The organism is Aliiroseovarius sediminis, from assembly GCF_022678485.1.
Classification (GTDB): Bacteria; Pseudomonadota; Alphaproteobacteria; order Rhodobacterales; family Rhodobacteraceae; genus Aliiroseovarius; species Aliiroseovarius sediminis.
This window is the reverse complement of sequence record NZ_JALBYP010000038.1, coordinates 1-230,686: the sequence shown is the minus strand read 5'-3', so window position 1 is coordinate 230,686 and position 230,686 is coordinate 1. Positions and strand designations below refer to the sequence as shown.

Sequence of the window (230,686 nt, the reverse complement as noted above, 5' to 3'; positions counted from 1 at the left end):
GACCGCGCGATGGCGGATGCCAACCGCGCCTTGTCGCGCGCCGAAGCAGACCGCAACATCGCGGATGGCAAACTGGAAAACCTTGGCATGGCGCTGAAACGCCATGAAGAAGAAACCATGGGCGCGCGCCAGCGGTTGATCGAAGCCGAACGCGGCATGGCCGATCTGGGCGATCTGGACGCGGCGCGGGCGCAGGTCGAGGACGTCAAGATGGCGGTCGAAGCCGCGCGCATGACGATGATGACCAAACGCTCGGCCCATGACGAACTGCGCCGCGAAGGCGAGGCGCGGACGCGCCGCAGTCAGGAAATCATCAAGGAGATCTCGGGCTGGAAGCATCGGCTTGAAACCGCAGGCAAGCGAATTGCCGAATTGGAAGAACGCAAGGCCGACAGCGAAGCCGAACTGGCCGATGCCAACGCCGCCCCTGACGAACTTGCCGCCAAGCGGGATGAACTGGCAGGCGCGATCAACGAGGCAGAGACCCGTCGCAAGGCGGCAGCGGACAAGCTGGCCGAAGGTGAAACCGCCGAGCGTCAGGCAACCACTACTGAGCGTGACGCCGAACGCGCCGCCGGTGAAGCCCGCGAGACCCGCGCCCGTGCCGAAGCCCGCACGGATGCCGCCCGCGAAACCGTCACCTATGCCGCCGAACGCATCGCCGAGGACATGGAAACCACGCCCGACGCGCTGCTGGAAAGCCTTGACGCCGACCCCGACAAGATGCCGACCGCCGAGCAGATTGAACATGACGTCAACCGCCTGAAACGCCAGCGGGATGCCTTGGGGGCCGTCAACCTGCGCGCAGAAGAGGACGCGAAAGAGGTTCAGGAAGAACACGACACGCTGCTGAAAGAAAAGACCGATCTGGAAGAGGCGATCAAAAAACTGCGCAGCGGTATTGCCAGCCTGAACAAGGAAGGGCGCGAACGTCTTTTGACAGCGTTTGAAGAGGTGAATGGCAGCTTCGGCAACCTGTTCAAACACCTGTTTGGTGGCGGCGAGGCAAAGCTGGTTCTGGTCGAAAGCGACGACCCGCTTGATGCTGGGCTTGAGATCATGTGCCAGCCGCCAGGCAAGAAGCTATCGACGCTCAGCCTGCTGTCAGGGGGCGAACAGACGCTGACCGCGCTGGCGCTGATCTTCGCGGTGTTCTTGGCCAACCCCGCCCCCATTTGTGTGCTGGACGAGGTTGACGCGCCCCTGGATGATGCCAACGTTGCGCGGTTCTGCGATTTGCTGGACGAAATGACCCGCCGCACGGACACAAGGTTCCTGATCATCACCCACCACGCCGTGACCATGGCGCGGATGGACCGCCTGTTCGGGGTGACAATGGCAGAAATGGGAGTCAGCCAATTGGTCAGCGTTGACCTGAAGAAGGCCGAGGCGCTGGTCGCCTGATCCGCCCTGCCCCATCATCGGGGCAAGGCGTCACGGTTTGCGATTACAACGCTTGAAGCAGTTGCGCAGTCGGCCATGCATCAGCAGGCAAGCCAAGCCGGGCCTGTTCTTTCTGGACAGCAGCGCGGGTTTTTGCGCCTAAAATACCATCGACATTGCCAACATCATGACCATGTGCCTTCAGCTTTTCCTGAAGTGTTTTCATCTGCTGGCCGGAAAATGCAGGATCGGGGTTGCCGGCCTGATAGACAGGTGCGCCTTCAAGCCGGGTCGCGAAATAGGCGGCGGTCATCACGTAAACGAAGCTCTTGTTCCACTCGAAATAGACATCAAAATTGGGATAGGCGATGAAGGCAGGCCCCTTGCGCCCCTGCGGCAACAGGATCGAGGCTTTCAACTGCGATGGGCCAAGCGATCCCTGCCGCGGTTTCACACCCAGTTTCGCCCATTGGGAAACGCTCGTCTTATGGTTCAGCCCGGTCGTGGACCAATCCAGATTTTGCGGAACGACCACTTCTTGCAACCAGGGCTCGCCCGCGCGCCAGCCCAGCCGGCGCAGCATATTGGCACCTGACAACAGCGCATCGGCGGGTGATGTGCGCAGATCGACCGTGCCGCTCCCGTCGCCATCAACACCGGCGTCGATAATGTCGCCGGGCAGCATCTGAACCATCCCGATCTCGCCGGCCCACGCGCCCTTCGAGGTCGCGGGGTTGAAGCTGCCCTGCTCGAAAAGCTGAAGTGCGGCGAAAACCTGCGGCTGGAACAGATGCGGGCGGCGGCAATCATGCGACAGGGTCATCAACGAATTCAGCGTGTTGAAATCGCCCTGAACGGCACCGAAATCGGTCTCGAACGCCCAGAAAGCGGTCAGAACGCCACGGCTGACGCCGTATTTCTGCTCCATCACCCGATAGATGCTGTCGTATTTCTTCATCATCGACTTGCCGCGCGACATGCGGTCATTGCTGATCAAACGGCGCGAAAAGTCGATGAACGGACGTTGAAAGATGCCCTGTGATCGGTCGGCCTTCAGCGTGGCCTTGTCGTGCCGGACGGTCGAAAAGAACTTGTCCACCGTAGCCTTGTCATACCCGCGGCGCATTGCCTCTTGCTTCATCGCGGCGGTGAAGTTCTGAAAACTGCCCCCGCATTTCACAAGCCCCGCGAAGGACGGCGCGGCGCTGAGACAGATCGCCAATGCGGCGCTGGTCAGGATCTTGTGCATGGTGAACCCCTGTGATCGGTAAACTACAGGGCAAGTTACCTGAATAATGCTAAGTGACAACCGCCAGCAGGACGACCAGGCCCAACATCACCCACCAAGCGGACCAAAGCGCATCCACCGCCTGGTCGATTTCCTTGGGTTCAATCTCGCGCGCGCCCTCGCCATTGACCCACGGATAGTCGCGCATTTCACCGTCGTATGACCGGGGGCCGGACAGGGCGACGCCAAGGATTGCGGCCATCGCCGCCTCGGGCCAGCCCGCGTTGAGCGACCGGTGCAGGGGCGCGTCGCGGCGGATAGCAGGCCATGCCGACAGCGATCTGCGGGTTGCCATGAACAACAGCGCGGTCAGACGCGCGGGCACCCAGTTCAACACATCATCCAGTCGCGCGGCGAACTTGCCGAATGCCTCGTACTGCGGGGTGCGGTGGCCGATCATGCTGTCAGCCGTGTTGACCAGTTTATAGACCAGTATCCCCGGCAGCCCTGCGATCAGGAACCAGAACGCGGGTGCCACCACGCCGTCCGAGAAATTCTCGGCGGCACTTTCAATTGCGCTGCGGGAAATGGCCGATGTGTCCATGTCCGCCGTGTCACGCCCGACGATCATGGCGACCGAGCGGCGCCCATCCGCCACCGATTGCCGCAGCGCATCGGCGACCGCCTGCACATGCTGCGCCAGCGATTTCTGTGCCAGAAGGATGGCGACCACGATCACCTCCAGCAGGCCGCCCGGCGATATATCCTCGATCGCCCAGCCTATCATCGCTGCAATCACGCAGAACGCCATGATGCCCAGCGCGCCGTTCGCAATGCGTTTGTCGCCTTTGTTGAAAGTCTCGTCCAGCCAGTCAATCGTACGACCCATCACGACCGCGGGATGCGGCACGCGCTTCCACAGCTTATCGGGTTCGCCCAGCATCGCGTCCAGAAGCAGCGCCAGGGCTAGGATGGCGGGGGTGCTCATAGCGCGGCCTCCAACTGGGTCCAGCCGGTTTCGGGTGGCAGACCCAAGCGTAACCACCGTTGCGAATATGGGAAGATGCGCGACCAGACGTGCCCCTTGGCCAGTCGTTCCTGCCACACCGCGGCGTCATCCACCTTATAAAGCCGAAACAGCGACGTGCCACCGACCAGTGCCGCCCCTTTGTTCGTCATCAGTCTGTCCAGCCTCGCGGCGTCATCGGCCAGTCGCGCGCTTGTGTGATCCGCCCAGCGATGGTCGGACAAAGCCCGCGCACCGATTTCCAGCGCGGGGCCCGAGGTCTGCCACGGCCCTAACGCCTCGCCCATCCGGGCGACAAGCGCGGGGTCTCCGATCACGAAGCCAAGTCGCAGCCCCGCCAGCCCCCAGAACTTGCCAAAGCTTTTCAGGATCAAGACGCCGGGGCGAGATGCGGCTTGCATGTGGCTGGCCTTTGGCACCACATCGCAGAAGCTTTCGTCGATCACGGTCAGCGGCTGGTCAAGCTCCGGCGCGTGCCACAGGTGGCCGTCGGGGTTGTTGGGGTGGACGATAACGCGGGCATCGCCCGTGCCGCTGTCAGCCACCTGCCACCCCTGCGCGCGAAAGGCGGCGGCGTGTTCGTTATAGGTCGGGCCAGGGATCACCGCGCGGCCTGGCCCGTGCAGCGCTGGAATGCGCGCGATCAGCGATGACGCACCGGGGGCCGCCAGCACCACCGCCCCCTTGGGCACGGACCAGAAGGTGCGCGCGGCGGCTTCCAACCGATCAAAGGCGCGGGTGTCGGGCAGCGCGGTCCAAGCATTGGATGCGATGGGGTCGACGGGGTAAGGCTGCGGGTTAATGCCGGTGGACAGATCCAGCCAGTCACCACGCACCCCACCGAACCGCGCCATTGCGGCGTCCAGCCCCCCGCCGTGATCGCGCTGCTTTGCACCTGTGGTCATCACACGCCCTTTTTCGCCTGATCAGGGTTCAACCGGATATCGGTGCAAAAGACAATGACATTTGCGGCGCTGCCATGGGCTTGCAAACCCCTTGCGCCGCGCTAGGGTCCGGGCATGACCGAAATTGCCCCCCAAAACACCCGCCCCGACGCCGTTGTCTTTGACATCGGAAATGTGCTGATCCGCTGGCAACCCGAGGATCTGTATGACCAGTGGATCGGCCCCGCACGGCGGCGCGAGATGTTCGACACTGTCGATCTTCACGGCATGAACGACCGTGTCGACCGGGGCGAGGGGTTTCGCCAGATCATCTATGACACCGCCAATGCCTATCCACAGTTCCGCGACGCCATTCGCCTTTGGCATGATCGCTGGCTGGACATGGCCGACCCGGCGATTGATCTGTCGGTCAGGACGCTGCGCGCGCTCAGATCGCGAGGTGTGCCGGTGTTCGCCCTGTCGAATTTCGGGCGCGAGACCTTCGCGCTCGCCCTTGATAAGTTCGATTTTCTGTCGGAATTCGACCGCCGCTATATCTCGGGCCATATGGGGGTGATCAAACCCAACCCCCGGATTTACGAGATGGTCGAGGCCGATTGCGGCGTCGCCCCCCACGGCCTGCTGTTCGTCGACGACCGCGCCGACAACATCCACGCCGCCGCCGCGCGCGGCTGGCAGACCCACCATTTCAGCGGGCCGAATGGGTGGGCGGATCATCTGACCGCGCTTGGATTGATCGACAAGGCGGACCTGTAGGCCCAGAAACAACAAACCCCCGAAGCAAAGCCGCGGGGGTCGTCATGACAAGCGGTTGACAACCCGCCTGCCGAAACACTTGGGCGTGATTTACATCATGCCTTCGCGTTGTGCTTTCTTCCGAGCCAGCTTGCGCTGACGCCGAATCGCTTCAGCCTTCTCGCGCGCTTTCTTCTCGGAGGGCTTCTCGAAATGTTGCCGAAGCTTCATCTCGCGGAAGACACCTTCACGCTGAAGTTTCTTCTTCAGCGCACGAAGCGCCTGGTCTACGTTGTTATCGCGAACCGAAACCTGCATGTGGTTGTCACCACCTTTCTAAGTTAGAGTATGCATAAATTGCAGGAAGCGCTGACTTAACACTCATGATCGCGTTTGTCCAGTTCACGCTTAGACGGGAAGGCACATCTTATGACCGAAAAAGAAAGACTGCTTGAAGCCGCCATTGCCCACGTTCCCTTCGATGGGTGGAGCGATGCAACCCTGATCGCCGCCGCGCGCGATTGCGACCTGACCGAGGCCGAGGCCCGCGCCATGTTTCCCCGTGGCGCGCTGGATCTCGCGCTGGCCTATCACCGCAAAGGGGACGCCGATATGGTGGCCCGCCTTAACGCTGCAGAGTTGGATGGTATGCGGTTTCGTGACCGGATCGCAGCAGGCGTTCGGTATCGGCTTGAGGTTGCGGACAAGGAGCTTGTGCGCAAGGGCATGGCATTCTTCGCGCTGCCCCAAAACGCAGGCGATGGGGCTGCCGCGTTGTGGGCCACCTGCGGCCTGATTTGGGAGACATTGGGCGACAGTTCGACCGACCTGAACTGGTATACCAAACGCGCGACGCTATCGGCGGTCTATTCGTCCGTCGTGCTGTTCTGGCTGGGTGATGAAAGCGAAGGCAACGAAGCCACTTGGGCCTTCCTTGACCGTCGCATCGACGATGTGATGCAAATAGAGAAAATCAAAGGCCAAGCTCGCGACAGCGCGCTTTACAAGGCGTTCATGTCAGGGCCGGGTAAAATACTGGACACAATCAAAGCACCCGGCGCGCCCAACCCGAATTATCCGGGGCGCTGGGAGCCTGAGGACACGGGGACAAAGAATGACTGACACCATGCGCGCCATCGAAATCACCGAACCCGGCGGCCCCGAGGTTCTGCAACTTTCTGAACAGCCGATCCCAACCCCCGGCCCCGGCGAGATCCTGATCCGTGTGGCCTTCGCCGGGGTGAACCGCCCCGACGCATTGCAACGCGCGGGGTCATACGCGCCGCCACCCACCGCCAGCCCCCTGCCCGGGCTTGAAGCGTCGGGCGAGGTTGTCGCGCTGGGCGATGGGGTCAGCCAGTGGGCTGTGGGCGACAAGGTCTGCGCCCTTCTGCCCGGTGGCGGATATGCCGAATATGTCACCACCCCAGCCGCCCACGCCCTGCGTGTGCCCAATGGTATGGGCATGAAAGAGGCCGCCTGCCTGCCCGAAACCTTCTTCACCGTCTGGTCAAACGTTTTCATGCGTGGCGGGCTGCAAGCGGGCGAGCGGTTCCTTGTGCATGGCGGAAGCTCCGGCATCGGCACAACCGCTATTCAGCTTGCCAACGCAGTCGGTGCGCGGGTCTTCACCACGGCTGGAACGGACGAGAAATGCGCCGTCTGTCGTGATTTGGGGGCCGAGCGCGCCATTAACTACAAGACCGAAGATTTCGTCGAGGTGATGAAGCTTGAGGGCGGGCCGAACCTGATCCTCGACATGGTGGGCGGCGATTATATCGCGCGTAACATCAAATGTTTAGCGATCGACGGCCGCATGGTCCACATCGCCTTCCTGTCCGGCCCCAAGGCCGAGATCAACTTCGCGCTGATCATGGCCAAACGCCTGACAATCACCGGATCAACCCTGCGCCCGCAATCCGACCTCGCCAAAGCGCGGATTGCTGATGATCTGGCCGAAAAGGTCTGGCCCCTGCTGGATGCAGGCCGTGTGGCGCCTGTGATGGATCATACGTTTCTACTGGAGGACACCGCGAAAGCGCACACTAGGATGGAGACCAGCCAGCACATCGGGAAGATTGTGTTGGAGGTTTAGGTTTACAGATTGTCCCTAGGCTGCGGTTCATATGTGCCCATTCGCAAATGTCAGCTGAGCGGGACAAACCCGACATTGCCGTTCGCACGGTCAGCGGCCGCTTATCAAATACTGCACCAGCAGTGAAAAACACCATCGGCGGACTGCAGAGGACCTCTGAGGGAGCGAACCAGAAAGATTGTCCGCGAAAGCTGACGTTCAGATGATCTAGTCTCCGGGCCTTCCTCTTACCTGCCGTAAGTCCGCAATTAGTCCAGACTTACAATTGTTGCGGTCTGGTCAGATCGATAATGCGCTGCTTTTGGCTTCCAGAAAGTGGCCGTTCATACCACGCCTCGCGGCGATCTAGAGGCTGCAATACGGCCTAGAGGACCAGTCTAGAGCGAACACACCATTCTTCGCTTGACGAGCGCACACCTCCTACCTAACGTTTGTTAGAAATATCCTTGGACTAAGTATGCAACCAAAAGCTCCTCAAACAGACAAAAGCCGGGACCGAATTCTCAGCGCGTCCGCTATATTGTTTCGCGAACATGGATATGCAGGTGTTTCGATGCGAAAGATTGCCGAAAGCTGCGAGATGAAGGCGGGGAGTCTTTATTATCATTTCGCCTCCAAAGATCAGATTTTGACCGAAGTGTTGAACATTGGAATTCAGAAGGTTCATGCCGCTGTGGCCAGGTCCCTGTCTGATGCGCCCGCTGGGGCCACGGCGATCGACAAGCTTAAGAGAGCGATTTCCGGGCATCTGCATACGCTTCTGGAATACAGTTCTTTCACTTCGGCCAATGTGCGCATTTTTCGACAAGTTCCTGACGAAATTCAAAACAGCAATCTCGAGGTGCGGCGCGCTTATGAGGCGTTGTGGGATGGTTTTTTGCAAGAGCTGCAAGATGCAGGCGAATTGCGCAACGATGTGGATCCGCGCAGCCTGCGCCTGATGCTGATCGGCGCGCTGAATGCCACGCTGGAATGGTTCGACCCCGCACTTGGAAACATCAGTGACCTTGCTGATCGTTATGCGGACATGCTGGCCAATGGCGCTTTGAAGAAGGGTGATTAATGACACATTTTCAAACCGGAATTCACCCACAAAGTGAAGAGTTCGTCGCCAATAAGGCCGCCGCAGATGCGCTAACAGCCAAGCTTCAAACCCGTATGGCACAGGCCATTGGCGGCGGTGCCGCGCGGTTGCGCGAACGCCATCGCGCACGCGGAAAGCTCTTGGTGCGCGACCGGATTGATCGGGTGATCGATCCGGGAACAGCGTTTCTTGAGCTCTCGCCGCTGGCGGCTTGGGGGCAATATGGCGGCGACGTAAACGCCGCAGGGATCGTGACGGGCATCGGCATGGTTTATGGTCAGCCAGTAACGATTATTGCAAATGATGCCACAGTAAAGGGCGGCAGTTTCTTTCACGAAACCGTCAAGAAACACGCCCGCGCGCAGGAAATAGCCGAGGCAAACCGGCTACCCTGTCTTTATTTGGTTGATTGCGGAGGCGCTTATTTGCCCGAACAAGATCGCGTGTTTCCCGACCGCGATCATTTTGGCAATGCATTTTATCGCCAGTGTCAGATGTCGGCACAGGGCCTGCCACAAATCTCGGTTGTGTTTGGCGGGTGCACGGCGGGCGGCGCGTATATTCCGGCGCTGTCGGATCAGGTGATCATGGTGCGCGGTAATGCGCGCATTCACCTTGGCGGGCCGTCGATTGTTAAGGTCGCAATCAACGAAGATATCGACGGCGAAACACTGGGTGGCGCAGAGATGCACACCTCGATTTCCGGTGTCTCGGATCACCTTGTGGAGAACGAAGACGAAGGGCTGGCACTGGCGCGACGGCTGCTGAGGGATGTGAACGTGCCGCGCAAGGAGGTCGCCGTCGACGCAGTGACCGCGCCTTGTCACCCTGCCAGCGATATTGGCGGGATCATCAGCGCCGATGCCAAGACGCCTTATGATGTGCGCGAGATATTGTTACGGCTGGTCGACAACAGTGATTTTCAACAGTTCAAACCCGATTGGGGCGAAACGCTTGTCTGCGCCACAGCGCGCATTCACGGGATGAAAGTTGGCATTCTTGGCAATAACGGCGCGCTGCTATCGGAAAGTGCTCTTAAGGCCGCTCATTTCATTTCGCTCTGCAATCAACGCGGCATCCCCCTGTTGTTTCTGCAAAACATCACCGGCTTTATGGTCGGCTCGGAGGCAGAGCGCGGCGGGATCGCAAAGAACAGCGCCAAGATGGTTTATGCCATGGCCACAGCCCGCGTGCCGCGTTTAACGGTGATCGTCGGCGGCTCTTACGGGGCGGGCAACTACGGCATGTGCGGGCGCGGCTTCCGGCCTGATTTCCTGTTTGCGTGGCCCATGGCGAAGCTGGCAACAATGTCAGCGGATATTGCCACCAACGTGTTGCTGGAACTGCGCCAGAACAATCTGCGCCTGCCCGAAGCGACACAGGCTGATCTTGACCAAATTCAAGCAGACACCTGCGCGCAATATGGCGAACAGAGCGATCCATATTATGCAACCTCGCGGCTTTGGGATGACGGGATCATCACGCCCGAGCAAACCCGCGATGTGTTGGGGCTGTGCCTTTCGCTTTTTTTGAGCCGGCCCGACCCCCGCGGGTTCACGCCTGTTTTCCGGATGTGAGGAGCTGCAAATGAAATATGAAACACTTATCCTAGATGCGGACGCGCGCGGCGTTGCCACGGTGACTTTGAACCGCCCCGAAAGCCACAATGCGCTGAACCGTGCAATGATTGCCGAGCTGCATGATGTTGCCGTGAAACTGGCGCAGGATGACAGCATACACATCGTCGTTCTCACCGGCGCTGGCAAAAGCTTTTGCGCAGGTGGCGACGTTGGCTGGTTTCGCGACACGCTGGCGATGGACCGTGAAGGCCGCATCGCCGAAAGCCGCGCGCTTGCGGAAATGCTACACGCGCTTGATAGCCTGCCCAAGCCCTTAATCGGGCGCATCAATGGTGCGGCCTATGGCGGCGGCGCAGGGATGATTTCAGTCTGCGATGTTGCGGTTGCCGATCACGGCGCACGTTTTGGCCTGACAGAAGTGCGTTTGGGGCTGATCCCTGCAAATATCTCGCCTTATGTTGTGACGCGGATCGGTGCTGCCAAGGCGCGCGCCACGATGTTGTCAGGTGCCCTATTCGGGGCCGAGCGCGCCTGTCAGATTGGCTTGATTGATGAGGCCACCGAGACGCTGGACGTTGCTGTCGATGCGCAGGTCGCAGCCCATTTGGAAGCCTCGCTGAGTGCCGTTGCCGCAACGAAAAAGCTGATCGCATTTGTGGACACCCACGACATCGAAGCGGCCAAAGATTACACGTCAGAGGCGCTTGCCGACGCGTGGGAAACGGACGACGGGCGCGAGGGCATCGCCAGCTTTCTTGCCAAACGCTTGCCGCGCTGGAGGTCAGGCGTATGAGGATCAAGACACTTCTGATCGCCAATCGCGGCGAGATTGCCTGTCGTATCATCCGCACAGCCCGCCATATGGGGATCAAAACGGTCGCAGTGTATTCCGACGCTGATCGCGACGCGCCGCATGTCCGTGCGGCCGACACTGCCTTTCACATTGGCCCGTCCGAGGCGGCACTTAGCTATCTTGACGCCGCGCGCATCATCGAGGTGGCGCAAAAGGCGGGCGCTGATGCGGTGCATCCAGGCTATGGGTTTCTGTCTGAAAACGCTGATTTTGCCGCCGATTGCGCTGCAGTAGGCCTAAGATTTGTCGGACCGTCGGCAGATGTGATCCGCCTGATGGGCTCCAAGATCCAAGCCAAAACACAGGCAATCGCCGCCGGTGTGCCTGTCGTTCCCGGCTATAATGGCGCGGATCAATCAAATGAAACGCTGTGCGCGCAAGCTGCAGAAATCGGTTTTCCCCTGCTCATCAAAGCCAGTGCAGGCGGCGGCGGGCGCGGTATGCGCGTGGTTGAAGACGCCAGTGCCCTGTCCGCCGCTCTCGGCTCCGCACGGGCCGAGGCACAGGCAGGGTTTGGTGATCCTGCACTGTTGCTGGAACGCTATGTCGAAACTGCCCGACATATTGAAGTGCAGGTTCTGGGTGATGCCAACGGCAATGTCGTACATCTGTACGAGCGGGATTGCTCGCTGCAACGCAACCACCAGAAGGTGATCGAGGAAGCCCCTGCACCCAACCTGCCAAATCCGCTGCGTGACGCGATCCTGATCAGCGCTGTGAAGCTTGCCAGCGCGGTTGGCTATCAGAACGCTGGCACAGTTGAGTATCTTCTGGATGAGACACGGGGCGAATTCTATTTCCTTGAGATAAACACGCGCCTGCAAGTGGAGCACCCTGTTACCGAAGCCGTGACAGGCATCGATCTTGTGGAATGGCAGTTGCGTGTGACCGCGGGTGAGCCGCTGGGGTTTGCGCAAGCGGACATTACCTGTAACGGGTGGGCCATAGAGGCCCGCATCGCGGCCGAAGACCCTGCTGAGGAGTATCGCCCGGAAACGGGTGCGATCACGTCCTTTGTGAATCCAGCCGATTGCCGCACAGACAGCGGCGTTGTTGCAGGGTCAATCGTGTCACATCATTACGATTCCATGCTGGCCAAAGTGATCGCCCATGCCAGTGACCGCGCGGGCGCGATAGCACGTCTTTCTGCTGGGCTAACCAGACTGCAGATCGGCGGCGTGACAACCAACATCGCATTTCTCAACGATCTACTGCGCTCTGAGCCTTTTGCCGATGGCACTCACAGCACCGGCACGATCACGGCGCTGTATCCGAGCGGCTGGCAACCTCTTGCTGCCACGGCCGAGTTGCGCGCGACTGCCGTTCTGGCGCGTTACGTTGATGATTGTCCCACAGGCACGACTCCGTGGCACAACCTTGGGGCTTGGCGCTCGGTTTCTGTTGGTGGCAGACGCGGCATGGCAGTCTATTTTCTGGACGATCAGGCCACCACGATTGCTGAGACGAACGGTGGCATGAGCGTAGAAATCGACGGCGCAGAGCGTTTTGACTTCAGCCATATCAGCAGGTCAGCAGAACGTTTGACGTTTGAACTGCACGGCCAGCGCCATGATGTGGGGATTGCGTGCGACGGCACGCAATTTTATCTCTCGGGCGCGCACAACCGAGTCAGCGTCGCTGTTCTGAATGCCGAAGAAGCCCTACTGGCTCAATCGCGCGGAACGGGCAACAGTGATGGGGAGATCATTGCGCCAATGCCCGGCCTTGTGAGTGAAGTGCTGCAAGCCAAAGGCGCGCAGGTAAGCGCCGGAGATCCTGTGATCGTGATCGAAGCCATGAAGCTGTTGCAAACGCTTACCGCGCCCTGTGATGGAATGCTTGATGCTGTTCACTACAGCGCCGGAGACACCGTCGAAAAACACGCCCTTCTCGCATCAATCACCCCAATGGAGGCCCTAAAATGACCCAACATCTGTTTTTGACCGATGAACACGAAATGCTACGTGACCAAATCCGTCGCTTTGTTGCCGAGCGGGTTCATCCCGTTGCCGACCAGTGGGAAAAAGACGGCTTTGTGCCGCGTGAAATCCTGCGCGAGATGGGCGAGCTGGGCCTGTTCGGCATTCGCTATCCTGAGGAATATGGTGGCAGCGCGATGGACACCCGCGCCACAGCTGTTCTTGCCGAAGAACTGGGCCGCTCGACCTATTCAGGCTTTGCGATCACGGCATTGGTGCATACCGACATGGCCTCGGTGCACTTGTTCAACGCTGGCACGGACGCACAGCGCGCAGCCTTTATGCCTGATATCATCGCGGGGCGCAAAATTGTTGCCGTGGCGGTCACCGAGCCTGACGCGGGCTCGGATGTGAAAGGCATCCGCACCAATGCCCGCCGTGATGGCGATGATTTCGTGCTGAATGGGTCAAAAATGTTCATCACCAACGGTGTCCATGCCGATCTTTACTGCGTTGCGGTGAAAACTGACACACAAGGGCCAGCCAGCCAATCTGTCACCATCTTTCTGGTAGAGAAAGGCACGCCAGGTTTTACCGTCAGCCGCACGCTCGACAAAACCGGTTGGCGTTCATCAGACACAGCCGAGCTGTCCCTTCAGGATTGCCGCATACCAGCAGCAAATATTCTGGGAGAGGAAGGGCGCGGCTTTTATGCAATCATGAAGAACTTTCAGAACGAACGTGTCGTGATCGCTGCGATGGCCATGGGCGAGGCCCAAGCTGCGCTTGATCTGACGCTTGAGTATGTCAAAACGCGTCAGGCCTTTGGTGCACCGCTTTGGTCGAAACAAGCGATCCGCCAACGACTTGCTATGCTCTCGGCCCGCGTGGCAGCTGCGCGCCAGTTTGTCTATGCCACAGCCGCGCGTGATGCGAACGGTGAAGACGTTGTCAAAGAGGTCTCGATGCTCAAGGCGCTCTGTGGTGAATTGGTTAACGAGGTCATGTATGACTGTGTGCAATTCCATGGCGGCACCGGTTACACGCGCGAAAGCACCATCGAACGCATGGCCCGCGATGCACGTGTGCAATCCATCGGTGGCGGCGCGACCGAGGTCATGCTTGAAGAGGTCGCAAAACGGATCTGAAGTCGGTGGCGAAAAACGAGCCGCAGAAGCGATTGCTTTTGAACGTCTACAAGCACTTTATGAGCAAAGGACAGCAATGTCCGCAGTGAGTCCGCTCATCAGATCAAAATGCTGCGCTGTAATCAAATGTCTGGTATCGGGAAACCGCACCCTAGAGATTGATTACACTCCCAACAGCGGGTTTGGGCCGGTAATCCGCGAGCGATCTTCTGGTTCTCTAAAAACAGGCTTTAGCTGCAGCATCGAAAATCGGTAAAGTGGGCTCAAAGCTGACTTTATCGCTTGCCCACCCAACGGCGACATGTCTGGCCCTCACGCGGCGACACGCAAGATAACTACCGCACCGGCTCCAGCAACGCCTTCTGCGCGCGGCAATCTGTGCGCACGTCCCGGGCGCAAACACGCGGCTCAAGGTCACGCGTCAGGCACAGACGCGCTTCCTGAATGCGGTTGGCTTTACAGGTGATGGTCAGCATGTCGGGGTGCCAGTCGGGATTGGCTTGCAAGAAGGCCTCTTCGACCACGGACGCTGGCAGGCGGACGGGGTTGGTCAGTTTGCGCAACACCTCGGGGCGGTTCACCATGTCGTAGGCGCGCCGGACGAGGTCGTAATACTCCGCCGCTTCAAGCCCCGCGCAAACGCCATGTTTCTTCCATTGATACCACGCAGCACCGCCCGCACCGAAAATGTCCGCCTGCGCGTTTGTCAAACCACGGGACGGTGGGCGCGCAGATGTGTGGCAATAGCTGGGCCAGCCTTGTTCGTATTGCGGCCAAAGACCGTGGACGACCCAGCCAAGGTCTCGGTCCGCGTCGCATTGTTCGGCCCCGCGTGCATCGCCTTCAACGGTGCACCAGTTTGGCGACCAGCTTAACGCCAGAACGTAATAGTCGAAATCGCCCGCCGGCTCGCCATCCGCCCACAACGCAACCGCCGAAACCAGCCAGAGAAAGCTGCCAAATAGAACCTGTTGCATTTTGCCTTCCCTCTTTCCGTCTTCCCCCTTATATAGGCCCCAAGTTCCCCGACAACGGAAACCGGCCTGATAAAGTCCACGCGACACAGGCAGCCCAGCCAGGGCGCGGGAAAGTTGTATCCGGGGTCAGTTTTTAAGGAGAGTTCAGATGAGCAAACTGATCATGGCAAAAGCCACCGCCGTCTGGCTGGTGGACAACACGACAATCAGCTTCAAGCAGATCGCCGATTTCTGCGGCCTGCACGAGCTGGAAGTTCAGGGCATTGCCGATGGTGATGTGGCGACCGGCGTCAAAGGGTTCGATCCCGTGGCCAACAACCAGTTGGACGCAGGCGAGATTGAGAAGGCCGAAAAAGACCCGCTGCACAAGCTGAAGCAGAAATTTTATGCGGCTGCCACGGGCGAAGAAAAGCGCCGTGGCCCGCGCTATACTCCGCTGTCGAAGCGTCAGGACCGTCCGAACTCGATCCTGTGGCTGGTCAAGTTCCACCCCGAACTGGCCGACAGTCAGATCGCGAAACTGGTCGGCACAACCAAGCCCACGATCCAGTCGATTCGCGAGCGCACGCACTGGAACATCCAGAACATGGAACCGATTGATCCGGTGGCCTTGGGGCTGTGCAAGCAAAGCGAGCTGGACCTTGCCGTGCAGAAGGCCGCCGCCAAGAAAGCCAAGGAAGGTGGCGTGATGTCGGATGACGAACGCCGCAAACTGGTGTCGACCGAGCAGAGCCTTGGAATGGACCCCGAGCCAAAAATGCCCAGCGCGATTGAGGGGCTTGAGACATTCACCCTTTCCGGCCCGCCGGACGACGAAAAAGAAGATGAACTGCCCGATGCAGACAGCTTCTTCAACCTGCCGGACAGTGATGATGACGAGTCCGACGAGGATGAAGACAAAAAAGACTGACTTCACGCGGATCAAGCGAAACCCCGGCCCAACGCCGGGGTTTTTCATTGGTCAGCAATTTCTGATCCGCTGTTAAGACCCTGTTCACCCTGTTGCGCAATGCTGTCCAAGTCAGAACATGCAACTCGGAGAACCGGGGATGAAGATCGAAAATATCCTTGCTCAGGAACGGCGAGCCAGAATGGCCGCTGAACGGATGTTGGCTCAGAAACAGGCCGAGTTGACCAACGCAAATCGTATGTTGTCAAAACACGCGCTGACCCTGTCCGACGAGATTCTTGAGACCCGCGTCGCGGTCGAAGAAATCAAGGGCGAAAACTCGCAAGTGCGCGCCGATCTTGAGAAGGCGAACGAAGAGGTCGTCATCGCCAAACGACGCCTGTGGGATTCGCTGGAAACCATTGAGGACGGGTTCGCAGTCTTCGACCAGACTGACAAATTGATCGCCGCCAACAGCGCCTATCTGGAACCTTTTGACGGGCTGACTTGCGTGACGCCGGGCATCCCCTATCACGAGATTTTGCATATCGCGACGGATGAAGGCATTGTCGATATCGGCGACATGCGCCCGCTGAAATGGCGCGACATGATGCTGGACCGGTGGCGCGCAGCCTCGCGTGATCCGATTGTGCTGCGGCTGTGGGATGGCACCCATATCAAGATGGTCGACCGACGTTCACGCGACGGCGACATGGTAAGCCTTGGGTTGAATATCACCGAAACGATCACCTATCAGGCCGAACTTCGCGACGCCCGCCACCGCGCCGAAGCGGCCAACCGCGCGAAGTCAACATTTTTTGCCAATATGAGCCACGAAATTCGCACACCCATGAACGGCGTCGTTTCGATGGCCGAGATAATGGCCGAAGGCGATCTGGATGATGAACAGCGGCTTTACGTCAGCACCATCCGCAAATCAGGCGAAGCCTTGCTGACCATCATCAACGACGTGCTGGATTACTCGAAAATCGAAGCCGCGAAACTGACCTTGCATCCCGAACCCTTCGATCTGGAGCGGATGATCCTGGATGTAATGACCCTGCTGCAACCCACAGTGCAGGAAAAAGGCATTCAGTTGCTACTGGATTTCGACCTGTTCATGCCGGCCAGTTTCATCGGCGATGTGGTGCGGATACGTCAGATATTAACCAACCTGATCGGTAACGCGGTCAAGTTCACATCTACCGGGCATGTCTTGGTGCGGGCAATCGGATTGCCTCTGGACGACGATAAGGAACAGAAGGTGCATATCACGGTCGAAGATAGCGGCATTGGTATACCAGACGACTTGCAGAGCCACATTTTCGGGGAATTCAACCAGATTGACACCGAACGCAACCGCAAGTTCGAAGGAACCGGGCTTGGTCTTGCCATCACCTCACAACTGGTTGAACTGATGGGCGGCGAGATCTGGGTCGACAGCCAGGAAGGCATCGGATCATGTTTTGGGTTTCACATCACCCTGCCTTTCGAAAGCATAGTCGAACCGCCTATGTTGCCGCGCGACTCGGGCACAGTTGTGTTGGCGATGGAAGACAGGCTGAACCGCGCCATATTGGAAAAACGCTTCGAAGCAACCGGCTTGCGCACTGAATTATTCGATCCTCACCGCTCGCAAATCGGAATGGTGCAGGAAGCACAATTGATACTGGTCGATGAACAATGCGCCAAATCGCATGGACAAGACCGCCTCAGCCTTATCCAGATCTTGCGCGCGCAAAACGCGACCGCACCGATCTATTTTCTGACCTCTCCGCATCTGACCAGCGCGAAACCAAGCAGGGACGCCGCCTTCGCGACACGCGTGCTGCGGCTTCCACTGACTCGCCACTCGGTCTTTGATATCATCAGTCAAATCGGCAAGCCTGCCGAGAAAAAATCCGTCTTAACCAAGGCCATCAGCAATGCGCGCCGGTCTAATGTAGACATTACACGGATGGGGTTACGCAAAATGCGTATCCTTGCCGCCGAGGACAACCAAACCAACCAGCTGGTCTTTACCAAACTGTTGAAAGAGCTGGATATAGACCTTCATTTTGTTAGCAATGGCGTGGAAGCCGTCGAGGCTTTTCTGAACTTCCGGCCCGATATTGTCTTCATGGATATTTCAATGCCAGAAGTTGACGGCAAGGAGGCTACGCGACGCATCCGCCTGCTTGAACAGGCCGAAGGCGTGCCGCGCACTCGTATCGTCGCGTTGACGGCACACGCGCTGACGGGCGATGATCGGGAAATTCTAACGCACGGCCTTGACCAACACTTGACCAAACCACTGAAAAAGCCGGAAATCCTGCACGAAATCCTTGAAAACTGCCCCGCCGACGCACGCTGCCCAATTGCGGGCGGCTGCGACTAACCTTCGTCGCGCAGGAAAACCGGGCTGTCCTCGTCCCCCATATCGGGTTGAAACCGATATCCACCAAGGTCAAAGTCTTGCAACCCATCCAGATCCCGGACCCGGTTTTGCACGATATACCGCGCCATTGCCCCGCGTGCCTTCTTGGCAAAGAAGCTGATGACCTTGGGTTGACCGGCTTTCATATCCAAAAACTGCGGAGTTATGATCCGAAGGTCCAGCGCGTCTTGATCGACCGCTGAAAAATATTCGACCGATGCACAGTTGACAAGAATGTTGCTGGACGTTGCCTTGGCCCGTCGCGTCAGCTCGTTCGCGATCTGGTCGCCCCAAAATTCATAAAGGTTCTTGCCGCGCTGGTTCTTCATGCGTGTACCCATTTCCAAGCGGTGCGGCGCAATCTTGTCCATCGGACGCAACAGGCCATACAGCCCGGACAGGATCCCAAGATGATCTTGGGCATAGCGCATTTCGTCTTCATCAAGGCTGGCGGCATCCAGCCCGGCATAGGTATCACCAGCAAACATCTCGATCGCGGGCTTCTCGCCTTCTCCGCTGCCAAAATCGGCAAACCGTGCCGCGTTCAACGTGCCCAGCGCAGGCGAGATACGCATAAGCTTCTCAAGATCATCACCGGACAATTCCCGCGCCGTTTCGGCCAGGATTTCCGCCTGATCGCGAAAGACGGGCTGCGTCCCCTCGTCAATTTTCGCAGGTGTTTCGTCCAGCCGCTTCGCCGGAGAGACAACAACCAACATATCAAGCCTCCTGTGTCAGTGCGTCGATGAAAGCGGTGCCAAACCGGTCCGCCTTTTGTTCATTCATACCCGGAATACGGCCCAAATCACCGACCGTCATGGGTTTGCGTTCAGCAATCTGGCGCAGAGTGGATGCCGTCACGCTCAGATATTTGCCGGTGCCGTCCTCGCCCCGCGCCAGATCGGTGGCAATCAGGTGCAATTGATCAAACACACCACCCGCATCGCGGCCTGCCAGTTTACGCCGTTGCGGGTGCAGATCGGGCGCCTTGGCCCCCGCGATCACCGCCAGAAAATCGCGCCCATAGCTTTCCAGTTTCTTGGCGCCAACGCCGCCAATTCCGGCCATCTGGTCCAGATCAGAGGGGCGCTTTTCGGCCATCTCGATCAACGTGCGGTCGTTAAAAACGACATAGGCCGGAACGCGGGCGGCTTCGGCTAGCGCGCGACGTTTGGCCTTCAGGGCTGACAACAACGGCGCGTCTTCGTCCGCTACCATCATCTTGGCGGCTGGCCGCCGCATGGTGCTTTTAAGGGTGTCACGCCGCAGCTCAACTTGTGCCTCGCCCCGCAAAACCGGGTGGGCCTTTTCGGTGATGCGCAGCGCACCATGGCGTTCGGGATCAGGGCGCACCAGATCCAACCCCAACATTTGCCGGAAAATCGCCTGCCACATACGTTTGTCGTGATCCTTGCCAACCCCGAAAGTCGGCAATTGGTCATGGCCCCGGTCTCGGATACGGTCGGTCATCGTGCCGCGCAGAATGTCGATCAGGTGGCCCGCGCCGAAATATTCGCCCGTGCGCAGGATCGCCGACAGCGCCTTCATAACATCCACGGTGCCGTCAAACAGATCGGGCGGAGTCGCGCACAGATCGCAGTTTCCACAGGGTGTGGCATCTTCCCCGAAATAGGCCAGAAGCTGTTTGCGGCGGCAGCCATGCGCCTCGGCCAGACCCAGAAGGGCGTTCAGGCGACCATGATCGGCCGCGCGCCGTTCGGGTGGGGCCAAACCTTCGTCGATTTGCGACCGCCTCAGCCGGATATCATCAGCCCCAAACAGCGTCAGCGTATCAGCGGGCGCCCCGTCGCGACCGGCGCGGCCGATTTCCTGATAATAGGACTCGATGGACTTGGGCAGGTCAGAATGGGCGACCCAACGAATGTCGGGCTTGTCGACGCCCATGCCGAAGGCGACTGTTGCGACGACGATCAGGCCGTCTTCTTGTTGAAAACGGCGCTCGACCTCGCGCCGGTCGTCGGCGTCCATGCCGCCATGGTAATAGACCGCCGGATGACCTGCATCGCGCAGTGCCTTGGCCAGCGTTTCGGTGCGGGCGCGGGTGGCGGAATAGACGATACCAGATTGCCCCTTGCGAGCCGCTGCAAAGTTCAGGATCTGATTGCGCGGGCTGTCTTTGGCGGCGAAGGCCAGATGGATGTTCGGGCGATCGAAGCCGTGAAGAAAGGTGCGTGGCGTCGCGTCGTCAAACAGCTTTTGGATAATTTCGACGCGAGTTTCTTCGTCGGCGGTGGCGGTAAAGGCGGCGAGGGGCACGTTCAGTGCGCGCCGCAACTCGCCGATCCGCAGATAGTCGGGGCGGAAATCATGGCCCCATTGGCTGACGCAATGCGCCTCGTCCACCGCGATCAGGGTTACACCGGCATTGCGCAGCAGATTGAGCGTCCCGCCCGATGCCAGCCGCTCGGGCGCCATGTAAAGCAGCTTCAGATCGCCGCGTGACAGCGCATCAAATACCGCATCCGTTTCATCCTGCGTGTTGCCCGAGGTCAGGGCGCCAGCGTTCACCCCCGCCGCCTGAAGCGCACGCACCTGATCGCGCATTAGCGCAATCAAGGGTGAAATCACCACGGTCACGCCGTCACGGATCAGCGCAGGAAGTTGAAAACAAAGGGATTTACCACCGCCGGTTGGCATGATCGCCAAGGTGTTTTCGCCACGCGAAACGGCCTCGACGATTTCGGCCTGTCCGGGGCGAAATTCATCGAAGCCGAAAACGGATTTCAAAAGGTCCAGATCGCGGGGCATGTGTGCTGCTCGGTGTTTTGAGGGCACAATCCCATGCGCAACCGCAAGGGACAAGGGGCTTAGTAGAATGCCGACGCGTTGTTGATCAGAATGATCCGGATTGCGTAAAGCGCGATCAGCGCGACCAACGGCGCAAAGTCCAGGCCACTCGTCTGGGGCAGGAAGGCACGAATGCGGGAATACACGGGCTCCAGCAGCCGATTCAGGCCATACCAGACCTGCGCCACAATATGTTGCCGCAGGTTGAGCACCTGAAAATTAATCAGCCAGGACATCACGATATGCGCGATCAGGATGAACCAGGCGATATCCACGATCAGCATCAGGATTTGAAACAGGGACTGCATGAAAGCTCCTTCGGGGTTGCCACATCCATCTAGGGAAGGTTGCCCGGCAGGGCAAGAGTGACGCGCGGTTCCGGTTGACGTTTGCGCGGGGCTTGGGCAGGTCAGCCACAACCTGAAGGAGGCACCATGTATCCCTTTCTGCGTATGACGAAAGAGCTGATCGTAAACGCACGGGCCAAGCCCCTGCCGATCACTGGCACGCATGTCAGCCATCACATGTGCTGGCCATGGGACATCGACCTGTGGCGCGAGTTGAACAACGGACGCACGCTTACGCTGTATGATCTGGGACGCATTCCGCTGGCGGGGCGCACAGGGCTGACCCGGATGTTGATCAAGAACCGCTGGGGTTTGACGATGGCCGGGGCCAGCGTGCGGTATCGCAAACGCATTCGCACCTTTGTCCGGTTTGAAATGCACAGCCGTGTCGTTGGATGGGACGACAGGTTCATCTATGTCGAACAAAGCATGTGGCTGGGCGGCGAGTGCGCGAACCAGATCGTTTATCGCTCGGCGGTGACGGATCGTAGTGGGATCGTTCCAACTGCCAGGGTGGTCGATGCACTGCGTTATGAAGGCCCGCAGCCCGAGTTGCCGAAATGGGTTCAGGCGTGGATCGACGCGGATGCTGTGCGCCCGTGGCCCCCGCAGGCGTAACACCCCTTGCCCGCAAGTAGGTTTCCCTGTTTGATCGTTTCAAACAGGGAGCAGGCATGGCCGAAATATCACCGCGCAGGCGGATTTGGGGCTGGTATTGGTTCGACTGGGCCAGCCAGCCCTATCACACATTGTTGCTGACTTTCATTTTCGGCCCGTTCTTTGCTGCCGTCGCGACCGAATTCTTCATGGCTGAAGGCATGACCGAGCTTGCCGCCGATGCAAAGGCGCAAAGCATTTGGTCATGGGGGTTGGCGGCAGCTGGCCTGATCATCGGGTTTGGCGCACCGATCATGGGTGCGCTGGCCGATACAGCCGGGCGGGTGCGTCCTTGGGTTGCAGTGTTTGGCCTTCTTTACGTGGTCGGCGCGGGATCACTGTGGTGGACGCAGCCGGACGGGTCGAACATGTGGGCGATGATCGTCATGTTTGCCATCGGCTTCATCGGCGCGGAATTCGCCCTTGTGTTCACCAATTCACAACTGCCCAGCCTTGCCGGTCAAGCCGAGGTGGGCGAGGTGTCGGGGTCCGGGTTTGCCTTCGGCTATATTGGCGGGCTGGTCGCTTTGGCGATCATGCTGACGCTGTTCGTCGAACAACCCAACGGGAAGACCCTGATCGGCCTTGCGCCCGGTCTGGGGCTGCTGGATGCCGAGGCACGCGAGGGCACGCGCTTCGTCGGCCCGTTTGTTGCGCTGTGGTTCATGATTTTCATGGTCCCCTATGCCCTGTGGGTCAAGGATGTGCCCAAGCCCGGCGGGCGGCACAGCCTGTCCGGCGCCTTTGCCATCCTTGGGCGCACCATTCGCGGGTTGCGGCACAAAAGAAGCCTGGCGGCGTATCTTGGCAGCTCGATGTTTTATCGCGACGCGCTCAACGGTCTTTACGGGTTCGGCGGAGTCTATGCGAGCCTGGTCCTGAACTGGCCCATCGTACTGGTGGGCGTCTTTGGCGTGATCTCGGGGCTGGCCGCGGCGGTGTTCAGTTGGCTGGGCGGGCGCGTTGACCGCCGGCTTGGCCCGAAACCGGTGATTATCGGGGCCGTGTTGACCCTGATGGCGGTCTGCTTTCTGGTCATCAATATGACGCGCGAGGCGATTTTCGGCATTCCGCTGCCAGACGGGTCGAACCTGCCGGATATCCTGTTCTTCGGGTGCGGGATGTTGATCGGCGGCATGGGCGGCACCTTGCAATCGGCCAGCCGGTCGATGATGGTGCGCCATGTCGACCCGCTGGCGCCCACTGAAAGTTTCGGCCTTTACGGCCTGTCGGGTCGGGCCACATCTTTCATGGCCCCTGCGCTGATTGCGTGGTTTACGACGATGACGGGCAGCGCGCGGCTCGGCGTTTCTCCGCTGATCATATTGTTTGCGGTGGGGCTTTTGCTTTTGGTCTGGGTTAAACCAGAAGGTGAGCAGTAACGGAGAGCAGGTGATGAAAACAGGACTCGTTAGAAAAGCGATTGCGCTGGGCGCTTTGGCCATCACGCTGGCCAACCCTATCAATGCGGCGGCAGAACCAGCCGCCAAGCAGTTATTTGGTGCGATCAAAGGCGGGTCAGCGCATAAAGCCGCATCGTTCGGGTCCTACGCCAAGGGCTGTCTGGCCGGAGGCGTTCAATTGCCGCAAACCGGACCGACATGGCAAGCGATGCGGCTGTCGCGAAACCGGAACTGGGGCCACCCGGAACTGGTTGATTTCGTGCAGGATCTGTCGCGCAAGGCCGCCCGGCAACGGGGGTGGGGCGGGCTTTATGTCGGCGACCTTAGCCAACCCCGCGGCGGCCCCATGCTGACCGGGCACAGGTCGCACCAGATCGGACTGGACGCCGATATCTGGATGCTGCCCGCCAACAAACTGAACCTGTCGGTGAATGCGCGCGAGAATATCTCGTCCATCTCGATGCAGCGGGCGAAGGGGGCGTTCGTAAACAACAACTGGACCCGTGCGCACCACGAAATATTAAAAGCTGCCGCAAAGGATCGACGCGTGGCGCGTATTTTTGTATTTCCGGGCGCTAAAGTTCAGATGTGCAAGGACGAAAAAGGCAGCCGCAAATGGCTGCGCAAGATCCGGCCTTGGTGGGGACATCACTACCATTTCCATGTGCGCCTGCACTGTCCGAAAGGGGTGCGGGGCTGCGTGGATCAGGCCCCGCCGCCGCGTGGCGATGGGTGTCAGGACGCCGTGGATTGGGTCAATAACATCCTGAACCCGAAACCAGCGCCGCCCAAACCTTCGAAACCAAGCAAGCCACGTGGACCTTTGACACTGGGGGATTTGCCCAAGCAATGCCGTACCGTCTTGTCCTCGCGCTAGGAGCGTTGGCGGCGCTTGTCGCGTTTTTCACCCTCGATCTGGGCGCGCAAACCGTGCCCGAAGCAAAGCTCGTGTCGTCCTATCGTTGGCACGGGGGCGATGACCCCGCGTTCGGCGGATTTTCGGGGATTGAGGTCACCGAGGATGGCACCACCTTTGTCGCCCTGACCGACCGCGGCCACGTGACGCGCGGCAAATTTATTCGCGAAAATGGCGTGATCAAAAAGATCGTGCATAGCAAGCTGAACAAACTGACATCCCCCCGCGGCAAACCGCTGCGCGGAATCTGGACCGACAGCGAAGGGCTTGCAATCGCAGATAACGGCGACGTCTATGTCAGCTTCGAGGTGCAACACCGCATCACCAAATATGTGCGCGGGAATGCCAAGGGGCAGAATATGCCAAAGAATCCGGCAACCGATCGGATGGCCGGCAACAGCGCGCAAGAGGCGTTGGCGATCAACCGTGACGGCACGCTTTTCATGATCCCTGAAGGGTCGAACAAACAGACCGCACCGCATGTCGTCTATCGCTTGGCACCGGGGGCCCGGACATGGGACACGCGCTTTACTATCGCGCGACATGCGCCCTATCTGCCCGTCGGGGCCGATATCGGACCCGATGGCCGCCTTTATCTGCTGGAACGTCACCTTGGCAGCATCCTTGGTTTCACCAACCGCGTACGGCGCTTTGACATCACGCCCGACGGGCTGACCAATGAAACCATCCTTCTGCAAAGCAAGGTCGGCACCCATGATAATCTTGAAGGGCTGGCCGTCTGGCGGGACACGGATGGTTTGATCCGTCTTACCATGATCTCGGACGACAATTTCATGTTCTTTCAAGTGACCGAGATCGTCGAGTACGTGGTGCCGGAAGGCGCGGGGCTTACGGCGGACCACTTGATTAACGCACGCTGAGCGTTTAGATCACAGCCGTCCCGGCCCGGTTGGGACCAAGTCTCCGCTACCTTGCTAAAACGGATCAACAGATGAAACGTATTCTTCCCGGCATAATCGCCATGGCCGCCATCGTCGTGGCCTCAAACATTCTTGTGCAGCATTTGTTCGGCCAATGGCTAACATGGGGCGCATTCACCTATCCGCTTGCCTTTCTCGTTACTGACGTGATGAACCGCGTCTATGGTGCCACCGCCGCGCGAAAGGTCGTATTGGCGGGTTTCATCACCGGGGTGATTTGCAGCTTCATCGGCACGCAGATCGCGGGCGAATTTGGCCCACTTGTCACCTTGCGCGTGGCAATGGCGTCGGGCCTTGCCTTCCTGACCGCGCAACTTTTGGACGTGGCGATCTTTGACCGTCTGCGGCATGGCAAATGGTGGCGCGCACCAGTCGCCAGCACCATCGTCGGAAGCTCGGTTGATACCGCGATCTTCTTCACCGTGGCCTTCTCTGCCAGCCTTGCTTTCCTTGAGCCATCGAACGATATCACTTGGGCAGGCGAGGTTCTGCCGCTTTTGGGCACTGGTCCCAACGCACCGCTTTGGGTGTCGCTGGCGGTGGCCGATTGGCTTGTAAAACTGGCACTTGCGCTGCTCGCACTGGTTCCATTTCGCCTCATTGTCACGAAACTTTCACCAAATCCTGCGTGAAAAGTTTTGACAAACACAAAATATGTGGCAACCTCCTATTTATAGAAACAGCGAGAAAGGAGGTGTCCATGTCAAGAGATACAACGGAGAGAGGTGCCGGGACAATCTAGGTCGCGACTTTCCGGGGCAGCCCCCGGTGGGGAATGCGGACCATTTTGACCCTGCCTTTCCGGCGGTCTAACCGGTCCCACCTCCTTAATTCTCGAAAGGGTCGTCCCAAAGCGGGCGGCCCTTTTCGTTTGGGATTTAAGCGCCGCGATCTATTCGCTAAGGTGCCCACATGATCCGCGTGACCGACGATATCATCCTGCAAGATTGGGAGCTAAGTGAAAGCTTCACCCGCAGTTCCGGCCCCGGCGGCCAGAATGTGAACAAGGTATCCACGGCGGTCGAGTTGCGGTTCGAGGCCGCACGCTCGCCCCATCTGACGCAACAGGTAAAGGCGCGGCTTAAACGGATAGCGGGCCGGAAATGGACACAAGACGGCGCCATCGTGATCCGCGCCGAGGACACACGCAGTCAGGCGCGCAACCGCGAGATTGCACAGAACCGTCTGGTTGAAATGATCCGCCACGCGCTGGTGGCCCCGAAAAGGCGCATTGCAACCAAGCCGACTCTGGGGTCAAAGAAACGTAGGCTGGACGCCAAGACCCGGCGTGGCCAAATCAAAGCCCTGCGCGGGCGCATCGACGAAGACTAACCTGACCGGAGCCTTGATCATGTCCGACACCGCCACCCTTTTGACGCGCCGCGCGCAGTTGCTTGGGCCCAACATGACGACATTCTACGATGACCCCGTCCATATCGTGCGCGGCGAAGGGACGTGGCTGTGGGATGCCGACGGAAACCGGTTTCTGGACTGTTACAACAACGTGCCCCATGTGGGCCACGCGCACCCAAAGGTCGTGCAGGCGATCACCGATCAGGCTGCGACGCTGAACACCCACACGCGCTATCTGCACGAAGGCATCCTGGATTACGGCGAGCGGCTGACCGCCACGATGGGCAACGATCTGGACACCATGATCATGGTCTGCACCGGATCCGAGGCCAACGACATCGCCCTGCGCATGGGCCGCGCCGTGACCGGCAAGACAGGGATCATCTGCACCGACAACACCTATCACGGCAACACCGACCTGGTGTCGCATCTGTCGGCCAAGAAGACCCCTATCGGCGGGGCGGTGGATTGGGTCAGGAAAGTACCCTCGCCTGATGCAATTGAGCCGCTTGGCGGCAGTCATGAGGCGCAGGCGCAGGCCTTCGCGGACGAAATCCAGACGGCCATCAACGCGCTTGAGGCTGACGGCCACGGGTTCGGCACGCTGATCCTATGCCCCTTCTTCGCCAACGAAGGCTTCCCCGACCTGCCCAAGGGCTTCCTTGACCCAACCGTTGACGTGGTTCGCCGCGCCGGCGGCATCATCATCGCGGACGAGGTGCAGCCGGGCTTTGGCCGCACGGGCCGGAATTTCTGGGGCCACGAACGAATCGGGCTGGTGCCTGACATCGTGACCATGGGCAAGCCGATGGGCAACGGGCACCCTGTCGCCGCCGTCGTCACCCGGCCCGAGATCATGGCAGAATTCCGCAACCGGTTCGGTTATTTCAACACGTTCGGCGGCAACCCGGTATCTGCCGCCGCCGCGATGGCGGTTTTGGATGTGCTGGAGGAAGAGCAGCTTGTCGAAAACGCCCGCGATACGGGCGACTATGCGCTTGGCTTGCTGGGGCAGTTGGATCATCCGATGATCGCCGATGTGCGCGGGGCTGGGCTGTTTCTGGGCGTCGAATTCGCGCGCGACGGCAATACCGAAGCCGCCGCCGATTTCTGCGCCGCGCTTGTGGATGCTATGCGGCAAAGGGGGGTTTTGCTGCACTCGGTCGGGCGACACTACCACGGCATCAAGATCCGCCCGCCCATGTGTTTTGACCGCGCGCAAGCAGAATTTCTGGTTGAAACGCTGGATGACGCACTAAAGGCGCTGCCGGTATGAGCGCGTTGAAAAAGGCGCTGGCGGCATGGGGCGCGCAGGATATCCGCATGATCAAAGACCGCGAAAATGTGGTGCACGAAGTGCGCGTGGGTGGCAGCCCCGCCGCGTTGCGCTTGCATCGTCCGGGGTATCAATCCGCCGGCGCTATCCGGTCGGAACTGGATTGGATGGCCGCGTTGGCCCGTGCGGGAATGCGCGTGCCCGCCCCGATCCCCACACGGTCCGGCGATACGGTTGCCGATCTGGGCGCGGGTCAGATTGCAACAGTGGTGAGTTGGGTCGACGGCGCGCCCATCGGCGAAGGCGGCGTGCCGCTGGCGGGGTCTAAAGCCGAACAAGTTGCGCTCTATCACAAGGTCGGCACCGAGCTTGCCATGCTGCACAACCTGACCGACGCTATGACCCTGCCCGATGGGTTTACCCGCCACCGCTGGGACATTCCCGGCCTGCTTGGCGACAATCCATTCTGGGGCAGGTTCTGGGAAAGTCCTGCGCTGTCCGAGAGCGAGCGAGCGCTGGTTCTTCGCGCCCGCGCGGTGGCGCATGATATGGCGACCGCCTTTGCCGGCGGTGGTGCCGATTTCGGCCTGATCCACGCCGATGCCCTGCGCGAAAACATCTTCGTCCATAACGGCGATCTGACCCTGATCGACTTCGACGATGCAGGCTTCGGGTTCCGCATCTATGACCTTGCCGTGATGATGACCCAGAACGAGGACGAGCCCGCCGCCGACGCCATCCGCGACGCCGCCATCGCAGGCTATCGCGCCCACCGCGCGTTCCCAAAGCAGGCAGAAGACCTGCTGCCCATGTTCATCATGATGCGCCGCTTTGCGTCGATGGGCTGGGCGGTGCCGCGCAATCCGCCGGGCAGCCCGGTCGCGCGGGAATATGCTGACAAGGCCGTCAGGGCTGCGCGGGCATTTCTGGGCGGATAGCCCGGCCCACCGAAGGGTCACACAACAACGTCGATCCTTTTTTGGTCGCCCACGCCAAAGACACGCTTGTAACGCGCGACCTCGTCTTCTGGCCCCATCGCCTTGTTGGGGTTGTCCGACAGTTTCACCGTTGGGCGGCCGTTCGCCTCGACCGCTTTGCAAACCAGTGAAAACGGTGCCAACGCGTCACCGGGCACAAAACCGCGGAAATCGTTGGTCAAGAGCGTGCCCCAACCAAAGCTGGTGCGCACGCGGCCCGCAAACTGCTGATGCAGCTCGATGATCTTATCGGTGTCCAAACCGTCCGAGAAGATGACCATCTTCTGGGTCGGGTCTTCGCCGCGTTCCTTCCACCACTTGATCGCCATTTCCGCACCCGTCGCGGGGTCGCCGCTGTCCACGCGGATGCCGGTCCATCCGGCCAGCCAATCGGGCGCGTTGTCCAAGAACCCTTGCGAGCCATAGGTGTCGGGCAGGATGATGCGCAGATTGCCTTCGTGTTCTTCGTGCCAATCCGCCAAGACGTCATAAGGTGCGCGGACAAGTTCCGTGTCATCATCCGCCAGCGCGGCATAGACCATGGGCAATTCATGCGCGTTGGTTCCGATCGCCTCGATATCGCGCTTCATCGCGATGGAACAGTTCGAGGTGCCGACAAACCGATCACCCAGACCCTCCATCATCGCCTGCACACACCAATCTTGCCACATATAGCTGTGGCGGCGCCGGGTTCCAAAATCGGCCAGTCGCAGGTCGTCCAATTCCCGCAGGCGTTCGATCTTTTCCCAAATCCGGGTCATCGCGCGGGCATACAGAACCTGAAGTTCAAACTTTCCCATGTCGCGCAGGACGGCGCGGCCGCGCAATTCCATCAACACGGCAAGGGCGGGAATTTCCCACATCATGACCTGGGGCCACGAACCTTCGAAGGTCAGTTCGTATTGGTCACCAACACGTTCCAGATGATAGGGCGGCAGGCGCATCCCTTCGAACCATTCCATGAAATCTGACCGGAACATCTGGCGTTTGCCATAGAACGTGTTGCCGCGCAGCCAAGTGCTTTCCCCGCGCGTCAGGCTGAGCGAGCGGATATGATCCAACTGCTCGCGCAGTTCGCCTTCGTCAACCAGATCGGCCAGAGGCACAGATTTGGTGCGGTTGATCAAGCTGAACGTTACCTGCGTGTCGGGTTTATTGCGAAACACCGATTGGCACATCAGCAGTTTATAGAAATCCGTATCGATCAGCGACCGCACAATCGGATCGATTTTCCAATGATGGTTATAAACGCGGGTTGCAATATCCACCATCTAGGCCACCACATGCACGCCGGCATCGCGCATCGCCCTGCGCGCGGCGTCAAGTGATCCATCCAGATCAATTCCGCGGCAGGCTTCCTCTAGCACCGTGATATCGAAGCCCAGCCGCCGGCCATCGACCGCCGAATAGGCCACGCAGAAGTCAGTTGCCAGTCCGACAAGGGTCAGCTTCTCGACACCACGCGTGCGCAAATAGCCCTCTAGGCCCGTTGGCGTGGTCTGGTCGTTCTCGAAAAACGCGGAATAGCTGTCGATTTCTGGCCGGAAACCCTTGCGGATAATTAGGTCGGCGCGGTCACGGTGCAGGTTGTCGTGAAACTTTGCGCCGATGCTACCCTGAATGCAGTGATCGGGCCACAGAACTTGCGTGCCATAGGGCATTTCGGTCGTCTGGTAAGGTTCCTTCCCGTCATGCGAAGAGGCGAAAGAGCTGTGCGCCGCCGGATGCCAATCCTGCGTAAATACCTTGACGTGAAAATCAGGCAGCATTTCGTTGATCAATGGCACGATCTTGTCACCACCTTCGACGGCCAATGCGCCGCCGGGGCAAAAGTCGTTTTGGACGTCGATTACAATCAGGGCTTCGTTTGCATCACGCATGGGCGTTCCTCCGTTCATTGCAATGGGTAAGGTTCGCACCGGGGCGGGTCAAGCGCATGGCGGACTTGATCCTTTGAAAATAGGGGCGTATGCCGCCGCTATGTATACAATCGCCGCGCTTTACCATTTCACCCGCTTCAACAACCCCGCCGAATTGCAGGGACCATTGCTTGACGTCGCCCAGCGTGAGGGGATCACCGGATCACTTCTGCTGGCGCACGAAGGCATCAACGGCACGATCGCCGGATCACGCGCGGGCATCGACACGATCTTGACCCATATCCGCGCCCTGCCCGGATGCGCGGACCTGTCGTGGAAGGAATCCACCGCCCAGGACCAGCCTTTCGGCAAGATGAAGGTGCGCCTGAAGAAAGAGATCGTAACCATGGGGGTGCCGGACGTGGATCCGCGCGCCTCGGTCGGGCATTACGTGATGGCTGAGGATTGGAATGATCTGATCAGTCAGGACGACGTGGTGGTGATCGACACCCGCAACGATTACGAGGTCGCAATTGGTACGTTCGAAGGGGCAGTGGACCCCAAGACCAAGACCTTCCGCGAATTTCCCGCATGGTGGGACGAGAACAAGGGCAGGTTTCACAACAAGCGGGTCGCGATGTTCTGCACAGGCGGTATCCGCTGCGAGAAATCCACCAATTTCCTGATCAGTCAGGGCGTCGAGGACGTGTATCACTTGAAGGGCGGCATATTGCAGTATCTGGGAGACGTGCCCGCCGATGACAGCAAATGGGATGGCGCATGCTTTGTCTTTGACAACCGCGTGTCGGTCGAACACGGCCTGGCCGAAGGCCCGCACGAACTGTGCCACGCCTGCCGACGCCCCATCCTGCCCGCCGACAAGGGGCGCCCGGAATACGAAAACGGTGTCAGCTGCCACCAGTGTATCGACGAATTTGACGAATCCCGTCGTGAACGCTTCAGGGAACGTCAGAAGCAGATTGCCTTGGCCAGATCACGCGGCGAACGGCATCTGGGACGCGAAGCGTAAGCCCTACGCTCCGGCGTCCATAATCGACGCGGTTCAGAGTCGATTCAGATCAAACGCAGAAGCCGAGAATTGCCGGATCAGGCTGAACAGCAGGGTCGCCGACGCAACCGAACTTTCCGTAACCAGCACGGTATCCTGATGGTGGATAGCGAATTTGCCGGCGCTGAACAGTCCGTCAGCGGTGGTGAGGTCAATCACAAAAATACTACGTGCATTGTCGGGGCCCGAGGCATCCGAACGAACGGCTTTCGATGAATACTCGCGCAAAACAAGAATGCCCTTGGGGTTGGCGCGTAAATCCGACAGCCCGCCGATTAGCGACATGGCATCCAGCGCCGAGATGCTTGCCTTGTCGAACGGCACGATTGCCTCTTTGCTGGCAGCGCCGAGCGACCGGAAATACCGTTCATCATTCTTGATCGCAACCTTGTCACCGGGCAGAAGCAGAGCGTCGTGTTGGGGATCGCTCAGAAGGCTTTCAAGTGGTCGGCAATAGGTTCGGCTTCCGCGCATTAGATTCAATTGCGGATTTTGGATTTGAGCCGACGGTCCACCTGCAGCAGAAATCGCATTCAGCACGGTGAAATTTGGGTCATCGACCACAATCGGACCCGGTCGGTTGACGCCCGAGATCATCGAAATCGTCCCACGGGTTCCTTGCGTGACGTTCAACTGCACCTGCGCGGTCGGGATCACTTTTTCATACATACGTTGCACACGTGCGCGAGCTGCTGAATGGGGCAGACCTGCAATATGAACGCTACCCACGAATGGCAGAAAAATAGTGCCAGCGGACGACACCTGCATGTCCTGCATGCGAACGGTGTTCTGACCGGGCGACGACAAAAGCGAGTTTTCTTCACTGTCCCAAACCACGACATCGACGCGATCAAACGGCCGAATGGGCTTGTCGGCAGCGGGCGTGCCTTTGCGCGGCCACGAACAGGACGATGCCGTGCTAGGCGCGGGCCAGCGAGAAATGGACGACAATGTCTCACGCGACACCCGATAAACCGCGATATCCGCGTTCTTCTGAGCCTCTTTACCGATGACTTCGTTTTGAATGGCACCGCCACGGGGAAGCCCACAGCTGGCCATTGCAAACAACGCAGTAGCAACCAAGACCAAACGCAACTTCGTTATTGTCATGAAACCCCGATTTACGGATCAAGAAAATTTCCCGTACCTTAAGTGGTGAGGCGTTTCTTCACAAGGTCGAGAAGCAAACCCTGCGCTAAATAGATCAATGTTGCCGCTTGCGGCGGACGCTCCCCAAAAACAACACCTATTGACCGCGTCGTTTCTAACGATTGTTTAAAAGTTCGCGATGGTATCTGGCAAGAAACACCAACCCAAGGAACGTCAAAACCACTGAGATACTATAAACATAAATTGGACTGGCCCATGTGGCATCATATGTCGAATATACGCCGCGCCGCATAACACCGACGACATGAACCAAGGGATTGTACCAAAGAATATCACGAACCTTACTTGGCAAGCTCTCCATCGTGTAAAAAATCGCTGAGATGATGAACAGTGGCCGCGTGATAATTCCCCAGACCCGCTCCCAAAGTGAAAACCGGGCGAGCAGAAAGCAATTGAAGACGCCAACACCCAAACCAAGCGCCAACGCCATGCAAATCGCATTTAAAATTGGCGGGTATGTTAGGATGTTCCCAGTGTCGAAGATTGTGATAATTCCGAAGAGCATGACATAAATGACCATCAAGTGTGTCAGACTGTTCAACAGAAAACGGGCAATCAGAGCATCCAGATAAGTGACTGATGGGTAGAACAATAGCGGCTTTGAAAAACTAAGAGATTTCCCCAGCTTTCCTGCGAGGTCTGAATACATCATGAAGGGAAGGTATCCGGTCGCATAGAACAGCGGAAAGTTGTCCCCCAAAGACGGCGAGCGGAAGGCCATCGAAAATGCGATCGACATGACCGTCAGGCCGCCGATAGGTTCAAGAAATGCCCAAAGGTATCCCCCCGGCGAACGTCCATATGTCGTCACCATTTCGCGCATCATCAACGCAAAAATTGTGCGGAGTGTCTTGAAGCTCCGCGCATGAAGTCCTGAGGCCGTAAAACTCATGCTCCCTGTTGACCGCAAAGGACCGTATATCGCAAGTCAAAATAAGGTATAAAGCCGAATGGCTGGCTCTTTTCACCGCAAATAGAACGGTGTTATAGACGGGCTGCTTCGTAATGATGGGAAACACATTGACCCAAACGCCTCAGTCGCCCAAATCTGCCGCCGACGGTAAAACCGGGCAAAGCGCAGCCACTTCGGCAGATGCCACCGCCCCGGCAAACCAGCCCGCGCAAGCCGCCACCGCGAACCCAGCGACCGAAGTCAAGACACCAATGGCCGGACCTGCGCGCATACGTAAAAGACATCAGCGGATTATGGTCAGCTTCATTATTGTTGTGTTGGCTCCGCTGGCGATTTCTGCCTGGTATCTTTATGCGATGGCAAAAGATCAATATGCGTCCTACGTAGCGTTTTCAGTGCGTTCAGAAGACGTCAGTTCCGCAGTCGATCTTCTGGGTGGTTTAACAGCTTTTGGATCAGCTGGCTCAGAGGACGCCGATATCCTGTACGAATTCATCCAAAGCCGCGAGCTCGTTGGGATAATCGACAAGGAGCTTGACCTTCGCACGATGTATTCCGAACCCTATGCGACAGACCCGGTGTTTGCGTATAACAATGATGGCACGATCGAAGACCTGACCAAATACTGGGGCCGAATGGTCAAGATCTTTTATGACAGCGGCACCGGCCTTATCGAATTGCGTGTTCACGCTTTTAAGCCTGAGGACGCCCAAAATGTTGCCAACAGCATCTTTCAGAACAGCTCTGCGAAGATCAACGACCTTAGCGCAATCGCACGTGCGGATGCCACGCGTTACACGCGTGAGGAACTTGACCGTGCCGTCGAACGCTTGAAAGAGGCCCGACAGGCCGTCACGGAATACAGGTCTCGCAACCAGATGGTCGACCCCCAAGCCGAGATCGGCGCGCAGACCGGCATGATGACCGCACTTCAAACCAAACTGTCGGATGCATTGATCGCATATGATCTTCTTAACGAAAGCGCGGGTTCCACTGACCCACGACTTGCACAAGCCGAACTGCGCATTGAAGTAATTCAGCAAAGGATAAGGGAAGAACGTCTTAAATATGGGATCAGCAGCACTGGGGACATCGACTATCCAACGCTTGTAGGAGAATACGAACGCCTTGCAGTGGATCGGGAGTTTGCCGAGCAGACCTATTTGGCGGCGCTCGCGGCGCACGACGCATCATTGATCGAAGCGCAACGGAAAAGCAAATATCTGGCGGCTTATATCAATCCGACACTGGCCGAGCGGGCCGAATATCCCGACCGCAAATTACTCCTTGCATTGATTGGCTTGTTCTTGACCTTCTCATGGGCAATCGCAGCCTTGATTTATTATGCAATCAAGGATCGCCGCTGATGATTCAAGTCCACGATCTTTGGAAAACCTATTATGTGAAAGGGACGCCCAAGGTTGTTGCGAACGGACTTAACCTGACGTTCCCTTCGGGAAAGTCTGTTGGCTTGTTTGGCCGAAATGGTGCGGGAAAATCGACACTGTTGCGGATGATAGCTGGGGTTGAGGATCCTGATAGCGGTTCAATCACATCGAACGGCACGATATCCTGGCCCGTTGGCTTTGCGGGCAGCTTTCACGGCGAACTGACCGGCGCCCAAAACACACGTTTCGTTGCACGTGTGTATGGGATCGACACTGACGAACTGATCGCATTTGTTCAGGACTTTGCCGAATTGGGCGCACATTTCCACGCCCCTTTCCGCACGTACTCATCCGGGATGCGGTCACGTTTGGCCTTTGGTTTGTCCATGGGCATCAAGTTCGACACCTACTTGGTTGACGAGGTAACATCGGTGGGTGACGCTTCTTTTCGCGAGCGCAGCACCACATTACTTCGTCAACGTATCGGTGAAAGCGCCGCTATTATCGTATCCCACTCAATGCCGCTGATGGAGAAAATGTGCGACGCTGGCATTGTCATGATCAACGGACATGCACATCATTATGACGACGTTAAGGAAGCCATCGAAGTCCACACCGCAGCCATGAAGGGCGAGCAACCCGATTGGGTTGCGCGACAGGGTTAGATCGCATCTGTGCGATTAATCCCGGTTTTGTACTCTGCCCAATGTGACTTGCTACACTGATCGGGTGGGTTTGCAGCCTTTTCGGGCCAACCGGCATCACCTTGCCCCACGCCATGTTCATGGTTATCAACCCGGCAGAATACTTACATAACCCCGTTCACGCGCGCTTAAACTTCAACACAACGCTGGGATATAATAATGGCGAAACTGTTCCTTCATATTGGTCACAACAAGACCGGATCAAGTTTTCTTCAATCCGCATTCTCGGCCAACTTGGATGTTTTAAAACAAAACAACATTATTTATCCGATCCGCCCTGGGCTTCAGGAAACAGCCGCCAAAGGTTTCGTTACCATGGGCAATATTAAAGAGTTTGAAGCTTATGTAGAAGGCGGCAAACTTGACCTAAACGACAGCGAGACTTTGCTTTTTAGCAGCGAAATGATTTACGCGTCTTTTTCCAAATCCGACTTTCAGAAAGATTTTCGACACTTTGTTGCGAAGCACGATTTTGCCGAAATCGAAGTTCTCTTTTTTGTGCGTGACCCCATTGATTATGCTGCGTCGAATTACCAAGAGCGAGTGAAGGGCGGAGGTATGACGCACAGTTTTGAGGGCTTCCTTTCAACTTGGGATGTCACTTCAACGATCAAAGGCACGCTGGATTTCTTCGACTCGCTGCCCAATACAAAAGTAAGTATTTATAACTACTCGGTTGATCGCAAAAACATTCTTGCAATTACGGAAGAATGGCTTGGGTTGCAAAAGGGCGCGCTTGTCCCCCCAAGTGTGGGCACCGTCAACCGTTCTCTTACCCGATCCGAGCTACGCTTGCAGTTGGAAATCAACAAACGTTTTGGGGGTAAGGCTGGTCATTTGCTATCCAGACCGTTGTGCAACAAAACACCAGAAATTCGCGGCGACAATATCCGCCCCACGCGGGCCCAGCAGGAACAGTTGTGGGATAGGCTAAGCGACAGTTTGAACGATCTGAACAATCGTCTGCCGAAGCATGCGCGTTATGATCGTGTTCGTGATATCAGCGATGGGCCTGACGCAGACGAAAGTTCCGACGCGAACTTTTCGACGGCGCAGCTACAGGTTATCGCCGAGATAATTGCCGATCACGCCAAAGAGAAAGAAAGACCGGCGTTGAACCTTGGCACGTTAAAATCGAAGTTCAGACGACTTGAAGAAAAATCCCCCAATTTGCGAAGCGGGCGTGTGAAAATCACGAGCTTTATTCGTCGTCGTTTGTTGAAGAATTAGACGGCTCTCTATCATCGATGGCTGCATTAATCGGCATCAGGGTGAAACAATGCCGGATCTTGGTCTGACAAAACCGGCATTGACGACTTGACGGCGACACCCTCCAAAATCGGCGATCAAAAGATTACTTGGTCCCAGTATGGATATGAAACACTCGCACCTTGCAGATCATACTGCGGGTTTGATAACGCCTGATCCCCAAAACACCTTTTAACCTAGCTTCCAGTGACGTATTAGTGCGCCCTGAACGCAGAGCTATCGCCGTGGGCGCGGTCATGTCAGTTGAGGCGGAAGATCAAAATGAATGTCTGTAAGGTGGATACCCCCAAGACGATCATCCATATTGGCCCGCCAAAGACCGGCACAACAACTGTGCAGGAAAAGGTGTTGGCAAACCTGTCCTCAATCTGTTTCTTGGGCAAGCCGTGGTGGAATCCGGACGTGCCTTATGACAAATGCGTCGGACTGCATCGCGCAATTGACAGCGTGACGAAGGCAGACCTGTCTTCGTATGATGAAGTGGCGGCCAAACAGGCCTTGGCGGATTGGCTTGCCCACGCGCCCAATGCCCAGCGGCAACCAGACGGAACTTTTTTACCCCGCGTATTGTCCGAGGAACGTCTGTGCTTCACCGACAATGTAGGCTTCGATGAAATCGCGCGCCGCCTTGCAGTGCTGTTTCCCAGCGCCGAGATCGTTTACGTAAAACGCGATCCAGTATCAGGGTTGCGCAGCTTTTATCGTTGGCTTTATGCACGTGCTTGGGTTGATAGCAGCTTCTCGGGCTGGCTTGAAAAGATGATCTCCCAACCGACCAATGATTGGCAGGACGTGGCGATCAGGTGCTTTGACTGGCATCTGATCGAAAATGCTTATGGCGCACATTTTTCAACCGTTCGATCCGCTGAGTTCGCACAGTTGCATCAAGACAGTTCTCAGTTCCTGCAACATCTTTTCCGTCTCAATCCAGCCGAGTTGGCGGAGCTTCAGGGCGAAGCCGATCAACCCCTGAACGTATCGCAAAATCGCGCAATCTCTGAACTGCATCGTGCGGCGAAAAAGTCTATCCGCCTGTGGAACAAGTTACCATTTCACAAGATCGACGAAAAACCCGAATATCTTGGTGATACGCCGATGTGGAAGACGCTCGAAGCACCGCTGCGCGGTATCTCTTGGGGCAACAAGAAGCTTTCGATTTCCCAAGCGGACAAGGAAAAGATTATCCGCTATTACGCACCCCGAAATTCGGTTCAGCCCGCAAATCACGCTGGCAAGGCAGATCGGCCAGCCACCCAGCCTGACAGATGAAGGAAACGATTTGAAACTGTGGAACAAAGTCGGTGCGGGCCTTGTGCGGGTGCGCCAGACCCCCGGAATACGCGGTAAGATCAGCACTTTCCGCCAGTTGTCGCAGGTGGCGCTTCGGTCGAGATTAGGCAACCAGGCCAATGGTGCAACGGACAGTTGGGTGGCGGCTGAAGCCTGGGCGGATTATCACCTTCTCAGCTATGTTTGCCGCGACATCAAAGTTGACCTTGACGCAAATCTGCCCCCCGAATTCGGTTTGTGTTGCCAGAGCTTAACGCCTCGGTCATTTTTGGGGGCTACACCGCGCTATTCCAGTTCATGAACTTCTTGCAAGACCGTGGCTGGAAAACCGGCGTTTTCGTGTTGACCCCTGTGGGCAACGTGGCCGCGTTGCTCAAGACTTTCGAATCCAACAATCTGGTGCATAAAGTCCTGTCGGCAAGTGAGATTTCGGACATGAACGCCACCAAGACCATGAGCATGTCCCCCAAGGACATGATGGTGTCGTATAACTGGACGACGTCTATCGCCGCAGCAACATTGTCGCGCCATCTTGACGATCCGGCCTATTATTATTTCGTCCAGGAAGACGAACGGTGTTTTTATCCCAATGACAGCCACCGCTTTCTGGCCGAAAGCGTTTTCCTGAACGAAACCAAGCCACGGTTGATCTGCAACTCGGCCAAGTTGCTTGATCACTTCCGGGCCGAAGGTCTGGTGTCAAATGAAACGGTTGTCGGCGTGTTCGAACAAGGGCTGCCCGCCCCTGCCCCCCTTAACCGCGAGGCGATGGCAAAACGGTCGCCGCGTCGGTTTGTCTTTTACGGCCGCCCTGAAGATCATGCAAAACGAAACCTGATGTCGATCGCAATGATGGCAATCGCGAAGGCAAAAAAGAACGGGGCGTTCGACGCCGAACCGTGGGAGTTCTGCATGATGGGCTCGTCCCGGATGGGAAAGTCCTTCGATCTTGAGGGGGTGCGGGTAAACTGCTTACCCTATCAGGGTTATGACGCCTATCGCGAAACACTTGCCGGGTTCGACGTGGGGCTTAGTCTTATGTATGCTCCCCACCCGTCCGTTCCACCGTTCGAGATGGTCCGCTCGGGCATGATTACCGTCGTCAACACAACGCCCCGTCGGCCCGATGAATGGTATCGCAGCATTTCAGAGAATTTCGAACCCGGAGCGCCCTCGGTCGACGGGCTTGCCGACGCCATCGCCCGTGCCACGGCACGCGTGGGCGATATTGACGCGCGGCTTGCAGCAACCGAAACTTACCACCCAAGCAGTTGGGAGGAGAGCTTTGCGGGTCTGCCTGCGAAACTTGGGCACGCGATATTTAATAAAACCGGAGCCGAGTAAATGACCAAAGTCGAAAAAGACCTCGCGCCGATTTACGAGATTAGTTCAGGCGATCAGAAACCCGAGCCGCATATCATCCCTTGTGACAAAATTCGGGATAATCGACGCAAGAACAAGTATAACTGCTGGATTGATACGGGCGGCGATGAAATCCACGTTAAAGCGGAGCTTGTCGGGAAGGTGACACGATCATTCGTGGATATGTGGATCGACTGATCCCAATTCGATACAGCAACAGAAAGACGATATGCTCTCACTCATTTCTATCCACGTTCCGAAAACGGCCGGCACAAATTTCACCGAGACGCTTCGCCTGATTTACGGCAAGCGTATCCATTTTGATTATGGCACTGAACGGGATCTGACCACCGCGCGGACCTGTGCGCCGGATATTCTGGCCAATCCCGCCAAGTTTCGCACGCAGTATGATGTCATCCACGGGCACTTTCACTATCCCAAATATGCAGACGTGTTCGCCGACGTGCCAGTTCTTGCAACCTTACGACACCCCGTTGCTCGCGTTGTTTCGCAATATCGGCACGTCGCGTTGCATGGTGATCGCAACAATGAACGGCACCGTAAGATTATGGATGGCGAAATGGATGTGGTCCGGTTCTCGAAATTCCGCTTCATCGGCAACGCCCAGTCAGAATTCCTGAAAGATCTGCCGGTCGACCAGCTTTTCCACGCGATTATTCAGGAAAATTTCGCTGAAACCGTTCAGGCGTTCTGCGAAAAGGTTGGTTTCGACCCCAATCATCCCAAAATTCAGGCCTTGGTCGCCCAACCGATTAATTCGCGTAAAGACAAGGACTGGAACACCAAGGCGATTCCGCTTGATCCGACGGATTACCCGAAAATTGAAGAAAACTGCGCTGACGACATCGCGCTTTACAACCAAGCGCTCGATCGCTTCGTCACCAAATAGGAGCCGCCGGCATGTTTCTTCCGTCCGAGCAGATCATCGAATTTTTTCCCGAATACCGGTCGACCCAGATCGCGTGGCAAGGGCTGACCCCAATTGCGGCATGGGCTATTATCGACCTCAAGCCGCGCCGCGTGGTTGAGTTGGGGTCATACAGGGGCGACAGTTTCTTCTCGTTCCTCCAAGCTGCGCAGAGCGTTTCTGAGCTTGAAGACCTGGTGGCCGTCGACACATGGGAAGGTGATCAACACACCGGTGCTTATGTCGAAGATGTGCACAAGCAGTTCCATGACGAACTTGCGTCGCGCAATGATCCACGCGCGCGCTCAATTCGGGATTATTTCGTCAACGCCGCCCAGCAGTTCGACGCAAATACCATCGACCTTTTGCACATTGACGGCGCGCATGACTATGCTTCTGTCCGTGAGGACTTTGAAACTTGGCTACCGAAAATGGCGGCTGACGGCGTTGTTTTGTTTCATGACACGATGGTTAGAACTGACGGCTTTGGCGTCTGGCAGTTCTGGGAAGAGCTTGAACAGGAATACCCCGGACGGTGCTTTAACTTCACTCATTCAAACGGGCTTGGCGTCTTGTGCCTTGGCACCAGCACGACTGGCGAAATTCGAAAGCTTTGCGATCTTGACCCCGTTGATGCGGGCGTGTTGCGGGACGTCATGACCCTTGCGGGCGAACAGGTGACAAAATCAACCACGTTCGAGGCAAAGCTGATCACCCGAAACGGCGGCAAAATTGGAAACGAACACGTTTTCGCGCGTGGGGCGCAGCGGGTGGCGCTGGAAGCCGCTCGGGGCATAGAAGCACAATTTGGATTGGACCAAGTTGAAGTCCATATGGACCAACGCATTGATCAAAAGATGAATTACCGTGTCGAGCAACTGGTTCATGACCAAACCGATGACCTCTTCGCCGCCCTCAAGCCTCAACTGGATGAACACGCAAGGATTGTGGCTGACGCGCGGTTTGAGTTGCTACGCAAAGAACACATCGGGGTCGCCGCAACGCTTAAGAAAGTGCTCAAAGGTAACAAGGGGTAAATCACGCGGAACCAGACGACATCTGTGTTGGTGTGAGGCTTGGCAGACGCGTCACCTCGCATTGGTTGATTTGGTCTGGTAGCTTGGTCATGCATTTGGCAAAAGGGGCGGGACTGTTCAGCGGTTATGCCGCGTATTTAGGGTGCAGATATGAAGCTTATCATAACCGGTGGCGCCGGTTTCATTGGATCGGCCGTGGTGCGGCAAGCCGTGAGCCAAGGCATTGAAGTAGTTAACCTTGACGCGTTGACCTATGCGTCTTGTCTTGACAACGTCGCCAGTGTTGCCTCAAGCGCACTCTACAACTTTGAACATGCCGATATTCGCGACCGGGCTGCGCTTGACCGGATATTCGCCAAACATAGGCCCGATGCCGTGATGCATCTTGCAGCGGAAAGCCATGTGGACCGCTCGATCGACGGACCCGCGGAGTTTGTGGAAACCAACATCACCGGCACGTTCAACATGCTGGAAGCCGCGCGCAAATATTGGGAGGCCCAAGGCCGCCCCGAAGGTTTCCGTTTCCACCACATTTCGACCGACGAGGTATTTGGTTCGCTGCCCGATGATACGTCTGTTCAGTTCACGGAAGACACCCCCTATGACCCCCGCAGCCCCTATTCTGCATCCAAGGCGTCGTCTGATCATCTGGTCCGCGCTTGGCATGAGACGTATGGCCTGCCCGTTGTCTTGACGAACTGTTCCAATAATTACGGACCTTACCATTTCCCCGAAAAGCTTGTTCCAGTCATAATTCTGAACGCATTGGCTGGAAAGTCGCTTCCGATTTATGGGAGCGGGTCAAACGTGCGCGATTGGCTTTACGTGGAAGATCACGCAGATGCGCTGTTGACGGTGCTTGAAAATGGCGAAGTTGGCCGTTCCTACAACATCGGGGGCGAGAATGAGCGGACAAATCTGGAGCTGGTCCAAACGCTCTGTGGCATTCTGGATGAATTGCGCCCACGTAACAGCGGACGCTATGGTGATCTGATCGAATTTGTGACCGACCGACCGGGGCATGACGCGCGCTATGCCATTGATCCCACGCGTATTCGGAACGAGTTGGGCTGGCACCCATCCGTGACCGTGGAAGAAGGTTTGCGCAGAACCGTTGAATGGTACCTGGAAAACGAAGACTGGTGGCGCGCACTGCAAGATCGAGATGGTGTCGGCAAACGGCTTGGTACTGGTTAACCCAAGAAGGCAGGAGATAGTGCAATGAAGGTGCTGGTATTTGGCAAGACAGGCCAGGTGGCAACAGAACTTCAGCGACAAGCCAACGTGGTCTCGCTTGGCCGCGATCAGGCGGATCTGTCAAACCCCGACGCCTGTGCTAATGTCATACTGGAAAGCGACGCTGATGTGGTGATCAACGCTGCTGCATACACCGCGGTTGACAAAGCCGAAGAAGAAGAGGCCTTGGCAACCATCGTCAATGGTGACGCTCCCACTGCAATGGCAAGGGCCGCGGCAGCAAACGGCATCCCATTTTTACATGTCTCGACCGATTATGTCTTTGACGGTACCGGTGATCACAGTTGGAAAGTTGACGATCCGGTCGGACCAAAAAATGCTTATGGCCGCTCGAAGCTTACGGGCGAAATTGGTGTTCGCGCGTCCGGCGGAAACCATGCGATCCTACGCACCAGTTGGGTTTTTTCGTCACACGGCAACAATTTCCTCAAGACGATGCTGCGCCTGTCTGAAAGCCGCGATGCCCTAAATATTGTTGGGGATCAAATCGGCGGGCCGACGTCCGCAGCCGACATCGCAAACGCGCTGTTGATTATGTCGCGATCAATGGTGGCGGGCCAGCAAGGCGGCACCTATCACTTCGCCGGTGCGCCCAATACAAGCTGGTCAGGCTTCGCAACTGAGATATTTGCGCAAGCCAGCCGACCCACGCAGGTAAGCGCCATCCCAACAAGCGAATACCCGACTCCCGCAGCCCGCCCGCTGAATTCGCGTCTGGATTGTTCGGCACTAACCCAAGATTTTGGGATACAGGCACCCGACTGGAAGAGCTCGTTAGCCTCCGCCTTAAAAGACTTGGGGTATGATCGTGCGGCCCCCCTTTTCGATGAAGGAAACAAATTATGACCAACCGCAAGGGTATTATTCTGGCTGGCGGCTCGGGAACACGGCTGTATCCGATCACGATGTCAGTCTCAAAGCAATTGCTGCCGATCTATGACAAGCCGATGATCTACTATCCAATCAGCGCCTTGATGCTGGCCGGTATCCGCGAGGTTGCTATCATCACCACCCCGCAGGATCAGGACCAGTTCATCAGGGTCTTGGGCGACGGCAGTAAATTGGGTATGTCTTTCACGTATATCGAGCAACCATCGCCAGACGGGCTGGCGCAAGCCTATATCCTTGCCGAAGATTTTCTGGACGGCGCGCCATCGGCCCTTGTGCTGGGTGACAATATTTTCTTTGGTCACGGACTTCCCACCATCTTGGCTGATGCCAGCGCACAAACAATCGGTGGAACGGTTTTTGGCTATCAGGTGGCAGATCCAGAACGTTACGGGGTTGTGGATTTCGACGAAAACGGCAAGGTCGTGTCCATCATCGAAAAACCAGATGTGCCACCTTCAAACCATGCCGTCACGGGACTATATTTTCTTGATGGAACCGCGCCCGAACGCGCAAAGAGGGTCAAACCATCAGAACGCGGAGAGCTTGAGATCACGTCCTTGCTTGAGATGTATCTGCAAGATGACCTTTTGTCGGTTCAATTGATGGGCCGAGGGTATGCGTGGCTGGACACCGGCACACATGGCAGCTTGCTTGACGCAGGCAATTTTGTGCGCACGCTGGAAAAGCGACAAGGGCAACAAGTAGGCTGTCTTGAGGAAATCGCGTTCGAGAAGGGCTGGATCAGTGCCGATGCCTTGCAAGAGCGCGGTGATTTGTTTGCCAAGAACGATTATGGTCGTTACTTGCTAGGCCTTGCAAAAGGCAAACGCTGACGCAGGAAACGAGGCCTCGCAATGGCGCACCCCTCTCATGTCACCATCCTGCTAGCAACCCATAATGGCGCGAAAAATCTACGCGCACAGTTGGAAAGCATCGCGGTGCAGGACTTCGCCAATTGGTCGCTGATCGTCAGCGATGACAACTCGTCCGATGAAACCCGTGACATTATTAACAATTTCGGGGACGAGGGGCACGAAATCACTCTGCTGGATGGCCCGTGCCATGGTGCCGGGGCGAACTTTATGTCGCTGCTTACGCGCTACCGAACACACGTCGCCTGCGAAACCTACTTGGCGTTTTGCGATCAGGACGATGTGTGGCTGCCCGACCGGCTTACCCGCGGTATTGCGGCGCTTGGACCGGTCGAAGACAGTGTGCCAGCGCTGTATTGCAGCCGGACCTGGTTAACCGATGCGCGCCTGAACGTCCGGCGCATGTCCGCAAGACGCCCGCGTGCGCTGAGTTTTCGCAATGCTCTGGTGCAGAATGTTGCTTCGGGCAACACAACACTTCTGAACCCTGCTGCCGCACAGCTGGTTGCTGATGCAGCCCACGAACCAAAAGCGATCGTCGTTCACGATTGGTGGATTTATCAAATAATATCAGGGGTCGGCGGCAAGCTGGTGCATGATGACGAACCGACGCTGCTGTATCGTCAGCATGACGGCAACGAAATCGGCGCCAATGATGGGACCCGCGCCAAGCTGAAACGTGTGTCGATGCTTCTTAGCGGGAATTATGCTGTTTGGAACAAGACGAATATCGCGGCGTTGAGATACTCGGAACACCGACTTACGCCAGAAAACCGTGCCATCCTTGACAATTTCGCCCGCTTGGCCCAATTGCCAGCTTGGCAACGGCTTGCAACGGTCTGGCGCACCGGCATCTATCGCCAAACACTAATCGGCACTGTCGCCCTTTGGTTTGCGGCGTTGACAAAACGGCTCTGATACACGGCGGGCCCGAATATCTCGAGATATACGTTCAGATAGCGCGCGCCTTGGACGTTAACTTTGAGTTTTTGTTTCTTTCCGCACCTCCGCCACAATTTGCAAACCACTTGTTAGAACCTCTGAACGACCCTGATATCTGCAAGGATTTCTTGCGGGGCGATCACGTGGGGTGGTTAGCATGTCCAGTTTCGTTTTGTCGGGGACCCTGGCAGGGGCCGGGTTGCAATATGTGTCGGGCGTCACAGATCTGGAGGTCGCATGGCACGATGGAGCGCCATACCTCTATTCGACGACCGGTTATGGGGGCGGCGCGACCGTCTTCTCTATCACCAACAGTGGTGTTACTCAGGCCGTCGATCAAACTGCCTATTCCTATTCGCTGATGGCGTCCCCGTCGGCGCAAATCGAGTTTCTGGAATATGCGGGGCAATCTTATTTTGTCACCTATGGGCGATATGACTGGCTTCTGGACGGGATAAAGGTCGATCACGCCGGACATCTAGGCGGCAGTGTCCAACTGGAATGGGACGCGGGCGGTCAAGGTAATCTGTCCGCGATGACATCAACCACGATCGACGGCGTTGCGCATGTCTACGCAGCCAATGCCACTAGCACGGGCTTTGTTCATTATACCATCGACAGCACACATCAGTTGTTGGTTCAGGATAACCTCAGCACGCCATCAGGGACCGGCGCTGCCGACATCGCAGATCTTGAGGTCTTAAGCGTCGATGAAAACCCGGTGCTTATCGCACTGTCGCAACATACCCATGGTCTGAAAAGCTATACTTTGGACGAGAGTGGCAGCCCGGTTGAGGTGTCTGCATTCTCGGCTGATGCCATGTTGCCGATCTCGGTTCCGACGGCGCTGACAACAGGGACCGTCGCCGGTCAAGCCTTCGCGATCGTGGCAAGCAGCGGAACATCGTCGCTTACGGTTTTGAAGGTCAACGCCGATGGCACGTTAGAGCCCGTGGACCATGTCATAGACAACCTTTGGACAAGATTTCACAAAGTCACCGAAGTCACGTCCGTACAAGTTGACGACCGCCTCTTCGTGGTTGCTGGTGGAGCCGATGACGGCCTATCCCTGTTTACTCTGCTTCCCGATGGCAAGCTTGTTTTGCTTGATACGGTTGCTGACAGCCATGCAACCGCGCTGCAAAACATTGCGTCGCTCACGGCGGAATACGTTGGTGGCAAAATCCAAGTTTATGCTACGAGCGAAACGGAGACTGGCATCACCCAGTTCGAGGTTGATCCAGGCTCCATTGGGTTTACCCTCCAGGGCGATGGGTCGGCCAGCCAAATGACCGGTACCGCCCGCAATGACATTCTTGATGGCGGCGCTGGCAACGATCACATCAATGGCGGCGCGGGCGACGACATCTTGCACGACGGGACCGGACAAGACGGGCTGACCGGGGGCGCAGGGGCGGACATTTTCGTGCTGACGGCCGATGATCAGCCGGATACCATTACAGACTTCGAAGCGGGCATCGATCAGTTGGACCTGTCCGATTTCTTCATGTTGTATGACGCCAATCAACTCAACATCATCTCACGTCACTGGGGCGCTGACATAATCTACCGAAACGAGGTTATTCACGTCCACAGCGCATCAGGCACTGCGCTGACAGCACAAGATTTCACAACCAAGGACACACTCGCACTGGATCGCCCCGCCAGCGGTTTCAATTATATCCCTCAGATTGTCGAGGGCACACCAGGCGCAGATATTCTGGTCGGCAACAAAGGTGTCGACACATTAAAAGGGGGCGATGGAAACGACACCTTCCTTTGGTCCGAGGGCGCGGACTTCTTCAATGGCGGCACCGGTCGTGACACCGTATCCTATGCTGCTGCACCCTCTGCTGTGGTGGTCAATCTGGGTGCCAACGATTCAAACGGCGCTGCGGCAGGGGATCAATACAAGTTCATTGAAGGCATTGTCGGGTCCGCTTTCAGCGACGTCCTGATCGGGAATCACCTGGAAAATGTGCTGACGGGCGGCGCTGGCAACGACGTTCTGCACGGCGGGCGAGGCGCCGACCTTCTGGATGGCGGCTCCGGCCGGGACACGGCAAGCTACTCTGCGATGGGCGAAGCTGTGATTGTCTCATTGCAGGACAACCTGACGGCAGGGGCGGCCATTGGTGACATGCTGTTCAACATCGAAAGCCTGACAGGATCCGCCCATAGCGATACGCTGACAGGCAACCACCTTGCGAATACGTTAACCGGTCTTGCAGGCGCAGACACGTTGAACGGCGGCGCGGGCAACGATTACCTTCTGGGCGGTGCAGGGGACGACATCCTTATCAGTGGTGAGGGTTCGAATATTCTGGATGGCGGATCGGGAACAGATTGCGCGGATTACAGCAGTGCCATGGGACCAATCCAGATCGACATGACGTTGAAAAGTGCCCGGACGATGGTCTTTGGGGACACCCTGATCTCGATCGAAAATATTAACGGGTCGTCTTTCGATGACACGATCATAGGTGACGAAAACGTGAACATTATTCGCGGCTTGGCGGGCGACGATCTTATTCGCGGCGGTGGTGGTGACGATCGACTTCTCGGTGACGCTGGTAACGATACGCTTTTTGGCGGTGATGGCAACGATGGTCTTATTGGCGGCGCAGGCGACGATTGGATTTCCGGAGAGCGCGGAAATGACAAGCTAAGCGGAGGAGATGGTAATGACCGGTTGGTCGGCGGCCCCGGGCATGATGTGATCTGGGGCGGCAACGGTCATGACCAGTTCATCGACAGTGGCGGCAACGACCGGTATTTGGGCGGCACAGGCTGGGACACCGTCGACTATTCTGCGTGGGGCTCGCATGTGCGGATCAATCTACAGCACGGCAAGGGGGTCGTTGCGGGCTCGGTCGACCGCTTTCGCTCGATCGAGAATGCGATTGGCACGGACCATGACGACTTTGTCATCGGCAGCCATGGCAGCAATCGGATCATCGGCGGCGGTGGCAATGATGATCTACGCGGCCAAGGCGGCGCAGACCAATTGTATGGCGGCAACGGGCAAGATAGTCTTTTCGGAGGCAACGGGAACGACCGACTGTTCGGTGATGATGGCGACGACATTCTGAAAGGTGAGAATGGCCATGATATTCTGGCAGGCGGCAAGGGCCACGACCATCTGTATGGGGGCGCCGGGTGGGATACAGCCAGCTATTCGACGTCGGAATCCAGTGTCGTTATAAACTTGATCTACAATGTTCATTCGGGCGGTGCATTCGGCGACAAGCTGTTTTCGATCGAGAACATCTTTGGATCGGATTTCAACGACATACTGATCGGAAGCAGAGGCGCAAACTCTCTGTACGGCGGCGCCGGTAATGACAGATTCAAAGGTATGGGGGGCAACGACAAGCTTTATGGCGGAGATGGAGATGACATTTTCATCGTCGCAGGTCAGGGGGCCGAGAAATATGATGGCGGCCATGGAAGCGATACCGTTGTGATGACGGGGGTGACTTCGCGTGCCGTCATCTCACTTATTCATGGTAAAGGATACGGCAGTATGGCGGGGGATACATTCGTTGATGTCGAGAACCTGGTTGGGTCCGACTTCGATGATAAATTCATCGGCAACAGCGCCAACAACCGACTTCTGGGCCGAAACGGCAACGATATCCTACGCGGCGCTTCTGGCGACGACACGTTGAACGGTGGCAACGGCGATGATCACCTAAATGGCAATTCTGGCACAGACATTCTGTTAGGTGGCAACGGGCGCGACGTGTTGTCCGGGGATTGGGGCGACGATATTCTAACGGGCGGCGACCAGGTCGATGTATTCACCTTCAATGACGGAAATGACCGCATCACCGATTTTGACGAAAATCACGAGACGATCCGGATATGGGATGGGCTTTGGGGCGGGGGGCATAAGACCCCGCAGGAAATACTGTCTTACGCCCAAATCATCGACGGCGACGCGGTTTTTGACTTTGGGGATGGAAATAGCCTGACAGTGGAAGGGATTGACCAGCTTGATTTGCTTCACGACAACGTTTTCTTGCTATGATGGCGACTTGGGAACGCGCCAATTCAATTCAAGCCAGCGCACGGCAACATCAAGAAACGTAAACTCTTTGAAGCGATCAATCGTCGAAAGCAATTTCGCATGGAGTTCCCGGTATGCCCGATACGTCGCCCATCTTGTCCCTTCCTTTGATCCAAGCCGCACAGGCACAGAAGCATGTAACGCATAATGAAGCCGTCCGGATATTGGATATCCTTGTGCAATTGGCTGTGATCTCGGCTGATGATCTGGCTCCACCCGTGGCCGCCAACGAGGGCGATCGTCACATCGTGCCCGCCGCCGCCACAGGGGTTTGGGTCGGTAAAGATCACAGCATCGCGTGGCTTCAGGATGGCGAGTGGCAATTCTTGGCCCCTCAGGCCGGTTGGCGCGCGGATGTGACCAACGCCGGGCAACAGCTGAGGTTCGATGGGGCTGCTTGGGTCGACACGGCGGCGTCGACCAACAATCTGGAACTGGTCGGGGTAAACACCGCCGCCGATGCGATCAACAAGCTGGCGGTCTCGGCTGATGCGACGTTGCTTTCGCATAACGGCACATCGCACCAGCTGAAGATCAACAAGGCCGATACCAGCGACACCGCATCGCTGTTGTTCCAATCGAACTGGTCAGGCCGCGCCGAATTCGGGCTAACCGGGGATGACGATTTCCGCATCAAGACCAGCCCGGATGGCAGCGCATGGAATCAGGCGATTGTGGCCAGCGGGTCGGGTGATGTCGGTATCGGGAAAAGCCCAGCGGCAAAACTGGATGTGGACGGGATCATGCGGCTGACGCCAACCGCCACCGCCAACCTACCTGATGCGGCAGCCGTAGGCACCGGCGGGGTCGCGTTTGTGTCCGACGCCACGGGCGGTGCGCAATTGGCGTTCAGCGATGGCGCGTCGTGGCTGAAAGTCAGTGACGGCAGCGCGATCTGAACCACCTACCGCCCCAAAAAAGAACGCACGCCGGTTTTCCTGCGTGCGTTTTTCTATGCGTCACGCGGACCGCCGCCTAGATCAAATGGTGTGACAAAATCGGCCAACCTCCCGGCTTCTCTGTCCTTCGCGCTTAACGTGGCTTCGTCCGAGGGCATACCCCAGTCAATGCCGATATCGGGGTCGTCAAACCGCACCGACATCTCGGTTTCGGGCGCGTAGTGGTCCGAGCATTTGTAGAACACATCCACGCCGTCCGTCAGCGTAATGAACCCGTGCAGATACCCTTCGGGCACCAGCAACGCGGCCCCATTGTCATCCGACAGTTCAACCGCAACCCATTCGCCATACGTGTCCGATCCATGCCGCACATCCACGGCCACATCCAGAATAGCACCGCGCAGACATCGCACCAGCTTGGCCTGCGCATGGGGCGGGGCTTGGCAATGCAGGCCCCTCACAGTGCCTTTGTTGGCCGACCGCGACAGGTTGTCTTGCACAAATTCAGACGGCAATCCCGCCTGCGCCATCGCGCGGGTCGAAAAAGTTTCGCTAAAAAAACCTCGGTTGTCACCATGGCGGGCAGGCGTCACGATTACAACGCCTTCCAATTTGGTTTGTTCGACTTTCACGAATACGGCTCCGTTATGGTATGGCTTTGGCTAGCGGGTGTGCCAGTGTATCGCGCCGGATGGGTTAGGGGTGATGCGGGCTTAACCCCGGATGCGTTTTGCACGCCGACCGGGCAAGGGAAACAGTTTGGCGGCGGTGAGATAAAGAATATACAAGTCCAGCCGCAACGACTTGTTGACGTGATAGATATGGTCCAGCGCGGCCTTGCGTGGCACACAGCGCCGCAGGTAAACGCCTTCGGCTTCTGCCTGAGTGTCACATGCCGCCAGTAACTTTTCTTCGTGGCTGTGAAAAATGATCGATGCCAAACCGGTGATCCCCGGACGATCTTTCAGGACTTGCCGGTAGATGTTGGGCCGCGCCTCGACATAACGCGGTTCGGGCGGTCGGGGACCGACAAAGCTTATTTCGCCCTTCAAAACGTTCCAGATTTGCGGAAGCTCGTCCAGACGGTGGGCACGCAGAAACTTTCCCATCGGCGTGATGCGGTTTTTCTTATGACCACCGGTGACCCCGACATTTTCATGCGCAGGCACCGTCCGCATGCTGCGGATCTTCAAAAGATCAAAAGTCTTGTCGAAGGTCTGATTGCGACGCGAGCGATAAATGAACGGCCGCCCATCACGCAGCGTTACCACCACATATAGCACCGCCAGTGTCGGAATGACTGGACCGATCAGCGCAAACGCAAGCACGATGTCGAAAAGACGCTTCATCCCCACTTCTTTCCATTCACCCAACCCGACCTTCGAATACGAGACTTCAACCATGCCAACCATCCGGCCCGAAACCACGCCGACCAATGGCACAATATGCGACAAAGCCGGCCTCTTTTGCATCTTCTGGCGAATAGATGTTCCGAAGATCGGCCATTCTGGGGGTTTCCATCAATTCGACAAGACGTTTTAAATCCAAGGCTCGGAATTCGTTCCATTCGGTCAGGATCACAACAGCATCCACGCTCTGAACAGCGTTATACGCATCTTCGAACCATTGTGCACCCGGCAAAAGCGCCTCGCCTTCGCGCAAGCCTTGGGGGTCAACCACGCGCACCTTTGCACCGCGTCCGATCAAAGTTGGCACGATGGTTAGGCTGGGCGCGTCGCGCATGTCATCTGTGTTGGGTTTAAATGTCACACCCAAAACCGCAATCGTCTTGCCAGAAACCGAACCATCACAAAGATCAATGACCTTATCGACCATCCGCCGTTTTGTTTCGTCATTGACGCTGATCACTGTTTCCGTGATCTGCATCGGCATCCCGGCCTCTTGTCCGATCCGGGCAAGCGCCTTGGTGTCCTTGGGAAAACAACTGCCGCCATAACCTGGACCCGCGTGAAGAAACTTGTTCCCAATACGACCATCCAGGCCAATGCCCTTGGAAACCTGCTTCACATCCGCACCGACCCGTTCGCACAGTGCAGCAATTTCGTTGATAAATGTGATCTTGGTCGCCAGAAACGCGTTGGCGGCATATTTGATCATCTCGGCACTTTCCAGATCGGTCGTGACGATCGGAAAGTCGCGCAGGAAAAGCGGGCGATATATATCAGCCATGACATTGGCTGCGCGTTCATTCTGCACACCAACTACGACCCGGTCGGGGCGCATAAAGTCGTCGATTGCCGCCCCTTCGCGCAGAAATTCGGGGTTCGAAGCCACGTCAAAATCAAGCTCGGGATGCGCCTTCCGGATCAGTTCCTTGACCTTGCGGTTGGTGCCGACCGGCACTGTCGATTTGGTGACAACGACGGCGTAATCTTCAAGCGAATCGGCAATTTCTTCGGCGACGGCATAAACAAAGGTCAGGTCCGCATGACCATCACCGCGCCGGGTCGGCGTCCCGACGGCGATAAAGATGGCGTCTGCCCCTGCGACCGCTTCTTTCAGGTTTTGGGTAAACGAAAGGCGACCCGCGGCGACGTTCTTCACCATCAGGTCATCCAAACCCGGTTCGTAGATCGGCACCTCGCCCGCTTCGAGCATTTCGATCTTCGCCGGATCCTTGTCAACGCAGACCACTTCATGGCCAAAATCCGAAAAACAAACACCCGAAACCAAACCGACATACCCGGTGCCAATCATCGCAATTTTCATCGGCCCGTAACCTCTTTTTTTTGTAATCTACGCCGGGATGATACATGACGCAAACCCTGTCAATGCAGGGCGAATTCTCGCCCATCGCAAGATCGCCCTATTTCCGCCGTGCGTCCGTCATTTCCGGGTACTAAAATGCCCTCTACAACCACTCATCCGGGCAGAACAGATGAAAAAAACAACTCTAAGATCCGTGGCGGTCGCGCTTGGCATTTCGTTTATGACATTTGCAACGACGGCCAATGCTTCATGCGCCGTAAAGAAAATCTCTGGCGCCGAAAAGGCCATCACCGTCAATGGCTTGAACCAATCATTGCTAAATCGCGCAGTCATTGAACGTGTCAACGCCGAACGGTGCAAACGCAGCCTGTCCCCAGTGAAAACCGCGCCGGGATTAAGAGAGCAGGCGACGCGACATTCAACATGGATGGCCCGCCACCAGAAGCTTAGTCACAAAGCGTCGGGGGGCTTTAAGCGCAGCCTGAAAGACCGTCTGCGCGCATCGGGTGTTCGCTTCCGCACAGGGGCAGAAAATATCGGTTGGGTACACCTTTATGCCATCGACGGCCACAACTTCGTGATTCGGTCATCCCAGAAATGCCATTTCATCGCAAACGGGGGGCGCAGAGTTGGGCGCCATAGCTATAACAGCCTTGCCAGTTTGATTGTACGAAAGTGGATGGAATCACCCGGACATAGAAAGAACATCCTTGGCAAACAGCTGCGCTATAGCGGTGTTGGGGCCGGTATTCAGCCAGGTTCGCAATACTGTGGTTCGGTATTCCTTACCCAAATCTTTGCTGGATAAGGCCAAGTATTGCATCGCTGCCACAGGGCGGCGAACTTCTGCGCGCCTTGGGCGTGGAATACAAGAACAGACTTCCAATAGCCGCCGTGGTATGCAAAACAAATATGGACGGCGCGTCAAATCGGCGCTGCCCGCTAATTAATTATGGAGTATGAAACATGAAAAAAGTGATGACCCTTGCCGCTGCTGGCATGATCGCTCTGTCCGCACCCGCTTTCGCTGGCGCATATGGCGACGCAGTTGTTGAAGAAGAAATCGTTGTTGTCGAAGAAGCCGGCACCTCGATCGGTAACACCGGTCTGGCCCTGCTTGGTCTGGCTGTCGTTGCTGGCATCATCGCCGCTTCGGACGACGACGAAGACGCGACTGCGACTGCGACCGCCAACTAATTTGATTGCTTCGTAAGAAGTGTTCGATCTTGAACGGCAGGCCCTCGGGGCTTGCCGTTTTTGGTTCTGCGCTTCATGTTCCCGCCATTGGATGAACGCCCGGCCATCGGTGCGAAGGATGCTCTGAATTGCATAAGATCACGCCGATCATTTTGGCAGGCGGCGTTGGCACGCGGCTTTGGCCAATTTCGCGCGAAAGCTATCCCAAGCAGTTTCTGAAAATCGGCAAGGCGCCCAGTTTGTTCCAGCAAACGGTGCAACGTTTCCGATCACGCAATTTCACTCGCCCCATTATTGTTACCAACGAACGCTATCGCTTTCATATCGTCGAACAGATGGGCGAAATCGGCACCCTGCCCGAGCTGATCTTGCTTGAACCGTTTTCGCGTAACACCGCGGGGGCCGTGCTGGCGGCGGTCATGGCACAGGCCCAGCGCACAGGGGACGCTCTGTGCATCGTTGCCCCGTCGGATCACCTGATCGACGACACAGACGGGTTTGTCGACGCAATTAACAAAGGCGCCGTCGCCGCCAATGCAGGCAATCTGGTGACGTTCGGTATCACCCCGGATCGCCCCGAGACGGGATATGGCTATCTTGAACTCGCCGCCGACCGCCGTCCAAACAACGACCCAGTTCCAGTTCAATCCTTCACCGAAAAGCCCAATCTGGAAACCGCTGCTGCGATGATGGCCAGCGGGCGGCATCTTTGGAACGCTGGCATCTTTTTGTTTCACAGCAGCGACATGCAAGACGCCTTCGCCAAACACGCACCCGAGATGGTCGCGCCCGTCATCGCCGCGCTTGCACCTAACGATGTGGACCTCGGATTCACCCGGCTGGACAAGGCGGCATGGCAGGCGGTGCCAGATACCTCGCTTGATTACGCAATCATGGAGCGCGCCGATAACCTGAGCGCGGTGCCCTTTGCCGGTCACTGGTCGGACCTGGGCAGTTGGCAGGGCATCTGGCGCGAGGAATGTCGCGCCGACCCCAACCAGACCGGCGTTGTGACCCTTGGCAATGCCCATAGCATCGATTGCGAAGGCAGTTTGCTGATGTCGGAACGACCCGAGCAAACCATCGTCGGCGTTGGCTTGCGCGATCTTGTTGCCGTCGCGATGAAAGACGCGGTGCTGGTTGCAGATCGCAGCAGGGCGAATGACATCGGCGCCGTGGTCAAACACCTGAAAGCGAAGGATGCGCCGCAGGCGACCATTCGGCCGCGCGACTATCGACCTTGGGGTTGGTTCGAAGAACTGGTTGTCGGGCCGGGCTTCAAGGTGAAATTGATCACGGTCCATCCAAGGGGTGTCTTGTCGTTGCAATCCCATACGCACCGCGCCGAACACTGGGTTGTGGTCAGCGGTGCGGCGCATGTGACCATCGGGGATCAGACGGTCGAACTGTCTGCCAACCAATCGGCCTATGTTCCCACCGGCGAGGTACATCGCCTGGAAAACAACGGCCCCAGCGATGCAGTTCTGATCGAAGTGCAGACCGGCCCCTATCTGGGTGAAGATGACATTCAGCGGCTTGAAGACGTCTACGCCCGTCGATGATCAGCTAGCCACAGACGCTATAGACGCAAGTTCTGGATGGCGAGGTTGCCAATCTCTTGGCTGACCCACTGGCTGGATTTCAAGATGCGTCCGCGCCCATCCACCCAATAACGGTTGTCAAAAACCACTTCGTCCCCACGGCAGCTTTCTTTCATAATCGCCGCATCCGCATTGATGGCACCAAGGGCGACCTTTTCGGTCTTGGTGCGACGCAGGGTGCAGTTCACGATCAGGCTTTGGCTTTCCCCAACACCGTCAAGATAGACATGTTCACGACGATAGCTCGCGTTCCCGCGCGACGTGATCGCGGAAACCGCGCGGTCAATGCGCGATGACATCAGATCCTCGCCCAAGCCACGCGTATTGGCCAGAACGCCGTTCCTGAACGTCAGCCCCTGCCCCGTCGCACTGCCCCACGTGACATAACCCGCGTTGCGTCCCACTGGGTTCATCGCCAGCACTGCCTTGGTATCCAAGCGCACAACCAACGCCACCGGACCGGGCGTTGCCTTTAAAGCTTTAGCGACGATGACATTGGGGTTGGCCGCCCCCTGCCCGCCTTTTTTGTCAGGCGAGCCGTCGCCCTTGGGCTTCAAATCCTTGCTGGCGTCCTTTGCAACCTCGAAGATTTTCATCGAAAGCTCGCCTTGGCTTGTATCAGCACCGCAGGCAGCCAGAAAAGCCGCTGTGGCAGTTCCCAGCAGGGTCGTACGGGCAACAGAGACGAACGCCTTGGCCGGTTCGGTCATTGGATTACCTCCAGAATTTACCCCAACGGTCGGTCAACGCATCGCCGTGACCGCTGTCGACCCAGTCAAAAAGGCGGCCTTCGGTACGCAAGCGGGCGCCGCCGTCACGTTCAAGCGATCGCACAACCGCACTGGATGCGTTGCGGGTTGGCGTGCCCAGCGCCCATTCCAACGGCAACGAAATCTTGATGCCCTTGTCAAACGACCCTTCGCCGAAATCTTCGGCTGAAACGTTCGTCTTGGTGACATAAGCACCAACCTTCCAACCGTTGGCAAAAGTCCGGTCGACCGACAGTGATGCACCATAGTCGCCTGCCAGATAACGGCCCGCATCAACCTGTGCCGAGAAGCCGTTGTTGAAATCGTAATAGGCCGACACGTGCCCGGTCACGACATCATAATCCTGAAAGCCAAACAGCTGATCGAAATCGCGTTGCTTGACCCAAGCGAGTTCCGCCCCCACTGCGAGATTGCTGTCAACGGGCTTCCACAGCACTTCAGCAGCCGCACCGCCAAACATGCTTTCCATGTATCCCAACGTCACGCGGCTATAAAGGTTTTTGCCAGGACGACCATACCAGGATGCCGTCAGGTTCGAGATGCCTGGATTTGCCTCGGCAGAATAAAGCGCCGCCTGAGTCCGAACGGGCGGCAGGTTCGATGACGGCGTATAGTCGTCCGCATCCGCACGACCCAGAAGGCTTTTCGACAGCGCGCCCGAAATAACGAAGTTCGGCGCCACATGATACGAAGCGCTGAGCTTGACCCCAAGATCACCGCGAACGGGGCTGTCGGGATCGAAATAACCAAGCGACAGATAGGGGGCGAGCGACCAGCGGAATGGTTCTTCGACCGCAACCACTTCCGACCTGCGCACAGCGCGCGGCTTCGCTTCGTCGATGGCCACACGGTTCAGAATATCGCTTGCGGGGGCGTGCTCCAACCGCTCGATATCGCTGCGCCGCATCGTAACTTTCGACAAGGGAATACCGTTGTCGACCAGCGTAATCGCGAATATCTCGACCGACGGTGGCATAGCATGGGTCAAGACCCGCGCCGTTCGCCCGATGGCCTGCGCCTGCGAATGGAATTTGCGGTTGTCCACCTTCAGTTCGGCCCGCGTGGTGCCCAAGGCAAGGCTTTGCAGCTTGATGCCTTCTTTGCCCAGCGCATCGGCGACCGCTTTGCGGATACCGGTTTCGTTGGTGGGGTCGGCAATCCATTCGGTCCCCCAAGCCTGCGCGTTCGAACGTGGCGGACGCGGTTTGACCGGCAATGGTGCACCTTCCGTCCCCGAGCGCGCCACGGGGTCACGCGGGTTCAGACGGATGACCAGATTGGCACCAATTGTATCGCCAGCCAGATAAAAGGCGTTGACATGAATGCTGGGTGAAACCCGGTAATCCACCGCGAAGTTGAAGGGCGTCTTATGCTCCATCACGCCTGCGGCAACTTCCTGTTCGTACGCATCGGAACTGTATTCCGCCTTCACGGTCAGCTTGTCGCTGACCTGATAGGACACACCGGCAAACGGGGCAAAATCGCCTTTGAACCACTGACTCAGGTTCAGGGTGCCGCCCTTGCCGAAGTCCCAATCCGGGCGCGCGCCGCCAATGGCGCCAATCGGTTCGTAACTGCCCAAGCGGCCCCAGCCAAGACCACCGGTCAGACGCAAGCGATCACCGATTGTTTTGGTGGCGACGATATATTCGCTGGAATAAATACCGGTGCCAATGAAATCGCGCACGCCGACGGACATTGCTGGGAAGTACTTGCTTTCATTCAAAACGCGGTACCGGACATCGAAACTGCGGTCGAAATAGTCGCCCACGACCGGGTGGAAGTCAGCAATTTTGGCATAGCGAAAGCTGCCCGACAGGCGCGGAGTGATCTGAAAGGTCAAGGTGCCGCTCGCGTTTGGCCCAAACTGCGAATAGGTAAACGCAAGCTCGCTGTCTGTTGCGACCTCGGCTGTTGGCATAGCGATCAGGCCGGGCGTGCCATAGATCGTATAGCTTGTCGTTTGGGTGCCGACATCGGCAACCGCAGGGGTTGCCGCAAGACCCAAGGCCGCCAACTTAGGAAAAACTACCCGAGAAATGTTCACCGCCATCTCCGTTCAACATCTTTTTTTGTTCAGATACGCGATCCTTACGGACAAATCACGCAAAACCGCAAATGCGGCGTTATTTACAGTGGATTGTCGCGCAAATGCACGAATGACTTGGTCGCCCGTCTAGCGGGTGTAACGTCACGTTACCACCCCGAACCGGATACGGATTGCTATAATCCGGCCAGACCATTTCCAACTCGGAGTCGAGCATGAGCCTTTTCACCCCCTCTGCCGCATGGGTCAGCGACGAACACCGTATGTTCGCAGACATGACCAACCGCTTCTTTGCCGACGAACTGACCCCCAACATCGAACGCTGGGTCAATCAGGGCATCGTTGACCGCGACTTTTGGCGCACCGCAGGGCAAGCCGGGATCATGGGCGGCGCCATTCCCGAAGACTTCGGCGGTGCCGGGGGCGACATGGGGTTTGAAAGCGTCGTGATCTATGAACAGACCCGCACGGGCGATTGCGGCTGGGGGTATGGCATCCAGTCCATCGTGGTGCACTACATCACCGCCTATGGCACGGAAGAACAGAAGGCCCGCTGGCTGCCCGGACTGGCATCGGGCGAGATTGTCGGCGCCATTGCCATGACCGAGCCGGGCACCGGATCCGATCTTCAGGCCGTGCGCACCCGTGCCGAGAAGGACGGCAACCAATACAAGATCAACGGCTCAAAAATCTTCATCACCAACGGACAGGCGGCCGACCTGATCATCACCGTTTGCAAAACTGACCCGGAGGCAGGCTCGAAAGGCGTGTCCTTGATCGTGGTCGAACCGGGCCAATGCGAAGGCTTCAAGCGCGGCCAGAACCTGAAAAAGCTGGGCATGAAGGCCAATGATACGTCCGAGCTGTTCTATGAGGATGTGAAAGTCCCCCAGACCAACCTGTTGGGCACGGAAGAGGGACAAGGGTTCTATCAACTGATGAAGCAACTGCCGTGGGAGCGGCTCTTGATCGCGATCCAGGCCCTTGGAGCCATTGATTTCGCGCTGGAACAAACCATAGCCTATACGCAGGAGCGCACGGCCTTCGGGCAACGGGTGATGGATTTCCAGAACACGCGGTTCAAGCTGGCCGAATGCAAAACCAAGGCAGAGGTGCTGCGCAGTTTCGTCAATGACGGGATCGCCCGGCTGATTGACGGCACTCTCGATGCGCCCACAGCTTCGATGGCGAAATACTGGGGCAGCGAAGTGCAGAACGAGGTCATGCACGAATGCCTGCAACTGTTCGGTGGTTATGGCTACATGATGGAGTACCCTATCGCGCGGCTCTATGCCGACGCCCGCGTGCAGATGATCTATGGCGGAACGAACGAGATCATGAAGGAACTGATCGCACGGTCGATTGATGTCTGAAAAGCGTGGACACGGACCGCTGCATGGCCTGAAAGTGGTCGAGATTCAGGGCCTTGGCCCCACACCCTTTGCCGCAATGTGGCTGGCGGATATGGGGGCGGACGTGGTGCGCATTCAGCGCCCGAACCTCAAACCGCTTATCCCGCAGAAGGTGGACGTGCTGAACCGGGGGCGCGGTTTTGTCGAGTTGGACCTTAAAGACGAAACCGACCGCAAAACCGCCCGCGATCTGATCAACCGTGCCGACATGTTGATCGAAGGGATGCGCCCGGGCGTGATGGAGCGCCTTGGCCTTGGCCCTGACGCCTTCACCGCAACCAACCCGCGCCTGATCTATGGACGGATGACCGGCTGGGGTCAGTCCGGCCCGCTGGCACAGGCGGCGGGCCATGACATCAACTATATCGCGATCACCGGGGCGCTGCACGCGATCGGCGGTGACGCACCGGTGCTGCCCCTGAACCTTCTGGGCGATTTCGGCGGTGGTGGCATGTACCTAGTCGCGGGGATGCTGGCCGCCCTTCACGCCGCGCGCGAAACCGGCCGAGGCGCGGTGGTGGATGCCGCCATCACCGATGGCACCGCCCATCTGATGGCGATGATCTACTCCATGTATGGTGCCGAAATCTGGGCCGACCGTCGGGAAGCGAACCTGCTGGACGGCGGCGCGCCTTTCTACCGCGTCTATGAATGCGCCTGCGGCGGGCATATGTCCGTCGGCGCGATCGAGCCGAAATTCTATGCCGAGCTTCTGTCGCGGTTGGGCCTTGAAGACGCGGACCTGCCCAGACAGACGGACATCGAAAGCTGGCCGACCTTGCGCAAAACCATCGCCGCCCGCTTCAAGCAGAAAACCCGCGATGAATGGGCGGCGCTGCTTGAAGGCACCGACGCCTGCTGCGCGCCCGTGCTGTCACTGGCCGAGGCCCCCGCCCATCCCCACAACAAAGCCCGCGCCAGCTTCAGCACGCTTCGCAACGTGATCCAGCCCGCACCTGCACCGAAGCTGTCCACGTCCAAGGGCACTCTGGTTGCAGGAAATGACACGAAACCCGTACCGGTCGCGCACGTCCTGGCTCGCTGGTCCTAAGTACAGCCAACCCCCAAGCCCCATGGTATCCGCACTGCTCAGATCCACTCCAAAAGACTTCGCGAAATCCCGATTTACCCCTTGCAAACGCCAGGCGAGACCGCTAAATCCCGCCCTATCGCGCTCTGGTAGCTCAGCTGGATAGAGTACCTGACTACGAATCAGGGGGTCGGGGGTTCGAATCCTCCCCAGAGCGCCACTCCATCCTTTGTCAGACGACACATAGTTCTTCCATTTGCGACAGAACCTTTCCTTTTTTGTGTCCCTGAACGCCACATCGCACCACCTTTGGTTTCGATTTTTCTGACTTCCCTTTCGGAAAATCAGTGCTGATTTGCAGGTCAGACGGCGAAGCCGCCTGTTCCTGCTGATCTGCCACGTGGCGAACGCGGATGGGGGCGAGGCAATGCTATTCGACAAAAGTGGTGCGGCCCGCAGAGTAGCGAGGACACGGTTTTGTCTAATCGGGTTGCCCGAGGGGGAAGGCAGCGTCTTCCCCCTAAAGTCTAATGGCGTTTGGCTTGTCCAATTCCCATTGGCCAATCTGAAGAATGTTTCACTCTTCGCTTAGCTTATCGGGGCGGAGAGCGGACTTTCGCTGCGGAAGCGGATTCGTGGAGCCCACTTGTCAAAAGCTGACGTTCAACCCGAGCACACCTCCGTATCGGTCAAGACCAGCCAGCGCGACTCACCAACTGCGAGGCCGAAGTTATCAATCACGTTTTCGCGCGTCGCGAACAACACCGTATTGAAGGAATGCGACCCTACTGCGGTTACGTAGCTGATTCCATCGATCCGGCCCTCGGCAAACTCGTGATCTCTGAGATACTCGGTCACAATCTGTGTGGGAATGTAGTCGACATTAACTCTGTTATTCTGTGCGACGGGCTGCGCCATGATTTCTGAAAGTCTGTGCAAGAATGCCAGCGTCTGCAATTGCTCTCGCGTAGCTTCAGAGAAGAATCCTGGAACGGGAGGTAGATTGGCCAGATCAACAACGCGGATTGGCCTATTCGTTTCGAATTTACCAATTGTCACGTCGACTTGTCTGGTTTCGGCGACAGCGAGCTCGGGGGTGCCCGCTCCATAAAACATCGGAATGCCAGGCGGATTCATTCTGTTTGATTGCAAAGAAACCTCTGCGGGAGGTGGTCCAAGTTCCAGTGCCGTTGACCATCCGCCACCATCTTCGTTGGCGCGCGCTCTGTAAAAAGATGTCCCTTCTGGGAGCGTTCGTACCAACCCGCGCGCTTCAATCAGCGTTGCGAGTTCATTGAGAAACCCAAAAATTGAACGCTCATCTGGGTGGTTGGTCTCAGGTTCGCCGATGTGATGAAAGAAAAACCGCCTCTGGCCTTTGGTTGCGCCACAGAACTGATCCCAACTAGATTGGAGGCTTTCGTCCATTTCGAGTGACAGCCAATCGTAATCGCACCAGGTGTCATCGCCAATTTCAGAAACCAGATCATCTGCTAATAACTCTGACTGCTCCGAGTTAATGGCAAGGCCGATGGATTCCAACAGACAATCATAGGTGTCTTCATGCCGCCCTTGATACCCTCCTTCGCGGGTGTCGTAAGGAAGTTGGTCTGCGGCACGACCGTAGAATTCTCCCATGCGTTCGCCAATAAACTCGGCATTATCATGGAACGGAGCCACATGCTCGCGCTCTTCTTCGCAATAGCTACACTCACCCGAGGTTTCATATGCCTGGATACGTTCAGTGAGGTCCTCGTCACCAAAACACTCTTCGCAAACGGTGGCGTCACCAAATGAGCTCGGGGAGAAATTCTCAGGATCGATCCGCGACATAGCGTCCTACACTTATAGTTCCAACCTTGCGGCTGGCCGTTATTCGCAAGTTCAATGAACTGTGCATCGCCGCTGATCAACTCGACCTCTTGTAGGGAGGGACGCGGAAGTTCGCGGTGGATGCATGATCACACTGTTCTTGGTTCGGAAACGAAAATACAACAGGTGGTCTGATAAACTACTTTTACAGTGATGTATGCGCCGACTGCAACAATTCACAAAAACCAGTTCGATGGCGTCACGTCGCATTCGCAATTTCCATTGAACAGGCTAAGGTAGATCTTAATAGGGAGACGAAATTGGTGGCCACCGCAAAGCAACTCATTGGACTCTTGAAGAGTCACGTTGAGGGGAACGAAGAACGATTCTTCGATCTCGCGCTTCAGCTTGCCTCGGCGGAAGAGCAAAAGGGCCACACGCGTCTCGCTGAACAGCTCCGGCAATGGGTCGAAGCGGGCCAGACTCCGAAATCGCAAACATCGTCACCAACATTGATCGCCAAGCCGCGGGGCGAGTTGGCTTCGATCATTGGTACGGCGTATCCGGAGACCAGACTGAATGACCTTATCCTTCCAGAAGCTGTTTCGTCGGAACTTGAGCAACTTGTTGTCGAGTTCCGCAAACGCGACATCTTGGAGAAACATGGACTGACGCCAAGGCAACGTGTCTTATTGGCGGGACCACCTGGCACCGGAAAGACGATGAGTGCATCGGCACTAGCGGGTGAGTTGAAGCTCCCGCTCTACTCAGTGCTACTGCACGGATTGATATCGAAGTTCATGGGGGAGACTGCTTCCAAACTGAACGCGATATTCGAGGCCGTAAGGACCCAAAGAGGGGTCTACTTGTTCGATGAGATCGATGCCCTTGCCGCTACCAGAGAGGGTGACAATGACGTTGGCGAAGCAAGACGAACCCTGAACTCGTTTCTGCAATTCATGGAAGAAGACACTGGTCCATCCTTGATCATCGCAACGACGAATCTGCCACGGATTTTGGACAAGGCGATACTTCGCCGCTTCGATCTTGTATTGATGTACGAATTACCCACTGCTGAAGCCATGCAGAAAGCTATGTCGCGTCGTCTTATCGGGTTTGATTTATCCAAGGTTATCTGGGACGATGTGGTTGAGCAGGCCCACGGGCTTTCATCCTCTGATGTAATTCAAGCAGCGATGGATGCCGCACGTCGGGCAGTATTGGATTCGAAAAAGACAATAACGTCGGCTGATTTGTTGCATTCAATAGGTCGCCGAAGGGACTTGCAGGCGTTGGGTGTAAACAGTGGCAGAACGGAATCTTCCTCACTTAGTTCTTAATGGGGTTTCAAGATCTGAAGAGTTTCGCGGCAGAGGCGGTCGTGGAACACCGCGTCCATCAGCCGTTCAAAATCGCCAAGCCCATGCACAGCGATTGATAGCGTCTCTTGATGCCATTCAAGTCGAAGATACTGCACGAGCCACTTATATTGCAGTTCAAGGCCGTCCTGGAGAACCATTTCTACCTGAAAAATTTGATGTAAGCGGCCTGTCACTACTTAACACCCAGGACGCCGATGCCGATCAGCGAATCCCTGGTCGTGCAATCGTCAAAGCCAACCGTTCGGAAGGCGGGCTTTCTCAGCTCAAAGGAAAACTGCGCGAGTTTGCAGGTGATCTTCGACCTCCAAACCAAAATGGCGTCAGAAATCCCTATCATGCTGACCTGGCAAACGGCGTTGGTCTGTTTGCCGAAATCGAGTTAAGAGACCTGTGGCGTCATCCAACCAAGCCATTCCCCGAAGCCCCTGGCCAGATCCCTTGGGAGGTTTGGCTGGAACCAGGAGAAGTGGACCAATTCGTTACGAGGGCAGTGCAGGAAGGCCTAGCAGTTTATCCTGATCGTTTAGAGTTTCCTGAGGATACAGTCATTCTAGTTGAAGGTGATGTTAGCCAGATGGCAAGGACAGCGATTGGCACGGGTTCGGTCCGCGCTGTTTCTCCGCTTGGTGCCCCTATCGATTTCGTGGATGGCCTCGAAGCGGAGGAACAGGCCGATTGGTTGCAAGATGTGCTTGGCCGGACTCAGTATGGCCCTCAAGCTCAGCAGGCGGCGTCCTATGTCACGCTCTTGGATACGGGCATCACGTTGGCGCACCCGCTAATCCAGCCTGCGTTTGACGCAGCAGATCGCCATGCGGCTGTGCCTGGATGGGACCTCGCAGACCTGCATGGTCATGGATCGAGGATGGCAGGGGCGACGCTCTTTGGTGATCTGCGAACTCACTTGAACAGTACCGCGGCAATCAATGTCCCTCTTAGGCTGGAGTCGGCAAAGGTGATCCCAGATGCAGGCCATAACCCCTATCATCTGTTGGGGGACAGGACGCAGAAAGCCATCAACGCGGTAGAAGTTGAGCCTGATAGGTTACGGACCTTCGCTTTGGCCACGACCACAGACCTTGATACTCCTCACAGCGGTGCACCCACGTCCTGGTCCACTGAACTCGACCAGCTTGCCGCTGGTCGGTCCGGCGAAGTGAAGCAGCGCCGACTTATCGTGACTTCGATTGGTAATATTGATGCCCAACATGATGGAAATACAGACTACCTAAGCAAATGCGATGACCTTGACGAGGGAGAGGTTCAGTCTCCTTCCCAAGCATGGAACTCAATCGCAGTGGGTGCGATGACCGAAATGAACGGTGTTGGTGGGCCAACACATGGTGCGGCGTTGGCTGAAGTTGGGGACCTCGCTCCGATGTCCCGCACGGCGAGTTGGACCAAGACTTGGCCAATCAAACCTGACGTCGTACTCGAAGGCGGCAATTGGTATGACGACGGGTTTTCAACAACGCCCAATCAACATTCTGATCTGATGTTGGTTACAACGAGCAGGAACTACCCTGCACGGTCTTTCACTCACATCTCGGATACCAGTGCCGCGACCGCATTGGCGGCACGTGAAATTGCATTACTTCGCGCCTCTTACCCCGACCTCTGGCCAGAGACGATCCGCGCCCTTTATGTCGCCTCGGCACAGTGGACCGACCGGATGTGGTCGCATATTGCGCCAGCGGATCGAAATCGGAAGGGTGCCTACGATGTCATGTTCACCCGATACGGTTATGGTCAGCCGAACCTTGAACGTGCCCTTAACAGTGCTAGCAGCGCAATCACGATGATCGTAGAGGATTCCATTCGTCCCTATGAGAACAAGGGGTCAGGTCGGAAATTGAACGAAATGCAGTTGTTTGAACTGCCATGGCCGACGAACGTTCTCCGCAGCTTGGTCGGACAGGACGTTACCCTGCGTGTTGCCCTGAGCACCTTCATCGAACCGAACCCATCAGAGGTCGCTCGTGGCCGAAAGAACAGGTACGCATCTCATGGCCTTCGTTTTGCATTGAAGGGCGCGGATGAAGAGGTTGATGCATTCACGCAACGTGTTGGCCGCACGGCGGTTGAAGATCAACCAGACGATAACGGCCCTGACAGTGGCGAATGGGATTTCGGCTACAATCGCCGGAGTGTCGGGTCCCTGCACATCGATACACTCACTGTCGCTGCCAGCGATCTTGCCCGTCGCGGGGTCCTTGCGGTCTATCCGGTTGGGGGCTGGTGGAAAGAAAACCGCAATGTGGACCCTGAGCGGTGCATGGCGCGTTTCTCATTGGTCGTTGAAATCGATGCGACTGAGGCGGAAGTGGATCTTTATGCGGAAGTCCAACAGAAAGTGGCGCCTCAAGCAGAAATTCAGGTCTGAACAAATTCTTTGGTCATTGTCACTTCGTCTATTCTCGCGACTGTAGCCCGGCTTTCCGTTTTGACGCACTGCGCAGCGAATGACCGCAAAGCGGGCTGCTACCGCAGAATTCTGTGGGCAGGTCGAAGGTCCGGAATGGTGAAGGTTTTCTGATGCGGGTCGCTTTGGAACGCTGCGCACTGGCGCGACCACGACCCGCGTTGGAAAACCTCCCAAGGAGGAAGCCGCGGGGGTCTTGGATCATGCTATGGGGAAAGTGCGCGGACGGCCGGGGCAGCGACTGGTTCAGGGGTGCGGCTGAAGGTTCGCATGGCGCCTGAGACGGGCGCAAACTCGTTCGGTGATCCCGACAAAGCTGCTGGTTGCGCCGTGATTGCCGCCGTGTGTCGTGCCGCGGAACGATAAGCGCACGCGGGCTTGGCCGGATCTGCGAGGCACAGCCGTTGCTGTTCTGTGGCGGACGACAGGCGGTGTGTCATGCTGCCTGCTCCCTTGGCGGGGCGCGCGACATCGGTTTTTGCCCGCGGCGGAAGATCTCGATGATACGCATGGGGCCGCCGCAGCAGGGGCACGGCTCGCGCAGGGTGAGCGGAGCGATCTCGGTCTGTGGTTTCGGCGCGGCGACCTGTTCGGGCTGCTGGACGCAGAGCAAGGCACGGATTTTTGTGATGTTGGCCTTGCGGGCCGAGCTGGCCAGCAGGCCGTAATGCCGGATGCGGTGGAAGCCATCGGGCAGGACATGGATCAGGAACCTTCGGATGAACTCGGGTGTGGCCAGCCGCATGACCCTTTGCCGGTAGCCGGACTTGATGCGGTAATCCTTCCAGCGGAAGGCCACGGTATCGGCATCGGCGCTGATCAGGCGGGCGTTCGAGAGCGCCACGCGGTGGGTGTAGCGGCTCAGATAGGCCAGCACCGCCTCGGGTCCGCCGAAGGGTGGCTTGGCATAGACCACCCAGTCGGTTTTGCGGAACGGGGCGAGCCAGGCTGTGAAGGCGTTCGCGTCGACCAACTCGGCCAGATCGCCGAAGAAGGTCAGCTGATCGGCCCGGTGCAGATCCCTCAGCCCCTCCAGAAACAGGCGACGAAACAGCCGCGACAGAACCCGCACATGCAGGAAGAACCCGGGGCGGCAGGGTGAAGACTACGTGGAAGTATTCCACTGGCAGCAGGTCCTTGGCCCGCGCTTCCATCCAGTCGCGCGCCGCCGGTCCCTGGCACTTCGGGCAATGCCGGTTCTTGCAGGAATTGTAGGCGATGTGATGGTGGCCGCATTTGGCACAGCCGGCCACATGCCCGTCGAACGCCTCGGTCCGGCAGGCCTCGATCGCCGACATCACCTTGAGCTGGGACAGGCTGACACGCCCGGCATTGGCCCGCCGCCACGCAGGACCATGGGCACGGAAGATGTCAGCGATCTCCAGCTTCGGCCGGGTCACCCCGGCGCCCGGTCACTCGAGACTTCGCTTCACGGTCTGGTCCTGCAACCTGGCCAGCATCTCGTAGGGACTGACGGTGTCGCGGATCGTCTTGGTGGCCACGTGGGTATATCGCGCGGTGGTCGTCAGCTTGGCGTGGCCGAGCAGCACCTGGATTACCCGCACGTCCGTGTTAGCCTCGAGCAGATGGGTGGCGAAGCTGTGTCGCAAAGTGTGCAGCGTCGCGGCCTTCTTGATGCCCGCCATGTGCTTGGCCGACGTGAAGGCTCGGTTCAACTGCCGCGGCGAGATCGGGTTGATCTTCGGCTTGCCGGGAAACAGCCAGCCCTCCGGCCGTGCCTCGCGCCACCAGGCACGCAGCAAGTCCAGCAATCCGGGTGACAGCATCACCTTGCGGTCCTTCTGGCCCTTGCCCAGCTCGACATGGATCAGCATCCGGTCGCTGTCGATGTCGCCGATCTTGAGGTTGCAAACCTCGGCGGCGCGCAGACCTGCGCCATAGGAAATGCTGAGCGCGGCGCGATACTTCAACCCAGGCCCGGGTGCTGCCATCAGGATGTCGGACACCTCCTCGACGCTGAAGACCACAGGCAGCTTGCGCGGTTCGGTGCGGAATTGCATGTAGCGCTTCATATCTTCACGCCCGCAGGTCATGCCGAAAAAGAACCTCAGCGCCACGATGCGCGTGTTGAAGGTCGAGGGGGTGACCCCGTTGTCCGTCATGTGCAGCTGATAGGCGCGCAGATCCTCCGGCGTCGCCGTGTCGGGTGATCGTCCGAGGAAAACGGCGAAATCCTTGATCGCCCGGATGTGGGACTTCTGCGCCTTGTCGCCCATCCCGCGGATGCGCATGTCTTCGATCATCCGCTGGCGCAGCGGGCTTACTCTCTCCTCTGTCATGGGAACCTCCTGTCTGATGATTGAGAAGGCCCCAATCGTCAGCCAGGTCGGTCAGATCGCATAATGCCGCCGTTATGGGCGGCTCACTCCATCAAAAAAACGCGCCAATGCCGCGGAGCGGCTTCGTCCATGGGCCGGACGCAACGATAGTTCCGTTTAGCCACCGCCCCGCTTCTTCGTCTTCAAGGACAGTGAATATAGCTGTCTGGTCCGCGGAACTTGTTCGATGAGACAGGGCCAGTGCAGCGCACCTTTCCCTGGGCATCGATTACGTCCATCCCGCCCAGTTGGCCATTCGTCTTTACCCAGACCTTCTTTGAGGGCGCACGGTATACGCGTCCAGCTATCTGCAAAGCGGAATTGCAGGAGACGTATTTGCCGATCACGTAGGGATTAGCACATAGCGTAACGCCATCGGCCTGAAGAAAGTATCCCTCGAGCACACCTTCGGCAAAGTCCCGTTTCCCGTCCGTCACTACCGTGTTCAGATAGTCCATTGAGCTCGCGGTGCTTGCGATGAAGCCCGAAATGATAATCCCTGCAAGCGCAGATGTAACTGCCTCTGTTTTTTTCAACATATATTGCTCCTCAAGCTGGTTGAACGGTTTCCGAAGTAACCTCACCGACAAAGGCTAAAGAAGAAAACAACAGAGATCATTCAGACCGCGTATCCACCTAGCCGAATCCGTATTTAGAAACTTAGCAAGCCAATTGGCTATTTGTGCGCCTGAAATGAGTTGTATTCATGGTGTTTCTATCGCCCCTGCTATCAGGTCACAATGCTGCGGGCTGCACCAATGACAGCTTTCGGGACGGGATTGTTCGATATAGATCTCAGTCGAACGGCGACTTTGGGCCGAAGTATCGCCTCTAGAGACCTACTAAATAAGCCACTTCGAGCAAAATCGCTCCAAATATTTCTGGTCAACGAGCGTAGCACCAGAGGTCATGCAGCCTGCCTGCTTTAGGACGCGTTGACCAGCTTTCCAATGCATGCCCAGAAATGTGCTTACCGAGTTGATTGTCGCCTTCTTCTTTCGGATAATCGCACGCGCCAGATCAGCTTGTGTGGCGGTTTTCATAGGTCTTCCAGGTGTGCGGTGAACGCCTATTGCTCGGAGCTTCCGGGAAAGCACAGAAGGGTCCATCGCATTTTCGCCGGCCACTGTGCGATATGTTTTTCCTCTAGAAACTTCTTCAGCGAGAGTGGTGAGGTAGTCGAAGCCCATCGCATCCAAGAGGTTGCGTGCCTTTTGAGGGGTGATACCCAAAACTGCACTGAAAATCCTGTGGTTGGAAGATTGGCTGAACGCGGCCTTGATATCTTTCACGGAATACAATCTGAGGTCACCACCAGATGACCTTAGTACGATGCATTCGGCACCGTCGAAACGAATCTTTTCGATGTGTTTGGTCAATTCGACACCCCCAAACAGAGTATCCAAATAACGCCCTGGTGGCCATCAACTGTGTGCAACTCGATTGCATCAGCTAGTTCTCGGTGTTGCTGGATATTTGTTGTTCAAGAGATCAAGTGTTTTTACCGAAAATAGATTGTTCTGAAAATTGACTCCTCGTCAGCGCCGTGTAGCTCTGAAGCTAAACCGAGGAGTACTTCGCTTGGCGCAGGCATTGATCGTCGATTTGGCGAAACACGAACGGGTCAAATACGAGCTGCGTGTCGCCGGCACATCGCTGGCCGATATCAGTCGTGAGCTGGGTGTCTATCAAAGCAGCGTATCGGCGGTTTCCCAAGGACACCGGCGTTCACATGCGATTCAATCCGCTATTGCGGATGCTCTCGGAACACGGCCCGAACTCCTCTGGCCAGAGCGTTACAGTAAAGGAGGATCAGACGATGGTGTAAGCTAGAAACGAACCCGGAAAAAGGAAAAGGCCTCGCATGCTGGACACAAGCGAGACCTTTGCAAAGTATCGATATAGGAACCGATACCCCTTCTTCCCCCGACATAAGCACAAAGTCAACTGACTCGTTGCCGTTTTCGGCATCGAAACCAATCGGCTTTGCCTGTTGCAACCCGAGAAAGAAGGTGGAGCTAGCGTGCGCCAGGATGGCGCACGCACTCCGAGACAGTATGAAAGACGATACCAATCACCCTGAGGATCTGCACCCTCCGCTCCCCAGCCGCGCAACGCGAGGCATTCCAAAGCGATCAAAGGCAAGCTCACGTATTCGTATTGTTGCCTGTTTGCCCAGTCACGACAGACCAAGGATAACTCAGTTTGAAAGCAAACTGGAGCAGCGCGTTTGGTTCCTCATATCGGTGAGAAAAGCCGTTTGGGACATACGTGAACAGCCTGAGGCGTTCAAATACATCGGCCGAGATGGGCGATGTAGTTACCATTTCTTCGACTTCCTTGTGACCCTAAGGTGTGGCCGGGTTCTTGCGGTCGCTGTTAAACCAATGGCGGAGGTGAAGAAGAAGAATTTTTTGCTCGAGCTTGAAGATATCAGAGCATCAATGAACAGCGACTTCGCCGATGAGGTGATCCTGATAACAGATCAGGATTTCACAAAGGCTGAAGCGTTGAATGCAGAGCGCTGCAATGCCTTTGTACGTACCCGCAACGAAAACCTACAGCAGAAGTTGAAAGCCCTCATTCACGTGGTCGCCTTTCCTCTAAGTGTGGGCGAACTGCAAAACCGTCTTGGTGCTGGCGCTGAGGGCTACAGGGCCATCTTTCTGGCGATTTTCGACGGGCTTCTGAGCGCCGACAAGACCAAGGAGATCGACCTCTTTACGATGGTAGAATTGGAGGAGCGCCATGACTAGCCGTATGCGCGTAACCTCAAACGACAGGTTAACAATCAGCGCCCAAACCTATCGATTACAGCACGAGACCGAAACAGGGTACGCATTTGAGTGTTCTGAGGGGGACGGTCCACAGATTCACCTCAGTTACCATGAATTTGAAGCCTTGCTTTCGCAATCAGACGTCGTGTTTGAACCTGGTTTCTTCCTTATCGGCCAAATTGATGCACGGCTAAATGCCGACCTGGAAAGCCTCCACTCCAGGCGACCGGAAGTTTGCGAACGAGTTGTCTGGCGATATGCTTGGGTTTCGGTGGCCGTGCATTTCGCGACTAAGCACGGTATGAAAAAAACGGATCATTCCATTAAAGAGTTCATGCCGCAAATGGAGGCGCACGTGAATGAGCTCGCGCGTGCTTCGCAACGGAAATGGAGAGCGCCCCGCGCAGGTCGCAAGAGCCAGTTTCGCGACCCACCGTGTTCGAAAACCTTGCGGACATGGATCAAAAGATACGAGCGAGGTGACTGTTCGTATTTGGCGCTGGTGCCGCGTACACACCGCTCAGGCAACAAGAATGATCGGTTCTGTTTGGTCTCGACACGACTGCTTGGTGATTGCGTATCGGCCTATCTGGCGCGGAAACGGCTATCCAAGAAGCAGGTCGCAGATCTCTGCAAACTGCGCTTTACAAAACTGAATGCAGACCGTGAGGCCGAAGGCAAGCCTGCCCTGCGTGTTCCGTCCCGACGCGCGGTAGAACGCGCGATCGCGCGACTGGATCCATATTTCACTTTCGTGCAGAGGTACAGTGTGGAGGCCGCCAATCGTAAATTCGCGCTTTATGAAACCGGCATTTCGGCCAGCTATCCGATGGAGCGGATCGAGATAGATGAATGGATGGTCGACCTGATTTCTATTTTGGCGGCACGCGGTGCCCTGGACAACCTCTCAGATGAAGAACTTGCACAGTTGGACCGCGGCCGTCGCTGGTTGTATTTGGCAATTGATTGCGCCACGCGATGTGTTGTCGGGATGCGGTTGGCGGCTACGCCAAACAGCGAAGACGCTTACGCATTGCTCAGCGATGTCACCCGCGACAAAACTGAGCTGGCAATCGCAGCGGGATGCCAATCGACCTGGCATCACTTTGGAGGATTGGGGACGGTTTGCACGGATAACGGTGCAGCTTTCGTCGATGATCTGTTTCGCATGTCGATCCTTGAGGCGCATGGGCACCCCGACACACCACCTGGTGGTTTGCCACATTTGCGGGGGCGAGTTGAGCGCATTTTCGGAACGTTCGGGACGACTTTGATGCCGCATCTGGCGGGTCGTACGTTTTCCAACACTCAGGATCGAGGTGACTACCCTTCCGAAAAGCTCGCGACGTTGACCGACGACACTTTGATGCAAATCCTGACGCTCTATGTTGTCGATGTTTATCACAACACGCCTCACAGAGGGCTGCATGGAGAGACGCCGAACAATTGCTGGGCGCGGTTAAGCAAAGAAAAAGGAAGCGTTCCAAAGCTCGCTGAGACCACACGCAGGCGCGCCTTTGGTCAAAGGGAGCGTCGCGTCGTCTCGGGTCGTGGCGTCGAATTATTTGGCATCGATTATGCCTGTCCAGCCCTGCAAGATTTCTTTCTCCATTCTCACGATCGAGAAGTCGAGATTCGCTTTAGCCTGGAGGATCTAGGCTGGATCTTGGTGCATATCGACGGGAACTGGCACCCGGCCCACGCGCTTCAGAAATGCTTCGAGGGGGTATCCTATGACGATTGGCAAGACGCCGCGCGGGAACTGCGCTTGAAGTACAAGGCTGACGCGCAACTTCATGAACATGTTGTCGCTGCAGCAATTGTAAAGATCATCGAGATTAACTCGAGAGAGCAACGGCGCCTCGATACAGTTTTGAAAGCCCAGACGCCGGCTGGGCTAAGGCGTGCCCATGATGACTTGTTTGTTGGTCTGACCATCATTCCCGATCAAAGCGAGGTTTTTGACCTTCCGCCCGAGCCAGATCTCTTTGGGCACATAATCCCAGAGGTTGCGGTGGAGAAATCTCAGGAGATTAGACCCACAGGTGACACTGCTGAAGGCAACCACAACCGCAGCGGCAGAAGCGGTGATTGGAGCTTTCACGATGACGAATGACATCCATCTCCATATGGCCAAGCTGCGCGCCAAGTTCATCCGTCATCGCGCCTATCACGAGCTGAGCGAACAATTCGACATTCAGCTCAACAGACGTCGCGCTGCGCTAGAGGCCGGAACTGCGTTCAAGGCCGAGGCAATTGCTTTGACCGGTGCATCCGGCAGTGGCAAGACCACGGCTGTCGATCACGCCATCAACAAGCGTGACGATCTCATCCTGCCTTCACATGGGCAGGATGTCTGCGAGATTGTCCCGTTGCTGGTTCCGACTCCGGCGACATTGAAAACCGTTGGGGCCACCTTGTCCGAAGCACTTGGCTATGAACTGGTCCGTGACAAGTCGGCTGCTCTGATCTGGCAACATGCACGCAAGCTCCTGATGGCACGCAGGACGTTATTTGTTCATTTCGATGAGGCACAAGACATTTACCTTTCGAGGGGGGACCGTGGCCGCAACGAAGTGGTGAATACGCTCAAATCCATCATGAACAACAAGGATTGGCCCGTTGGGCTGATCCTCTCCGGCACGCCCGACCTGCTCCATATGATCAATGCCGACCGGCAGCTACAGCGTCGTGTTCGGGTGGTTCAATTGAGCGCGGTTTCATTTGTGTCCCACGGACTTGATGTATGCGATTTCTTACATGGTTATGCCAAGGAAAGCGCCTTGCCGGTTGTGCCTAGTTTGCAAGAGGATGATTTCCTCAAGCGTTTGATCCATTCAGCGGCAAATGAATTCGGCCTGATCGTGGACATGATCCTTTGCGGTATCGAGGAATGCCTGGTCACTGGCGGACGCGAATTGGCGACCAATCACTTCGCCGAAGCCTTTAGGAAAAAGACAGCGTGCTTGCCCGCGTTCAACCCCTTTATCGCTCAGGATTTCCTGCGGATCGATGTGACCCGTGTGCGCGATTTGGGGGAGAGCGAATGACCAGGCTTGCTCTTACGCTTCCGCTCCATAGAAACGAAACGCCACCTTCGTTTATCTCCCGTCTGTCACGGCGCAATCTGACAATACCGCGGGAGTTTTGCTCAGATCTGGGAATGCGCTGGCCTCATGTCTGCTCGTCTCACGCTGATCAGCTGGAAAGACTTGCGAAAGTTTCCGGTGCTGACCTTAGGAAACTGAAGGCTTCTGGCGCGATCCTGATTGCGCAAAGCCGATATCAACTTGGGATGTCCCAAGCGACGACAGGTACGTTTCGACGGGCCATTACACGGATCTGCCCCCAGTGCATCATCGAAGCGATGGAGCGCAATGGGCGGTTCGGCGCGTTTCAGAGATTGGAATGGCTCGTGCTTTGCTTAGGCGTTTGCAGGAAACATCATGTGCCGTTATTGCTGCTTCCCAACGCCAACTACACGCATGTGACATACGATGTGGTTGGGCAGGTTGAGAAATTCAAGAACCGCGTATTGGAGGCTGCAGACAGGACACTGACATTTGCGCCGACACGGTTCGAGGAATACCTCTGCGCAAGGATTCTCGACGGCTCACGAGGGGACTGGCTCGATCCGTTGGATTTGACTGATCTTCATCGTGGGGCGCTGACCCTCGGGATGACATTGAATGGTGACGCTTCAAGGCTGGTCTCAAGTCTTGACTGGCGAGAAGGCCGTGACGCGATGGCCTCAGGCTTCGAGTTGCTGGCGCAAGGTCCCGACGCCCTTGTCAACACGCTGGAAACGCTGCGAGTGAACTACAGAACTGAGCGGCCTTACTTTTCCAAGGATCTCGGGCTGTTTTATTCTTGGCTCAAAGCTGGGAAAAACAATCCGAACCTAAATACGATCAGACAACATGTGGAGAGCTTTGTTCTCGAAAAATATCCACTTCAAGTGGGCAAATCTGTCCTTGGGTCGCAAATGATCCAGCCCAAATACCTGACACTTAACAGGGTACGCAAAGAATATGGCCTTGGACATGTCCGGGTGCGTGGCATCCTTGCTCATTTGAAGGGGATTGACGTAACCGAACTGCATAGGGCAAAGGATATTTCGCATGTGGATCTTGAGCGTGTGGTTGCCTACTGGGATACTTTACAGGATCTGAAATCTGCAGCCGCGCAACTCAATGTTCAGCCTGCTCAGGTCAAATCTCTGATAGAACGAGGGGTGCTTGAAGCACGTTCATTCGGCACAAGCCTGCGCTACATCAAATCCGCGTCGGTACAGCGCTTGCTTCGGAAACTGGCCAGCTTGTCTGACGGTCGACCCACGCGACATAATCTACCCCTCAAGATATACTGTCGGGCCGAGAAAGTGCCCTTGGCCCAGGTCATTTCGGACTGGAGCGCCGGACGGCTTTGTCAGGTGTCTCGCGACAAATCACTGTCCGGCCTTCAAGGCATTCTTGTTGAGCGCGGAGAGGTATTCCAGCCGAGCCATATCTGTCTGTCGGGTGATCTCACATTAACAGAGGCAGCAAGCTATCTGCGTATCAGTGTCATCTCGATCCGCAAGTTACGTGATGGTGGCCTCCTGGAGCAGTGCATTCAGGTCAACCCGGACACAAATTTTCGGAAAAACTATGTCACCAAAACCAGTATCATGGAATTCGAAGAGCGTTATCAAACATTGGGGCAAATCGCACACGCAAATGGGCAAGCTCCAATCCATGTTGCCCGTGCGCTCGACAATCTGCAGGTCGAACCAATTGAGTGCCGTGCCGGCTACGTCCGGGTTTATCCGATCGGCACGACGGAACTGGTTGCAAACAGCAAGCGGAGGGAAGCACGATGACCAAAGACCTGACAGACATGGAGCTCGCCGATGATCTGGATGCACAATTGAAACTGATTACCGAAGCCTATGCGCGCGATGGCGACGCTTATGAAGTGGATCTTGTGCTCTCGCATGTGAGTTGGGTGCGCCGGATGAAACGCAAAGGATGGTTCGAGCTGTTTGCAGCACTTGATGACGATGATGAGGACGCAGATGAGCCCGACTAATTCAGTTTGGGGCACCCCCAGCACCCGAACGGCCAGAAGTTGACGGAGAAACACGATCATGCCTGATGACATAGAAAATGAGATTTCCAGAATGGTGCAGAAGCTCATGGCGGTGACCGGCGCTGGAAGTAAGGGGGAAGCGATCCTGGATGCGGTCCGATTTCAGCTCAGGTGCCTTGAAAATCCCTGGCCATTACTGGAACGCTTGAAACTCATTCTGGAGCGCGCCGAGGCGCTTGGGCTAGGTGATCCGGATTTCGACATGAAGGCCTATCTGTACGAAATGTGGGGAGAGGTATAGGCTGGATCACGGTGCAGATTGGGTCGACCGATTCAACCTGAGGGCGGTTAACATAACACCCGTTCAGCGACGTTCGCGGTTTGTTATGACGCCGCCAAACATCCAATGGTTGCAAGACGAGCCATTCAGGGCCCCTGTCGTCGATAGCCGCAATGCGGGACAATCCGGACTTTTGCGCTTGTGGCTGATGCTTACGCGGCACCCCTTCGCATCTGCGGCACTTCGCTTTTGGCGGTGCAGCAGATTTCGCCAAGCCGGTGATTGAAACCCACGTTGTCGGGTGATTTTCAAACTGCCCCTTCGCTGCGTTCGGTTTCAGCAATCGAGACGCGGAACAGAACGGCCCTTGATCTCGGTGTGGCCACTGACCGCATTGCATTAATAGCCCCGATCACCAAACTGGATCAACTTGGCGTGCCGATGGTGTTGGCCGCGCACATCGCCTCCCGCTTGAATTCCTCGATCCTGCACGTGTGCTGACCCCCGATGACTTGATGGCCAAAGGTGTCGGAGTAATCACGTCAGACAGACCCGTTGTGATCGTTGATGACGACCGTTTTTATATGGCGAGCGTTCTGGCGGAATTTCTGGCGAATGCGGGACTGGAGGTTACCTTTGTGACCCCGACTGCGGTTGTGTCTCCCTGGTCCGAAAACACGTTGGAACAGGACCGTATCCAGCGTCGTCTTGTCGAAAAGAACGTTGCTATCATGCCATTAAACAAGCTGGCAGATATGTCGGACGAGACACTAACGCTCGCCTGCACTTACACAGGGGCCACGCATGAAATCGCATGCGGAAAACTTGTCATGGTTACATCGCGGACACCAAATGATGCCCTTTGGCATGGCCTTGAGGCTGTGAAGGACCGGTGGGCTGATGCGGGCCGTTTGCCATCTTGATGCAAGTCATAGCGCCCATGCATGAGCCTGTTAACCTGCTTTGGCAGTGTAATTATTGTAGGTCGATATGGCACAAATGCTGGCAGATGCAGATCATGCCTTAGTTTTGGCGGCAGCAAAGCGTCTGATCGCCGGGTCTAACACCGACCGCGAGAAGCTTGAGCGGATTTTTCTGTTCGTGCGCGACGACATTGTTTTTGGTTTTCCTGTTGAGGGCGATCTTGTTCCTGCATCTAAAACCCTCCGAACCAAACTTGGCCAGTGCAACACCAAAGCGACGCTGTTTCTGGCACTCTGTCGGGCAAGTGGGGTTCCGGCGCGCATCCATTTCTCGCTTATCGGCAAAGAGATTCAGCGAGGGTTCTTTACCGGGATCGCCTATTGGCTGATGCCTAAAAGCATTTCCCATTCGTGGATCGAGGTGGAAATCGAAAGGGAATGGCGGCGCATCGACAGCTTTATCAATGACCTGCCGTTGCACAATGCCGCCGAACGCGAGCTGGCGCGGCGCGGTTGGACAGTCGGATATTCACTCGCGCTGGCAGATGGTCGCGCCAATGCGGATCTGAGCGTCGATGAGGAAGCGTTTGAACAAATGGCCGCGGTCACCGACGATCATGGGACTTGGGACGACCCTGCCGACTACTATGCCAGCGCGATGTATAAAAACAGGCCCGGACCGTTGAAATTGTTGGCATACCGATTGTTAATTGGCCGTGTGAACCGCCGGGTCGAGCAGGTTCGCGCAGGCTTTACCGCAGAAAAGTAACGCCTTCTGTTGCGGCTTAAAGCCCTACAGATTCAATACTTTAGAGCCAATCCGTCGCTGTCCATGGGCGCGCGACGTGATCTGGAACTACGTCATATGGGATTCGTCATGCGCCCCCTATCTGGGTCTGTCGCAACTCACTGCCGTCGCGGTAGATGAATATGGCCGTCAAAGCGTGTTTGAGGGCCAACGCCGTGCCTTTTTCCTGTCCTGCGACCATCAAGGCCGTCGCCCAGGCATCCGCTTCCATGCAGGTGTCGGCCAGAACCGTGACCGATGCTGGCGCGTCTGTCAAAGGGCCGCCGCGCGTCGGGTTCATGATGTGGGACAGGCGCTGATCACCGACCTTGACCCAGTGGCGATAGTCGCCGGATGTGGCCACAGCGCCGTCGTTTAGTTCGATGATCGACAGCGGAGCGCGTGCGTCGTAATCGGGGCGTTCCACAGCAACGGTCAAAGGGCGTCCGTCTGGCCGCGCACCGCAAGCCCGCATTTCACCGTCAAGCCCCACAAGGCAATCCGCGATCCCGAAACCGCGCAGCACCGCCATCATTTGGTCAACTGCGTAACCTTTGGCGATGCCCGACAGATCCAGCGCAAGCGGGGCCAGTTTGCGGATTTTCAGCGCGTCGGGATCATGCTCAAGACTTTCATATGCAGGGGGTCGCGCCTTACCTAACGCGGCACGTATCGCCTGCGGGTCAGCCTCTTGCGGCCCGAAGCCCCAAGCGGTGACGACATCGCCCATGCCGATATCGAATGCACCATTTGAAAGCCGCCCGACCTCAAGCCCTTTTGCCAGAACCGCCATCAGTTCGGGGCGCGCGGACACCCAAGTTCCGACCGGTGCCCAGTTGACGCGCATCAGATCACTGTCGGGCATCCATGTGGACATCTGGCAATCCACTATATTCACAGCGTCGGCCAGCGCGGCATTGATGGGTGCGGGATCGGTCCCAATGGGTGCATGGAACAGCGCCGACCAGCGGGTGCCCATCGTCGGACCGTTCAGCGCGTGACGCACAAGGTCAGTAGGTATCTTCGACATATCGTCCCTCGGCTTTCAACAGGGCGGAGGTCAACCCGGCGGCGATCAGAATATCGGCCAATGCATCGGCCACCCCTGCGGCCATGTCGCGCCCACCGCAGACGAGCACTTGCGCACCGTCACTGATCAGCTTGGCAATGTGATCCGCATCATTGCGCAGGGCATCCTGCACATAAGCGCGGGCGTTGGTGCGTGAAAACGCCGTGGTGGCTGCGGTAAGGTTGCCGTCTTTTTGCCAGCCCTGCATCTCGGCTTCATAAAACAGATCACAATCCGGGTGCCGTGCCCCAAAATAAAGATGCATCGGGCGTCGCGAATGGTTGGCCCGCGCGAAACCAGCCAGGGGCCCAATTCCAGTACCCGCGCCGATCAGAATGACCGGTTTGCGCCCTCGAACCGGTCGAAAGTCGGGATTGTGGCGAATAAAGCCCTGCACGCTGTCGCCGACCTCTAGATCAAGAAGCTGACCCGAGCACAGACCGCTGGGATGGCGACTAACGCAAATCTCGACAAAACCATCGCCGCGCCCTGAGGCCAGAGAATAAAACCGCGGCACATGCGAGCCTTCGGGAATGATCCCCAGCAGATCCCCGGCCGAGAATCGCCCCAAACCGCGCGCCTTCAGCCGTGCCCAGAACCCGACCGTGGGAATGGCAAAGCGCAGGATCGCGGCAGGGGTCTGCATTTCGGCACCATAGTCGCGGCGCGAAATCAGGGGCAACGCATGACTGCGCGGGATCGCCGGGCTGTGCGACAGATCCAGCGACTGGCCAAGGGCGCGGCCCAGATCGCGCCCCCAACGGGCGAATTCCTGCGGCGACTGACGGTCGACCGTTCCCATTGGTAACAGCTGCGCCCAGCCTTTTTCCTTTGCGACACGCGCCACATCGGCGGCATAGGCGCAGAAATCGGGAAACTTCCGGTCGCCGAAGCCCAGCACAGCCAGCGGCATGACCGGTGTCTTTTGCAAACCCGACAGCCGATCAAGGAAACCCTTTGCTAATGCCGGGGCCGTGCCCTCGCCATAGGTGGCGGCAAGCACGATGATGCGTTCGGCTTGTTTGTAACGATCCGGCGAAAACTGCGACATCGGGGCGGCGTGAACTTTGTGCCCTGCCAGCGTCAGCGCCTCGTGCAGCGTGGCGGCAAAACCCCATGTGCTGCCACCTTCGCTGCCGACCAGAAGAACCGTGTCCGCCTGTCCGACCGCGATATTGCCCTTGATCCGAGGCCGCGCACGTCGCGCTTGCACCCACAAGATCACACCCGTCACAGCCATAAACGGCGCGCCAAGTGCCATCAGCCCAAGAATAAGCCCCAACCACGCCATGCCTTGCCCGGTGTGTAACATATAAATGGTTTCCGTCACCCGTTGCCATCCGCCCGCATCGGTCCAGACCAACATCGCCCCGGTGCCTTGATCAAGATACCCTTCACCGGCGGTGGTCTTTAGCTTGAAAGCATCCGTTGCGTCGCCCGGATAGGGAAAGGTCAGCTCGCGCAGAGCCTCCACTGGCGTCTCTCGCAGCGCATCCATGGTGGTAGGCGCGGCCCCTGTCTGGCCGCTGACTTCGCGCGGGAACGCCGCAGCGTTGCCTTGCGGTATCAGATCGAAGGTGCTGGCGGTCATGAACAACGCCGTGAGGGACGACAGCAGCAAGCCAGCAACGCTGACCCGCGCCACTTCCACATGCAAGCGCCCCATAAGCGGGCCGCGCAGACGCGAAAAGAAGCGCCGCCAGCCGCCAACCCGCCGCGCAGTCAGCATCAGACCTGAAATCGACAGCACCAAAAGCGCCGCCGCGCCTGCCGCTGCGGTCAACCGCCCTGCATCGTCCAGAAACAACGAACGATGCAGGTTTGTCATCCAACGCTGAAATGCAGACGGTTCATAATCGGCGACGCCCACGCCACTGGCGGGGTCAATGATCACCGAACCGGGCTGCCCGCCGTCAAAATAAAACGCCGTGATCCGCCCCGAAGGCGCGCGGCGGATTTGTTCGACACCGGGGTAAGCGGTGGCGACACGATCCGCCAGTGTGGCGACGGTCAAGTTTGGGTCGGACTGTGCGGGGGCCTGCACGGCTTCCAACGCTGGAAGAACGCTCAGCACGGCGCCGCTGAGCGTCATGAAGATAATCAGCAAGGCCGCAATCAGGCCGGGGAATTTGTGCAGAGCGCGCAGCATGGCAAGGTTCCTTCGCGGTGGTTTACATGTCGTAGTTGAAATCGCGGATATAGCGACGACCGGCGACCGGCTGTCCTGCCCCTTCGGTGGTCAGCGGCACGACCACTTCGGACGGGCTGTCGCGCATGTCTTCGACCGAGGCGTCGATATGCAGCTCATAGCCTGCGTCAAACAGCGCATCGGCCAGATCGAGCGTGATTTTCAACTGCCGCCCGGCACCAACACTGGCCCCGGTGATGCCGTTGATCTCGGCCAAATTGCCGGCGGTGGCGCGATGCCAGTCACTCAGATGTTCGTAATATTTCGACTTACCGCCAGCCATCCACAGGCTGCCCATGTAAGTGCCCTGCGCATCAGTGACGTACAGCGCGAGATAGGCACCGTCGCCCCCATACTGGTTCATGTTGGTCGTCAGGGTGACCGGTTTGGCAGTTGCCAGCACCGGAACGGTCAGCGCGGTGGTCAGGGCAAGGGCGGATAACAGGGTTTTCATGGGGTTTCTCCGATATGGGTTGTTTCAGGCTCTGTTTGAGCGGTCCGACTGATGGCTGCCTGACGGAAACGGGAAATTCGCTTCAGCTTGGCGTCAGGTTTTATCGGCCAAGAAAAAGCCCCGCTGCACTGGAGATGACAGCGGGGCCAGTCTGCAGGCCAACGGGACGCATGGTCTGCAGGGTATCGCCTTTTGGTCAGGCGATATCTTCGGGGCTTGGCGCACGTTTGCGACCGGTGATCATGGCGCGCGGAAGGTTTTCGTGGTGACGGCGCGACGCAAGGATGACGCCTGCTATGTGCAGGACGACAAGTACCAGCAACAGGTTGGCCAGCATCTCATGCACCTCTTCAAGCGCCTCCTCGTCACCTCCTCGCTTTGCATTGTCATCGGCAAAAGCCGGGGAAACAAACTGGGCCAGATCGGGCAGGTACGCCATGCGCGCGGGCTCGACCATCAGCCATCCTGTGAAGGCGGTGGCAGACAGGGTCACGAGAAGCGCAAGAACCATGACCGCACCCGCTGGGTTGTGGCCGACATACCGTGCCTCACGTCCGCGCAGCATATCACGCAGATAGCGCGTTACGGTCCCCGGCCCGCGCACAAATTGCGAAAATCTGGCGTATCGAGGTCCGACAAGGCCCCAGATCAGCCGCAAGCCGATCAACCCAGCAGCAGCATAGCCCGCCCAGATGTGCCAGCTTTCGCTTTCGTCACCGGTCAGCCAGGCGATTGCAAAAGCAACGACCAGCGACCAGTGGACAAGCCGCACCAAGGGATCCCAGACGCGGATCATTGTTCAACGACAGGGCGCGCGCCGGGGCTAAACAGCCCGTTGGCAGGTGGTGCCACGGTCCCGGTTGGGGCGGCGTTGTTCCCACTGCCACGATAGTCGTCGTCATCGTCGTCATACTCCCACTCGACCACGTCCAGTGTGGCTGGGTCGAGCTTGACTTCGATCTGGCGGCCCTGTGCATCGCGCCCCTTGATTTCATAACAACCGTCATCGGTCTTGATCCGGCGCACGGTCCAACCTTGCTTTTCGGCCATAGCTTGCACGGCTTCGCGCGGTTGCCAGTCGGCCATCGGCACGCGGCAATCGCCATCGTCATACTGCATCTTGACGACCGCCAAGGTGGCGGGATCAAGTTTGGCCTCTATCTCGCGGCCCTGTGCATCAGTGCCCTTGATCTCGTAACAGCCGTCATCGGTTTCGATCCTGCGCAGGGTCCAGCCCTGCTTTTCGGCCATCGCCTGCACGGCTTCACGCGGCTGCCAGTCGGCTTTGGGCACACGACAGTCGTCCCCGGCAAATGCCATGCCAGTTGCGCCAATGCCCGCAAGCAGGGTTGCCGTCATAAGGTATTTTCTCATCTTCCCATCTCCTGTATCCAGTGGGTGTATCTCCTTATTGCGCCCGATCCTGACACTGACCTGAAGGGCGCGCATGTTTCGCTTCAGGTGCATGTCAGCTTTGTCGGTGATAGAGGCTGTGCGAAGACAACAGGACAGAATATCATGCGCGTGCTGCTGATCGAAGATGACACGGTGCTTGGCGCTGCGGTGCGCGACCAAATCACCGCCGACGGCCATTCCATCGACTGGGCTAAGCGGCTGGATGAGGCAGGTCAATACTTAGATGTTGCCGCTTATGATCTGATCCTGCTGGACCTCATGCTGCCTGACGGTCGAGGCCAGCCGTTCTTGCGCGCGCTTCGAAAGCGGGGCGACGTAACGCCCGTAATCATCCTGACGGCGCTGGATCAGATCAGTGACCGAATTGAGGGGCTGAATGCGGGCGCTGATGATTACATGGTCAAACCCTTCGATTTGTCCGAACTGTCGGCACGCCTTGGCGCGGTTGCGCGGCGCTATGCCGGCAACCCGAACCCGCTGGTCACACTGGGCGATCTGCAGGTCGATCTGGCCGCGCACTCGGTCCACCGTGCTGGCAAACCGGTGTCGCTAACCGCACGCGAATGGGTGCTGTTTGAAGCTTTCGTGCAACGTCCCCAGCAGCTTCTGTCAAAGGCACAGCTGGAAGAGCGTCTCTATTCCTTCGAGTCCGAAATCGAAAGCAACACGATCGAGGTCCATGTCAGCCGGCTGCGCAAGAAGCTGGGGCGCGAGCGGATCGAAACCGTGCGCGGCATGGGTTACCGGCTGGGTGCTCCATGAGGGGGCCGCGTTCCCTGCAAGGGCGGTTGGCGCTGTGGCTTGGGATCGGCCTGACTTTGTTATGGCTGGCGACAGCATGGACCACCGCAACCCTTGTGCGCGGCGAGATGGACGAGGTGTTCGATTCCACGTTGGAGGAAACTGCCCAACGCATCCTACCGCTGGCCGTGCTGGACATTCTTGATCGCGAGGAAGAAGGGATCAGCGAGCGCATCGCCACCCTGCGCCGGCACGAGGAATTCTTTACCTATATCGTGCGCGATGATCAGGGCCGCGTGTTGCTGCGATCGCACAATGCCGAAGATGCGGATTTCCCGCCTTTCGATGGTATGGGGTTCCGGCAAACCGCGACCCATCGGCTTTATTATGATGCAGCGTTGCAGGGTTCCATCAATATCGCTGTCGCCGAGCCATTGACCCACCGGAACGAGGTCGCCCGCGAGGTCTTGGCAGGGCTAGCCTTGCCGCTGCTTGTGGTCATTCCGCTGGGTTTGGTCGGTGTGTTGTTGATTGTCCGGCGCAGCCTGCGGCCCGTGCGCCGCTTCTCTCTCGCGTTGGCTCATCGCGGTGCGCGTGATCTATCGGCAGTCGGTGACGGCAACCTTCCGGACGAAATCAGGCCGGTGGCTGAAGCTGTGAATGAAGTGCTGGACCGACTTGCGCGCGCGCTTGAGGCCGAACGCAGCTTTACCGCCAACGCCGCGCATGAATTGCGCACGCCGGTCGCCGCAGCCCTTGCTCAGACCCAGAGGCTGATGGATGAAACCGCCGAGGCCAACACAACCCAGCGGGCGGCAGAGATTGAGGTTGCGCTTAAGCGGCTGACGCGGTTGTCCGAAAAACTCATGCAATTGGCGCGCGCCGAAGGGGGTCGTTTGCGCCGCGATGCCAAGTCGGACCTGCGCCCCGTGCTAGACATAGTGCTGTCTGACTGCGACAAATCTGCCGGACCTGCGTGTATCCAAAGCACGGTTTCCGACACGCCAGTTCTGTCTGACCTTGACCCGGACGTTTTCGCAATCGTCGTTCGTAACCTGATCGAAAATGCCGTGCGTCATGGCAAGGTCGACAGTCCCGTCGATCTGCGATTGAACAGTGACGGCAAGTTGCGCGTGATCAATGATGGCCCACTGGTTGCCCCCGCAACCTTGGCGCAGCTGACCGCCCGGTTTGAACGAGGGCAGACCAGCGCAACGGGCAGTGGGTTGGGCCTGTCCATCGTGCAGGCAATTGCCGACGGGGCGCAGGCAAAGTTCACCCTGCATTCTCCGCCGCAGGGTCGAACCGACGGGTTCGAGGCGGTGTTTCACTTGCCGGGCACCCATCAGAAGGGCTGAACGCCCCGCCCTCAGATAACTGGTGCCTGCCTGATATGATGCCAAGCCACAACGGAAATAACCGCCCACACTCCAGTGCGCAGAACCATCGCGCCAACGGTGCGCATCTCGAACGCGCCACCTTGCATCACGTGGTAACCAAAGGCCAACGCCACCAAGGCGGTGCTTGCAAAAATTCCGATGGAAATCCAGACCGCTGGGGGATGGCGCAGAAACAACCCTATGCCGGCGACAATATAGGCGAAACCCGCGAGAAAGTTGAACCACAATACGAACGGCACGGCGTCACCGACTGCGGCACGTGCATCCGCCCCACCAAATAGCGCCCGCCCGCCAGAAAGCACCGTGAGCGCGCCAAAGGCCAGCGCCACGGCGGCGGCGATGGTCAGGCTGGTTTTTCGGTTTGAAGACATTTTTCTATTCTCTGTCCAGGCGTCGGTTTTCTGGGTCGACTGGGTTACTGTTGCAGGACATATGTGCCGGGCGCATCGTCAAGCGCCGGATAGCCAGATTTCGAACGGCCCATTTCCGGCGGTGTGGTCGGTTTGCCTGATCTTGAACCAAGCCATGCGACCCATGCTTCCCACCACGATCCGTCCCGCGTCTCTGTCTCGGTTAGCCATGTTTCTGGGTCGACATAGCGATCCATCGCGTCATTTGTGCCTATCCGGTAAGAGCGGCGCGGGTGGCCAGGTTCTGAGACGATGCCCGCATTGTGCCCACCACTGGTCAACACGAAGGTCACATCGGTATCGGTGAGTGCGTGTATCTTGAACACCGAGTGCCAGGGCGCGACATGATCCTTCACCGTCCCGACCGCGAAGATCGGCGCGCGGATATCGGAAATCGCCACCGGGCGTTCCCCCACCTCAAACCGCCCTTCGGCCAGATCGTTGTTCAGATACAGTTTGTGCAAATATTCCGAGTGCATCTTATAAGGCATACGGGTTCCATCCGCGTTCCATGCCATAAGGTCGAACATCGATTGACGCTCGCCCAGCAGGTATTCCCGGACGGCGCGCGACCAGACAAGATCGTTTGAGCGTAGCATCTGAAACGCCCCGCCCATCTGGGTGGTATCAAGATAGCCCTGCTTCCACATCACACTATCAAGGAAGGCAAGCTGGCTTTCGTTGATAAAAAGCTGCAACTCGCCGGGTTCGGTGAAATCGACCTGACTGGCCAGCAGTGATACAGATGCAAAGGGGTCATCCTCACCCCGCGCAATCGCCGCGGCGGCAATGGCCAGCAACGTACCGCCCAGACAATAGCCGGTCGCGTGAATCTTCTGGCTCGGCACAATTGCCTGAATGGCCTCAAGTGCGGCCATGACGCCCAGTTGACGGTAGTCCTCCATCGTCAGATCACGGTCATCTTCGTCCGGGTTTTTCCACGAAATCATGAAGACGGTGTAGCCTTGCCCGACAAGGTATTTCACCAACGAATTCTCGGGCGACAAATCAAGGATATAGTACTTCATGATCCAGGCCGGGACGATCAGGATCGGCTCGGGGCGTACGGTCTCCGTGAGTGGGGCGTACTGGATAAGCTCGATCAACCGATTGCGGTAAACCACCTTGCCCGGTGTTACCGCGACGTCCCGGCCCGGCCGGAAATCCTCTGTGCCTGCAGGGGGTGCGCCGGTCATCGCGCTTTGCACGTCTTCGGCGAAGTTCTGCATGCCCCGGATCAGGTTTTGTCCAGCCTGATTGCGCGTTTTGCGCCGGATCTCCGGGTTGGTGGGCAGGAAATTTGAAGGCGAATACATGTCCAGCACCTGACGCGTCAGGAACTGCAACTCACGCTCATGCTGGGCCGTGACACCGGGAACGTCCGTAACCACATTGTGCCACCACTGCTGCTGAAGCAAAAAGCCCTGATAGATCATGTTGAACGGCTTGATCTGCCAAGCGTCGTCGCTGAAACGATCATCCTGTGGCAATGGGGTAATGCAGGGTTCGGATTTGTCGGTCTTCGTCGCGCAATTGATTGCGAAACTGGTTTGACGGCGGACCTTGTCAGCAGCCTTTTCGACCAGTTGCAACTGCTTGCCGGGTGCCACAGAAATGTGGGTGGCCCAGTCGAACCATGCCCCCATCAACGCAGCAGGTGACAGCCCGTGCGTGAGACGAGACATTGAGCTTTGCATGGTGTGATCCAGCACGTCGTAGATCGACATGGTCTGTCCAGACCCGTGCCCCGGCTGCAAACCCTTCGTAACAGCATCAGTTTCGGCGATTGCCTCCATGTTCACACTTTCTGTGGCGGCGCCTTCTGCTGTCACTTGCGCTTCGTCTGCAACGCGCGAGCTTTCCACTAGGCTGACGCCAGTATGTTTCTCAAGGCCATGCAGCCTGACAACCGGGGCTTTTTCTTTTTGAGCCATTGATCATTTTCCTCTTGTCTAGTGCAGGAACGCCGACGGGGTTGGCCGTTCGCGATTGACGTCGCAAACCATGGAAATATTCTGGTTTTCAGCCTTGCCGTCGTGTCTGCAGAACCTGCATTTGAATTTTCAGATGGCCGTTGCCCGAATGCCGACTTCGAAACACGCCACCCAATAATCAGTTCTGAACAGTCATGGTAAGACCTTCGGAATTAAGGAATTTACTTCCGCCAAGATGTGTGAACGTGATGCAATTCCTGCCTTTGCGCGGGCCGCTGGTCATGGTCATGCAGATGCCGTCACCTTCATATTCCCATGTGCCCGACTGCGACATCAGCATTACCTTCATCGTCACGTTTCCATCCGGCAGATACTTCAGACGCACATTCAGCCCCTTCCGCTTGGCGGTGATGTCCTTGCCAATGATCTCACGGGAAATCTGCTCCTGTGTCAGGGCTTCACCTGACATCGCGGACAGAGGGATCAAGGCAACTAAGACTGCGACCAGAACGCCAGATTTTTCCAATTTCCGTTCCTCCCGTCGTGTGTAAAGGGCCAATTCTGCCTGTGCGGCCCAATTGCCGACCCATGCCAAGCCAGTGGGTGAGTCGCAAAAAGATAGTAATTGATTACTTTCTTTTTTCAAGCCATACTGATTTCGTCAGCGGATTTCTGATCCGCAATCAGAAGCCGAGGGTCATCATGCCTGCTGGAAAAGCCAATATCGTAACGAAGTTCGTGTTCCTTACGCTCTTCATGCTTTACGGGTTCGTCCTGATTTTCCTGCGCGATTTCGCACCGGGCAAGGAACTGCGGATCGCCGGTGGTGTCTCGATGGTTCTGGCCGTGGGTTGGCGTGCAGGTGCCGTCTGGCGGCAAGAGTCATTGCAATGACAACACGCACCCGACAAAAAAACCTTCCCGCCGAGGAACGCCGCAATGTCACCGTCGAGGCGGTGATCGAACTTGCGGCCTCGACCAACCCCGGCGACATCACCACGGCTGCGATTGCCAAGCACATGCATCTGACGCAAGGGGCGCTGTTTCGCCACTTTCCCAACAAAGAGGCGATCTGGCAGGCGGTCATGCAGTGGGTGGCCAAGCGTCTGATCGCAAGGATCGACAAGGCCGCCGAGGGGCTCGACACACCGCTGGACGCGATGCAGGCCATGTTTCTGGCCCATGTCGCCTTCGTGTCCGAACACCCCGGCGCACCACGGATGTTGTTTGGCGAGCTTCAGGGCATGAAGCAAACCCCGGCAAAACGGCTCGCGCGCGAGATGATGAAGCAATACGGGGCGCGTTTGAACCGCCACATCGAAGCCGGAAAAGCGCGCGGTGAACTGGCCGAAGATTTGGACAGTCAGGCCGCCGCCACGTTGTTCATCGGCACCATTCAAGGGCTGGTCATGCAGTCCCTGATGTCAGGCGATATGGAAAAGATGCGCGCCGATGCGCCGCGCGTGTTTGCCATCTATCAACGTGGCATCGCCTCTGCAGAGAACGGCGAGTAGCGCCGCAAAAGGAGTTTCCCATTCATGTCACGAAATCTGTCCATCATCCTGGTATTGGCGGTGCTGGCTGCTTTTCTGGGCTACGCCGCCTGGAAGGTCTTGTTGGCACCCAGCGATCTGCCGCCCGACGGTTTTGCCCGTGGCAATGGCCGGATCGAGGCGGATCTGGTCGATATCTCCACGCGTCTGGCTGGTCGAGTTGCCGACATTACAGTCCGCGAGGGCGATCTGGTGCAGCCCGGTGATGTGCTGGCAGTGATGGATACGACAGAGCTTGAGGCACAACAGATGCGAGCCGAAGCGGCCGTCGCCAGCGCCGCGGCGGCAGTCACTGTGGCGCAGACCAGTGTGACCCAAGCCGATGCCAAGCTAGCGTTGTCGCAAAGCGAACTGACGCGCGCCGGAACGCTGAACGAGCGCGGCATCGTCAGCGACGAGGAACTGGATATTCGCCGCACTCAAGCGCAACTTGACGCGGCGGGTCTTGCGGCCGCCAAGGCCGGGGTTGTGGCAAAGCAACGCGCTGTCGACGCCGAAACGGCGGCCCTGCGCGAGATCCAGGCACGAATTACCGACAGCACCCTTCATGCATCGCAAGCAGGTCGTGTCCTTTACCGTCTCGCGCAGCCAGGCGAAGTACTCGGCGGTGGTGGCAAGGTGCTGACACTGGTCAGCCTTGGCGATGTCTATATGGAGTTCTTCCTGCCCGCCAGCGCCGCCCCAAGGGTGCAATTGGGCGACGATGCGCGCATCGTTGTCGATGTGATGGCCGACGTCGCAGTGCCCGCTGTCGTAAGCTTCGTAGCACCGCAGGCGCAATTTACGCCCAAACAGGTGGAAACCGTCGAGGAACGTGAAAGCCTGATGTTCCGCGTCCGTGTGCGTATTCCGCAGGAGCTGGTCGTAGAGCGGCTCGCTCAGGTCAAGACCGGTGTGCGCGGCGTGGCTTGGGTGCGGCTGGCAGGGTCGGACGGCAGCGTTCCCGACTGGCCCGAGGGTCTGACGCCTCCTCTCGCTTCCTCCTTGCCTGCGCCGCCGAGCAAGGCGGCTTCCGGCACTGACCAATGAATGCCGCCGACAGTCCCATTCCGCTGGCTGCACGACTGGACGGGATAAGCCACGACTACGGCAAGGTGCAGGCGCTGCGCGATGTGACGCTGAACTTACCCGCCGGGCAAATGATTGGGCTGATTGGGCCGGACGGAGTTGGCAAGTCCACTCTGATGGGGCTGATTGCCGGGGCAAAGAGATTACAGACCGGCCATGTCGAGACGCTTGGCGGCGACATGACCAGCGCCGGACACCGAGCAGATGTCGGGCGGCGGATCGCCTTCATGCCGCAGGGATTGGGGCGCAATCTCTATCACGACCTCAGCCTTCAAGAGAACTTGGACTTCTTCGGCAAGCTGTTCGCGCTGGGAAAGGTCGACCGGGCGTCAAGAATTTCCCGCCTGACCCGCGCCACCGGCCTTGCGTCGTTCATGGACCGTCCTGCGGGCAAGTTATCGGGCGGCATGAAGCAAAAGCTGGGGCTGTGTGCCGCGCTGATCCATGACCCCGATTTCCTGTTGCTGGACGAACCGACAACAGGGGTCGATCCACTGTCACGCCGCCAGTTCTGGGATTTGATCGACACGATCCGCGCAGATCGTCCCTACATGAGCGTTCTGGTATCCACCGCCTATATGGAAGAGGCTGCGCGCTTTGGCCATCTGGTGGCGATGGATGCGGGACAGATTCTGGCCGAGGGCAGCCCCGCCGATCTTATGGAGCGAACAGGAACCGTAACCGTCGAGGCCGCTTACGTGGCGCTGTTGGGCGCCAGCACAAGTCATGAAGTCTTGCGCCCAAAACCTGTGCCGGGCACCGACACCGATATCGAAGCCGAGCCGGGGCCACCCGCCATCCGCGCCAAAAATCTGACTAAACGCTTTGACGATTTTACCGCCGTGGACGCGGTCAGCTTCGAGATCGCGCGTGGCGAGATTTTCGGTTTTCTCGGCTCCAACGGCTGCGGCAAAACCACCACGATGAAGATGCTGACCGGACTCACGCCGGCCACCGAAGGCGAGGCATGGATTTTCGGCAAACCCGTGGATGCGCAGAATCTCGATGCGCGCCGTAGGGTCGGCTTTATGTCGCAGTCCTTCTCACTTTACGGCGAGCTGACGGTGCGCGAGAACCTTTTGCTACATGCGCGGCTGTTCCACTTGGGCAGCGATTTGACTACCAAAAGGATGGCCGAGCTTGTCCCGCGTTTCGGGCTTGAACCCTATCTTGATCAGGGCGCCGCATCACTGCCGTTGGGGGTGCGCCAGCGCCTGTCATTGGCGGTGGCGGTGATCCATGCGCCTGACATCCTGATCCTGGACGAGCCAACATCCGGTGTCGATCCGCAGGCACGCGATGCGTTCTGGGACATGCTTCTGGAACTGGCTCACCGCGATGGGGTGACGATCTTCATCTCGACCCATTTCATGGACGAAGGCATGCGCTGCGATCGCATCTCGCTGATGCATGCCGGGAAGGTTCTGGTGTCAGATGCCCCTAAAGTGCTGATAGCAAAACGTGGTGTCGAGACGCTGGAAGACGCGTTCATAGCCTACATGATAGACGCCGAGCCGCCCGAGGCGCCGGTGGATGAGGGGCTGTTGACCGCCGGTCGTGGCCAGAAGCATGCAAAACCCGCATCTCGGTTCAGCTTGCAGCGACTGCTCGCCTTCACCGCCCGCGAGGCGATGCAGGTGCGGCGCGATCCCGTGCGGTTGGTGTTTTCCTTCATTGGCAGTGCCTTGTTGCTGCTTATCATGTCGTTCGGCATTTCGCAGGAAGTCCGCAACATTCCGTTTGCGGCTTTTGATCTGGACCGAAGTCCCGAAAGCCGCGCGTACCTGTCTGGGTTCGAGGATTCCAACTGGTTCTTTCAGCGCGCGCCCATTGCCGACTCCGAGGCGTTGAAAAGTCGAATGGAAAGCGGCGAACTGGCATTGGCCATCCAGATACCGCCGGGATTTGGCAAAGCTGTTCGCCGCGGGGAACACCCGGAAATCGCCGGGCTGATCGATGGGTCTGATACAAATCGCGCAGGCACGATCGAAAGCTATGTCAAAAGCGCCCATGCGCATTTGCTGTCAACGGGTGCGCAATCGGCATTGGCACTGGCCGATCTGGTCACACCCAGCGCGCCGGATGCACCACCGCCGACACAGTTGATACCGCGCTTCCACTATAACCCGGCGATGGAAAGCCTACCTGCGATTGGCCCCTCGATCCCGCCGCTGTTGCTGCTGCTGTTCCCGGCGATCCTGATGGCGGTCAGCGTGGCGCGCGAGAAAGAGATCGGCACGATCACCAATTTCTATGTGACCCCGACCAGCCGTGCCGAATTCCTGATCGGCAAGCAACTGGTCTATATCGGCATCACGCTGCTTAATTTCGTGATCCTGACGGCGCTGGTGGTGACGGTGCTGGGTGTGCCGCTCAAGGGTGATCCGGCGGCGCTGGTGTTGGGCGCGCTGCTTTATGCGGTGGCGGCAACAGGTTACGGCCTTGTCGTGTCGATGATGACACGCACGCAGGTGACGGCCGTATTCGCAGCCGCGATCCTATCCGTCATGCCGACGCTGCAGTTTTCCGGCATGATCACGCCCGTATCTTCGCTGGAAGGTGCGGCGCGGATTATGGGCACGTTCTGGCCCACCACTTGGTACATGGGCATCAGCGTTGGCACTTTCACCAAGGGGCTTGGCATTTTCGAACTGTCGGGTCATCTGCTGCGTCTGGCCGCCTTCGGGCCGGGCCTGACCTTGCTGGCCGTTCTGGCCCTGCGCAAGCAGGAGAAGTGATCATGCGACAACTGACAAACATCTTCTGGCTTGCGGGCAAGGAGCTAAAAAGCGTTCTGGGCGATCCTGTGATGGTGATCCTTATCCTGTGGTCCTTCGTCGTCGCTGTCTTGCTTGAGGCCAGCGGCGCCGGAGACACGGTCTATAACGCCGCCATCGCCATTCTTGACGAGGATAGTTCTGCGTTGACCCGACAACTCTCTGATGCGCTTGGCCCACCGTGGTTTCAGCCGCCGGTGATGATAACCCCTGATCAGGTTACGCCGGAAATGGACGCGGGGCAGATCATGTTCGTCCTCAGTTTTCCGCCTGGATTTGAGGCGGATGTGATCGCAGGCCTGATGCCAGCCGCCCAGTTAGAGGTCGATGCGACGGCCGTCAGCCAAGCGCAGCTTGGCACCGATTACATTGCCAATATCCTCGTCTCAGAAACCCGCGCCTTTCTTTCTGGAAGCCCCGACGCGCCCGAGGCCGCATTGCGGCTGGAACTCCGCCGCGCCTTCAACCCCAACGGCAACCCCGTCTGGTTCAAAGCGGTATCGTCCCTGCTCAATCAACTTTCGTTGCTGACGATTGCGCTGACAGGGGCCGCGATGTTGTGCGAACGCGAACAAGGCACGATTGAACACCTGATGGTGATGCCGCTGACACCGTTCGAAATCGCGCTGTCCAAGGTGCTGGCCAATGTCGTCGTTGTTCTTGCAGCCTTCACGCTGTCGCTGCTTTTCGTCGTGCAACAGGTGTTGCAGGTGCCGGTCGCGGGATCGGTGCCGCTGCTGTTGGCGGGAACAGCAATCTACCTCGCCGCCGCCGCCGCCATCGGGATGTTTCTTGGCACGATGGCGCGCAGCATGGCGCAATTTGCGCTTCTTGTGATTATGGTGATCATCCCGATCATCATGCTGTCAGGCGGCATGGGCGCGATAGAAAGCCAGCCAGATATCGTGCAACGGTTAACCACAATTTTGCCGTCCCGGCACTTTCTGGCTTTCGCCAAGGCCGTTGTGTTCCGGGGTGCAGGGCTAGGTTCCGTCTGGTTTGAATTGTCTCTGATGGCCGCGCTCGGCAGTGGGTTCTTCGTGGCCAGCCTCGCGCTGTTCCGCCGCTCGATGAGTCTGTCGGGATGACGCGTCCTGTTAACTCTACCAAAATGAAGCGAAGGGTCGGCTCGAAAACGATACATCGGCGGCAGCTCTAGGCGACTGGTCTGGTTAAATTGCTGCGGCAGCCAACATCTGTTGTCGCAGTTGTTAATGAGAATTTTTTGCTTTCTGCACTTGCATCGGCTTCGCGCGCGTGTGCCTGAAAAGTCCCGGGACCGGTGAACTCGCCGTTTCATTCATGCTGCGGCTTGCACGAATGGCTGCACTATTCGCCGCGCTGCAAATTAGAATTCCACTGTGGTGCGGCATTTTCTTGCTGCGGGCTCGTTCGACACCTTCGCTGCGGTTTCGACGAAGGGCCCCTTTTCATTTTAGGTCAGAAATGCTTGACGTTTGGGTCAGAATTGAATGACGCGATTTACGCATTTCTTGAGGTTTTGGATGCCGATTGAGTCAAAGGTTCGTGACGTTCCACAATCCTTGTAAGACGTCAGACGAAATTGACCTTTGCGTCGTAGACTGACCTGATCACGGCGAGCCGGATGTTTGTGGCCAAACCGCGAATGACCTGTGTGGATGGCTCCTGCATAGCAAGACATTTTTTGAGCTGATATGAGCGCCTGTCAGATGCAGTCGTGTGTCCGGCCTGTTTGCGCAGCGCACACGGCTGCTGGCCCTGATGGTTTCCGCTGACCAAGTCCCAAACCGCTTCGCGGACAACGACGTGTCCCTGACATTCGACGGGGTGTCTTGGTTGGCGGGGTGACATTGCTCTATCATCTCAATTGTCGTGCGTCTCTTGTGTTCCTTTTCTTTGGTTGTGCTGCGTGAGGTCTGTAACGTTCGTTGCGGGTCGTGGTCGCGTCAATGTCCAGCGCTCCGCCGCTAACCGCATCATAAAACGTTCACTTTTGCTGCCATTCAATGTTGTGCAAGCAATGTCCGCTGTTAGGCGTCAGCCTCAGAATACTGCTGATTTGGCGCGGTCGTTTCGTCTTTAGCTTTTCGAGTCTTGTACCAATGGGCTGAACAAAGCAATGTTGCGAAAATTTGCAATCTAGCTTTGCGCATCGTTTTAAAGAAAATCGGTTATCTGATCATACTACCGCATTAATCAATCGTTGGATCATGACATTGGAATCTCTCCTCGCAATGGCTGCAATTTTTTTCGCTGCAATCCCGATTGCGGTTATCTATCTTCTGATTTCAAACGCCGGGCTTAAGAAACGTGTCGCCGCACTTGAGGCGCAAACCTTGGCAAGCCCATTACCTGAGCCGAGCCCTTTGCCTCAGCCAAGTAAATCAGAAAAGCCCATATCGGACGGTCCTTGGGTTTCTCCCCAGCCAGAAGTTGCCAAGGCCAAAGCGCCCGCAATGGTGGCGGCATCCAAAGGCCCACCAAAAGCGGTTGTTCTGACCCGCCAAAAGTTCACGGCACTGGTTTCTTGGCTGATGCAGAACTGGTTTTATGCGGTTTCTGCGGTATCTCTCGGTTTGGCTGGCATTTTTCTGGTCATCTACGGGATGGAGCAAGGGTTGTTCCCGCCATCGGTTCGCGTAATGGCGTCCTTCGCCTTTGGTGTGGCTTTGATCTTGGCCGGTGAGTATATTCGCCGTCGTTTCGGAGACGGCGAGGACAGCACGACCGCCTACTTACCTTCGACCTTCTCGGGTGCAGGTATCGTCACGTTATTCGGCGCAGTGCTAGCGGCGCACTTGTTGTACGGCTTCATCGGTCCGGAAGTAGCACTTGTCGGTATGGCCTTTGTCGGCGCTCTAGCCTTGGTCCTTGGCTGGTTCTATGGACCTCTTCTTGCGGCTGTCGGCATTATCGGCGCGATGGTCGCTCCGTTTATTATCGGTGGATCGTCAGACGATCCATCGTTGCTACTGATGTATTTCGCGATCATCACGGTGACAGGTCTAGCGATTGACACCTTGCGGCGATGGGCGTGGGTGTCTGTGATTTCACTGGCCACGGGATTTGGCGCTGGCACGTTGTTGATGATCGGCTCAGGCGAAAGTGTGAAAATCTATTTCTTGATTTACTGCGTTGCCTTGGTGCTGGCTGCGATTGCAGTTCCCGTCCGCAAGCTGGTGCCCGATCATTCGGGAACACTGCTGAGCATAGCAGTCTTTGCGCGCCGCAAAGATGACCCATGGCCAGAATTTCCAACCCGTCTGGCGGGTGCAGCCGTGATCGCGGCCAGCGGTCTGATCTTGCTGGGCGCGATACCTACGAGCCGTGCCGATCTATTCTGGGCTTCTGTAATCACGCTGTCGATATTGGTTCTGGCTTTGCTTGTGTGGGCGCGAAACGCGCCGGCATTGGTGGATCTCACTGTCTTTCCTGGGTTTTCACTGGTTGTTGTTTTCGCAAGCGGCGCGCGGCTGTGGGCGATGTACGAACACGCTGCCTTGGCACCCGAGGTTGACATGCCGTTGATAGCAAGCATTGCGGTGGGGATTGGTATTGTGCTGTCGATTGCGGCCGCTTGGCGGTCGCTGCGCGGTGGCGCCAGCCAGTTGTATTTGGCCGTAGGCGCCGCGCTCATCGCACCGGCGGTCGCAGTTGCGATAGAAGTGACCTGGAATCCGGCCCAGACCCTTGGTGGTTATGTCTGGGCGCTGCATGCCATGGTCATAGCTGCCGTAATGGTCGCAATGGCCGAGCGTTTTGCGCGCATCGATGGCCCGGAGCAACGAGAGCGTACGTCGGTCGCGGTTCTTTCCGCCCTTGCCTGTGTCGCGTTTGGCGTCGTGATTTTGTTTAGCTCTGCCGCGCTCACCATCGCGATTGCTTTGACCATCGTGGCCGCCGCTTGGCTTGACCGGAAATTCAAAATGCCGCTGATGGGCCTGTATATTTTGGCGGGCGTCACGACTGTAGGCTATCGGTTGGTCATCGATCCCGGTATCGAATGGGCAAAAGATGCGCCGCTGTTGGAAATGTTGATGTCACATGCAGGTGCAGTCGCAGCATTTGCGGTGTCCTATGTTTTGGTCAGGGCTGCAAAGCGCCCGAGATCCGAAATACTGCTGGAAAGTGCCGTCTTTTCCTCGACAGGTATATTGATTTCGGTGCTGCTGTTCCGCGCGATCGTCAGTTGGGGTGGCGAAGACGCCTTGATGAGCCATTGGGCCCTTGGCATAGGGGCCACGGTTTGGATGGCCCTCGGACTGGCGCAGCTTCGCAGAATTGAGATCGGTGGAAAGCTTGCCATGATCCGACTTAGCTTGGGAGCGGTATTTCTGATGATGGCTGCGATCCAACTTATCCTTGTTGTCTCGATGCTAAATCCGCTTCTCAATTACTTTGACACACTTGTTATAGGGCCACGCCTGCTTAACACCTTGATACCCGGCTATCTATTGCCAGCGGGCCTGCTGGGGTTTGGCGCGTGGTGGCTTTCCGCCCTCCCGAAACCGCTGCGGATTGGCGCGGCAGGCGTCGCCTTGGGACTTGCAGCGTTGTGGCTTGGTTTGACGATCCGTCACTTCTGGCGCGGGGCCGAAGGGCTGGAGCTTCCTGGCATCGAACAACCGGAGCTATACAGCTACACGGTCGTCCTTTTGGCGATGGGTATAGGCCTGTTCTACCAATCGCTTGCGCGTCCGAATGCTTACCTGCGAAAGGCTGGGCTGCTGTTCATCGGGCTTGCGGTCGCAAAGGTTTTCCTCGTGGACATTCGCGGTCTTGGCGGCCTTATCCGCGTGTTTTCCTTGTTGTTCTTAGGCTTTTCATTGGCTGGCCTTGCTTGGCTAAACCGATGGGCCACAGTCCGAATAACTGACAATCTGGACAGCAAGGACGAGTGACAGTTTTTCTATTACCAAATTGAACAGGCGTTAACTGCGATCTGTATACCCTGCGCGCACCTTAACAGGCCATCGGCATTGCGATGCGTATCATCGCGTCACCGATGGCCGACTTGTCCATTCGGTTCGCGTCACGCAGCCTCGTAGTGCGAGAAGACCTCGGTGCTGCCGTCCTTCCGGATCAGGAACACATCATAGGCATCGCGGTTTTCTTCGGGCCCCATGCCCGGTGATCCATAAGGCATACCGGGAACGGCGAGACCGACCGCATCCGGGCGCTCGACCAAGAGCCTGCGAATGTCAGCCGTCGGCACATGTCCTTCGATCATGTAGCCTTCAATCTCGCCAGTATGGCACGAGGTCATACCTTGGGGGATGCCGTTCTCGAGCTTGTGCTTGATCAACCGTGTGCCGAAGCTGCGCTCTGTCGTGACGATAAAACCATCCTCGTGCAGGATTTCGATCCAGGCTGTGCAGCATCCGCAGTTCGGATCTTGAAGGACATGGATCGCAGGCGCTGACAGCGCCATCCCCGCAAGTGGTGCGGCAACAGCAAAGCTCGCGGTGCAAGCTATCATGGCGCGTCGGGTAAGAGTCATTGGTATATCCTTTCAGGTTGTTGCGGATGCGTTGTTGCGAACGGTGTCTGATATGGTCTCGGTGGATCGGCTAGACAATACAGCAGGGTCAGATGGTTGGAAAAGCAGCAGCCGCAAGGCGTTCAGCGTGACCAGCACAGTGGCCCCGGTATCGGCGAGGATCGCGATCCAAAGGCCGGTGATCCCAAGCACTGTGGTCACAAGGAATACCGCCTTCAGTCCCAAAGCGATGGCGATGTTCTGGCGGATATTGGCCATGCCCGCACGGGCAAGGCGGATCATGCCCGCCACATCGGCAACGCGGTCACGCAGGATCGCCGCGTCGGCCGTTTCCAGCGCAACATCAGTACCAGATCCCATCGCGACGCCAACATGTGCGGACGCAAGCGCGGGGGCATCATTGATCCCGTCGCCGATCATCATCACCTTTGCCTGGGACGCCAGGTCGCGGATCGCCGCGACCTTGTCCTCCGGCATAAGCTCGGACCGCTGCTCCATTCCAAGCCCCGCGGCGATGGCATGGGCGGTGCGCCTGTTATCACCGGTCAGCATGAGCGGCGTGATTCCGAGGGCGCGAAGCTGCGCCACGCCGGATGCTGCATCACTGCGCGGCTCGTCACGCAGCGCGATAAGACCTTGGGGCACATCCTCGCGCAGCACGACCACCACAGTCTTGCCCTCGGCTTCAAGCGATGCGACGCGACTTTGCAGATCACCCGCGAGCGCGCCGCGCTCTGCCGCCAGTCGGGGTGAGCCGACACGAACAAGCGCACCGCTGATCGTCGCTTCAGCGCCCTTGCCCGGCAGCGCGCGACCTTCCGTGGCCGCCGCCGCCTGAACACCCTGCCGCTCGGCCTCGGCGCAGATGGCTTGGCCCAGCGGATGGCTCGCGCCGCTTTCGACGCCAGCAGCAAGGGCCAGCAGGTCATCTTTGTTCCCGATCAGCGCCAAAAGATCAGTCACGACGGGTTGGCCTTGGGTCAGCGTCCCGGTCTTGTCAAAGGCAACATGGGTGGTCCGTGCCGCCGCCTCGATCACGGCACCGCCCTTCATCAACAGACCGTTGCGCGCGCCGGTAGACAAGGCCGACGTGATTGACGCCGGCACAGAAATCACCAACGCACAGGGGCAGCCGATCAATAGCAGGGCCAGCGCCCGATAGACCCATTCCCCCCAGGCCTGCCCAAAGACCATCGGCGGGACGATGGCCACCAGAAGCGCGACACCGACCACGGCCGGCATGTAGACGCGGCTGAACCGGTCGATGAAGCGTTCGGTCGGTGCGCGGGCGCTCTCCGCCTCCTCAACAAGGCGGACGATGCGGGCGATGGTGTTGTCCTCTGCCGCCTTGGTGACCCGGACGCGCAACAGTGCCTCCGCATTGATCGACCCTGCAAAAACCTCCGCACCCGGCTCCTTGAGGGTGGGGACACTTTCACCAGTCACGGGGCTTTCATCAACGCCGGAGGTGCCGCTGATCACCTCGCCGTCGCAGGCGATGCGGTCGCCGGGCCGGACCTGCACGATCTGGCCGACGACGAGTTTATCGGCAGGCACCTCGCCCACCTTGCCACCCACCTCAAGCCAAGCCGTCTTGGGCACAAGTTTTGCGAGCGCGCGAATGCTGTCGCGCGCCTTGCCGGCTGAAACGCCCTCAAGCAACTCGCCCACGGCAAAAAGGAAAACGACCAGCGCGGCCTCTGCCGGCTCACCGATCACCAGCGCACCGACGGCGGCGATCGTCATCAGCATCTCAATCGTGAAGGGCATCCTTGCCCGCGCCATGGCAAACGCACGCTGCGCCACGGGGGCGACTCCGATCAGGGTGGCAAGGACAAATGCCCAATGCGCGATGTCTGCCGGAAATATGAGCCGTGATGCCCAAGCCGTCGCGAGCAGCGCCGCGGTGCCGATGACCAACCGCCCTTTCGAGGTCTCATACCATGACGGTGTCAAGGCGTTTTCAGCTTGTGCCGGGTCTTGCTCCTCAGACTCAGACGATCCCGCAGCCGCGGGCAAAGCCCCATCCGGCAGAACGAACGCGCCCGCAGGCTTTTCAGGTCGCGCCCCTTTGGGGGAAATACCAAAACCAACTGCACGCACGGCCCTTTCAACACTTTCGGGTGATGTTGTGTCATCGCTGAGCGTCAGGCGCAGACGCTCGGTCATCAGCGCGACATCGACATCCGCGACACCCGGCAAACGCTCGACCGCCCCACGCACCTTGGCGGCGCAGGACCCGCAATCCATACCTGTCACGCGCCACTCGCGTCGCCCTGCACTACCGTCCGCCATGATGAAACTCCAATTTGATTCGTGGTCAAAGCTGGGTATAGGGTCTACAGCGGCTGTAGGTTCAAGCCCTGTCTTGCGGTTTCCGGACGCATAAACCGCAGCCAGACACCTGCACTGCAATCGAAGATCTATGAGGGCAAAACACATGTTATCCATCGGCATCATGGCAAAACGGACAGGCACCAAGGTCCAGACAATCCGCTATTACGAACAGATCGGCCTGATGCCAGAGCCGGGCCGCACCGAGGGCGGCCAGCGCCGCTATGGGGGTGTAGAGTTGGACCGCCTCGCCTTTATCCGACACGCGCGCGAGCTTGGCTTCTCGCTTGAGGCGATCCGGGAACTGCTGGACCTTTCGGACAGCCCCGAACGTTCCTGTGCGCAGGTCGATGCGGTGGCTCAGAGGCAGTTGAAAGAAGTCGAGGCACGCATCGCCCGGCTCGAGGCGCTGCGCATCGAGCTGCAGCGTATGCTGAGCGAGTGCAATGCCGACCGGGTAGCGGATTGCCGCATTCTTCAGGTGCTGCGCGACCACGAGGAATGCCTTGCCGATCACGGCAAGCCGGGCAACTGATACCGCCGCATAAAGTTTGACTGGCCGCTTGCACTGGTCGCGCCTTTGCCGCCTGACGGACGCTGAAGGCCGGATAGTCAAGCGCCAGCCATGGGCGCGCTTTTTCTGAAGCCGCCAGTCATGCGCCCCGCATCAGTCCTGCAACTACAATCAGAGCTGACTTTCCTTGGATTGAAGATCAGTAACACCTATCAAATCGCACGGATGTGACACATGACTTTTCAATGGTAAAAGCAACCTTAGTGCATTGAGAGTAAGCGTGGGCAGGACAAAATCCCGCCGAGCAGCCGCAAGGTATGCGGCAGAATGTTTCGGTGGAACGCCTTGCTGCCGTGGCCGGACATCAGCGCCGAACGCTTCAAGAATGGCGCGGCAGAGATCAACCTTTAACAGCGGATCATACGGGCATGCGCCTATCAAACGCATCATTTGCGCGTGTCGGCTTCAGGCCGGGTATCCGTATGTCTGGATCAGCGCCCACACATCCGCATTCAACGCCGTCAAATCATCCAGCGATTGGTCAATGCCATCAATGGTACGGCCATCAAGGGCTGTGATCTCGCCGACTTTGATCTGGTTTTTGCGGTCCGCCACCCGCATCCGAATGGTCGAGATGTCCCCGCTTTTGGAATCAAATGAATAAATACAATGATTGTATCTGTTTCTCAGCCCCGACAGCTGTTTGATGCGGCGGGTGACTGTTAGCACGGCCTCGCGTTCTTCTTGGCCAACGCGATCAAGCTTGGACAAACGCTCGACCAGATCAGTGCGCGCCCGCGTCGTATTGAGCGTCAGGAAGATGACGACCGCAGTTTCTTTATCCGTTCGCGACAACCCGGCGATCAGATGGATCAAAAGGCTTTCGGTATTGGTCCAACTGTAGTTCAACCGCCCCAACAGCAACAGAAAACGGTCAAAATCGTTCTGATCCTGATCTCGGCCTTTGGTCTTGTCCGTAGATGACATCGTTCACCTGTTGTCCAGCGGTCGAAGGCCATCACGATGCGATAGATACCAGTTTGTTGCGCTTGCCCTGTTATGGACGTTAAGCTTGCCGAATACGTGGTGAACATGCAGCTTCACGGTATGCTCGGAAAGTGCAAGCCTGTGGGCTATTGTCTTGTTTGGCAGCCCGTTGGACACCAGATCCAAGACCTCGACTTCACGGGCCGTAAGATTTGGCAGCGGTTTCGAGGGCCCCCGACTTTGCGTCCGCTCACCACCATTCACAACGCCGGGCCTATCCGGTTCCGGTCGCATCTTGTCACTTTTTTCCAAAAGCTCCGCCGGGACAAATGCCTCTCCCAAGATCAACAGCCGCAGCGCGGCCAACCAAGCATCAAGCGACGCATTCATCGGCAGAAACCGCATCTTCGGGGCCAATCCAGACCTGCGGGCATTTTCCCGTAGGTCGCGCCCCATCTTGGCGGACGAATATGCCAGCACCTTGCCAGCATCATGATAGGTTGGATCAAGGTTTCCGTTGGAACGCAGAAGCATGTCCATCTCGGCCTCGTCAAAGATGATGAGTTTCGCTGCAAGCTTGATGCGGTGATCAAGCGTATCAAGATCAGAAACGGAACGGACCCGCAGGACGGTGATGTCCTTGAACTCGAACTCAAGCGTTCTGAGCAATCGGTCGGAAAATATCATGCTGCTGCCCAGAAATATCAGAACAGCGCTGTCAGTATGTGTCAGGTGCGGTGCTTGTTGGGCGCCCTGAACGCCCCTCTCCTCTTGCTGTAATAACATTTTTCTTCCCCCTAGCCGCGATCACAGACCGTGCTGACCACCCAGGCTGGAACGCACCGGCCGAGCGTGACCCAATGCATCGCGGCATTTTCTAACAATTACCCGCAATCGCGAGCAGTAATGCTTAAATAATCAGTTAAAAATCATACAGAATGTGAACCTCTATATCACGATTTGGGTGTGTCGGACAACTTTGTTACGGCTCCGAAGGCAGATCTAAACAGTTTGATATAGCCCAAATCGGCCCGCGGACCGGCAGATCGCCTTATAGGTGCAGTACCCCGACATTCGATTTAGTTCGAATCGCACAACCGCGCGCATCTGTTGACCCAGAGCTTGCTGTCAGAGCCGCCTTTCCATTTACTTTCCAGCAAAAGCCCCACCGTTTCAAAGACATGGAACAATAAGCACTTTATCCGACTGTCTTTTCGATCCGCGGAAATTCAAGCTTGTTCAGCGTCAGATATTTTCGACGCCGAACGTCAGTTTGTTGAACACATTTTTAAACAGCCAGGTCGAATGCCCGTATTACAGGGCGCTTAACGATATATTCGCAGCCGTCCGCACGGACTTCGACCGGCATCCAAAAGGGGGTGATCGTCGCGCGTTAAGCAGCCAGTGGATGGGTGTCATCTGCATTTGCAAATGTCCTCGTCCGCAATCTCACAAACCAAAAATCAAACATGCCCGCAGATTGGCCACTTTGGACAGACTGGTGGCGTCTCAGGGCATCAGTAGAGGAATTTAGTTATGTCTAAAGACAGAGGACACTCAAGCAACAACCAATTCGTCGTCGGCGAAGTGGGGGTAGAGAATGCCGATTTTGACGTTGATGCAGACATCAACATCGATCAGGCCGATATCGACGTGGACGCACAGCAGCAACAGCAACAGCAGCAAGTCGACACGTCGGATGAAAACAACAATTCAAACGATCAGGGCCAAGGTCAGGATCAGGGCCAAGGGCAAGATCAGGGTCAAGGGCAAGATCAGGGTCAGCAACAGCAAACCAGTTCCAGTTCGGATCAAAGCCAGAACAATGGCGGCGACGACAGCAACGACAATTCCAACGCGGTCAACATTGATTTTGGCGGCGGCGAGTGGATTCCACGCGATGATGATGTCGTGGACATTGATGTCAAAGACGGAACTGTCGAAAATGTCGTGACCGCCGGTGGTGATATTGCCCTGGATCCCGGTGACGATATTGGCGACATCCTGACCAAGGCTAATTTTGGTGCAGGTAATGACACGGGGATCGTCAACGTGCAGGAAGCTTACCTGTCCGATGATGACCACTTGGGCGAAGCCAATGTTAGCAACAATGGTGACTTCACCCAGAACGGCAATGCTAATGGCGGCACCGCAACTGCCGGGGACGGCATTGGCAATGATACCGCAACCGGTGACGGCGGCGGGCACGCTGATGCTTCGGCCGGGGACGCTAACGGAGGCATGGCGCTTGGCGGAATGTCCCACGCGTCAGGCGGAGCAAGCGGTGACGGCGGCGACGCCGATGCCACATCCGGTGATGGGGGCGACAGCGGTGATGCTGGTGCTCTTGGCCTTGGCGTTGGCCTTGGTCTAAGCGGCAACCACGGCAGCAGCAATGGCGGAGACAGCGGAAACGCCAACGCCAACAGTGACGCAACCGGCGAAGCCAAAAGCGACAACAACACCGAAGGCACCGGCGGGGACAGCGGCGATTCTGCATCTGACAGCAACGCCAATGACGGTCCCGTCACAAGCACCGCAGCTGGTAATGCCACCGGTGGCTATGGCACAGGTGGTGACGGCGGCGATGGCGACGGTGGCGACGGCGGCGACGGCGGCAATGGCACAGGCGGCGACGGCGGTGGCGGTGACGGCGGTGACGGCGGCAATGCAGCCGGCGGTAACGCTGGCGGTGGCATCGGCGGCGATGGCGGCGACGGCACAGGCGGCGACTCGACAACCGGTGACGGCGGTTATGGCGGCGACGCAACCGGCGGCGACGGCGGTAGTGGCGACGGCGACGGCGGCGACGGTGGTGACGGTGGCGACGGCACCGGTGGTGACGCGTTCGGTGGAAACGGCTCGGGTGGTATCGGCGGTGACGGCGGTGACGGCGACGGCGGCGACGGCGGCAATGGCCCCGGCGGCGACGGAAGTGCCAGCGCCAGCGCCAGCAACTCGGGCTTCAGCGACAACGACGCTGATACCGACAACGACGCGACCAGCGACAATGATGCAACCGGAGCAGGCGGTGATGCCGGTGCCGGATCTGGCGCCGCAGCGGGTGCTGCAGCCGGGCTTGGCCTGGTGAACCTTGCTGCTGCTGGTGCAGCTGCGGGTGATCCGACCGCAACGGCCGGAAACGGCCCTGCTGACGCAGGCGGCGCCACAGATACCGCTGGCAACGCAGACGCGGACGGTGACGGAAGCGGCTATGGCGACGCTGATGCCAGCGGTGACGGTGGCATGGGTGCTGGCGGCAATGGCGACGGTGGCGACGGCGGAAACGGTGCACGTGGAAACGCGGGCGACGGTGCTGCAGCGACCGGCGGCCAAGGCCCAGGTGGTGCAGGTGCTACCGGTGACGGTGGCGATGGCGCAGCCGGTGACGGCGGGCAAGGACCCGGCGGAGCCGGTGCCGCAGCAAACGGTGCCAACGGCGGCCAAGGCCCAGGTGGTGACGGCGCGATCGGCATGGGTGGCGTTGGCGGCCAAGGGCCTGGTGGTGCTGGTGCCGTAGGTGCAGCCGGTGACGGCGGCCAAGGACCCGGTGGCGATGGTGCCATGGGTGACGGTGGCGACGGCGCGATGGGTGACGGTGGCATGGGCGGTGACGCCGATGGTCGTGCCGACTCCATGAACGATGTCGACGGAACCGCCAGTTCCACGGCTGACACCGGCGACGGTGGACTGGCTGATGTCTTCTCGAAATCCGACACCGACGGATCAGCCGATAGCATGGCAGATGCCATCTCGGGCTACGGCGGTGCTGCGGTGACCGATCAGATGTCGTCGTCCAGCGCTGACGGCCAGTCCGGCGGCACCAACACCGCAGCCAGCGGTGATGGCGGAATGGGTGGCGCGGCCATGTCAACCGGTGGTTACACCGGCGATGCCATGGGCGGCAGCTCGACCGGCGGCGCGGCTGATGCCAGCGGTGTGACCGGCGGCATGGGTGGTACGGCCACCAATGGCGCAAGTGGAATGGCCGATGGCGGTTCTTGGGGTTCAGGCAACGGTGACGACGGTTATGTCACCGGCGAATCCTATGCCTCGGCGGCTGCAGTGGTCGACACCGCGGCGTTCAACCAGAGCATCGTGATGGGTGCCAACGTCCTTGGCAACACGGTCGACATGACTGTGGTCGGCGGTTCGATGAGCTCGACTTATGTCGGAGACGACTCGAACGACGGATAAGATACCAACGCTCGGGGCCAACACTGGCCCCGAGCATTTTCAGTAGCAAGTTTCATTGTTTTTCGTTCTCTAACCAGGAGTTGACGCAGCTATGAGCCTTGATCAGACAACAGAGTCCATCGCTCACTTCATAGGCCTTTTCCATCTGGCTGAAGAAGAACTCCGGCTTAGAAAAGAATACTTCGAATTCAAAATCGAGAAGAAGGCCGTTGTTTCAAGTGAACCTTCTTTCGCACCGGTTGACACCAAAGCGCCCTACGAAGCTGGCGCCTTTTCGCCCCACTCACAATACAATGTCAAACCTGACCCGGTTCCACCGGTCGAAAACAGCGGGGCGCCCGTATTTCCGGCGCCCGAACTGCCTTTGAACGACGCGGCAGACGATGGTCCGGTTTCACCTGTGCCCGATGCCAACGGCGCCACTGTCACTTTCATCGCGGGCAGCGTCACGATCCTGCCTTATGTGCCAATGCCGTCATCTGCAGTTACGATAACGTTTCAGTCAATCGAACTGCATGACAATGACGTCATCGGCGATGTTGAGGTGGCAGGGTTTCAACCGCTCGACGGGTTCTATTCCGCGCTTGAAACGGCAATTGAACTGGCCGAAGCGTTGCAGCCGTGGTCCAGCGATGGCCTTGTTGCGGACCTGATGACGGACGCGAGCGCCGCCCTGCCCTTCATTGACATGATCAACGCGGTCAAGGCGCCTGATATCGACAGCCTGAACGTCAGCATCATCGAGGATGAGGAAATCGAAGGCATTTACGTCAACGGCACGCTTGTCGAAGAAGCGCCCGAACTTGACGACCAACTGCCCGCCTTCATCAAGGCGAAACGAGACAAGCTGGACGAGGATAACGACGCGGACAGATTATCCGGCCACGACAAGGACGACGCCTTGCACGATTTGGACAACGATGAATTCGCGACGGTGATCAACGCCGAACACAACGTCAGCGCAGGCGCAAACGAGGCCCATAATCATGTCAACATTCACACCAGTTGGATAGATGCGGGCGTCATTGCGGTATCGGGTGATGTCATCAACCTGAACGCCGTTTCGCAGGTCAACGTGTTGTCCGATACCGACCATTTCGAAGGCGCGGTCGGGACCGATCCGGGCGCCACATCGCAAGCGTATAACATCGCCACCACTCAGATCGACAGCCGTGACATTCCCGACGGGTTCGAAATCACGGCCACGACCACCACCGAATTCCCCGACCATTGGAATGTTGAACGGCTGGAGGGCGATGTGACGGTTACGAACTACGTGAACCAGCACTCGTTCGTAATGGATGCAGATAGATTGGACCTGACATTCTCTGCCAACTCAACCTCGATCGTCACCGGCGAAAACCTGACCTACAACCTTGCCGATGCAGGTGAATTTGGATCAGGGTATGATCTGATTTTCGTTGGTGGCACGATGTTGTCGTTCAATCTGATCAACCAGACCAACGTCTTGATGGATAGCGACCAGTTTTCAGGTGGCGGATTGAACGACGCTGCAATCTCGGGGCAAGACAACCTTCTGCGCAACGATGCCGCGATCCAGCAGGAGGGCATCGATACCCAAGTCGCGATGGCGGACGAGTTCAACACCGCGCTTGAGGATTTGAAACAGGGCGCTGAAGACTTGTCGGCAGCCGTCGCCCAAAGCGCCTATTTCGAAGGGCTGGACCAATTGCGGGTGCTGTATATCGACGGCGACCTGACCCAGATGAACATCGTAGACCAGGTCAACTATATGGGCGATCAGGATCAGGTTCACATGGCGTTGGATGCGGTCAGTTCGGCACTGGATGATGCGGCGGTCGTCATCACGACGGGGTCCAACCTGCTGACCAACACGGCGACTATCACCCAGACGGGCTTTGACTCGGACGTCATGACCGGCGGCGATTATTACAGCGATGCGTTATTGTATCAGGCCGATCTGATCGACACGAACGCTGACCCGACCGGCGTTGGCATAACCGCACTGGCAAACGAAGCCGTGGCCTTTCTGGTCGATGACATGATCCCGGACCCCGTTTCCGACACGCTCGACGCGGCTGGCTTCAACAATGATGCACATACCGGCGGCACCGCGCTGGACGTGATGCAAACGATGACGACCTAATCATATTTCAAAGCGAGTAATTTCATGACCAATGCTGCGGAACGTACCCGCGACCCGGAAACACCTGCAAAGCCCAGACTGGTGCTGAGAAATGTGGACCGAGCCGAGCCCAAGCCTCTTCCGACCGCGAAGATGGACAGCACGGGAATGGGGGTAACGGTTGAGGATAAAGCCAACCAGCCTGTGTCGAGCAAATCCCCGCCTCCACCCGAACGCCCCGGTGGCGGAAATAACGGCGGCGGTGGCGGCGCGAACTTTCACAAAAGGATTGGACCGCAGGATTTCTCGCAAAGCCTGAAGGATGGCATGACCGCTGTGCGCGGCAACCTGCTGTTCGTCATGCTGATGACCTGCGCGACCAACATCCTGATCCTGGCGATTCCGATCTATCTGTTTCAGATTTCCGACCGGGTGCTGACCAGCCGATCGACAGACACTTTGATCATGCTGACAATCGTCATCGCCGGGGCAGTCATCTTGCAGGCTGTCTTTGACGCCGTGCGACGGTTCGTCCTGATGCGAACCGCAGTCGAAGTCGCGGCAAAGCTTGGCACCCCGATCCTAAGCGCGGCGGCGGCAGCATCGCTGAACGGGACAGGGCGCGAATATCAGACCCTTGGCGACCTTCAGCAACTGCGCGGGTTCATCGTGTCGGGCACGCTGATATCATTTCTTGATGTGCCCTTCGCCCCGCTGTTCATTCTTGCGATCTTTCTAGTGCATCCACAGCTGGGGATGATCGTGATCATCACATCGCTTTTGTTGCTGGTCATTGCGGTCATCAACCAAAAGACCACCGCAAAGCCCTTTGCCGAAGCCAACATCGCACAATCCAAGGCGAATATGCATCTGGATTCGATGTCACGAAACAGTCAGATCATCAATGCGCTCGCCATGATCCCCGAGGCCGTTTCGATCTGGGGTAAAGACACGGCGGCGTCACTGACAGCGCAAGTTCGGGCGCAGGATCGCAATATCATCTCGTCCGCGTGTTCGCGCGGCGTGCGTCTGTTGACGCAAATCGGAATGCTGGGCTGGGGTGCCTATCTTGCGATTCAAGGCGAGATCACGGGAGGGATGGTCATCGCTGCCTCGATTATCGCGGGGCGCGCCTTGGCGCCAATCGAAGGGTCTATCGAAGGGTGGAACGCATTCATCCTGACCCGTGGGGCGTATGGCCGCATTCGAACCCTGTTGCAGAACTCCAAGCTCCAGTTTGAAAAACTCCGCTTGCCCAACCCTGAAGGACGATTGGATGTCGAACGGCTGCTTTTCGTCCCCCCCGGCACCAAGAATGTCGTGCTGAACGGTCTGAGCTTCCAACTGAACCCCGGCGAAAGTCTGGCGATCATCGGTAATTCCGGCGCCGGCAAGACGACGCTTGGAAAGATGTTGGTGGGGTCGATCCTGCCAACATCGGGAAACGTGCGGCTTGACCTGATGGACCTGCGTAATTGGGAGCCGCGCCAGTTTGGCGAAAGCATCGGCTATCTGCCGCAAGACGTTCAGCTTTTTCCCGGAACGATCAAGGACAATATTGGCCGGATGCGTGCCGACGCAACCGACGAACAGATTTATGAAGCTGCCAAGCTGGCCGACGTTCACGAGATGATCGCAAACCTGCCGCAGGGCTATGAAACGACGGTGGCCGCCGATGGCTCGCCCCTATCTGGTGGGCAGAAACAGCGCATCGCACTGGCTCGCGCGTTCTTTGGCAACCCAAGAATGGTTGTGCTGGACGAGCCGAACTCGAACCTCGATGCAGCGGGCGACAAGGCGCTGGCCCGCGCTGTGGAACATGCGCGTCGCAGCAAAATTACCGTGGTGGTGATCACGCAGAAGCCTGCTTTGCTGGACGTTGTGGACAAGATAATGTTGCTGGCCGACGGAACAATCGCGCTGTTTGGAACCCGGGATAACGTGCTCCAGCGGATCAAAGAAGATCAGCGCGCGCGTCAACAACCACCCAAACCTCTGGGGGAGCAATCCTAACATGACCAGCGAAACCAATGCCGTAGTCGTTCACGAGTGGCATGACAAAGTTCCCCGCTCGATATCCAAGTTGGTGACATTCGGGCTGCTGCTGCTGCTGATTGCATTTGGCGGCTTCGGGGCATGGGCGTTTCGCGCGCCGCTGGCGGCCGCTGTCATTGCCCAAGGCAGCTTTGTTGCTACCGGTCGCAACAAGATCGTTCAGCACCTTGAGGGCGGCATCATTCACGAGATTCTGGTCAACGAAGGGGACAAGATCAAAGCGGGCGATACCTTGGTCACACTTGATGAAACCGCCGCATTGGCCAATCGCCGCGAGCTGCAAATTCGCAAGTCCAGACTTGAGGCGACAGTGGCAAGGCTGGTCGCTGAGTACCGTGCAGTGGATCAATTAGAGTTTTCCGAAGATCTTTCGCGCGATGCTTTGGAAGATGTTGAAATCGCGTCCATTCTGGACGGTCAGCGGCTGTCTTTCAATGTCGCTCGTTCATCGCTGACCAATGACGTTGCGCTGCTGGAACGCAACATCAACGCGCTTGAGATCCGTATGAATGGATATCAGGTTCAACACGATTCCCATCTGAAAATGATCGAACTTCTGGACCAGGAACATGCCGACAAAAACAAACTTCTGGAAAGCGGGCTTATTCGCCAATCCGAGGTAAACGCCCTGCTGCGCGCAAAGATCGAAGCACAGGGCCAAGTCGCGCGGTTGATGGCCGAGGTCAATGAAAACGCGCAACTCATCCTGAAACACAAAACGCAGATCGAGAAGGTTCGCAGCCTCTATCGTGAAACGGCGCTGGATGAACTGCAAGTCATTCAGGCCGAACTTGAAAGCGTGCGCGAGAAGTATCGAAAAGCCGAGAACGTTCTGACGCGGTCCGAAGTTAGCGCCCCGGTCAGCGGCACGGTCGTGCGACTTCACTATTTCACGCCCGGCGGCGTGATTGAGACAGGCAAACCAATCGCGGAAATTCTGCCATCAAGTGCGCCCCTGATTGTCGAAACCCTTATTATGCGAACAGATGTCGACAGCGTCCATCTGGGTCAGAAAGCCATCGTTCGTTTGACGGGTCTGAATGCGCGGACGACGCCGGTGCTTGAGGGCACCGTCGAATATGTCTCGGCAGATGCCATATCAGATACTGTAAACGGCGTGACCCGCGAAGTTTTCGTCGCCCGTGTGTCCTTGCCGCCCGAAGAACTCAGCCGGGTCACGGGTTTTATCCCGACACCCGGGATGCCTGCCGAGGTCATGATACAGACGGTCGAACGGACCTTCGCCCAATATATCGCCCAGCCTCTGATCGACAGCATGGCACGGGCCTTCAAAGAGCAATAGCAGCACAAAACCAAATCGGTCGTGATACCTAAATTGGGGCTTCTGCTTATGCGCAGTCCGCTTGGGCAAAACATGCGGATGCTTTGCGCAGATTATCGACTGTCATGCTGCCCTTTGCCATTCAAAACCATCCAGACCGCGCGTTCAAGGACCTCCGGCGGATACCTATTTGCATCATAAGCCCCCGGCATTGTTTGACGATCCCACGCCAGCAAGCCAGGCGACATCTGTAAAGAAATTCGTGCCTGAAAGTTGCTGCACACAGGTGCGATAAAGCCGCGTCGCACGGCCTATGGCTCAGGCGATCTGAACCTCGCCCAGCAGCACTGCGAAACTTGCGCCGTGCATGTCGCGGTCTGCGTGGGTGCCCTGCACAGCGGGACGCGGAAGGCTGAACTTGACGACGTTCAGGTCTGGCATGTCGAACCGTTTAAGGGTGGCGGAGTCAGCCTTGAACAGCTTGGCGACCTCGGCCGTTTCCAACCCTTGCGATACACGCTTGAATGCGTCCTCGGACCCGCAGAAAATATCTATGGTCAGCCAAAAAGGGCCTGCGTTCTTTGACCGGACCTTGTCGGTAATGTCTTTCAGGGCGGTCATGTGCCGATCTCCTCGATCGTCAGGCGGAAGGCCTGCATGGGGTCATCCAGCGTCAGAACATGGTTCAGGCAGAATTCATAAACGGCGCCGCGCGGCATTTCAGGGGGTGAAAAGGGGAAGGCGAAGGTCGGCATTTCCTCTTGCTCGGTCAGCGGGTGGTGCAGAAGATAGGGGTTCAGCATCTTCGCCACCTCACGCGACAGCGCCTCGGTCTCGGCGGTGACAATGCCCATCACGCCAAGCTCGGTGCCGGGCTTCGCATTGGTGTCCAGCGGGCCAAGCGTGGCGTCGGCGCCAATAATCCGTAGCTCGATCTGGAAGTCACCGCCGACGCGTGCCTTGGCCTTGGCGGTGCATTTGGCGTGGATATCATCCACCCAGGCGCGGATGTTCTCGACGTAGTGCGCGTCACGCACCAGAACCAGCGACACGGTTTGAAACCCTGCCCGCCGCGCGCCTTCCAGCTTCACGGTATAAGGTTGGGTCGCCACCCATTCGCTGCCCGTTACGCGCACCCGGCGATCATCCAACGCGGCATAATGCGCGCCAGTGACGTCCAGATAGCCGCCGGGTTCATACAGCCGGTAAGGGTCGCTGTTTTCATACAGCATATGGGCGGACACAGTGTGCGGCGTGGCGCGGGCATCCTTGCCCATCGGGGTAATGGTGAAGCCCTCGGCGTCAAATTCTATCAGGATGGTGCCGGTGTTGGGGCTGGTCGTCGCCAGCGCCCCGCATTCGCCGATCTTTGCCCCATGCCACACCCCGCCGGGATGACAGCCTCGTGCCAGTGGCAGGGCCGAGATGATGGCGGTGTCTGTCGTGCGTCCCGCAATCACGATATCCGCACCTGTGTCCAGCGCGGCCTGTATCTGTTCAGCCCCTGCCAGCGCCACAATATTGGTGCAGTCGCGCAAGAGGTCGGCGGAAATCTCCGGCGCTGGGGTCAGGGGGGTGATCCGCCCATCCTCAAGCGCTGCGGCCATCGCATCGCCATCCTGCCCGCTTTGCAGCACGGCGAGTTTCAGACGTTCACCCGTTTCCAGGGCGATTTCGCGGGTGATATCGACCAGCCAGTCCACCGCATCATCCGCGCCGCAGGTGCCCGCGGTGCCAATGATCAGGGGCACTCCGGCTTCGGCCCGCGCGGCCATCAACTCGGCCCATTCCGCCTTGGTCGAACCGCGCGAATATTTCGACGTGCCGGTGCCAAGGTAATGCGGGCCGGAATCAGTCGAACCCCCATCAATCGCGATGATATCCGGCGCCTCGGCAATGCCGCGCGCCAAAGCCTCGCGGTCATATCCCAGACCCAACGCACCCGAGGGGATTAGCACCTTAACCATCAGTCAGTAATCCTTTGCGGTTTCTTCAGGAACTTGCGCAAGAACATCGGGGCGACGAAGCCCACGATCGCGACAATCCAAAGCGTGATTGAGATACCGGACGAGAACAGGAATTTCCAGTCGCCACCCGACAGCACCATGGCGCGGCGCAACGCGTCCTCCATATGGCCACCCAGAAGGATGCCTAGGATGATCGGAACGGTCGGCACGTCAAGCTTGCGCAGGACATATCCCAGCGCCCCGAAGCCAACCATCAGCACCAGATCGAAATAGCTGCCCGACAGGGAATAGATGCCAACGAAGCTGATCATCGTAACGCCGGGCAGAAGCACCCAAGGCGGCACCGACAGCACCTTCACAAAGATTTTCACCATCGGCACGTTCATCAGAAGGAGCACGAAGTTTGCGATCAGAAGCGATGCGATCAGGCCCCACACAACCTCTGGCCGTTCGGTGAACAGCATCGGCCCCGGGGTAATGTTCAGCGTCATCAGAAGCGCCAGCAGAACCGCCGTGGTGCCGGACCCCGGCACGCCAAGCGTCAGCATGGGAACCAGCGCGCCACCAGCGGCAGCGTTGTTGCCAGCCTCGGGCGCAGCGACACCTTTTGGAACACCGGTGCCGAAGCCGCCTTTTTCACCTGCAATGGATTTCTCAGACATATAGGCCAAGAAACTGCCCAGCGACGCGCCCGCCCCCGGAAGAACCCCCGCGATGAACCCCACGACTGAGGACCGCAGCATAGTCCAGCCGGACTCCATGATGTCTTTGACAGGGATTGTCACCTTTTCAAGCTTCACGCCGATTGACGTGTTCTTGCCGTGGCTTTCGATGAAGAAGAAGACCTCGGCAATTGCGAACAGGCCCACGATGGCAACAAGGAAGTCAATGCCGTCAAACAGGTGCATGTTGCCACCCGTCAGGCGCGGCAGGCCCGAATTGTTGTCCACCCCGATCATCGCGATGCCCAAGCCGATGCAGGACGCAATCGCAGCCTTGGCTTGGTTGTTGGACGCCATCCCGCCAAGCGTGGCAAACGCCAAGAGATACAGCGCGAAATATTCGGCGGGGCCAAACAGGAACGCCACCTGCGCCAGCATAGGGGCCAACAGCATCAGGCCAATAGTCGCCAGAAACGCACCAACGAAGGACGCAACGCCGGACAGAACCAGCGCATCGCCTGCACGGCCCGCTTTGGCCATTGGATAGCCATCGAGGGTTGTCATAAGCGCAGGCTCGTCGCCCGGAATGTTCAGAAGGATCGAACTGATCCGCCCGCCATACATCGCGCCGTAGTAAACGGACGTCATAAGGACCAGCGCCGATGTGGCATCCAGCCCCATCGTGAAGGTCAAGGGGATCAGGATCGCCACGCCGTTTGATGGGCCAAGGCCCGGAAGCGCGCCAATGATCGTGCCAATGAAGCACCCGATCACGGCCAGCATCAGCGTGTAAGGCGACAGCGCGATATCGAAGCCGATCGCGAGGTTTGAAAGCAGTTCCATGGGGATTTCCTCAGCCGGTCAGCGATTTGGGGAACGGGACAAGCCCAAGGCCCAGCGCGAATTTGAAGATCAGGAACAACCCGACAGACAGGCCAATTCCGGCAAGCACAGCACGACCTGCGCGCGGTTCGATCTGATAACTTAGAATGGATGCGGTGATCGCTGTGGGGATCAGAAAGCCCAGCGGTTTCAAGGCATAGGCATAGCCGACAAGCACCACAACCGCGACAGCAAGCGAACCAAACGTCGCTAGCACAGGCCATTCCGGGTCAGGGTCGGGTCTGAGCGCCACGATAATCCCGCACAGGGCGGCCACGCCTCCGATCAGGATTGGAAAGGTCTTCGGCCCCACTGGATCCGCCATGAAGCTGGACTGGATCTGCATGGCGCTGGCAATATAAGCCAGCGCCACAAGGGTCACGACCGCTCCGAAGATACGGTCAGATGCCATTACTGGATCACCCCGATCTCTTTCGAAAGCGCGCGAATTTCAGCTACGACGCCATCGACATAGGATTGGAAATCACCACCAACTTTTGTGAAGGGGGCAAGACCGTTAGCGACCATGGCTTCCTTCCATTCGTCGCTGTCTGCAACCTGTTGCAGGCGATCAGCCCATTTCTGGAAATCCTCATCGCTGATGTCCTTGGGCACATACAGACCACGCCAGTTCACGGCAACAACGTCGATGCCTTGCTCTTTCGCAGTGGGGATATCCTCAAACCCGGGCACGCGCTCTTCTGTCAGAACAGCAATCGCGCGAACGTCGCCGGATTTCAGGAAGCCTACGATCTCGGACATATCGCCCGACATGGCTTGAGTGAACCCGCCAACGGTTTGGGTGATCGCATCTGCACCACCGTCAACACCGATGTATTTCACGGCTTTCACATCCTCGACCCCAGCACGTTGCAGGATCATCAGAGGTTTCAGGTGGTCAAAGCCGCCAACTGCGGACCCACCGGCAAACGCGATTGAACCGGGTTCCGCCTTCACGGCATCGACCAAGTCATTCAACGACTGATAAGGGCTGTCTGCGGCCACGACGATCACGCCGGGGTCGGCACCGATGGACCCCACAAAGCGCACCTGATCGGCGGTCATACCAGCATAGGCGTTCTGCGCCAGCCGGGTCGAAGTCGCGGACGACGCCGCCACGATTAACTCGGCGTCATCGCCGCGTTCTGACACCACGTAGTTGTAAGCAAGACCGCCACCGGCACCCGCCATGTTGGTCACTTGAATGGGCTTATCCACGGCCCCGATATCATACATGATCTTGCCGATCTGACGGCAGGTGAAATCCCAGCCGCCGCCGGGGTTGGCCGGGGCAATACACTCGGCAGCCGTTGCTGCGGTGGTGGCCCCAAGGCCCAAAACAGCACTGGTCGCCAGCGCCTTGAAAAGACGTTTTGTCATAAGTTTCCTCCCATTTGACAGGGGCGTTACACCCGCCCATGTTCAGACCCAATCGCCTGAACCTGACACCAACCTGTCACGCGGCGCAAAAAAGGGCAATGTATGCGGTTCCTTCTGATCGAGGACAATCCCAAGCTGGCTGGCGTGGTGGTCGAGCGTCTGCAGTTGGACGGCCACGCGGTTGACCATGCGGGAACCCTTGCCGAAGCCGGTGACTTGACTGCCGTGGCGAATTACGACCTGATTTTGCTTGATATTATGTTGCCCGATGGCGATGGCCGCGATTTTCTGGAACGCCAGCGGCAGGCTGAGAAGCGCACGCCGGTTATCGTCATTACCGCCCGGTCTGCGGTATCTGACCGGGTGGGTCTGCTTGACCTGGGTGCGGACGATTATATCGTCAAGCCCTTCGATTTTTCCGAGCTTGAAGCCCGCGTGCGCGCCGTTCTCAGGCGGCAAGGCGGGGCGGCAGACAACGCAACCACCTTTGCCGGCACCACACTTGACGCCACCAAAGGCGAGCTGCGCTTCGATAATCAGACCGTAGCCCTTCGCAACCGCGAACTGCGCCTGCTGGAAGTTTTCTTCGCCGCACCGGGTCAGGTTTTCTCAAAAGCCCACCTGATCGACCGGCTGTTTTCCATGTCCGATGAAGTATCCGACAACGCAATCGAGGTCTATGTCGGGCGCCTTCGCAAACGGCTTGAAGGAGCAGGTGCAAAGATCGAAACCGTACGCGGTCTGGGCTATCGGATGGTTGCATGGTGACGCCGCTTGGATCAATCCGCAAACGGCTTTTCATCCAGTTGGCCTTGGTCGCAGCCCTTCTGTCGATGGCCTTCTTCCTGGCCGTGCGCGGTGTAGCCGAACGCGCGGCCGAAGGAACGCAGGACGATATTCTATCCGCCTCGGCCACGGCCATCGCGGACAGCTTGCGCAGCGAAGATGGGGCGGTCACGCTTGATCTGCCATATTCGTCTTTGTCCATGCTTGGCTCGATCAACGAGGACCGGGTGTTTTATCGCGTGGTGACGGATGGGCAGACGCTGACCGGCTATCCCGATCTGCCGCAACCAGACCAGCCGCCGCGCCTTGGCACACCCAGTTTGCAAACGCTTGTCTATCGTGGCGATGAAATCCGCGCGGCCTCAGTCACGCGACCGGTTAGCACGGGTATAGGGGCAACAACGGTCGTTGTAACCGTTGCACAGACCCGTCAGGCGCTGGCGGCGACGTCGCGCCAAATCACGGCGACAGCAACAAGCGTCGGGGTGGGCTTCTTCTTGCTGGCGACGGCGCTTAGCCTGTGGGCCGCGGGATCGGCGCTGGCACCCATTACGCGGATCACCGGGTCGGTCATGCGCCGCGGGCCAACCGATTTGCGCCCCTTCGAAACCAGCGCCCCCGACGAACTGGTGCCCCTGATCACCGCGCTCAATTCCTTCATGGCGCGGCTGCGCGCTTCGTTGTCGCGGACCGAGGATTTCATAACCGAAGCCGCCCACCGTGTCCGCACACCGCTTGCCACTGTGCGCGCGCAGGCCGAGATCACGCATCGCAAGCTGAACAAACCCGAACACAAGCACGCCATCCGCGAGATGATCCGCGCCATCGACGAAAGCTCGCGTTCGGCCGGGCAGATGCTGGATCACGCGATGGTCACGTTTCGCGCCGACAGTCTGGCACAAGATGCGCTGGACCTGCGCAGCTTGATGGACGAAACTTGTGACCGGCTTGGCCCGACGGCTGACTTGAAAGATATCGTGATCCGACGCGACACTGGGGACAAGCCGATCCCGTTCACGGGCGACGGTATTTTGCTGCAAGCCGCGCTTCAGAATATTCTGGACAACGCGATCAAGTATTCTCCGGATGACAGCGACATCATCGCCCGCGTTGGTCTGGATGACAAAATCACACTGTCGATTACGGATCAGGGGCGCGGGTTCGGTGAAACGGACTTGTCGGCATTGACCACGCGTTACACCCGTGGTGCAAATGTCAGCGATATCGTCGGGTCGGGTCTTGGCCTGACAATCGCTGACGAAGTGGCGAAAGCGCATGGCGGACGCCTGGAAATTTCACCGAATAAGAAAGGGAAAGGCGCATGTGTTTCGCTGATATTTCCGCGCGGGTAATGGTCGCGCTGGTGGCGTTAACCCTGATGACATCCAGCGCGCTGGGGTTCGAGGTCGAAAGCCGCAAGCTTTATCAGGCCAAATCAGAACGGTCTCGGCTCAAGGTCATCTCGACCGCTGATCTTAACGTATTTGACCCCATTATACGCGCCTTTCAGGATGCCCACTCCGGTATCACCGTGGATTACACTGTCACCGGAACAACCGACCTGATGGGTGCGCTTTATGACGAGGGGGCAGTGTTCGATCTTGCCATATCATCGGCCATGGACTTGCAGACCAAACTGGCCAATGACGGGTTTGCGCAGGACCACGCCCCCCAGATCGCAACGACCCTGCCTGCGTGGGCCACTTGGCGCGACCAGCTTTTCGCGTTCACGCAGGAGCCAGCAATTCTGGTCGTATCGGACGAATTTTTTGCCGAAGGCACCGCGCCGCAAAACCGGGACGAACTGATCGCGGTTTTGCGCGACAATCCCGATCGGTTTCAGGGCAAGATCGGCACCTATGACGTACGGCGGTCCGGGTTTGGCTATTTAATGGCGACACAGGACAGCCGGAACTCCGACGCATTTTGGCGGTTGATGGAAGTGATGGGCCGACTGGATGCCAAGCTATATTGCTGTTCTGGCGACATGATTCGCGATGTGGCATCAGGCAAGCTTGCTTTGGCTTATAATGTGCTTGGCAGCTATGCGGCGGCACAGTTGAAACATACCAATGGCTTTCAGATCATCGAGATGAGTGATTACGTAAACGTCATGTCGCGCACCGCCTTAATCCCGCGCACTGCTGAAAACGTGGACGATGCGCGCATGATGCTGGATTTCCTGCTGGACCTGAAAGCCCGCAAGGACTTGGTGGCGGCATCGGGGCTGCCCGCTGTTGACGCAGCGGCTTTGCGCACGAATCCGTCTCTCAGGCCCGTTCGCTATGGGCCGGCGTTACTGGTGTTTCTGGACAATCTGAAACGGCAAAGCTTCCTGCGAAACTGGGAAAACTCTCTCTTGCAAAACTGAAAAAGGGCAGAGGTTTCCCCCTGCCCTTTCATAATCCGATCGGCACGGATCAGTCGATCACACGCACAGCCCCCTTGGCCGCCGACGATGCCAACATCGCATATGCTTTCAATGCCTTCGACACCTTGCGTTTGCGCGGCGCGGCAGGGTGCCAGCCTTTTTCGTCCTGCGCGGCACGGCGAGCCGCCAGTTCATCGTCAGGCACCGCCAGATTGATCGTGCGATTGGGGATGTCGATCTCGATCTTGTCGCCTTGTTGCACCAGACCGATCGCGCCGCCTTCCGCAGCTTCCGGCGATACATGACCAATCGACAAGCCCGAGGTACCGCCCGAGAAACGCCCGTCCGTCAACAGCGCGCAGGCTTTGCCCAGGCCTTTCGATTTCAGATAGCTGGTCGGATACAGCATTTCTTGCATCCCAGGTCCACCACGCGGTCCTTCGTAACGTATAACGACCACGTCGCCTTCGTTCACTTTGCCGGTCAGAATATCGCTAACCGCCGCGTCCTGGCTTTCGCAGATATGAGCGGTGCCGGTGAATTTAAGGATGCTTTCATCAACCCCCGCCGTTTTCACGATACATCCGTCCAGCGCAATATTGCCAAACAGAACAGCCAGCCCGCCATCTTCGCTGAACGCGTGTTCCTTGGACCGGATCACGCCGCCTTCGCGGTCGGTGTCCAATTCCTTGTATCGGTTCGACTGGCTGAACGCCTGCGTCGTGCGAACGCCACCGGGTGCGGCTTTGAACAGGTTTTCAGCTTCGGAGTTATCCGAAACCGTGATGTCCCATTTCGCAATCGCCTCGGCTATTGTGGCCGAATGCACGGTCGAACAATCGCCATGCAGAAGCCTCGCGCGATGCAGTTCACCGAGGATCGAGAAGATACCACCGGCGCGGTGAATGTCCTCCATATGCACATTGACGGTGTTAGGTGCGACCTTGCACAGACACGGCACTTTACGGCTAAGCGCGTCCATATGTGTCATGTTGAAATCGACCTCGCCCTCGTGGGCGATGGCCAGCAGGTGCAGAACCGTGTTTGTCGAGCCACCCATCGCAATGTCGAGGGACATGGCATTTTCGAATGCATCAAAAGTCGCGATCTCGCGCGGCAGCAGGCCTTTTTCTTCTTTCACATAATGACGCTTGGTGATCTCGACGATCTTGCGGCCCGCCTCAAGGAACAACTGTTTGCGATCCGAGTGTGTCGCAAGGGTCGATCCGTTGCCCGGCAGCGCCAAGCCCAGCGCCTCGGCCAGACAGTTCATCGAGTTCGCGGTGAACATGCCCGAACACGACCCGCAAGTCGGGCAGGCGTTTTCTTCGATATGCTGCACCTGTTCGTCGGTCAGGTCTTCGCTGGCGGCGGCGACCATCGCATCCACAAGGTCGATCTTGTCCATGTCCAGATCGGCAATGTCGATCTTGCCGGCCTCCATCGGGCCGCCGGACACAAAGATCACCGGGATGTTCAGCCGCATCGCAGCCATCAGCATCCCCGGCGTGATCTTGTCGCAGTTCGAAATGCAGACCATCGCATCAGCGCAATGCGCATTGACCATGTATTCCACGCTGTCGGCAATGACCTCGCGCGACGGCAGCGAATACAGCATCCCGTCATGGCCCATCGCAATCCCGTCATCCACGGCGATGGTGTTGAATTCCTTGGCAACACCGCCTGCGGCCTCGACCTCGCGCGCGACCATCTGGCCCAAGTCTTTCAGGTGAACGTGGCCCGGCACGAATTGCGTGAAGCTGTTGACGATGGCGATGATCGGCTTGCCGAAATCATCATCAGTCATGCCGGTTGCGCGCCAAAGGCCGCGGGCACCGGCCATGTTGCGGCCATGGGTCGAGGTTCTGGATCTGTAAGCAGGCATACGGTCCCCACCTTGTCTGGAGTGTGTTTCCCCAGCGATTTATCACTCTGCGTGCCATGAGGCCAGAGCAGATTAAGGCCGCACGATCACGCTTGGCGTTACCACATCACCACGCTAGAAGCGATCACAACACCATCCTGAAAGGCACAGTCGCATGGCGCAACGCAAAGTTTTGGTTACCGGGTCCGCCGGTTTTATCGGCTATCACCTGTCCAAACTACTGCTAGCCGAAGGTTTTCGGGTCCACGGTTATGACGGAATGACCGATTACTATGATATCACCCTGAAACAGCGCCGCCACCAGATGCTTTTGCAGAATGCCGACTTCACGATGACCGAAGGGATGCTGGAAGATCAGGTGCTGCTGGACAAGGTGGCAGACGAGTTTGCGCCCGACGTGATCGTGCACCTCGCCGCGCAAGCGGGCGTGCGCTACAGCCTTGAGAACCCCCGCGCCTATCTGGACAGCAACGTGATCGGCACCTTCAACGTGATGGAGGCCGCGCGGCGTCATAAGGTCGACCACCTTCTGATGGCCTCCACCAGTTCGGTGTACGGCGCGAATACCGATATGCCGTTCAAAGAAACTGAAAAGGCAGACACGCAACTGACGATCTATGCCGCCACCAAGAAGGCCAATGAAAGCATGGCGCACAGCTATGCCCATCTTTGGGACCTGCCCACGACGATGTTTCGCTTCTTCACCGTCTATGGCCCGTGGGGCCGCCCTGACATGGCGCTGTTCAAGTTCACCAAAGGGATCATCGAAGGCACGCCCATCGACATATACAACAACGGCGAGATGTTCCGCGACTTCACCTATGTCGAGGACCTCGTCCGCGGCATCCGCCTGTTGATCGACGCCGCCCCCGTGCGCCCCGACAGCCCGGACGAGATTGAAGACGGCGACAGCCTGTCCCCCGCCGCCCCCTACCGCGTGGTGAATGTCGGCAACTCTGACAAGGTGCGATTGCTGGATTTCGTCGATGCGATCGAAGACGCCATCGGCAAGAAAGCCCAGCGCAATTACATGGAAATGCAGATGGGCGACGTGCCCGCCACTTGGGCAGATGCAACGCTGTTGCAACGGCTGACCGGCTATCGCCCGGCAACGGATTTCCGCGACGGCGTGAACAGCTTCGTCGCTTGGTATCTGGACTACTACAAAGCCTGAACCACCGAAAATTCGGAAGATGAGCAGGGAAACTGACGTTTTCCTGTCTTTCGGTGTGATTTTGGACTTTCCTTTAACGGAGATTTAAGCAAGATAACTCGCGCAAAGGTTGTGTTTGCGAAACAGCGGAAGCGTTTTGGAATGAAAGACTTTCCCGATCTTGGGGTTATTGCGGTTATCGGGCTGGGCTATGTCGGACTGCCACTTGCAGTTGAATTCGGCAAGCGTCGGCCCGTGATCGGTTTCGACATCGACCCCGTTCGCGTCGACGAACTGCTCTTGGGCGTTGATCGCACGGGCGAAGTGACATCGGACGACCTGCGCACTGCCCGTCATCTGAGTTTCAGTGCCCAACCCGACGCTCTGGCCGATGCCAACATCTTCGTCGTGACCGTGCCCACCCCCATCGACGCCCACAACCGGCCCGACCTGACCCCCCTGCGGCGGGCCAGCGAAACCGTGGCGCGGGCGCTGTCGGCAGGCGACACCGTCATCTATGAAAGCACGGTCTATCCGGGTGCTACGGAAGAGGTCTGCGTTCCAATCCTCGAAGCCACCTCTGGCCTGACTTTCAACCGCGATTTCTTCGTGGGCTACAGTCCGGAACGGATCAACCCCGGCGACCGCGACCACCGTCTGCCGACGATTGTGAAAGTCACCTCTGGCTCGACCCCCGAAGCCGCCGACCGCATCGACGCGCTTTATGCCCAGATCATCACGGCGGGGACCTACAAGGCCGAAAGCATCCGCGTGGCCGAAGCCGCCAAGGTGATCGAAAACACCCAGCGCGACCTGAACATCAGTTTGGTGAACGAGCTTGCGATCATCTTCAACCGGCTGGGCATCGACACCGGCGCGGTGCTGAAGGCGGCAGGCACAAAATGGAATTTCCTGCCCTTCCAGCCGGGTCTGGTCGGCGGTCACTGCATCGGCGTCGACCCCTATTACCTGACCCACAAGGCAGAGGAAATTGGCTATCACCCGCAGGTGATCCTGTCGGGCCGCCGGATCAATGACGGCATGGGTGCCTATGTCGCCGGGCAGATGATCAAGTCGATGATGCGCAAGGGGATCAATGTCGCAAAGTCGCGCGTGCTGATCCTTGGGCTGACGTTCAAGGAAAACTGCCCCGATCTGCGCAACACACGCGTCGTCGATATTCTGGAAGAGTTGCGCGACTACGGCGTGGTCGTGGACATCCACGACCCCTATGCCGACGCCGCCACGGCGCGCACCGAATACGGGATAGACCTGACCAACACGCCCGAAGCGCACCGCTATGACGGCGTGATGCTGGCGGTGCCGCACCGCGCCTATCTGGATCGCCCGGCGGGGTGGATCAACGGCTATGTCAAGAACCTGTCGGTGATCTATGACATCAAATCCGCGCTGCCGCGGGAAATGGCGGATCTGCGGCTGTGATGATGCGAACCCTTGGCAAGCTCTGGTCGCTTTTGACGCCACGCGAACGCAGCCGCGGCACGCTGGTGCTGGGCCTTGCGCTGGTTATGGCGGTGTTCGAGGTCGTGGGCGTCGCTTCGGTCTTTCCATTCTTTCTGGCGCTGTCAGACCCCAGCCTTGTTCAGACGAACAGTTATCTGGCTGCCGCCTACAACTGGGGCGGCTTCACCGATCACCACCGCTTCCTTCTGGCGCTTGCGCTGATCACATTCGCCTTCCTTGTCAGCGGCGCGCTGATCCGCAGCGCGGGTGAATACGCGATGACACGGTTTGTCCAGATGCGCCGCCACAGCCTTGGCACGCGCCTGATCGAACGTTACCTCCGCCAACCTTATGCGTTCTTTCTGGGTCGCCATACCGGCGAGATGGCAAAGAACATCCTGTCCGAGGTCGAGCAAGTCACGATGTTCGCGCTGGCCCCGGTATTGCGGCTGACCACATCCCTTGTGACGCTTCTGGCGATGCTGGGCTTTCTGATCGTCTTGGGCCCAATCATCGCTTTTTCTGCAATGGTCGTTCTGGGCGCGGCCTATTCCACCATTTTCCTAACGATCCGCCGCCTTGTCACCCGCAACAGCGCCCGCCGCGTCGCTGCGGATGAAGCGCGCTATACCATCGCGCGTGAAGCACTGGGCGGCATCAAGGACATCCGCATTTTGGGCAAAGAAGACGCCTATATCCGCCACTTCCGCGCGCCTTCGATCGAGGTTTCGCGGATGCAGGCCGCCAACCTCGTGCTGGGTCAGGTGCCAAAATACCTGGTCGAGGCGATTGGCTTTGGCGGCATGTTGCTTCTGTGTGTGGCGCTTTTGGCGACGCTTGGTCCCAGCGCCAGCGCCGCCGCAATCCTGCCGAAACTGGGCGTCTATGCCTTCGCGGGCTACCGGATGTTGCCATCCGTGCAGGGCATTTACCGCGCAATGGTCGAGCTTCGATTCGGCGCGGGCGCGGTGGATGTTCTGTTCAACGACATGCAAGCCTTGCCGGACATTCACCCCGACACGCGGGCCGCGCCGCCAATGCGCCTGACCTCGGCGCTTGAAGTGCAGGGCGTCAGCTATTCCTATCCCGACGCCACGCGCAGTCTAAGTGATCTGTCCCTGACCATCCCAGCGGGTGCGTCCGTTGGGATCGTCGGCGGCACCGGGGCGGGCAAAACGACGTTGATCGACTTGCTGCTGGGCCTTCTGACCCCGCAATCCGGGCGGATTAGTGTCGATGGAACGCCGATCACCGCGAAAAATGTTAAAGGCTGGCAAGCCTCGATCGGCTATGTGCCGCAATCGATCTTCCTAGCTGACACCAGCATCGCCGAGAACATCGCCCTTGGCACGCCACGCGCCCAGATCGACATGGAACGCATCGCCGAATGCGCCCGGATGGCCCAACTGGACCAGTTCGTGCAAACACAGCTGCCGGATGGCTATGACACCACCATTGGCGAAAGCGGTGTGCGGCTGTCTGGCGGACAACGACAGCGCATCGGCATCGCCCGCGCCCTTTATCACGACCCCGACATTCTGGTATTTGACGAGGCGACAAGCGCGCTGGACACTCGGACCGAACGCGAGGTGATGCAGGCAATTGCTGCGCTTCACGGGCAGAAAACCATCGTGATGATCGCCCACCGTATCTCGACCGTTGAAGGCTGCGATCAGATCGTGGTGTTGGACCATGGCTGCATCGTGGCCAGCGGAACCTATGCCGAACTGATTGCACAGCATGACGGGTTTCGCGCACTGGCGGGGGTGGCGGCATGAAGCATATGACCATCACCCAGCCCGACACCGCAACTGCGCCGAAACTGGCATTCGTCCTGCCCGACCTTCGGGGCGGCGGGGCAGAGCGTGTCATGCTGACCCTCGCGACCGAGCTTGCGCAGTTCGGATATGCCCCACATCTGATTCTGGCACGGGCGAATGGCGCGTTGATAGCCGACGCCCGGCGCGCAGGCCTTTCCATCACCGACCTGAACGCCGACCGTCTGCGGGGGGTCGCTGCCCCGTTGCGACATTGGCTGCGCGAAAACCAACCCGCAGCCCTGATCCCTGCGATGTGGCCCCTGACCAGCATCGCGGTCTGGGCGGCGCGCGGGACCGGCGTTCCGGTCATCACCACCGATCACGCGACGCTGTCGGATCAATACGCGGGCAAAGGCGCGCTGCACCGGCTTGCGCTGCGGGCCAGCATCCGCGCGACCTATCCTTTCGCGCGGGCCAATGTCTCGGTCTCGGCCGGGTCCGCCCGCGATCTGGAGCGGTTGGGAGGACTGCCCGCTCAAAGGGTCAAGGTCATCCACAACCCGGTCGCCGCCCCCGACGCCAATACGGGTCGCGCCGACTGGCCCACACAGGCGCAGCACCGGATATTGGCCGTCGGCTCGCTGCGTTGGCAAAAGGACTTCCCGACACTTCTGCGCGCCTTCCGCCAGCTTCTGGATCAGGGTTGCGACAGCGAGCTTGTGATCCTTGGCGATGGCCCCGACCGCGCGGTATTGTCGGCGTTGATCCAGTCGCTGAACCTGACCGGGCGAGTAACGATGCCGGGATACACGCCGCATACCGGGGCATATTACGCGTCTGCCGATCTGTTCGTGCTAAGCTCGCGCAGCGAAGGCTTCGCGAATGTGATCGTCGAGGCCTTGTCACACGGCTTGCCCATTGTCGCCACCGACTGCCCGCATGGACCTGCCGAAATTCTGGGCAACCGCGACATCGGAACCTTGGTGCCCGTCGGTGATGCCGCCGCGCTGGCCAACGCCATGGGTACCAACTTGCACGCACCGCATAACCCCGACGCCGCCTGTAAGCGCGCATCAGATTTCAGGCCGGGTGTCGCCGCGGTCCGATTCCTCTCACTTCTTCCGCAACCACAGTTATCAAAGCCAATGAGGCAAACATGAGCGCCACCCGTTCGATTTTCGTCACCAATAACGGCCTGTCAGACCATATCGGCACCGCGCAGGTTCTGCCGTATCTTGAAGGGCTGGCCGCGCGCGGGCACCAGATTGCCTGCTTATCGGTCGAACATCCCGCCCGGCAAGACGACTTTGCCGCCAAGGTCGCGCCACGACTGGAACGCGCGGGGATCTTGCACAACCCGATCTGGCGCCGCACCCTGCCGCTGGCAGGCAAGTTGGAACGCTTCACCATGCCGGGGCTGATGCAAAGCCGACTGGAACGGCTGGTCGACACGTTTCAGCCTGACCTGATCCATTGCCGCAGCTATATGCCGTTGGGCGCCGTGCTTCCGGTCAGCCTGCGACACGGCCTGCCGTTTGTGTTCGACATGCGTGGCTTCTGGGTGGATGAACGCTGCGAGGCCGGGATCTGGCAAGGTCCGATGGGCCGCAGCATCGCCCGCCACTTCCGCAAGCTCGAAGCACGCGCCATCAGCGGGGCAAGCGCGATTGTTGCCCTGACCCATGACGCGAAAACCGTTGTCGCAACACGACGCCCATCAGCCGGGTCGGTGACAAGCGTCATTCCCTGCAGTGTCGATCAGACCCGGTTCCGGCCCGACAAGGCTCTGCGGACCAGCACGCGGCTGGCGCTGGGATATTCTGCCAAGGACGTGGTGCTGGTGCATCTTGGGTCAGCCGGGCCGCTTTACCAGATGGGCACGACCTATCGCCTGCTGGCCGCGCTTCAGGCGCAGGGGATGCGCGCGCGGCTTCTGTTGATCGGCGATCACGACGCGCATCAGCATGTTCTGGCTGCGCAGGGTTATGGCGTCACGCTGGACCCCGCGCACCTGACCTGCCGCAAGGTGCCGCATGATGACGTGCCCGCCTTTCTGAACGCGGCCGATATCGGCCTGTCGTTCCGGATCGCCAGCAAATCCAGTCTTGGCGTTTCAGCCACCAAAGTTGGCGAATACCTGTCCTGCGGGTTGCCGGTGATCAGCAACACCGGAATCGGTGACATCAACGAAATCCTGCCCGACCGCCGCTTCGGGCTGGTGCTGGCCCATCACGACACCCCCGCAATCGAGCACGCCGCACGCACCATCGCATCCGCGCCCTTCGCACCGCGCGCCATGATCCGCGCCCATGCCGCTGGCCGCTTCTCGCTTGACCGTGCCTGCGATCAATATGACGCGCTTTACCGGATGTTTCAGGTCGAAAGACAGGCCGCATGACCCGCTCTGTCCCGCGCATTCTGGCCGTTGACGTCTGTGGCACGCTGTATGATGCGAACACCACCGCGGGGCTGGTGATGTTTCATCACGCGCGCCTTGGGCACCGCTGGCGCCACGCCGCCTTGTCGACGATCTCGCGGCGTGGGGTGCTAAGGGCCAGTCTGGTCGCGCTTGCGAAGATCACGCGGTTTGACGCCCACCGGGCGCTTGTGATGGCCAGCCTGCGCGGCGAAAACCTGTCGTCGCTGCGTGCCTCGGCCAAGTGCTATGTCTCTGATCACCTGCCGGCGCGCGCGATCCCCGCCACCCACGCCCGCGTCGACCAGATGCGCGCTGCCGGCTGGCAACCGGTTTTGGTGTCCAACGCCCTGTCACCGGTGATCGCGGAAATCGCCCGCCAGATTGACCTGCCTTTCATCGCATCCGAACCCGCCCACCGCGCCGGACGGCTGACCGGACGACTGGCGCGCGATCTGACCGGGCAGAAACGAAAAGCGGTCGAGGCGTATCTGGATCGCCCCCTTGACGCGGTCGAGTTCGCTGTGATCACCGACAACCGCTCGGACCGTGATCTGGTGGCAGCGGCTAACCCCGCTGTGCTTGTCGCCGCTGGCCACCCCCGTAAATGGATGAGGGATTGGGATGCCGAAACCCTTTGTCACTAGGCCATCACAACTGATCTGGCTGTTGCCCTTCGGCTATGCCTTCGTGTCGCGCTACCACTGGCCGCGCGATTTCGTCGTCAATGCGCTAACCGCATGGGTGCCGGGGGTAATCCTTGTCGCGCTTCTGGGTGATCTGGGGGCAGGCGCGGCGCTCGTGAGCTATCTTCTTGGTTATGCCGCGTTCATCTGCGTCTATGAGGTCGGATATCTGGCCAATGACACGATCGGGCTGCGCCATGATCCCACACCACGGCGGCGTGTCGATGTGACCCCCTCGGCCGGGTTCATGCTGGCCTTTGTCGGGCTGCGTGGCGCGGTGCTTCTGGCTGCGGCGGTGGCCTTGGGCGTTGCCACATCCGTCGTTTTCTGGGCCACCATCGGGGCCCTTGTCGCCGCCCTCATCGCGCATAACACCCTGCGCGCGGTCGAGGTCAAGTTCTACACCTTCCTGCAACTCTCCCTGCTCAGGTTTTCGCTGCCAGTGCTGCCTGTATTGATCCTGAAGAATGACACGCCGGGCATCCTTACCGTCTTTGCCACCGGGCTTTTACTGTTCAGCCTGCCACGCTTTCTGACCTATCTGGACGCCAAGGGACGTCTTTCTCTGCCCGAACGCAAGGCGCGCGCCTATCACCTTAAGGCGCATATCGCTGTGCTGCCGCTGGTTGCACTGGTGTCCGTCATGACCGGCCAGCCTGCGCCCTTGGCGTGCCTTGCATGGGGGGTGTTGGTCCAGTGCACCTATGTTTTGCGCAGTGCAGGGTGGTGGCGCGCCGGGGATGTCGCGCGACCGTGATCTATGTCGGGATATTTCTGGCTCTGATCGCCCTTCGGTTGGCCCTTGCCCACCATGCCCGGCTGCGCGATCAGGTCTATCCCGTCGTGCTGGTCGCCTTACTCCTGTTCGTCGCCTTCCGCCTTGAGGTCGGATGCGACTGGAATGGATATTATCGCCACTTCCTGATGCAATTGGACCTTGGCCTTGCCGATGTCCTGAGCCAGCGCGAGCCGTTGTGGTGGGCGCTGGTGCAACTGGTCGGGCAGTTGGGGCTGGGATATCCGTGGCTGAACGTCGCGTCGGCGCTGATTTTCTTTGCAGGGGTGCATGTGCTGGCCCGCATACAGCCCGACCGGCTGGGCTTTTTGGTGCTGCTGTTTCCGGTGCTGATCCTGAACATGCCGATGTCGGGCATCCGGCAGGCAGCCGCCATCGGTGTGATCTGCATGGCATTCGCCGCCTTCAGCGCGGCGCGCACGGCGCGGTTCGCGGTCCTGACGCTGATCGCTGCCGGGTTCCATTCAAGCGCGGGCGTCTTCCTTTTGCTCGCACCGCTGGTGGGCCAGGGTTGGATCAAGGCGCGACTGCTGGCGGCTGTGGCGCTGGCAGTGCCCGGTCTGTTTCTTCTGGCGACCGGGGATGGCGCGCAGCTTGCCGTATCGCGCTACGTCAATACGGGCGTCGATGCGCATGGTGCGCTTTACCGCGCGGGGCTGTTGGCGCTGACGGCGGGCGTGTTCTTCGCCGCCCTTCGCCCCATATGGAACATCCGGTTTGGCACCGACTATCGCATTGTCGTTCTGGGCGGGCTGATGATGCTTGCCACCGTTCCACTGGTTGGTCTGTCCAGCGTGATCGGGGACCGCATCGGCTATTATCTTGTGCCGCTTCAGGCAGTCATGTTGGCACGCATCCCGTTTCTTGGGTTGGGGCTGCCCGGCGCCGTCCTGTCAGCCACCGCCTATGCGGTTTTGCTAGCAATGCTAGGCGTCTGGTCCGTTTTCTCGGGCCACTTCCATTACTGCTATCTGCCCTATGACAGTTGGCTGTTCGACCTTCCCGATATCTATCACTTCCCGAACTGAGGTCCGCCCATGCACATCGTCCTGACTGTCAACGCCGCTTGGAACGCAACGAATTTTCGTCGTCCAGTGATCAAGGCATTGCTGAACCAAGGTCACCATGTGACCGTCCTGGCCCCCCACGATCACGCAACAAATGCGCTTCGCGATCTGGGGTGTCAGGTGGTCGATCTGGAAATGGATGTCCAAGGCATGTCGCCGCACCAAAACGCAAAGCTGGCTGCCCGGTTCGCGCAGCATTTCGCGGCGCTCAAACCCGACGTGATCCTGAGCTATACAATCAAGAACAACATTTTTGGCGCAGTGGCGGCCAAACGACTGGGCATTCCGTTCATTCCGAACATCTCGGGCCTTGGAACGGGGTTTCTGTCTGGTGGCCCGTTACGGCTGGTGGTCGAAACTCTGTACCGTTTTGCTTTCCGTGGCCTGCCCGTCCTGTTTTTTCAAAATCCCGACGACCGCAATCTGTTTCTGAACCGCAAGCTGATTTCCCCCGATCAAGCACACCTTTTGCCGGGGTCGGGCGTCGATCTGCTCCGGTTCGCGCCCGCCACGATGTCAGCGGGTGCCGACACCGTGTTCTTGATGATCTCGCGCCTTTTACGCGACAAGGGCGTGATCGAATATGTCGACGCCGCGCGCCAGATCCGCACCACGCGCACGAACGTGCGGTTCCAGATTCTCGGCCCGGTCGATGCTGCGAACCGGTCAGCTTTGGGCGCAACCGAACTGGCACAATGGGCGCAGGAAGGCATCATCGAACATCTGGGCGAACACCCGGACGTACGTCCCTTTATTGCAGGGGCCGATTGCGTCGTTCTACCATCCTATCGCGAGGGCGCCCCCCGCACGTTGCTTGAAGCCGCAAGTATGGCCCGGCCTGTAATCGCCACTGATGTACCGGGGTGTCGCCATGTGGTTGAGGATGGCATCACGGGCCTGCTGTGCGCGCCGCGCAACACCGATAGCCTTCGCGATACGATCCAAGCGTTCACGGCGCTGCCCCCCAGCGCACGCGAGGCGATGGGCAGGGCCGGGCGGGGCAAGATGAAGCGCGAATACGATCAAGCCATAGTGGTCCGAGCTTACCTGGCTGCGATTGCCGAAGTGACGCAAACAGCGGTCATGTCTCAACCTGCCACACGGTTACATGCGTGATCGTTCTGTCCGCCCGCCGGGTAATTCCGCAACACTATCCGACCGGTGCCACCCAAATAAAAACAACCTATGGTTTTTTTATTTTTTACAATTGCACTTTTGGTATGTATTAATTGGTTGCTCTGACCCTGCGCAAAACCGCAGGCAGACACGCTTGGATCGTCGGAGGAAAAACATGTACCCCAGCGGATTGCGCGCACTTCTTTTTGGCTCATGCCTGATGGTTTCTGGCTGCGGCGTGACCTACCACAGCCCGACCGTGCAAAGCCAAGCCGCCGGGCTGGACGTGCGTGTGGTTCCGATCACCGCAAGCTCGGTCAAACAGGCTAATGGGGCACTATATCAACCACTGGACCTGCCGCTAGCCTTCCAGTCGGTGGCAAGCGGATCGAGCCTGCTGCACGGGCAGGCCGCACTGCCAAAGATGCCCGAAAGCCCCAAACAATCGCGCGACACGATCACCACGAACCTGCCTGCGGACAAACCAGCCCCACGATACCGGATCGGGGTCGGGGACGTGGTGATGCTGGTCACCAAAAGCGCGGCCAGCACAATAGAAGAGCTGGGCGGGCTGCTAAGCGCACAAACCCAGCGGCACGGGTTTACCGTCCGCGACAACGGCATGATCTCGATCCCAGATATCGGTCAGGTCGAGGTGGCGGGCAAAACGCTCGACGATGCGGAAGACGCCGTTTTTCAAGCCCTCGTCGCAAAGAAAATCGACCCCGCGTTCAGCCTTGAGATTACCGAGTTCAAATCCCAACACGTGGCCATTGGCGGCAAGGTCGCACGCGCGGGTGCCGTGCCCCTGACCCTGAAACCCTTGCGCCTTGGCGATGCACTGGCACAGGCGGGCGGCGTGACCGCGACCGACCGGAAAACGACCGCGATCCGGCTGTATCGCGATGGCACACTTTATCAAATGCCAGCCGCAGCGTTGCGATCAAATCCGTCCGCACGGAACCTGACACTGCTGCCGGGCGACGCGGTCTATGTCGATGAAGGATACAGTCTTGATCGGGCAATGGCGTTTTACGAAACACAGATTGCCGCCATTGGCCTGAAACGCGGCGCGCGGTTGCAGGCATTGACCGAATTAAAGGCCGAAATGATCCTTCAGCGCGATGTCCTTGACGAACAGCGTGCCAACTTCACCACCCGCCGCGATCTTGACGCCGAGCGGCGCGATTATGTCTATCTGGCCGGCGAGGTTAAACAGCAAGGCCGCATCGCGCTTCCCTATGGACGTCACGCCAACCTTGCAGACGTTCTGTATGACGAGGGCGGTTTTGACACGAAGACCGGCAATCCGGGGCAGATCTATGTGATACGCTCAGGTACGGACCCCGACAACATCAAGGTCACCGCTTGGCATCTGGACGCCACCAACGTCATCAACATGACATTGGCTACGCGGATGCAGATGCGCCCCAATGACATTGTCTTCATCGAAGAACAGCCGATCACCAAATGGTCGCGCGCCTTCGAACAGGCATTCCCCATCCTGATCAACAAGTCAGTGAACGGCGATAGCGGCGCGCTCTAGGCCTGTGCCGCGCCGTAATAACCACCGCCCTGCGCACCATTATCGGCATAGGTGTCGGCATATCCATAGCGCGCCATCTGGTCTGGTTTGACCTGCGACAGAACCGTGCCGCTGACCGGACAGTTCGCCAGATCAAACTGACGCAAGCCCGCGGCCACTTGCCGGCGCGTCGTCTTGTTCCACGCAACCACGAAAAGCACGGCATCCACATGGCGCGCGATCACCCTTGCATCGGGCACAACCAGAACCGGCGGGCTATCAATGACAATCATGTCATAACTTGCGCGCGCCGATTGCATCATCTGCTCGAACCGGCGCGAGGCAAAGACGTCTGCCGCACTGGATTGCGTGCCTTCACCCAGCAGCACATCCACGCCCAGCGCCGAAACATGCTGGACCGCATCGGCCAAGGTCTTTTGCCCCGCCAGTACAGACACTAACCCGCCTTCAGACGATACCCGGACATACTGCGCCAACGTACGGCGGCGTATGTCTCCCTCGACCAACAGCACTTGCTTTCCCAGCCCGGCAAGGTTTTGCGCCAACGCAACAGCTTGTGTGGTCTTGCCTTCACCCGGCATGGCCGAAGCGGTCAGGATCACCTGCGGCGGCTGATCGACATTCGCCATCAACAGCGATGTGCGCAGGTTGCGAATGGCCTCGACCGCAGCGGCGGTGGGGTGGTCCACCAGAAATGGCACCAGTTCGTTCCGCTTCGTGACCGGCAGGACAGGGATTTGTCCAAGGACCGGTTTGCCCGTCGCGCCCTCCAGCTCCTCGGCCGTACGAAAACCAGCGTGCAGAAATTGTTTCGACAGAACGTAAAGCGCCGCAATCATCGCGCCAATCAGCATGGTCGACACCATGATCAGGCCCTTGCGCGGCGATTGATAGGTGCCAGCGGACGCCTCTGACAGCACGCGTGCGTTCGCTTCTTGCAAACCGCCAAGCGCGCTGGCCTCTTTCAACCGCAACAGTAGCGTTTCATACAGAACCCGCGTTGCCTGCGCTTCACGTTCAAGTTGCTGCAATCGAGTCAGGTCTGCGGCTTGGGTGGCCACCGCGTCCTCCAACTCCGCAACGGATTGATCCAGGGCAACCTGTTGCGATGATAGCCGCTGGTGGGTTGCGGCGTACTGTGCCTCCACCCGGTCAAGATGCACGTCAATCTGTGTGGGGTCCGATTGCGCGGCCAAGCGGGCCAGTTGCTGATCTCCGATCATTGTCGCGATGCCGGCAACGTCACCTGCCAATCGCAATCGTGCAATCTCGGCCACATCCTGAGCAGCCAGATTTGCACGGTCTTGCACGTCTGCCAACCGTGCGCGCACCTCTTTCAACCGCGCGCCCATCAGCGCCAGTCCCTCGGCCGAGGTCAGCTGAGTGCGCGCCTGCAAACCTGCGATGGCCTGTTCCCGCGCGGCCAAATCCTGCTGCAATGCCCCAACGCGGCCCGACAGCCAGCCCGCAGCCTGTTCAGCGGCAGAAAACTTTGTGTTCATCTGGTCCTGAAGATAGATGTCCGCCAAGGCATTCGCCATTATTGCGGCCTTTTGACGGTCCTCCGATGTTACGGAGACAACGAAAATCCGAGTATTACGTTGCACCCGCGCAGTGATCGCATCTTGCACGTTGCGCAAGACCCGATGGGCCGTTTCGGGATCTGCAGGCCCCGGTGCATCAACCGGCCCTGACCACCAGCCAAACCCCGAGCGCAAGACGGGGTTGAACTCCGGATCATCTGTCAAATCCAGCTGGGCCACCAGTTGCGCCACCAGGCTTCGCGACCGGATGATATGTAGCTGAGTATTCATATCCGACAAGTCCGCCGACAAGCCCCGCCCCGATGTCGTGCGATCAAGCACCAGATCGCTGGGTGGTTGCAACACCAACAGGGTCGCCGCCGCATATTTCGGCTTCGCAACGCCGTAGCCATAGACAGCGCCCAGCAGCAAACCGATCAGACCGAAAAGTGCAATTGTTGCGCGGCCACGCCAAAGCGCACGCCCGATTTGCACAAGATCAAGATCTCGACCATTCGGTGTCGTATGGTTGTTTTGCCCGGCGCCGCCGTATGGATTAGAAAATCCTTGCCGAATATTCATTCGAAACCCTCGTTTAGCATAGGTTTGATCTGCATGACCTAACGCCCCGCACGGCCGACAATTGTCGCAAGCGTGCGCCAGAATATCCAAGCCTCAAACCGTAGGCTGCGGTTGGCGATATAGTAAAGATCAGCCTCGACCTTGCGGGCGGTGGCAGCGATACCTTCTGCATACCCGATTTCGGTCTGCGCAAAACCGCTGATGCCCGGCAAAACGGCATGGCGCGCACGATAGCCGGGGATGTGATGCAGATAGGTTATCGCGTGGTCATAGCAGTCGGGGCGCGGCCCGATTAGACTCATCTCACCGCGCAAGACATTGATGATTTGAGGCAGTTCGTCGATCCGACTTTGGCGCAGCATAGCACCCAGACTGGTGATGCGCTCTTCCTCAAGCGGTTCATCCACACGCCGCGTCTGTGCTGAAGGCGTCATCGTGCGAAACTTGAAGGCCTTGAAAGATGCGCAATTTCGACCCATCCGGTGCTGCGTGAAGAAGACAGGGCCGGGGTTGGCAGCGTGATTTATCACGAACAGAACCACCGCCATCGCGCACAGAACAGGAAGAAGAAGCACGCAAACCAAGATATCGAAGCCACGTTTCCCAATGGCAAATCCAGCGGGTGTCAGCACGACAGCATCAAGCTGAGAGGTCTTCAACCCCTCTATCTGGCCCGAGGGGGCGCCAAATTCATACATGATATTCCTAAAGGTTGCAGTCTACTGCATTATAAACACCTTTAGGTTGATATCATGGTTTTTTTAGACGTCAAATAAAATTGAACATATCGCACATGCGGTGTGGCCCCTGCCCTTGTCGCCGGGCAGGGCTTTACTCCGCGACCGGAACTGGTGACAGGCCGAGCAGGGGAACCGCGAAACCGGCGTCCAGCCCAGTGATTGCGATCAAGCAGTCCGCCGCCAGACTGGGAAAGCTGCCCGGCGACAACGGTGACCAGATGCGCAGCGCGGCCTGCGCCACCGATGCGGCAGCAATGTCGGCGTCGTCGGCATGATCCGGCGCGCGCAATGGCTGCGCGGCGACTTCCGCGAACTGTGGCTCCGCCAGAAGTGACACCAACGCATAACGCGCACCGCGTTCATCTTCCCACATTGCATCGCCAAATGTATGTACATCTGCCGATGTATTGCCGACACACAGGGCAAACTGGTTGGCGGGTGCCGTCAGATGTTCAGGGCAGGCAATGGTAATTCGTAAAGTCACAGCGTTACGCCTGTACGGGCGGCCACCCATGCCTCAAGCTCGGTAATCTGCGCGGCATTGGGGTGGGCTACTGCCGCGGTCCAGACCTGCAGCCCGAACAACCGAAACGCACCGGGAATGCTGCCCGTTACTTGGCCCAGCCCAACGCGAAGCGGCTGTGCGGCAATTGACTGAGTGGTCAGTTTCTGACCCGTGTCGATGACTACGACCCCGTCCAGCCGCGCCGTAACACGACCGGCAACAGCCTGCACCGTCACCACATGTCGCGCGTGGTTTCCCCAGACTGAGGGCGACGCGACATTTGTCGCTGACACGCCCTGTTGTGACATGCGGCTGTAATATTGCAATCGATCGATATTTGGTCTCACCCCGATCGACATACCATTAGTGCTGGTCCGGCTGATCTCGGCCAGATTCACGCGGGCGGTGCCAGATGTTGACAGCATCTGATACCCCAGCACCATCGTTATGGGGTTTTGCACGTCAAATACCGCCTCTGTCAGCAGGCCGTCATCGACGCCATCAGACTCAATCCAATGCAGTACACCATCGGTCCGATAGGTTGGTCGCGCAGCACTGACCGGTTGTGCAAGATCGTGCCCATTAGACGAACAATCCTGCCACAACCCCACTGGCTGATTGTCTTGCGTCACCGCCACCGTGCCGGCTGGATCCTGAAACAGCCCGCCCGGCTGTGCAGGGTCGAAGAAAACCGACGGTGACGCGTTTAGGGGTGAAAACGCAGCCGGACCAGACTCCGTTCTTCGGCGCAATGCGACCGCCGGTATGTCGTAACCCAACCCCATCATCAGACAAGCACGAAGGCGTGGATGCCGGTGGCCGTAGTGCCGGTGGCCAGAATACGGCGGATACCCACGGGCAGGATTGCATTGTCACTTACGGTCACCACCCGGTCATGCCCCGCAACCGAGGTGAAAGCAACCGCGCCCCCGGTTTCAACATAAAGCGCGACGGCGAAATGGCTCAGGTCCACCGCATCGGACGGAGTGACCGGCGCCATGTCGGTAGCGGGCCCACGCAAAGAAAGCGAGCGGTTCTCAAAGGGGTTGGTCATCATTTGCTCCTGACATAATCGCACGATGTGCACCGCCATGCCGAAGAATCCGACGGCGGCCACGGATCGTCCGAGTCCTAAGGAACAGGGGTTTCAAGGGTCTGACCCAGCCGGTCGCCGTTATCAGGAAACGTTAACCGATGGGCGACTGCGGGGCGCCAGTTGCAGGCCGCGTGATAACACGTAAGGCCTGATCCCGCTGCAACTGCGTCCACAACCCATCCAACGCACCCTTGCGATTTTTTGGGTTGCGATAAATCCGCACCTGAAGATCAGCCGTCAGCCGCTCATCGACAATCGCCAGCCGTCCACCCACCAATTCGGTTTCACACAGGCTCAGCGGCAGCCAGCCCATGCCAAACCCCTCAAGGATCATGGCTTTTACACTGCTGGCCAATGCGTTCTGGTTAACGACCAGCATCTTTTGCGGCCTGACTGCTTGGCCCAACACGAAATCCTGCACCGCCCGCAACGCGGACCCGGCCCCATAGGACAACAGCGGCATGGTGTCCTTGCTGCCGGGTTTGAACCGGAATTCGGCCTCGCCACCCCCCCTTTTGGTGCGTGACACCGGCACGAACCGGTCGGCCGACAGGGTAAGATGTTCGAAATTCGCGACCTCAAGCGGACCCAGAAACTCCATCGACGGGTGCCAATAGGTCAGGATCGCATCACAATAGCTTTGCTGAAGTGCACTGACAAACTGGTCCGCGGCCCACGAGGTCGAGTTCAGATCCGTGTCCACCCCGCCGCTGCTGACAAGCGGGGCGATCAAAGATTTGTAATGGGTCATGTAAAGCGATTGCGACGCCGCAAAGCGGATCACATTCTCGCTGGTCGCGTCAATGGTCTGACACCGTTCGATCGTCTCTTCATAGGTGCGCAGCATGATGCGGGCTTGTGACAAGAACACCTCACCTGCCGGGGTCAGCGCCAGGGGCAGGGTGTCGCGGTTGATCAGGCGCACGCCGATCTCGTTCTCAAGCGCGCGAATACGGCGCGAGAATGCCGGTTGGCTTACATTGCGATCTTCCGCCGCGCGCGAGAAATTCTTGCACGCGACCAAAGCTTCAAAATCTCTGAGCCAGGCAATATCCAAAGACGCGGGTCCATATCAGGTGCCGACCATCCCTTCGTCCAACCGACCTTCCTCGACAGCGTGGCAGGCCACAAGACTGCCGTCGGGCTGGTGAATGGCGTTCGGCTTTTCACTACTACATCTGTTATTCGCAAACGCGCAGCGGCTTTGGAAGGGGCAACCTTGCGGCAAGTTGATCGGCGTCGGGATCTCGCCTTTCAGGCGGATATGGTTCGGCCGGTCATCCTTTAGCTGCGGCACAGCGGACAACAAAGCCCGAGTATAGGGGTGTTTGGGGTGAGAGAACAGGGTGGCCGTGTCAGCAACCTCACACACCGATCCAAGATACAGCACCGCAACCCGTGTGCCGAAATGTTCAACGACGCTCAGATCATGGGTGATGAACAGATAGGTCAGGCCGCGGCTTTCCTTGGCCTCAAGCATCAAATTCAGGACTTGCGCTTGAATAGAGACATCAAGCGCGCTGATCGGCTCATCCGCGATGATGAATTCGGGGTCGACCGTCAGGGCGCGCGCAATTGCAATCCGCTGGCGCTGACCACCCGAAAATTCGTGCGGGTATCGCTTGGCCCAACTGGGGTCGACGCCGACCGACATCATCACCTCGGTGACTTTATCGCGCACCTCAGCCACCGAGAACGTAGGGTAGTGATGGCGAACAGGTTCTTCCAAGGCCTGCCGGATCGTCATGCGCGGATTCAGCGACGCATAGGGGTTCTGAAAGATCATCTGGATCTTTTTACGCAAGGGCTGCATTTCCGCGCGCGACCTGTTGTCGATCCGCGCGCCATCATAATGGATCTCGCCCTTGGTCGGGGTCAGTAGCCCGGCAACCAACCGCGCAACCGTGGATTTGCCGCAACCACTTTCACCAACCACGCACAATGCCTCACCCCGGTTGACGTCCAGCGTGACATCGTTCACCGCATGAACGCCACGGGTTTCGCGGACAAAGCGACCATTGCGGAACTTCAGCGTTTCCAGCCAGCCTTGATCAAGGTCGAACCGTTTTTCAAGGTTCCTGATTTCGACCAAAGGAGTCTGAGCGTTCATGTCTTTCATGCGTCCTGCTCCTGTCGTGCGCCCTCGGCGTGAAGTCGTTCAACCTCGTGGCAGGCCACCCTAACCTCGCCGTATTGAATGATCTCGGGCAGTGTCGTGCGGCACAGATCGGTTGCATATTCGCAACGTGGATTGAACGGGCAGCCCGGCGGAATGTTCGTCAAGGACGGCATATTGCCCGGAATCTGACGCAGTTTCTGACCCGGCAGGGTTTGCTGCGGCAAGGCGTTGATCAGCCCTTGGGTATAAGGGTGCTGCGGATCGTTGATGATCTCGCGCGTGCGTCCGGCCTCGATGATGCGGCCTGCATACATGACCAACGTGCGTTCGGTCATCTGACTGACGACGCCGAGATCGTGAGTGATCAGGATCAGGCCGACCTTGTTGGACTGGCACAGTTCCAGCAGCAGTTCCATGATGTCCGCCTGAATGGTCACGTCCAGCGCGGTGGTGGGTTCGTCTGCGATGATCAATTCCGGGTCCAGCAGAAGTGCAATCGCGATGATAATCCGCTGGCGCATCCCACCGGACAATTCGTGCGGGTATTGGTTCAGCCGCTCCTCGGGCGAGGGGATATAGACCTCGCGCAGCTTTACGATCGCGATCTGGCGCGCCTCTTCCCGACTTAGCTTGCGGTGCGCCATCAGGGTTTCCAGCATCTGCTGCCCAATGGTCAAAACGGGGTTCAGCGTGACCATCGGATCTTGAAAGATCATCGCCATTTTGTCGCCACGCAACTCGCGCAGGCGAGCATCGCTCATCTTCACCACATCTTCGTCGTGAAACAGAATTTCGCCACGGTCCACGAAGCCAGGACGGCTGATCAGATTCATCAGGGCAAACCCGGTAATCGACTTGCCCGCACCGCTTTCACCGACAATGCCCAGCCGTTCCCCCTTGGCCAGATCAAACGAGATGCCATTCAAGGCGGTTACGGTTTCGTCGCGCATGGCGAATTTTACGGTCAGATCGCGAACCGAAAGCAATGACATCGCGTTATCCCTTATAGAGTTTCGGGTTCAGAACGTCGCGCATCCAGTCGCCCAGCAGGTTGATCACCAGAACCAAGATAACCAGCACCACACCGGGGATCACCGTGATCCACCAACTGCCCGAAAAGATATAGTCGAACCCGGACGAAATCAGCGACCCAAGTGACGGTTGGCTGGGCGGCATACCCAGACCAAGGAAGCTCAGCGATGCTTCCGAGATGATCGCGTTAGCCACCTGCACAGTCGAAATGACGAAGATCGGCGACAGCGAGTTCGGCAGGATATGCCGCACCATGATCCGACCGGGGCCGAACCCCAGAACCCGCGCGCTGTCGACATATTCCTTTTTCTTTTCGGCCAGTACAGTGGCGCGGACCGTCCGCGCGTATTGCGGCCATTCCGCGACGCCAATCACCGCGATCAGGAAAAATACGGCATAGCGATTGAACAGCTCGGACCCGAACATCGCTTGCGTAACCGCCAGAAAGATGATCGCCACCATCAAGGTCGAAAAGGAAAGCTGAATATCCGCCATCCGCATCAGCAAACTGTCCAGCCGCCCACCGATGTATCCCGCGATCAAACCAATCGAGATGCCCAGAAATGCCTGCAACGCTACGGCACAAATACCGATCATCAGAGACAAGCGCGTGCCGTAAAGAATGGTTGACCAAAGGTCGCGCCCTTGGTCGTCAGTGCCCAGCATGAACTCGGGCAAGGCGCCGTCGATCCAAGCGGGCGGATACTCCGAGTTCATGATGTTGATTTGCATCGGGTCATAGGGATCATAAGGCGCGATCACCGGCGCAAGGATCGCCGCCGCGGCGATCAGCACGAAGATGATCAAGCTGACCACCGCCACCGGATTGCGCCGGAAGCTATACGCCATATTGGAATTCACGATTTTCGACCAGCGCGAGGGTTCCATGGTTGGGGAAACGGTCTCGGTGTTCATGCGCCCATCCTTGCAAGGTTCACGGTCGGGTTCACCAATCCATAGATCAGGTCGACGATGGTGTTGGTCACGACGAAGATGAAGCCGACGACGATCAGATAGGCCACGATCAGCGGGGTATCGACGCGGTTGACGGCCTCAAGGAACATGAAGCCCATGCCCGGCCACTGAAAGACGGTCTCGGTCAGGATGGTATAGGCCACCATGGTCCCGATCTGCACACCGCCCACCGTGATGACCGGCAGCAAAGTGTTCTTCAGCGCATGCACGAAGTAAATCCGCCACGGCTTGATCCCCTTGGCGACGGCGTATTTCACGTATTCGGATTGCAGAACTTCCATCATCTCGGCCCGGATCAGGCGAACAAACAGCGGCAACATGATCGAGGCAAGGGCAATCGAGGGCAGGATGATGTGCATCCAGCCGTCGGCCGTTGCGAAATTGGTTTCCCAATAGCCCCAGACATGCACGACATCGCCGCGCCCGAAGGATGGGAACCAGCCGTATTCGACCGAAAAGACAAAGATCATCAGAATCGCGGTCAGGAAAACGGGAATCGAAATGCCGACAATGGATATTCCCATGATGATCCGACTCACGATCGCATCGGGTTTGATCGCGGTATAGACACCCAGCGGGATGGACAGACCAATGATGATGACTGTCGCGCCCAGCACAAGCTCCAGCGTGGCGGGCAGTTTTTTCATGATCACATCCAGCGCGGGTTCCTTGAAGAAATAGGACGTGCCCAGATCACCCTGAAGCGCATTGCCCGCAAATCGCAGATACTGGGTGATGAAACTGTCGTTCAGCCCCAGATCGTCGCGCAACTGCTGGCGGACCTCTTCTGAAACGGACTGACCGACCAGCTCACGCAGGGGGTCGCCCAGATTGCCCTGAATGGCAAAGGCGATAAGCGAGATGACGAACATCACGGCTATCGCCTGAAAAACTCGCTTCACGAGATAGGCAAACATCTGAATGACCTTATTCGTTGGGGGTGGCGTCGCAGGATACGGCCTGAAGGACCGTCAGACTGCAACGAAGAGGCAAACCGGGCCAACGGTACACGCCAGCCCGGTTGCAGGTTTCCTTATTCGACGACCAGATCACCGAAATAGGGGAAGTTCAGCGCGTTCACGATCTCGCCCGAGTTCATGCCGGCCTTCGACCCCCAAGCAAGGTTCTGCCAGTGCAACGGAACATAGGCGGCGTCTTCGTACAAAATACCCTCCAGCTTTTGCAGCATTTCAGCGCGCTTGTCCTGATCGGTTTCTGTGTTGGTCGCGATCATCAACGCATCGGCTTCTTCGTTGCAATAGTTGCCCGAGTTATACTGTCCATTGCCGGTGTCGGCATCCGGACAAGCTGACAGGAACTGGTGGAAGTTAGCGGAATCTTCCGTATCCGCATGCCAGCCGATCATCATCATGTCAGCGGCACGTTCGTCAAACTTCGGCCAGTATTGCGCTTTCGGCAAGGTTTGCAGGTCCACTTTGATGTTGATCTGCGACAGCATCGAAGCAACGGCCTGTGCGATCTTGTCATCGTTCACATAGCGGTTGTTCGGCGCCATCATGGTCAACGAGAAACCATCGGCATAACCTGCTTCCTCCATCAACGCCTTGGCTTTTTCCACATCAAAACGCGGTGTCAGCGACGGGTCATGGCCCAGATAACCTGCCGGGCTGGCCTGTGCCGCAACGGTGCCGAAGCCACGCATAATGCGATCAACGATACCGGCGTTGTTCACGGCATAGTCAATCGCCTGACGAACGCGTGCGTCTTTCAAAGGTTCCGAACGTTCCTGGTTCATCTGGAAGGTGATGATCCGGGTGCCGGGCATGGTGATCAGGTCAACGCCATCAGCATCGGCCACACGTTGCAGATCGGTCGGCGGCACCGGCGCGATGAAGTCGACATCACCAGACAGAAGCGCAGCCACGCGGGTCGGGTCTTCCTTGATCGGGGTCAGAACGATCTGGTCCACATTGCCTTTGCTCTCGGTGTCCCAATAATCCGCGAACCGATCAAACACGACTTTCACGCCTTGCTCACGTTCGGACACAACATAAGGGCCAGTGCCCGACACGTTACGCGACGCGAAGCTATCACCGTGCTTGACGATCTCGGACTTGTCTTTGCCGTCATCCGTTTCGCCAGTGTAAAACGCGCTGTCCATCGGGAAGATGTAGGTCGCAGTGTGCAGAACCAGCGGGTAAGGCTCGGACGTCTTCAGATCAAAGGTCATGTCATCCACGACCTCGACATCAGTGAAGGGCGCAAAGATGCCCTTGAAGTCATCGCTTTTCTTCAGGCGGTCAAATGTCCAGTCCACGTCCTTCGCGGTCAGCATGTTACCTGAATGGAACTTGACGCCGCTTTTCAGCTTGAAGCGCATGGTGGTGTCGTCGATCTGTTCCCAGCTTTCGGCCAGGCGCGGTTCGAACTGAAGATCCTGCGTCCAGCGCACCAGCGGGTCATAGACCATATGAGATAATTGCAGCGTGCCGCCCGACAGTTGTTCATGCGGGTCCAGCGATACCGGGTCGGCGTCATAGGCGACGCGCACGGTATTTTCGGCGTAAGCTGCCGACGCCATTGTTGCCACGACGGCCGCAGCCGTCAGGCTTCTGACGAATTTTGTCATTGAGATACTCCCCTGTGTTTGTGCCAGTGAAGCTAGCCCCCTGTTGACGCAAAGGGCAAATGCCTAAAGCGAATAGCCAATGCGCCGAACGCATGGGATGCCAGAAGATACGCAACTTTTCGCATTGAAATCTCATTACAATCAATCTAGTTATAGACCTATAACTTTTTGATCGGAATCGTCATGTCCGCGCCCAAGGAAAAGATACCGCACCGCTGGATCAAGCCAGTGGCGATCATTGCGCTGATCTTCGGGGCGATGACGATATTTTCTGGCGGCAGCGTGTTGTTTGGCCCCGCCCCTGCACGGGAAGCTGCGGGCAATTACATCGAATTCGTCGTCTGGTTCAATTTCCTTGCGGGTTTTGCTTATGTCATCGCGGCCATCGGGCTGTGGCTGGATAAGGTATGGGCGCCCTTGCTTGCGGGCATCATCGCGGCTGCCACCGCCATCATCATCCTTGCCTTTGCTGCCACAATCATCTCTGGCACCACGTTCGAGGTCCGCACCGTCGGCGCACTCGCCTTTCGGTTCCTGTTTTGGACCATCATCGCCCTTGCCACACGCCGCACAAGCATACGCCCGTGAAAACCCGCAAACCATCCGGCGACCGCAAGGCTGAAATCCTGGCCGCAACCCTTGATCTGGCGTTCGAGGTTGGGCCGGACCATGTCACAACCGGCCAAATCGCAGGGCGGCTGGGCCTGACCCAGCCCGCGATCTATAAGCACTACCCGCGGAAAGAAGACATCTGGATCGCCATTGCCGATAGCGTTGTGAAACGGATCGCGCAGAATACCGCGCTTGCCGCAAATTCTGAAAAGCCTTCCGCCGACCTGCTGCGCGACATGGTACTGGCACATCTGCATCTGGTCCGCGACCACCCGGCCTTGCCTGAAATCATGGTGACGCGCGACCCGACCGGACGCCTCGCCCAGACACGCCAACGCGTCTTGGAGGCGATGACCGAATTTCACAACGCGCTTGTCCTGTGCTGCGACCGGCTGCGCCTCGCGGGCCAGTTGCGCTCAAACCTAACCCCCGACGACTGCGCCACGCTATTGGTCGGCCTGATCCAAAGCCTCGTGTTGCGTCTGATCCTGACCCGCGACACCGGGCATCTTGTCCAGGACGGCACCCGCCTTCTGGACTTGCAATTATCACTTTTTGAACCTGAAGGAAGCCAGCCATGAAAACCGGCTTGAAACTGGCGCTGATCACCCTGCCCATAGCCTTGGTGGGCGCCGCCATCCTGGCTTATGTCGTGGCAAACCGTGCCCCGCCCGAACGCATTGACCTTGCCGAGCGCGCCAGCGCCGTGCGGGTCACAACCGCGAAGGTTCGCGAGATCACGCCAACCGTGATAGGCTTCGGCGTCGTGACGCCCGCCCGAACCTTCCAAGCCATTACGCAGGTTGGCGGCACGGTCGATTACGTAAACCCCGCCCTCCAAGATGGGCAAATCCTGCCCAAAGGGGCTGTGTTGTGGCGGTTGTCGCCCACGGACTTCAACCTTGCCATCGCGCAGGCCAACGCCAACATCCGGTCCGCCGAAGCACGACTGGCCGAATTGAGTGTATCCGAAGAAAACCAGCGCGCCGCGCTTGAGATCGAGCAAGAAGCCCTGTCAGTCAAGGCATCCGACCTTGCCCGGGCCGAGGCCTTGTTCAAAGCCGGGACAATGACCCAGACCGCCCGTGACGCGGTGCGCGCCGCCCATCTGGCCCAGCGGCAAAAGGTGCAGGGCATCGAAAGCACGCTGGCCCTCTTTCCCACGCAGCGCGCCGTTCAAACCGAACAAATCGCCTTGTACGAAGCCAATCTGGACACCGCCGAACTGAACCTTCAGCGCAGCAACATGACCCTTCCGTTCACCGCCCGCGTCGCGTCCCATTCGATCGAGGTGGGGCAGTTTCTGAACGTCGGCCAATCCGCCGCCACATTGGACGGTGTGGATCTGGCCGAAGTCGTCGTGCAGGTTGCTATGGACCGTTTCCGCCGTCTGGTCCAATCACACGGCGACGCGCCCAGAACCTTGCCAATGGACCCCTCGCAACTGACCGATGTTTTGCGCACACTGAAACTGCAAGCCCAGGTGCGCCTGTCTTTGGGGGACGAGGTCGTAACATGGCCCGCCACCGTCGCCCGGCTAAGCGATGGGATCGACCTCAAGACCGGCACGGTCGGCGTCGTGGTGCAGGTCGACAATCCTTATGGGCGGACAGAGGCCGGAAACCGCCCTCCGCTGGCCAAGGGAATGTTCGTCGATGTTGCTCTGCGCTCGACCCCGGTATCGGGCATCGTTCTCCCGCGCAGCGCCCTTCATAACGGACGAGTCTTCGTCGCCGATCAGGACAACCGGCTCAGCACCCTCGCGGCCAGTCCGCACCTACTGCAAGATAACATCGCGCTATTTACAGAAGGTGTTCCCGAAGGCAGCCGGATTGTGCTCAGCACGCCCATCCCGATGATCGACGGCGCGCTTCTTGACCCTCATCCAGACCCCGCTGTGATCGACCAGCTTCTGGCGGAGGACGCGGCGCAATGATCCGATTTTTCACCGCTCACCCAACCATCGCCAACCTGTTGATGATCCTGTTCCTGTCCGCCGGCTTGTTCGTCAGCCCCACCTTGCTGCGCGAGACCTTTCCCCGCGCTGCGCCCAACGAGGTTGAAGTCACCGTCCCCTATCCCGGTGCCCGCCCGGAAGAGGTTGAAACCGCCATCTGCGAGCGGGTCGAAAACGCACTGGACGCCGTTACCGGCATTGAACGCCACAACTGCGAGGCGCGCGAGAACCTTGGGCGTGCGGTGGTGACGATGCGCGAGGGCGAAAACTTTCAGGGCTTCGTCGCCGATGTTAAATCGGAAATTGAAGCCATCACCGATTTTCCCGACCGGGCCGAGACCGCGACCATCAAACCCCTTGGGCTGACCGATTTCGTCGCGTCGGTTGCCGTCACCGGCCCCGAAACGCGCACTGATCTGAAAGATTACGCCGAACAAGTCCGCACCGGTATGCTGCGTTGGGGCGGCATCCCCAAGGTGGACATCCGCGGCTTTTCCACGCGCGAGTTACAGATCAACCTGCATCCCGGTGCCCTTCAGAAATTCAACGTCTCGGTGGCCGACATCGCCCGCACCGTACAGGCGGGCAGCTTGGACTTGCCCGCAGGCAGCATCGAGACATCGACCGAGACCCTTTTGCTGCGCGTGGCCGAAGAACGGCGCGACACCGCTGAACTGGCCGCGCTTATCGTGCGGTCCTCGGCCGATGGTGGTCAAGTTCGGCTGGGCGATTTGGCCGACATCTCGCAAGGGTTTGCGCTGGACGATGACGTAATCCTGTTCGACGACAAGCCAGCGGCAATCCTCGACATCACCAAAACCCGCGCCGAGGATAGCTTGCGCACGATGGACGCGCTGCAATCGTTTCTTGAGAACGAGCGCGCCCAAGCCCCGCCCGGTGTCACTTTAGCAATCACCGCCGATGGTGTTTCAGTCGTGCGTGACAGGTTGACCTTGGTGGTGGTCAACGGGCTGCAGGGGCTGGCTTTGGTCTTCCTTGTCTTGTGGCTGTTCTTTGGCTTTCGCTTTTCGTTCTGGGTCGCGATGGGGCTGCCCGTATCCTTCATGGGCGGCGTCGCCCTGATGGGCTTGATCGGCTATTCGCTGAACCTGATGACGACGCTGGGTTTGTTGATCGTGATCGGGCTTTTGATGGACGACGCAATCGTGATCGCCGAAAACATCGCCCGCCTGCGCGAAAAAGGCCGCAGCCCATTGGATGCGGCGGTCGAGGGCGCGACACAGGTGTTTCCCAACGTGCTTGCCTCGTTCGGGACGACCGCGATGATCTTCGGATCGCTTGCGTTCCTGTCGGGCGATCTGGGCGCGGTCTTGCGCGTGGTGCCTGTCGTTATGCTGTTTGTCCTGATGGTCTCGCTGATCGAAGCTTTTCTGATCTTGCCCCACCACCTGATCCACAGCCTTGAGGTCGCAAACAACGATACCGGCCTTCGCGCCCGTGTCGAACATGCGGTCGACTGGACGCGCAACCGTGTTGTCGGGCCGCTGGTCGACCTGACGATCCGCTGGCGCTATGCGGTCGCTGGGGCAAGCGTTGCGGTGCTTCTGATCGCAACCAGCATGTTGGCGGGCGGTTATTTGAAATTTACCGCCTTTCCCGAACTGGACGGCGACACGATTGTCGCGCGGGTGCTTCTGCCGCAGGGCACCCCCCTGTCGCGCACCGATCAGATCGTTGACCAGTTGGAGGCAGGGCTGGACCACGTCAACGCCACCCTGACACCACAGCAGCCCGATGGTGCAGAACTGATCCGCCATATCTCGGTCTTTCATGGGCTGAACCGCGACGCTTTTGAAACCGGCGCGCATGTGGTGACGTTGAGCGTCGACCTTCTGCCATCGGCTGAACGACGCAGCACCCCCGACGAGATCATGGAGCTTTGGCGCGACACGGTTGGGCCGGTGCCGGACGTGATCAGCCTGAAATACGCCGAAAGCACCATCGGCCCCGCCGGGATCGCGATTGATTTGCATCTGAAAGGCGACGACCTGACGGCACTGAAGGCCGCGTCGGTCGAATTGCAGGACTGGCTTTGGCAGTACAAGGGCGTGACTTCAATCCTTGATGATTTGCGCCCCGGCAAACGCGAGCTACGTGTGACGCTGCGCGATGCTGCAGGCCCTATGGGGATCACCGCCACGATGATCGCCGATCAACTCAGAGCCGCTTATTTTGGGACCACGATCAGCGAAATGCAGGTCGCGGGCAATCTGGTCGAAGTCACCGCCCAGCTGGCTCCGCAGGATCGCAGCAGCCACAGGGTGTTCGACACGTTCAACATCACCCGCACCGATGGAACGTACGTGCCGCTCAGGGTGGTGGCAGATGTTGAAATCGGGCAGGGATACAGCCGCATCAACCACCAAGACGGTGTGCGCAGCGTCGTGGTGCAAGGTGCAATCGACACCCGCATCGCAAATTCAAATGCTATCGTTGGCGACACAATGGAACGTTTCGTGCCCGGCCTTCTTAAGCGCCACCCGTCCATATGGCTGGATGTCGAAGGCCAGAACGCCGAGGCTGGCAAAACCCAACAATCCATGCTGAAGGGCTTTTTCATCGGACTTCTTGGTGTATTTCTGCTGCTCAGCTTTCTGTTCAGGTCTTATATCGAGCCGATCATTGTAATGCTGGTCATTCCACTGTCGCTTCCAGGCGCGATCTTCGGGCACATGTTAATGGGGCTGGATTTCTCGATGCCCAGTATGTTGGGCTTCGTCGCGCTGGCGGGCGTTGTCGTCAACAACTCGATCCTGTTGGTCGATTTCGTGAAACACGAACACGCCGATGCGTTAGACGTGTCTCAAGCTGCGGCCCGGGCCGCACGTGCCCGGTTCCGCGCAATCTTCCTGACCACCACCACAACCACGGCTGGACTTCTGCCGATCCTCACCGAAACCAGTCTGCAAGCCCAGATTCTGATCCCGCTTGTGGCCAGCCTTGTGTTTGGCCTTCTGACCGCAAGCCTCGTGGTGCTGTTCGTCCTGCCCGCCATCTACGCCATTCTGGATGACTTGAACCTAAGCACATTGTCGAAGGCATGACGGGTCGACGAACTAACGTTGCCACGGCCTAAATGGTGCGCTGTATATGACCATAGATCCCTTGCCGGGATCTTCTGATCTGCGCCTAGCGCCAGTATCCGTTCGCCGCGGCAACGGTTGCGAAATGTGTTGCTACAACCTGGCTGACGGCAATCAAAGCGTCGGCGTCTTCGGCGTATTCAGGGCGCATCCGGTCACGGGCTTCCGCGTCAGGTTGCGTCAGCTTGACCGCAACGCGCGATAGTTTGACGGCAAGGTCGTAGCCTTCTTCCGGTGTCTCGGTGATTAGCGATGGAAGCCAAGTGGTCATAGTTTTTCCTTTCAATATTCATTGATGGGTTGTCACACAGTAGCCACGCCAGCAGGCAATGCAATGTCTGCTGGCGTGGATTGATCAAGGTCTGCAAGAAACGCACTTTCAGCGGCTTTCAAACGGGCTTTCAACCCGCAATACCAGTCGATGGGGCATTGTTTTCCACCGCGATCAAAGCATGCAAAAACGGGCTGGTTGATCCCTAGAATTACGATCAGCTGGCCAAGGCGAAGTTGGTTGGCGAATGGTGCCAAGATTGCCCTGCCGGCGCGCCGCGTGGTAACTATTTCCGCGCCGGACAGGCTGAATTTTTCGGCCAGTTCACGGGTGGTGAACGCGCGCTCCCGCGTACTTGCCATCCGCATCAAAATCCGCGAGCCATCGTCGATGAAAGACATCAGTCGCATCAGCGCAACCCTGATCGTTAATAGGTATTTAAGATACCTATTAGCAAGTTTAACCTCGTTTGCAAAGTGTTTGACAGCAGAATTTACATCCACGCATGAAACAAGATCACTCGAAAATGGCGTCAGTCCGCCCCCTAATGATCCGTGCCTTGATGGCGTAAACCGGGTTTTATGATGTCTTGCTGACAAAGCTTGTTAACCGCATCCATGCGAAGGTGCACATCGATGCCTGCGCACGTATCTATTCCGATTAACAAGAGCCATTTCGATCGGTGACTTGCGCTGCGTGCCTAGAGCGGCGGCGGCGCAATCACTGCTTTACCGGCTTACCTCTTTCGGATCCAAATCCTCAATCAGGCGCGTTTCCAACAATTGCCCATTGCGATACAGTATCGGATAGGCAATCGCGGCAATATGGTTGTTGATGTCACGCAGGGCGCGCAGTGTCTCAAGATGGATATCGCTTGTTTCGAAGCTTTCGACGCGGCCACTTTGCAATCGCGCCAAGTGATATTTACGGCTTTTCCGCTCGGCGCGTTTAAATTCCGCCTTTTCCACCACAAGCAACCGGGCGCTTTCCACATCGTCAGAAATCAGCACGTTGCTGGCCAGTTGAAAATTGGCGCAAACAGCCTCGTACATCCTTAGAAGCTCGGACCACCCTTCGTCGGAAAATTGCAGATGCCCTTCAAATTTTTCCTTGGCAACCGATGTCAACTTTAACGCGATAACGTCACCTGCGGCTTCAAGGCGGATCGCATATTCCATCAGGCCCGCCACCATTTTTTTATCTGCTTTGTCATAGGCGTCCTGCGGCATGCTTGCCACATACGATCGGATCCCCGACAGCGCATCATTCACCGGATCGTCGTGGGCGCGGGTCGCTCGAAACAGGTCCTTATCGGCTGCATCATATAATTGCGGCACGACGCGAAACATCTGCTCAACCAAATCAATCATACGCAAAAGCTCACGTTTCAGACTAGCAATAGCCTGCTGCGGCGTGTCCAGCGCCGCAGGATCTAGCGCACTGAAAGGTTGCTCGACCCCAAACGGCGCAACTGAGGGCGTACCTGGCAACAGCAAAGACAACGGGCGTTCAAGCAAGCCGCAGAACGGCAAAGCCAGCAAAAGTAGTGAAAGGTTAAACCCAATATGGGCATAGATCAGCGACTGACCTGCACTAACAATCAGCAAATGACTAGGATCAAACAGCAAGTTGACGCCAAAAAGGACGATCAGCGCCCAGTTGCCGCGTAAAAACAAGTTTGCAAATGGTATGCGTCGCGCGGATGTGGGCATCCCCCGCGTCAGCCATATCGGAATGAAAGCACTGCCCAGATTTGCCCCAAGAAGAAGCGAAAGCGCTGCAGCAAACGGGATCGCGTCGATCTGAACCAGCGTTACACACATCAAAATCGCCGCCACGCTGGAATGCATCACGAACGCCAACGCGGCGCCCACGATGAACGCAGTCACAAAATCACGGGCCAGATAGTCCGCCGCTGCAGGCAGGAACGAACTGTCACGAATTGGCGATACCGCCTCGCGCAAGAACTGAAGCGAAATCAAGATGAAAGCCACGCCCATCAGGATGCGACCCAACTGCCGGCCCTTCTTATGTTCGACCTTCACGAACAACCATCCGCCAAGCGCAAGCAGAAGCGGGATCAGCCAATCCATCTTGAACGATAAGACCTGAATGATCAGCGCCGAACCCAGATCACCGCCCAACACAATGGCAAGTCCGGTTGGAAACGCCAAATACCCGCTGGATGCGAAACCGGCCACCAACAGCGCCACCGCCGCCGAGCTTTGCAGAATAATTGCCAGCGACAGGCCGGAAACGCTGGCACCAACACGGCTGCGGCTATCTGTCAGCACCCGCTGAAACGAGGCGCCAAAGCTGCGCTCGATCCCCGTGCGGACCATGCGAACGGCAAAAAGCAACAGCATCGTTGCGCCCGCAAGGCTGATTACGAAGTTGATGATTGCCATTCCTACGAACCCACCAGTTTCATCAGGTCAATCAACGCATGCTTCATTATCGCGACGCGACGCCTGACGGGTCATCATAGGGGTGCTGCTTTCGCTCTACAACTGCATCATCCAGTTCGACTGTGTTGGGACCAAAGGTTTCTACGCCATCCGGGTGATGGATTGGCGCCTCGTTGCACTCCGCGCTTGATACTGCGGGCCGTGTTCACGCTGTCTGTAGTCAAATCTTATCATCTGGTTACGGGCACCCTCAGCGCATCCGCCGCCACCAAATGTTTCAAGAAGTAAGCCATTCATCTGACTAACGACGTGGTGAACTCCTTCCCATCAATCACACATCGTGCAGGCGGCTTAACGGCTGCAACCAAAGGGTGGCCCATCGAAAGCACTATCAACATGCGCAAAAGCTCGATTATGAAATCAGCTTTTTTGCCCCTAACGCACAACAAAATCTGCATGAAGCGCCCCTGCCGCTTTGATGCTTTTTAGAATATCGATCATGTCTCGCGGCGCGACACCCAAGGCGTTCAGCCCTGCAATGACCTCGGACAAAGATGCGCCGCCATCGACTTCTGCAAGCCCGATGCCAGGCTCTTCCTCTATCGCAGCGTTGGTTCGGGGAACTAGGATTGGCTCACCGTTTGAAAAAGGGTTGGGCTGCACAACGATGGGTTCTTCCTGAATGCGCAAGGTCAGGTTTCCTTGAGATACTGCGACTCGGCTGATCCGAACATCCGAACCCATCACGATTGTCCCGGAACGTTGATCAACGACAACCTTTGCTTTGCGTTGGGGCTCGACGCCCAAATTTTCTATCGTTCCCACGGCATGTGCAGGTGATATCGCACGCGTCGCGCTGATATCGACCACCACCGTACCACTGTCCAACATCCGCGACACCACACGACCGTATTTCCTGTTGATCACCCGCTCAATGCGCTCTGCTGTGGTGAAGTCCGGCGTTCTGAGCGCTAGGCGGATCGATTTCAGCTTGGTAAAATCAAAGTCAATCTCGCGTTCAACACGGGCGCCGTTGGGTATTACCCCGCTGGTCGGCACGCCCTGCGTAACCTTGCCGGCATCGCCCTCAGCCGAGGCGCCGCCCGCGATAATGGTGCCCTGACTGACCGCGTAAATCTCACCATCTGCTGCGTTCAGGGGGGTCATGATAAGGGTGCCACCAAGCAGGCTTTTGGCATCACCAATCGCCGAAACTGTGACATCAATACGCGACCCGGATCGCGCGAACGGTGGCAGGGCCGCTGTTACAAAAACCGCCGCGACGTTTTTCGGGCGAAACTGCTCGCCCGTGATATTCACGCCCAGACGTTCAAGAATATTGGACATGATGTCTTCTGTGAAAGGCGCGTTCCGAATGCCATCACCGGTACCGTTCAGGCCGACCACCAAGCCATAACCCACCAAATCGTTGCCCCGCACGCCATCAAACTCCACAAGATCCTTGATACGCACCGAGTTCGCGTTGACCGGCACCGTCAGCAGTAACAGCGAAAAAACAAAGTAAATGAAATGTTTCATCGCATATAATCCGTAAAATTGAGGTTCGAGAGTCTGGACGTGACAGTGTACAGGCTTTCCATCTGGTCATAGAGCGCTTGTAAAGTGGTCGCCGTTTCATAAGGGTCAGCCGCCGTCAGCGTGTTATACGAAAGCTCCAGCGCAGATTTTTCTGCTGTATTCCGAACCGAGGCCGTTTCAATCCGAGCTTCGATACTTCCCAATCGGGCACGCAGCAGGGTCATTTGATCGTCGGCTGCACGCAGCTCATCCGATGATTTCGTCATCAGTTCCCTTTGCGCGATCAAATCCCCCGCCAAAGCTCCCTCGGCGATGATCGCAGATTTGGCGAGCGCACTCAGAAGATCACGCAACTCAGGATCATTCGCCTTGATAGGCTGGGTAGCGGTTTCACCAGCCCGTAATCGAAATGTGCCCAGATCTTCAGCTGCACCCACATAACCCGATGTATCAAACCCTCCACCCGGCGCCTTGAACCAATCATCTATTCTGCCAGCAACGCCAGCCGCGGTGTTTTCACCAGACACGACGGTCATGAGCTCCCACAAGATGGTTTCTGCATCCAACATGGCCAGACGATCAGTCGCAGCACCTGCAAACAGGGAACGTCCTCCAAGGTTGGTATTCAAGTTCGATACAGTGGCTACGAATTTTTCGCGCGCTTCAACCGCAGTCGATTGAAGCAACCCCGGATTCTGCGCGCTGATGGCGCCGATCAAGCCACCGGACAGCGCCTGCGTTTGATCCTGTATATTGCCCAAGACTGTTTGCGCACCCCCGACCAACGCCGTAGCCTCTTTGGTGCTTTGGGTATGTGCGACCAGCGTTTTAAGACTATGGTTTATGCCAGCAATCGGACCAAAGTCGCCCGACACAAAAGACGAGATATCCGCCTTGCGACCGGTCGATAATTCTTGCCCCAAACGCACCATGTCCTGCTTCAGCCGTGCATTCAGGTGGCGGGTTTGGAACGTGCTGGCGAGATCACCGTAACTGGCGAAGGACATGGTTCATCTCCTAAATTGCAAGGATTGTCTGTATCATTTCATCGGCGGTCGCAATCACACGCGCATTGGCAGCATAGGCCTGTTCGATCTGCATTAGTTTCTGCATTTCGGCGTCAGTGTCGACGCCCTTGGCCAGTTCCATTTGGCGTAGAGTTTGATATTGGGCGGTGGCAAATCCCAATCGTGTCTCAGCCTGCAACTGCTCGGAACTTACGATCGACACTAGATCCGAGGCGAGCCCTGAAGATGTGCGAGCCACGCTGGAAAACCCACCAGATGCGGGCTCTCGCGGTGTGTTGAGTGCATCCGCCAATTGGTTCAACAATGTGGCGCTGCCTACATTTCCTGGCGCAGACGCACCAAGCCCATCTCGCAAACGCCAAACAGCGCCACCCTGATCGGGATCAACGGCGGCAGAGAGCAACAGTCGGGTCGACAGGGCGACTTCGCTGCCAGCGCTAAACGCGGCACCAGCATCCGTAAACAAACCCGTACCGCCGGAGGCGTGCGACGTGTTTTCAAAACGTTCGACCAAGTCACGCGCGAAGCCGTCGATGCGTTCCTGTGCGTTGACGGAGGTTACGTCACGCACCGCAAATTGACCGGCCAGCGAACCGCCCTCAATAAGGCTCTGATCACCTGCAACATCAATAGTGCGGCCATTTATGGTCAATCCTGACAAAGCTCCGGTCGTTATAGTCATCTCTGGAACGATGGTACCGACCGATGAGAAACCCAACTTCGCCGGGTTACCGTCCAGCAGCACCGCACCACCCGTGGTGATCAAGGCGACCATCCCGTTTTCTCGCGGCAATTGCTTAAGCGGCACGATTGGCGACAGCTCATCAATTTTGGCCTGCCGCAAATCCATGAGGCCCGAAGGATCGACGCCGCGCCACTGCGCCTCTTGAATCTTGACGTTAAGTGTTTGCACATGTTGCAGTCCGTCATTCAACGTTTGGACCTGTTGCGCGATAGCGTGATCGGCATCAAGACGCGCTTTCTGGATGTGATCAGACGAGTTCTTAAGATGATCGATCAGGTTTTCAGCCGCACCAAAGACGGCTGACAAACGGGCGTCGCTGTCGGGTCGTGCTGCTGCTTCGATCAACGAAGCCTCAAACTGGGCGATGCGGTCAGACAGCGATCCTGGCTGATCAGGTGTGCCTATCATCCGTGTGAGACCTTCCAAGAACTTCTCTTGCGCTCCATGAAAGCCAATTGCGGCGTCGGCCAATCTTCGATCGCCGATTAATACTTCGTCGACGTGGCGGCTTACACCGTCGATGCGTACACCAGACCCAGCGCCCCCCACGGTGCTGGAAGAAAGGTGCAGCGATCGCGCACCGTAGCCTTCCGTCATCGCATTTGCCACGTTGGACGATACGAGTTCCGCAGCGCGAGAGGCTGCGGCAAGCCCTGACAGGGCGTTTGAAAATGCACCTGAAATGCTCATCGCTCGGTCCTTACTCTCCTAGTTTTCGTTACCGTTTAATGTTGGTAGTTTCTTGAAGCATTTCATCCACCGTTTGGATGACCTTTGCGTTGGAGCTATAGGCACGCTGCGTTTGGATCAGGCTTGTCAATTCACCTGCCACGTCCGTTGTAGACCCTTCGCGGGCAAACCCAATGACCTCACCTGTCGGACCGTCGCCTGCATCCCACATGAAGAACGATCCGCTGCCGGTAGATACCTGATAGGCTTGGTTCGACATCGACATCAGACCATTAGGATTTGGCACATCAACCAGCGGCACCTGATAAATCGTTCGAACGAAACCCGTATCGTAGGTGGCCTGGACATAGCCATTCTCGTCGATTTGAACCGCTGACAGGTTACCAACCGGTGAACCGTTCTTGGTGATCGAAACGGGCGCAAAGCTGTCGGACAGTTGGGTCATGCCGTTAGGATCGCCAACCCTACCGATGGTCAGGTCGAGAGGGCCGCCAGCGACGGTCAGTTCCAAGGTGCCGGTCGCGCCATCATAGGCCCCGCCAGATGCGACCGTAACCGATGACAGCAAGCCGCCATCTGCCCGTGAATTGTCGAACATCAGCGTATATTCCCCCACCACGTTGCCACCAGGCGCACCCACCAATGCGCTATCGCTAATGACCATCGTCCATTCGTTGGGCGTTCCCGTTGGCGTAAAAGTGAAGTCGAGCGTTTCGGATGTTCCAAGGTTCCCAAAATATTCGACTGACAGCGGAATTGGCGTGGCAGGCCCGCCCGGCGCGGTTTCCGAGGCCGGCAGATTTACGCCAAGATTCACAGCCGTGGTTGGATTGGCAGCTGTCTGGTTGGCGTTGATCACGACGGGTTCAAGGCCAGCGGCGGTATCACGGGGGTATGTGCCAACATTGCCATTCGCATCCGCAGGCCACCCCAGAAGGACCAAACCAGACTCAGTTTTCAGCACACCATCCGAATCAGCCCGAAATGATCCCGTCGTGGTCATCATCAAGGGGCGGTCGCCGGGGTTTTCATCGGCGTATACCTCTTGCGTCACCGGCAACATGCCCCGTCCACCAATAGCGATGTCCAGCGGGTTTGACGTAGATACCAACGGCCCATTTTGGTCGATGATGCGGTGCGTCGTCGTACGTACCCCGCCTGCCGAATAGCCGCCCGCGCCAGCCACGCCACCTATCACGACGTTCTGAAAGTCCGCAGTTGCCCGCTTATACCCAAAGGTCGAAGAGTTCGCGATGTTATCCGAAATCGTTGCCAGTTTGGTTGCGTGCGCGTTCAAACCGGCCACGCCAGCATTGAGTGAAGAGGAAATCGTCATGGTGCGCCTTTCTGCTACATCTGTCTTTGTCTCACGTTCCATCCTTACGGCTCTGACCTTAACAGACGGCTAACAGCTAAGATTGGAGGTATTCTCATCTTATCGCGCCACACAGATCGTTTAGCGTCGGTCGCGCAGCAGGATCAGTTCAACGCGGTTGTTTCGTATTGCCACCACATTTTTCACCGTCGGGTCACGGTCGGCGTGGCCGGTTACACGGTGAATGCGCTCGGGCGGGAAGTCCGCCCTCTCCAACATCTTTCGAATTTTTGTGGCGCGGGCCGTCGATAAGGACCAAGCGGTATTTTCGAGCAGCACGATGGGTTGCGTCGCCACATGCCCTTCCACCGACACGCCGTTTTCGACCAGTTGGAACACCCGTGCAACCAAGGCAACCAGATCGACCAAAATCGGGTTTGGTATGTCAGTGTCAGGTTCAAACAACGGCGCATTGTTAAGGTCAAATAGCTCGACCAATAGCCCTTCGTCGGTGACTCGCGTCACGATATGGCGCGCGATATCATCGCTGGCCATGCTTTCACCGCTGCGGGCAAACAGCATCTTACCAACCTCTTCCAAGCGTGCATTTTCCGTTGCGGCGTCATTATGCGGGCCGCCGTCGGTCATGGCCGGATCGCGCGGCACCCCACCGTTTCCAGTTTGCGACAGTGTTTCTTCGACAAAGACACTATCACCGCCAAACGACCCATCACCGCCGCCGGACACACGCGCAATCTGGATGGTCGGATTAAAGTAATCCGCGATCCCTTTCCGCTGCTTTTCAGTAGTCGCATTCAAAAGCCACATCAGCAGAAAAAATGCCATCATGGCAGTGACAAAGTCGGCATATGCCACCTTCCAAGCACCCCCGTGATGCCCGCCGCCACTGACTTTTTTCACCCTTTTAATAATCACTGGCGCATTGGTCTTAGCGCTCATCTCGCCACCTCTTTCGTCACCCTCGCACAGTGATAGGGGGGCGAAGTTTATACGGGTTTAACCTTTCAAATTGTTCTCAATATATTGGCGATCATGCAGGGAATTCGCCCATCTTGACCTCATTGCGTTCGCAACAATATCATTTACGGGCATACTCGGTCGCCCATGTCGGGCATTGAAACGAGGTTTCAGATGAACCAGCGCAGCTTGGGGCGCGACATGGCACGCGCAATATCCTCAGTCGGGACCGAGGCACACTATATGCCCGGATGGGCCAATGATTTCGAGACCGAGGCCCTGCCGGGCGCACTGCCACACGGCATGAATAGCCCTCAGAAATGCCAATACGGCCTGTATGGCGAACAGCTTTCCGGCACCGCCTTTACCGCGAACCCGCCTGAACGAACGTGGACATACCGCATCCGGCCATCGGTCAAACATTCCACGCGGTACACGAAAACCGATGTGCCTTACTGGAAAACCGCGCCGCATGTGGTCCCCGATTTGATCAGCCTGGGTCAATACCGGTGGGATCCGGTTCCCGCAACCGACGGTCTGAACTGGATCACCGGCATGCGCACGATAACCACGGCTGGCGACGTGAATACGCAGATTGGTATGGCATCTCATATCTATCTGGTGACGGAATCGATGGTGGACGATTATTTCTATTCCGCTGACAGCGAGCTTTTGGTCGTGCCGCAACAAGGCAATTTGCGGTTTTACACCGAGCTTGGAATCATTGACCTTGCCCCGCAGGAAATCGCCATCATCCCACGTGGTCTGGTCTATCGGGTGGAGCTGCTGGAGGGTCCCGCGCGCGGCTTCGTTTGCGAAAACTATGGCCAGAAATTCGAGATGCCAGAGCGCGGCCCGATCGGCGCCAACTGCATGGCAAATCCACGTGATTTCAAAGCCCCCGTCGCGGCGTTCGAGGATCGCGAAGTGCCATCAACCATCACCATCAAATGGTGCGGGCAGTTTCATAAGACCCAGATTGGGCAGTCGCCTTTGGACGTTGTCGCATGGCACGGGAACTATGCACCTTACAAATACGACCTGACAACGTACTGCCCGGTTGGGGCAATCCTGTTTGACCACCCCGACCCGTCGATCTTCACCGTGCTAACGGCCCCTTCCGGTCAGCCAGGCACGGCGAATATCGACTTCGTTCTGTTCCGAGACCGCTGGATGGTGGCGGAAAACACGTTCCGCCCGCCGTGGTATCACAAGAACATCATGTCCGAGTTAATGGGCAACATTTATGGCCAATATGATGCCAAGCCGCAGGGCTTTGTGCCAGGTGGTGTCAGCCTGCACAACATGATGCTGCCGCACGGTCCAGATCGTGACGCGTTCGAGGGCGCGTCAAACTCGAACCTCGGCCCTGAAAAGCTGGAAAATACTATGTCTTTCATGTTCGAAACCCGGTTCCCGCAGCACCTGACCGCCTTCGCCGCGCAAGAGGCACCTTTGCAAGACGATTACATCGACTGCTGGGACAGCCTTGAGAAGAAATTTGACGGCACACCGGGTAAAAAGTAATGGTGCTCTACACTCATTGGCAGTCCACGGCGGCTTACCGCATGCGCATTGCGTTGAACCTCAAGGGGATCAGCGCAAAGCATGTCCTGGCCCATCTCAGGACGGATGGGGCCGCCTGCATACGGCTGCGTATTGTACGAAAACCGCCACCCTTCTGGCCCCGGCGCAGGCGAATATCTGTCTTGTGTCGCGCTATTGCAATGCACGGGGTCAAGGCCTGGATCTGAGCCCCTATCCCCGCCTGACCTAGATTGACCGGGCCCGAAGCACAGCCACTTGCTGATGAGGACGCAATGAGCCAATTGAAGAAATCCTGGGTGGACAGCGCCAACTCCGCCCGCACACCCTTCCCGTTGAACAACCTTCCCTATGGGGTTTTTTCCGCCGGGGATCAGGAACCGCGCTGTGGCGTTGCAATTGGCGACATGATCCTTGATGTGACCGCACTGGAAAACGAGTATTTCGAATACGCCTCATGCCCTGTTTTCGCATCAGGTATGTGGAACGAATTCATGGAGCTGGGGTCTGAGATTTGGGCTGAGTTTCGCACCAAACTGAATGAGATGCTCAAGGAGGGGTCGCATTTTCAGAAAGAAATCGAAGCACATCTTGTCCCGATGGCCGACGCAGAGCTTTTGATGCCCTTCGCAGTCTCGGAATACACCGATTTCTATGCCGGTCGTCAGCACGCCGCGAACATGGGTGCCATTCTGCGCGGATCACCCGATCTGCCCGCGAACTGGCTGCATATCCCGATCGGCTATAACGGGCGCGCGTCGTCTGTCGTAATCTCGGGCACACCAATTCACCGCCCCAACGGTCAACGCAAAGCGCCGGGTGCCGAAGTTCCCAGCTTCGGCCCCTCTACCCGTCTGGATATCGAGCTTGAGATGGGTGCAATCGTCGGCAAGGCGTCCGCCTTCGGTCAGCCGATCACGGTCGACGAGGCCGACGATATGATCTTCGGCTACGTCCTTCTGAACGACTGGTCTGCGCGTGATATTCAGGGCTGGGAATATCAACCGCTGGGGCCGTTTCAGGGCAAAGCTTTCGGCACGTCAATTTCCCCGTGGATCGTAACAGCCGCCGCGTTAGAGCCGTTTCGCGCGCCCACCCCACCGCGCGAACAGACATTGCTGCCCTATCTGGAAAGCACGAAGGCCGGTCTTTATGACATCAACCTTCAGGTGCTGATACAGCCTGAAGGCGCAGATAAATCCAGTGTGATTGGTAACACAAACTATACCCGCATGTATTATTCTGCGGCCGAGCAACTGGCCCATCACGCCGTTGGGGGCTGCGCCATGAATGTGGGCGATTTGCTGGGGTCGGGCACGATCTCGGGTCCGGCAAGATCCGAATATGGCTCGTTGATGGAAATGAGCTGGGGCGGGCAGGAGGCGTTCACGCTGGACACAGGCGAGATACGAACCTTTATCGAGGACGGCGACACCCTGACCCTGCGCGGGGCAGCGAAGGGTGACGGTTTCCAAATTGGCTTTGGTGATTGTGTCGGAAAGATCCTGCCCGCTGTCACTTGGCCCAAATAGATGCGCGCGCGGGCTTCACGCTATAATAAAAGCCCGCAACATTCGCTGCGGGCTTTATCACAAACTGGTCGTTTGCAACTCAGGTCGGGTCGGCGGTGGTGCGCAGATAGGGCAGCTTGATGTCCACGTCGCCGAATTTGGCCTTGGCTTCGTCATCCGACAGCGACAGCGCGACGATCACATCTTCGCCTTTCACCCAGTTGGCGGGCGTTGCAATCGGTGTCTCATAAGTGGCTTGCAGACCATCAAGGGCGCGCAGCACCTCGGCAAAGTTACGACCGACTGACATGGGGTAGGTCATGATCAACTGCACCTTTTTATCAGGCGAGATGATGAAAACCGACCGAACCGATGCGGAATCGGCAGCGGTGCGTCCGTCGGGCAGATAAGCCTCGGCGGGCAGCATGTCGAACATCTTGGACACTGCCAGATCCTCGTCGGCAATGATCGGGAACCCGGCTTTGGCGCCAGCTTGACCTTCAATGTCTTTTTTCCAAGTCACGTGTTCATCCGCGCTATCAACAGACAAGCCGATTACTTTCGTGCCACGCTTTTGCCATTCGTCGGCCAATTGCGCCACCGCACCAAATTCCGTCGTGCAAACCGGGGTGAAGTCTTTGGGGTGCGAAAACAGGATGGCCCAACTGTCACCAATCCAGTCATGAAAGCTAATTTTTCCCTGATCTGTTTCGGCTGTAAAATCAGGCACGATATCATTGATGCGAAGTCCCATGGGCTTTCTCCTATCCAAGTATTTCTGTCACTCCATAACGTACGCTTTGCGACCGGTTTTTAAAGGTCCGAAGCGTTGGCAAGTGGAAAAATTATCTGCGTCAAAAAATTTGATCAAATTTATCAGCCAAGGGTTGCACCGCGTGAATCGCGGTGCCACAGTGACTTCAATTCCCGGAAAGGAGACTGCTATGATCGAGAAACGCGATTTCTATATCAACGGCCAGTGGGTTGCCCCCGCTGCTGCCAACGACTTCAACGTCATCGACCCGTCGACAGAAGAGGTTTGCGCGGTGATCTCGCTTGGTGCGCAGGCCGACACGGATGCCGCCGTCGCCGCAGCGAAGGCTGCGTTTGCGGATTGGGGCTTTTCCAAAAAAGAAGACCGGTTGGCCCTGATTGAGAAGCTGCTAGAGGTCTATCAGAAACGCGCGGATGACATGGCCGAAGCGATCAGCATGGAAATGGGCGCGCCCATTGATCTGGCCCGTTCATCGCAGACCGGCGCGGGGTTCTTTCACACCCAGAACTTCCTCACCGCATTCAAGGATTTCGAATTTGATCGGATGCTGGGGGCACACGCGCCCAATGATCGCATCCTCTATGAACCCATCGGTGTTTGCGCGCTGATCACGCCGTGGAACTGGCCAATGAACCAAGTGTCGCTAAAGGTCGTGGCGGCAATGGCAGCAGGCTGCACAATGGTTTTGAAACCGTCCGAGATCGCGCCGCTTTCCTCGATTGTCTGGAGCGAGATTGTGGACGAAGCCGGCTTCCCCGCCGGTGTCTACAACATGGTCAACGGTGACGGCGTGGGCGTTGGCACCCAACTGTCTACTCACCCGGATGTGGATATGGTCAGCTTCACCGGCTCGACCCGTGCGGGCATCGCCATTTCGAAAGCCGCCGCCGACACCCTGAAACGCGTCAGCCTTGAGCTGGGCGGCAAGGGCGCAAACATCATCTTTGACGATGCCGACGACAAGGCCGTGGTGCGCGGCGTGCGTCACATGATGCAGAACACCGGGCAAAGCTGTAACGCGCCATCGCGGATGCTGGTGCAGCGCAGCGTTTATGACCAAGCGATCGAAACCGCCCACGAGGCCGCTGAAAAGGTGCAGGTTGGCCCCGCCAGCAAAGAAGGCGACCATATCGGCCCGGTGGTCAGCGAAACACAATGGAATAAAATTCAGGACCTGATTCAGGCCGGCATCGACGAAGGTGCGCGACTGATAACGGGTGGCACGGGGCGTCCCGAAGGTCTGAACAAGGGTTATTTCGTCAAGCCCACGATCTTTGCCGATGTGTCCAACGACATGACGATCGCCCGCGAAGAAATCTTTGGCCCTGTGATGGCGATGATCCCCTTCGACACCGAAGAAGATGCGGTCGAGATTGCAAACGACACCGTCTATGGCCTGACCAACTATGTGCAAACCCAAGACGGCGCCCGCGCCAACCGGATGGCCCGAAAGATGCGGTCGGGCATGGTCGAGATGAACGGCACATCGCGCGCGCCGGGCTCGCCTTTTGGCGGCTACAAACAGTCCGGCAACGGGCGCGAAGGTGGCGTTTGGGGGATCGAAGATTTCCTTGAGGTCAAAGCCGTATCGGGCTGGTCAAACGATTGATCAACCACCCGATAACAAGAAAGGCCCGCGCCCTGCGGGCCTTTTCTTTTAAAATTACGACTTTTCAAACACGATGATTGCCTCGCCTACTGTGACGCCAAATTTCTTGACATAGGCGCGGTTCAGTATCCGGCCCTCGGTCAGAAGCCACATCCAGTCATCAAAATCGACCCGCGTCGTATCGCCGTCCCGTCCCGGCAAGTCGATCCGATACGTCCAATTGAACGTGTCACCGCGTTCTTCACCTTGGGCGGTGCCAATGACGCCGGGCGCGGTGCCGGACCACGTCTCCTTGCCCGTCTTGTTCAGGGTCCAGATCCGCTGTTCCGTGCTGCCATCAGCATAGGTGAAATCCTCGACCAGCGTCAGCGTCTGCCCATCCCAAGTGCCGGTGATATCCACCTCAAAACGCCGTTTCACATTACCAAACAGGTCTTGAAATTGACCGTGAGCAACGGTTTTGCCTTCGAAGAATTCCTCTAGGTTCAGCTCGCGGGTGCTGAGCTTGGGATCATCCAGATCAGGCGCGCCGCTGCATCCGATCAATAGAACACAAGCCAAAGCGGAAAGTTTCAGTCTCATCTTGCCCCCAGCGCGTTGTTAGATTGGGGGTATTACGCCAAAAGGACCGCCGTGGATCACTTTGCGCCCCTAAGCCCGCCGCACCACGACAGACCCAACCGAATATCCCGCTCCGAAGGAACAAATGACGCCAGTGTCCCCCGGCTCCAAATCGTCCGAATATTTCGAGAACGCGATAATCGACCCCGCGGACGAGGTGTTGGCATAGTCTTGCAAGATGTTCGGCTGCTCGCCGTCCTCGGGCGTCCGGCCCAACACCTTCTTGCCAAGAAAATCATTCATCGACTTGTTGGCCTGGTGCAGCCAAAGCCGCTTCAGATCATCGGGCTTCACTCCGATGTCATCAATATGCCCAAGGATGTGTTTCGAAACGATGGGCAGCACCTCTTTGAACACCTTCCGACCGTTCTGCATGAACTGCATGTCGCGGCGATCCGGCAGCGCCTCGGTCGTCTCGCGCGTGCGGCGCAGGAAACCGTTATTGTTGCGTATGTTGTTGGAAAACTGCGTCAGGCAGCGGGTGGACAGGATGTCGAAATGCTCGCCTTTCGCATCCTCTTTCCGTTCCAGCAAGGTGGCTGTTGCCACGTCGCCAAAGATGAAATGGCAATCACGGTCGCGCCATTCCAGATGGGCCGAACATATTTCTGGGTTGACGACCAAAGCGCGCTTGACCGACCCTGACCGGATCATGTCAGCGGCGGCCTGAATGCCGAACGTGGCCGAGGAGCAGGCAACGTTCATGTCAAAGGCAAAGCCGCCCGCGCCCAGCGCCTGTTGAATTTCAATGGCCACCGCCGGATAGGCGCGTTCAAGGTTTGACGCCGCGCAAATGATCAGGTCCACGTCGCTGGCGTCGCACTCGGCCTTGGCAAGTGCCTTCTTGCAAGCATCCACCCCCATTTCGGTCATAATCCCCGGTTCATCATCGCTGCGTTCACGCAGGGTCGGGTGCATGATATCAGGGTCTAAGACGCCCGACTTGTCCATCACATACCGCTGCTGGATACCTGACGCAGACACGATGAATTCCTCGCTTGAATGCCCGATCGGCTCAACCTCGCCCGCCGCGATGGCATCGGCGTTCTGCGCGTTCATCTTGTCGGCATAGGCGTTGAATGCCTTGACCAGTTCTGCGTTGGTGATGATTTGATCCGGGGTGAACACACCGGTGCCAGAGATGACGGGCTGGAACATTGGGAACTCCTTCAAGGTGGGTGCAGTCAAGCAGGAAGCAGCGCCAGCGGCAAGGGGAACTGCCCTGCAACCATCCCCTTCAGAACCGGCACTTCGCCTTGAAGGTCAGCCCTTTCCCACCATCCGGGTGGCGCAGGCGCAGGCTTTCGGCGTGTAACATCAAGCGCGGGGCATCACGCGCCTCGCCTTTGGCATAGAAAGGATCGCCCAGAATGGGGTGGCCGATTTCCTTCATATGCACTCGCAACTGATGACTGCGCCCGGTCTGGGGAAACAGGCGAACGCGTGTCGCGGTATCTTCGTATTTCTGAACCTTCCAGTCGGTGATCGCTTGCTTGCCGTTCTGGTGGTCCACATGCTGTTTTGGGCGGTTCGGCCAGTCAACAATCAGGGGCAGATCAACGGTGCCGGACCGTTCTGCCACGCGACCCCAAACGCGGGCGACATAGGTTTTTTTGATCTGCCGCTTCTCGAACTGAAGACCAAGATGGCGCTGCGCATGAGGGGTCATCGCAAAGACCATGATGCCCGACGTGTCACGGTCCAGGCGATGCACCAAGAGCGCCTCGGGAAAGACGGCCTGAATACGCGACAGCAGGCAATCGGCCAGATGTTCACCTTTGCCCGGCACCGACAATAGGCCCGATGGCTTGTTGACCAACAGCAGCTCGTGATCGTGGTGCATGATCGCAAGCGGATCATCGGGCGGGGTGTATTCATCGGACATGCGGCGCGAATAACTTGTGACGCACGCGCCGGCAAGCCTTAGCGGCGCCTGCGACGCATCTGACGCAGCATCGAGGTGGTATAGATCACCAGCGCCAGCCAGATCAGCGGAAAGGCGATCTGTTTTGCACCCTCGAACGGTTCGTCAAATACGAACACCGCGACCAGAAAGATCATCGTCGGCGCGATGTATTGCAGAATGGCTATTGTGGACAGCCGCAGCAGCTTCGCCCCATTGGCATAAAGCATCAGGGGCACCGCCGTGACTACGCCGCAGCCCATCAGCAGCCCGGTGTCCAGACCCGTCAGCATGAAATGGCTTTGCCCCTGCATCGACAGCCACACCACACAGCCCAACGCCGGGATCAGCAGAATCAGCACTTCAAGCATGAACCCCTGATTGGGGCCGATGGGCAGCGATTTTTTGCACAATGCGTAAAGTCCCCAGGTCAGCGTCAGGCCAACTGCCACCACGGGAAGCCGCCCGGTTTCAAACGTCAGGATCAGGACTGCGGTGAACGCCAGCGCCACCGCCACCATCTGCGCGCGGTTCATCCGTTCGCCCAGCAAGATCGTTCCAAGAAAAATCGAAAACAGCGGGTTGATATAATAGCCTAGCGCAGCTTCCAGTGTCTGTTCGTGCGCAATCGCCCAGACGTAAATGCCCCAGTTGATCGAAATTAACCCAGCCGTCAGCACCGCCAGCAAAAGCATCTGCGGATTGGCAATCGCTTCGCGCAAGGCGCGGGTCCGGCCTGACGCAATCAGAATGACGCCAGCAACAGGCACCGACCATATGACGCGATGCGCCACCACCTCGACCGCGGGCATGTGCGCCACAGCCTTCATGTAAAGCGGTAGAAATCCCCACAGGAAATAGGCTGAAATAGCCAGCCCCAGCCCCTGCGGCGTATCCTCGTTCTTCGGTCGGGTCACATCAGTCATCGCGCGCTCCTTCCCCGCTGCTTGTAGGCCAAACTCGACAGGACACAAGGGCTGCAATTTCGCCAGCAGGGCAGGTGAAGGACCGGATACCTCACGCCCGCACGCGCTGGGACGTCGGATCAAAAAGCGGTCTCAATGACGCCTCTGCCGTGATCAGCGTTCCAGCCACATCAATCTGATAAGTGGACGCGAGCATATCAGACACTGTTTCACCTGAACACGGCACATATCCCATACCGATGGCGGCGCCCAGATAATGCCCATAGGCGCCAGAGCTCAGATAACCCACAACCTCGCCATCGCGCAGGATGGGTTCGTTGTGATAAAGCAGCGGTTCAGGATCGGTCAGCTTGAATTGCACCATCCGGCGCGACAGCCCCGCCTCCTTCTTCGCAAGCACCGCATCACGGCCGATGAAGTCAGGCTTGTCGGTCTTGACGGCAAAGCCCAGTCCTGCCTCAAGCACATGATCTTCGCAGGTGATATCGTGGCCGAAATGGCGAAACGCCTTCTCGATGCGGCAACTGTCCATCATGTGCATGCCGCAGAGCTTCAGCCCCATGTTCTGCCCGGCCTCAAACAGTGTCTCGAACGCGTGCGCCGCCATGTCAGAGGGGACATAGAGTTCCCATCCCAGCTCGCCCACGTAAGACACGCGGTGGGCGCGGGCCAGCCCCATGCCAAGCTCGATCTCTTGTGCGGTGCCGAAGGGGTTCGTGTCGTTGCTGAAATCCGCGGGGCTGACCCGTTGCAGAAGCGCGCGCGCGTTCGGCCCCATGACGGCCAGCACGCCCTCGCCCGCCGTAACATCGGTGATAACGACGCGCGCTTCACCGACATGACGGCGCAGCCATGTCTGGTCTGCCAGCCGCGTGATCGCCGGCGTCACGACCAGATAGGCGGTATCCGACAGGCGGGTGACGGTCACATCCGCCTCGATCCCCGCGCGGCTGTTCAAGAACTGAGTATAGACGATCTTGCCCACTGGCACCGACATGTCGGCCCCGCAGACGCGGTTCAGGAAGCCTTCCGCATCCGGGCCCTCGACACGGATCTTGCCGAAGGACGACATATCATACATGCCGACATTCTCGCGCACCGCTTTATGTTCGGCGGCGGCGTTGTCGAACCAGTTGGGACGGCCCCATGTGTATTCGTATTCACGGGGCTGATCATCACGGGCGAACCAGTTTGCCCGCTCCCACCCCGCCAATTCGCCCATGACCGCGCCTTGGTCCAAGAGGTGCTGGTGAAAGGGCGTCCGTCTGACGCCCCGCGCTGTGGCCTTCTGCCGGAATGGGAAGTGGTCGGCGTAAAGCAAGCCGAGTGTCTCTTTCGACCGTTCATAAAGATAGTGCTTATTGCCCTGAAAAGACTGCATCCGGCTGATATCAACGTCGCCCAGATCGAACGGCTTCTCGCCATCCTCCATCCACTGTGCCAGCGCCATCCCGGCCCCGCCCGCCGACTGAATCCCGATGGAGTTGAAGCCCGCCGCGACCCAGACATTGTCCATCTCGGGCGCAAGACCAAGGTGATAGGCGTCGTCCGGCGTGAAGCTTTCCGGGCCGTTGAAGAAGGTGTGAATACCTGCCTCGGCCAGCATCGGCATCCGGTTGCAGGCGGCTTCCAGGATGGGTTCGAAATGGTCGAAATCCTCGGGAAGCTGGTCGAATTCGAACCTGTCGGGGATGCCGTTCATGCCCCATGGCTTGGCGTTGGGTTCAAACGCCCCCAACAGGATCTTCCCCGCATCTTCCTTGTAATAGGCGCATTCGTCCGGCACCCGCAGCACCGGCATTTGGGTCAGGCCCTTGATGCCCTCGGTCACGATATAGAAGTGTTCGCAGGCGTGCAGCGGCACGTTCACGCCCGCCATCCTGCCAACTTCATGCCCCCACATGCCCGCGCAATTCACGATCATATCACACGATATGTGACCCTGTTCCTGCCCAATATCCGACTGCCAGTCGATGCCAGTGACCTTGTGACCGTCACGGGTAATCCCCGTGACCTTGGTGCGTTCTTGTACGACCGCCCCCCGCTGCCGCGCGCCCTTGGCCAGCGCCAGCGCGATGTTGGCCGGATCGGCCTGCCCGTCGGTGGGCAACCAGATGCCGCCGGTCACACCATCGAGGTTGATATGCTCATACCGCTCTTTCACCTCGACGGGCGACAACTCCTCGCACGGGACACCGAAGGCGCGGGCCATGGCGGCGGTGCGGTACAGCTCCTCCATCCGTTCGCCCGTCAACGCTACCGAGATTGAACCGACTTGCCGCATCCCCGTCGCGATCCCGGTTTCTTCCTCAAGCCCCAGATACAGATCGGCCGAGTATTTGGCGAGCTTCGTCATGTTCGCCGACGCCCTGAGCTGCCCGATCAAGCCCGCCGCATGCCAGGTGGTGCCCGAGGTCAGCTGCTTGCGCTCCAACAGCACAACATCCTGCCAACCGAGTTTGGTCAGATGATAGGCGACGGAACATCCGACGACACCGCCGCCAATGATGACGACGCGGGCGTGGTTTGGAAGGGTCATGGCATCACTCCGTTCAGGCAGACAGGGTCAGGCGCGCAGCCGTTCATTGGCTGGGTCCCAAAGCGGTTGGTCGGGCTGCACGATGGCGGGACGTCGTTCGCCGTAGATCTCGACCTGAAGCTCGGTGCCGGGGGTTGCCAGATCAGCCCGCACCATGCCCAGCGCGATCGAGGCATTCACTCTATAGCCCCAGCCGCCAGACGTGGTTTCGCCGACAATCTGGCCATCATGCCAAATGCACGACATATAGGGCGCATCCGCATCGCCGGCATCGACGATCAGGGTGACAAACCGCTTCTTCGGTCCGGCTTGTGCTTCGGCCTGCAACGCCGCTTTGCCCGGGAAGTCCTGAGGCTTATCCAGACGCACGAAACGATCCAGCCCGCCTTCGAACATGGTGTAGTCGGTGGACAGGTCGCCTTTCCATGCGCGATACCCTTTCTCAAGCCGCAGACTGTCGAGCGCATACATGCCGAAGGGCTTGGCGCCCGAGCCGATAACTGCATCGTAAAGCGCGGGGATGCTGGCGTTCTCGGCGTGGATTTCCCAGCCCAGTTCCCCGGCAAAGCTGACCCGCGCAAGGGCGCAGTCGACCCCGGCCACGGTCGCGGGCTGATGCGACAGCCAAGGCGCGGTCAGATCAGCCTTGATGCCCAGACCTTCGAACAGATCACGGGCCTTGGGTCCGGTGACAATCAGGGTGGAATAGTCTCTGGTATGGTCCGTCAGGCTAAGCCCTGCAGGCAACGCGCGGGCCAGCACTTCGAAATCGTGCCATTGCGCCGTGGCGGCGGTGATCAGGGTAAAGAAGTCGTCGGCGTGGCGCATACACGACATCTCGGTCAGGATCCGGCCGCGGGTATCGGCGAAATAAAGCAGGTTCATCCGCCCCACTTTGGGCAAGCCCCCGGTGCACATGCCGCGCAGCCAGTCCGCGGCGCCATCGCCCGACAGGTTGAAGCGCGAAAAGCCCGGCAGGTCCAGCACGCCCACACCGTCACGCACAGCTTCGCATTCTTCGCGGATACGTTGCTCCCACGGGCCTGCGCGACTCCATGTATGCGTGGCCTCAAGCGAGGTGTCATCACCCGGCTTGGCAAACCAATTCGCGCGTTCCCAGCCGTTATAGACACCCATGACGCCGCCAGCGGCGATCACCTTGTCGTGCACAGGCGACAGTTTCCGGTCGCGCGCGGCGGGCCATTCGTGCCGGGGGAAATGCATGGCGTATTCGTTGCCGTAAACCTCCATCCCTTTCTGCACGCAATAGTCGTGATCGGTATAGTCGGTGTAGCGACGCGGATCACACGCCCACATATCCCATTCGGTCGCACCGTCGACGATCCATTCCGCCAGCACCTTGCCTGCCCCGCCACCTTGGGCAATGCCGAAGGTGAATACGCACGCCTCGAACGCGTTTTTCACGCCGGGCATGGGGCCGATCAGGGGCAGGCCATCGGGGGCATAGGGGATCGGGCCGTTGATCAAGCGGCTGACGCCAGCCGTGCCCAGCGCAGGGACACGTTCCATCGCATCCGTGACGATATCCTCGATCCGGTCCAGATCGTCGTTCCAAAGCTGGAAGCTGAAATCGTCGGGCATCGGGTCATCGTCAGTTGCCCAATGGGCGCGGCAGTTGGGCTCATAAGGGCCAAGGTTGAAGCCGTGCTTTTCCTGCCGCAGATAATACGATACATCCACATCCCGCAGCAGGGGCAGCTTCTTCCCGGTCTCCTTGCTATACGTCTCTATCTCAGGGATTTCCTCGGACAACAGGTATTGGTGGCTCATCACCATCATCGGCACGGTGCGTCCGCCATGGGGCTTGAACCATTCGCCGACACGCTGGGCGTAATACCCGGCGGCGTTCACCACGTAGTCGCAGGCAATGTCACCCTTGGGGGTATGAACGGTCCAGGTGCCATCATCATGTTGCGTGACCCCTTCGGCTGGGCAGAAGCGCAGGATCTTCGCGCCCATATCCCGCGCGCCCTTTGCCAGCGCCTGAGTCAACTGCGCAGGGTCTATATCACCGTCATGCGGGTCATACAGCGCGCCCTCAAGGTCATGGGTTTCAAGGAAGGGATAGCGCGCCTTGGTTTCCTCGGGCGTCAGGATCTCCATATTCATGCCCTGATAGCGACCCATCGAGGCGGCGCGCTGAAACTCCTGCATCCGTTCCTTGGTATGGGCCAGCCGCAGCGATCCCGTGACGTGGTAGTTCATGGGGTAATCAACCTCGTCCCCCAGTCGCGCGTAAAGCTCGGTCGAATAGCGCTGCATGTTCATCACCGCCCACGAGGTCGAAAAGGTCGGCACGTTACCGGCAGCGTGCCACGTCGACCCGGCGGTGAGTTCGTTCTTTTCCAGCAGAACGCAATCGCTCCAGCCCTTCTTGGCAAGGTGATACAGCGACGAGGCACCAACGACACCGCCACCGATGACGACGACGCGGGCTTGGGTTGGAAAGTCAGACATCATGGTTTCCTTCTCGGCAAAGCATTGCGGTCTCCTTAATACACCGGCGGCGCGATCACCCAGATGGCGACCGCCGGTTCGTCATAGGGGTTGGCCCATTCATAAACGTCATGCTTGATGCGAAAGCTGTCGCCTGTGCCCACGGTGAAGCTTCGCCCACCGATGGTCAGGTCAAGCGTGCCGGACACGATATACCCGACCTCTTGCGTTGGGCGATTGGCAGGTGTTTGCATTTTCGAGCGTGGCTTGAAGGTGGAATGCACCACCTCGAAATCATCGGTCAGGTCGGGGGACAGAAGTTCTTCGATCAGCCCTTCCTCGCCCGACCCCATCGGGCGGCGTGCGCCGGCGCGCACCACGAATCCCTGTTCATCCGCCGGGGCCGAGGCATGGGCAAACAGAAGCGACATCGGCACCCCCAGCGCACGCGCCACGGCTCGCAGATCGGAAATCGAAGGGTCGGACTTGTCCCGCTCCACCTGGCTCAGCCAGCCAACGGATCGATCAAGCGCACCGGCCAGATCGCTGAGCGTCAGCCCACGCGACTTGCGCAGCGCGCGAATGTCGGCGCCAAGGCTTCGGGTCGTAACGGGGTCACTGTGCAGCATCCTGTCCACGCCTGCTCCAACATGAAACTCTACGTGAAATTTTCACGTCTTTTTTCACGGTGAGGCAAATGGATGATTCGACGCAAGCGAAATTATCAGTCGCAGTCAGGTTGCGAAGGTGGATTTCAGGATGGCAGACAGGTGATCGGCATCATCTGGCGTGAACGCGTCGGGTTGATTGCTGTCGATGTCGAACACCGCAATCAGATCGCCCGCCCGGTTCCAGACCGGCAGCACCAGTTCGGACCGCGTGGACGACGCGCAGGCGATATGGCCGGGAAAGGCATCGACATCCGGCACAAGCTGCACCTGCCCCGTGCGCGCCGCCGCCCCACAGACCCCTCGATGGAACGGGATTTGCAAGCAGCCATGCCCGCCCTGATAGGGGCCGATTTTCAGCAAATCAGGCTCTGTTACACGGTAAAAGCCCGTCCAGTCGAAGCGGTCATCAGCGTGGTGCACTTCGCAGGCAACGGTCGCCATCAGCGCGACTTCGTCGTGCTCACCGTCGGTCAGCGATGCAATCACCTGCGACAGATCTGTGTAGTTGACGCGCGTCATGGGACCTCCAATGTGACGAGGGCGCGGAAGATCCGCGCCCCGTGGTCTATATTCAGAAGGTTAGTCGCGCTCAATCGCGATGGCGGTGCCTTCGCCACCACCAATGCAGATCGCCGCAACGCCGCGCTTCAACCCGCGTTTTTCCAGTGCATTCAGCAGCGTGACAATGATCCGTGCGCCCGAAGCGCCGATCGGATGGCCCAGCGCACAGGCACCGCCATTCACATTCACCTTGTCACGCGTCAGACCCATTTCGTGCATGAAGGCCATCGGAACGACGGCAAAGGCCTCGTTCACCTCCCACAGATCGACATCTTCGGGCGTCCAGCCCAGCCGGTCCAGCAGCTTCTTCGCGGCGGGCACGGGGGCGGTCGGGAACAGGTTGGGTTCCTGGGCGTGGCTGGCGTGGCCCAGAATATGCGCGCGGATTTTCAGGCCCTTCGCCTTGGCGGCATCCTCGGATGCGATCACCAGCGCCGCCGCCCCGTCCGAGATCGACGAACTGTTGGCCGGGGTCACCGTGCCGTCCTTGCGAAACGCAGGCTTCAGCGTCGGAATTTTCTCGGGCCGCGCCTTGCCGGGCTGTTCGTCTTCGGCCACCTCAACCTCGCCTTTGCGGGTCTTGACGATCACCGGCGTGATCTCGCCTTCGAAGGCACCCGATTTCTGGGCGTCCAGCGCATTTGACAGAGATTTCAGCGCATATTCATCCTGTGCCTCACGGGTGAACTGGAAGCTTTCGGCGCAATCCTCGGCAAAGGTGCCCATCAGACGTCCCTTGTCATAGGCATCCTCGAGCCCGTCCAGAAACATGTGGTCGATGACCGCGCCATGCCCAATCCGTGCGCCGCCGCGCATTTTGGGCAACAGATAGGGCGCTTCGGTCATGCTTTCCATGCCGCCTGCGACCATTATATCGGTGCCACCCAGTGCAACCTGATCAAAAGCGATCATCGTGGTTTTCATGCCCGAACCACACATCTTGTTCAGCGTTGTGGCGGGCACCTCATTGCCTAATCCAGCCGAAAACCCCGCCTGCCGCGCGGGAGCCTGACCCTGACCGGCCGGCAGAACGCAGCCCATCAGCAACTCTTGCACATCACCCGCCTTGGCGCCAGCGTCCGCCAGTGCGGCCTTGATCGCAGCACCCCCAAGATCAGCGGCAGCGACGCCCGAAAAAGCGCCCTGAAACCCAGCCATCGGGGTGCGTGCTGCGCCTGCGATTACGACATTTTTCATCGTCTTCTCCGTCCCATTTGAAAATTCCTGATCACGCTTACCGAATGGTAACGATCAGCGTCTACCCTGTAGTTCTACCAATCGCGGGAAGGAGAAGACAGTTGGAACTTGCTCATACCGACACCGCCACAGCGCGCGTGATCACGGTTGAAGAAAACAGGATCGACGCCGCCATTGCGATCAGTTTCAAGGATCAGATGCGCGAATTGACCGAAGGTAGCCCAGATCGCATCGTGCTTGACATGACGCAGGTGGACTTTATCGATTCCAGCGGTCTGGGTGCTATCGTCGCGGTGATGAAGCAGGCATGTCCTGACAAGTCGTTTGAACTGGCAAACCTATCACCGACGGTTGAAAAGGTATTCAAACTAACGCGCATGGACACAGTGTTCACCATCCACGCCAGTGTCGAAGCCGCCTTGGGTAACGGCCTTGCAGATGCCGACTGAATGTCTGAGCTTCGTGGGCCGTGCCAACGATCTTCATAAATCGGCGCTTACGCCCCATACGAACGAAATGAAACTGGTTTTTCTGGCTGATCCGTTGGCGGTGCGGCAAGCTTTGAAGGCTTCCATGACCGGGCTGGCGCGGCTGCATCTGACCGCCGACGAACGCGGTATGATTGAAATCGTGCTGGCTGAAGTTCTGAACAACGTGGTCGAACACGCCTATGGGCAAGATGCACAAGGAATTATTGAGTTGCAAATTAAAAGGGCGGGCGATCAGCTTCATTTCACGGTGCTGGACGATGGCGTGCCGCTGTCTGACGGCAATATACCGCAAACGCCGCGGCAATCGCTTTCTGGTCCAGTCAGTCACCTCCCGGAAGGTGGCTTTGGTTGGAGTCTAATCAAAGAACTGACCCGCGACCTGCGCTACATGCATCGCGGCAATCGCAACAAGCTCGTGTTTACCATTTCTCTGGCGGACACCCGGATCAGTTGACATGGTGAAATAACGTTAGGCGATCGGGTTTGGAGGCGTGTGGCGCCATTCGAGATGCTAGGCTTTGGCCTATTCTTGCAGCCAATTGCATCCACACAACATCGCCATTCACTGGCCGCTCTGGTGGCGCTGAATATTCTGAGAGCGGAGGGCAATGCGGCGGACGCCACAATTATGCGGGCGATCTGTTGGGCATATGCGCGCGCCAAACGACCGGCTTGGGCGATGAATAATTCGTGCTGATGGGTGTACCAAAGACGAGTTCCCATCGCGATCAACGGCACCGACCAAGGGGGTCACTTAAGCGGACATCCTGTCGTATGTTGACCTTTCAAACCTTGACCGTTGGGCAGCCAGGCTGGGCTATAATACCAACAACCAGATCATCACTGACCCGAACCAAACCACCCAACTTGACTATATGTCGTCGGCGCAACTGGCCTTGGATTTCGCCGCACTGATTGAACTCGGGCGCAGGCCCCAAAACGATGGTCACGCAACCCGACACTGTTTAAATTGACCGTTATGGACAAGGGTGGGATGGCGATGTCGCAGCTCTTTTCGATCTTTCACGTCTTCGGCGTCGGGCTGGCGTCTGACAAATATGGCGTCTTTTTCACAACCCCGGGCGGGTGCGTTTCCTGTCCAACAGGATCGATTTCGGGATGGCCGCGCAAACTGCGATACAGGCCCACGCGCAATCGGTTGCTGAGAGGCGATCAGTTCATCTGGACATGTAGCGGATACTGGCCATCTTCCAGATCACCAAAAAATTCGGACACATCAGGATGGTCCACCGGTTCGCCCGAATAGTCCGCGACCAAGTTTTGTTCGGACACATAGGCCACGTAATAGCTTTGATCGTTTTCGGCCAGAAGATGATAGAATGGTTGGTCTTTTTCCGGCCGACTGTCCTCGGGGATGGCATCGTACCATTCTTCGGTATTCGAGAACATCGCGTCCACATCAAAAACCACACCGCGAAACGGATGCTTGCGGTGGCGGACGATCTGTCCAAGGGAATATTTGGCGCGCGTCTTTAACATATAGTAAAGCTCCTGCTATCGTAACTAACGCTTTGGGGGGGTGTTTGTCCATGCGACCACCCCCGGTTTTTGCGAAACAAATTGTGTAAGTCGCTCATTTTCAACCTGACAAATGGACTGTGCGCAACCCACCGCCGGTGGTAAATTTTTGGCATTCTTGGAATTCCCAGCAGCAACAATTTCCGCTATAGTCTCAAAAAACATAAGATTGCGAGAGGCAGATGAGCAGACTTCTTCGCGCAGCAGTGATTCTTTTGTTCGTGGCGTCCTGTGGTGGTGTTGACACCAAGGCACCGCGAAACTTGGACAATGCGTGCAGCGTTATCAAGCAGCGCCCGAATATATATAAGGCGATGAAACAAACCCAGCGGAAATGGGGCGTTCCCGTACCCGTTCAGATGGCGATGATCTATCAGGAATCGAAATTCATCGGCAACGCGCGCACACCGGTGAAATACGCATTGGGCGTACTGCCGATGGGGCGGCAAAGCTCGGCCTATGGCTATGCACAGGTTCTGGATGCCACATGGAAAGAATATCAGCGTGACGAAGGTGGGCGGCGCGCACGGCGTACTAACATCAAGCACGCGACCGATTTCATGGGCTGGTATATGAACGAAACCCGCGCCAAGATAGGCATCCCTCTGACCGACGCGCGCAACCAATATCTGGCCTATCACGAAGGGCGGACGGGGTATCTGCGCGGTAGCTACAAGTCTAAAGCCTGGCTTATGCGCATTGCCTCCGAAGTGAACGCCCGCGCGATCCTATATCAGCACCAACTGGCAAGCTGTCGGCGCTAGACCGTTTCCGGTCTGGCGCTTACTGGCCTAACGCGACCATTCCTTGGTCGCGACGGTGATCGAAAACAGTGAACTGCCAAGCGGGGTGCCTTTGGACATCTCGCCCAGAATAACCGTGGTCTTTGATCCGGTGTTGTCGGTAATGATCCACTGACGCAGTTCGGTCGGGTTGCTGGTGAACTTCAACTCGATCGTGCCGATATCGGGGTTCTCGGGGTCTTGCGCGATCACAGTCGTTGCTGTGCCATCATATTTATGACCCACGACCATCTGCGCGCGGCTCAAATCGACATTACGCGCCAGAATCAGATTCAAAGGTGTCTGCTTCAGCGGGTATTGCTGCGGCCCAGCATTAGATTTCCCGTCAAAGATCGCAACCTGCGAACTGCCTGCCACAACCAGGGCCTTGGTCGGGGCATTGTACTCAAACCGCGCCCGCCCCGGACGTTTCAGATAGATCGTTCCGGTCGAGATCGTGCCATCGTCATTGACCTGTGTGAACGGCGCCTTGGCGGTGTCTAGCCGGTTCAGATATTGCGAAATCGCATTTAGCGACAGCTTTTCAGCCATCGCGGGGGCGGCGCTGACCGCGACGAAGGCGGCGGCGATGATCGTGCGAAAGGGGGTCATTGGTGTTACCTCTGCTGCTCGGGCGTAGTCTATCCCGCCTGATATGGGAAGATTAAGCCCCAACGGAAGGCGATAGGCGATAACACGCCGCACAATATACCGTGTTATGCGGTAACCGGCGCTGCGCAGGGCGTCATGCCACGCAGCAAGCCATCATTGCTCGGGGATCAAGATCTCGCGCTTGCCGACGTGGTTCGAGGCCGAGACAAGCCCTTCATCCTCCATCTGTTCGACCAGACGCGCGGCCTTGTTGTAGCCGATACCAAGCTTGCGCTGGATGTATGAGGTCGAGCATTTGCGATCCTTGATCACAATCGCGACGGCCTGATCGTATTGCGCGTCTTCGCCAGTGGTGTTGCCGCCGGTGTTCAAACCCAAAACTGCGTCGATATTGTCGGCCTTTTCGTCGGACGGCCCATCCAAGACACCGCCAACATATTCGGGGGCGCCAAAACCTTTCAGATAGGTGACGATCTCCTCGACCTCTTCATCCGATACAAACGGGCCATGAACGCGGGTAATCTTGGACCCGCCCGCCATGTAAAGCATGTCACCCATGCCCAGCAGTTGTTCAGCCCCCTGTTCGCCCAGAATGGTGCGGCTGTCGATTTTCGACGTGACCTGGAACGAGATACGGGTGGGGAAGTTCGCCTTGATCGTGCCCGTGATCACGTCAACCGAAGGACGCTGCGTCGCCATGATCAGGTGAATACCCGAAGCCCGCGCCATCTGTGCCAGACGCTGGATGCAAGCTTCGATTTCCTTGCCGGCAACCATCATCAGGTCGGCCATTTCGTCCACCACAACCACGATATAGGGCAGCTTTTGGGGCTCGAATTCCTCGGTCTCGAAGATCGGCTCGCCGGTGTCGTCGTCGAACCCGGTTTGCACAGTGCGTTCGAACATCTCGCCTTTGGCAAGGGTATCGGCCACGCGCCCGTTATAGCCTTCGATATTCCGAACACCCATCTTGGACATCTTGCGATAGCGGTCTTCCATCTCGCCCACGACCCATTTCAGGGCGACAACCGCCTTTTTGGGGTCGGTCACGACGGGGGACAGCAGGTGCGGAATGCCGTCATAGACGGACAGTTCCAGCATCTTGGGGTCGATCATGATCATCCGGCAATCTTCCGGTGTCAGACGATACAGCAGCGACAGGATCATCGTGTTGATTGCCACCGACTTGCCCGAACCCGTGGTCCCTGCAATCAGCAGGTGAGGCATCTTGGCAAGGTTCGTGACAATCGGATCGCCGCCAATGTCCTTGCCCAGCGCCAGCGGCAGGCCGTGATTGCCGTCGCCGAAATCGCGTGTCGACAGGATTTCGCGGAACGACACCATCTCGCGCTTCTCATTGGGCAATTCAATCCCGATCACGGACCGGCCCGGCACGGTCGACACACGCGCTGACAGCGCCGCCATTGAGCGTGCGATGTCGTCGGCCAAACCAATCACGCGGCTGGCTTTCAGGCCGGGCGCAGGTTCCAGTTCATACATCGTAACGACGGGACCGGGGCGCACCGATACGATTTCACCTTTCACGCCGTAGTCATCCAGCACCGTTTCCAGCATCCGCGCGTTTTCTTCCAATGCCTCGTCTGACAGGTGATGCCGTTCAATATTCGCCGGATTAGCCAGCAGGTTCAGCGGCGGCAATTCATAGCCGGGATGGCTGTCTTCGAATTTCAGCGACGGTTGCGCCTCGGCTTTGGCACGCGTGGATCGCGGTGCCGGCTTGGGCGCGGAATGCTGCACAACCTTCTTGGCAGGCTGCGACAAACCGGCATGGGATGGTGTATAGACGCGCGGTTCCGCTCGGGCGGCTTCCGGGTTCATCAGATCTTCGACAACCAGATCGTCGTCATTGGTCAATTCTGGCGCGGTCATCATCGGCGGTTCGGTCGGGTAAACCGTGTCGATTTCGCCCCGAATTTCCATATCTTCCGGCTGTGGGTCGGTATTCAGGATCATTGGGTCCGGGCTGCGGCGGTGGCGGGCCACAGCACGCGCAAGCGGGGGTTCGGCTCGCAAGGGGTCGCCCAATGTCGGCTGATGTGCGCGGTTCTTCAAGGCCGACGCGATCTTGGCACGGATGCGATCTTCGCCGCCCAGTCCTTCGGGAATATCGCCGTCATAGGTCGGTTGTTCGACCAATTCCGGTTCGGGTTCCGCGTTACGGCGGAACAAGGAATTCAGAAGGCCGGGTTTCGCCGGGGCGGGGGCCGGTTGCTCGATCACCTCATTATAGCCGTCGGGCGCGCCATTCACAGGCGGTTCGGGCCGCATAACTCGCGCGGCGCGCAGAGGCGGGGGAGCGGTGAATTCTTCGTCGTAGAGCTCGTCAGCTTCTGCTTGCGCCAGCCGTTCTTCCTTGCGCGCAACTTGGCGGGCCTGCATCTGACGCGCAGTCGCAGCGGCACCCAGGGCTGCGCCCTTTGCGCCCTTGCCAAGCAGGGATACAACGCCTGCATAGCTCATCACCAGCCCGACCAGCAGGAAATGACCGAAGCGTTGAAGCTCAAACCGGTCGATGCCGATCGCGAACAGAACCACAACCAGCGCCGCGATAGCCGACACAACGGACATGACCTTCAGCCCAAGCCCGGCGCCCACCGGCAGCCCGGCCAGAACGGCACCCAAAACGGTATCGCCGAACAGACCGCCCAACCCAAAAGAATGCGTCCACGCCGCCCCCGGCACTAGGGTCGAGGCATAGATCGAACACAGCGCAACCGCGATCGGCGCAAAAATCATCCGCCCCATCACCCGATCTTCACCGATATGGAACGTCAGGCGCAGACCCCAGACCGCAAGGATCAGCGACAGCGACCATGCCCCCAGCCCAGCAATAACTGCCAAGGGCGAGGCGACAAAGGCACCAATCCGGCCCAAAGCGTTCTGCGCGGGCGTATCGGTGGCTGACATCCAGCCGGGATCTTCGGGCGAATAGCTGCCAAGGATCAGCGCCACGATGACACCAAGGGCGATCAGCCCCAGTCCCAGAAGCTCTTTCCCCCGTCGCTCAAGCACAGCCTGCGTGTTGCTGTCAAAGATGGGATCCCGTTGTTTTGCCTGATACGCCATACCACCACGTCCTTAATTGAACAGACAGTCACGAAGTTGAATCAACCCGTGCTGCATTTCTTGTTTTGGGGCCACCATGGCGACCCGAATATACCCCTTGCCGGGGTTTTGGTTATTCACATCCCGCGACAGATACGCGCCGGGAAGCACCCGCACGCCTGTCTCGGTCCATGCTTTCATCGCGGCCGCCTCGCCGTCATCGACGGGCAGCCACAGGAAAAACCCGGCCTCTGGCCCGATGTAATCTTCTATGCCCGCAAACACCTGGTCCGCGATAGCGTATTTTTCCTGATAGAGCGCGCGGTTTTCAGCCACATGCGCGTCGTCCGCCCAAGCGCGCTCGGCCACGCGTTGCAAGGGCAGCGGCAGCGGCGCACCGGCATAGGCGCGCAACTGGCGCACGCGGCGGATGCTTTCCGGCCCGCCCGCCACGAAACCCGACCGCAGACCGGGCAGGTTCGACCTTTTGGACAGCGAATGAAAGACGACCACACGTTCCGGGCTGGCGCCCCCTTCGGCAGCAACCTCAAGCACGCCTACGGGCGGGGTATCGCGATAAATCTCGGAATAACATTCATCGGCGAAAATCTGGAAATCGAACTTCTCGGCCAATGCAATCAGGTTTGCCCAGTAATCCCGGTCCGCCACTGCGCCTTGCGGGTTGGTGGGCGAACAGACATAGGCCACCTGCGTCCTGTTCAGGATCTCGGGCGACAATTTCGAATAGTCGGGCAGAAATCCGGTTTCGGCGGTTGCTGGCAAAAACACCGGCTCGGCCCCCACGGTCATCGCGGCGACGGCATAGACCTGATAAAATGGGTTGGGGATCAGAACGACGGGCTTTTCACCGCGCGGCGTTTCTTCGGGGCAGAGTGCGATCAGCGTGTTGAACAACCCTTCGCGCGTGCCATTCAGCGCCATAATCTGCCGGTCCGGGTCCACCTGCACACCATACCTGCGCGCCAGCCAACCGGCGATCGCCGATAACAGTTCGGGGGTGCCATCATTCGGCGGATACTTCGCGAATTCATCGGTATGGGCCGCAATGACCTGCGGCACCCATTCGGGGAATGGATGCTTCGGCTCGCCAATCGTCATATGCATCACCTCGCCACCCGGCTTATGGGCGTCAAGAAGCGCCCGCAGGCGCGGGAATGCATAGTCGGGCAAGTTGGAATACCGCTCGGGAAACGTCATTTGAACGTCACTATACTGCCTCAGATCTCGGGATCATGTCGCCCCGTTTCGGCTAAGGATAGCTCGCAATTCCCGGCGGGTCCAGAAAAACGCCGGAATTTTCGGTGGTTGTCGGATCGTTATGTGGCATTTAGGCCAAAACCGCCTCGGCGGCGGCACCAAGGCGCAGCAATTGAGCCTCCGCCATCGGGGCCCCCTGCAACAAGATACCGGTCGATGGCAGGCCCGTTGGCAGGGTCAGCCCGCTTGACCCCATCAGATTGCCGATCCGCGTGTTGCGCAGCGCCATCAGGTTTTCTTCGATGTAATATGCGTGGTCGGTCATCAAGCGCTCAACATTCGGTGGCATGATGGGGGCTGTCGGCAGAACCACCGCATCGAACCCTGCGACTGCGGCGTTATATTCCTTGCGAATGTCGTCCAGCCGCTGCCACGCGCGCACGAATTCAACGCCAGTATATTGCCCACCGGCACGGAACCGGTCGCGGATTTCAGCAAACATCAGGTCTGGCTGGGCCTCGATCTTATCATACCAGGTGGCATAGGCTTCGGTGGTGAACAACACGCCGGACATGGTCAGCGCCTCGTCCACGATGGGCAGGTGGGCGCGTTTGACAATGCAACCTGCGTCCATCAGACGACCAAGCGCGCTGTCGAACCCGGCCTTTGGCTGGTCGCGCGCATCAGTCAGCCCATTTTCCAGCACCAGAAGGCGCACGCCCTTCAAGCTTGCACCGCGCAGATCGGGCGCCGGACCCCCTTCCAGCGCGGCCAGCAGCAGCGCGGTGTCTTCGACGGTGCGGCACAGCGGACCGATCGTGTCGAACCGAGGGGCCAGCGGCACGGTGCCATCCGACGACAAACGCCCACCCGACGTTTTCAGTCCAACCAGATCATTCCAAGCCGCCGGAATGCGCACCGACCCGCCCGTGTCGGACCCAACCGACCCCGCCGCCAGACCAAACGCGACCGCGGTGGCAGCACCCGAGCTTGACCCGCCCGACACAGCCTCAAGGTCATTCACGCAAGGGCTGGTCGCCGTCACCGGGTTCAATCCAAGGCCCGAGAAGGCCAACTCGCTCATATGCGTCTTGCCCAGACAGATCAGACCCTGCGCGGTGGCGTTGCGCAGAACGGCGGCGTCCTGCGTGGGCACGCGGTCTTTTAACAGGGCCGAGCCTGCTTCGGTCACAACGCCTGCGGTGTCAAACAGATCTTTCCAACTGATCGGCACACCGTCCAGAATGCCCACGCGATGACCCGAAGCAGCGCGTTTTGATGCCGCCGCAGCCTCGGCCAGCGCCCGGGATTCGGTCAGGCGGGCATAGATGCGATCCGTAAACTCATGCGTCTTGATCGCGTCCAGAAACGTCTCAGTCAAGGCAAGCGGATCAATGTCACCGGCGCCAATTCCCCGGCCCAGATCGCCCATGCTCATGGTCAGCCATTGGTTGGTCATCCTAGCTCTCCCGTCTTCTGCCAGCGTGACGGTAGCGGCGCATCGGCGCATGGACAATCCCTGATGACCAGTTCAAAAAGAGGATATGAAACTTGATGCCGATATTCTGATCGTAGGTGGCGGGCTGAACGGCCCTGCCCTTGCGCTTGCCTTGGCCGACAACGGCTTTGACGTGACAATCATCGACGCGCAGCCCAAGGGCGCGCGGGGCGATGATGATTTCGACGGACGCGGATATGCGCTGGCATTGGCATCACAACGGCTTCTGTCGGCCATTGGCGTCTGGCCCGCGGTCGCACCCAATGCCCAACCGCTTCTGGATATCCGCATCTCGGACGGGCGCCCCGGCGAGGGCGTCAGCCCCTTCGTGCTGGAGTTCGATCACGCCGAGATCGACGAGGGCCCGATGGGGTACATGGTCGAAGATCGCTTCCTGTCGCGCGCGCTGCTCGACGCGGTCGACGCGCACCCGAAAGTGACCCTAATTCACCAGGAAATGGTCGAAGCACAGACCGTTGATGCCGCATCCGTCACGCTGGACCTCGCGTCAGGCAAGCGGCTGACCGGGCGCATGGTCGTTGGTTGCGACGGGCGCCGGTCGGGCACAGCCGAACGCGCGGGCATTGGCCGCGTCGGGCATGATTACGGGCAGACCTCGCTGGTCTGTGCGATAGATCACGAACTGCCACATAATGGCGCGGCGCATCAGATGTTCATGCCCGCCGGGCCTTTGGCGATCCTGCCGCTGCCCGGCAATCAGTGTTCAATCGTCTGGACAGAAACCCATGCTGAGGCCGCGCGGATCAACGCGCTGGACGACGAAGGATATCTTGAGGAATTGCGCCCGCGTTTCGGCTCGTTCCTCGGGCAGATCAGCCTTGCGGGCAAACGCTTCACCTATCCCCTCAATCTGACGGTGGCCCAAGCATTCGTGGCCGACCGGTTGGCGCTGGTGGGGGACGCGGCGCATGGGCTGCACCCGATTGCGGGGCAGGGTTTGAACGCCGGGTTAAAGGATGTGGCTGCCTTGGCCGAGGTGCTGACCCACGCCCGCCGGCGCGGTGAAGACATCGGCCGTTTGGACGTGTTGGAGCGTTACCAGCAATGGCGCCGTTTCGATGTGGCGCAGATGGTCGCCGCCACCGAAGCTACCAACCGACTGTTTTCAAATGATAACCCCCTGCTGCGCACTGTGCGCGACGTGGGGCTGGGAATGGTCAACGCAATGCCGGGACTGCGGCGTAGCTTTATCCGCGAAGCCGCCGGGTTGACCGGGGATCTGCCCCGACTGTTGCAGGGTCGCCAAATCTAAGGATCTAGTCCTCGATCTTGCGGGCCTCGTCCACCAGCATCACCGGAATACCACCGCGAATGGGAAAGGCCAGCCGGGCGGCCTTCGACACCAGCTCTTGCTTTCCAGCATCATAGCTCAGAACCGTCTGAGTGACCGGGCAGACCAAAGCCTCGATCATATGGCGGTCGAATTCGGGGGTGGGGGCGTCGGTCATTGCACTTTCTCCTCGCCCGCGCCGCTGCGCAGGGTGTATTCCATCAGGGTCACCAATGTCTCGCGGCGGGTGCTCAGCGAAGGGGCCTCTAACAACGCCTGTTTGTCTTCAGAGTCAAAGGGGCACAGCATCGACAACGCATTGATCAACAATTCATCTTCGGCAGTTTGCAGATTTTCCCAATCGGTCTGCAATTCTTCAAGGTTGAAATACCGTTCCAACAACTTGAAAAACGCATCGCGATCCAGCGCCGGATCATGTTCGGGCTGACCCAGATCGCGATCAAAGCTGCGCCAATCGGCTTCGGTTCGCAGATAGGGCGTGAACCCTTCCTGCACCGCGCCCAGTCGGAACCGCGAAATACCAGTCAAGGTGATCATATATCGCCCATCATCCGTTTCCGTGAATGACGTGATGCGACCGGCACATCCGATTGCGTGAAGCCGCGCGCCGTCGTCCTGACCTTCGCCGATCGGCTGAATCATCCCGATCAGCCGCTCGGGCGTTTTCAGCGCATCTTCGAATAGCGCTAGGTAGCGCGGTTCGAAGACGTGCAGGGGCAGACGCCCACGCGGCAGTAACAGCGCCCCCGGCAAAGGGAACAACGGCAGGAAATCGGGCAGGTCAGCGGCTGACATCATAGGATCACTGTAGCGCGACTCGCGCCATCACACAAAGATCATCGACGACAGCTTGCGACGACCCGTCAAGGCAATCGGATCTTTCGCATCCAGCGCGTCAAAAATCGTAAACAACTGGGCCTTGGCGGCAGCATCATTCCAGTCTCTATCCCTGCGGAAAAGCTCCAACAACTCGTCCACAGCGCCCTGTACATCGCCTGACGCATTCAACGCGACCGCAAGATCGAAGCGGGATTGGTGATCGTCCGGGTTGGCATCGACGGCGGCGCGCAGGTCGGTCACCGGCCCCGCGTTTTCCGCTTGGCGCGCCAGCTCAATCTGTGCGCGCACGGCCTCAAGTTCCGGCGCGTCCGAGATCGCAGCAGGCGCACCGTTCAGAACGGCCTCGGCCTCGTCCACGTTGCCCTTGGCGATATGCGCGCGGGCCAGACCACCAAAGGCGGCGGCATTGTCGGGGTCTTCTTCCAGAATCGCGGCATAGGTCTGCGCGGCATCATCAATGGCGCCGGCCTCAAGCATCTCGTCAGCGGCGGCGATCGCTTCGGCCAACCCACCGCCCCCGTCACCTGCCAGAGCGGCAACACGGCTCACGAACTCCTTGATCTCGGATTGCGGTACGGCACCCTGAAATCCGTCAACAGGCTGGCCTTGCCAAAACGCATAAACGGTGGGGATGGACTGCACTTGAAGCTGACCCGCGATCATCTGGTTTTCGTCCACGTTGACCTTGACCATGCGCACCTTGCCGCCCGCTTCGGTGACGGCAGCTTCCAGCGCGGGGCCAAGCGTTTTGCACGGGCCGCACCACGGCGCCCAGAAATCTACGATGATCGGCACCTCTTGCGAGGCTTCGACCACGTCCTGCATGAAGGTCGCCTCGCCCACATCCTTGATCAGATCAGCTGCGGCCGGTGCGCCGCCCAGTTCAAGTTCCATCGCTCAAGCTCCTTCAGTGTGCTGGCAAATTCGTTAAGGTCTATATGACCCCTGCCCCGCCGATTTTAAAGATCGAAAGTCGCAAAGACCGGCGCGTGATCAGACGGCTTTTCCCAGCCCCGCGCATCGCGCAAGATCCGCGAGGCGTGGCCCGCGTTCGAGATGTCAGGCGTCGCCCAGACATGATCCAGCCGCCGCCCCTTATCCGCCGCGTTCCAATCCTTTGCGCGATAGCTCCACCAACTGTAAAGCTGCCCCTCGGGGATGTCCTGTCGCGTGATATCGACCCATCCCGCCGCATCCTGAACCTGGGCCAGTGCCTCGACCTCGACCGGGGTGTGGCTGACCACTTTCAGAAGCTGCTTGTGCGACCAAACGTCATCCTCGCGCGGGGCGATGTTCAGATCACCCACGAGGATTGATTTACCCGGCTTCTCGCCAAAGAAGTGGTCGCGCATGTCGGTCAGGTAATCAAGCTTCTGCCCGAACTTCTCGTTCACCTCGCGATCCGGCACATCGCCGCCCGCTGGTACATAGAAATTGTGGATCGTGACGCCGTTTTCCAACTGCGCGGCAATGTGGCGGGCATGGTCAAGACCGGCAAAATCGAAGCTCACCACCTCTTTCATCGGCAGGCGGGACAGGATCGCGACGCCATTATACCCCTTCTGCCCGCGCGCAATCATGTGGGTGTAGCCAAGCGCGGCAAAGCCTTCGGTCGGGATCTTTTCCACGGGGCTTTTGCATTCCTGAAGGCACAAAACATCCGGCGCTTCTTCGGACAAAAGCTTCTGCACAATCGGTTCGCGCAAACGCACCGAGTTGATGTTCCAAGTGGCAAGGGTGAAGCTCATGATATCCTCCGGCGATCGCAGCGTGGGGCGACCATAGAGGACGGGGCAAAAAGTGAACAGGGGCGAGTTTCGCCGCGCACCCACGTAGTGAACAGGACGGGTGTGACGGGTGCGGGGGTTTATCGCTGGATCGCTGCGCGCTTTACAGTCCAGAGGGTTTGGCTGGCGAGAAAGGTGCCGGGCCGCGGTATTTGCTGGGGGATGAGGCGGTCGGGCCGGAGGATTAAGGGAGGCTTTCGTATTCGCTCAATGACGACTTTGAGCCCAGAGTGACAAATACTGCGCGATGCATGGACGGCAGCTTAAAGTGCCTTTTTTGTTTCTTATGCTTTTGATAGCACGAAGCATGGAAAAGCCGACAGAAACAAAACAATCAAGGTTTAAGACTTGGGCTTACGCAATCTTTATTAGCACCTTCCTTTGTGTGTGGCTCAGCGGAATGACCGCAGGTCTGATGGCCGGAGCGTGCCTGAATGATCGATATGAAGGTGCTAAGAAGCTTCGGTTTTGCAGTATTTCACTCACTGCCGGTGCTTGGATGAAATTGTTTCCCATTGAACGAGCAAAGCAGGCCATCATCCAACTCGAACGAGGGATAGCGCTGTCTCAGGTCGGTCAAGTAGACGAAGCGGTCGAGGCATTTGATCGAGCCTTGCGCGATGCGCGGGCCAAACCGGGCTCATGGGAACCGAGATTACTACAGCGAATGGTTCAACTTGAAGACCGCAGAACCCTAGCACTGTGGGTGTCGGTCGTTGAGTCAGCTAAATAGGAGGGTCAAACCGCTTAAATTCTGCTGAAAGCCGCCACTGCCTCAGCTGCAGCGAAAGCCCTCTTCTTCCCGCACAGCCAACATTCACAAAAAGACCGGGCACAAAGGCCCGGCCAGTCCATCAGGGAGGATATGCCCATAACCCCGGGCACGAGGGAACCTGTTAAGCGTTCAACCGATACCCGCCGCTTTCCGTCACCAACAGCCGCGCGTTTGACGGGTCGGGCTCGATCTTCTGGCGCAGGCGATAGATATGCGTCTCTAACGTGTGGGTTGTGACGCCTGCGTTATAGCCCCAGACCTCGTGCAGCAGCACATCGCGCGCCACCACGCCGTCACTTGAGCGATAGAGGAACTTTAGGATGTTCGTCTCTTTCTCGGTCAGGCGGATCTTGCGCTCATCCTCGGTGATCAGCATCTTCATCGACGGTTTGAACGTATACGGCCCAAGCTGGAAAATGGCATCTTCACTTTGCTCATGCTGGCGCAGCTGGGCGCGGATGCGAGCCAGAAGTACCGGGAATTTGAAGGGTTTGGAGACATAGTCATTCGCCCCGGCGTCCAGACCCAAAATGGTGTCGGAATCGGTGTCATGACCGGTCAGCATTACAATCGGGCATTTGACACCCTGCTTGCGCATGACGCGGCACAGCTCGCGCCCGTCGGTATCAGGCAAACCCACATCAAGGATTACCAAGTCATAGATCGCCTCTTTCGACTTGGTCAGTGCCTCGGCCCCTGTGCCAGCTTCGAAAACCTCAAAATCCTCGGTCATCAAAAGCTGCTCTGCCAACGCGTCGCGCAGATCCTCATCGTCATCAACCAACAGTATCTTTTTCAGCGTGGACATCTCGCCCTCCTGTGTCGTGCTTCCTCATCAAATGTTGCTGCCTCACGCAAGTGGCAAGATTTGCAACAAACGTCTCACGGCCTCGTGTTAATTCGTCGGTAAATGTTTCATATCATGACAGTTCCGCCTAACTATGGTCGTGAAAGGATGCCGATGACACTCGCCCCCACCCAGACCCAGCTTTTGGCCCGCGCCCGCACCGATTTGCGCGTGGGGGTGCCGATTGTACTGCGGCGCGACGGGCGCATCGTGCTGGTCGCCGCGGCCGAGGCACTGACGGCGGGGCGACTTGCGGACATGCGAAGACTGGGTGCGCCGGTACTTGCCATTACGCCACGGCGGGCAACGACACTGAAAGCCCGCGCTTATTCCGATCAGGTAGCCCGGATTGAACTGCCGGACGATGCAGGCGCCGACTGGATTGCGGCTGTCGCCGACCCAGCGGATGATCTGACCCACCCGATGAAGGGGCCATTTGTCACCCGGCGCGGTGGTGATGATGGGCTTGAAGCCGAAGCCATTGCGCTCTGCAAATCCGCGCGCCTACTGCCTGCAGCTTTGGTCATCGACGTCTCTAACGCACCCGAAATCACCTCGAATGATAACCTGACCGAGGTTTCGTTGGACGATCATCCGATCACTGATCTACATCTCGCCCCCGTCGTCCACGCCCGCCTGCCCCTGTCCGTCAGCGAGGCGGGGCGGCTTCATATCTTCCGCCCCAGCGATGGAGGCGAGGAACACTACGCCATCGAAATCGGCCGCCCCTCGCGCAAAAACCCCGTTCTGACCCGCCTGCATTCGGCGTGCTTCACCGGCGATGTGCTGGGCAGCCTGAAATGCGACTGTGGCCCGCAACTGCATACCGCACTGGCACGCATGGGCGACGAAGGGCACGGCATCCTGCTCTATCTTAACCAGGAAGGGCGCGGCATTGGCCTTGCCAACAAAATGCGCGCCTATTCTCTGCAAGATCAAGGCTTTGACACGGTCGAGGCAAACCACCGACTGGGCTTTGAGGATGACGAACGCGACTTCCGCATCGGGTCGGAAATCCTGAAATCTCTTGGCTTCACTTCGGTGCGCCTGATGACCAACAACCCGCGCAAAGTTGCGATGATGCAAGACACCGGCATCCACGTCGCGGAACGCGTCCCGCTAAGTGTTGGCAAAGGCGCGCATAACGAAGCTTACCTCGCCACCAAGGCTGCGAAATCCGGGCATCTTCTGTGATCCCCCACCGTCACGATATGGTGGTGACCCGCTGGGGCGCCCGTTTCATGGGGCGGCGGTTTCCCGTCGCAATCGGACGCGGCGGGATGACCGACGACAAGCGGGAAGGCGATGGGGCGACGCCACGCGGAGCCTGGCGAATCGTTGGCGGCTATTACCGTGCCGACCGGCGAAGACCTTTCGGCATGCACGACCTTCACAAGATCAGCCCGCGCGACATCTGGTCAGACGATCCCGCCGACCCAAATTATAACCATCCGCTGCGCCGCACGAACCACCCATTCAGCCACGAAAAGCTCCGTATGACGGGCAGACTCTACGATATCGTGCTGATCAGCGATTGGAACTGGCCCGACGCCCAACCCGGAAAAGGATCTGCCATCTTCATCCACCAATGGCGAAAACCGCGCCACCCGACCGCCGGATGCCTGGCTTTCGCGCCCCGCGACCTGCGCTGGATCATGTCCCACTGGACCCCAAACAGCCGCATCATCGTCCGCTAGACGTTTCTTCTGGCCGAAAATATCCTGGGGTGAGCGGCGCAGCCGCGAGGGGCAAAGCCCCTATCCATAATCCCGATCGCCAAAAATGGCTGACCCCACACGCACGAACGTGGCGCCTTGCGCAATCGCACGCTCAAAATCGCTGCTCATCCCCATCGACAACTGTTTAAGCCCGTTGCGCGCGGCCATCTTGGCCAGCAGCGCGAAATGCAGGCTGGGTTCTTCGTCTACCGGCGGGATACACATCAACCCGACCACGGGCAGGGCCAGATCACGGCATTCATTGACAAAGGCATCAAGGTCGTCGGGCATGATCCCGGCTTTCTGCGGCTCTTCCCCGGTGTTGACCTGAATGAACAGCGTCGGGCAATGGCCTTCTTCCTCGGCGATGCGGGCAATCGTGCGAGCCAGTTTCGGACGGTCGACCGAGTGGATGACATCGAACAATCCCATCGCCTGACGGGTCTTGTTGGATTGCAGGGGGCCGATCAGGTGCAGTTCAACCCCGGCGAAACGCTGTTTCAGGTCGGGCCATTTGCCGACCGCTTCCTGCACCTTGTTTTCACCGAACACGCGGTGGCCTTCTTCCAAGACCGCAACGACGCGGTCCAGCGGCTGTTCTTTGGACACGGCGATCAAGGTTGTTGATCCCGGCGCACGGCCCACGCGCGCCTCTTCCTTGGCGATGCGGTCTTTGATGTCTGAAAGCGGCATGGGCACTCTCCGAAATTTTAATTTCCCTGTAACAGGTGTCCCAAAAGAAAAGAGCGGGCACAAGGCCCGCTCTTCCCTAATCAAATAATCCGTTAGGATTAGAAGGTCATGATGATACCCAGGTCGGCTTCAACAACGTCGTTGATTTCGCCAACACCGGCGTTCAGCGATGCGCCACCGCCCAGGTCATAGGCAACGCCCAGACCGTATGCGTCGGTCGTAGCACCAGCAATCTCGAGTTCCGAGTAAGCAGCCATGACTTCGACAGCACCCATGGTGTAACCGGCGGTGACACCGTAGGAAGTGATGTCATTGTCGGAGTTACGCGAATACAGAGCGTTCAGCGAGAAGTCAGCGATATCAGCGCCAGCTTTCACGTGGACGGTGCTGGAGTCGTCGAAGTTGCCCCAGTCGTCGTAGCCCAGACCAATGTTGAAATCACCCATGGTGTAGGTGGCTGCGATCGACGCCACTTCTGTGCCGCCCATGTCATAGGACACGGCAACGCCGAAGTCACCGAAGGTGCCTTCATACATCAGGTTGCCTACGTCGCCGCCGTCAACCAGGAATTCGGCAGTGTTGTCGGTGCCAAGGCCCGAGTAACCAATGTCCGACAGGCCCAATTTCGCGTCAACAGCCGAACCAACGGTACCGACCGAGAACTTGCCGAAGCCGCCTTCGATATAGACAACTTGGTTGTCGGTGACAGCACCGCCGCCATTGTCGAAGGTCAGGTCAAGGTCAACACCAAAGCCCAAGCCACCATCGGTTTCGCCCGTCATGGCAACCGACAGAGTGGTGTAGTAGTCGACGAGCCATTCGTCGGCACCTACGCGGTCTTCTTCATAAACAAAGCCCATGCCGGCTTCGCCGGAGAAGCTGATGTCGGCGGCAGCGAAGCCAGCGGATGCAACCAGCGCCGTCGATGCGAAGAGAATCTTTTTCATTTCGTTTTCCCTCATGTGTTTCAAAAGTTCACCTCAATTCAGGGAAATCCGAATTGAGTATGAGCGTTCAATCCACCTTTCAGCGGGCATTTGCAAGAAATGCAGAAGGCCAAAACTGATTGAGGCCTTAATTGGTGCTTCTATGCCACAGTTTTGTGGCCGACCGTTCACACCTTCTTACAGACTGTCATGTAAGGCGCGCAAACGGCACCGTTTCCAAGGTGTATATCCGGCCCATGGGAAAAGGCTTGCCCGCGTTTGGGGGCTTATATACTAACAAGAAGAAATTGAGGAAACGGGGCTATTTTATGCGCATCGTCAGGTCTGTCGCCGTCGGAGTTTCACTTATCAGTATGATCGGCTTGTCCGCGTGCGGCGGGGGGCGCGGGTCTTTCGGCTCGGTCGGCGTGGGCGGCGGCGCAGCGACGCAGCAGGCCGGCGATCAAGGCCGGGGCGTGCGCCATACCCCGCAAGCGGATGAGCCGCGCGAAACAATCTGGGATCTGTTCAAGAACGTGGACGACCCCAACACGACCGTCGAAGTGAACCGGTATCTTTGGAATGCGTCGCTGGATGTGCTCAGCTTCATGCCGGTTAAGGCGGCTGATCCCTTCTCAGGCATCATCGCGTTTGACTATGGCCGCCCGCCCGGCGGCGGCACGGCCTACAAGGCCACCGTTTATGTGCGCGACCCCGCGCTGGATGCGCGGTCGCTGTCTGTTGCGCTTTATTCCCGGTCGGGCCCTGCCAGTGCCGAAGCCGCCCGCAAGGTCGAGGATGCGATCCTGACCCGCGCGCGCCAGCTTCGTATTCGTGACGGCGACCTCTAGACCCGGACCGACCACAAGACTAAGACATACGCCGGGCCAGTTGCCCGGCGTTTTCACATCAAGGACCAAGCCGCATGTCGCGTTACACCGCCGCCGATATCGAACCGAAATGGCAAGAAGCCTGGGACAAGGCCGGGATTTTCACCGCCACACGCGATGAAACCCGCCCCAAATATTATGTGCTAGAGATGTTCCCCTATCCATCGGGCCGCATCCATATGGGGCATGTGCGCAACTATACGATGGGCGACGTGATCTCGCGTTATAAGTCCTCGTGCGGGTTCAGCGTGTTGCACCCGATGGGCTGGGACGCGTTCGGAATGCCGGCGGAAAACGCGGCGATGGCGCAGGGCGGCCACCCCGGCACGTGGACCTATGACAACATCAAGACGATGAAGGGTCAGATGAAGCCGTTGGGCTTGTCGATCGACTGGTCCCGCGAATTCGCCACCTGTGACCCGGAATATTACGGCCAGCAACAGTCGATGTTCATTGATTTCATGGAGCGCGGGCTGGTCTATCGCAAGAACGCCACGGTGAACTGGGACCCGGTCGACATGACCGTTCTGGCCAATGAACAGGTGATTGATGGCTGCGGCTGGCGTTCCGGCGCACCCGTTGAGCGCCGCGACCTGACGCAGTGGTTCTTCAAGATCTCGGATTATTCTGCCGAGTTGCTGGAGGCGCTGGACGCCCTGGACAACTGGCCCGAGAAGGTCCGCACCATGCAGGCCAACTGGATTGGCCGCTCGCAAGGTCTGCAATTCAGCTTTGAACGCGTGGATGGTGGCGAGATCGAGGTGTACACGACCCGCCCCGACACCCTGATGGGCGCATCGTTCATCGGTATCTCGCCCGACCATCCGATTTCCAAGGCGTTGGAGGCTGAAGACCCCGAGATTGCCGCCAAACTTGTCGAAATGCGCAAGGGTGGCACCACGGAAGAAGCCATCGAAACCGCCGAGAAGCTGGGTTACGACACCGGCATCCGCGTGAAACACCCGCTGGACCCAAACTGGGAACTGCCGGTCTGGATCGCCAACTTCATCCTGATGGATTACGGCACCGGGGCGATCTTCGCCTGCCCGGCCCATGACCAGCGTGACCTCGATTTCTGCCGCAAGTATGATCTGCCGGTGATCGACACGTTCCTATCGCTGGAAGACCCCTCGCCCGTTGAAAAGGAAGCCTTCGTGCCGCCCAAGAGCGAGAAGGTGAAATGGGTGAACCACTTCGCCGGGTTGGACGAAGCCACGGGCGACGAGGCCATCGAAGCGACCATCAAGTTCGCCGAGGACGCCGGCTGGGGCAAAGGCGTCGAGAAGTTCCGCCTGCGCGACTGGGGGCTGAGCCGCCAACGCTACTGGGGTTGTCCGATTCCCGTCGTGCACTGTGCTGATTGCGGCGTGGTGCCCGAAAAGAAAGAGAATCTGCCGGTCAAACTGCCTGAAGACGTCACCTTCGACGTTCCCGGCAACCCGCTGGACCGTCACCCGACCTGGCGCGACTGCGCCTGCCCGTCCTGCGGCAAGCCCGCCCAGCGCGAAACCGACACGATGGACACGTTTGTTGATTCGTCGTGGTATTTCGCGCGCTTCACGTCTCCGAATGCCGACACGCCCACGGATATGGACGACGCGTCCTATTGGATGAATGTCGACCAGTATATCGGCGGCATCGAGCACGCGATTCTGCACCTGCTCTATTCCCGCTTCTTTGCGCGTGCGATGAACATCTGCGGTCATCTGCCCGACAAAGCGATCGAGCCGTTCAACGCGCTGTTCACACAGGGGATGGTGACACATGAGATCTATGTCACGCGCGACGAAAACGACCGACCCGTGTATCACTTGCCGGAAGACATCGAATGGACGGAAAGCGGTGCGCGCCTTGGCGCCTGCGGGACCGAGGTCGAGGTCATCCCCTCGGCCAAGATGTCAAAATCCAAGAAAAACGTGGTCGATCCGGCTCAGATCATCTCGTCCTTCGGGGCCGATACGGCCCGCTGGTTCGTGCTGAGCGATTCGCCCCCCGAGCGCGATGTGGAATGGACGGCCTCGGGTGCGGAAGCCGCGGCCAAGCACTTGGCGCGCGTGCACGCCACCGCCGTCAAGATCGCCGAAATGGACGATGCAGAAGGGGACGACACCGACCTTCTGCGCGCCATGCACAAGGCGATCCATGATGTGACGATGGGCATTGAAAGCTTCGGCTTCAACGCCGCCATCGCCAAGCTCTATGCCTTCCAGAACACCGTTTCGAAGTCGAAAGCGGGCGGACGCGCGCAGAAACTGGCGATGCGCACGCTGGCACAGCTGATGTCCCCCATGACGCCGCACCTGTCCGAAGAAATCTGGTCGATGCTGGGCGGCGAAGGGCTTGTCGCCCAAGCCCCGTGGCCCAAAGCGGACGAGGCGATGTTGGTCGACGACACCGTGACCATGCCGATCCAGATCAACGGCAAGCGGCGCGCAGAAATCAGCGTGCCGAAAGACATGGACAAGGCCGAGGTTGAAAAACTGGCGCTGGCCGAAGATGCTGTCGTCAGGGCGCTTGATGGCAAGTCGCCCAAGAAAGTCATCGTTGTGCCGGGACGTATCGTGAATGTCGTCGTTTGATCGCCGCTTCTTCCTGACTGCCCTCGCGTCCGTCGTGGCGCTTGGCGGGTGTGGGTTCTCTCCGGTCTATGCACCGGGCGGGGCTGCGGATGGGCTGCGCGGCGCGGTGACGGTCGCAGCGCCATCGGATGCCGACAGCTATGAGCTGGTGAAACGGCTTGAAGAACGGCTGGGCCGCAATCTGGCCGCGCCCTACAATCTGACTTACACCATCACAACCCGGTCCGAAGGCGTGGGCGTCACCCCCCGTCAGGAAATCACCCGCACGCAAATCCTTGGCGCGATCGAGTTCACCGTAACCGACACCGCCACCGGCGAGGTGGTCGAGGAAGGCAGCGTCTCAAGCTTCACCTCCTATTCAACCGAGGGGTCGACGGTTTCAACCGCATCGGTCGAACGGGACGCGAATCGCCGTTTGATGGTGGCTTTGGCCGACATGATGGTGACGCGCTTCACGGCGACCTACGCGGGTTGGGCCGAATGAAGCTCGCCACCCGCGATGCGCTGAAGTATTTCGCCAAACCCGACCCGGGCCGCGCTGGCGTTCTGATCTTCGGTCCTGACGCCATGCGCGTTGCCCTGAAACGGCAAGAGTTGATCGCTAGCCTGATCGGCCCGCAGGGCGAAGAGGAAATGCGCCTGACCCGCCTTCCGGCAAGCGACCTGCGCAAAGACCCTGCGCTGTTGTCGGACGCGATCAAGTCACAAGGGTTCTTCCCCGGCCCCCGTGTGGCCTTTGTCGAAGACGCGACCGAAACCGTAGCTCCCGTGATCACCACGGCGCTGTCTGACTGGCAGGACGGCGATGCGCAGGTCATCGTGACGGCGGGCAATCTGAAACCCCGCGGCGCGCTGCGTAAACTGTTTGAAACCCACCCCAACGCCTTTGCCGTCGGCATCTATGACGACCCGCCAACCCGGGACGAGATCGAAGTCGACCTGAAACGTGCGGGCGTGGCTGACGTGCAGCCTGAAGCGATGCGCGATCTGACGGGCCTTTCGCAAGAACTTGATCCGGGCGACTTCCGCCAGACCGTCGAAAAGCTGGGTCTTTACAAGCTGGGCGACGCGACACCGGTCACGCCCGACGACGTGCTGGCCGTCGCGCCTGCCTCGACCGAGGCCGAGCTGGACGACCTTCTTCACGCCGTGGCCGAGGGTCGTTCAGGTGAAATAGGGCCTGTTTTGGCGCGATTGCAGGCGCAAGGCGTGCAGGCTGTCGGGTTGTGCATCGGCGCTACCCGCCATTTCCGCGCGCTTCATGCGGCCAGCGCAGACCCCGGCGGGCCTGCGCAAGGGATCAACCGGCTGCGCCCGCCGGTGCACTTCAAAAGCCGCGACCGGATGGTGCGGCAGGCACAGAACTGGGGGGTCCGGCGGCTGGAACAGGCGCTTCAAGTGCTGATCGACACCGATCTGACCCTGCGCTCGTCCCAGAAAGCCCCTGTCATGGCGGTGATGGAGCGCACATTGATTCGTCTGGCGATGCTGGGCGGCAAGAAATAGCTACCCGGCCCATTCGGCGGCGTGACGCCCCGCGTGGCGCCCGGTGGCCAGACAGGTGGTCAGAAGATAGCCGCCTGTCGGGGCATCCCAATCCAGCATTTCGCCACAGGCGAACACGCCGGGCAGCGCCTTGATCATCAGCCCATCATCCAGCGCCGTGAACGGCAGCCCGCCTGCGGTCGAAATCGCCTCGTCCATCGGGCGCGGTCCCTGATGACGGATCGGCACGGCCTTGATCACGGCGGCCAATTCGGCGGGGTCTGTGGGCAAGGGGCGGGCAAACTCCTGCAACAGCGCGATCTTTGCGGGATCAAGCTTCAACGTCTTGCGCAGGTGGTTCGTCAGGCTCGTCTTGCCACGCGGCTTTGCCAACCGCTGGGCCACATCCGCTTCGCTGCGGTCCGGGACCAGATCGACGAGCAACGGCGCACCGTCACGCATCGCGCGGCTGACAGCATAGATTGCCGAGCCCTCAATGCCGCGCGCAGAAATCACGAACTCACCCAAGGTCGAGGTCTCGCCGGCCGTCACACGCACTGGCTTGATGGGCGCGCCGAAATGTCGGGCCATGTGGTCGCTCCAACCCACGACAAAGCCCATGTTGCTGGGCTTGAACGGCTCACACGAAAGACCGTTTTCAGCAAGGATAGAGACCCATTTGCCATCCGACCCCAGCCGTGCCCAGCTGGCCCCACCCAGCGCCAGAACGGTCACGTCGGGTATCAGCCGCTGTTCGCCTTCTGGCGTGTGAAACACCATCTCTGGCCCGCGCATCCCGGTCCAACGCCAGTTACGCTGCAGCTCCACGCCCAACTCCGCCAGATCGGCCAACATCGCGCGCAGTAGGGGCGACGCTTTCATGGACCGCGGAAACACCCGGCCTGACGTGCCGGTAAACACTTCCTGCCCCAAGCTGCGCGCCCAATCCTGCACGGCATCTGGCCCGAAATCGGCAACGATCTTGCGCAGCGCATCGGGGCCGTCGATGTGATCAAGGAAGCTGGCCAGCGGCTCGGCCTTGGTCAGGTTCAGACCGGACTTGCCTGCCATCAGGAACTTGCGGGCGGGCGAGGGCTTGGCCTCGGCAATCGTGACCGACAACCCGGCCCGCGCCATTTCGCCCGCCGCCATCAGACCGGCAGGGCCTGCCCCGATGACCAAGCCTTGTTTCACGCGGGCTCCTGATCCTGTGTTTTCATTTCGACCACGCGATGCGGATACGGGATTTCGATGTTGTTGGCCTTGAGCGTTTTCCACACCTGCATCATCACACGCGGCGTGAACTTGTTACGCCCGTCGTCGATCCCGTTCACCCAAAACTCGACCGCGAAATCTACGCCGCTGTCGCCAAAGGCGCGCAGCTCGCAATCGGGTTTGCGCTCCTCGGGATCGTTCAGCACGAAATCCAGCTTGGCCACGGCATCTTCGATCAACGCGGGGATCGCTTCGATGTCAGAATCATAGCTGACCGAGAACGGCGCCTCGTACCGCTTGGCGCTGCCCGCGTCGGAATAGTTCACCACGCGGGTCGTGATGAAATGTTCGTTGGGAACCACGATCCAACGGCCGTCAAATGTCTCTAATATGGCGGCGCGGGCGGTCATCTTGACAATCGTCCCGGCCTCGCCCCCATCCAGTTCCACATAGTCTCCGACGGTCGCCTGCCCCTCCAACAACAAGATCACGCCGGAAATAAAGTTCGCGGCAATCTGCTGCAATCCGAAGCCAAGCCCGACACCAATCGCGCCCCCAAGCACGGCAAGCGAGGTCAGGTTGATGCCCATGATGTTCATCAGCACAAGGAAGGCGGCGCCGAAAATCGCGATCTCTGCGGCCTTGGCCGCCAGCTCGCGGGTCGCGGGGCGCATTTCTTCCTGCTTCTTGATCGCCTGCGTGGTCTGTTCGTGCGACCAGCGCCCCAGCCAGAAGATCACGCCCCCAAGCACCGCAAACTTGATCGCAAACAGCAGTGAAAAGCTCATGTTGCCCAGCGGCACGATGGTTTCGTCCAGCTTGGTGATGACGACATCCAGCAGTCCGACCGTGTAAAGCGCCGCGATCGGGATCAGGACATATCGCCCGATAAGCTTCAGGAACGGGTCTTTCAGGATCTTGTGCGCAAACGCCCGAACGGCCAGAAACAGGAAGAACCGCTTGCCAAAGGCGATGACAGCGCCTGACCCGAAGATCGACCGCGTGACCTGTTCACCGACTGCCGTGAAGGCCCAAGCCAGCAGCGGCAGGGTCAGCGGCAAGAAGATCAAAACGAACAAGCGGGCCTTCGCGACCAGAGACTTGCTGTCCTTCGCCGGCGTCAGAAGTCGCGTGAGATAGGGCTTCAGCTTCCGATCAACCAACCGCGCCAACAGATAGGCCGCGATGAGCAAGCCAAGCTGAGACCACGCGGGCGGGGACATCAGCCAGCCTTCGGCGATCTCCCACGCCTGGTTCACATAACCAATGACCTGATCCAGAATTTCCGGGCGGTTCTCCACGTGCGTCCCCTTGCTATTACAGGAATACTTGCAAAACTGTTCAGCATGGATAGCGGTTTGACCTCAAAGGGCAACGATTTTGTGCCCAACTGCGCCTTGTGTGGCAGGCCCATTCCCGGCGACGTGGCGCAAAGCAAACATCACCTTGTGCCAAAGCTCAGGGGTGGCAAGGGCGGCCCGACCGTGTTGTTGCACCAGATCTGCCACAACCAGATCCATCTGGAACTGAGCGAGGCCGAGCTCGCGCGGAATTTCAACACGGTGGCTGCGCTGCAATCGCATCCGGGTCTTGCGCGATTCATCAAATGGGTGGCCAAACGGCCGCCCGATTTCTATGCTTCGACCAAGGGCCAAAGACGCAGAGGTGGGCGATCTTAGGGCAGGTTAGAGCCTGTTTCAGGGATCATCTGTTTCATCTGGGCAACGTGGTCTGCGGGCTGCGTGCGGGCATCCTCGGCCAGGTCCAACACCGTTTCCATCAGTGCGTCCTGCGGCACAATCCGGTCAACCAGACCCCAGCGCAATGCTTCGTCCGCCTGCACCTTTTGCCCGGCCATCAGGATCATCTTGGTGCGGGCCGGACCGATCAGCCCCGCCATGCGGCGCGGGTCGGATGGTTGCGGCAGAAAGCCCAGCTTCATCACCGGATAGAAGAATTTCGCCTCGGGCACCGCGATGCGGATGTCACAGGCCAGCGCCATGCCGAACGCTCCACCGGCCAGAGTGCCGTTCAGCGCAGCGATGGTCAGGCAGGGCGCGGCTGACACGGCGTTCGACAGGCGTTCCCATACCCCGTCAATCGCCAATCCCGCCCGCGCTTCGTCCAGATCGGCGCCGGCGGAAAACACCCGACCCGCGCCGGTGAACACCAGAACCCGCGCATCGCCGGCGGCGTCCATGGCGATGGCGGCCAACTCCTCCAACATCGCTTTGGTCAGGGAATTGGCCTTGTCGGGCCGGTTCAGGGTCACAATCCAGACCCCATCCTTTTTCTGAAGGTCGATCATCCACGCACCTGCGCGCGATCGCGGATGGCTTCATCGCGAAGCGAGATCTCCTCGCCCAGGAACCCATCTGCGTCATCCGTGCACATCCACAACAGCGCGCGGGCCACCCATTCGGGCGGGATATGGTCCGACCATCCAAGTTGTGCCACCGCGTTGATGCCCGAGTGCTTGATCTCGCGCTGCATCTGGGTGGCGACGGTGCCGGGCGACAGACCCATGGCGCGGATACCCCTGCCCGCGCCTTCCTTATGCAAAGACTTCGTCAGCATATGAACGCCCGCTTTCGACGCGCAGTAATGCGCCCAGCCTTCCAGGGCATTATGCGCCGCGCCCGAACTTATGGTCAGAACCGACCCGCCGCCCTGCGCCGCCATCAGCGGCATCACCGCGCGCATCCCATGATAGACGCCCTTCAGGTTCACGTCGATGACATGACCCCATTCGGCAGGATCAGAGTCTATCATAGGACCAATCGGCTCAATCACACCGGCGTTGTTGATCAGCACATCGACGGTTCCGAATTTCGCGACAGCCGCATCTACGGCGGCTTTCACATCAGCCCATTTCGACACGTCGCAGGGCACCGACAGGGCACGTTCACCAATCGCGGCCGCAATCGCGTCGATCTGTGACTTGCCGCGCGCGGTCAGCACCACGTTCGCACCCGCCTGCGCAAAGATGTGGGCGGCGGCTTCGCCGATCCCGCGGCTTGCGCCGGTAATCAAGACGGTTTTTCCGGTCATGTCTGTCATCGTTCATCCTCCTGTTGCCAATCACTATTGCCAGCCCGGCGCGGACCTGCAAGCCCGAGACACATCTTGCGACCAAGCGTCGTGATCGTTACCTGATGAACACGACCGCGAAAGGGAACACTATGACGAATACGCTTGACGACCTGACACAGCAATTGCTGGACGCCGCCCGCAAGGCCGGGGCCGACGGCGCCGATGCGCTGGCAGTCGATGGCACCTCGGTTTCGATCGACGTGCTGGGCGGCAAGCTGGAACATGCCGAACGGTCAGAAGGCATCGACATCGGGTTGCGTGTATTGGTCGGGCAGCGGCAAGCCTGTGTGTCCGCGTCAGACATCGCGCCCCATACGATTGCAACCATGGCGGAACGCGCCGTTGCAATGGCGAAAGAGGCACCGGAAGACCCCCATATCGCCCAGGCCGATCCGGATGCGTTCGCCCGCGATTGGGACCTTGCCGCGCTGGAGCTGGTGGACCTGACCGCCGAACCTGATCCCGCCGATCTGGAACGTGACGCCACTGAGGCCGAAGCCGCCGCGCTTGCCGTGAATGGCGTGACGCAGGTCTCCAGCAGTTCCGCAGGCTATGGTCGGCACCAGTTTCATCTGGCGACCAGCAATGGCTTCTCGGGTGGATACGGGCGCACGCATCGTGCAACCTCGGTCGTGGCAATTTCAGGCGAAGGCGCGACGATGGAACGTGACTATTCCGGCGAAATGCGCACATTTCAGGCCGATCTGCCGTCGGCTGCCGAAATTGGGACCAAGGCCGGCCAACGCACGGCCGAGCGCGCAGGTGCGCGCAAACCGCCAACCGGGGCGTTTCCGGTGCTTTATGACGAACGTATTTCGTCCTCGTTGATCGGGCATCTTCTGTCAGCAGCCAATGGGGCAATGATCGCACGCGGGTCGTCCTGGCTGCGTGATGCGTTGGGGGAACAGGTGTTGCCCGACGGCATCGACCTGATTGAAGACCCGCACCGCCCCCGAATCTCCGGCTCGCGCCCCTTTGACGGTGAAGGCCTGCCGACGCAGCGGCGCAAGATCATTGACGGTGGGGTGCTGACAGGATGGACACTGGACATTGCCACCGCCAACAAGCTGGGCATGACAAGCACGGCCAGCGCATCGCGTGGAACATCGGCGCCGCCGTCGCCTTCGATCTCGAATGTGACCCTAACGCAAGGGAATTTGACCCGCGATGCGCTGATTGCGCAAATGGGAACGGGCTTGATCGTCACCTCGATGATCGGATCGACCATCAATGCGACCACCGGGGATTATTCCCGTGGCGCATCGGGCTTCTGGGTTGAAAACGGCCAGATCGCCTATCCGGTCAACGAATGCACGATCGCGGGTAATCTGCGCGATATGCTGGGCCGGATCATCCCCGCCAACGACGCCGAGCCGCATCTAAGCCGCATGGTCCCCAGCCTTCTGGTCGAAGGGATGACGATTGCCGGTGACTGATGACCTTGCCCTTCTGACAGACGCAGCGCTTGAAGCCGGAAAGATCGCCACGCGCTATTTCCGCACCACCGCGCATCGCTGGGACAAACCCGGCGGCCAAGGCCCCGTGACCGAGGCCGATCTTGAGGTTGACCTGATGCTGCGCAAGGAACTGACCGCCGCGCGCCCCGGCTATGGCTGGCTGTCGGAAGAGACCGAGGACACCCCCGACCGCCTGCAGGCCGAGCATGTTTTCATCGTCGACCCCATCGACGGCACGCGGTCGTTTATCGAAGGGTCCACGACGTGGGCACATTCGCTTGCCATCGCGCGTGACGGGCGGGTTCAGGCTGCGGTTGTCTATCTGCCCCTGCGCGACAAGCTGTATGCGGCTGCCCTTGGGCACGGGGCCACGTTGAATGACGCACCGCTGACCGTCAGCCCGCGCGACCAGATCGAAGGCGCCACAGTTCTGGCCGCCCGGCCCAATCTTGACCCGTCGCGCTGGCTGAATGCCGACGTGCCGCCGATCACCCGCAAGTTCCGGTCATCGCTGGCCTATCGCATGTCGTTGGTGGGTGAAGGCCGCTTTGACGCGATGATGTCCCTGCACCCCACTTGGGAATGGGACGTCGCCGCCGGTAGCCTTATTGTCGAAGAGGCCGGCGGCACGGTTAGCGACCGAACGAACCAGTCCCCGCGGTTCAACAATCCAACCCCAAGATTGTCCGGCATGATCGCCGGCGGGCGCTTCATTCACGACGCGCTGATGTCACGTTTGGCCTGACGGTGTTAAGCTAACATCCCCGTGAAAAGAAGGCATTGCCAAGGCGATCTTTATCGCTAACATAAGCGTATCAGACTATGTTCAAGGATGCGTTCGTGACCGAAACTCCCCCGGTAAAAACCCCTGCCCGCAATCGCCGCCCCCTGACCCTGCGTGACGTGTCCGAGGCATCAGGCGTCAGTGAAATGACGGTCAGCCGGGTGTTGCGCAACCGCGGCGATGTCAGCCAGGCGACACGCGAACGGGTGCTGGAGGCCTCGAAAGAGCTGGGCTACGTGCCCAACAAGATCGCCGGCGCGCTGGCCTCGCAACGGGTCAATCTTGTGGCGGTGATCATCCCATCGCTCAGCAACATGGTGTTTCCCGAGGTGATGACCGGCATCAACGAGGTGTTGGACGAAACGCCGCTGCAACCTGTCGTCGGTGTCACGAACTACAATCCTGAACGCGAAGAAAAGGTGTTGTATGAGATGCTGTCGTGGCGTCCATCCGGTGTCATCATCGCCGGGTTGGAGCATTCGGACGCCGCCAAGGCGATGCTGAAAGCCGCAGGTATTCCTGTGGTCGAGATCATGGACACCGACGGACAAGCCGTCGACGCGTGTGTCGGCATCTCACACCGTCGCGCAGGTCGGAAAATGGCGCAGGCGATCCTGAAGGCCGGCTATCGCAATATCGGCTTTCTTGGCACCAAGATGCCGCTGGATCATCGCGCCCGCAAACGGTTCGAAGGCTTCACCGAAGCGCTTGCCAAGGAAGGCATCGAAATTGCGGATCGCGAGTTCTACGAAGGCGGGTCGGCCCTTGCCAAAGGCCGCGAGATGACCGAGGCGATCTTGAAACGCACGCCCGAACTGGATTTTCTGTATTACTCGAACGATATGATCGGCGCAGGCGGGTTGCTTTTCTGCCTGGACCAAGGGATCAGCGTGCCCGGCCAGATCGGCCTTGCGGGCTTCAACGGGGTCGAGCTGCTGGACGGCCTGCCCCGACAATTGGCCACGATGGACGCCTGCCGTGCCGAAATCGGTCGCGCCGCCGCCCGTATCATCGCCGAACGCAGCGCAGAAGATGGCGAAAGTGGTGGTGGTGAACGTATCGAACTGACGCCCAAGATCCAACCCGGCGACACGCTCAGACGACGCTGACGCACGGGTGGACAAGCGGTTTCCGTGACACTATTCCAAACCAACGGCCCCGTGGCTCAACTGGATAGAGCAGCCCCCTCCTAAGGGGCAGGTTGCAGGTTCGAATCCTGCCGGGGTCACCACAAACACCACTAAAAACAGTCCATTGTGCCGTATTTTATGAACGGCTCTGCAACATCATGCAGGATTTTCCGGCTTTTGTACGGGAACATGTAAAGAACACCGGTACAAAACCCGTACAGTCCGATTTGACGGGCGGAGGATTCCCGCGAAGATGCGAAAAGAAAAATCCCCGTCCGGCGGCAACCGAAACGGGGATCAAATCGAAAACAAAAGCACCCAGCTTTGCTCGCAAGGATAGCACCGAATACGGCTCCAGCGCAACTATGGGATTGTGGCTATCACCTCACGATGAGGTGCAGCCATGACCCAAGCCCTCACACACAACGGTTTGCCAGCCGGTCTCACGCGATGGCAGTTCTTCGGGCTGATCCAGACGGCCCGCAGGCAGCTGGGCCTCAGCAAGGGTGCGATCTCTTACCTGAAGGTCGCGATAGGTTGCACACAGGACGAGGACTTCACGGCTGGCCGCATCTGTGCATTCTGGACTTCGGTCACGAAAACCGCCTGTCGAGCTGAAATGGACCGGCGTCAGGTCGCACGGATCGAGGCCGAACTGATCGAGCGCGGCTTTCTAGGAAAGTCGGCATCGAAACATAGCCGCAGAAACGGGTCACGGAAGAACGGCGCAATCGGCCACGAATTCGGGATTAATCTTGCCCCGCTGATCAACCGCGTTAGCGAAATTCAGGCGGCAGCTCGAAAAGCCGTGTTTGAGGAGGAAGAGGCCGAGCGGCTTCGTGGACGGATACGCAAGTTGTTTGGCGATATCCGCAAGCTCCAGATAGATGACGCCTGTGAAGCCGCAACTGATGTGCTGCCCAACAACCGGCCCTCCACCATCCAAAGCTTCGAGCGCCTCAAGCAAGTGGTCGCGGCCTTGGAAGCCGTCTGGAAAGAGTTTTCAACAGAAAACGGTAGGGGTGAAATGTCCCACCAGTGCGACATTTCACCCCCACTCAATACAGGTAAAGAAAAGAAATATAAAACCTGTAGGGCAGAGAAAGCGCGACATCCGCAACCTGTCCGCATTACCCCCTCGCTTGCGATGTTGCTGGCGGGTGCGGAATTCCAAGAGATAATCGGGTTTTACGCGGGGGGTGCGGCTGGAGGTCCGCCCGACTGGCGCAGCATGGAAATGGCTGCGCGCGATCGGGCGCACCAGCTCGGGGTCTCGACAGGTGTCTGGCAACGACAGTGCGAAATTCTCGGCAGTGAACGGGCCGTGCTGTGCCTCCTCGTCGCGGATCACAACGCAGGGCGCGCTGACAAATACACGGTCAGGGACGCGGCGGGGGCCTTTGTCAACATGGTCCGGAGCGAGGCGGCACAAAAAGCGGTTCTGGACCGTCTGCTGGGCGAGTTGATCGGCTTCGCGAAAGGGCAGCACAATGTCTGATGCACCCCAAACGACAGGAAAATCGATCTTTGCCCACAAGCAAACTTACAGCCAGAAGGGAAACTCAAAGAGCCTTTCGATCAGGTCGATCGTCGAAGAACTTGAACGCCTCGACGGGGCTTGCCCGCATGTGCCAAACCCGCAACCGCCGAATATTCTGGAGGGGATGCGGCCGCGCGACCTTAATGGCATCGTCGAAGACCGCGTTGCCGAGCAAAACCGGGCTCTGCGCAAGATGCGCAAGGAAAGACCAGACCTGAAAAACGAGCTGCGCGGCATCCGCATCGACACGCATGTGCTTGTGGCGGGCGTTTACAGCTATCCGGATGCTGTTGAAAACATGGACATGGCCGAATATCTGGCATGGCGTGAAGACGTGATCGCCTTTGCCCGGCGCGATGCAGAAGCAAACGCCTTGGAGATCATGACCATCGTCGAACACCTCGACGAAGCCCGTCCGCATATTCACGTTCTTGCCTTGCCGCTTGTCACACAAGCCAACCCGCGCATGAACGCCAAACTATGTCATGAAGGGCATGTAGCGCAGGACCGTCATATCAAGAACGGTTGGTCGGGTTCCCCGTCCAGAGCATACAAGCAGTCCATGAGCGTGTGGCAAGACCGGTATCATGCCGAAGTCGGGTCGTTGCATGGTCAGGCCCGTACCGGCCCGAAGCGCCGCCGTCTGGACCGAGCGACTTGGAAGGCTGAACAGGACCGGATACAGCACTTGAAAGACGCCGAGAAGGCAGACCGGAGGGCGACGGCCTCAACGAACCGTGCCGAAGAAGCCGAGTTCCGCGAGCAATCTATCGCAAGGCGCACGGCGGCCCATCGGCTGCAACAGGCAGAGTTGGGGCAAAGGTTGGCCGAGGAGGGGCTTGTCGCGGCCTTGGCCGCTATGGATGCAGATGATCGCCTCTTGTCCCGCCTGTCGCAGCAGACCAATCCGCGCGGCTATCCTTCGCGGACAGGGGAGGAGAACAACGAAATCCATATGACCATTTCCCCGATCATTGACGAAGGCCTTGATGCTCTAAGTGCGCCTTCCCCGGCAGGCAGCACGGTGGAGCGTTTCAAAGATCTGCTCGCCATGATTGCCGACTGGACCGAACGCCTCGCGGAAGCAATTCCCCGTTGGATGCGATGGGAAGAGCTCGTGGACCGGATCGCGCGCACCGCCCAACAGACCTTTGGCTGGGCATCCCGCCCCGACACGCTGGCGGGGTTCGTCGAGGTCACACCAGCATGGCGCGACATCGAGGAATCAGCCCGGAAAGATCTCAATCGTGCGCGCGGAGTGGCCGCTTTGGTTGCGCAGGAACCTAAGGCAGAACCGTCACAATCACGCTCCGTTTTCCGGTTTGACGCTGATTGAATGACGCCCGCAAAGTTAATTCAATGTGATCCATAATGACCTACTTTCGGGGTTTCCGCTAAATATTAGTGACCGACTATTATTTTGCGGGGCCCGGCTGCTACGCACCCACCCGCAAAATGTCGATCAGGGCGCTGCGCCCCTGAACCCCGCCAAAATCAGTGAGTGCCAACTGTCCATGGTTGGAGCGTTGTGCTATGTCGTTTGCAACGGAAACCAACCCCGCGAAGGAGGGCCACGCCATGTAGTAACGCAACTGCATGAAAGGAGCCGCACGATGGCTCATCACAAACGTAAACGCCCGCGCGTGGCGTATGGGCGCGGCTACTCTACAAAGGGTTTGGCCCGCAGGCTCGGCGTCGATCCTCGCGAAATTCGCTGGTGGGAAAGCTGCCCACGCTGGCATAATCTGCTCGCCAACAAGCGCCCTCAACGCCGCCGGACGAAGTCTGTTGAGCGGGCAACCCTGACAGCAGACGATCCCGACACCCTTGTCTGGCCTGTGGATGGCAAACCGCACGACTATTTCTGGTGATCCCGATCCATCGAAACCCGCCGTCCCCTGCCATCTGAAGGGCGATGTCAGGCGGGTTTCGACACGCGCAACGATAGCCTGAAAATCCACATGAGCGAGACGTCAAGGATCGAGCGATTGTGGGGTTTCAGGCGGTCATCCCGCGATGCCGCCCCGTCTCAATAAATCTGACGCTGAACTTCTCCCAGTCGCGCAGTGGGATCAGCATTTCGCCAGTCTCGGGATCGCCAATGCAACCGATGCCACGGGCGCTGTCTGACCAAAATTCGTAGAAGGGCAGCGCCTTGATGTCATCATCGCGCACATACTTGCCGCGCAAGATCGGCAAGCCAAAATAGGTGGTTTTCAAAGGCATGTGCGGCCTCCCTGTAGTGCGTTGGCACGAATGCACTATCGACCTAATGCACCAAAATCATCGCAGATAGGGTTGGATCGCGTCCAGTGCCTTGCTTGATCCTGCGAGACTGAACCTGTGTGACCTTCCACCAAAGCTGATCTCCACCCATTCTGCCGCGCGGATGTTTTGCACGAAACGGTTGGTCGCGCCCATGCCTGCTGTCGCGTAGTTGTCGAACAGCACCTCTCCGCCGCGCGCAGCGAAATCCAGCGCGTCGCCATTGGAGAACTTGATCTGTACTCGTTCGCCCGCCGCCGGTGCTTGCCCGCCAAGTGTCACCGACACGCTGCAATTGTTGAAGTCGCAGGCGCCGTTTGGCCCCAGACTGTTCACCTCGTCCGAGCGGGTTATCCAGATTTCTTCGCTGCGCGCGCGGCGCGGGCTGACCTCGCCGGTTGCGTTGGTGAAGGTCCAGAACTCTGCCCCGCCTTCTAGCGAAGCCTCGAAATACCAGCCCTCTGCAAATGCCGGAGAGGCCAGCGCAACCAGCGCGGCAGTAAGAACAACTTTCATCTCTTCAGATCCTCTTGCGGGATGTCTACGCCTGCATCTGACAACGCCCGCACGATCAGCTGGCTCATCGTCAGGCCGCGTTTCAGGGCCTCGATACGCAGCGCCCTATGGCCCTCTGTGCTGATGTAGAAGGACGTGTGCTTCTGATCGGCCTGAGCGCTCATCGGTAAGGGCTCGCCAGCCGCAGGTTGCAGAAACTGTTGACCAGCGTCGCAATCGCTTCGGGCGTCAGGCCATGCTCGACAAAGGTCTTGTCCTCGAACCCTATCCGGATGTTGATCCCGCCTTCGGGGTTCACGGACAGTCGAAAACCGGCTTCATTCGCCGGTGCCACCAGCTTGCGCTCGCTGGACCACTCGACAACTTCATCCGCCGGAACCAGCCTGCGTTGCACGCCGATGCCGCTGTCCTCCAGAATGTCTATCAGCAGATCGAGCATCTCGGCCGCGCGTTCGTGATCCTCGATGGTCTGCGAGTCATAATCACACACCATCCAATAAGGCTTCAGGATCGGCTGGACCAAAGCTCGCAGCCGCTGCTCCACCCCTTTCGGGTCGTCCAACATCAGCGATACCATTTCTCTTTTCCCTCCGAAGTGATGAATATCCATGCTGCGAGGCCGAAGGGCGGCAACGAAAGACTGCCCACAATCTTGAAGCCCATCGTGTCGCCGTTGATCAGAAAGCCGATAGCCACCACAAGCGGCAACAGCCCGACACCGGCCACGACCGCCGCACGGGCCTTGAGATCGCGCGAGGTGAACCCAGCCCCCATGAGGCCCTTCTTCGCGCCACAGGACGGACAAACGCGGGCATCCTCGTGAACATCGGTCATACAGTGGGGGCATTGGGGCATGGGACGCCTCTAACGTGCTGAATGTATGTTAAAACAGGTAGAGTTAAAAGCGTCAAAGCACAATAGCATTGTGCATGAAGACGACGCCCAAAAGCCCACTGCGAGACATCGTTGCGCGTAACATGCGCAAGCTGCGCGCTGATCGCGGCTGGTCGCAGGAATTTTTGGCGCACGAGACAGGGCTGAACCGCACCTACCTCAGTGCAGTTGAGCGCTCAGAGCAGAATATCTCGATCGACAATCTGTACCGGGTGGCTGAAGGGTTCGGTGTCGAAGCTTGCACGCTGTTGAAGGCCTGATGGGTCCGCTAACAACCTGAAATTAACGAAATTGCTTCAACTTGCCTCTATCTTATTGAGAGCGGTTTCGCTATCTGTGGTGGTCAGTTTGGCAAACCATCAACATTGTGTGTCTGGGAGGGCGAAGTATGAAAAAAATACGTGTGGCAAGCTTCTTCGCGGGTGCAGGTGGCCTCGATCTGGGATTTCACCAAGCAGGTTTTGACATTGTCTATGCTTCGGATATCGACAGTGATTGTTGCGAAACGCTACGGCTCAACAAGGGCGTTTCAACCTCGGAGAGTTCCGAAATCCACTGTGGCGATATACGCACTATCAACTATCAGCAGTTGCCTGAGAATATCGATCTTGTAGTAGGTGGGCCTCCTTGTCAGAGTTTTTCTGCGTCGGGCCGTCGAGCGGGTGGTGCGGCAGGTCGACTTGACGATCGCGGCAATTTGTTCGAAGCATATCGTGATATCATTCGTCACCTACAGCCAAGCGCTTTCGTTTTTGAGAACGTGCGAGGGATCCTTGCCACCAACAAAGGTCAGGACTGGGAAGCGATTGTAGCTGCGTTCAACGAACTCGGCTACAACGTAGATTACCGTCTTTTGGATGCCGCTGACTATGGTGTTCCGCAGCATCGCGAGCGTATGTTCCTAGTAGGTCATCGCACCAGCGGCCCGTTCCTTTTCCCGCGACCGCTTTTGGGACCAGATTCCATTGAGAATAAACCACATGTGTCGCCTCGGGAGGCGTTCAAAAGTCTCAAGCTCACAAACTCTGAGGCCGAAGGCTTGAAATTTGAGGGTGGGAAGTACTCTCATTTGCTTCCGGAAGTTCCAGAGGGACAAAACTATCTATATTTTACTGCCAAACGTGGACATCCTAATCCCGTTTTCGCCTATCGTTCCAGATTTTCAGATTTTCTCTACAAAGCCCACCGCAGCCATCCGATGAAAACAATCATCGCCAGCCCAGGTAAGTATACCGGGCCGCTACATTGGGATAATCGCTACTTCTCGGTTAACGAATACAAAGCCATCCAAGGTTTCCCACAGAACTACAGGTTTCATGGCGAACGCGCATCTGTCGTAAAGCAAATCGGCAACTCAGTTTCTCCAAAAATTGCGTATTTTTTAGCCGAAGCGGTTGCACATCAAATTTTCGGATCGGAGCAACGTGTTGAACTTCTTGCTGTCGATCAACAGCTTACCTTTGACAAGCGTAAGGGGACAAAAGCTGCAAAGACACGTGCACTCCACAGCATGGTTAAACGCAAGCGAAATGGCAGCGCAATAATTGCTAGGGGTGAGAAAAATTTTGAGTTTGCGCTATTGCCTCGGAAAAGCTCGGTGGTCGGAATGAATGTTACCGGATCGGCCAAAGATGGCCACCACCATTTGGATGTCTTCTTCGAGAGTGAGGGGGCGCTTAGTGCCGAAATGGCCATTGAGGTTTGGTCCTCAGCGCGTGATTTTTCTGGCCCCCCTACAGCTACGTTGAATCTGTCACTGTTTGGTAGAGGATTGAGTGCACCTCAGCTCCTTTGGAACGCCGTTGACGAATGGGTCCGTTCGGTTAGCTCTTTCGGGTCACTATTTGAGCTTTATGGCCATTTCACCGAGCCCTATCCTTTCTTTCGGGTCTCTCAGTTTGAGGCGCGCAGTGATGATCCAGTTCTTCAGTTTGCGAAGTTCGTGTCCGACTTTGATCGTTGTTCGAGATACTTAGACAAACAAGATCTTATGAACGAGTTAGCGCATGTGTTCGAGGTTAAGTCTTTCGACGAACTTGCTACGCACCTTCGTGCCATGCGTTACGACGTGCGGACTCGCGAAACAAATATTGCTATCCCTCATGGAAAATACATGATCGCCTATCCTTTCACATTGCCGCAGAGCAAGCAGATGAATTTTTCGATCAAGAAACCAAAAAACACTAGGGTCGCTGACTCGTATGTCACCGAGAAAAGAGTCGCAAATTGAAGCCATACGCTGACAAGAACGAGAAAATCCTAGCAGTCCTAGATTCTGCATTGATTCACTCAAAGGCTGAGTTTGATGTGAATCCTGAAATAACCCCGACTTTTGGACTTTCCGATCCACTGAGAGAGGCTCTCGATTCCATTAATGATCATGGCGACAACGCAGCTTCTACTGCATTGACCAATATCGTGACCGCATTGGCAATCAAATCCGCCTATCCGGACATCGACTCGCGCTATCACATGGTCAGAATACAGAAACCGGTGAGTCATTTTTCTCATCGCCCTGTAAGTGAAAACATCATCTATCCGTGGTTAAGCAAAAACAAATTCGACGGAGCGAAGTCTGGTTGGCAAACCCGTGTTTTCGAACGGCCAAAACCATACAAGCCAGATTACGATGAGGCCATCGGAGCAGTAAAACAAGAATTCCTGTATTGCTATAAGGCGATAGAAGAAGATGGCGAACTTGCATCCGAAGCCTTGAAGTATCTGGTTTTTGGGCAGATTATTCGTCGAGAGGCTAAGCGAATTAATCTCGTAGTGCCGAAGATTTCGGACATCGCTACCATCATCAAGCATTTTGAAAACCATTTCCATTCGACCTACAAATCGAAAGGAGCGTCGCGGCTGCCTGTTCTGGCGCTGCACAGCCTTTACCGGCTCATAATGCCGGAACTCAAGCGGTTCGACGGATTCGATCTTGCTGATTTGGAGCTGCATAGCGCCGCCGATGCGCAGACGGGAGCTACTGGCGATATTGAAATCAAGAATGATGATGGCTCTGTTTTTGAAGCTTTGGAAGTGAAACACCTTCAAATCGTGACGTCGAACATGGTTGATATTGCGTCACAAAAACTGATCGACCGCAGCGTTGATCGCTATTACATTCTTACTACCCATGCGAGTTGTGTGCCGGGCGATGATATTTTAACTCAAGCAAAGGAAGTGCAAGAAAGCACGGGTTGTCAGATCATCGTAAACGGGGTTCTTCCGACGCTGAGATATTACCTCAGGCTGGTTTCGGATCCATCCGCTATCTTCCCCCATTACGTCGAACTTTTGAAGTCAGATACCGACATTGGATTTGAGCATCGTGAAAGATGGAACCAAATCATTCTAGGTACTTAGAAACTGTCTTTGGAGAATGGCCAGCGCCTAGATTGCACAGCCGATGTAAGCCGCTCGCCGTAGCACCCAAGCATTTTTATTCTTGAATTTCACTCTGTGGCTGGATACAATTTTTCTCAGGCACCAGACCTTGTGTAGTGAGAGCAAGCCTCTCTAAAAACCATCAACCTTAGATCCGCCACCGGTGCCGATTTCATTTTTGAAAACGGACAGGTTGATATGCGTCATCAAGAACAAATCCAACATACATCCGTGTATTTGCCAAAAGGCATCCACACGGCACTTCGTGTTGCCTCACTCAATCAGGGCAGAACAATGTCCGAGCTGATTGCCAAGGCATTAGACGGTGCTTGGAACCTCCACGAGGAGCCAGCACCGGCCCCGTACGGTGAAGGCAAACCATAGCAATGGGCGCTCTACCGGAAAAGCACCTGCTTGGATCAGAAATTCTCGATTCAGGGATGACCCCCGCGCAGTGGGTCAAAGCGCTAGCACACCATGAGATCATCATCACCGAACGAACGCTTCGTGAAATCGCGAACAGGCTAGAGGCCTGCTTCAAGCTCGGAAACGCGATGATCATTACCCCACAACAAATGGACCAAATCTTGACGGAGGGCCAAAAGTGCCGCTCGAGACTTTCAAACACAAAACAAGCAAAAATTTCTGGATCAAGGGCTGGGTCGAATTCGAAGGGGCACGGATCGCGGGGCCATACCGGTGCAGCTCAGGCTCACCTACTAAGGCTGGCGCAGAAAACTGGATAGCGGCCGAGACGGACTATCAGCGGCGCAAGCACATGGTCGGTGAGGATGCCGCTCAGACCTTTTCCGATGCTGTTTTGCTTTACAATGCAAACGCAAAGACGGCGAAGCAATTGCTCCCGATAGACCGCGAGATTGGCGATACGCCGCTGACCAAGATTACAGGGAAGTTGCTTAAATCCCTCGGCCCCAAGATGAAACCGATGGCGTCAACTGATACATGGTGGCGCGAGATCGTGACTCCTGCCCGCGCGGTGATCAACAATGCCCACGAGCTGAAAGGGACGCCTGCGATCAAGGTGCGGCAGTATTCCAGCAACGAGCGGGTCGCGCAGGATACCAGACGCAAGAAAGCCAGTCGTGTGGCGCGCACGCCTTCAGATCGCAACTGGGTTGCAGCCTTTTGTGATGTCGCTGACCCACACAACGCTGCGCTGTTGCGGTTTATGTTCGAGACGGCAGCACGGATCGATCAAGCAATATCTCTGAGGCCTAACGACATTGACGCCGATGAATGTCAGATTTGGCTCAAAGCCCAAAAGGGCCACGCAGCGGGGTGGGTAAAGGTTTCGGAAGCCATGATGGAAGAGCTGCTGGCGCTACCCAAAAAATTCACGCGGAACCCGCGCACCGGAAAGCTGCTGGAACAGAGGGTGTTCGGCTACAACTGCTCGACCAGCTACAACAACCGCTGGAAAACGATCTGCAAGAAGGCAGGCATCCCCTATCTGTCTGCACACGCCGCCGGTCGGCATGGTTTCTTCACGGAACTGGTCGTCAGGAATAACATAAATCCTATCGACGCAGCCAAAGCAGGGCGTTGGTCGGACGCCTCCTTACCTCTGCGCGTTTATGCCCATCCGGAGACCAACGAGGCCTCTCTCAGAGAGCATTTTCGTACAAAACCGGTACAGCCCAAGAAACAAAAACAGCCTAAATCGCTGAAAAAGAAAGGAAATACAGATGATGAATAACTCCCTCCTAAGGGGCAGGTTGCAGGTTCGAATCCTGCCGGGGTCGCCAAAAACACCTGAAAAATATGGCTTATTTACAGGGCTTTGTGCGGAAGCCTGCAGAAAGTCCCGTCGGCTTTCGCGCCGAATTCTGCTGAAACGGCCGATTTCTCGTACAAAACCTGTAAAAAATTCGCATGTCTTTGCGCAGTTTGGGGCCTTCCAATGAGCTGGCGGGTCGCAAACCCTTGCGCGGAACGGACGTTCGGCAGCGCGACGCGCAAGCAGATCATCATGTTCTTGGCTGACAAGGCGAGCGACGATGGCTCCGGCATCTGGTGTTCTAAGGGCACAATTCAGCGGCATACCGAGTTGGGAGAGACGACACTCAAGCGAACCGTGCGCGCGTTTCCCTTTAGGACCGAAGGCGAAAGACGCGGAAGACCTCCACATCCTGTTCGGTCAGCTTACCGATGCACGGAAGCACCTTGTCGTTGGCTATCATGATCACGCTTCGACATTGGAACTACCGTGGGACAGCATTTCGCACGTGACCGAAGTCCGGGCCGGGCCAAGCGGCTACCGGTGAACCAGCATTGGGACGACGTCGAGCGGACATCCTTGATTGCCAAGTGTTCAGATTGAATTTTCAACGGCTCCTGCCGAGGCGAGGAAACAGAGGCCTAGAATAACCACGCCGATTAACGACTACTGTATCGCTTTCGGCCCTGACAAGACCCTGGCCAGCTTGCCTGCCTCTGCGTCGCAGCGTCCCCAGACTGGCCATTCGTTCATCGTGCAGCATTTCGCGGGAGACTGCATTGTGAGGCTATGCCGTCGTCGGTGGAAGACACCCAACCGAAACGAATGACCAGGCTTGACCTTAGCCAATTACTTCCATATTTCATGATTCATGGATAAATACCACGCACTCGCCGCCTTTGGCGCCCTTGGCCAGCCTACACGTCTTGACGTGTTCCGCCTGCTGATCAGGGCGGGCGAGGCCGGTATGTCGGCCGGCCATATCGGCGACACTCTCGGGGTCCGCCAAAACACGATGTCAGCAAATCTCGGCATCCTGGCTCGTGCCGGCCTGATCCGGAGCGTGCGGGAAGGCCGCAGCATTCGCTATTTCGCCGACATGGAAGGAATGCGCGACCTGCTCGCCTTCCTGATGGAGGATTGCTGTGGCGGCTGTCCCGACCTGTGCCAGCCGGTCATCGACGAAATCGCCTGCAGCTGGCTCGAGGCAGCGCCGGTCTCCGATCATCCGACTTCAGGCCGATGATGGCGCGCACGACGGCACCACAAGCTCCGACAACCCCTTGAACATCGAAAGCTCGTCATGACCGATACATTGCTCCCCGCCCCCGCAGGCCTCGGAATATTCGAGCGCTGGCTATCCGTCTGGGTGGCACTTGCCATCGGCGCGGGGCTGCTCTTGGGCAATCTTTTTCCAAGCGTCTTTTCCTTTCTGGCCTCGCTGGAGGTCGCGTCTGTCAACCTGCCGGTAGCTGTGCTGATCTGGGCGATGGTCTATCCGATGATGGTCGGCGTCGATTTCGGCGCGCTGGCCCGCGTGGGCGACAAACCGAAAGGATTGATCGTGACCTTGGTGGTGAACTGGCTGATCAAACCCTTCACCATGGCCGCTCTTGGTGTGCTGTTCTTCAACTACGTTTTCGCAGGTCTGATCCCGCCCGATGACGCGCAGGCCTATCTCGCCGGGCTAATCTTGCTGGGGGCAGCGCCCTGCACCGCAATGGTGTTCGTCTGGTCGAACCTCACGCGCGGCGATCCAACCTATACACTGGTGCAGGTCAGCGTGAACGACATCATCATGATCTTTGCCTTTGCGCCCATCGTCGCCTTCCTGCTGGGGGTCACGGATATCACCGTGCCTTGGGACACGCTGCTGTTGTCGGTGGGGCTCTATGTCATGCTGCCGCTGCTGGCTGGCTACATGACACGAAGGAACCTCGTCGGAAAAGGGGGCGAGGCGGCGGTGGATACGTTCAAGGCCCGCGTGCAACCGTTTTCGATGTTCGGGCTACTGGTCACGGTCGTGCTGCTCTTCGGCTTCCAGGGCGAGGTCATCCTTGAACGCCCGCTGGTGATCGCGTTGATTGCCGTGCCGCTGCTGATCCAGTCCTACGGCATCTTTTTCGTGGCCTACGGCGCGGCGCGGGCCTGGGGCATCCCGTTCAACGTGGCCGCGCCCTGCGCGCTGATTGGCACGTCTAATTTCTTCGAACTGGCGGTCGCAGTCGCCATCAGCTTGTTCGGGCTGGGCTCGGGCGCGGCGCTCGCCACCGTCGTCGGTGTGCTGGTCGAAGTGCCGGTTATGCTGTCGCTCGCCGCCTTCGCCAACCGGACGAAACACTGGTTTCCGCACGGAGGGGGCGCATCGTGACCATCGTGATCCACCACAACCCGGCCTGCGGCACCTCGCGCAACGTGCTCGCGATCATCGAGGCGTCAGGCGAGACACCGGTCATCATCGAATACTTGAAGTCCGGTTGGACCCGGCCGCAGCTTCTGGCGCTGTTCGCAGCGGCGGACCTGACACCCCGCACTGCCCTGCGGACGACGAAGTCCCCGGCAGAGGAGTTGGGGTTGCTCGATCCCACCATAGACGACGAGACATTGCTTGCCGCGATGCTGGAACACCCCGTCCTGGTCAATCGCCCCATCGTCTGCTCGCCCAAGGGCGTCAAGCTTTGCCGTCCGAGCGAGACGGTGCTGGACCTGCTCAAGCGCCGGCCACCCGGCCCGATGACGAAGGAGGACGGCACGCCGCTGATCGATGCGGTCGGGAACCGCGTTGGAGACGGGTGAAGTGGACCGTGAATCGGCCCAGGCGGTCCTGTCCGGCATTCCGCTGCCTGTCGTCCTGATCGGCGCGGATGACAGGATTGTCGCCGCCAATGCGGCGGGCGAGGCCATCCTGGGGCCCGGGCAGATCGACCGTCATCATGCCCTTGCCCTGCGCCAGCCCGGGCTGCTGGCGGTGATCGAGGCGGCACTTCGTGCAGGCACCCGTGCCGAGGCGCCCTACGTAATCCCCGGCCCTTCACACGAGGTGCGCTATCGGGTCACGGTTTCGCCGGTATCCGTCGGCGAGTCGCGCTGCGCTTTGTGTACCTTTGAGGATATCACCGAGCAGGAGCTTGTCGGCCAGTTCCGGCGCGATTTCGTCGCCAATGTCAGCCATGAATTGCGCACGCCGCTGACCACGCTTGTCGGATTAATCGAAACCCTGAAAGGCGCGGCGAGGGACGACCCGGCCGCCCGCGATCGCTTTCTTTCGATCATGGAGCGCGAAGCGGGGCGGATGAGCCGCCTTGTCGAGGATCTGCTTTCGCTCTCGAAGGTCGAGGCGCAGGAACGGCAGCGGCCCACGGCATCCGTGAATGTGGCTGAGCTGATCAATGCCGCTGCCGCCAGCTTTTGGCCTGCCGTGACAGAGGGGGGACTCAGCCTAGAGATCCTCGGTGCCGATGCCGCCGCCTGCATCCCCGGCGATGCCGACCAGTTGATGCAAGTGTTGCAGAACCTGATCGAGAATGCGATCAAATACGGTGGCGCGGGTGGCTGCGTCACCCTGGCCCTTCACGCCCAGAGCGATGCGGCGATGCTGCGCCTCGACGTGGTCGACGACGGCGCGGGGATCGAGCCCATGCATCTGCCGCGCCTGACCGAACGGTTCTACCGCGTCGATGATCACCGCTCGCGCGCGAAAGGCGGCACAGGGTTGGGCCTTGCCATCGTCAAGCATATCATCAGCCGCCATCGAGGCTGGCTCGACATCGATAGCGCACCGGGTAAGGGCGCGCGCTTTTCGGTTTACCTGCCGAAATCGTGACCTGCGCGGGCGGGTTTCATCAAACTGTTACATGAGTGTCGCAAAACCGTAGCGCGTCGCGGGTAGAGCGGCGGTGCGGATCGTTCTTGGGCGACCCGCCACGACACAACAGGAGAAGATCCATGTCCCGCATAACGCTTACGACCTCTGCCCTCGCCATCCTGGCCACCTCGACCGCCGCCGCCGCGCGCGACCAGGTGCAGGTGGCGGGCTCGTCCACAGTGCTGCCCTATGCCACGATTGTCGCCGAACTGTTCGGCGAAAATTTCGATCACCCCACGCCGGTGATCGAATCCGGCGGCTCATCCGCCGGCCTCAAGAAATTCTGCGACGGGGTGGGCGATAACACCATCGACATCGCAAATGCCTCGCGCCGCATCAAACCGGCCGAGATCGCGGCCTGCGAGGTCGCCGGTGTTTCGGAGCTCATCGAGGTGCGGATCGGCTATGACGGCATCGTCTTTGCCTCCGATATCGGCGGCGAGAGCTTCGCCTTCACGCCCGCCGACTGGTACAAGGCACTGGCGGCGGAAATCGTTCAGGACGGCAGGCTGGCGCCCAACCCGGCGACTATGTGGAACGAGGTGAACCCCGATCTGCCCGCGCAGGAAATCGTGGCCTTCGTTCCCGGCACCAAGCATGGCACGCGCGAAGTGTTCGATCTCAAGGTGATCGAACAGGGCTGCAAGGACAGCGGCGCGGCGGCCGAATTGGAGAGCCTCGGCGCGGATGCCGGCAGGCATTGCACCTCGCTGCGCACCGATGGCCGCGCAGTCGAGATCGACGGCGACTATACCGAAACGCTGGCCCGGATCGACAGCAACACCGACGGGATCGGCGTGTTCGGGCTGTCCTTTTACGAGAACAACACCGTCAAACTGCAGGTGGCGACGATGAACGGCGTTGTCCCCTCGGCCGAGACCATCGCATCGGGCAACTATCCGGTGTCGCGGCCGCTTTATTTCTACGTCAAGCAGGCGCATTTCGACATGGTGCCCGGCCTGAAGGACTATGCCGAATTCTTCGTGTCTGACGATATCGCCGGACCCGGCGGGCCGCTGGCGGATTACGGGCTGGTGCCCGACCCGGAGCTGGCCGAGACACAGGAAATTCTGGCCGACGAAGTGCTGATGAACTGACCCGCCGCGCCGATTGGGGCGGTCCGGTTCCGGCCGGATCGCCCGCTTCACCCGCCCTAACCGAACCGGAGCCAAGATGACCGCGACCTGGACCCTGTTGACCCTGCTCGTCATAGCCGCCGCGAGCTTTCCCCTGGGCCGCGCACGCGCCCTTGCCTGCGCGGGTGGCGACAGCTGCGCGCTGCATTCTCTGCCCCGTCACTACGGCTGGGCGAGCGTCCTGCTGACTCTGGGCCCGGCGCTGGTGCTGTTTGTCCTGCTGGAAATGACGGCGCCGGCGACACCCGCCGGGTCGCTCGCCGTGGTGGCATGTGCGCTTGTCGCCCTTGCTTGGGCCCTGCGCCGCATGCACCCCGGTTTTCGCGCCCGCCAGACCGTAGAACGCGGCGTGCTAGCGCTGCTGATGCTCGCCGCCTGCGTCGCCATTGCCACCACGGCGGGCATCGTCTTGTCGATGCTGTTCGAGACGCAGAATTTCTTTGCCCAATACGGCTGGCGGGAGTTTTTCCTCTCCGCCACCTGGGCACCGCGATTCCAGGGTGATTCCGACCTCGGGATCCTGCCGCTGCTTTGGGGCACGCTGTACATCAGCCTGATTGCGCTTGTCTTGGCTGTGCCAGTGGGGCTTTTTGCCGCGATTTACATGGCCGAATATGCCGGGCAGCGCTTCCGCGCCATCGTCAAGCCGGGCATCGAGGTGCTGGCGGGCATCCCCACCATCGTCTACGGCCTCTTCGCGCTGATCACCGTCGGCCCGCTCTTGCGCGATTACTTCGCACAACCGCTCGGGCTGGGATCGAGCGGATCGTCGGTGATGACCGCGGGGCTCGTCATGGGAATTATGCTGATCCCCTTCGTGTCGTCCCTCTCTGACGACATCATCGCGCAGGTGCCGCAATCGCTGCGCGACGGGTCGCTTGGTCTTGGCGCAACGCGGTCCGAGACGATCCGCCAGGTGGTCGTGCCCGCCGCGCTGCCCGGCATCGTCGGCGCGGTGCTGCTGGCCGCCAGCCGCGCCATCGGCGAGACCATGATCGTCGTACTGGGCGCAGGGGCCGCCGCGAAGCTCAACCTCAACCCGTTCGAGGCGATGACCACCATCACCGTCAAGATCGTCAGCCAGTTGACCGGCGACGGCGATTTCGCCGCGCCTGAAACCCTCGTGGCCTTCGCCCTTGGGCTGACGCTGTTCGCGATCACGCTTTGCCTCAACGTGCTGGCCCTGGCCATCGTGCGCAAATACCGGGAGCAATACGAATGAGCGATCAAGCCGCGCGCCCGATATCCCTGCTGAAACGCAGCGGTCACACCGCCCGACGTCACGCCGCCGAGGCCCGGTTCCGCACCTGTGGCCTTGGCGCGATCCTGATCGGCCTGCTCGCGTTGGCGATGCTGCTGGCTTCGGTCCTCGGCTCCGGTCTCGGCGCGTTTCGCCAAACCTATATCCATCTGCCGATCCACTTGGACGAGGCGGCACTGGACAAGTCCGGCAACCGCGACCCCAAGGCCCTGAAAAAGGTCACGACCATCAGCTACGGCAAGGTGATCGCCGCATCCCTGAACGATACCGTGTTGCAGGCGGGCATCGCCACCCAAGGGCTGACCAAGGACGATATCGCCGGCATCATCTCGCGCGAGGCGCCCGCGCAGGTCCGCGATATGGTGCTGTCCGATACCGACCTGATCGGCAAGACGATTCAGGTTCGACTCCTCGCCAATGGCCGGATTGATGGCTACCTCAAGGGCCGCATCACGGCGGCAACGGCCGCGCGCGATAGCAACGTGTCGCCCGCGCAGTTGCAACTGGCCGATGTGATGATGGAACGGGGGCTGATGTCGCTCGATTTCAACGCCGCGTTTCTGACCGCGCCCGATGCGTCCGACCAGCGGCCCGAGGCGGCGGGGCTGGGGGTGGCCATCCTCGGCTCGGCCTACATGATGCTGATCGTGCTGGCGCTGGCGCTGCCCATCGGCGTCGCCGCGTCGATCTATCTCGAGGAATTCGCCCCGAAAAACGGGCTGACCGACCTGATCGAGGTGAATATCTCCAATCTCGCCGCCGTGCCCTCCATCGTCTTCGGCATTCTCGGACTTGCGATCTTCATCAATTTCGCCGGCCTACCGCACTCGGCGCCGGTGGTAGGCGGGCTGGTGCTGACGCTGATGACCCTGCCGACGATCATCATCGCCACCCGCGCCAGCCTCAAGGCCGTGCCGCCCTCGATCCGCCAGGCGGCGCAGGGGCTGGGTGCGTCGCGGATGCAGGCGGTGTTCCACCATGTCCTGCCCCTGGCCGCGCCGGGCATCCTGACCGGCGCGATCCTCGGGCTGGCGCAGGCGCTGGGGGAAACCGCGCCGCTCTTGCTGATCGGTATGGTCGCTTTCGTGCGCGAGTATCCGGGCGCGCCGCCCGAAGGGCTTTTCGATCCCGCCTCGGCGCTGCCCGTGCAAATCTACAACTGGACCCAGCGCGCCGATCCCGCCTTTGTCGAGCGCGCGTCGGGCGCGATCATTGTGCTGCTTGCCTTTCTTCTTTTCATGAACGCCGGAGCTATTCTTCTGCGCCGCCGTTTCGAACGCCGCTGGTAAAGGAAACCCCCATGGAAGACACGCTGACAGAGGCGCCGGGTACTGCCGCCGACACCACCAAGATCACCGTTCGCGGCCTGCAGGTATACTACGCCGGTACACACGCCGTCCGCGACGTCGATGTCGATATCCCGGCCAAGGCAGTCACCGCCCTCATCGGGCCGTCGGGCTGCGGGAAATCCACCTTCCTGCGCTGCCTCAACCGAATGAACGATACGATCCCCGACGCCCGCGTCACCGGCGAGATCTGCATCGACGGCGAGGAGATCCACGATGCGCGCGTCGATCCGGTGCAGTTGCGCGCCAAGGTCGGCATGGTGTTCCAGAAGCCCAACCCCTTCCCCAAGTCAATTCGCGACAACGTCGCCTACGGCCCGAAGATCCACGGCCTGACCCGCACGCGGGCCGAGCTGAACGAGGTGGTGGAAAAGTCCTTACGCCGCGCCGCCCTCTGGGACGAGGTCAAGGACCGGCTCGATGCCCCCGGCACCGGCCTTTCGGGCGGGCAACAGCAGCGCCTTTGCATCGCGCGAGCCATCGCCACCGCGCCCGAGATCCTGCTGATGGACGAGCCGTGCTCGGCGCTCGATCCCATCGCCACCGCGCAGATCGAGGAACTGATCGACGAGTTGCGCAACCGGTTCGCGGTGGTGATCGTCACCCATTCCATGCAGCAAGCCGCCCGCGTCAGCCAGCGCACGGCGTTTTTCCATCTTGGCCGCATGGTGGAATACGGCGATACGGGCGAACTCTTTACAAACCCCGCCGATCCGCGCACGGAAAGCTATATAACCGGCCGCATTGGCTAAAGGATGCCAAAATGACCAGCAAACATCACATCGCAACCGCTTTCGACCGCGACCTCGAGGCGATCGAAGCCATGATCACCCGCATGGGCGGGCTGGTCGAGGCCGCCATCCTCGACGCCGTCCACGCGCTGGAAACCTGCGACATCGACCTGGCCGAGCAGGTGCGCCGCGGCGACGCCGAGATCGACGCGCTGGAAGAGCGGATCAACATCGAGGCCGCGCGCCTGATCGCGCTGCGCGCGCCCACCGCGGCCGATCTGCGCACGGTGCTGAGCGCGATGAAGATCGCCGCCGCGCTGGAACGCTGCGGCGACTATGCCAAGAACCTCGCCAAACGCTCGGACGTGCTGTCGCGCATGCCGCCCGTCGAAGGGGCGACAGGCTCGATCCGCCGCATGGGAAAGGCAGTGCAGCTGCAGTTGAAACAGGTGCTCGACGCCTATATCCACCGCGATACGGAGTTGGCCGAAGAGGTGCGGCAGGGCGATCACGATGTGGACCAGATGTACAACACTCTTTTCCGCGAATTTCTGACCCACATGATGGAGGATCCGCGCAACATCACGCCCTGTATGCACCTGCATTTCATCGCCAAGAATATCGAGCGTGTCGGCGATCACGCCACCGGCATCGCCGAGCAGGTTATCTACCTCGCGACAGGCGCGATGCCGGACGGCGAACGCCCGAAGGCCGACAATACCGCCAGCACGGGCTGCACGGGCGGGGCCACGTGACCGCCGTGGACCGCCCCCTGATCCTGCTGGTCGAGGATGAGGCCGCGCAGCGCGAGGTGATCGGCTACAATCTTGCCGCCGAAGGTTATCGCGTGCGCGAGGCGCATGATGGCGAAGAGGCGATGTTGGTGGTGGATGAGGACCCGCCCGACCTCATCATCCTCGACTGGATGATGCCGAGGCTCTCGGGGATCGAGGTCTGCCGTCGCCTGAAGCTTCGGCGCGAGACGCGGGACATCCCCGTCATCATGCTTTCGGCTCGCTCGGACGAGCCTGACCTTGTCCGCGGGCTGGAAACCGGGGCCGATGATTACGTGGTCAAACCTTATTCCGTCGCCGAACTCATGGCGCGCGTGCGCGCCAACCTGCGCCGCGTGCGTCCCTCGGCGGCGGGTATCGTGCTGGAATACGGCGACATTCGGCTCGACGGAGAAACCCACCGCGTTACCCGTGCGGGCAAGGAAGTGACCCTCGGCCCCACCGAATTCCGCCTGCTCGCGAGCCTGATGGAAAAACCGGGACGGGTACTCAGCCGCGAGCAGCTTCTGGATCGGGTCTGGGGCCGCGACATCCATGTCGAAACTCGCACCGTCGATGTCCATGTCGGCCGCCTGCGCAAGGCGCTGTGCCAGCACGGCGGTGACGATCCGTTGCGCACCGTGCGCGGCGCCGGCTATGCCTTCGGCTAACGCAATGCGGCGCGGCTTTTCAGCGCCGCGCGAAGCTTTGCCCCGCAAGCCATCCGGCGATCCATCCGCCCAGATGCGCCTCCCAGGCGAGCCCGCCGGAGAGGATCACCAATAGCGCGATATTGGCCGCAATCAGCCCTAGTATCGCCCTCAGAATCGGCTGCAAGGACAGCCCCGCGCGCCGGCGCATCCGGTAATCTATCGCCTGCCAAAGACCGACGAGGCCGAAGACAGCCCCGGACGCGCCGATCATCGGTGCGGCACTGGATGATAGCAGTCCGAAACAGGCCGCGCCCGCAACCGCCGATAGAAACAGCACCAGCAGTGTCCTTGCCACTCCAACTTGGGCCGACACGAACTTTCCCAGCGACAAGAGCACAACGCTGTTCATCGCCAGATGGGCCAGCCCGCCATGCAGGAAGGCGTAGCTGATGAACATCGCCACAGTCTGCCCCGGATAGACCGGCGGCACCGTTCCGGCGAGAACCGGCTGCCAGAACGCGCCCAGCACGAAGGCGGGCCAGCGCAGGCCCTGCCCACCAAAAACCCCGGTGTCCGAAAGACTGAGGATCACTTCGATCGCGGTCATGATTCCGACGAGCCACCACAGGAAACCCGGCGCCCCGGCCTGCGGCGCCGTACGGGCGACGGGGCGACCTCGTGAGGATGTAAGTTTCATGATTGCGAGATAGTCCCTAATGGCATGGAAGCCAAGATTGAACCGCCTGCTCAGGCCACATCCGTGATCGCTGATCTTGCGGTAATGGGAAGGAACCGGTCCCAAGACGAATAAAGGGTTGGAGTTTTTGCATGATCTCTTTTACGATTCTTGAAGGGCCAAAACTCGACTAAGTAGAAATCACTCAGGAACTTGGAGTTTGTTTTAGTCTGAACGCAACGCGACTATCACGTGGAAACGAACCCCGGGGCGGGATGGAGCTATGTCTCACCACCCCATCCACCACGCCGCTGCCCGCCCCGATCCATCTAGGCCAGCAATTGGTATGGCTCCTCACGACATTCCTCTCGCGGAAACAATGCTAGAAGGCGGGTATACTGCATAGGTAGAGGCAAATGGACAGGTTTTTTTACACTTTCTCAACCATTCTGGATTCTACCCCGGCCATTACATATCAAAGGATCGACGGATCTGGTTGGTTAGTTGGAGCAATCGAAATATATCACAATAAAAATGTTATACTTCGGGAGGCAAGCGACCGTTTTCCTCTCTCGATCGGCATCATAGATCCTGATGATCTGGCTGATTTTAACGAGGGCGATTATTGGGGAAGAGAAATTTGTGAAGAAGAGTACAACAAAATGTGGGATACGTTGGTCGGATTGGGTCTTAATGTCGTTCGGACGGGATTGAGTTCGTGATTTGATGTTATGAACAGGCAGGTCAGCAGTACATTACGCGCCCTGTCATTCGGTTGCCACAGCGCGACTCTCGACGCGTGGTAAGCACTGCAAATGGCAGGAACTGGACCTGTCGCGGTTTGATGCCGCCCCTTTGATAGCATTTGCTGCAACAAATGAGACTGACTATGGGCTTGAAACGGACCGACGAATTTTGCCAAGATGCAGTGCGTATCGCGCAATGGTCGCGCGCAACGGGCTTGATGGCTACCAGCTGGATTTTTTCGTCAAGGGGGCCCTGATCGGTGATTGCGATGGAACCGAAATAAAACTGAACCCTGGCGATATCGGTGTTTGGGATTACGCCCAACCGCACAAGGACATCCAAAGTGCGGGTGCCAGCGTTATGATCTACATGCCGCGCGACCAGATTGATAAAGCCACGGGTGGTCGAAGCGCGCACGGTACGGTTTTGCGCGCAGGACAATCGAGCACACGAATTATCACGAACCTTGCTTTCGGCTTTGCGGATGTAATGGCCGACATACCCGTCAAGGACGCAATGATGATGGACCATGCGACAATTGACCTGTTTGCCGCCGCTGTTGCGGGACGCCTGCCCCAAGCAGGCACCAGCGACGCGACAATGCATCAAACCGTGCGACGTCAGATTGTCGAGTTCATCGACAACCACCTGGGCGATACCGAATTGGGGCCGGACATGCTGGTCGATCACTTCCGCATGTCTCGCGCGCAGCTTTACCGTATGTTTCCCAACCGAAACGGTATCGCACAAATCATTCGCGAACGGCGGCTGGCCGCAGCGTACCGAAACCTGCACCAAAGCAGATCAGACTCGATCACAACCATTGCGCACAAATACGGATTTTCAAGCAGCAACCAGTTCCTGCGTGCGTTTCGCAGGCTGTATGGCATAACACCGACAGAAGCGCGCCGGATGCCAATGTCACCGTTGGTTGCCGATCCAGACGTTGCCGGGTTGTCATCTCATCTTGCGACAGCAAG

209 protein-coding genes, 2 tRNA genes and 2 pseudogenes (1 of these 213 cut by a window edge) are annotated in these 230,686 nt (G+C 58.4%); 121 read left to right on the top strand and 92 right to left on the bottom strand.

Annotation, left to right across the window (positions count from 1 at the left end; translation table 11 throughout):
• Window positions 1–1,404: the 3' portion of a chromosome segregation protein SMC gene (gene smc, locus MN186_RS15205; RefSeq protein WP_242115216.1), read on the top strand. The gene continues 2,052 nt to the left of window position 1, outside the view; only the last 1,404 of its 3,456 coding nucleotides appear in the window; its start codon lies off the left edge, out of view; it ends in the stop codon at window positions 1,402–1,404.
• Between the two features lie 43 nt (window positions 1,405–1,447).
• Here the strand turns inward: smc and MN186_RS15200 are convergent, their stop codons facing one another.
• The 3 genes from MN186_RS15200 to MN186_RS15190 are packed head-to-tail and all read right to left on the bottom strand — an operon-like array spanning window position 1,448 to window position 4,543.
• Entirely contained in the window at window positions 1,448–2,632 is a 1,185-nt protein-coding gene (locus MN186_RS15200) for a lytic murein transglycosylase (protein WP_242115215.1), read from the bottom strand.
• 49 nt (window positions 2,633–2,681) lie between these two features.
• The gene (gene cbiB / locus MN186_RS15195) at window positions 2,682–3,599 is read right to left on the bottom strand and encodes an adenosylcobinamide-phosphate synthase CbiB (RefSeq protein WP_242115214.1); all 918 of its coding nucleotides are present in this window, start codon (window positions 3,597–3,599) and stop codon (window positions 2,682–2,684) included.
• Window positions 3,596–4,543, bottom strand: coding sequence for a threonine-phosphate decarboxylase (locus tag MN186_RS15190; protein ID WP_242115213.1), 948 nt, complete (start codon window positions 4,541–4,543; stop codon window positions 3,596–3,598). The genes cbiB and MN186_RS15190 overlap by 4 nt, the downstream gene beginning before the upstream one ends.
• A 114-nt stretch (window positions 4,544–4,657) precedes the next feature.
• On the opposite strand from MN186_RS15190, the gene MN186_RS15185 reads away from it, so the two are divergent.
• Entirely contained in the window at window positions 4,658–5,299 is a 642-nt protein-coding gene (locus MN186_RS15185) for an HAD family hydrolase (RefSeq protein WP_242115212.1), read from the top strand.
• 90 nt (window positions 5,300–5,389) lie between these two features.
• On the opposite strand, the gene rpsU is transcribed toward MN186_RS15185, so the two are convergent.
• A complete protein-coding gene (rpsU, locus tag MN186_RS15180; protein ID WP_091427324.1) occupies window positions 5,390–5,596 on the bottom strand; it encodes a 30S ribosomal protein S21 in 207 nt (68 codons plus the stop codon).
• 111 nt (window positions 5,597–5,707) lie between these two features.
• Between rpsU and MN186_RS15175 the strand changes: the two genes are divergently transcribed.
• The 7 genes from MN186_RS15175 (at window position 5,708) to MN186_RS15145 (ending at window position 13,957) form a co-directional block, all read left to right on the top strand.
• Window positions 5,708–6,400 (top strand): COQ9 family protein, encoded by a 693-nt coding sequence (locus tag MN186_RS15175; protein ID WP_242115211.1) that lies wholly within the window; start codon window positions 5,708–5,710, stop codon window positions 6,398–6,400.
• Entirely contained in the window at window positions 6,393–7,373 is a 981-nt protein-coding gene (locus MN186_RS15170; protein WP_242115210.1) for an NAD(P)H-quinone oxidoreductase, read from the top strand. Before MN186_RS15175 ends, MN186_RS15170 begins: the two co-directional genes overlap by 8 nt.
• A gap of 457 nt (window positions 7,374–7,830) precedes the next feature.
• Window positions 7,831–8,436: a TetR/AcrR family transcriptional regulator gene (locus MN186_RS15165; protein ID WP_255744332.1), complete on the top strand. Its 606-nt coding sequence runs from the start codon at window positions 7,831–7,833 to the stop codon at window positions 8,434–8,436.
• Window positions 8,436–10,034: an acyl-CoA carboxylase subunit beta gene (locus tag MN186_RS15160; protein ID WP_242115208.1), complete on the top strand. Its 1,599-nt coding sequence runs from the start codon at window positions 8,436–8,438 to the stop codon at window positions 10,032–10,034. Before MN186_RS15165 ends, MN186_RS15160 begins: the two co-directional genes overlap by 1 nt.
• Before the next feature lie 10 nt (window positions 10,035–10,044).
• The gene (locus MN186_RS15155) at window positions 10,045–10,830 is read left to right on the top strand and encodes a crotonase/enoyl-CoA hydratase family protein (protein WP_242115207.1); all 786 of its coding nucleotides are present in this window, start codon (window positions 10,045–10,047) and stop codon (window positions 10,828–10,830) included.
• The gene (locus tag MN186_RS15150; RefSeq protein WP_242115206.1) at window positions 10,827–12,815 is read left to right on the top strand and encodes an acetyl/propionyl/methylcrotonyl-CoA carboxylase subunit alpha; all 1,989 of its coding nucleotides are present in this window, start codon (window positions 10,827–10,829) and stop codon (window positions 12,813–12,815) included. The genes MN186_RS15155 and MN186_RS15150 overlap by 4 nt, the downstream gene beginning before the upstream one ends.
• The gene (locus MN186_RS15145) at window positions 12,812–13,957 is read left to right on the top strand and encodes an acyl-CoA dehydrogenase family protein (protein WP_242115205.1); all 1,146 of its coding nucleotides are present in this window, start codon (window positions 12,812–12,814) and stop codon (window positions 13,955–13,957) included. The genes MN186_RS15150 and MN186_RS15145 overlap by 4 nt, the downstream gene beginning before the upstream one ends.
• Window positions 13,958–14,292: 335 nt before the next feature.
• On the opposite strand, the gene MN186_RS15140 is transcribed toward MN186_RS15145, so the two are convergent.
• On the bottom strand, window positions 14,293–14,934 hold the full coding sequence (locus MN186_RS15140; protein WP_242115204.1) for a ribonuclease T2 family protein: 642 nt from the start codon (window positions 14,932–14,934) through the stop codon (window positions 14,293–14,295).
• Window positions 14,935–15,082: 148 nt separating this feature from the next.
• Here MN186_RS15140 and MN186_RS15135 point away from each other — a divergent pair, with 148 nt between their 5' ends.
• Both MN186_RS15135 and MN186_RS15130 read left to right on the top strand, forming a co-directional pair.
• Entirely contained in the window at window positions 15,083–15,844 is a 762-nt protein-coding gene (locus MN186_RS15135) for a DUF1013 domain-containing protein (RefSeq protein WP_242115203.1), read from the top strand.
• 139 nt (window positions 15,845–15,983) lie between these two features.
• Window positions 15,984–18,200 (top strand): ATP-binding protein, encoded by a 2,217-nt coding sequence (locus MN186_RS15130; protein WP_242115202.1) that lies wholly within the window; start codon window positions 15,984–15,986, stop codon window positions 18,198–18,200.
• Here the strand turns inward: MN186_RS15130 and yaaA are convergent.
• Genes yaaA through MN186_RS15115 form a run of 3 tightly spaced genes read right to left on the bottom strand, consistent with a single transcriptional unit; the run spans window position 18,197 to window position 21,355 of the window.
• A complete protein-coding gene (gene yaaA / locus MN186_RS15125; RefSeq protein WP_242115201.1) occupies window positions 18,197–18,958 on the bottom strand; it encodes a peroxide stress protein YaaA in 762 nt (253 codons plus the stop codon). The two genes, MN186_RS15130 and yaaA, sit on opposite strands and share 4 nt — an antisense overlap.
• A gap of 1 nt (window position 18,959) precedes the next feature.
• Window positions 18,960–21,008, bottom strand: a complete 2,049-nt coding sequence (gene recQ / locus MN186_RS15120; protein ID WP_242115200.1) for a DNA helicase RecQ — start codon at window positions 21,006–21,008, stop codon at window positions 18,960–18,962.
• 59 nt (window positions 21,009–21,067) lie between these two features.
• A complete protein-coding gene (locus MN186_RS15115) occupies window positions 21,068–21,355 on the bottom strand; it encodes a YggT family protein (protein ID WP_242115199.1) in 288 nt (95 codons plus the stop codon).
• Window positions 21,356–21,481: 126 nt separating this feature from the next.
• Between MN186_RS15115 and MN186_RS15110 the strand changes: the two genes are divergently transcribed.
• From MN186_RS15110 to MN186_RS15075, 8 genes are all read left to right on the top strand, one after another.
• Window positions 21,482–22,012 carry a thioesterase family protein gene (locus MN186_RS15110; protein ID WP_242115198.1) on the top strand — a complete coding sequence of 177 codons (531 nt, stop codon included), beginning with the start codon at window positions 21,482–21,484 and terminating at the stop codon, window positions 22,010–22,012.
• Between the two features lie 56 nt (window positions 22,013–22,068).
• Window positions 22,069–23,433, top strand: coding sequence for an MFS transporter (locus tag MN186_RS15105; protein WP_242115197.1), 1,365 nt, complete (start codon window positions 22,069–22,071; stop codon window positions 23,431–23,433).
• A 13-nt stretch (window positions 23,434–23,446) separates the two neighbouring features.
• Window positions 23,447–24,331 carry a penicillin-insensitive murein endopeptidase gene (mepA, locus tag MN186_RS15100; protein WP_242115196.1) on the top strand — a complete coding sequence of 295 codons (885 nt, stop codon included), beginning with the start codon at window positions 23,447–23,449 and terminating at the stop codon, window positions 24,329–24,331.
• Complete coding sequence (locus tag MN186_RS15095) at window positions 24,304–25,251, top strand: esterase-like activity of phytase family protein (protein ID WP_242115195.1); 948 nt, start codon at window positions 24,304–24,306, stop codon at window positions 25,249–25,251. Before mepA ends, MN186_RS15095 begins: the two co-directional genes overlap by 28 nt.
• 71 nt (window positions 25,252–25,322) lie before the next feature.
• The gene (locus tag MN186_RS15090) at window positions 25,323–25,943 is read left to right on the top strand and encodes a queuosine precursor transporter (protein WP_242115194.1); all 621 of its coding nucleotides are present in this window, start codon (window positions 25,323–25,325) and stop codon (window positions 25,941–25,943) included.
• 280 nt (window positions 25,944–26,223) lie between these two features.
• Window positions 26,224–26,643: an alternative ribosome rescue aminoacyl-tRNA hydrolase ArfB gene (gene arfB, locus MN186_RS15085; RefSeq protein ID WP_242115193.1), complete on the top strand. Its 420-nt coding sequence runs from the start codon at window positions 26,224–26,226 to the stop codon at window positions 26,641–26,643.
• A gap of 19 nt (window positions 26,644–26,662) precedes the next feature.
• Window positions 26,663–27,940 (top strand): aspartate aminotransferase family protein, encoded by a 1,278-nt coding sequence (locus MN186_RS15080; protein WP_242115192.1) that lies wholly within the window; start codon window positions 26,663–26,665, stop codon window positions 27,938–27,940.
• Window positions 27,937–28,878 (top strand): phosphotransferase enzyme family protein, encoded by a 942-nt coding sequence (locus tag MN186_RS15075; RefSeq protein ID WP_242115191.1) that lies wholly within the window; start codon window positions 27,937–27,939, stop codon window positions 28,876–28,878. The genes MN186_RS15080 and MN186_RS15075 overlap by 4 nt, the downstream gene beginning before the upstream one ends.
• 17 nt (window positions 28,879–28,895) lie before the next feature.
• Here MN186_RS15075 and pncB read toward each other — a convergent pair whose 3' ends face one another.
• A complete protein-coding gene (gene pncB / locus MN186_RS15070; protein ID WP_242115190.1) occupies window positions 28,896–30,188 on the bottom strand; it encodes a nicotinate phosphoribosyltransferase in 1,293 nt (430 codons plus the stop codon).
• Window positions 30,189–30,797 (bottom strand): bifunctional nicotinamidase/pyrazinamidase, encoded by a 609-nt coding sequence (pncA, locus tag MN186_RS15065; RefSeq protein WP_242115189.1) that lies wholly within the window; start codon window positions 30,795–30,797, stop codon window positions 30,189–30,191.
• Between the two features lie 100 nt (window positions 30,798–30,897).
• Here pncA and trhO point away from each other — a divergent pair, with 100 nt between their 5' ends.
• Entirely contained in the window at window positions 30,898–31,806 is a 909-nt protein-coding gene (trhO, locus tag MN186_RS15060) for an oxygen-dependent tRNA uridine(34) hydroxylase TrhO (RefSeq protein ID WP_242115188.1), read from the top strand.
• Between the two features lie 33 nt (window positions 31,807–31,839).
• Here trhO and MN186_RS15055 read toward each other — a convergent pair whose 3' ends face one another.
• Window positions 31,840–32,955: a polysaccharide biosynthesis/export family protein gene (locus tag MN186_RS15055; RefSeq protein WP_242115187.1), complete on the bottom strand. Its 1,116-nt coding sequence runs from the start codon at window positions 32,953–32,955 to the stop codon at window positions 31,840–31,842.
• A gap of 154 nt (window positions 32,956–33,109) precedes the next feature.
• Window positions 33,110–33,907 carry an ABC transporter permease gene (locus tag MN186_RS15050; protein ID WP_242115186.1) on the bottom strand — a complete coding sequence of 266 codons (798 nt, stop codon included), beginning with the start codon at window positions 33,905–33,907 and terminating at the stop codon, window positions 33,110–33,112.
• A gap of 272 nt (window positions 33,908–34,179) precedes the next feature.
• Between MN186_RS15050 and MN186_RS15045 the strand changes: the two genes are divergently transcribed.
• The 14 genes from MN186_RS15045 (at window position 34,180) to MN186_RS14980 (ending at window position 50,839) form a co-directional block, all read left to right on the top strand.
• Window positions 34,180–35,295, top strand: coding sequence for a KpsE/RkpR family capsule polysaccharide export protein (locus tag MN186_RS15045; RefSeq protein WP_242115185.1), 1,116 nt, complete (start codon window positions 34,180–34,182; stop codon window positions 35,293–35,295).
• Complete coding sequence (locus tag MN186_RS15040) at window positions 35,247–35,981, top strand: ABC transporter ATP-binding protein (RefSeq protein WP_338024996.1); 735 nt, start codon at window positions 35,247–35,249, stop codon at window positions 35,979–35,981. Before MN186_RS15045 ends, MN186_RS15040 begins: the two co-directional genes overlap by 49 nt.
• 198 nt (window positions 35,982–36,179) lie before the next feature.
• Window positions 36,180–37,250 carry a hypothetical protein gene (locus tag MN186_RS15035; protein WP_242115184.1) on the top strand — a complete coding sequence of 357 codons (1,071 nt, stop codon included), beginning with the start codon at window positions 36,180–36,182 and terminating at the stop codon, window positions 37,248–37,250.
• Window positions 37,251–37,550: 300 nt separating this feature from the next.
• Window positions 37,551–38,558 carry a sulfotransferase gene (locus MN186_RS15030; RefSeq protein WP_242115183.1) on the top strand — a complete coding sequence of 336 codons (1,008 nt, stop codon included), beginning with the start codon at window positions 37,551–37,553 and terminating at the stop codon, window positions 38,556–38,558.
• A 258-nt stretch (window positions 38,559–38,816) separates the two neighbouring features.
• Window positions 38,817–39,923 carry a rhamnosyltransferase WsaF family glycosyltransferase gene (locus tag MN186_RS15025; RefSeq protein ID WP_289069378.1) on the top strand — a complete coding sequence of 369 codons (1,107 nt, stop codon included), beginning with the start codon at window positions 38,817–38,819 and terminating at the stop codon, window positions 39,921–39,923.
• Window positions 39,924–40,139 carry a hypothetical protein gene (locus MN186_RS15020; protein ID WP_242115181.1) on the top strand — a complete coding sequence of 72 codons (216 nt, stop codon included), beginning with the start codon at window positions 39,924–39,926 and terminating at the stop codon, window positions 40,137–40,139.
• A 31-nt stretch (window positions 40,140–40,170) separates the two neighbouring features.
• Complete coding sequence (locus MN186_RS15015) at window positions 40,171–40,851, top strand: sulfotransferase family 2 domain-containing protein (RefSeq protein ID WP_242115180.1); 681 nt, start codon at window positions 40,171–40,173, stop codon at window positions 40,849–40,851.
• Between the two features lie 11 nt (window positions 40,852–40,862).
• On the top strand, window positions 40,863–41,906 hold the full coding sequence (locus MN186_RS15010) for a class I SAM-dependent methyltransferase (RefSeq protein ID WP_242115179.1): 1,044 nt from the start codon (window positions 40,863–40,865) through the stop codon (window positions 41,904–41,906).
• Between the two features lie 150 nt (window positions 41,907–42,056).
• On the top strand, window positions 42,057–43,103 hold the full coding sequence (gene rfbB, locus MN186_RS15005) for a dTDP-glucose 4,6-dehydratase (RefSeq protein WP_242115178.1): 1,047 nt from the start codon (window positions 42,057–42,059) through the stop codon (window positions 43,101–43,103).
• A 24-nt stretch (window positions 43,104–43,127) separates the two neighbouring features.
• A complete protein-coding gene (gene rfbD, locus MN186_RS15000; protein WP_242115177.1) occupies window positions 43,128–44,009 on the top strand; it encodes a dTDP-4-dehydrorhamnose reductase in 882 nt (293 codons plus the stop codon).
• Window positions 44,006–44,887, top strand: a complete 882-nt coding sequence (rfbA, locus tag MN186_RS14995) for a glucose-1-phosphate thymidylyltransferase RfbA (protein WP_242115176.1) — start codon at window positions 44,006–44,008, stop codon at window positions 44,885–44,887. The genes rfbD and rfbA overlap by 4 nt, the downstream gene beginning before the upstream one ends.
• Window positions 44,888–44,908: 21 nt before the next feature.
• A complete protein-coding gene (locus MN186_RS14990; protein WP_242115175.1) occupies window positions 44,909–45,844 on the top strand; it encodes a glycosyltransferase family 2 protein in 936 nt (311 codons plus the stop codon).
• A 181-nt stretch (window positions 45,845–46,025) separates the two neighbouring features.
• Window positions 46,026–49,901 (top strand): hypothetical protein, encoded by a 3,876-nt coding sequence (locus tag MN186_RS14985; RefSeq protein WP_242115174.1) that lies wholly within the window; start codon window positions 46,026–46,028, stop codon window positions 49,899–49,901.
• Between the two features lie 113 nt (window positions 49,902–50,014).
• Complete coding sequence (locus tag MN186_RS14980; protein WP_242115173.1) at window positions 50,015–50,839, top strand: DUF2793 domain-containing protein; 825 nt, start codon at window positions 50,015–50,017, stop codon at window positions 50,837–50,839.
• A gap of 53 nt (window positions 50,840–50,892) precedes the next feature.
• Here MN186_RS14980 and rfbC read toward each other — a convergent pair whose 3' ends face one another.
• The 3 genes from rfbC to MN186_RS14965 form a co-directional block, all read right to left on the bottom strand.
• Complete coding sequence (gene rfbC / locus MN186_RS14975) at window positions 50,893–51,471, bottom strand: dTDP-4-dehydrorhamnose 3,5-epimerase (RefSeq protein ID WP_242115172.1); 579 nt, start codon at window positions 51,469–51,471, stop codon at window positions 50,893–50,895.
• Window positions 51,472–51,552: 81 nt separating this feature from the next.
• Window positions 51,553–52,293 (bottom strand): sugar transferase, encoded by a 741-nt coding sequence (locus MN186_RS14970; protein WP_275066129.1) that lies wholly within the window; start codon window positions 52,291–52,293, stop codon window positions 51,553–51,555.
• Window positions 52,235–53,569 (bottom strand): UDP-glucose dehydrogenase family protein, encoded by a 1,335-nt coding sequence (locus tag MN186_RS14965; protein ID WP_242115171.1) that lies wholly within the window; start codon window positions 53,567–53,569, stop codon window positions 52,235–52,237. The genes MN186_RS14970 and MN186_RS14965 overlap by 59 nt, the downstream gene beginning before the upstream one ends.
• A 169-nt stretch (window positions 53,570–53,738) precedes the next feature.
• Between MN186_RS14965 and MN186_RS14960 the strand changes: the two genes are divergently transcribed.
• From MN186_RS14960 to MN186_RS14950, 3 genes are all read left to right on the top strand, one after another.
• Complete coding sequence (locus MN186_RS14960; RefSeq protein ID WP_242115170.1) at window positions 53,739–54,377, top strand: CAP domain-containing protein; 639 nt, start codon at window positions 53,739–53,741, stop codon at window positions 54,375–54,377.
• A gap of 158 nt (window positions 54,378–54,535) precedes the next feature.
• The gene (locus tag MN186_RS14955) at window positions 54,536–54,766 is read left to right on the top strand and encodes a hypothetical protein (protein ID WP_242115169.1); all 231 of its coding nucleotides are present in this window, start codon (window positions 54,536–54,538) and stop codon (window positions 54,764–54,766) included.
• 128 nt (window positions 54,767–54,894) lie between these two features.
• The gene (locus MN186_RS14950) at window positions 54,895–56,328 is read left to right on the top strand and encodes a mannose-1-phosphate guanylyltransferase/mannose-6-phosphate isomerase (protein ID WP_242115168.1); all 1,434 of its coding nucleotides are present in this window, start codon (window positions 54,895–54,897) and stop codon (window positions 56,326–56,328) included.
• Window positions 56,329–56,345: 17 nt separating this feature from the next.
• Here MN186_RS14950 and MN186_RS14945 read toward each other — a convergent pair whose 3' ends face one another.
• Together MN186_RS14945 and MN186_RS14940 are read right to left on the bottom strand one after the other, a co-directional pair.
• A complete protein-coding gene (locus tag MN186_RS14945; RefSeq protein ID WP_242115167.1) occupies window positions 56,346–57,077 on the bottom strand; it encodes a YjbF family lipoprotein in 732 nt (243 codons plus the stop codon).
• Between the two features lie 4 nt (window positions 57,078–57,081).
• The gene (locus MN186_RS14940) at window positions 57,082–59,184 is read right to left on the bottom strand and encodes a YjbH domain-containing protein (RefSeq protein WP_242115166.1); all 2,103 of its coding nucleotides are present in this window, start codon (window positions 59,182–59,184) and stop codon (window positions 57,082–57,084) included.
• A 215-nt stretch (window positions 59,185–59,399) separates the two neighbouring features.
• Here MN186_RS14940 and MN186_RS14935 point away from each other — a divergent pair, with 215 nt between their 5' ends.
• The 3 genes from MN186_RS14935 to MN186_RS14925 all read left to right on the top strand — a co-directional run bounded on the left by MN186_RS14935 (window position 59,400) and on the right by MN186_RS14925 (window position 61,846).
• Window positions 59,400–60,557 carry an acyl-CoA dehydrogenase family protein gene (locus MN186_RS14935; RefSeq protein WP_242115165.1) on the top strand — a complete coding sequence of 386 codons (1,158 nt, stop codon included), beginning with the start codon at window positions 59,400–59,402 and terminating at the stop codon, window positions 60,555–60,557.
• Window positions 60,550–61,647 (top strand): CaiB/BaiF CoA transferase family protein, encoded by a 1,098-nt coding sequence (locus MN186_RS14930; RefSeq protein ID WP_242115164.1) that lies wholly within the window; start codon window positions 60,550–60,552, stop codon window positions 61,645–61,647. Before MN186_RS14935 ends, MN186_RS14930 begins: the two co-directional genes overlap by 8 nt.
• Before the next feature lie 122 nt (window positions 61,648–61,769).
• A tRNA-Arg gene (locus MN186_RS14925) sits at window positions 61,770–61,846 on the top strand.
• Between the two features lie 443 nt (window positions 61,847–62,289).
• Here the strand turns inward: MN186_RS14925 and MN186_RS14920 are convergent.
• The gene (locus MN186_RS14920) at window positions 62,290–63,459 is read right to left on the bottom strand and encodes a HEPN-associated N-terminal domain-containing protein (RefSeq protein WP_242115163.1); all 1,170 of its coding nucleotides are present in this window, start codon (window positions 63,457–63,459) and stop codon (window positions 62,290–62,292) included.
• Window positions 63,460–63,761: 302 nt separating this feature from the next.
• Between MN186_RS14920 and MN186_RS14915 the strand changes: the two genes are divergently transcribed.
• Window positions 63,762–64,778, top strand: a complete 1,017-nt coding sequence (locus MN186_RS14915; protein WP_242115162.1) for an AAA family ATPase — start codon at window positions 63,762–63,764, stop codon at window positions 64,776–64,778.
• Window positions 64,744–67,203 (top strand): S8 family peptidase, encoded by a 2,460-nt coding sequence (locus tag MN186_RS14910; protein WP_242115161.1) that lies wholly within the window; start codon window positions 64,744–64,746, stop codon window positions 67,201–67,203. The genes MN186_RS14915 and MN186_RS14910 overlap by 35 nt, the downstream gene beginning before the upstream one ends.
• Before the next feature lie 475 nt (window positions 67,204–67,678).
• On the opposite strand, the pseudogene MN186_RS14905 reads toward MN186_RS14910, so the two are convergent.
• From MN186_RS14905 to MN186_RS14890, 4 genes and pseudogenes are all read right to left on the bottom strand, one after another.
• A pseudogene (locus MN186_RS14905) lies at window positions 67,679–68,642 on the bottom strand (IS91 family transposase).
• A 12-nt stretch (window positions 68,643–68,654) separates the two neighbouring features.
• Window positions 68,655–69,542: a tyrosine-type recombinase/integrase gene (locus MN186_RS14900; RefSeq protein WP_242115160.1), complete on the bottom strand. Its 888-nt coding sequence runs from the start codon at window positions 69,540–69,542 to the stop codon at window positions 68,655–68,657.
• 182 nt (window positions 69,543–69,724) lie between these two features.
• Window positions 69,725–70,120, bottom strand: coding sequence for a hypothetical protein (locus tag MN186_RS14895; protein ID WP_242115159.1), 396 nt, complete (start codon window positions 70,118–70,120; stop codon window positions 69,725–69,727).
• A gap of 303 nt (window positions 70,121–70,423) precedes the next feature.
• Window positions 70,424–70,960: a hypothetical protein gene (locus tag MN186_RS14890; protein ID WP_242115158.1), complete on the bottom strand. Its 537-nt coding sequence runs from the start codon at window positions 70,958–70,960 to the stop codon at window positions 70,424–70,426.
• A gap of 202 nt (window positions 70,961–71,162) precedes the next feature.
• On the opposite strand from MN186_RS14890, the gene MN186_RS14885 reads away from it, so the two are divergent.
• The 10 genes from MN186_RS14885 (at window position 71,163) to MN186_RS14840 (ending at window position 79,400) form a co-directional block, all read left to right on the top strand.
• Entirely contained in the window at window positions 71,163–71,414 is a 252-nt protein-coding gene (locus MN186_RS14885; protein ID WP_242115157.1) for a helix-turn-helix domain-containing protein, read from the top strand.
• Between the two features lie 224 nt (window positions 71,415–71,638).
• Window positions 71,639–72,337: a TnsA endonuclease N-terminal domain-containing protein gene (locus MN186_RS14880; RefSeq protein ID WP_242115156.1), complete on the top strand. Its 699-nt coding sequence runs from the start codon at window positions 71,639–71,641 to the stop codon at window positions 72,335–72,337.
• Entirely contained in the window at window positions 72,330–74,474 is a 2,145-nt protein-coding gene (locus MN186_RS14875; protein ID WP_242115155.1) for a Mu transposase C-terminal domain-containing protein, read from the top strand. The genes MN186_RS14880 and MN186_RS14875 overlap by 8 nt, the downstream gene beginning before the upstream one ends.
• Entirely contained in the window at window positions 74,464–75,408 is a 945-nt protein-coding gene (locus tag MN186_RS14870) for an ATP-binding protein (RefSeq protein WP_242115154.1), read from the top strand. The genes MN186_RS14875 and MN186_RS14870 overlap by 11 nt, the downstream gene beginning before the upstream one ends.
• Window positions 75,405–77,219, top strand: a complete 1,815-nt coding sequence (locus MN186_RS14865) for a TniQ family protein (protein ID WP_242115153.1) — start codon at window positions 75,405–75,407, stop codon at window positions 77,217–77,219. The genes MN186_RS14870 and MN186_RS14865 overlap by 4 nt, the downstream gene beginning before the upstream one ends.
• Window positions 77,216–77,428: a hypothetical protein gene (locus tag MN186_RS14860; RefSeq protein ID WP_242115152.1), complete on the top strand. Its 213-nt coding sequence runs from the start codon at window positions 77,216–77,218 to the stop codon at window positions 77,426–77,428. Before MN186_RS14865 ends, MN186_RS14860 begins: the two co-directional genes overlap by 4 nt.
• Window positions 77,429–77,486: 58 nt before the next feature.
• Window positions 77,487–77,729, top strand: coding sequence for a type II toxin-antitoxin system VapB family antitoxin (locus tag MN186_RS14855; protein ID WP_242115151.1), 243 nt, complete (start codon window positions 77,487–77,489; stop codon window positions 77,727–77,729).
• Between the two features lie 261 nt (window positions 77,730–77,990).
• Window positions 77,991–78,209, top strand: coding sequence for a hypothetical protein (locus MN186_RS14850; protein WP_242115150.1), 219 nt, complete (start codon window positions 77,991–77,993; stop codon window positions 78,207–78,209).
• Window positions 78,203–78,631, top strand: coding sequence for a hypothetical protein (locus MN186_RS14845; protein ID WP_420838941.1), 429 nt, complete (start codon window positions 78,203–78,205; stop codon window positions 78,629–78,631). Before MN186_RS14850 ends, MN186_RS14845 begins: the two co-directional genes overlap by 7 nt.
• 67 nt (window positions 78,632–78,698) lie before the next feature.
• The gene (locus MN186_RS14840; RefSeq protein ID WP_242115148.1) at window positions 78,699–79,400 is read left to right on the top strand and encodes a transglutaminase-like domain-containing protein; all 702 of its coding nucleotides are present in this window, start codon (window positions 78,699–78,701) and stop codon (window positions 79,398–79,400) included.
• A 106-nt stretch (window positions 79,401–79,506) separates the two neighbouring features.
• Here the strand turns inward: MN186_RS14840 and MN186_RS14835 are convergent, their stop codons facing one another.
• The 6 genes and pseudogenes from MN186_RS14835 to MN186_RS16660 form a co-directional block, all read right to left on the bottom strand.
• On the bottom strand, window positions 79,507–80,448 hold the full coding sequence (locus tag MN186_RS14835; RefSeq protein ID WP_242115147.1) for an FAD:protein FMN transferase: 942 nt from the start codon (window positions 80,446–80,448) through the stop codon (window positions 79,507–79,509).
• Entirely contained in the window at window positions 80,429–82,636 is a 2,208-nt protein-coding gene (locus MN186_RS14830) for a PepSY domain-containing protein (RefSeq protein ID WP_242115146.1), read from the bottom strand. Before MN186_RS14830 ends, MN186_RS14835 begins: the two co-directional genes overlap by 20 nt.
• Before the next feature lie 22 nt (window positions 82,637–82,658).
• A complete protein-coding gene (locus tag MN186_RS14825; protein ID WP_242115145.1) occupies window positions 82,659–83,129 on the bottom strand; it encodes a DUF2271 domain-containing protein in 471 nt (156 codons plus the stop codon).
• 196 nt (window positions 83,130–83,325) lie between these two features.
• Window positions 83,326–83,925, bottom strand: a complete 600-nt coding sequence (locus MN186_RS14820; RefSeq protein ID WP_242115144.1) for a cytochrome b/b6 domain-containing protein — start codon at window positions 83,923–83,925, stop codon at window positions 83,326–83,328.
• Entirely contained in the window at window positions 83,922–84,248 is a 327-nt protein-coding gene (locus MN186_RS16665) for a PepSY domain-containing protein (RefSeq protein ID WP_255744379.1), read from the bottom strand. Before MN186_RS16665 ends, MN186_RS14820 begins: the two co-directional genes overlap by 4 nt.
• 9 nt (window positions 84,249–84,257) lie before the next feature.
• A pseudogene (locus MN186_RS16660) lies at window positions 84,258–84,488 on the bottom strand (PepSY domain-containing protein); the annotation flags it as partial.
• A 159-nt stretch (window positions 84,489–84,647) separates the two neighbouring features.
• On the opposite strand from MN186_RS16660, the gene MN186_RS14805 reads away from it, so the two are divergent.
• On the top strand, window positions 84,648–85,307 hold the full coding sequence (locus tag MN186_RS14805) for a response regulator transcription factor (protein ID WP_242115286.1): 660 nt from the start codon (window positions 84,648–84,650) through the stop codon (window positions 85,305–85,307).
• The gene (locus MN186_RS14800) at window positions 85,304–86,644 is read left to right on the top strand and encodes an ATP-binding protein (protein WP_242115143.1); all 1,341 of its coding nucleotides are present in this window, start codon (window positions 85,304–85,306) and stop codon (window positions 86,642–86,644) included. The genes MN186_RS14805 and MN186_RS14800 overlap by 4 nt, the downstream gene beginning before the upstream one ends.
• A gap of 11 nt (window positions 86,645–86,655) precedes the next feature.
• Here MN186_RS14800 and MN186_RS14795 read toward each other — a convergent pair whose 3' ends face one another.
• The 3 genes from MN186_RS14795 to MN186_RS14785 form a co-directional block, all read right to left on the bottom strand.
• A complete protein-coding gene (locus tag MN186_RS14795; RefSeq protein ID WP_242115142.1) occupies window positions 86,656–87,057 on the bottom strand; it encodes a hypothetical protein in 402 nt (133 codons plus the stop codon).
• A gap of 44 nt (window positions 87,058–87,101) precedes the next feature.
• Window positions 87,102–89,030, bottom strand: a complete 1,929-nt coding sequence (locus tag MN186_RS14790; protein WP_476726585.1) for a PHA/PHB synthase family protein — start codon at window positions 89,028–89,030, stop codon at window positions 87,102–87,104.
• Window positions 89,031–89,208: 178 nt separating this feature from the next.
• A complete protein-coding gene (locus tag MN186_RS14785; RefSeq protein ID WP_242115141.1) occupies window positions 89,209–89,556 on the bottom strand; it encodes a hypothetical protein in 348 nt (115 codons plus the stop codon).
• Window positions 89,557–89,732: 176 nt separating this feature from the next.
• On the opposite strand from MN186_RS14785, the gene MN186_RS14780 reads away from it, so the two are divergent.
• The 7 genes from MN186_RS14780 (at window position 89,733) to MN186_RS14755 (ending at window position 99,311) form a co-directional block, all read left to right on the top strand.
• Window positions 89,733–89,924 (top strand): hypothetical protein, encoded by a 192-nt coding sequence (locus MN186_RS14780; protein WP_242115140.1) that lies wholly within the window; start codon window positions 89,733–89,735, stop codon window positions 89,922–89,924.
• Window positions 89,921–90,544, top strand: a complete 624-nt coding sequence (locus MN186_RS14775; RefSeq protein WP_242115139.1) for a TetR/AcrR family transcriptional regulator — start codon at window positions 89,921–89,923, stop codon at window positions 90,542–90,544. Before MN186_RS14780 ends, MN186_RS14775 begins: the two co-directional genes overlap by 4 nt.
• Before the next feature lie 24 nt (window positions 90,545–90,568).
• Window positions 90,569–91,612: an HlyD family secretion protein gene (locus MN186_RS14770; protein ID WP_242115138.1), complete on the top strand. Its 1,044-nt coding sequence runs from the start codon at window positions 90,569–90,571 to the stop codon at window positions 91,610–91,612.
• Window positions 91,609–94,389 carry a ribosome-associated ATPase/putative transporter RbbA gene (gene rbbA / locus MN186_RS14765; RefSeq protein ID WP_242115137.1) on the top strand — a complete coding sequence of 927 codons (2,781 nt, stop codon included), beginning with the start codon at window positions 91,609–91,611 and terminating at the stop codon, window positions 94,387–94,389. The genes MN186_RS14770 and rbbA overlap by 4 nt, the downstream gene beginning before the upstream one ends.
• A gap of 2 nt (window positions 94,390–94,391) precedes the next feature.
• A complete protein-coding gene (locus MN186_RS14760; RefSeq protein WP_242115136.1) occupies window positions 94,392–95,516 on the top strand; it encodes an ABC transporter permease in 1,125 nt (374 codons plus the stop codon).
• Window positions 95,517–96,129: 613 nt separating this feature from the next.
• Window positions 96,130–96,258, top strand: coding sequence for a hypothetical protein (locus tag MN186_RS16490; protein ID WP_255744127.1), 129 nt, complete (start codon window positions 96,130–96,132; stop codon window positions 96,256–96,258).
• 362 nt (window positions 96,259–96,620) lie between these two features.
• Window positions 96,621–99,311 (top strand): DUF2339 domain-containing protein, encoded by a 2,691-nt coding sequence (locus tag MN186_RS14755; RefSeq protein ID WP_242115135.1) that lies wholly within the window; start codon window positions 96,621–96,623, stop codon window positions 99,309–99,311.
• Window positions 99,312–99,442: 131 nt separating this feature from the next.
• Here MN186_RS14755 and MN186_RS14750 read toward each other — a convergent pair whose 3' ends face one another.
• Together MN186_RS14750 and MN186_RS14745 are read right to left on the bottom strand one after the other, a co-directional pair.
• Window positions 99,443–99,910 (bottom strand): DUF411 domain-containing protein, encoded by a 468-nt coding sequence (locus tag MN186_RS14750; protein ID WP_242115134.1) that lies wholly within the window; start codon window positions 99,908–99,910, stop codon window positions 99,443–99,445.
• A gap of 12 nt (window positions 99,911–99,922) precedes the next feature.
• Window positions 99,923–102,205, bottom strand: coding sequence for a heavy metal translocating P-type ATPase (locus MN186_RS14745; protein WP_242115133.1), 2,283 nt, complete (start codon window positions 102,203–102,205; stop codon window positions 99,923–99,925).
• 145 nt (window positions 102,206–102,350) lie between these two features.
• Here MN186_RS14745 and MN186_RS14740 point away from each other — a divergent pair, with 145 nt between their 5' ends.
• On the top strand, window positions 102,351–102,779 hold the full coding sequence (locus MN186_RS14740) for a MerR family transcriptional regulator (RefSeq protein WP_242115132.1): 429 nt from the start codon (window positions 102,351–102,353) through the stop codon (window positions 102,777–102,779).
• Between the two features lie 444 nt (window positions 102,780–103,223).
• Here MN186_RS14740 and MN186_RS14735 read toward each other — a convergent pair whose 3' ends face one another.
• Both MN186_RS14735 and MN186_RS14730 read right to left on the bottom strand, forming a co-directional pair.
• Window positions 103,224–103,745 (bottom strand): hypothetical protein, encoded by a 522-nt coding sequence (locus MN186_RS14735; RefSeq protein ID WP_242115131.1) that lies wholly within the window; start codon window positions 103,743–103,745, stop codon window positions 103,224–103,226.
• 3 nt (window positions 103,746–103,748) lie between these two features.
• Window positions 103,749–104,531: a helix-turn-helix transcriptional regulator gene (locus MN186_RS14730; RefSeq protein ID WP_242115130.1), complete on the bottom strand. Its 783-nt coding sequence runs from the start codon at window positions 104,529–104,531 to the stop codon at window positions 103,749–103,751.
• Between the two features lie 750 nt (window positions 104,532–105,281).
• On the opposite strand from MN186_RS14730, the gene MN186_RS14725 reads away from it, so the two are divergent.
• The 4 genes from MN186_RS14725 to MN186_RS14710 all read left to right on the top strand — a co-directional run bounded on the left by MN186_RS14725 (window position 105,282) and on the right by MN186_RS14710 (window position 113,407).
• A complete protein-coding gene (locus MN186_RS14725) occupies window positions 105,282–107,942 on the top strand; it encodes a hypothetical protein (protein ID WP_242115294.1) in 2,661 nt (886 codons plus the stop codon).
• 91 nt (window positions 107,943–108,033) lie between these two features.
• Window positions 108,034–110,070, top strand: a complete 2,037-nt coding sequence (locus tag MN186_RS14720; protein ID WP_242115129.1) for a hypothetical protein — start codon at window positions 108,034–108,036, stop codon at window positions 110,068–110,070.
• Between the two features lie 24 nt (window positions 110,071–110,094).
• Window positions 110,095–112,062: a type I secretion system permease/ATPase gene (locus MN186_RS14715; protein WP_242115128.1), complete on the top strand. Its 1,968-nt coding sequence runs from the start codon at window positions 110,095–110,097 to the stop codon at window positions 112,060–112,062.
• Window position 112,063: 1 nt separating this feature from the next.
• On the top strand, window positions 112,064–113,407 hold the full coding sequence (locus tag MN186_RS14710; RefSeq protein ID WP_242115127.1) for an HlyD family type I secretion periplasmic adaptor subunit: 1,344 nt from the start codon (window positions 112,064–112,066) through the stop codon (window positions 113,405–113,407).
• Window positions 113,408–113,704: 297 nt separating this feature from the next.
• Here the strand turns inward: MN186_RS14710 and MN186_RS14705 are convergent, their stop codons facing one another.
• From MN186_RS14705 to MN186_RS14685, 5 genes are read right to left on the bottom strand one after another with little or no spacing between them, the layout of a single operon-like run.
• Window positions 113,705–114,007, bottom strand: a complete 303-nt coding sequence (locus tag MN186_RS14705; RefSeq protein WP_242115126.1) for a DUF4387 family protein — start codon at window positions 114,005–114,007, stop codon at window positions 113,705–113,707.
• Window positions 114,004–115,353, bottom strand: a complete 1,350-nt coding sequence (locus tag MN186_RS14700; RefSeq protein WP_242115125.1) for an acyclic terpene utilization AtuA family protein — start codon at window positions 115,351–115,353, stop codon at window positions 114,004–114,006. Before MN186_RS14700 ends, MN186_RS14705 begins: the two co-directional genes overlap by 4 nt.
• On the bottom strand, window positions 115,353–116,858 hold the full coding sequence (locus MN186_RS14695; protein ID WP_242115124.1) for a tripartite tricarboxylate transporter permease: 1,506 nt from the start codon (window positions 116,856–116,858) through the stop codon (window positions 115,353–115,355). Before MN186_RS14695 ends, MN186_RS14700 begins: the two co-directional genes overlap by 1 nt.
• A 10-nt stretch (window positions 116,859–116,868) precedes the next feature.
• Window positions 116,869–117,309 (bottom strand): tripartite tricarboxylate transporter TctB family protein, encoded by a 441-nt coding sequence (locus MN186_RS14690; RefSeq protein WP_242115123.1) that lies wholly within the window; start codon window positions 117,307–117,309, stop codon window positions 116,869–116,871.
• Window positions 117,309–118,277: a Bug family tripartite tricarboxylate transporter substrate binding protein gene (locus MN186_RS14685; protein ID WP_242115122.1), complete on the bottom strand. Its 969-nt coding sequence runs from the start codon at window positions 118,275–118,277 to the stop codon at window positions 117,309–117,311. The genes MN186_RS14690 and MN186_RS14685 overlap by 1 nt, the downstream gene beginning before the upstream one ends.
• Before the next feature lie 102 nt (window positions 118,278–118,379).
• Between MN186_RS14685 and MN186_RS14680 the strand changes: the two genes are divergently transcribed.
• Genes MN186_RS14680 through MN186_RS14670 form a run of 3 tightly spaced genes read left to right on the top strand, consistent with a single transcriptional unit; the run spans window position 118,380 to window position 121,434 of the window.
• Window positions 118,380–119,045, top strand: a complete 666-nt coding sequence (locus MN186_RS14680) for a response regulator transcription factor (protein ID WP_242115121.1) — start codon at window positions 118,380–118,382, stop codon at window positions 119,043–119,045.
• On the top strand, window positions 119,039–120,415 hold the full coding sequence (locus MN186_RS14675) for a sensor histidine kinase (RefSeq protein WP_242115120.1): 1,377 nt from the start codon (window positions 119,039–119,041) through the stop codon (window positions 120,413–120,415). The genes MN186_RS14680 and MN186_RS14675 overlap by 7 nt, the downstream gene beginning before the upstream one ends.
• Window positions 120,385–121,434, top strand: coding sequence for an ABC transporter substrate-binding protein (locus tag MN186_RS14670; protein ID WP_242115119.1), 1,050 nt, complete (start codon window positions 120,385–120,387; stop codon window positions 121,432–121,434). Before MN186_RS14675 ends, MN186_RS14670 begins: the two co-directional genes overlap by 31 nt.
• 49 nt (window positions 121,435–121,483) lie before the next feature.
• Here the strand turns inward: MN186_RS14670 and ilvD are convergent, their stop codons facing one another.
• Entirely contained in the window at window positions 121,484–123,319 is a 1,836-nt protein-coding gene (gene ilvD, locus MN186_RS14665) for a dihydroxy-acid dehydratase (RefSeq protein WP_242115118.1), read from the bottom strand.
• Window positions 123,320–123,473: 154 nt separating this feature from the next.
• Between ilvD and MN186_RS14660 the strand changes: the two genes are divergently transcribed.
• The 10 genes from MN186_RS14660 (at window position 123,474) to MN186_RS14615 (ending at window position 135,323) form a co-directional block, all read left to right on the top strand.
• Window positions 123,474–124,493 carry an SDR family NAD(P)-dependent oxidoreductase gene (locus tag MN186_RS14660; RefSeq protein ID WP_242115117.1) on the top strand — a complete coding sequence of 340 codons (1,020 nt, stop codon included), beginning with the start codon at window positions 123,474–123,476 and terminating at the stop codon, window positions 124,491–124,493.
• A gap of 141 nt (window positions 124,494–124,634) precedes the next feature.
• Entirely contained in the window at window positions 124,635–125,915 is a 1,281-nt protein-coding gene (tviB, locus tag MN186_RS14655) for a Vi polysaccharide biosynthesis UDP-N-acetylglucosamine C-6 dehydrogenase TviB (RefSeq protein ID WP_242115116.1), read from the top strand.
• Window positions 125,915–127,714, top strand: coding sequence for an ABC transporter ATP-binding protein (locus tag MN186_RS14650; RefSeq protein WP_242115115.1), 1,800 nt, complete (start codon window positions 125,915–125,917; stop codon window positions 127,712–127,714). The genes tviB and MN186_RS14650 overlap by 1 nt, the downstream gene beginning before the upstream one ends.
• Window positions 127,711–128,856, top strand: a complete 1,146-nt coding sequence (locus MN186_RS14645) for a glycosyltransferase (RefSeq protein WP_242115114.1) — start codon at window positions 127,711–127,713, stop codon at window positions 128,854–128,856. The genes MN186_RS14650 and MN186_RS14645 overlap by 4 nt, the downstream gene beginning before the upstream one ends.
• A complete protein-coding gene (locus tag MN186_RS14640; RefSeq protein WP_242115113.1) occupies window positions 128,853–130,094 on the top strand; it encodes a glycosyltransferase in 1,242 nt (413 codons plus the stop codon). Before MN186_RS14645 ends, MN186_RS14640 begins: the two co-directional genes overlap by 4 nt.
• Entirely contained in the window at window positions 130,091–130,759 is a 669-nt protein-coding gene (locus MN186_RS14635) for a haloacid dehalogenase-like hydrolase (RefSeq protein WP_242115112.1), read from the top strand. The genes MN186_RS14640 and MN186_RS14635 overlap by 4 nt, the downstream gene beginning before the upstream one ends.
• Window positions 130,737–131,555: a hypothetical protein gene (locus MN186_RS14630; RefSeq protein ID WP_242115111.1), complete on the top strand. Its 819-nt coding sequence runs from the start codon at window positions 130,737–130,739 to the stop codon at window positions 131,553–131,555. The genes MN186_RS14635 and MN186_RS14630 overlap by 23 nt, the downstream gene beginning before the upstream one ends.
• Complete coding sequence (locus tag MN186_RS14625; protein WP_242115110.1) at window positions 131,525–132,622, top strand: EpsG family protein; 1,098 nt, start codon at window positions 131,525–131,527, stop codon at window positions 132,620–132,622. The genes MN186_RS14630 and MN186_RS14625 overlap by 31 nt, the downstream gene beginning before the upstream one ends.
• A 9-nt stretch (window positions 132,623–132,631) precedes the next feature.
• Complete coding sequence (locus MN186_RS14620; RefSeq protein WP_242115109.1) at window positions 132,632–133,777, top strand: glycosyltransferase family 4 protein; 1,146 nt, start codon at window positions 132,632–132,634, stop codon at window positions 133,775–133,777.
• A gap of 238 nt (window positions 133,778–134,015) precedes the next feature.
• Window positions 134,016–135,323 carry a polysaccharide biosynthesis/export family protein gene (locus tag MN186_RS14615; protein WP_242115108.1) on the top strand — a complete coding sequence of 436 codons (1,308 nt, stop codon included), beginning with the start codon at window positions 134,016–134,018 and terminating at the stop codon, window positions 135,321–135,323.
• Here the strand turns inward: MN186_RS14615 and MN186_RS14610 are convergent.
• From MN186_RS14610 to MN186_RS14560, 11 genes are all read right to left on the bottom strand, one after another.
• Window positions 135,320–137,428 (bottom strand): polysaccharide biosynthesis tyrosine autokinase, encoded by a 2,109-nt coding sequence (locus MN186_RS14610; RefSeq protein ID WP_242115107.1) that lies wholly within the window; start codon window positions 137,426–137,428, stop codon window positions 135,320–135,322. The genes MN186_RS14615 and MN186_RS14610 overlap by 4 nt on opposite strands.
• Window positions 137,429–137,466: 38 nt before the next feature.
• Window positions 137,467–138,126: a sugar transferase gene (locus MN186_RS14605; RefSeq protein WP_242115106.1), complete on the bottom strand. Its 660-nt coding sequence runs from the start codon at window positions 138,124–138,126 to the stop codon at window positions 137,467–137,469.
• Between the two features lie 133 nt (window positions 138,127–138,259).
• On the bottom strand, window positions 138,260–138,652 hold the full coding sequence (locus tag MN186_RS14600) for a hypothetical protein (protein WP_242115105.1): 393 nt from the start codon (window positions 138,650–138,652) through the stop codon (window positions 138,260–138,262).
• Window positions 138,649–139,425: a hypothetical protein gene (locus MN186_RS14595; RefSeq protein ID WP_242115104.1), complete on the bottom strand. Its 777-nt coding sequence runs from the start codon at window positions 139,423–139,425 to the stop codon at window positions 138,649–138,651. The genes MN186_RS14600 and MN186_RS14595 overlap by 4 nt, the downstream gene beginning before the upstream one ends.
• 35 nt (window positions 139,426–139,460) lie before the next feature.
• Window positions 139,461–139,727 (bottom strand): spike base protein, RCAP_Rcc01079 family, encoded by a 267-nt coding sequence (locus MN186_RS14590; RefSeq protein ID WP_242115103.1) that lies wholly within the window; start codon window positions 139,725–139,727, stop codon window positions 139,461–139,463.
• Window positions 139,728–139,860: 133 nt separating this feature from the next.
• Complete coding sequence (locus MN186_RS14585) at window positions 139,861–140,826, bottom strand: LysR family transcriptional regulator (protein ID WP_242115102.1); 966 nt, start codon at window positions 140,824–140,826, stop codon at window positions 139,861–139,863.
• A 15-nt stretch (window positions 140,827–140,841) separates the two neighbouring features.
• Complete coding sequence (locus MN186_RS14580; RefSeq protein ID WP_242115101.1) at window positions 140,842–141,888, bottom strand: ABC transporter ATP-binding protein; 1,047 nt, start codon at window positions 141,886–141,888, stop codon at window positions 140,842–140,844.
• Window positions 141,885–142,880 (bottom strand): ABC transporter ATP-binding protein, encoded by a 996-nt coding sequence (locus MN186_RS14575; protein ID WP_242115100.1) that lies wholly within the window; start codon window positions 142,878–142,880, stop codon window positions 141,885–141,887. Before MN186_RS14575 ends, MN186_RS14580 begins: the two co-directional genes overlap by 4 nt.
• A gap of 4 nt (window positions 142,881–142,884) precedes the next feature.
• A complete protein-coding gene (locus MN186_RS14570; RefSeq protein ID WP_242115099.1) occupies window positions 142,885–143,835 on the bottom strand; it encodes an ABC transporter permease in 951 nt (316 codons plus the stop codon).
• Complete coding sequence (locus MN186_RS14565; protein ID WP_242115098.1) at window positions 143,832–144,812, bottom strand: ABC transporter permease; 981 nt, start codon at window positions 144,810–144,812, stop codon at window positions 143,832–143,834. Before MN186_RS14565 ends, MN186_RS14570 begins: the two co-directional genes overlap by 4 nt.
• Window positions 144,813–144,928: 116 nt before the next feature.
• A complete protein-coding gene (locus MN186_RS14560) occupies window positions 144,929–146,485 on the bottom strand; it encodes an ABC transporter substrate-binding protein (protein ID WP_242115097.1) in 1,557 nt (518 codons plus the stop codon).
• A 183-nt stretch (window positions 146,486–146,668) separates the two neighbouring features.
• Between MN186_RS14560 and MN186_RS14555 the strand changes: the two genes are divergently transcribed.
• From MN186_RS14555 to MN186_RS14540, 4 genes are read left to right on the top strand one after another with little or no spacing between them, the layout of a single operon-like run.
• Window positions 146,669–147,073, top strand: coding sequence for a hypothetical protein (locus MN186_RS14555; RefSeq protein ID WP_242115096.1), 405 nt, complete (start codon window positions 146,669–146,671; stop codon window positions 147,071–147,073).
• The gene (locus MN186_RS14550) at window positions 147,070–147,678 is read left to right on the top strand and encodes a TetR/AcrR family transcriptional regulator (RefSeq protein WP_242115095.1); all 609 of its coding nucleotides are present in this window, start codon (window positions 147,070–147,072) and stop codon (window positions 147,676–147,678) included. The genes MN186_RS14555 and MN186_RS14550 overlap by 4 nt, the downstream gene beginning before the upstream one ends.
• Complete coding sequence (locus tag MN186_RS14545; protein ID WP_242115094.1) at window positions 147,675–149,033, top strand: efflux RND transporter periplasmic adaptor subunit; 1,359 nt, start codon at window positions 147,675–147,677, stop codon at window positions 149,031–149,033. The genes MN186_RS14550 and MN186_RS14545 overlap by 4 nt, the downstream gene beginning before the upstream one ends.
• Window positions 149,030–152,119 carry an efflux RND transporter permease subunit gene (locus MN186_RS14540; RefSeq protein ID WP_242115093.1) on the top strand — a complete coding sequence of 1,030 codons (3,090 nt, stop codon included), beginning with the start codon at window positions 149,030–149,032 and terminating at the stop codon, window positions 152,117–152,119. The genes MN186_RS14545 and MN186_RS14540 overlap by 4 nt, the downstream gene beginning before the upstream one ends.
• 85 nt (window positions 152,120–152,204) lie before the next feature.
• Here MN186_RS14540 and MN186_RS14535 read toward each other — a convergent pair whose 3' ends face one another.
• The 8 genes from MN186_RS14535 to MN186_RS14500 form a co-directional block, all read right to left on the bottom strand.
• A complete protein-coding gene (locus MN186_RS14535) occupies window positions 152,205–152,429 on the bottom strand; it encodes a hexameric tyrosine-coordinated heme protein (protein WP_242115092.1) in 225 nt (74 codons plus the stop codon).
• A 32-nt stretch (window positions 152,430–152,461) separates the two neighbouring features.
• Window positions 152,462–152,839: an Rrf2 family transcriptional regulator gene (locus MN186_RS14530; RefSeq protein WP_242115091.1), complete on the bottom strand. Its 378-nt coding sequence runs from the start codon at window positions 152,837–152,839 to the stop codon at window positions 152,462–152,464.
• A 318-nt stretch (window positions 152,840–153,157) separates the two neighbouring features.
• The gene (locus MN186_RS14525) at window positions 153,158–154,837 is read right to left on the bottom strand and encodes a Na/Pi cotransporter family protein (protein ID WP_242115090.1); all 1,680 of its coding nucleotides are present in this window, start codon (window positions 154,835–154,837) and stop codon (window positions 153,158–153,160) included.
• Window positions 154,838–155,272: 435 nt separating this feature from the next.
• A complete protein-coding gene (locus MN186_RS14520) occupies window positions 155,273–156,376 on the bottom strand; it encodes a flagellar basal body P-ring protein FlgI (protein WP_242115089.1) in 1,104 nt (367 codons plus the stop codon).
• Entirely contained in the window at window positions 156,373–157,383 is a 1,011-nt protein-coding gene (locus MN186_RS14515) for a flagellin (protein ID WP_242115088.1), read from the bottom strand. Before MN186_RS14515 ends, MN186_RS14520 begins: the two co-directional genes overlap by 4 nt.
• A 10-nt stretch (window positions 157,384–157,393) precedes the next feature.
• Window positions 157,394–158,839, bottom strand: a complete 1,446-nt coding sequence (flgK, locus tag MN186_RS14510; RefSeq protein ID WP_242115087.1) for a flagellar hook-associated protein FlgK — start codon at window positions 158,837–158,839, stop codon at window positions 157,394–157,396.
• A 28-nt stretch (window positions 158,840–158,867) separates the two neighbouring features.
• Window positions 158,868–160,175, bottom strand: coding sequence for a flagellar hook protein FlgE (locus tag MN186_RS14505; protein WP_242115086.1), 1,308 nt, complete (start codon window positions 160,173–160,175; stop codon window positions 158,868–158,870).
• 120 nt (window positions 160,176–160,295) lie between these two features.
• Window positions 160,296–161,114, bottom strand: a complete 819-nt coding sequence (locus MN186_RS14500) for a flagellar motor protein MotB (protein ID WP_242115085.1) — start codon at window positions 161,112–161,114, stop codon at window positions 160,296–160,298.
• A gap of 192 nt (window positions 161,115–161,306) precedes the next feature.
• Between MN186_RS14500 and hmgA the strand changes: the two genes are divergently transcribed.
• Together hmgA and fahA are read left to right on the top strand one after the other, a co-directional pair.
• Window positions 161,307–162,659 (top strand): homogentisate 1,2-dioxygenase, encoded by a 1,353-nt coding sequence (hmgA, locus tag MN186_RS14495; RefSeq protein ID WP_242115084.1) that lies wholly within the window; start codon window positions 161,307–161,309, stop codon window positions 162,657–162,659.
• 293 nt (window positions 162,660–162,952) lie between these two features.
• Window positions 162,953–164,209 (top strand): fumarylacetoacetase, encoded by a 1,257-nt coding sequence (gene fahA, locus MN186_RS14490; protein WP_242115083.1) that lies wholly within the window; start codon window positions 162,953–162,955, stop codon window positions 164,207–164,209.
• Between the two features lie 79 nt (window positions 164,210–164,288).
• Here fahA and MN186_RS14485 read toward each other — a convergent pair whose 3' ends face one another.
• A complete protein-coding gene (locus tag MN186_RS14485) occupies window positions 164,289–164,942 on the bottom strand; it encodes a peroxiredoxin (protein ID WP_242115082.1) in 654 nt (217 codons plus the stop codon).
• 190 nt (window positions 164,943–165,132) lie between these two features.
• Between MN186_RS14485 and MN186_RS14480 the strand changes: the two genes are divergently transcribed.
• Complete coding sequence (locus tag MN186_RS14480; RefSeq protein WP_242115081.1) at window positions 165,133–166,572, top strand: aldehyde dehydrogenase family protein; 1,440 nt, start codon at window positions 165,133–165,135, stop codon at window positions 166,570–166,572.
• 54 nt (window positions 166,573–166,626) lie between these two features.
• Here the strand turns inward: MN186_RS14480 and MN186_RS14475 are convergent, their stop codons facing one another.
• From MN186_RS14475 to MN186_RS14435, 9 genes are all read right to left on the bottom strand, one after another.
• Window positions 166,627–167,154, bottom strand: coding sequence for a DUF3833 domain-containing protein (locus MN186_RS14475; RefSeq protein ID WP_242115080.1), 528 nt, complete (start codon window positions 167,152–167,154; stop codon window positions 166,627–166,629).
• Window positions 167,155–167,223: 69 nt separating this feature from the next.
• On the bottom strand, window positions 167,224–168,351 hold the full coding sequence (locus tag MN186_RS14470) for a beta-ketoacyl-ACP synthase III (protein WP_242115079.1): 1,128 nt from the start codon (window positions 168,349–168,351) through the stop codon (window positions 167,224–167,226).
• 79 nt (window positions 168,352–168,430) lie between these two features.
• Window positions 168,431–169,180: an RluA family pseudouridine synthase gene (locus MN186_RS14465; RefSeq protein WP_255744377.1), complete on the bottom strand. Its 750-nt coding sequence runs from the start codon at window positions 169,178–169,180 to the stop codon at window positions 168,431–168,433.
• Window positions 169,117–170,022: an EamA family transporter RarD gene (gene rarD, locus MN186_RS14460; protein WP_242115077.1), complete on the bottom strand. Its 906-nt coding sequence runs from the start codon at window positions 170,020–170,022 to the stop codon at window positions 169,117–169,119. Before rarD ends, MN186_RS14465 begins: the two co-directional genes overlap by 64 nt.
• 91 nt (window positions 170,023–170,113) lie before the next feature.
• On the bottom strand, window positions 170,114–172,561 hold the full coding sequence (locus tag MN186_RS14455) for a GcvT family protein (RefSeq protein WP_242115076.1): 2,448 nt from the start codon (window positions 172,559–172,561) through the stop codon (window positions 170,114–170,116).
• A gap of 27 nt (window positions 172,562–172,588) precedes the next feature.
• Entirely contained in the window at window positions 172,589–175,039 is a 2,451-nt protein-coding gene (locus MN186_RS14450; RefSeq protein ID WP_242115075.1) for a GcvT family protein, read from the bottom strand.
• A gap of 35 nt (window positions 175,040–175,074) precedes the next feature.
• Window positions 175,075–175,647: a helix-turn-helix domain-containing protein gene (locus MN186_RS14445; protein WP_242115074.1), complete on the bottom strand. Its 573-nt coding sequence runs from the start codon at window positions 175,645–175,647 to the stop codon at window positions 175,075–175,077.
• Window positions 175,648–175,752: 105 nt separating this feature from the next.
• Entirely contained in the window at window positions 175,753–176,208 is a 456-nt protein-coding gene (locus MN186_RS14440) for a GAF domain-containing protein (protein WP_242115073.1), read from the bottom strand.
• A gap of 60 nt (window positions 176,209–176,268) precedes the next feature.
• A complete protein-coding gene (locus MN186_RS14435) occupies window positions 176,269–177,447 on the bottom strand; it encodes a thiolase family protein (protein WP_242115072.1) in 1,179 nt (392 codons plus the stop codon).
• 101 nt (window positions 177,448–177,548) lie between these two features.
• Here MN186_RS14435 and MN186_RS14430 point away from each other — a divergent pair, with 101 nt between their 5' ends.
• On the top strand, window positions 177,549–177,896 hold the full coding sequence (locus MN186_RS14430) for an STAS domain-containing protein (protein WP_242115071.1): 348 nt from the start codon (window positions 177,549–177,551) through the stop codon (window positions 177,894–177,896).
• Window positions 177,886–178,392 carry an ATP-binding protein gene (locus MN186_RS14425; RefSeq protein ID WP_242115070.1) on the top strand — a complete coding sequence of 169 codons (507 nt, stop codon included), beginning with the start codon at window positions 177,886–177,888 and terminating at the stop codon, window positions 178,390–178,392. The genes MN186_RS14430 and MN186_RS14425 overlap by 11 nt, the downstream gene beginning before the upstream one ends.
• A 719-nt stretch (window positions 178,393–179,111) precedes the next feature.
• Here the strand turns inward: MN186_RS14425 and hspQ are convergent.
• Complete coding sequence (hspQ, locus tag MN186_RS14420; protein WP_242115069.1) at window positions 179,112–179,438, bottom strand: heat shock protein HspQ; 327 nt, start codon at window positions 179,436–179,438, stop codon at window positions 179,112–179,114.
• Between the two features lie 221 nt (window positions 179,439–179,659).
• On the opposite strand from hspQ, the gene MN186_RS14415 reads away from it, so the two are divergent.
• Window positions 179,660–180,241 carry a transglycosylase SLT domain-containing protein gene (locus tag MN186_RS14415; RefSeq protein WP_242115068.1) on the top strand — a complete coding sequence of 194 codons (582 nt, stop codon included), beginning with the start codon at window positions 179,660–179,662 and terminating at the stop codon, window positions 180,239–180,241.
• A gap of 27 nt (window positions 180,242–180,268) precedes the next feature.
• Here MN186_RS14415 and MN186_RS14410 read toward each other — a convergent pair whose 3' ends face one another.
• From MN186_RS14410 to MN186_RS14395, 4 genes are all read right to left on the bottom strand, one after another.
• A complete protein-coding gene (locus tag MN186_RS14410; RefSeq protein ID WP_242115067.1) occupies window positions 180,269–180,871 on the bottom strand; it encodes a LolA family protein in 603 nt (200 codons plus the stop codon).
• 153 nt (window positions 180,872–181,024) lie between these two features.
• A complete protein-coding gene (locus MN186_RS14405) occupies window positions 181,025–183,958 on the bottom strand; it encodes a DNA translocase FtsK (RefSeq protein WP_242115066.1) in 2,934 nt (977 codons plus the stop codon).
• Window positions 183,959–183,970: 12 nt separating this feature from the next.
• A complete protein-coding gene (locus tag MN186_RS14400; RefSeq protein WP_242115065.1) occupies window positions 183,971–185,155 on the bottom strand; it encodes an aminotransferase class I/II-fold pyridoxal phosphate-dependent enzyme in 1,185 nt (394 codons plus the stop codon).
• Window positions 185,156–185,285: 130 nt separating this feature from the next.
• Window positions 185,286–186,614, bottom strand: coding sequence for an amidase (locus MN186_RS14395; protein ID WP_242115064.1), 1,329 nt, complete (start codon window positions 186,612–186,614; stop codon window positions 185,286–185,288).
• Between the two features lie 85 nt (window positions 186,615–186,699).
• Here MN186_RS14395 and MN186_RS14390 point away from each other — a divergent pair, with 85 nt between their 5' ends.
• On the top strand, window positions 186,700–187,926 hold the full coding sequence (locus tag MN186_RS14390; RefSeq protein ID WP_242115063.1) for an FAD-dependent monooxygenase: 1,227 nt from the start codon (window positions 186,700–186,702) through the stop codon (window positions 187,924–187,926).
• 4 nt (window positions 187,927–187,930) lie between these two features.
• On the opposite strand, the gene MN186_RS14385 is transcribed toward MN186_RS14390, so the two are convergent.
• The 4 genes from MN186_RS14385 to MN186_RS14370 form a co-directional block, all read right to left on the bottom strand.
• Window positions 187,931–188,122 carry a Trm112 family protein gene (locus MN186_RS14385; RefSeq protein WP_242115062.1) on the bottom strand — a complete coding sequence of 64 codons (192 nt, stop codon included), beginning with the start codon at window positions 188,120–188,122 and terminating at the stop codon, window positions 187,931–187,933.
• Window positions 188,119–188,763 (bottom strand): LON peptidase substrate-binding domain-containing protein, encoded by a 645-nt coding sequence (locus tag MN186_RS14380; RefSeq protein ID WP_242115061.1) that lies wholly within the window; start codon window positions 188,761–188,763, stop codon window positions 188,119–188,121. The genes MN186_RS14385 and MN186_RS14380 overlap by 4 nt, the downstream gene beginning before the upstream one ends.
• Before the next feature lie 27 nt (window positions 188,764–188,790).
• A complete protein-coding gene (gene trxA / locus MN186_RS14375; RefSeq protein ID WP_242115060.1) occupies window positions 188,791–189,699 on the bottom strand; it encodes a thioredoxin in 909 nt (302 codons plus the stop codon).
• A 65-nt stretch (window positions 189,700–189,764) separates the two neighbouring features.
• The gene (locus MN186_RS14370) at window positions 189,765–190,553 is read right to left on the bottom strand and encodes an exodeoxyribonuclease III (protein ID WP_242115059.1); all 789 of its coding nucleotides are present in this window, start codon (window positions 190,551–190,553) and stop codon (window positions 189,765–189,767) included.
• Window positions 190,554–190,899: 346 nt separating this feature from the next.
• Between MN186_RS14370 and MN186_RS14360 the strand changes: the two genes are divergently transcribed.
• Complete coding sequence (locus MN186_RS14360) at window positions 190,900–191,325, top strand: hypothetical protein (protein ID WP_242115058.1); 426 nt, start codon at window positions 190,900–190,902, stop codon at window positions 191,323–191,325.
• Between the two features lie 163 nt (window positions 191,326–191,488).
• Here the strand turns inward: MN186_RS14360 and MN186_RS14355 are convergent, their stop codons facing one another.
• On the bottom strand, window positions 191,489–192,175 hold the full coding sequence (locus MN186_RS14355) for a response regulator transcription factor (protein WP_242115057.1): 687 nt from the start codon (window positions 192,173–192,175) through the stop codon (window positions 191,489–191,491).
• Between the two features lie 153 nt (window positions 192,176–192,328).
• On the opposite strand from MN186_RS14355, the gene ribA reads away from it, so the two are divergent.
• Both ribA and MN186_RS14345 read left to right on the top strand, forming a co-directional pair.
• Window positions 192,329–193,408 carry a GTP cyclohydrolase II gene (gene ribA, locus MN186_RS14350; protein WP_242115056.1) on the top strand — a complete coding sequence of 360 codons (1,080 nt, stop codon included), beginning with the start codon at window positions 192,329–192,331 and terminating at the stop codon, window positions 193,406–193,408.
• A 17-nt stretch (window positions 193,409–193,425) separates the two neighbouring features.
• The gene (locus tag MN186_RS14345; protein WP_242115284.1) at window positions 193,426–193,911 is read left to right on the top strand and encodes a L,D-transpeptidase family protein; all 486 of its coding nucleotides are present in this window, start codon (window positions 193,426–193,428) and stop codon (window positions 193,909–193,911) included.
• Between the two features lie 60 nt (window positions 193,912–193,971).
• Here MN186_RS14345 and MN186_RS14340 read toward each other — a convergent pair whose 3' ends face one another.
• Window positions 193,972–194,625 (bottom strand): YggS family pyridoxal phosphate-dependent enzyme, encoded by a 654-nt coding sequence (locus MN186_RS14340; protein WP_242115055.1) that lies wholly within the window; start codon window positions 194,623–194,625, stop codon window positions 193,972–193,974.
• A gap of 98 nt (window positions 194,626–194,723) precedes the next feature.
• A complete protein-coding gene (locus MN186_RS14335; RefSeq protein WP_242115054.1) occupies window positions 194,724–195,572 on the bottom strand; it encodes a porin in 849 nt (282 codons plus the stop codon).
• 353 nt (window positions 195,573–195,925) lie between these two features.
• Here MN186_RS14335 and MN186_RS14330 point away from each other — a divergent pair, with 353 nt between their 5' ends.
• The 4 genes from MN186_RS14330 (at window position 195,926) to holA (ending at window position 200,526) form a co-directional block, all read left to right on the top strand.
• Window positions 195,926–196,402, top strand: coding sequence for a DUF3576 domain-containing protein (locus tag MN186_RS14330; RefSeq protein WP_242115053.1), 477 nt, complete (start codon window positions 195,926–195,928; stop codon window positions 196,400–196,402).
• A 74-nt stretch (window positions 196,403–196,476) separates the two neighbouring features.
• A complete protein-coding gene (leuS, locus tag MN186_RS14325; protein ID WP_242115052.1) occupies window positions 196,477–199,020 on the top strand; it encodes a leucine--tRNA ligase in 2,544 nt (847 codons plus the stop codon).
• Window positions 199,007–199,504 carry an LPS assembly lipoprotein LptE gene (locus MN186_RS14320; protein ID WP_242115051.1) on the top strand — a complete coding sequence of 166 codons (498 nt, stop codon included), beginning with the start codon at window positions 199,007–199,009 and terminating at the stop codon, window positions 199,502–199,504. Before leuS ends, MN186_RS14320 begins: the two co-directional genes overlap by 14 nt.
• Entirely contained in the window at window positions 199,501–200,526 is a 1,026-nt protein-coding gene (gene holA, locus MN186_RS14315; RefSeq protein WP_242115050.1) for a DNA polymerase III subunit delta, read from the top strand. Before MN186_RS14320 ends, holA begins: the two co-directional genes overlap by 4 nt.
• Here holA and MN186_RS14310 read toward each other — a convergent pair whose 3' ends face one another.
• Window positions 200,527–201,699 carry a TIGR03862 family flavoprotein gene (locus MN186_RS14310; RefSeq protein ID WP_242115049.1) on the bottom strand — a complete coding sequence of 391 codons (1,173 nt, stop codon included), beginning with the start codon at window positions 201,697–201,699 and terminating at the stop codon, window positions 200,527–200,529.
• The gene (locus MN186_RS14305) at window positions 201,696–203,021 is read right to left on the bottom strand and encodes a mechanosensitive ion channel family protein (protein ID WP_242115048.1); all 1,326 of its coding nucleotides are present in this window, start codon (window positions 203,019–203,021) and stop codon (window positions 201,696–201,698) included. The genes MN186_RS14310 and MN186_RS14305 overlap by 4 nt, the downstream gene beginning before the upstream one ends.
• A gap of 45 nt (window positions 203,022–203,066) precedes the next feature.
• Here MN186_RS14305 and MN186_RS14300 point away from each other — a divergent pair, with 45 nt between their 5' ends.
• Window positions 203,067–203,399 carry an HNH endonuclease gene (locus MN186_RS14300; protein WP_242115047.1) on the top strand — a complete coding sequence of 111 codons (333 nt, stop codon included), beginning with the start codon at window positions 203,067–203,069 and terminating at the stop codon, window positions 203,397–203,399.
• On the opposite strand, the gene MN186_RS14295 is transcribed toward MN186_RS14300, so the two are convergent.
• Entirely contained in the window at window positions 203,396–204,028 is a 633-nt protein-coding gene (locus MN186_RS14295) for an enoyl-CoA hydratase/isomerase family protein (RefSeq protein ID WP_242115046.1), read from the bottom strand. The two genes, MN186_RS14300 and MN186_RS14295, sit on opposite strands and share 4 nt — an antisense overlap.
• Window positions 204,025–204,780, bottom strand: a complete 756-nt coding sequence (locus MN186_RS14290) for an SDR family oxidoreductase (RefSeq protein WP_242115045.1) — start codon at window positions 204,778–204,780, stop codon at window positions 204,025–204,027. The genes MN186_RS14295 and MN186_RS14290 overlap by 4 nt, the downstream gene beginning before the upstream one ends.
• 122 nt (window positions 204,781–204,902) lie before the next feature.
• On the opposite strand from MN186_RS14290, the gene MN186_RS14285 reads away from it, so the two are divergent.
• From MN186_RS14285 to MN186_RS14255, 7 genes are all read left to right on the top strand, one after another.
• Entirely contained in the window at window positions 204,903–206,249 is a 1,347-nt protein-coding gene (locus tag MN186_RS14285; RefSeq protein ID WP_242115044.1) for a TldD/PmbA family protein, read from the top strand.
• Window positions 206,236–207,015, top strand: a complete 780-nt coding sequence (locus MN186_RS14280; protein WP_242115043.1) for an inositol monophosphatase family protein — start codon at window positions 206,236–206,238, stop codon at window positions 207,013–207,015. Before MN186_RS14285 ends, MN186_RS14280 begins: the two co-directional genes overlap by 14 nt.
• A gap of 95 nt (window positions 207,016–207,110) precedes the next feature.
• Window positions 207,111–208,163 (top strand): LacI family DNA-binding transcriptional regulator, encoded by a 1,053-nt coding sequence (locus tag MN186_RS14275; protein ID WP_242115042.1) that lies wholly within the window; start codon window positions 207,111–207,113, stop codon window positions 208,161–208,163.
• A 45-nt stretch (window positions 208,164–208,208) separates the two neighbouring features.
• Window positions 208,209–208,285, top strand: a tRNA-Arg gene (locus MN186_RS14270).
• Between the two features lie 302 nt (window positions 208,286–208,587).
• Complete coding sequence (locus MN186_RS14265; RefSeq protein ID WP_242115041.1) at window positions 208,588–209,682, top strand: helix-turn-helix domain-containing protein; 1,095 nt, start codon at window positions 208,588–208,590, stop codon at window positions 209,680–209,682.
• The gene (locus MN186_RS14260) at window positions 209,675–211,060 is read left to right on the top strand and encodes a plasmid recombination protein (protein WP_242115040.1); all 1,386 of its coding nucleotides are present in this window, start codon (window positions 209,675–209,677) and stop codon (window positions 211,058–211,060) included. The genes MN186_RS14265 and MN186_RS14260 overlap by 8 nt, the downstream gene beginning before the upstream one ends.
• Window positions 211,061–211,337: 277 nt before the next feature.
• The gene (locus MN186_RS14255; protein ID WP_242115039.1) at window positions 211,338–211,595 is read left to right on the top strand and encodes a hypothetical protein; all 258 of its coding nucleotides are present in this window, start codon (window positions 211,338–211,340) and stop codon (window positions 211,593–211,595) included.
• A 127-nt stretch (window positions 211,596–211,722) separates the two neighbouring features.
• On the opposite strand, the gene MN186_RS14250 is transcribed toward MN186_RS14255, so the two are convergent.
• Genes MN186_RS14250 through MN186_RS14230 form a run of 5 tightly spaced genes read right to left on the bottom strand, consistent with a single transcriptional unit; the run spans window position 211,723 to window position 213,339 of the window.
• Window positions 211,723–211,950, bottom strand: coding sequence for a hypothetical protein (locus MN186_RS14250; RefSeq protein ID WP_242115038.1), 228 nt, complete (start codon window positions 211,948–211,950; stop codon window positions 211,723–211,725).
• Window positions 211,951–212,007: 57 nt separating this feature from the next.
• A complete protein-coding gene (locus MN186_RS14245) occupies window positions 212,008–212,505 on the bottom strand; it encodes a hypothetical protein (protein WP_242115037.1) in 498 nt (165 codons plus the stop codon).
• Window positions 212,502–212,669, bottom strand: coding sequence for a hypothetical protein (locus MN186_RS14240; protein WP_242115036.1), 168 nt, complete (start codon window positions 212,667–212,669; stop codon window positions 212,502–212,504). The genes MN186_RS14245 and MN186_RS14240 overlap by 4 nt, the downstream gene beginning before the upstream one ends.
• Entirely contained in the window at window positions 212,666–213,082 is a 417-nt protein-coding gene (locus tag MN186_RS14235) for a hypothetical protein (protein WP_242115035.1), read from the bottom strand. Before MN186_RS14235 ends, MN186_RS14240 begins: the two co-directional genes overlap by 4 nt.
• On the bottom strand, window positions 213,070–213,339 hold the full coding sequence (locus MN186_RS14230; protein WP_242115034.1) for a hypothetical protein: 270 nt from the start codon (window positions 213,337–213,339) through the stop codon (window positions 213,070–213,072). The genes MN186_RS14235 and MN186_RS14230 overlap by 13 nt, the downstream gene beginning before the upstream one ends.
• A 95-nt stretch (window positions 213,340–213,434) precedes the next feature.
• On the opposite strand from MN186_RS14230, the gene MN186_RS14225 reads away from it, so the two are divergent.
• From MN186_RS14225 to phoB, 14 genes are all read left to right on the top strand, one after another.
• Entirely contained in the window at window positions 213,435–213,659 is a 225-nt protein-coding gene (locus tag MN186_RS14225; RefSeq protein WP_242115033.1) for a helix-turn-helix domain-containing protein, read from the top strand.
• A 128-nt stretch (window positions 213,660–213,787) separates the two neighbouring features.
• On the top strand, window positions 213,788–215,629 hold the full coding sequence (locus MN186_RS14220) for a DNA cytosine methyltransferase (RefSeq protein ID WP_242115032.1): 1,842 nt from the start codon (window positions 213,788–213,790) through the stop codon (window positions 215,627–215,629).
• Complete coding sequence (locus tag MN186_RS14215) at window positions 215,626–216,759, top strand: hypothetical protein (protein ID WP_242115031.1); 1,134 nt, start codon at window positions 215,626–215,628, stop codon at window positions 216,757–216,759. The genes MN186_RS14220 and MN186_RS14215 overlap by 4 nt, the downstream gene beginning before the upstream one ends.
• Before the next feature lie 625 nt (window positions 216,760–217,384).
• A complete protein-coding gene (locus tag MN186_RS14210; RefSeq protein WP_242115030.1) occupies window positions 217,385–218,497 on the top strand; it encodes a tyrosine-type recombinase/integrase in 1,113 nt (370 codons plus the stop codon).
• A gap of 892 nt (window positions 218,498–219,389) precedes the next feature.
• Window positions 219,390–219,764 (top strand): ArsR/SmtB family transcription factor, encoded by a 375-nt coding sequence (locus tag MN186_RS14205; RefSeq protein WP_242115029.1) that lies wholly within the window; start codon window positions 219,390–219,392, stop codon window positions 219,762–219,764.
• Between the two features lie 57 nt (window positions 219,765–219,821).
• A complete protein-coding gene (arsB, locus tag MN186_RS14200) occupies window positions 219,822–220,889 on the top strand; it encodes an ACR3 family arsenite efflux transporter (RefSeq protein ID WP_242115028.1) in 1,068 nt (355 codons plus the stop codon).
• Window positions 220,886–221,314, top strand: coding sequence for an arsenate reductase (glutaredoxin) (gene arsC, locus MN186_RS14195; protein WP_242115027.1), 429 nt, complete (start codon window positions 220,886–220,888; stop codon window positions 221,312–221,314). The genes arsB and arsC overlap by 4 nt, the downstream gene beginning before the upstream one ends.
• Before the next feature lies 1 nt (window position 221,315).
• Complete coding sequence (locus MN186_RS14190; protein ID WP_420838945.1) at window positions 221,316–222,341, top strand: ATP-binding protein; 1,026 nt, start codon at window positions 221,316–221,318, stop codon at window positions 222,339–222,341.
• A 122-nt stretch (window positions 222,342–222,463) separates the two neighbouring features.
• Window positions 222,464–223,480 carry a substrate-binding domain-containing protein gene (locus MN186_RS14185; protein ID WP_242115025.1) on the top strand — a complete coding sequence of 339 codons (1,017 nt, stop codon included), beginning with the start codon at window positions 222,464–222,466 and terminating at the stop codon, window positions 223,478–223,480.
• Window positions 223,481–223,556: 76 nt separating this feature from the next.
• Entirely contained in the window at window positions 223,557–224,741 is a 1,185-nt protein-coding gene (gene pstC / locus MN186_RS14180; RefSeq protein WP_242115024.1) for a phosphate ABC transporter permease subunit PstC, read from the top strand.
• Window positions 224,720–226,069 (top strand): phosphate ABC transporter permease PstA, encoded by a 1,350-nt coding sequence (pstA, locus tag MN186_RS14175; protein WP_420838944.1) that lies wholly within the window; start codon window positions 224,720–224,722, stop codon window positions 226,067–226,069. Before pstC ends, pstA begins: the two co-directional genes overlap by 22 nt.
• Window positions 226,070–226,080: 11 nt before the next feature.
• Complete coding sequence (pstB, locus tag MN186_RS14170) at window positions 226,081–226,878, top strand: phosphate ABC transporter ATP-binding protein PstB (RefSeq protein WP_242115022.1); 798 nt, start codon at window positions 226,081–226,083, stop codon at window positions 226,876–226,878.
• An 11-nt stretch (window positions 226,879–226,889) separates the two neighbouring features.
• The gene (gene phoU, locus MN186_RS14165) at window positions 226,890–227,612 is read left to right on the top strand and encodes a phosphate signaling complex protein PhoU (RefSeq protein ID WP_242115021.1); all 723 of its coding nucleotides are present in this window, start codon (window positions 226,890–226,892) and stop codon (window positions 227,610–227,612) included.
• On the top strand, window positions 227,609–228,301 hold the full coding sequence (gene phoB, locus MN186_RS14160) for a phosphate regulon transcriptional regulator PhoB (protein WP_242115020.1): 693 nt from the start codon (window positions 227,609–227,611) through the stop codon (window positions 228,299–228,301). Before phoU ends, phoB begins: the two co-directional genes overlap by 4 nt.
• Window positions 228,302–228,320: 19 nt before the next feature.
• On the opposite strand, the gene MN186_RS14155 is transcribed toward phoB, so the two are convergent.
• Entirely contained in the window at window positions 228,321–228,980 is a 660-nt protein-coding gene (locus tag MN186_RS14155; RefSeq protein ID WP_242115019.1) for a rhomboid family intramembrane serine protease, read from the bottom strand.
• Window positions 228,981–229,375: 395 nt separating this feature from the next.
• On the opposite strand from MN186_RS14155, the gene MN186_RS14150 reads away from it, so the two are divergent.
• Together MN186_RS14150 and MN186_RS14145 are read left to right on the top strand one after the other, a co-directional pair.
• Complete coding sequence (locus MN186_RS14150) at window positions 229,376–229,681, top strand: hypothetical protein (RefSeq protein ID WP_242115018.1); 306 nt, start codon at window positions 229,376–229,378, stop codon at window positions 229,679–229,681.
• A 220-nt stretch (window positions 229,682–229,901) separates the two neighbouring features.
• A partial coding sequence (locus tag MN186_RS14145; RefSeq protein ID WP_242115017.1) for a helix-turn-helix domain-containing protein occupies window positions 229,902–230,686 on the top strand: 785 nt, incomplete at its 3' end.

Bases quoted from the DNA above. Each gene is read 5' to 3' on its own strand.
- MN186_RS14440 (WP_242115073.1), bottom strand. From the start codon at position 176,208: ATGACGCGCGTCAACTACACAGATCTGTCGCAGGTGATTGCATCGCTG.
- MN186_RS14755 (WP_242115135.1), top strand. From the start codon at position 96,621: ATGACATTGGAATCTCTCCTCGCAATGGCTGCAATTTTTTTCGCTGCA.
- MN186_RS15105 (WP_242115197.1), top strand. From the start codon at position 22,069: ATGGCCGAAATATCACCGCGCAGGCGGATTTGGGGCTGGTATTGGTTC.
- MN186_RS14740 (WP_242115132.1), top strand. From the start codon at position 102,351: ATGTTATCCATCGGCATCATGGCAAAACGGACAGGCACCAAGGTCCAG.
- MN186_RS14530 (WP_242115091.1), bottom strand. From the start codon at position 152,839: ATGCGACTGATGTCTTTCATCGACGATGGCTCGCGGATTTTGATGCGG.
- yaaA (WP_242115201.1), bottom strand. From the start codon at position 18,958: ATGTTGGTTGTTGTCTCTCCGGCGAAGCGGCTGGACGAAACACCTGCG.
- MN186_RS14415 (WP_242115068.1), top strand. From the start codon at position 179,660: ATGAGCAGACTTCTTCGCGCAGCAGTGATTCTTTTGTTCGTGGCGTCC.
- MN186_RS14775 (WP_242115139.1), top strand. From the start codon at position 89,921: ATGACAACACGCACCCGACAAAAAAACCTTCCCGCCGAGGAACGCCGC.
- arsB (WP_242115028.1), top strand. From the start codon at position 219,822: ATGACCGATACATTGCTCCCCGCCCCCGCAGGCCTCGGAATATTCGAG.
- MN186_RS14985 (WP_242115174.1), top strand. From the start codon at position 46,026: ATGTCCAGTTTCGTTTTGTCGGGGACCCTGGCAGGGGCCGGGTTGCAA.
- MN186_RS14410 (WP_242115067.1), bottom strand. From the start codon at position 180,871: ATGACCCCCTTTCGCACGATCATCGCCGCCGCCTTCGTCGCGGTCAGC.
- MN186_RS14635 (WP_242115112.1), top strand. From the start codon at position 130,091: ATGACCCGCTCTGTCCCGCGCATTCTGGCCGTTGACGTCTGTGGCACG.
- MN186_RS14205 (WP_242115029.1), top strand. From the start codon at position 219,390: ATGGATAAATACCACGCACTCGCCGCCTTTGGCGCCCTTGGCCAGCCT.
- MN186_RS15170 (WP_242115210.1), top strand. From the start codon at position 6,393: ATGACTGACACCATGCGCGCCATCGAAATCACCGAACCCGGCGGCCCC.
- MN186_RS14955 (WP_242115169.1), top strand. From the start codon at position 54,536: ATGAAAAAAGTGATGACCCTTGCCGCTGCTGGCATGATCGCTCTGTCC.
- MN186_RS15135 (WP_242115203.1), top strand. From the start codon at position 15,083: ATGAGCAAACTGATCATGGCAAAAGCCACCGCCGTCTGGCTGGTGGAC.
- trhO (WP_242115188.1), top strand. From the start codon at position 30,898: ATGTATACAATCGCCGCGCTTTACCATTTCACCCGCTTCAACAACCCC.
- pncA (WP_242115189.1), bottom strand. From the start codon at position 30,797: ATGCGTGATGCAAACGAAGCCCTGATTGTAATCGACGTCCAAAACGAC.
- MN186_RS14230 (WP_242115034.1), bottom strand. From the start codon at position 213,339: ATGACCGATGTTCACGAGGATGCCCGCGTTTGTCCGTCCTGTGGCGCG.
- MN186_RS14605 (WP_242115106.1), bottom strand. From the start codon at position 138,126: ATGTATGAATTTGGCGCCCCCTCGGGCCAGATAGAGGGGTTGAAGACC.
- MN186_RS14320 (WP_242115051.1), top strand. From the start codon at position 199,007: ATGTCGTCGTTTGATCGCCGCTTCTTCCTGACTGCCCTCGCGTCCGTC.
- MN186_RS14760 (WP_242115136.1), top strand. From the start codon at position 94,392: ATGCGACAACTGACAAACATCTTCTGGCTTGCGGGCAAGGAGCTAAAA.
- MN186_RS15090 (WP_242115194.1), top strand. From the start codon at position 25,323: ATGAAACGTATTCTTCCCGGCATAATCGCCATGGCCGCCATCGTCGTG.
- MN186_RS14705 (WP_242115126.1), bottom strand. From the start codon at position 114,007: ATGACCGCCCTGAAAGACATTACCGACAAGGTCCGGTCAAAGAACGCA.
- recQ (WP_242115200.1), bottom strand. From the start codon at position 21,008: ATGCCCCGCGATCTGGACCTTTTGAAATCCGTTTTCGGCTTCGATGAA.
- MN186_RS15155 (WP_242115207.1), top strand. From the start codon at position 10,045: ATGAAATATGAAACACTTATCCTAGATGCGGACGCGCGCGGCGTTGCC.
- MN186_RS14830 (WP_242115146.1), bottom strand. From the start codon at position 82,636: ATGCTGCGCGCTCTGCACAAATTCCCCGGCCTGATTGCGGCCTTGCTG.
- MN186_RS15175 (WP_242115211.1), top strand. From the start codon at position 5,708: ATGACCGAAAAAGAAAGACTGCTTGAAGCCGCCATTGCCCACGTTCCC.
- rbbA (WP_242115137.1), top strand. From the start codon at position 91,609: ATGAATGCCGCCGACAGTCCCATTCCGCTGGCTGCACGACTGGACGGG.
- MN186_RS14535 (WP_242115092.1), bottom strand. From the start codon at position 152,429: ATGACCACTTGGCTTCCATCGCTAATCACCGAGACACCGGAAGAAGGC.
- MN186_RS14745 (WP_242115133.1), bottom strand. From the start codon at position 102,205: ATGGCGGACGGTAGTGCAGGGCGACGCGAGTGGCGCGTGACAGGTATG.
- MN186_RS14445 (WP_242115074.1), bottom strand. From the start codon at position 175,647: ATGCTGCACAGTGACCCCGTTACGACCCGAAGCCTTGGCGCCGACATT.
- MN186_RS14150 (WP_242115018.1), top strand. From the start codon at position 229,376: ATGGACAGGTTTTTTTACACTTTCTCAACCATTCTGGATTCTACCCCG.
- pstC (WP_242115024.1), top strand. From the start codon at position 223,557: ATGACCGCGACCTGGACCCTGTTGACCCTGCTCGTCATAGCCGCCGCG.
- MN186_RS15055 (WP_242115187.1), bottom strand. From the start codon at position 32,955: ATGACAATAACGAAGTTGCGTTTGGTCTTGGTTGCTACTGCGTTGTTT.
- MN186_RS14335 (WP_242115054.1), bottom strand. From the start codon at position 195,572: ATGAAAAAGATTCTCTTCGCATCGACGGCGCTGGTTGCATCCGCTGGC.
- MN186_RS15185 (WP_242115212.1), top strand. From the start codon at position 4,658: ATGACCGAAATTGCCCCCCAAAACACCCGCCCCGACGCCGTTGTCTTT.
- MN186_RS14720 (WP_242115129.1), top strand. From the start codon at position 108,034: ATGAGCCTTGATCAGACAACAGAGTCCATCGCTCACTTCATAGGCCTT.
- MN186_RS14225 (WP_242115033.1), top strand. From the start codon at position 213,435: ATGAAGACGACGCCCAAAAGCCCACTGCGAGACATCGTTGCGCGTAAC.
- MN186_RS14945 (WP_242115167.1), bottom strand. From the start codon at position 57,077: ATGACCGAACCGGCCAAGGCGTTCGTCTCTGTTGCCCGTACGACCCTG.
- MN186_RS14840 (WP_242115148.1), top strand. From the start codon at position 78,699: ATGGCACAAATGCTGGCAGATGCAGATCATGCCTTAGTTTTGGCGGCA.
- MN186_RS14450 (WP_242115075.1), bottom strand. From the start codon at position 175,039: ATGTCTGACTTTCCAACCCAAGCCCGCGTCGTCGTCATCGGTGGCGGT.
- MN186_RS15015 (WP_242115180.1), top strand. From the start codon at position 40,171: ATGCTCTCACTCATTTCTATCCACGTTCCGAAAACGGCCGGCACAAAT.
- MN186_RS14395 (WP_242115064.1), bottom strand. From the start codon at position 186,614: ATGACCAACCAATGGCTGACCATGAGCATGGGCGATCTGGGCCGGGGA.
- MN186_RS14360 (WP_242115058.1), top strand. From the start codon at position 190,900: ATGGAAAAGCCGACAGAAACAAAACAATCAAGGTTTAAGACTTGGGCT.
- MN186_RS14860 (WP_242115152.1), top strand. From the start codon at position 77,216: ATGACCAAAGACCTGACAGACATGGAGCTCGCCGATGATCTGGATGCA.
- MN186_RS14630 (WP_242115111.1), top strand. From the start codon at position 130,737: ATGCCGAAACCCTTTGTCACTAGGCCATCACAACTGATCTGGCTGTTG.
- MN186_RS14725 (WP_242115294.1), top strand. From the start codon at position 105,282: ATGTCTAAAGACAGAGGACACTCAAGCAACAACCAATTCGTCGTCGGC.
- MN186_RS15200 (WP_242115215.1), bottom strand. From the start codon at position 2,632: ATGCACAAGATCCTGACCAGCGCCGCATTGGCGATCTGTCTCAGCGCC.
- MN186_RS14805 (WP_242115286.1), top strand. From the start codon at position 84,648: ATGCGCGTGCTGCTGATCGAAGATGACACGGTGCTTGGCGCTGCGGTG.
- MN186_RS14455 (WP_242115076.1), bottom strand. From the start codon at position 172,561: ATGACCCTTCCAAACCACGCCCGCGTCGTCATCATTGGCGGCGGTGTC.
- MN186_RS14895 (WP_242115159.1), bottom strand. From the start codon at position 70,120: ATGTTGAAAAAAACAGAGGCAGTTACATCTGCGCTTGCAGGGATTATC.
- MN186_RS15165 (WP_255744332.1), top strand. From the start codon at position 7,831: ATGCAACCAAAAGCTCCTCAAACAGACAAAAGCCGGGACCGAATTCTC.
- MN186_RS14820 (WP_242115144.1), bottom strand. From the start codon at position 83,925: ATGATCCGCGTCTGGGATCCCTTGGTGCGGCTTGTCCACTGGTCGCTG.
- MN186_RS14155 (WP_242115019.1), bottom strand. From the start codon at position 228,980: ATGAAACTTACATCCTCACGAGGTCGCCCCGTCGCCCGTACGGCGCCG.
- MN186_RS14555 (WP_242115096.1), top strand. From the start codon at position 146,669: ATGTCCGCGCCCAAGGAAAAGATACCGCACCGCTGGATCAAGCCAGTG.
- arfB (WP_242115193.1), top strand. From the start codon at position 26,224: ATGATCCGCGTGACCGACGATATCATCCTGCAAGATTGGGAGCTAAGT.
- MN186_RS15080 (WP_242115192.1), top strand. From the start codon at position 26,663: ATGTCCGACACCGCCACCCTTTTGACGCGCCGCGCGCAGTTGCTTGGG.
- MN186_RS14650 (WP_242115115.1), top strand. From the start codon at position 125,915: ATGATGCGAACCCTTGGCAAGCTCTGGTCGCTTTTGACGCCACGCGAA.
- MN186_RS14300 (WP_242115047.1), top strand. From the start codon at position 203,067: ATGGATAGCGGTTTGACCTCAAAGGGCAACGATTTTGTGCCCAACTGC.
- pstB (WP_242115022.1), top strand. From the start codon at position 226,081: ATGGAAGACACGCTGACAGAGGCGCCGGGTACTGCCGCCGACACCACC.
- MN186_RS15130 (WP_242115202.1), top strand. From the start codon at position 15,984: ATGAAGATCGAAAATATCCTTGCTCAGGAACGGCGAGCCAGAATGGCC.
- MN186_RS15020 (WP_242115181.1), top strand. From the start codon at position 39,924: ATGACCAAAGTCGAAAAAGACCTCGCGCCGATTTACGAGATTAGTTCA.
- MN186_RS14610 (WP_242115107.1), bottom strand. From the start codon at position 137,428: ATGAATATTCGGCAAGGATTTTCTAATCCATACGGCGGCGCCGGGCAA.
- MN186_RS14295 (WP_242115046.1), bottom strand. From the start codon at position 204,028: ATGATCGACCTTCAGAAAAAGGATGGGGTCTGGATTGTGACCCTGAAC.
- MN186_RS14475 (WP_242115080.1), bottom strand. From the start codon at position 167,154: ATGAGACTGAAACTTTCCGCTTTGGCTTGTGTTCTATTGATCGGATGC.
- MN186_RS14700 (WP_242115125.1), bottom strand. From the start codon at position 115,353: ATGGTTAAGGTGCTAATCCCCTCGGGTGCGTTGGGTCTGGGATATGAC.
- MN186_RS14260 (WP_242115040.1), top strand. From the start codon at position 209,675: ATGTCTGATGCACCCCAAACGACAGGAAAATCGATCTTTGCCCACAAG.
- MN186_RS14515 (WP_242115088.1), bottom strand. From the start codon at position 157,383: ATGTCCTTCGCCAGTTACGGTGATCTCGCCAGCACGTTCCAAACCCGC.
- MN186_RS14620 (WP_242115109.1), top strand. From the start codon at position 132,632: ATGCACATCGTCCTGACTGTCAACGCCGCTTGGAACGCAACGAATTTT.
- MN186_RS14930 (WP_242115164.1), top strand. From the start codon at position 60,550: ATGTCTGAAAAGCGTGGACACGGACCGCTGCATGGCCTGAAAGTGGTC.
- MN186_RS14770 (WP_242115138.1), top strand. From the start codon at position 90,569: ATGTCACGAAATCTGTCCATCATCCTGGTATTGGCGGTGCTGGCTGCT.
- MN186_RS14865 (WP_242115153.1), top strand. From the start codon at position 75,405: ATGACCAGGCTTGCTCTTACGCTTCCGCTCCATAGAAACGAAACGCCA.
- MN186_RS15150 (WP_242115206.1), top strand. From the start codon at position 10,827: ATGAGGATCAAGACACTTCTGATCGCCAATCGCGGCGAGATTGCCTGT.
- MN186_RS14715 (WP_242115128.1), top strand. From the start codon at position 110,095: ATGACCAATGCTGCGGAACGTACCCGCGACCCGGAAACACCTGCAAAG.
- MN186_RS14330 (WP_242115053.1), top strand. From the start codon at position 195,926: ATGATCGGCTTGTCCGCGTGCGGCGGGGGGCGCGGGTCTTTCGGCTCG.
- MN186_RS14520 (WP_242115089.1), bottom strand. From the start codon at position 156,376: ATGAAACATTTCATTTACTTTGTTTTTTCGCTGTTACTGCTGACGGTG.
- MN186_RS14255 (WP_242115039.1), top strand. From the start codon at position 211,338: ATGGCTCATCACAAACGTAAACGCCCGCGCGTGGCGTATGGGCGCGGC.
- MN186_RS14825 (WP_242115145.1), bottom strand. From the start codon at position 83,129: ATGAAAACCCTGTTATCCGCCCTTGCCCTGACCACCGCGCTGACCGTT.
- MN186_RS14560 (WP_242115097.1), bottom strand. From the start codon at position 146,485: ATGACAAAATTCGTCAGAAGCCTGACGGCTGCGGCCGTCGTGGCAACA.
- MN186_RS14730 (WP_242115130.1), bottom strand. From the start codon at position 104,531: ATGTTATTACAGCAAGAGGAGAGGGGCGTTCAGGGCGCCCAACAAGCA.
- MN186_RS14220 (WP_242115032.1), top strand. From the start codon at position 213,788: ATGAAAAAAATACGTGTGGCAAGCTTCTTCGCGGGTGCAGGTGGCCTC.
- MN186_RS14640 (WP_242115113.1), top strand. From the start codon at position 128,853: ATGAGCGCCACCCGTTCGATTTTCGTCACCAATAACGGCCTGTCAGAC.
- MN186_RS14185 (WP_242115025.1), top strand. From the start codon at position 222,464: ATGTCCCGCATAACGCTTACGACCTCTGCCCTCGCCATCCTGGCCACC.
- MN186_RS14485 (WP_242115082.1), bottom strand. From the start codon at position 164,942: ATGGGACTTCGCATCAATGATATCGTGCCTGATTTTACAGCCGAAACA.
- MN186_RS14370 (WP_242115059.1), bottom strand. From the start codon at position 190,553: ATGAGCTTCACCCTTGCCACTTGGAACATCAACTCGGTGCGTTTGCGC.
- tviB (WP_242115116.1), top strand. From the start codon at position 124,635: ATGAAAGACTTTCCCGATCTTGGGGTTATTGCGGTTATCGGGCTGGGC.
- pncB (WP_242115190.1), bottom strand. From the start codon at position 30,188: ATGGTGGATATTGCAACCCGCGTTTATAACCATCATTGGAAAATCGAT.
- MN186_RS14240 (WP_242115036.1), bottom strand. From the start codon at position 212,669: ATGAGCGCTCAGGCCGATCAGAAGCACACGTCCTTCTACATCAGCACA.
- MN186_RS14795 (WP_242115142.1), bottom strand. From the start codon at position 87,057: ATGTCTTCAAACCGAAAAACCAGCCTGACCATCGCCGCCGCCGTGGCG.
- MN186_RS14735 (WP_242115131.1), bottom strand. From the start codon at position 103,745: ATGTCATCTACGGACAAGACCAAAGGCCGAGATCAGGATCAGAACGAT.
- hmgA (WP_242115084.1), top strand. From the start codon at position 161,307: ATGAACCAGCGCAGCTTGGGGCGCGACATGGCACGCGCAATATCCTCA.
- cbiB (WP_242115214.1), bottom strand. From the start codon at position 3,599: ATGAGCACCCCCGCCATCCTAGCCCTGGCGCTGCTTCTGGACGCGATG.
- rfbD (WP_242115177.1), top strand. From the start codon at position 43,128: ATGAAGGTGCTGGTATTTGGCAAGACAGGCCAGGTGGCAACAGAACTT.
- MN186_RS14580 (WP_242115101.1), bottom strand. From the start codon at position 141,888: ATGAAAGACATGAACGCTCAGACTCCTTTGGTCGAAATCAGGAACCTT.
- MN186_RS14990 (WP_242115175.1), top strand. From the start codon at position 44,909: ATGGCGCACCCCTCTCATGTCACCATCCTGCTAGCAACCCATAATGGC.
- MN186_RS14425 (WP_242115070.1), top strand. From the start codon at position 177,886: ATGCCGACTGAATGTCTGAGCTTCGTGGGCCGTGCCAACGATCTTCAT.
- MN186_RS14290 (WP_242115045.1), bottom strand. From the start codon at position 204,780: ATGACAGACATGACCGGAAAAACCGTCTTGATTACCGGCGCAAGCCGC.
- MN186_RS14835 (WP_242115147.1), bottom strand. From the start codon at position 80,448: ATGTCGAAGATACCTACTGACCTTGTGCGTCACGCGCTGAACGGTCCG.
- MN186_RS15190 (WP_242115213.1), bottom strand. From the start codon at position 4,543: ATGACCACAGGTGCAAAGCAGCGCGATCACGGCGGGGGGCTGGACGCC.
- MN186_RS14545 (WP_242115094.1), top strand. From the start codon at position 147,675: ATGAAAACCGGCTTGAAACTGGCGCTGATCACCCTGCCCATAGCCTTG.
- MN186_RS15115 (WP_242115199.1), bottom strand. From the start codon at position 21,355: ATGCAGTCCCTGTTTCAAATCCTGATGCTGATCGTGGATATCGCCTGG.
- MN186_RS15010 (WP_242115179.1), top strand. From the start codon at position 40,863: ATGTTTCTTCCGTCCGAGCAGATCATCGAATTTTTTCCCGAATACCGG.
- MN186_RS14645 (WP_242115114.1), top strand. From the start codon at position 127,711: ATGAAGCATATGACCATCACCCAGCCCGACACCGCAACTGCGCCGAAA.
- MN186_RS14780 (WP_242115140.1), top strand. From the start codon at position 89,733: ATGCCTGCTGGAAAAGCCAATATCGTAACGAAGTTCGTGTTCCTTACG.
- MN186_RS15040 (WP_338024996.1), top strand. From the start codon at position 35,247: ATGGGCAATCGCAGCCTTGATTTATTATGCAATCAAGGATCGCCGCTG.
- MN186_RS14695 (WP_242115124.1), bottom strand. From the start codon at position 116,858: ATGGAACTGCTTTCAAACCTCGCGATCGGCTTCGATATCGCGCTGTCG.
- MN186_RS14710 (WP_242115127.1), top strand. From the start codon at position 112,064: ATGACCAGCGAAACCAATGCCGTAGTCGTTCACGAGTGGCATGACAAA.
- ilvD (WP_242115118.1), bottom strand. From the start codon at position 123,319: ATGCCTGCTTACAGATCCAGAACCTCGACCCATGGCCGCAACATGGCC.
- MN186_RS16665 (WP_255744379.1), bottom strand. From the start codon at position 84,248: ATGCAGTATGACGATGGCGATTGCCGCGTGCCGATGGCCGACTGGCAA.
- MN186_RS14540 (WP_242115093.1), top strand. From the start codon at position 149,030: ATGATCCGATTTTTCACCGCTCACCCAACCATCGCCAACCTGTTGATG.
- MN186_RS14965 (WP_242115171.1), bottom strand. From the start codon at position 53,569: ATGAAAATTGCGATGATTGGCACCGGGTATGTCGGTTTGGTTTCGGGT.
- MN186_RS14870 (WP_242115154.1), top strand. From the start codon at position 74,464: ATGACGAATGACATCCATCTCCATATGGCCAAGCTGCGCGCCAAGTTC.
- MN186_RS14875 (WP_242115155.1), top strand. From the start codon at position 72,330: ATGACTAGCCGTATGCGCGTAACCTCAAACGACAGGTTAACAATCAGC.
- trxA (WP_242115060.1), bottom strand. From the start codon at position 189,699: ATGGAACTTGAACTGGGCGGCGCACCGGCCGCAGCTGATCTGATCAAG.
- MN186_RS14570 (WP_242115099.1), bottom strand. From the start codon at position 143,835: ATGAACACCGAGACCGTTTCCCCAACCATGGAACCCTCGCGCTGGTCG.
- MN186_RS14385 (WP_242115062.1), bottom strand. From the start codon at position 188,122: ATGACCGACGCCCCCACCCCCGAATTCGACCGCCATATGATCGAGGCT.
- MN186_RS14250 (WP_242115038.1), bottom strand. From the start codon at position 211,950: ATGCCTTTGAAAACCACCTATTTTGGCTTGCCGATCTTGCGCGGCAAG.
- MN186_RS14685 (WP_242115122.1), bottom strand. From the start codon at position 118,277: ATGACAAAACGTCTTTTCAAGGCGCTGGCGACCAGTGCTGTTTTGGGC.
- MN186_RS14935 (WP_242115165.1), top strand. From the start codon at position 59,400: ATGAGCCTTTTCACCCCCTCTGCCGCATGGGTCAGCGACGAACACCGT.
- MN186_RS14565 (WP_242115098.1), bottom strand. From the start codon at position 144,812: ATGTTTGCCTATCTCGTGAAGCGAGTTTTTCAGGCGATAGCCGTGATG.
- MN186_RS14880 (WP_242115156.1), top strand. From the start codon at position 71,639: ATGAAAGACGATACCAATCACCCTGAGGATCTGCACCCTCCGCTCCCC.
- MN186_RS14900 (WP_242115160.1), bottom strand. From the start codon at position 69,542: ATGACAGAGGAGAGAGTAAGCCCGCTGCGCCAGCGGATGATCGAAGAC.
- MN186_RS14675 (WP_242115120.1), top strand. From the start codon at position 119,039: ATGGTGACGCCGCTTGGATCAATCCGCAAACGGCTTTTCATCCAGTTG.
- MN186_RS14790 (WP_476726585.1), bottom strand. From the start codon at position 89,030: ATGGCTCAAAAAGAAAAAGCCCCGGTTGTCAGGCTGCATGGCCTTGAG.
- MN186_RS14265 (WP_242115041.1), top strand. From the start codon at position 208,588: ATGACCCAAGCCCTCACACACAACGGTTTGCCAGCCGGTCTCACGCGA.
- MN186_RS15045 (WP_242115185.1), top strand. From the start codon at position 34,180: ATGGCCGGACCTGCGCGCATACGTAAAAGACATCAGCGGATTATGGTC.
- MN186_RS15050 (WP_242115186.1), bottom strand. From the start codon at position 33,907: ATGAGTTTTACGGCCTCAGGACTTCATGCGCGGAGCTTCAAGACACTC.
- MN186_RS15145 (WP_242115205.1), top strand. From the start codon at position 12,812: ATGACCCAACATCTGTTTTTGACCGATGAACACGAAATGCTACGTGAC.
- MN186_RS15110 (WP_242115198.1), top strand. From the start codon at position 21,482: ATGTATCCCTTTCTGCGTATGACGAAAGAGCTGATCGTAAACGCACGG.
- rfbB (WP_242115178.1), top strand. From the start codon at position 42,057: ATGAAGCTTATCATAACCGGTGGCGCCGGTTTCATTGGATCGGCCGTG.
- MN186_RS14670 (WP_242115119.1), top strand. From the start codon at position 120,385: ATGTGTTTCGCTGATATTTCCGCGCGGGTAATGGTCGCGCTGGTGGCG.
- MN186_RS14235 (WP_242115035.1), bottom strand. From the start codon at position 213,082: ATGGTATCGCTGATGTTGGACGACCCGAAAGGGGTGGAGCAGCGGCTG.
- MN186_RS14345 (WP_242115284.1), top strand. From the start codon at position 193,426: ATGGTGGTGACCCGCTGGGGCGCCCGTTTCATGGGGCGGCGGTTTCCC.
- phoU (WP_242115021.1), top strand. From the start codon at position 226,890: ATGACCAGCAAACATCACATCGCAACCGCTTTCGACCGCGACCTCGAG.
- MN186_RS14500 (WP_242115085.1), bottom strand. From the start codon at position 161,114: ATGAGCGCTAAGACCAATGCGCCAGTGATTATTAAAAGGGTGAAAAAA.
- MN186_RS14660 (WP_242115117.1), top strand. From the start codon at position 123,474: ATGGCGCAACGCAAAGTTTTGGTTACCGGGTCCGCCGGTTTTATCGGC.
- MN186_RS14480 (WP_242115081.1), top strand. From the start codon at position 165,133: ATGATCGAGAAACGCGATTTCTATATCAACGGCCAGTGGGTTGCCCCC.
- MN186_RS14590 (WP_242115103.1), bottom strand. From the start codon at position 139,727: ATGACCAACCCCTTTGAGAACCGCTCGCTTTCTTTGCGTGGGCCCGCT.
- MN186_RS14390 (WP_242115063.1), top strand. From the start codon at position 186,700: ATGAAACTTGATGCCGATATTCTGATCGTAGGTGGCGGGCTGAACGGC.
- MN186_RS15075 (WP_242115191.1), top strand. From the start codon at position 27,937: ATGAGCGCGTTGAAAAAGGCGCTGGCGGCATGGGGCGCGCAGGATATC.
- MN186_RS14400 (WP_242115065.1), bottom strand. From the start codon at position 185,155: ATGACGTTTCCCGAGCGGTATTCCAACTTGCCCGACTATGCATTCCCG.
- MN186_RS14800 (WP_242115143.1), top strand. From the start codon at position 85,304: ATGAGGGGGCCGCGTTCCCTGCAAGGGCGGTTGGCGCTGTGGCTTGGG.
- MN186_RS14470 (WP_242115079.1), bottom strand. From the start codon at position 168,351: ATGTTCCAGCCCGTCATCTCTGGCACCGGTGTGTTCACCCCGGATCAA.
- MN186_RS14525 (WP_242115090.1), bottom strand. From the start codon at position 154,837: ATGGCAATCATCAACTTCGTAATCAGCCTTGCGGGCGCAACGATGCTG.
- MN186_RS14680 (WP_242115121.1), top strand. From the start codon at position 118,380: ATGCGGTTCCTTCTGATCGAGGACAATCCCAAGCTGGCTGGCGTGGTG.
- MN186_RS14980 (WP_242115173.1), top strand. From the start codon at position 50,015: ATGCCCGATACGTCGCCCATCTTGTCCCTTCCTTTGATCCAAGCCGCA.
- MN186_RS14505 (WP_242115086.1), bottom strand. From the start codon at position 160,175: ATGACGATTTCCTCTTCACTCAATGCTGGCGTGGCCGGTTTGAACGCG.
- MN186_RS15160 (WP_242115208.1), top strand. From the start codon at position 8,436: ATGACACATTTTCAAACCGGAATTCACCCACAAAGTGAAGAGTTCGTC.
- MN186_RS14245 (WP_242115037.1), bottom strand. From the start codon at position 212,505: ATGAAAGTTGTTCTTACTGCCGCGCTGGTTGCGCTGGCCTCTCCGGCA.
- MN186_RS14690 (WP_242115123.1), bottom strand. From the start codon at position 117,309: ATGGCATCTGACCGTATCTTCGGAGCGGTCGTGACCCTTGTGGCGCTG.
- MN186_RS15030 (WP_242115183.1), top strand. From the start codon at position 37,551: ATGAATGTCTGTAAGGTGGATACCCCCAAGACGATCATCCATATTGGC.
- MN186_RS14575 (WP_242115100.1), bottom strand. From the start codon at position 142,880: ATGTCATTGCTTTCGGTTCGCGATCTGACCGTAAAATTCGCCATGCGC.
- MN186_RS15035 (WP_242115184.1), top strand. From the start codon at position 36,180: ATGGCGAAACTGTTCCTTCATATTGGTCACAACAAGACCGGATCAAGT.
- MN186_RS14750 (WP_242115134.1), bottom strand. From the start codon at position 99,910: ATGACTCTTACCCGACGCGCCATGATAGCTTGCACCGCGAGCTTTGCT.
- ribA (WP_242115056.1), top strand. From the start codon at position 192,329: ATGACACTCGCCCCCACCCAGACCCAGCTTTTGGCCCGCGCCCGCACC.
- MN186_RS14405 (WP_242115066.1), bottom strand. From the start codon at position 183,958: ATGGCGTATCAGGCAAAACAACGGGATCCCATCTTTGACAGCAACACG.
- hspQ (WP_242115069.1), bottom strand. From the start codon at position 179,438: ATGTTAAAGACGCGCGCCAAATATTCCCTTGGACAGATCGTCCGCCAC.
- rfbA (WP_242115176.1), top strand. From the start codon at position 44,006: ATGACCAACCGCAAGGGTATTATTCTGGCTGGCGGCTCGGGAACACGG.
- mepA (WP_242115196.1), top strand. From the start codon at position 23,447: ATGAAAACAGGACTCGTTAGAAAAGCGATTGCGCTGGGCGCTTTGGCC.
- rarD (WP_242115077.1), bottom strand. From the start codon at position 170,022: ATGACTGATGTGACCCGACCGAAGAACGAGGATACGCCGCAGGGGCTG.
- MN186_RS14855 (WP_242115151.1), top strand. From the start codon at position 77,487: ATGCCTGATGACATAGAAAATGAGATTTCCAGAATGGTGCAGAAGCTC.
- rpsU (WP_091427324.1), bottom strand. From the start codon at position 5,596: ATGCAGGTTTCGGTTCGCGATAACAACGTAGACCAGGCGCTTCGTGCG.
- fahA (WP_242115083.1), top strand. From the start codon at position 162,953: ATGAGCCAATTGAAGAAATCCTGGGTGGACAGCGCCAACTCCGCCCGC.
- flgK (WP_242115087.1), bottom strand. From the start codon at position 158,839: ATGAGCATTTCAGGTGCATTTTCAAACGCCCTGTCAGGGCTTGCCGCA.
- holA (WP_242115050.1), top strand. From the start codon at position 199,501: ATGAAGCTCGCCACCCGCGATGCGCTGAAGTATTTCGCCAAACCCGAC.
- MN186_RS14960 (WP_242115170.1), top strand. From the start codon at position 53,739: ATGAAAAAAACAACTCTAAGATCCGTGGCGGTCGCGCTTGGCATTTCG.
- MN186_RS14380 (WP_242115061.1), bottom strand. From the start codon at position 188,763: ATGATGTCAGCCGCTGACCTGCCCGATTTCCTGCCGTTGTTCCCTTTG.
- MN186_RS14355 (WP_242115057.1), bottom strand. From the start codon at position 192,175: ATGTCCACGCTGAAAAAGATACTGTTGGTTGATGACGATGAGGATCTG.
- MN186_RS14435 (WP_242115072.1), bottom strand. From the start codon at position 177,447: ATGAAAAATGTCGTAATCGCAGGCGCAGCACGCACCCCGATGGCTGGG.
- MN186_RS14285 (WP_242115044.1), top strand. From the start codon at position 204,903: ATGACGAATACGCTTGACGACCTGACACAGCAATTGCTGGACGCCGCC.
- MN186_RS14340 (WP_242115055.1), bottom strand. From the start codon at position 194,625: ATGCCGCTTTCAGACATCAAAGACCGCATCGCCAAGGAAGAGGCGCGC.
- MN186_RS15095 (WP_242115195.1), top strand. From the start codon at position 24,304: ATGCCGTACCGTCTTGTCCTCGCGCTAGGAGCGTTGGCGGCGCTTGTC.
- MN186_RS14920 (WP_242115163.1), bottom strand. From the start codon at position 63,459: ATGTCGCGGATCGATCCTGAGAATTTCTCCCCGAGCTCATTTGGTGAC.
- leuS (WP_242115052.1), top strand. From the start codon at position 196,477: ATGTCGCGTTACACCGCCGCCGATATCGAACCGAAATGGCAAGAAGCC.
- MN186_RS15140 (WP_242115204.1), bottom strand. From the start codon at position 14,934: ATGCAACAGGTTCTATTTGGCAGCTTTCTCTGGCTGGTTTCGGCGGTT.